The 226731-nt window shown below is 64.3% G+C and carries 207 protein-coding genes, 1 tRNA gene, 5 pseudogenes and 1 riboswitch (2 of these 214 cut by a window edge); of the genes and pseudogenes, 115 read left to right on the forward strand and 98 right to left on the reverse strand.

Annotated elements, in window-relative coordinates:
- The 4 genes from aroC to AC5V87_RS11425 form a co-directional block, all read left to right on the forward strand.
- On the forward strand, nt 1-207 hold the final stretch of the coding sequence (aroC, locus tag AC5V87_RS11410; protein ID WP_456839967.1) for a chorismate synthase. It extends 882 nt beyond the left edge of the window; only the last 207 of its 1089 coding nucleotides appear in the window; the start codon falls outside the window, past its left edge; it ends in the stop codon at nt 205-207.
- A 111-nt stretch (nt 208-318) separates the two neighbouring features.
- Nucleotides 319-1509 carry an adenylate/guanylate cyclase domain-containing protein gene (locus tag AC5V87_RS11415; RefSeq protein ID WP_495371010.1) on the forward strand — a complete coding sequence of 397 codons (1191 nt, stop codon included), beginning with the start codon at nt 319-321 and terminating at the stop codon, nt 1507-1509.
- A 183-nt stretch (nt 1510-1692) separates the two neighbouring features.
- A complete protein-coding gene (locus tag AC5V87_RS11420; RefSeq protein WP_495371011.1) occupies nt 1693-1953 on the forward strand; it encodes a hypothetical protein in 261 nt (86 codons plus the stop codon).
- Between the two features lie 31 nt (nt 1954-1984).
- On the forward strand, nt 1985-3175 hold the full coding sequence (locus AC5V87_RS11425; protein WP_495371012.1) for a radical SAM protein: 1191 nt from the start codon (nt 1985-1987) through the stop codon (nt 3173-3175).
- 25 nt (nt 3176-3200) lie between these two features.
- Here AC5V87_RS11425 and AC5V87_RS11430 read toward each other — a convergent pair whose 3' ends face one another.
- Genes AC5V87_RS11430 through leuC form a run of 3 tightly spaced genes read right to left on the reverse strand, consistent with a single transcriptional unit; the run spans nt 3201 to nt 6592 of the window.
- Nucleotides 3201-4523: a 2-hydroxycarboxylate transporter family protein gene (locus AC5V87_RS11430; protein ID WP_495371013.1), complete on the reverse strand. Its 1323-nt coding sequence runs from the start codon at nt 4521-4523 to the stop codon at nt 3201-3203.
- Nucleotides 4524-4568: 45 nt separating this feature from the next.
- Nucleotides 4569-5171, reverse strand: a complete 603-nt coding sequence (leuD, locus tag AC5V87_RS11435; RefSeq protein ID WP_495371014.1) for a 3-isopropylmalate dehydratase small subunit — start codon at nt 5169-5171, stop codon at nt 4569-4571.
- Nucleotides 5168-6592, reverse strand: a complete 1425-nt coding sequence (leuC, locus tag AC5V87_RS11440; protein ID WP_495371015.1) for a 3-isopropylmalate dehydratase large subunit — start codon at nt 6590-6592, stop codon at nt 5168-5170. Before leuC ends, leuD begins: the two co-directional genes overlap by 4 nt.
- A 113-nt stretch (nt 6593-6705) precedes the next feature.
- Between leuC and AC5V87_RS11445 the strand changes: the two genes are divergently transcribed.
- Entirely contained in the window at nt 6706-7665 is a 960-nt protein-coding gene (locus tag AC5V87_RS11445; RefSeq protein WP_495371016.1) for a LysR family transcriptional regulator, read from the forward strand.
- A gap of 108 nt (nt 7666-7773) precedes the next feature.
- On the opposite strand, the gene clpS is transcribed toward AC5V87_RS11445, so the two are convergent.
- Genes clpS through AC5V87_RS11470 form a run of 5 tightly spaced genes read right to left on the reverse strand, consistent with a single transcriptional unit; the run spans nt 7774 to nt 10550 of the window.
- Complete coding sequence (clpS, locus tag AC5V87_RS11450; protein ID WP_495371017.1) at nt 7774-8091, reverse strand: ATP-dependent Clp protease adapter ClpS; 318 nt, start codon at nt 8089-8091, stop codon at nt 7774-7776.
- Nucleotides 8092-8134: 43 nt separating this feature from the next.
- Nucleotides 8135-8476 (reverse strand): DUF190 domain-containing protein, encoded by a 342-nt coding sequence (locus AC5V87_RS11455; protein ID WP_456839957.1) that lies wholly within the window; start codon nt 8474-8476, stop codon nt 8135-8137.
- A gap of 2 nt (nt 8477-8478) precedes the next feature.
- Nucleotides 8479-8907: a fluoride efflux transporter CrcB gene (gene crcB, locus AC5V87_RS11460; protein ID WP_495371018.1), complete on the reverse strand. Its 429-nt coding sequence runs from the start codon at nt 8905-8907 to the stop codon at nt 8479-8481.
- Nucleotides 8908-8913: 6 nt separating this feature from the next.
- On the reverse strand, nt 8914-9303 hold the full coding sequence (gene crcB / locus AC5V87_RS11465) for a fluoride efflux transporter CrcB (RefSeq protein WP_456839955.1): 390 nt from the start codon (nt 9301-9303) through the stop codon (nt 8914-8916).
- On the reverse strand, nt 9303-10550 hold the full coding sequence (locus tag AC5V87_RS11470; RefSeq protein WP_495371019.1) for an MFS transporter: 1248 nt from the start codon (nt 10548-10550) through the stop codon (nt 9303-9305). The genes crcB (AC5V87_RS11465) and AC5V87_RS11470 overlap by 1 nt, the downstream gene beginning before the upstream one ends.
- Before the next feature lie 52 nt (nt 10551-10602).
- Nucleotides 10603-10689: riboswitch (Fluoride riboswitch) on the reverse strand.
- 321 nt (nt 10690-11010) lie between these two features.
- Here AC5V87_RS11470 and AC5V87_RS11475 point away from each other — a divergent pair.
- Entirely contained in the window at nt 11011-11883 is an 873-nt protein-coding gene (locus AC5V87_RS11475; protein WP_495371020.1) for a DUF1194 domain-containing protein, read from the forward strand.
- Nucleotides 11884-12067: 184 nt separating this feature from the next.
- Nucleotides 12068-12700, forward strand: a complete 633-nt coding sequence (locus AC5V87_RS11480) for a hypothetical protein (protein ID WP_495371021.1) — start codon at nt 12068-12070, stop codon at nt 12698-12700.
- A 306-nt stretch (nt 12701-13006) separates the two neighbouring features.
- Here the strand turns inward: AC5V87_RS11480 and AC5V87_RS11485 are convergent, their stop codons facing one another.
- Nucleotides 13007-14065 carry a class I SAM-dependent methyltransferase gene (locus AC5V87_RS11485; protein WP_456839952.1) on the reverse strand — a complete coding sequence of 353 codons (1059 nt, stop codon included), beginning with the start codon at nt 14063-14065 and terminating at the stop codon, nt 13007-13009.
- A 216-nt stretch (nt 14066-14281) separates the two neighbouring features.
- Between AC5V87_RS11485 and AC5V87_RS11490 the strand changes: the two genes are divergently transcribed.
- On the forward strand, nt 14282-14884 hold the full coding sequence (locus AC5V87_RS11490) for an outer membrane protein (protein WP_456839951.1): 603 nt from the start codon (nt 14282-14284) through the stop codon (nt 14882-14884).
- A 58-nt stretch (nt 14885-14942) separates the two neighbouring features.
- Here AC5V87_RS11490 and AC5V87_RS11495 read toward each other — a convergent pair whose 3' ends face one another.
- The 8 genes from AC5V87_RS11495 to AC5V87_RS11530 all read right to left on the reverse strand — a co-directional run bounded on the left by AC5V87_RS11495 (nt 14943) and on the right by AC5V87_RS11530 (nt 24133).
- Nucleotides 14943-16190, reverse strand: coding sequence for a class I SAM-dependent RNA methyltransferase (locus AC5V87_RS11495; RefSeq protein WP_495371022.1), 1248 nt, complete (start codon nt 16188-16190; stop codon nt 14943-14945).
- A complete protein-coding gene (locus AC5V87_RS11500) occupies nt 16183-16917 on the reverse strand; it encodes a TlyA family RNA methyltransferase (protein WP_495371023.1) in 735 nt (244 codons plus the stop codon). The genes AC5V87_RS11495 and AC5V87_RS11500 overlap by 8 nt, the downstream gene beginning before the upstream one ends.
- A gap of 27 nt (nt 16918-16944) precedes the next feature.
- Nucleotides 16945-17499, reverse strand: a complete 555-nt coding sequence (locus AC5V87_RS11505) for a nucleoside 2-deoxyribosyltransferase (RefSeq protein WP_456839948.1) — start codon at nt 17497-17499, stop codon at nt 16945-16947.
- Between the two features lie 87 nt (nt 17500-17586).
- On the reverse strand, nt 17587-19515 hold the full coding sequence (gene dxs, locus AC5V87_RS11510) for a 1-deoxy-D-xylulose-5-phosphate synthase (RefSeq protein WP_456839947.1): 1929 nt from the start codon (nt 19513-19515) through the stop codon (nt 17587-17589).
- Nucleotides 19516-20060: 545 nt separating this feature from the next.
- Nucleotides 20061-20312 carry an exodeoxyribonuclease VII small subunit gene (locus tag AC5V87_RS11515; protein ID WP_008551229.1) on the reverse strand — a complete coding sequence of 84 codons (252 nt, stop codon included), beginning with the start codon at nt 20310-20312 and terminating at the stop codon, nt 20061-20063.
- 73 nt (nt 20313-20385) lie between these two features.
- The gene (locus tag AC5V87_RS11520) at nt 20386-21315 is read right to left on the reverse strand and encodes a histone deacetylase family protein (RefSeq protein WP_495371024.1); all 930 of its coding nucleotides are present in this window, start codon (nt 21313-21315) and stop codon (nt 20386-20388) included.
- Nucleotides 21316-21442: 127 nt separating this feature from the next.
- Nucleotides 21443-23098 carry a bifunctional metallophosphatase/5'-nucleotidase gene (locus tag AC5V87_RS11525; RefSeq protein ID WP_495371025.1) on the reverse strand — a complete coding sequence of 552 codons (1656 nt, stop codon included), beginning with the start codon at nt 23096-23098 and terminating at the stop codon, nt 21443-21445.
- Nucleotides 23099-23374: 276 nt separating this feature from the next.
- Nucleotides 23375-24133: an enoyl-CoA hydratase-related protein gene (locus tag AC5V87_RS11530; protein WP_456839944.1), complete on the reverse strand. Its 759-nt coding sequence runs from the start codon at nt 24131-24133 to the stop codon at nt 23375-23377.
- A 254-nt stretch (nt 24134-24387) separates the two neighbouring features.
- Between AC5V87_RS11530 and AC5V87_RS11535 the strand changes: the two genes are divergently transcribed.
- A complete protein-coding gene (locus AC5V87_RS11535) occupies nt 24388-25626 on the forward strand; it encodes an MFS transporter (RefSeq protein WP_495371026.1) in 1239 nt (412 codons plus the stop codon).
- A gap of 215 nt (nt 25627-25841) precedes the next feature.
- On the opposite strand, the gene AC5V87_RS11540 is transcribed toward AC5V87_RS11535, so the two are convergent.
- On the reverse strand, nt 25842-27617 hold the full coding sequence (locus AC5V87_RS11540; RefSeq protein ID WP_495371027.1) for an acyl-CoA dehydrogenase family protein: 1776 nt from the start codon (nt 27615-27617) through the stop codon (nt 25842-25844).
- A 257-nt stretch (nt 27618-27874) separates the two neighbouring features.
- Here AC5V87_RS11540 and AC5V87_RS11545 point away from each other — a divergent pair.
- Nucleotides 27875-27949: transfer RNA gene (locus tag AC5V87_RS11545), tRNA-Gln, on the forward strand.
- A 265-nt stretch (nt 27950-28214) separates the two neighbouring features.
- On the opposite strand, the gene AC5V87_RS11550 is transcribed toward AC5V87_RS11545, so the two are convergent.
- From AC5V87_RS11550 to AC5V87_RS11570, 5 genes are all read right to left on the reverse strand, one after another.
- Nucleotides 28215-28724 carry an Lrp/AsnC family transcriptional regulator gene (locus AC5V87_RS11550; RefSeq protein ID WP_495371028.1) on the reverse strand — a complete coding sequence of 170 codons (510 nt, stop codon included), beginning with the start codon at nt 28722-28724 and terminating at the stop codon, nt 28215-28217.
- Nucleotides 28725-28780: 56 nt separating this feature from the next.
- Nucleotides 28781-28945 carry a hypothetical protein gene (locus tag AC5V87_RS11555; RefSeq protein WP_495371029.1) on the reverse strand — a complete coding sequence of 55 codons (165 nt, stop codon included), beginning with the start codon at nt 28943-28945 and terminating at the stop codon, nt 28781-28783.
- 271 nt (nt 28946-29216) lie between these two features.
- Complete coding sequence (locus AC5V87_RS11560) at nt 29217-30032, reverse strand: MetQ/NlpA family ABC transporter substrate-binding protein (RefSeq protein WP_495371030.1); 816 nt, start codon at nt 30030-30032, stop codon at nt 29217-29219.
- A gap of 38 nt (nt 30033-30070) precedes the next feature.
- A complete protein-coding gene (locus tag AC5V87_RS11565; protein ID WP_495371031.1) occupies nt 30071-31414 on the reverse strand; it encodes an LLM class flavin-dependent oxidoreductase in 1344 nt (447 codons plus the stop codon).
- Between the two features lie 45 nt (nt 31415-31459).
- Nucleotides 31460-32161: a class I SAM-dependent methyltransferase gene (locus AC5V87_RS11570; RefSeq protein WP_495371032.1), complete on the reverse strand. Its 702-nt coding sequence runs from the start codon at nt 32159-32161 to the stop codon at nt 31460-31462.
- A 508-nt stretch (nt 32162-32669) separates the two neighbouring features.
- Here AC5V87_RS11570 and AC5V87_RS11575 point away from each other — a divergent pair.
- From AC5V87_RS11575 to AC5V87_RS11595, 5 genes are all read left to right on the forward strand, one after another.
- On the forward strand, nt 32670-34109 hold the full coding sequence (locus tag AC5V87_RS11575; RefSeq protein ID WP_495371033.1) for an FAD-dependent oxidoreductase: 1440 nt from the start codon (nt 32670-32672) through the stop codon (nt 34107-34109).
- Nucleotides 34110-34410: 301 nt separating this feature from the next.
- Nucleotides 34411-35337: a TauD/TfdA dioxygenase family protein gene (locus AC5V87_RS11580; protein ID WP_495371034.1), complete on the forward strand. Its 927-nt coding sequence runs from the start codon at nt 34411-34413 to the stop codon at nt 35335-35337.
- Nucleotides 35338-35358: 21 nt separating this feature from the next.
- On the forward strand, nt 35359-36417 hold the full coding sequence (locus tag AC5V87_RS11585) for an ABC transporter substrate-binding protein (protein WP_495371035.1): 1059 nt from the start codon (nt 35359-35361) through the stop codon (nt 36415-36417).
- Nucleotides 36414-37274: an ABC transporter ATP-binding protein gene (locus AC5V87_RS11590; protein ID WP_495371036.1), complete on the forward strand. Its 861-nt coding sequence runs from the start codon at nt 36414-36416 to the stop codon at nt 37272-37274. Before AC5V87_RS11585 ends, AC5V87_RS11590 begins: the two co-directional genes overlap by 4 nt.
- Nucleotides 37267-38133, forward strand: a complete 867-nt coding sequence (locus AC5V87_RS11595; RefSeq protein WP_495371037.1) for an ABC transporter permease — start codon at nt 37267-37269, stop codon at nt 38131-38133. Before AC5V87_RS11590 ends, AC5V87_RS11595 begins: the two co-directional genes overlap by 8 nt.
- On the opposite strand, the gene epsC is transcribed toward AC5V87_RS11595, so the two are convergent.
- Genes epsC through AC5V87_RS11625 form a run of 6 tightly spaced genes read right to left on the reverse strand, consistent with a single transcriptional unit; the run spans nt 38130 to nt 43572 of the window.
- Nucleotides 38130-39074: a serine O-acetyltransferase EpsC gene (gene epsC, locus AC5V87_RS11600; protein ID WP_495371038.1), complete on the reverse strand. Its 945-nt coding sequence runs from the start codon at nt 39072-39074 to the stop codon at nt 38130-38132. The two genes, AC5V87_RS11595 and epsC, sit on opposite strands and share 4 nt — an antisense overlap.
- Before the next feature lie 6 nt (nt 39075-39080).
- Nucleotides 39081-39653: a flavin reductase family protein gene (locus AC5V87_RS11605; RefSeq protein WP_495371039.1), complete on the reverse strand. Its 573-nt coding sequence runs from the start codon at nt 39651-39653 to the stop codon at nt 39081-39083.
- Between the two features lie 44 nt (nt 39654-39697).
- Nucleotides 39698-40930 carry an acyl-CoA dehydrogenase family protein gene (locus AC5V87_RS11610; protein WP_495371040.1) on the reverse strand — a complete coding sequence of 411 codons (1233 nt, stop codon included), beginning with the start codon at nt 40928-40930 and terminating at the stop codon, nt 39698-39700.
- A 22-nt stretch (nt 40931-40952) separates the two neighbouring features.
- A complete protein-coding gene (locus tag AC5V87_RS11615; RefSeq protein ID WP_495371041.1) occupies nt 40953-41957 on the reverse strand; it encodes an NrtA/SsuA/CpmA family ABC transporter substrate-binding protein in 1005 nt (334 codons plus the stop codon).
- 17 nt (nt 41958-41974) lie between these two features.
- Nucleotides 41975-42703: an ABC transporter ATP-binding protein gene (locus tag AC5V87_RS11620; protein ID WP_495371042.1), complete on the reverse strand. Its 729-nt coding sequence runs from the start codon at nt 42701-42703 to the stop codon at nt 41975-41977.
- Nucleotides 42700-43572, reverse strand: a complete 873-nt coding sequence (locus AC5V87_RS11625) for an ABC transporter permease subunit (RefSeq protein WP_495371882.1) — start codon at nt 43570-43572, stop codon at nt 42700-42702. The genes AC5V87_RS11620 and AC5V87_RS11625 overlap by 4 nt, the downstream gene beginning before the upstream one ends.
- A 265-nt stretch (nt 43573-43837) precedes the next feature.
- Here AC5V87_RS11625 and AC5V87_RS11630 point away from each other — a divergent pair, with 265 nt between their 5' ends.
- Complete coding sequence (locus tag AC5V87_RS11630; protein ID WP_495371043.1) at nt 43838-44929, forward strand: LLM class flavin-dependent oxidoreductase; 1092 nt, start codon at nt 43838-43840, stop codon at nt 44927-44929.
- A gap of 13 nt (nt 44930-44942) precedes the next feature.
- Here AC5V87_RS11630 and AC5V87_RS11635 read toward each other — a convergent pair whose 3' ends face one another.
- Both AC5V87_RS11635 and AC5V87_RS11640 read right to left on the reverse strand, forming a co-directional pair.
- On the reverse strand, nt 44943-46283 hold the full coding sequence (locus AC5V87_RS11635; RefSeq protein ID WP_495371044.1) for an LLM class flavin-dependent oxidoreductase: 1341 nt from the start codon (nt 46281-46283) through the stop codon (nt 44943-44945).
- 42 nt (nt 46284-46325) lie between these two features.
- Nucleotides 46326-47291 carry an aliphatic sulfonate ABC transporter substrate-binding protein gene (locus AC5V87_RS11640; RefSeq protein WP_495371045.1) on the reverse strand — a complete coding sequence of 322 codons (966 nt, stop codon included), beginning with the start codon at nt 47289-47291 and terminating at the stop codon, nt 46326-46328.
- A 472-nt stretch (nt 47292-47763) separates the two neighbouring features.
- Here AC5V87_RS11640 and AC5V87_RS11645 point away from each other — a divergent pair, with 472 nt between their 5' ends.
- The 6 genes from AC5V87_RS11645 to AC5V87_RS11670 all read left to right on the forward strand — a co-directional run bounded on the left by AC5V87_RS11645 (nt 47764) and on the right by AC5V87_RS11670 (nt 53574).
- A complete protein-coding gene (locus tag AC5V87_RS11645) occupies nt 47764-49083 on the forward strand; it encodes an O-acetylhomoserine aminocarboxypropyltransferase/cysteine synthase family protein (RefSeq protein ID WP_495371046.1) in 1320 nt (439 codons plus the stop codon).
- A 339-nt stretch (nt 49084-49422) separates the two neighbouring features.
- Entirely contained in the window at nt 49423-50205 is a 783-nt protein-coding gene (locus AC5V87_RS11650; protein ID WP_495371047.1) for a MetQ/NlpA family ABC transporter substrate-binding protein, read from the forward strand.
- A gap of 24 nt (nt 50206-50229) precedes the next feature.
- A complete protein-coding gene (locus AC5V87_RS11655) occupies nt 50230-51858 on the forward strand; it encodes an FAD-dependent oxidoreductase (RefSeq protein WP_495371048.1) in 1629 nt (542 codons plus the stop codon).
- Nucleotides 51855-52175: a 4Fe-4S binding protein gene (locus AC5V87_RS11660; protein WP_495371049.1), complete on the forward strand. Its 321-nt coding sequence runs from the start codon at nt 51855-51857 to the stop codon at nt 52173-52175. Before AC5V87_RS11655 ends, AC5V87_RS11660 begins: the two co-directional genes overlap by 4 nt.
- A gap of 27 nt (nt 52176-52202) precedes the next feature.
- Complete coding sequence (locus tag AC5V87_RS11665) at nt 52203-52577, forward strand: DUF3088 domain-containing protein (RefSeq protein WP_495371050.1); 375 nt, start codon at nt 52203-52205, stop codon at nt 52575-52577.
- A gap of 373 nt (nt 52578-52950) precedes the next feature.
- Nucleotides 52951-53574: a helix-turn-helix domain-containing protein gene (locus tag AC5V87_RS11670; RefSeq protein ID WP_495371051.1), complete on the forward strand. Its 624-nt coding sequence runs from the start codon at nt 52951-52953 to the stop codon at nt 53572-53574.
- A 58-nt stretch (nt 53575-53632) separates the two neighbouring features.
- Here the strand turns inward: AC5V87_RS11670 and AC5V87_RS11675 are convergent, their stop codons facing one another.
- Nucleotides 53633-53938 (reverse strand): hypothetical protein, encoded by a 306-nt coding sequence (locus AC5V87_RS11675; protein WP_495371052.1) that lies wholly within the window; start codon nt 53936-53938, stop codon nt 53633-53635.
- A gap of 448 nt (nt 53939-54386) precedes the next feature.
- On the opposite strand from AC5V87_RS11675, the gene AC5V87_RS11680 reads away from it, so the two are divergent.
- The 4 genes from AC5V87_RS11680 (at nt 54387) to AC5V87_RS11695 (ending at nt 58304) form a co-directional block, all read left to right on the forward strand.
- Nucleotides 54387-55991: an FAD-dependent oxidoreductase gene (locus AC5V87_RS11680; protein WP_495371883.1), complete on the forward strand. Its 1605-nt coding sequence runs from the start codon at nt 54387-54389 to the stop codon at nt 55989-55991.
- Nucleotides 55988-56230 carry a 4Fe-4S dicluster domain-containing protein gene (locus AC5V87_RS11685; RefSeq protein WP_495371053.1) on the forward strand — a complete coding sequence of 81 codons (243 nt, stop codon included), beginning with the start codon at nt 55988-55990 and terminating at the stop codon, nt 56228-56230. Before AC5V87_RS11680 ends, AC5V87_RS11685 begins: the two co-directional genes overlap by 4 nt.
- 283 nt (nt 56231-56513) lie before the next feature.
- The gene (locus AC5V87_RS11690; RefSeq protein ID WP_495371054.1) at nt 56514-57506 is read left to right on the forward strand and encodes an NAD(P)-dependent oxidoreductase; all 993 of its coding nucleotides are present in this window, start codon (nt 56514-56516) and stop codon (nt 57504-57506) included.
- Between the two features lie 15 nt (nt 57507-57521).
- A complete protein-coding gene (locus tag AC5V87_RS11695) occupies nt 57522-58304 on the forward strand; it encodes a class II aldolase/adducin family protein (RefSeq protein ID WP_495371055.1) in 783 nt (260 codons plus the stop codon).
- Here the strand turns inward: AC5V87_RS11695 and AC5V87_RS11700 are convergent.
- From AC5V87_RS11700 to AC5V87_RS11720, 5 genes are all read right to left on the reverse strand, one after another.
- Nucleotides 58301-59653, reverse strand: a complete 1353-nt coding sequence (locus tag AC5V87_RS11700; RefSeq protein ID WP_495371056.1) for an FAD/NAD(P)-binding protein — start codon at nt 59651-59653, stop codon at nt 58301-58303. The two genes, AC5V87_RS11695 and AC5V87_RS11700, sit on opposite strands and share 4 nt — an antisense overlap.
- A gap of 177 nt (nt 59654-59830) precedes the next feature.
- Complete coding sequence (locus tag AC5V87_RS11705) at nt 59831-61558, reverse strand: dipeptide ABC transporter ATP-binding protein (RefSeq protein ID WP_495371057.1); 1728 nt, start codon at nt 61556-61558, stop codon at nt 59831-59833.
- Nucleotides 61537-62373, reverse strand: a complete 837-nt coding sequence (locus AC5V87_RS11710) for an ABC transporter permease (protein WP_495371058.1) — start codon at nt 62371-62373, stop codon at nt 61537-61539. Before AC5V87_RS11710 ends, AC5V87_RS11705 begins: the two co-directional genes overlap by 22 nt.
- The gene (locus AC5V87_RS11715; protein ID WP_495371059.1) at nt 62370-63380 is read right to left on the reverse strand and encodes an ABC transporter permease; all 1011 of its coding nucleotides are present in this window, start codon (nt 63378-63380) and stop codon (nt 62370-62372) included. The genes AC5V87_RS11710 and AC5V87_RS11715 overlap by 4 nt, the downstream gene beginning before the upstream one ends.
- 12 nt (nt 63381-63392) lie before the next feature.
- Nucleotides 63393-65045 carry an ABC transporter substrate-binding protein gene (locus AC5V87_RS11720; RefSeq protein WP_495371060.1) on the reverse strand — a complete coding sequence of 551 codons (1653 nt, stop codon included), beginning with the start codon at nt 65043-65045 and terminating at the stop codon, nt 63393-63395.
- A gap of 123 nt (nt 65046-65168) precedes the next feature.
- Here AC5V87_RS11720 and AC5V87_RS11725 point away from each other — a divergent pair, with 123 nt between their 5' ends.
- Nucleotides 65169-65483, forward strand: a complete 315-nt coding sequence (locus AC5V87_RS11725; protein ID WP_495371061.1) for a hypothetical protein — start codon at nt 65169-65171, stop codon at nt 65481-65483.
- A gap of 434 nt (nt 65484-65917) precedes the next feature.
- On the opposite strand, the gene AC5V87_RS11730 is transcribed toward AC5V87_RS11725, so the two are convergent.
- Nucleotides 65918-66295, reverse strand: a complete 378-nt coding sequence (locus AC5V87_RS11730) for a hypothetical protein (protein WP_456839941.1) — start codon at nt 66293-66295, stop codon at nt 65918-65920.
- A gap of 152 nt (nt 66296-66447) precedes the next feature.
- Entirely contained in the window at nt 66448-67335 is an 888-nt protein-coding gene (locus tag AC5V87_RS11735; RefSeq protein ID WP_495371062.1) for a hypothetical protein, read from the reverse strand.
- 170 nt (nt 67336-67505) lie between these two features.
- On the opposite strand from AC5V87_RS11735, the pseudogene AC5V87_RS11740 reads away from it, so the two are divergent.
- The 3 genes and pseudogenes from AC5V87_RS11740 (at nt 67506) to AC5V87_RS11750 (ending at nt 69239) form a co-directional block, all read left to right on the forward strand.
- Nucleotides 67506-68616 (forward strand): annotated as a pseudogene (locus AC5V87_RS11740) (CaiB/BaiF CoA transferase family protein).
- A 219-nt stretch (nt 68617-68835) separates the two neighbouring features.
- Entirely contained in the window at nt 68836-69063 is a 228-nt protein-coding gene (locus tag AC5V87_RS11745) for a hypothetical protein (RefSeq protein ID WP_456839938.1), read from the forward strand.
- Nucleotides 69060-69239 carry a hypothetical protein gene (locus AC5V87_RS11750; protein ID WP_495371063.1) on the forward strand — a complete coding sequence of 60 codons (180 nt, stop codon included), beginning with the start codon at nt 69060-69062 and terminating at the stop codon, nt 69237-69239. The genes AC5V87_RS11745 and AC5V87_RS11750 overlap by 4 nt, the downstream gene beginning before the upstream one ends.
- Before the next feature lie 15 nt (nt 69240-69254).
- On the opposite strand, the gene AC5V87_RS11755 is transcribed toward AC5V87_RS11750, so the two are convergent.
- A complete protein-coding gene (locus tag AC5V87_RS11755; protein WP_456839936.1) occupies nt 69255-69977 on the reverse strand; it encodes a DUF72 domain-containing protein in 723 nt (240 codons plus the stop codon).
- A 120-nt stretch (nt 69978-70097) separates the two neighbouring features.
- Between AC5V87_RS11755 and AC5V87_RS11760 the strand changes: the two genes are divergently transcribed.
- Nucleotides 70098-70319, forward strand: a complete 222-nt coding sequence (locus AC5V87_RS11760) for a hypothetical protein (protein WP_456839935.1) — start codon at nt 70098-70100, stop codon at nt 70317-70319.
- A gap of 96 nt (nt 70320-70415) precedes the next feature.
- Here AC5V87_RS11760 and AC5V87_RS11765 read toward each other — a convergent pair whose 3' ends face one another.
- From AC5V87_RS11765 to AC5V87_RS11780, 4 genes are all read right to left on the reverse strand, one after another.
- Nucleotides 70416-71564: an amidohydrolase gene (locus tag AC5V87_RS11765; protein WP_456839934.1), complete on the reverse strand. Its 1149-nt coding sequence runs from the start codon at nt 71562-71564 to the stop codon at nt 70416-70418.
- A 188-nt stretch (nt 71565-71752) separates the two neighbouring features.
- Nucleotides 71753-72841: a mandelate racemase/muconate lactonizing enzyme family protein gene (locus tag AC5V87_RS11770; protein WP_456839933.1), complete on the reverse strand. Its 1089-nt coding sequence runs from the start codon at nt 72839-72841 to the stop codon at nt 71753-71755.
- A gap of 122 nt (nt 72842-72963) precedes the next feature.
- Nucleotides 72964-74157 carry a M20/M25/M40 family metallo-hydrolase gene (locus AC5V87_RS11775; RefSeq protein ID WP_495371064.1) on the reverse strand — a complete coding sequence of 398 codons (1194 nt, stop codon included), beginning with the start codon at nt 74155-74157 and terminating at the stop codon, nt 72964-72966.
- Nucleotides 74158-74190: 33 nt separating this feature from the next.
- Entirely contained in the window at nt 74191-75435 is a 1245-nt protein-coding gene (locus AC5V87_RS11780) for an MFS transporter (protein WP_495371065.1), read from the reverse strand.
- A gap of 220 nt (nt 75436-75655) precedes the next feature.
- Here AC5V87_RS11780 and AC5V87_RS11785 point away from each other — a divergent pair, with 220 nt between their 5' ends.
- The gene (locus AC5V87_RS11785) at nt 75656-75874 is read left to right on the forward strand and encodes a hypothetical protein (RefSeq protein WP_495371066.1); all 219 of its coding nucleotides are present in this window, start codon (nt 75656-75658) and stop codon (nt 75872-75874) included.
- A 192-nt stretch (nt 75875-76066) separates the two neighbouring features.
- Entirely contained in the window at nt 76067-77497 is a 1431-nt protein-coding gene (locus AC5V87_RS11790) for a TAXI family TRAP transporter solute-binding subunit (RefSeq protein WP_495371067.1), read from the forward strand.
- A gap of 212 nt (nt 77498-77709) precedes the next feature.
- Here AC5V87_RS11790 and AC5V87_RS11795 read toward each other — a convergent pair whose 3' ends face one another.
- Together AC5V87_RS11795 and AC5V87_RS11800 are read right to left on the reverse strand one after the other, a co-directional pair.
- A complete protein-coding gene (locus AC5V87_RS11795) occupies nt 77710-78093 on the reverse strand; it encodes an avidin/streptavidin family protein (protein ID WP_456839929.1) in 384 nt (127 codons plus the stop codon).
- Between the two features lie 13 nt (nt 78094-78106).
- Entirely contained in the window at nt 78107-79621 is a 1515-nt protein-coding gene (locus AC5V87_RS11800) for a CYTH and CHAD domain-containing protein (RefSeq protein ID WP_495371068.1), read from the reverse strand.
- Nucleotides 79622-79829: 208 nt separating this feature from the next.
- On the opposite strand from AC5V87_RS11800, the gene AC5V87_RS11805 reads away from it, so the two are divergent.
- A complete protein-coding gene (locus tag AC5V87_RS11805; RefSeq protein ID WP_495371069.1) occupies nt 79830-79967 on the forward strand; it encodes a hypothetical protein in 138 nt (45 codons plus the stop codon).
- A gap of 99 nt (nt 79968-80066) precedes the next feature.
- Here AC5V87_RS11805 and AC5V87_RS11810 read toward each other — a convergent pair whose 3' ends face one another.
- The 3 genes and pseudogenes from AC5V87_RS11810 to AC5V87_RS11820 form a co-directional block, all read right to left on the reverse strand.
- Nucleotides 80067-80243, reverse strand: a complete 177-nt coding sequence (locus AC5V87_RS11810) for a hypothetical protein (RefSeq protein WP_495372050.1) — start codon at nt 80241-80243, stop codon at nt 80067-80069.
- Between the two features lie 18 nt (nt 80244-80261).
- Nucleotides 80262-80357 (reverse strand): annotated as a pseudogene (locus AC5V87_RS11815) (HGGxSTG domain-containing protein); the annotation flags it as partial.
- Nucleotides 80354-80956 (reverse strand): hypothetical protein, encoded by a 603-nt coding sequence (locus AC5V87_RS11820; protein ID WP_495371070.1) that lies wholly within the window; start codon nt 80954-80956, stop codon nt 80354-80356. The pseudogene AC5V87_RS11815 and the gene AC5V87_RS11820, both read right to left, overlap by 4 nt.
- Nucleotides 80957-81386: 430 nt before the next feature.
- On the opposite strand from AC5V87_RS11820, the gene AC5V87_RS11825 reads away from it, so the two are divergent.
- Nucleotides 81387-82370: a Bug family tripartite tricarboxylate transporter substrate binding protein gene (locus AC5V87_RS11825; RefSeq protein WP_495371071.1), complete on the forward strand. Its 984-nt coding sequence runs from the start codon at nt 81387-81389 to the stop codon at nt 82368-82370.
- Here AC5V87_RS11825 and AC5V87_RS11830 read toward each other — a convergent pair.
- Entirely contained in the window at nt 82357-82830 is a 474-nt protein-coding gene (locus AC5V87_RS11830; RefSeq protein ID WP_495371072.1) for an NUDIX hydrolase, read from the reverse strand. The genes AC5V87_RS11825 and AC5V87_RS11830 overlap by 14 nt on opposite strands.
- Nucleotides 82831-82927: 97 nt before the next feature.
- Here AC5V87_RS11830 and AC5V87_RS11835 point away from each other — a divergent pair, with 97 nt between their 5' ends.
- Complete coding sequence (locus AC5V87_RS11835) at nt 82928-84043, forward strand: DUF1236 domain-containing protein (protein ID WP_495371073.1); 1116 nt, start codon at nt 82928-82930, stop codon at nt 84041-84043.
- A 49-nt stretch (nt 84044-84092) separates the two neighbouring features.
- Here AC5V87_RS11835 and AC5V87_RS11840 read toward each other — a convergent pair whose 3' ends face one another.
- The 3 genes from AC5V87_RS11840 to AC5V87_RS11850 all read right to left on the reverse strand — a co-directional run bounded on the left by AC5V87_RS11840 (nt 84093) and on the right by AC5V87_RS11850 (nt 87431).
- Nucleotides 84093-85043: a lytic transglycosylase domain-containing protein gene (locus AC5V87_RS11840; RefSeq protein WP_495371074.1), complete on the reverse strand. Its 951-nt coding sequence runs from the start codon at nt 85041-85043 to the stop codon at nt 84093-84095.
- Between the two features lie 202 nt (nt 85044-85245).
- Nucleotides 85246-86106, reverse strand: coding sequence for a VOC family protein (locus AC5V87_RS11845; RefSeq protein WP_456839921.1), 861 nt, complete (start codon nt 86104-86106; stop codon nt 85246-85248).
- A 134-nt stretch (nt 86107-86240) separates the two neighbouring features.
- On the reverse strand, nt 86241-87431 hold the full coding sequence (locus AC5V87_RS11850) for a urate hydroxylase PuuD (protein WP_495371075.1): 1191 nt from the start codon (nt 87429-87431) through the stop codon (nt 86241-86243).
- A 233-nt stretch (nt 87432-87664) separates the two neighbouring features.
- Here AC5V87_RS11850 and AC5V87_RS11855 point away from each other — a divergent pair, with 233 nt between their 5' ends.
- Entirely contained in the window at nt 87665-88993 is a 1329-nt protein-coding gene (locus tag AC5V87_RS11855; RefSeq protein ID WP_495371076.1) for a PQQ-dependent sugar dehydrogenase, read from the forward strand.
- Between the two features lie 178 nt (nt 88994-89171).
- Here AC5V87_RS11855 and AC5V87_RS11860 read toward each other — a convergent pair whose 3' ends face one another.
- Nucleotides 89172-89972, reverse strand: coding sequence for an SDR family NAD(P)-dependent oxidoreductase (locus AC5V87_RS11860; protein WP_495371077.1), 801 nt, complete (start codon nt 89970-89972; stop codon nt 89172-89174).
- 250 nt (nt 89973-90222) lie between these two features.
- On the opposite strand from AC5V87_RS11860, the gene AC5V87_RS11865 reads away from it, so the two are divergent.
- Genes AC5V87_RS11865 through cyoD form a run of 4 tightly spaced genes read left to right on the forward strand, consistent with a single transcriptional unit; the run spans nt 90223 to nt 94070 of the window.
- Entirely contained in the window at nt 90223-91056 is an 834-nt protein-coding gene (locus tag AC5V87_RS11865) for a cytochrome ubiquinol oxidase subunit II family protein (protein ID WP_495371078.1), read from the forward strand.
- Nucleotides 91046-93046 carry a cytochrome o ubiquinol oxidase subunit I gene (cyoB, locus tag AC5V87_RS11870; protein WP_456839916.1) on the forward strand — a complete coding sequence of 667 codons (2001 nt, stop codon included), beginning with the start codon at nt 91046-91048 and terminating at the stop codon, nt 93044-93046. Before AC5V87_RS11865 ends, cyoB begins: the two co-directional genes overlap by 11 nt.
- On the forward strand, nt 93046-93687 hold the full coding sequence (locus AC5V87_RS11875) for a cytochrome (ubi)quinol oxidase subunit III (protein WP_456839915.1): 642 nt from the start codon (nt 93046-93048) through the stop codon (nt 93685-93687). Before cyoB ends, AC5V87_RS11875 begins: the two co-directional genes overlap by 1 nt.
- Nucleotides 93684-94070, forward strand: coding sequence for a cytochrome o ubiquinol oxidase subunit IV (cyoD, locus tag AC5V87_RS11880; protein ID WP_456839914.1), 387 nt, complete (start codon nt 93684-93686; stop codon nt 94068-94070). Before AC5V87_RS11875 ends, cyoD begins: the two co-directional genes overlap by 4 nt.
- Nucleotides 94071-94368: 298 nt before the next feature.
- Here the strand turns inward: cyoD and AC5V87_RS11885 are convergent, their stop codons facing one another.
- The gene (locus tag AC5V87_RS11885; RefSeq protein WP_495371079.1) at nt 94369-95157 is read right to left on the reverse strand and encodes a thermonuclease family protein; all 789 of its coding nucleotides are present in this window, start codon (nt 95155-95157) and stop codon (nt 94369-94371) included.
- Between the two features lie 200 nt (nt 95158-95357).
- Between AC5V87_RS11885 and AC5V87_RS11890 the strand changes: the two genes are divergently transcribed.
- The 4 genes and pseudogenes from AC5V87_RS11890 to AC5V87_RS11905 all read left to right on the forward strand — a co-directional run bounded on the left by AC5V87_RS11890 (nt 95358) and on the right by AC5V87_RS11905 (nt 100380).
- The gene (locus AC5V87_RS11890) at nt 95358-96956 is read left to right on the forward strand and encodes a GMC family oxidoreductase (protein ID WP_495371080.1); all 1599 of its coding nucleotides are present in this window, start codon (nt 95358-95360) and stop codon (nt 96954-96956) included.
- 74 nt (nt 96957-97030) lie between these two features.
- Complete coding sequence (locus AC5V87_RS11895; protein ID WP_456839911.1) at nt 97031-97480, forward strand: hypothetical protein; 450 nt, start codon at nt 97031-97033, stop codon at nt 97478-97480.
- 91 nt (nt 97481-97571) lie between these two features.
- The gene (locus AC5V87_RS11900; RefSeq protein ID WP_495371081.1) at nt 97572-98591 is read left to right on the forward strand and encodes a S1C family serine protease; all 1020 of its coding nucleotides are present in this window, start codon (nt 97572-97574) and stop codon (nt 98589-98591) included.
- 56 nt (nt 98592-98647) lie between these two features.
- Nucleotides 98648-100380: pseudogene (locus tag AC5V87_RS11905) on the forward strand (FAD-dependent oxidoreductase).
- 146 nt (nt 100381-100526) lie between these two features.
- Here the strand turns inward: AC5V87_RS11905 and AC5V87_RS11910 are convergent.
- Complete coding sequence (locus AC5V87_RS11910; RefSeq protein ID WP_495371082.1) at nt 100527-104003, reverse strand: indolepyruvate ferredoxin oxidoreductase family protein; 3477 nt, start codon at nt 104001-104003, stop codon at nt 100527-100529.
- Between the two features lie 160 nt (nt 104004-104163).
- Between AC5V87_RS11910 and AC5V87_RS11915 the strand changes: the two genes are divergently transcribed.
- From AC5V87_RS11915 to AC5V87_RS11925, 3 genes are all read left to right on the forward strand, one after another.
- Nucleotides 104164-105117, forward strand: coding sequence for a hypothetical protein (locus tag AC5V87_RS11915; protein ID WP_495371083.1), 954 nt, complete (start codon nt 104164-104166; stop codon nt 105115-105117).
- Between the two features lie 388 nt (nt 105118-105505).
- Complete coding sequence (locus AC5V87_RS11920; protein ID WP_495371084.1) at nt 105506-106204, forward strand: cysteine hydrolase family protein; 699 nt, start codon at nt 105506-105508, stop codon at nt 106202-106204.
- Between the two features lie 10 nt (nt 106205-106214).
- Nucleotides 106215-107867 carry a regulator gene (locus AC5V87_RS11925; protein WP_495371085.1) on the forward strand — a complete coding sequence of 551 codons (1653 nt, stop codon included), beginning with the start codon at nt 106215-106217 and terminating at the stop codon, nt 107865-107867.
- A 49-nt stretch (nt 107868-107916) separates the two neighbouring features.
- Here AC5V87_RS11925 and soxA read toward each other — a convergent pair whose 3' ends face one another.
- The 7 genes from soxA to AC5V87_RS11960 all read right to left on the reverse strand — a co-directional run bounded on the left by soxA (nt 107917) and on the right by AC5V87_RS11960 (nt 114093).
- Nucleotides 107917-108696 (reverse strand): sulfur oxidation c-type cytochrome SoxA, encoded by a 780-nt coding sequence (soxA, locus tag AC5V87_RS11930; protein ID WP_495371086.1) that lies wholly within the window; start codon nt 108694-108696, stop codon nt 107917-107919.
- A complete protein-coding gene (gene soxZ / locus AC5V87_RS11935) occupies nt 108693-109010 on the reverse strand; it encodes a thiosulfate oxidation carrier complex protein SoxZ (protein ID WP_456839905.1) in 318 nt (105 codons plus the stop codon). The genes soxA and soxZ overlap by 4 nt, the downstream gene beginning before the upstream one ends.
- On the reverse strand, nt 109010-109477 hold the full coding sequence (locus tag AC5V87_RS11940; RefSeq protein ID WP_456839904.1) for a SoxY-related AACIE arm protein: 468 nt from the start codon (nt 109475-109477) through the stop codon (nt 109010-109012). The genes soxZ and AC5V87_RS11940 overlap by 1 nt, the downstream gene beginning before the upstream one ends.
- Before the next feature lie 4 nt (nt 109478-109481).
- Entirely contained in the window at nt 109482-109898 is a 417-nt protein-coding gene (soxX, locus tag AC5V87_RS11945; RefSeq protein WP_495371088.1) for a sulfur oxidation c-type cytochrome SoxX, read from the reverse strand.
- A 214-nt stretch (nt 109899-110112) separates the two neighbouring features.
- The gene (locus AC5V87_RS11950) at nt 110113-111396 is read right to left on the reverse strand and encodes an FCSD flavin-binding domain-containing protein (RefSeq protein ID WP_495371089.1); all 1284 of its coding nucleotides are present in this window, start codon (nt 111394-111396) and stop codon (nt 110113-110115) included.
- Between the two features lie 48 nt (nt 111397-111444).
- Nucleotides 111445-113631: a xanthine dehydrogenase family protein molybdopterin-binding subunit gene (locus AC5V87_RS11955; protein WP_495371090.1), complete on the reverse strand. Its 2187-nt coding sequence runs from the start codon at nt 113629-113631 to the stop codon at nt 111445-111447.
- A gap of 12 nt (nt 113632-113643) precedes the next feature.
- Nucleotides 113644-114093 carry a (2Fe-2S)-binding protein gene (locus tag AC5V87_RS11960; RefSeq protein WP_495371091.1) on the reverse strand — a complete coding sequence of 150 codons (450 nt, stop codon included), beginning with the start codon at nt 114091-114093 and terminating at the stop codon, nt 113644-113646.
- 316 nt (nt 114094-114409) lie between these two features.
- Here AC5V87_RS11960 and AC5V87_RS11965 point away from each other — a divergent pair, with 316 nt between their 5' ends.
- Nucleotides 114410-116014, forward strand: a complete 1605-nt coding sequence (locus AC5V87_RS11965; protein ID WP_495371092.1) for a B12-binding domain-containing radical SAM protein — start codon at nt 114410-114412, stop codon at nt 116012-116014.
- Between the two features lie 4 nt (nt 116015-116018).
- On the opposite strand, the gene AC5V87_RS11970 is transcribed toward AC5V87_RS11965, so the two are convergent.
- Nucleotides 116019-117407 carry an MFS transporter gene (locus AC5V87_RS11970; RefSeq protein WP_495371093.1) on the reverse strand — a complete coding sequence of 463 codons (1389 nt, stop codon included), beginning with the start codon at nt 117405-117407 and terminating at the stop codon, nt 116019-116021.
- A gap of 172 nt (nt 117408-117579) precedes the next feature.
- Here AC5V87_RS11970 and AC5V87_RS11975 point away from each other — a divergent pair, with 172 nt between their 5' ends.
- Together AC5V87_RS11975 and AC5V87_RS11980 are read left to right on the forward strand one after the other, a co-directional pair.
- Complete coding sequence (locus AC5V87_RS11975) at nt 117580-118641, forward strand: isocitrate/isopropylmalate dehydrogenase family protein (protein ID WP_456839897.1); 1062 nt, start codon at nt 117580-117582, stop codon at nt 118639-118641.
- Between the two features lie 396 nt (nt 118642-119037).
- A complete protein-coding gene (locus AC5V87_RS11980; protein ID WP_495371094.1) occupies nt 119038-119196 on the forward strand; it encodes a hypothetical protein in 159 nt (52 codons plus the stop codon).
- A 45-nt stretch (nt 119197-119241) separates the two neighbouring features.
- On the opposite strand, the gene AC5V87_RS11985 is transcribed toward AC5V87_RS11980, so the two are convergent.
- On the reverse strand, nt 119242-120300 hold the full coding sequence (locus AC5V87_RS11985; protein WP_495371095.1) for an alpha/beta fold hydrolase: 1059 nt from the start codon (nt 120298-120300) through the stop codon (nt 119242-119244).
- A 341-nt stretch (nt 120301-120641) separates the two neighbouring features.
- Between AC5V87_RS11985 and cax the strand changes: the two genes are divergently transcribed.
- Entirely contained in the window at nt 120642-121742 is a 1101-nt protein-coding gene (gene cax / locus AC5V87_RS11990; RefSeq protein WP_495371096.1) for a calcium/proton exchanger, read from the forward strand.
- Nucleotides 121743-121838: 96 nt separating this feature from the next.
- Here cax and AC5V87_RS11995 read toward each other — a convergent pair whose 3' ends face one another.
- Nucleotides 121839-122291: a hypothetical protein gene (locus AC5V87_RS11995; protein WP_495371097.1), complete on the reverse strand. Its 453-nt coding sequence runs from the start codon at nt 122289-122291 to the stop codon at nt 121839-121841.
- Nucleotides 122292-122646: 355 nt separating this feature from the next.
- Here AC5V87_RS11995 and AC5V87_RS12000 point away from each other — a divergent pair, with 355 nt between their 5' ends.
- From AC5V87_RS12000 to AC5V87_RS12010, 3 genes are all read left to right on the forward strand, one after another.
- Nucleotides 122647-122817, forward strand: coding sequence for a hypothetical protein (locus tag AC5V87_RS12000; protein ID WP_456839891.1), 171 nt, complete (start codon nt 122647-122649; stop codon nt 122815-122817).
- An 18-nt stretch (nt 122818-122835) separates the two neighbouring features.
- Nucleotides 122836-123093, forward strand: a complete 258-nt coding sequence (locus AC5V87_RS12005) for a hypothetical protein (protein ID WP_456839890.1) — start codon at nt 122836-122838, stop codon at nt 123091-123093.
- A gap of 108 nt (nt 123094-123201) precedes the next feature.
- Nucleotides 123202-123399, forward strand: a complete 198-nt coding sequence (locus tag AC5V87_RS12010; RefSeq protein WP_456839889.1) for a hypothetical protein — start codon at nt 123202-123204, stop codon at nt 123397-123399.
- A gap of 583 nt (nt 123400-123982) precedes the next feature.
- Here the strand turns inward: AC5V87_RS12010 and AC5V87_RS12015 are convergent.
- Nucleotides 123983-124726: an SDR family NAD(P)-dependent oxidoreductase gene (locus tag AC5V87_RS12015; protein ID WP_495371098.1), complete on the reverse strand. Its 744-nt coding sequence runs from the start codon at nt 124724-124726 to the stop codon at nt 123983-123985.
- A gap of 138 nt (nt 124727-124864) precedes the next feature.
- Between AC5V87_RS12015 and AC5V87_RS12020 the strand changes: the two genes are divergently transcribed.
- From AC5V87_RS12020 to AC5V87_RS12040, 5 genes and pseudogenes are all read left to right on the forward strand, one after another.
- Entirely contained in the window at nt 124865-125635 is a 771-nt protein-coding gene (locus AC5V87_RS12020) for a methyltransferase domain-containing protein (RefSeq protein WP_495371099.1), read from the forward strand.
- A 199-nt stretch (nt 125636-125834) separates the two neighbouring features.
- A complete protein-coding gene (locus AC5V87_RS12025) occupies nt 125835-126845 on the forward strand; it encodes a DctP family TRAP transporter solute-binding subunit (protein WP_495371100.1) in 1011 nt (336 codons plus the stop codon).
- 334 nt (nt 126846-127179) lie between these two features.
- Nucleotides 127180-127398, forward strand: a pseudogene (locus tag AC5V87_RS12030) (TRAP transporter small permease); the annotation flags it as partial.
- Between the two features lie 291 nt (nt 127399-127689).
- Nucleotides 127690-128973: a TRAP transporter large permease gene (locus AC5V87_RS12035; RefSeq protein ID WP_495371884.1), complete on the forward strand. Its 1284-nt coding sequence runs from the start codon at nt 127690-127692 to the stop codon at nt 128971-128973.
- 145 nt (nt 128974-129118) lie between these two features.
- The gene (locus AC5V87_RS12040; RefSeq protein ID WP_495371101.1) at nt 129119-131050 is read left to right on the forward strand and encodes an alkyl/aryl-sulfatase; all 1932 of its coding nucleotides are present in this window, start codon (nt 129119-129121) and stop codon (nt 131048-131050) included.
- A 269-nt stretch (nt 131051-131319) separates the two neighbouring features.
- Here the strand turns inward: AC5V87_RS12040 and AC5V87_RS12045 are convergent, their stop codons facing one another.
- Nucleotides 131320-132390, reverse strand: a complete 1071-nt coding sequence (locus AC5V87_RS12045) for a glycosyltransferase family 4 protein (protein WP_456839884.1) — start codon at nt 132388-132390, stop codon at nt 131320-131322.
- Nucleotides 132391-132672: 282 nt separating this feature from the next.
- Between AC5V87_RS12045 and AC5V87_RS12050 the strand changes: the two genes are divergently transcribed.
- From AC5V87_RS12050 to AC5V87_RS12065, 4 genes are read left to right on the forward strand one after another with little or no spacing between them, the layout of a single operon-like run.
- The gene (locus tag AC5V87_RS12050) at nt 132673-134436 is read left to right on the forward strand and encodes an ABC transporter ATP-binding protein (RefSeq protein ID WP_456839883.1); all 1764 of its coding nucleotides are present in this window, start codon (nt 132673-132675) and stop codon (nt 134434-134436) included.
- A gap of 57 nt (nt 134437-134493) precedes the next feature.
- Nucleotides 134494-136698 carry an amylo-alpha-1,6-glucosidase gene (locus AC5V87_RS12055; protein ID WP_495371102.1) on the forward strand — a complete coding sequence of 735 codons (2205 nt, stop codon included), beginning with the start codon at nt 134494-134496 and terminating at the stop codon, nt 136696-136698.
- Nucleotides 136699-136716: 18 nt separating this feature from the next.
- On the forward strand, nt 136717-137250 hold the full coding sequence (locus AC5V87_RS12060; protein ID WP_495371103.1) for a PRC-barrel domain-containing protein: 534 nt from the start codon (nt 136717-136719) through the stop codon (nt 137248-137250).
- Between the two features lie 23 nt (nt 137251-137273).
- A complete protein-coding gene (locus AC5V87_RS12065) occupies nt 137274-138578 on the forward strand; it encodes an MFS transporter (RefSeq protein ID WP_495371104.1) in 1305 nt (434 codons plus the stop codon).
- A 34-nt stretch (nt 138579-138612) separates the two neighbouring features.
- Here the strand turns inward: AC5V87_RS12065 and AC5V87_RS12070 are convergent, their stop codons facing one another.
- From AC5V87_RS12070 to fixL, 4 genes are all read right to left on the reverse strand, one after another.
- The gene (locus AC5V87_RS12070; protein WP_495371105.1) at nt 138613-139311 is read right to left on the reverse strand and encodes a helix-turn-helix domain-containing protein; all 699 of its coding nucleotides are present in this window, start codon (nt 139309-139311) and stop codon (nt 138613-138615) included.
- A 104-nt stretch (nt 139312-139415) separates the two neighbouring features.
- Complete coding sequence (locus tag AC5V87_RS12075; protein WP_456839878.1) at nt 139416-139838, reverse strand: response regulator; 423 nt, start codon at nt 139836-139838, stop codon at nt 139416-139418.
- A 103-nt stretch (nt 139839-139941) separates the two neighbouring features.
- Nucleotides 139942-140559: a response regulator FixJ gene (fixJ, locus tag AC5V87_RS12080; RefSeq protein ID WP_495371106.1), complete on the reverse strand. Its 618-nt coding sequence runs from the start codon at nt 140557-140559 to the stop codon at nt 139942-139944.
- A 3-nt stretch (nt 140560-140562) separates the two neighbouring features.
- On the reverse strand, nt 140563-142080 hold the full coding sequence (gene fixL, locus AC5V87_RS12085; protein ID WP_456839876.1) for a sensor protein FixL: 1518 nt from the start codon (nt 142078-142080) through the stop codon (nt 140563-140565).
- Nucleotides 142081-142287: 207 nt separating this feature from the next.
- On the opposite strand from fixL, the gene AC5V87_RS12090 reads away from it, so the two are divergent.
- The 10 genes from AC5V87_RS12090 (at nt 142288) to ccoS (ending at nt 151791) form a co-directional block, all read left to right on the forward strand.
- Nucleotides 142288-143121 (forward strand): universal stress protein, encoded by an 834-nt coding sequence (locus AC5V87_RS12090; protein WP_495371107.1) that lies wholly within the window; start codon nt 142288-142290, stop codon nt 143119-143121.
- Nucleotides 143122-143146: 25 nt separating this feature from the next.
- Nucleotides 143147-143572: a CBS domain-containing protein gene (locus AC5V87_RS12095; protein WP_495371108.1), complete on the forward strand. Its 426-nt coding sequence runs from the start codon at nt 143147-143149 to the stop codon at nt 143570-143572.
- A gap of 317 nt (nt 143573-143889) precedes the next feature.
- Nucleotides 143890-145539: a cytochrome-c oxidase, cbb3-type subunit I gene (gene ccoN, locus AC5V87_RS12100; protein WP_456839873.1), complete on the forward strand. Its 1650-nt coding sequence runs from the start codon at nt 143890-143892 to the stop codon at nt 145537-145539.
- Nucleotides 145540-145549: 10 nt separating this feature from the next.
- A complete protein-coding gene (ccoO, locus tag AC5V87_RS12105; RefSeq protein WP_456839872.1) occupies nt 145550-146284 on the forward strand; it encodes a cytochrome-c oxidase, cbb3-type subunit II in 735 nt (244 codons plus the stop codon).
- A 13-nt stretch (nt 146285-146297) separates the two neighbouring features.
- Nucleotides 146298-146462, forward strand: a complete 165-nt coding sequence (locus tag AC5V87_RS12110; RefSeq protein ID WP_027558455.1) for a CcoQ/FixQ family Cbb3-type cytochrome c oxidase assembly chaperone — start codon at nt 146298-146300, stop codon at nt 146460-146462.
- A 6-nt stretch (nt 146463-146468) separates the two neighbouring features.
- Nucleotides 146469-147344: a cytochrome-c oxidase, cbb3-type subunit III gene (ccoP, locus tag AC5V87_RS12115; RefSeq protein WP_456839871.1), complete on the forward strand. Its 876-nt coding sequence runs from the start codon at nt 146469-146471 to the stop codon at nt 147342-147344.
- Nucleotides 147345-147452: 108 nt separating this feature from the next.
- A complete protein-coding gene (gene ccoG / locus AC5V87_RS12120; RefSeq protein WP_456839870.1) occupies nt 147453-148919 on the forward strand; it encodes a cytochrome c oxidase accessory protein CcoG in 1467 nt (488 codons plus the stop codon).
- Between the two features lie 15 nt (nt 148920-148934).
- Complete coding sequence (locus AC5V87_RS12125) at nt 148935-149420, forward strand: FixH family protein (protein WP_495371109.1); 486 nt, start codon at nt 148935-148937, stop codon at nt 149418-149420.
- A gap of 11 nt (nt 149421-149431) precedes the next feature.
- Entirely contained in the window at nt 149432-151624 is a 2193-nt protein-coding gene (locus AC5V87_RS12130) for a cation-translocating P-type ATPase (protein WP_495371110.1), read from the forward strand.
- On the forward strand, nt 151624-151791 hold the full coding sequence (gene ccoS / locus AC5V87_RS12135) for a cbb3-type cytochrome oxidase assembly protein CcoS (protein ID WP_100236671.1): 168 nt from the start codon (nt 151624-151626) through the stop codon (nt 151789-151791). The genes AC5V87_RS12130 and ccoS overlap by 1 nt, the downstream gene beginning before the upstream one ends.
- On the opposite strand, the gene AC5V87_RS12140 is transcribed toward ccoS, so the two are convergent.
- Complete coding sequence (locus tag AC5V87_RS12140; protein WP_495371111.1) at nt 151788-152987, reverse strand: MFS transporter; 1200 nt, start codon at nt 152985-152987, stop codon at nt 151788-151790. The genes ccoS and AC5V87_RS12140 overlap by 4 nt on opposite strands.
- Nucleotides 152988-153120: 133 nt before the next feature.
- Nucleotides 153121-153600 carry a cupin domain-containing protein gene (locus AC5V87_RS12145; RefSeq protein WP_495371112.1) on the reverse strand — a complete coding sequence of 160 codons (480 nt, stop codon included), beginning with the start codon at nt 153598-153600 and terminating at the stop codon, nt 153121-153123.
- Nucleotides 153601-153837: 237 nt separating this feature from the next.
- Between AC5V87_RS12145 and AC5V87_RS12150 the strand changes: the two genes are divergently transcribed.
- Nucleotides 153838-154122, forward strand: coding sequence for a hypothetical protein (locus tag AC5V87_RS12150; protein WP_456839866.1), 285 nt, complete (start codon nt 153838-153840; stop codon nt 154120-154122).
- Between the two features lie 83 nt (nt 154123-154205).
- The gene (locus AC5V87_RS12155) at nt 154206-154922 is read left to right on the forward strand and encodes a peroxiredoxin-like family protein (protein WP_495371113.1); all 717 of its coding nucleotides are present in this window, start codon (nt 154206-154208) and stop codon (nt 154920-154922) included.
- Between the two features lie 89 nt (nt 154923-155011).
- Here the strand turns inward: AC5V87_RS12155 and AC5V87_RS12160 are convergent, their stop codons facing one another.
- Nucleotides 155012-155893 (reverse strand): LysR family transcriptional regulator, encoded by an 882-nt coding sequence (locus AC5V87_RS12160; RefSeq protein ID WP_495371114.1) that lies wholly within the window; start codon nt 155891-155893, stop codon nt 155012-155014.
- A 198-nt stretch (nt 155894-156091) separates the two neighbouring features.
- Here AC5V87_RS12160 and AC5V87_RS12165 point away from each other — a divergent pair, with 198 nt between their 5' ends.
- Nucleotides 156092-157240 (forward strand): DUF3734 domain-containing protein, encoded by a 1149-nt coding sequence (locus AC5V87_RS12165; RefSeq protein ID WP_495371115.1) that lies wholly within the window; start codon nt 156092-156094, stop codon nt 157238-157240.
- 83 nt (nt 157241-157323) lie between these two features.
- Nucleotides 157324-158274 (forward strand): oxygenase MpaB family protein, encoded by a 951-nt coding sequence (locus tag AC5V87_RS12170; RefSeq protein ID WP_456839862.1) that lies wholly within the window; start codon nt 157324-157326, stop codon nt 158272-158274.
- Between the two features lie 269 nt (nt 158275-158543).
- Here the strand turns inward: AC5V87_RS12170 and glgA are convergent, their stop codons facing one another.
- Nucleotides 158544-159959, reverse strand: a complete 1416-nt coding sequence (gene glgA, locus AC5V87_RS12175) for a glycogen synthase GlgA (RefSeq protein WP_456839861.1) — start codon at nt 159957-159959, stop codon at nt 158544-158546.
- 204 nt (nt 159960-160163) lie between these two features.
- Between glgA and AC5V87_RS12180 the strand changes: the two genes are divergently transcribed.
- The 3 genes from AC5V87_RS12180 to AC5V87_RS12190 all read left to right on the forward strand — a co-directional run bounded on the left by AC5V87_RS12180 (nt 160164) and on the right by AC5V87_RS12190 (nt 163783).
- Complete coding sequence (locus AC5V87_RS12180) at nt 160164-161327, forward strand: CaiB/BaiF CoA transferase family protein (RefSeq protein ID WP_495371116.1); 1164 nt, start codon at nt 160164-160166, stop codon at nt 161325-161327.
- Between the two features lie 179 nt (nt 161328-161506).
- Entirely contained in the window at nt 161507-162574 is a 1068-nt protein-coding gene (locus AC5V87_RS12185; RefSeq protein ID WP_495371117.1) for an alcohol dehydrogenase, read from the forward strand.
- Nucleotides 162575-162703: 129 nt separating this feature from the next.
- Nucleotides 162704-163783 (forward strand): isocitrate/isopropylmalate dehydrogenase family protein, encoded by a 1080-nt coding sequence (locus AC5V87_RS12190; RefSeq protein WP_495371118.1) that lies wholly within the window; start codon nt 162704-162706, stop codon nt 163781-163783.
- A gap of 58 nt (nt 163784-163841) precedes the next feature.
- Here the strand turns inward: AC5V87_RS12190 and AC5V87_RS12195 are convergent, their stop codons facing one another.
- The 5 genes from AC5V87_RS12195 to AC5V87_RS12215 form a co-directional block, all read right to left on the reverse strand.
- Nucleotides 163842-164120, reverse strand: a complete 279-nt coding sequence (locus tag AC5V87_RS12195) for a hypothetical protein (protein WP_456839857.1) — start codon at nt 164118-164120, stop codon at nt 163842-163844.
- A gap of 103 nt (nt 164121-164223) precedes the next feature.
- Nucleotides 164224-165045, reverse strand: coding sequence for an enoyl-CoA hydratase (locus AC5V87_RS12200; RefSeq protein ID WP_495371119.1), 822 nt, complete (start codon nt 165043-165045; stop codon nt 164224-164226).
- A gap of 120 nt (nt 165046-165165) precedes the next feature.
- Nucleotides 165166-166518 carry a L,D-transpeptidase family protein gene (locus tag AC5V87_RS12205; protein ID WP_495371120.1) on the reverse strand — a complete coding sequence of 451 codons (1353 nt, stop codon included), beginning with the start codon at nt 166516-166518 and terminating at the stop codon, nt 165166-165168.
- Nucleotides 166519-166893: 375 nt separating this feature from the next.
- Complete coding sequence (locus AC5V87_RS12210; protein ID WP_027558475.1) at nt 166894-167265, reverse strand: helix-turn-helix domain-containing protein; 372 nt, start codon at nt 167263-167265, stop codon at nt 166894-166896.
- A gap of 29 nt (nt 167266-167294) precedes the next feature.
- A complete protein-coding gene (locus AC5V87_RS12215; RefSeq protein WP_495371121.1) occupies nt 167295-168344 on the reverse strand; it encodes a LysR family transcriptional regulator in 1050 nt (349 codons plus the stop codon).
- Between the two features lie 494 nt (nt 168345-168838).
- Between AC5V87_RS12215 and AC5V87_RS12220 the strand changes: the two genes are divergently transcribed.
- Nucleotides 168839-169105, forward strand: a complete 267-nt coding sequence (locus AC5V87_RS12220) for a hypothetical protein (protein WP_456839853.1) — start codon at nt 168839-168841, stop codon at nt 169103-169105.
- Between the two features lie 206 nt (nt 169106-169311).
- Entirely contained in the window at nt 169312-170043 is a 732-nt protein-coding gene (locus tag AC5V87_RS12225) for a cytochrome c biogenesis CcdA family protein (protein WP_456839852.1), read from the forward strand.
- 64 nt (nt 170044-170107) lie between these two features.
- Here the strand turns inward: AC5V87_RS12225 and AC5V87_RS12230 are convergent.
- A pseudogene (locus tag AC5V87_RS12230) lies at nt 170108-170461 on the reverse strand (sensor histidine kinase); the annotation flags it as partial.
- A gap of 233 nt (nt 170462-170694) precedes the next feature.
- Nucleotides 170695-171039, reverse strand: a complete 345-nt coding sequence (locus AC5V87_RS12235) for a DUF1236 domain-containing protein (RefSeq protein ID WP_456839851.1) — start codon at nt 171037-171039, stop codon at nt 170695-170697.
- Nucleotides 171040-171177: 138 nt separating this feature from the next.
- Here AC5V87_RS12235 and AC5V87_RS12240 point away from each other — a divergent pair, with 138 nt between their 5' ends.
- Nucleotides 171178-171411: a hypothetical protein gene (locus AC5V87_RS12240; RefSeq protein WP_456839850.1), complete on the forward strand. Its 234-nt coding sequence runs from the start codon at nt 171178-171180 to the stop codon at nt 171409-171411.
- Between the two features lie 225 nt (nt 171412-171636).
- On the opposite strand, the gene AC5V87_RS12245 is transcribed toward AC5V87_RS12240, so the two are convergent.
- Nucleotides 171637-172911, reverse strand: coding sequence for a serine hydrolase domain-containing protein (locus AC5V87_RS12245; RefSeq protein ID WP_456839849.1), 1275 nt, complete (start codon nt 172909-172911; stop codon nt 171637-171639).
- Between the two features lie 173 nt (nt 172912-173084).
- Here AC5V87_RS12245 and AC5V87_RS12250 point away from each other — a divergent pair, with 173 nt between their 5' ends.
- Complete coding sequence (locus tag AC5V87_RS12250; RefSeq protein WP_495371122.1) at nt 173085-174002, forward strand: intradiol ring-cleavage dioxygenase; 918 nt, start codon at nt 173085-173087, stop codon at nt 174000-174002.
- A gap of 81 nt (nt 174003-174083) precedes the next feature.
- On the opposite strand, the gene AC5V87_RS12255 is transcribed toward AC5V87_RS12250, so the two are convergent.
- The 3 genes from AC5V87_RS12255 to AC5V87_RS12265 all read right to left on the reverse strand — a co-directional run bounded on the left by AC5V87_RS12255 (nt 174084) and on the right by AC5V87_RS12265 (nt 177170).
- Complete coding sequence (locus AC5V87_RS12255) at nt 174084-174395, reverse strand: hypothetical protein (protein ID WP_456839848.1); 312 nt, start codon at nt 174393-174395, stop codon at nt 174084-174086.
- A gap of 137 nt (nt 174396-174532) precedes the next feature.
- Nucleotides 174533-176269: a bifunctional protein-serine/threonine kinase/phosphatase gene (locus tag AC5V87_RS12260; RefSeq protein ID WP_495371123.1), complete on the reverse strand. Its 1737-nt coding sequence runs from the start codon at nt 176267-176269 to the stop codon at nt 174533-174535.
- 61 nt (nt 176270-176330) lie between these two features.
- The gene (locus tag AC5V87_RS12265; RefSeq protein ID WP_456839847.1) at nt 176331-177170 is read right to left on the reverse strand and encodes a formate/nitrite transporter family protein; all 840 of its coding nucleotides are present in this window, start codon (nt 177168-177170) and stop codon (nt 176331-176333) included.
- A 675-nt stretch (nt 177171-177845) separates the two neighbouring features.
- On the opposite strand from AC5V87_RS12265, the gene AC5V87_RS12270 reads away from it, so the two are divergent.
- The 11 genes from AC5V87_RS12270 (at nt 177846) to AC5V87_RS12320 (ending at nt 191698) form a co-directional block, all read left to right on the forward strand.
- Nucleotides 177846-179162 (forward strand): CmpA/NrtA family ABC transporter substrate-binding protein, encoded by a 1317-nt coding sequence (locus AC5V87_RS12270; protein ID WP_495371124.1) that lies wholly within the window; start codon nt 177846-177848, stop codon nt 179160-179162.
- A 62-nt stretch (nt 179163-179224) separates the two neighbouring features.
- Complete coding sequence (ntrB, locus tag AC5V87_RS12275) at nt 179225-180121, forward strand: nitrate ABC transporter permease (RefSeq protein WP_456839845.1); 897 nt, start codon at nt 179225-179227, stop codon at nt 180119-180121.
- Between the two features lie 13 nt (nt 180122-180134).
- Nucleotides 180135-180929 (forward strand): ABC transporter ATP-binding protein, encoded by a 795-nt coding sequence (locus AC5V87_RS12280; RefSeq protein WP_495371125.1) that lies wholly within the window; start codon nt 180135-180137, stop codon nt 180927-180929.
- Nucleotides 180930-181268: 339 nt separating this feature from the next.
- The gene (locus AC5V87_RS12285) at nt 181269-182648 is read left to right on the forward strand and encodes an MFS transporter (RefSeq protein ID WP_456839843.1); all 1380 of its coding nucleotides are present in this window, start codon (nt 181269-181271) and stop codon (nt 182646-182648) included.
- A gap of 122 nt (nt 182649-182770) precedes the next feature.
- Entirely contained in the window at nt 182771-183199 is a 429-nt protein-coding gene (locus AC5V87_RS12290; protein WP_456839842.1) for a globin family protein, read from the forward strand.
- Nucleotides 183200-183209: 10 nt separating this feature from the next.
- Complete coding sequence (locus AC5V87_RS12295; RefSeq protein WP_495371126.1) at nt 183210-184427, forward strand: NAD(P)/FAD-dependent oxidoreductase; 1218 nt, start codon at nt 183210-183212, stop codon at nt 184425-184427.
- Nucleotide 184428: 1 nt separating this feature from the next.
- Nucleotides 184429-187131 (forward strand): nitrate reductase, encoded by a 2703-nt coding sequence (locus AC5V87_RS12300; protein ID WP_495371127.1) that lies wholly within the window; start codon nt 184429-184431, stop codon nt 187129-187131.
- A 363-nt stretch (nt 187132-187494) separates the two neighbouring features.
- The gene (locus AC5V87_RS12305; protein WP_495371885.1) at nt 187495-188391 is read left to right on the forward strand and encodes an SMP-30/gluconolactonase/LRE family protein; all 897 of its coding nucleotides are present in this window, start codon (nt 187495-187497) and stop codon (nt 188389-188391) included.
- Nucleotides 188392-188588: 197 nt separating this feature from the next.
- Nucleotides 188589-189428, forward strand: coding sequence for an aldo/keto reductase (locus AC5V87_RS12310; RefSeq protein ID WP_456839840.1), 840 nt, complete (start codon nt 188589-188591; stop codon nt 189426-189428).
- A 188-nt stretch (nt 189429-189616) separates the two neighbouring features.
- Nucleotides 189617-190558: a DMT family transporter gene (locus AC5V87_RS12315; RefSeq protein WP_495371886.1), complete on the forward strand. Its 942-nt coding sequence runs from the start codon at nt 189617-189619 to the stop codon at nt 190556-190558.
- 60 nt (nt 190559-190618) lie between these two features.
- Complete coding sequence (locus AC5V87_RS12320) at nt 190619-191698, forward strand: zinc-binding dehydrogenase (protein ID WP_456839839.1); 1080 nt, start codon at nt 190619-190621, stop codon at nt 191696-191698.
- 156 nt (nt 191699-191854) lie between these two features.
- Here AC5V87_RS12320 and ppk2 read toward each other — a convergent pair whose 3' ends face one another.
- Both ppk2 and AC5V87_RS12330 read right to left on the reverse strand, forming a co-directional pair.
- Nucleotides 191855-192769, reverse strand: a complete 915-nt coding sequence (gene ppk2, locus AC5V87_RS12325) for a polyphosphate kinase 2 (protein ID WP_495371128.1) — start codon at nt 192767-192769, stop codon at nt 191855-191857.
- Nucleotides 192770-192848: 79 nt separating this feature from the next.
- A complete protein-coding gene (locus AC5V87_RS12330) occupies nt 192849-193310 on the reverse strand; it encodes an Lrp/AsnC family transcriptional regulator (protein WP_027558508.1) in 462 nt (153 codons plus the stop codon).
- Nucleotides 193311-193444: 134 nt separating this feature from the next.
- Here AC5V87_RS12330 and AC5V87_RS12335 point away from each other — a divergent pair, with 134 nt between their 5' ends.
- Both AC5V87_RS12335 and AC5V87_RS12340 read left to right on the forward strand, forming a co-directional pair.
- The gene (locus AC5V87_RS12335) at nt 193445-195808 is read left to right on the forward strand and encodes a thiamine pyrophosphate-binding protein (RefSeq protein ID WP_495371129.1); all 2364 of its coding nucleotides are present in this window, start codon (nt 193445-193447) and stop codon (nt 195806-195808) included.
- A gap of 271 nt (nt 195809-196079) precedes the next feature.
- Nucleotides 196080-197510 (forward strand): aldehyde dehydrogenase family protein, encoded by a 1431-nt coding sequence (locus AC5V87_RS12340; protein ID WP_456839837.1) that lies wholly within the window; start codon nt 196080-196082, stop codon nt 197508-197510.
- A gap of 153 nt (nt 197511-197663) precedes the next feature.
- Here the strand turns inward: AC5V87_RS12340 and AC5V87_RS12345 are convergent, their stop codons facing one another.
- Nucleotides 197664-198641 carry an SMP-30/gluconolactonase/LRE family protein gene (locus AC5V87_RS12345; protein ID WP_495371131.1) on the reverse strand — a complete coding sequence of 326 codons (978 nt, stop codon included), beginning with the start codon at nt 198639-198641 and terminating at the stop codon, nt 197664-197666.
- 89 nt (nt 198642-198730) lie between these two features.
- Here AC5V87_RS12345 and AC5V87_RS12350 point away from each other — a divergent pair, with 89 nt between their 5' ends.
- The gene (locus tag AC5V87_RS12350) at nt 198731-199555 is read left to right on the forward strand and encodes an NAD-dependent epimerase/dehydratase family protein (RefSeq protein WP_495371132.1); all 825 of its coding nucleotides are present in this window, start codon (nt 198731-198733) and stop codon (nt 199553-199555) included.
- Nucleotides 199556-199747: 192 nt separating this feature from the next.
- On the opposite strand, the gene AC5V87_RS12355 is transcribed toward AC5V87_RS12350, so the two are convergent.
- From AC5V87_RS12355 to AC5V87_RS12365, 3 genes are all read right to left on the reverse strand, one after another.
- Nucleotides 199748-200311, reverse strand: coding sequence for a hypothetical protein (locus tag AC5V87_RS12355; RefSeq protein WP_495371133.1), 564 nt, complete (start codon nt 200309-200311; stop codon nt 199748-199750).
- Between the two features lie 34 nt (nt 200312-200345).
- Nucleotides 200346-201338: a TAXI family TRAP transporter solute-binding subunit gene (locus tag AC5V87_RS12360; RefSeq protein ID WP_456839833.1), complete on the reverse strand. Its 993-nt coding sequence runs from the start codon at nt 201336-201338 to the stop codon at nt 200346-200348.
- 431 nt (nt 201339-201769) lie between these two features.
- Entirely contained in the window at nt 201770-202450 is a 681-nt protein-coding gene (locus AC5V87_RS12365; RefSeq protein ID WP_495371134.1) for a GntR family transcriptional regulator, read from the reverse strand.
- A 173-nt stretch (nt 202451-202623) separates the two neighbouring features.
- Between AC5V87_RS12365 and AC5V87_RS12370 the strand changes: the two genes are divergently transcribed.
- The 4 genes from AC5V87_RS12370 (at nt 202624) to AC5V87_RS12385 (ending at nt 207430) form a co-directional block, all read left to right on the forward strand.
- Nucleotides 202624-204336, forward strand: coding sequence for an IlvD/Edd family dehydratase (locus AC5V87_RS12370; RefSeq protein ID WP_495371135.1), 1713 nt, complete (start codon nt 202624-202626; stop codon nt 204334-204336).
- 57 nt (nt 204337-204393) lie between these two features.
- Nucleotides 204394-205389 carry a TRAP transporter substrate-binding protein gene (locus AC5V87_RS12375; RefSeq protein WP_495371136.1) on the forward strand — a complete coding sequence of 332 codons (996 nt, stop codon included), beginning with the start codon at nt 204394-204396 and terminating at the stop codon, nt 205387-205389.
- 125 nt (nt 205390-205514) lie between these two features.
- The gene (locus AC5V87_RS12380) at nt 205515-206093 is read left to right on the forward strand and encodes a TRAP transporter small permease (protein WP_456839829.1); all 579 of its coding nucleotides are present in this window, start codon (nt 205515-205517) and stop codon (nt 206091-206093) included.
- On the forward strand, nt 206090-207430 hold the full coding sequence (locus tag AC5V87_RS12385; protein ID WP_456839828.1) for a TRAP transporter large permease: 1341 nt from the start codon (nt 206090-206092) through the stop codon (nt 207428-207430). Before AC5V87_RS12380 ends, AC5V87_RS12385 begins: the two co-directional genes overlap by 4 nt.
- A 4-nt stretch (nt 207431-207434) precedes the next feature.
- On the opposite strand, the gene AC5V87_RS12390 is transcribed toward AC5V87_RS12385, so the two are convergent.
- The gene (locus AC5V87_RS12390; RefSeq protein WP_456839827.1) at nt 207435-208229 is read right to left on the reverse strand and encodes an enoyl-CoA hydratase/isomerase family protein; all 795 of its coding nucleotides are present in this window, start codon (nt 208227-208229) and stop codon (nt 207435-207437) included.
- Nucleotides 208230-208455: 226 nt separating this feature from the next.
- Between AC5V87_RS12390 and AC5V87_RS12395 the strand changes: the two genes are divergently transcribed.
- Nucleotides 208456-209673, forward strand: coding sequence for an NAD(P)/FAD-dependent oxidoreductase (locus AC5V87_RS12395; protein ID WP_456839826.1), 1218 nt, complete (start codon nt 208456-208458; stop codon nt 209671-209673).
- On the opposite strand, the gene rbsK is transcribed toward AC5V87_RS12395, so the two are convergent.
- Both rbsK and AC5V87_RS12405 read right to left on the reverse strand, forming a co-directional pair.
- On the reverse strand, nt 209674-210591 hold the full coding sequence (gene rbsK, locus AC5V87_RS12400) for a ribokinase (RefSeq protein WP_495371137.1): 918 nt from the start codon (nt 210589-210591) through the stop codon (nt 209674-209676).
- A gap of 78 nt (nt 210592-210669) precedes the next feature.
- On the reverse strand, nt 210670-211563 hold the full coding sequence (locus AC5V87_RS12405) for a sugar kinase (protein WP_456839824.1): 894 nt from the start codon (nt 211561-211563) through the stop codon (nt 210670-210672).
- 208 nt (nt 211564-211771) lie between these two features.
- Here AC5V87_RS12405 and AC5V87_RS12410 point away from each other — a divergent pair, with 208 nt between their 5' ends.
- From AC5V87_RS12410 to AC5V87_RS12450, 9 genes are all read left to right on the forward strand, one after another.
- Nucleotides 211772-212620: a VOC family protein gene (locus AC5V87_RS12410; RefSeq protein ID WP_495371138.1), complete on the forward strand. Its 849-nt coding sequence runs from the start codon at nt 211772-211774 to the stop codon at nt 212618-212620.
- A 225-nt stretch (nt 212621-212845) separates the two neighbouring features.
- A complete protein-coding gene (locus AC5V87_RS12415) occupies nt 212846-213505 on the forward strand; it encodes a TetR family transcriptional regulator (RefSeq protein ID WP_456843397.1) in 660 nt (219 codons plus the stop codon).
- A gap of 201 nt (nt 213506-213706) precedes the next feature.
- On the forward strand, nt 213707-214516 hold the full coding sequence (locus AC5V87_RS12420; protein ID WP_235539608.1) for an ABC transporter permease: 810 nt from the start codon (nt 213707-213709) through the stop codon (nt 214514-214516).
- Between the two features lie 51 nt (nt 214517-214567).
- Nucleotides 214568-215560 carry an ABC transporter substrate-binding protein gene (locus tag AC5V87_RS12425; RefSeq protein WP_456839822.1) on the forward strand — a complete coding sequence of 331 codons (993 nt, stop codon included), beginning with the start codon at nt 214568-214570 and terminating at the stop codon, nt 215558-215560.
- A gap of 116 nt (nt 215561-215676) precedes the next feature.
- The gene (locus AC5V87_RS12430) at nt 215677-216519 is read left to right on the forward strand and encodes an ABC transporter ATP-binding protein (RefSeq protein ID WP_456839821.1); all 843 of its coding nucleotides are present in this window, start codon (nt 215677-215679) and stop codon (nt 216517-216519) included.
- A 215-nt stretch (nt 216520-216734) separates the two neighbouring features.
- Entirely contained in the window at nt 216735-218132 is a 1398-nt protein-coding gene (locus AC5V87_RS12435) for an enolase-like domain-containing protein (RefSeq protein WP_495371139.1), read from the forward strand.
- Complete coding sequence (locus tag AC5V87_RS12440) at nt 218129-219280, forward strand: Gfo/Idh/MocA family protein (protein ID WP_495371140.1); 1152 nt, start codon at nt 218129-218131, stop codon at nt 219278-219280. The genes AC5V87_RS12435 and AC5V87_RS12440 overlap by 4 nt, the downstream gene beginning before the upstream one ends.
- Before the next feature lie 10 nt (nt 219281-219290).
- Complete coding sequence (locus AC5V87_RS12445) at nt 219291-220496, forward strand: dihydrodipicolinate synthase family protein (RefSeq protein WP_495371141.1); 1206 nt, start codon at nt 219291-219293, stop codon at nt 220494-220496.
- Complete coding sequence (locus tag AC5V87_RS12450) at nt 220496-221359, forward strand: sugar phosphate isomerase/epimerase family protein (RefSeq protein ID WP_495371142.1); 864 nt, start codon at nt 220496-220498, stop codon at nt 221357-221359. The genes AC5V87_RS12445 and AC5V87_RS12450 overlap by 1 nt, the downstream gene beginning before the upstream one ends.
- 884 nt (nt 221360-222243) lie before the next feature.
- Here the strand turns inward: AC5V87_RS12450 and AC5V87_RS12455 are convergent.
- Complete coding sequence (locus AC5V87_RS12455; protein WP_456839816.1) at nt 222244-223329, reverse strand: SphA family protein; 1086 nt, start codon at nt 223327-223329, stop codon at nt 222244-222246.
- Nucleotides 223330-223412: 83 nt separating this feature from the next.
- Nucleotides 223413-224849, reverse strand: a complete 1437-nt coding sequence (locus tag AC5V87_RS12460) for an outer membrane protein (RefSeq protein WP_456839815.1) — start codon at nt 224847-224849, stop codon at nt 223413-223415.
- A 586-nt stretch (nt 224850-225435) separates the two neighbouring features.
- Here AC5V87_RS12460 and AC5V87_RS12465 point away from each other — a divergent pair.
- Together AC5V87_RS12465 and AC5V87_RS12470 are read left to right on the forward strand one after the other, a co-directional pair.
- Nucleotides 225436-226425: a formylglycine-generating enzyme family protein gene (locus AC5V87_RS12465; protein ID WP_495371143.1), complete on the forward strand. Its 990-nt coding sequence runs from the start codon at nt 225436-225438 to the stop codon at nt 226423-226425.
- Nucleotides 226415-226731 carry the beginning of an arylsulfatase gene (locus tag AC5V87_RS12470; protein WP_495371144.1) on the forward strand. 1357 nt of this gene lie beyond the right edge of the window, so 317 of the gene's 1674 nt are visible here — the first part of the coding sequence; its start codon is at nt 226415-226417; its stop codon lies beyond the right edge, outside the window. Before AC5V87_RS12465 ends, AC5V87_RS12470 begins: the two co-directional genes overlap by 11 nt.

Here is a 226731-nt window from a genome sequence, read left to right on the forward strand (position 1 = left end):
GTGGTGGTGCGCTTCGCCGTGAAGCCGACCTCGTCGATCCTCCAGCCGCGTCTCACCGTCGATCGCAAGGGCGCCGACACCGAGATTTTCACCAAGGGCCGTCACGACCCCTGCGTCGGCATCCGCGCGGTCCCCGTCGGCGAGGCCATGATGGCCTGCGTGCTGGCCGACCACTTTTTGCGCGACCGCGGGCAGGTCGGGCGCTAGATCTTCACCTTTCCCCGCTGGGAAGAGGTACGGTGCTTGAAGCTCCTCGTGTCGCGGCACCAGTCTACCGCGTAGCTTGACGTCCACACAACTTCATCCGCTAATGCGGCCATGCAAAGCTCCGAGCTCCAGCGCATCACCAACTGGCTGATCGACGGTGCGCGGTCGTCCAGGACTCCGGCCGAGATGATCACCGAGGTCTGCGAGCATCTGGTCGAGGCCGGCCTGCCGCTATGGCGCTTCGGCATCTTCTTCCGCACGCTGCATCCGGAGATATTCGGCCGCAACTTCATCTGGCGGCAGGGCGAGGAGGTCGAGGTCGGCACCGTCGATTTCAAGATCCTGGAGACGCCCGAATTCGCCAGGAGCCCGCTCCGGATCGTGTTCGAGCAAGGCCTGGAGGTCCGCGGACGAATTGACGATCCGGACAGCAAGCGGTTTCCATTTCTCGACGACATTCGAGCCGAAGGGGCGACCGACTATATCGCGGTGCCGATGCCGTTTCTCGACGGCTCGGTACATGCGACGAGCTGGGTGACACGGCATCCCGGCGGCTTCAGCGAAGACCACATCGCGGCCATCCGTTCCATCGTGACGCCGCTCGCGCGCGTCGCCGAGATCATCAGCCTGCGCCGCACCGCCGAGATGCTGCTCGACACCTATGTGGGTAACCGCGCCGGCGCGCGCATCCTCGGCGGCCAAATCCGCCGCGGCCACAACGACACCATGCAGGCCGCGATCTGGCTCTCCGATCTGCGCGGCTTCACCGCGCTGTCGGACCGGCTGCCGGCCGAGACCGTAGTCGAGATCCTGAACCAGTATTTCGACTGCCAGGTCGCCGCGATTCGCGGCCATGGCGGCGAGGTGCTGAAGTTCATGGGCGACGGGCTGCTCGCGGTGTTCCCGATCGACGAATATGTCGGTGATGCCTCGCACGTCTGCTCCCGCGTGCTGGAGGCTGCGCGCGAATCCCGCGCCAGCGTCGAGGCGCTCGCCTTTCCTGTCGGCGACGTCGTCGAACGCTTCCGCTTCGGTGTCGCGCTCCACGTCGGCAACATCCTTTACGGCAATATCGGCGGCGGCAACCGCCTCGACTTCACCTGCATCGGCCCCGCCGTCAATCTCGCCGCGCGGCTGGAGAAGATCGCCGGCCGGCTCGGCCGCACCATCGTCGCCTCGGAAGGCTTTGCCAATGTCTGCCGTCACGACTGGCGCGCGCTCGGCGATTTTCCGATCGCGGGATTTTCGAAAGCCCAGCGCGTCTACGGGCTCGGCGAGGAGACGCCGGTGGTGATGGCGTAAGGCGGGCTCGGTCCAGGAGCAGTATCTGCTCTTTGAGCCGAGCAGACCGGGCGGAAGTCCGAACCGTCCCGAGACATTGCCGCTACAACAGAAAAGGTATAGTGTCTGTGATTGCTCAGCCGGCTCGACATGCCGGCCTTTCGTTCGATCCCTGCAGCGCGTCGCGAAAAGAGGAGCACAATCATGCCGATTACGACGCTGAAGGTCTTGGCGAGCCTCATTCAATTGCATGGGCCGGGCGCAACCATTCAGAGCGACCATCAGGGTATCGACGCATTGCTGAACGATCTGCGCGGACAGGGTGCGGAGCAAGGCGTTGTCTCCGAGGCCGCTTTTAGACGGGGCGGTTTTGCCAAGGGAGCCAATGCAGGCGCGTTTCGCAGGGCGGCATACGCTCCTGGCGTCGGCGCGTTCCGCCGAGGGGGATTCGTCCGAGGGTACTAGATAGCTTCCTCCAGCCCGTCGCGGTATCGGCATGTCGGCTGACGGTCCAGATCGTGTCGCCTTCCAGGATCAGCCGATCACGCAGTTGCTGGTCAAGGTCGCGACCAGATGCAACATCGACTGCTCCTATTGTTACTGGTTCCGCGACGCGTCCGTTTATACCAAACCGAAGCTGATGAGCCCTGACGTGCGGCATCGATTGCTGCAGCGCATCGAGGAGCACCTCGTCAGATATTCCCTCGTCGATTTTCCCATCGTTCTGCACGGCGGCGAGCCGTTGCTGTGGGGCGTTGAGAACTTCCACCGTTTCGCCGAGGCCTGCGAGGCGATTTCATCACGGACGGGCTGCGACATACCCATCGCAGTCACGACGAACGGCATGTTGATCGATGACGAATGGCTTGCCTGCTTCGAGGCGCGCAACATTTCGGTCGCGATCAGCCTGGACGGGCCGGCCGATATTCACGACCTCCACCGCAAGACATTTCAGGGTACGGGCACCCATGCCGCCGTGGAACGTGCCGCCCGCATGCTGGTATCGCGCAACATTGGCGTCATTGCCCTGGCCGTCTGCAATCCCGCTTACGCGCCGCAGCAATACGCTGATTTTTTTGCCGCGTGTGGGATCTCCAATTACGACATCATGATCCCCGACGCGACGGTGGATGAGAAGCCGCCTTCCATTGCCGCCTTCTACAACGGACTGTTTGCCCTGTGGCTGGAGGCAAATCGCACGACGCCTGCGACCGACATCCGCATCATCTCCGACATGATCACCGCCCTGCTTGGCAACAATTCGCCGACCGAGGGCGTGGGTCACAAACCGGTCGAGCTTTGCACCGTGATGACCGATGGCACCGTGGAGGCCCACGATGTGCTGCGGATTGCGGGCGACGGGTTCACGAACACCAAGTTCAACATCTTCGATCATGCGATCGATGAGGTCCGCAATGAGCCGCGCTGGAAGGCCGCGCGCGATGCTTCAATCAATCTTTGCGAGAAGTGTCGCCAATGCAAGTTCATGAACGCCTGCGGGGGAGGCTATCTTCCGCACCGCTTCTCCAAGATAAACGGCTACGACAATCCTTCGGTCTATTGCGATGATCTCTATTCGATGTTCGAGAACATGCAATCAGTTCTGGAGAGCCATCTCTACGTCAGCAGGCCCGACGGGCGGCGCGTCAATGTGCGCGACACATTGGCAGGCAGCGGCTCGGTGTGATCACCGGCCGCCCCGCGACAGCCCGTCAATACGCGACCTTCATCGCCAGTGTCGCGATCACGATCATGACGGCGCCGCCGACGCGGGTGGCGATCTGGGCGAAGGCCATCAGGCCCATGCGGTCCGCGGCGCCGAGGATGGCGACGTCGCCGGTGCCGCCGACCCCGGAATGACAGGCCGTCACGATCGCCGCCTCGACCGGATACATGTTCAGCCACTTGCCGACGAAGAAGCCGGAGGCGACCATCGCCAGCACCGTCGCGGTGCAGACCGCGATGTAGCCTGGATTGAAGGAGGCGACGAGCTGCTGCCACGACACCAGCAGCGTTCCCATCGCGACGAGGATCGCGAAGGTGAGGTTGGTCGACATGAATTTGTTGATCTGATATGCGCCAAGCTCCATCTCCGCCGGCAAAAGCTTCGTCAGCTTGAGTACGACCGCCGCGATGATCATCAGGATCGGACCGGGAATGCCGGTATAGGGCGCAAGCACCATGCCGAGCACGAACAGCACGCAGGACAGCACGATGCCGGCACCGAGCAGGCCGAGATCGATCGGACGATCGGATCGCGCAGGGCCCAGGATGTCATTGTCGCCGGTCTTGACCAGCATGCCCCGACCGTTGAGGTCGCGGCGTTTTTCTCCGAGGCGAGCGAGAAGTCCGGCCGCGACGATGGCGACGACGTTGCCGAGCAGGGCTGCGGGCACCATCTGCGCCACGAGCTCGCCTTGCGGCCGGTGCAGCATCTCCGCATAGGCGATCGACAGCGGCAGCACGCCCTCAGCAAGCCCGCCGCCGATGATCGGGATGATCACGAAAAAGAATGTCTCCTTGGGGCTGTGACCGAACAGCAGCCCGACCGCCATGCCGATCGCGATCGCGCTCAGCGTGCCGACCAGCAGCGGCACGAACATCCGGATGAAGCCTTGCACCAGGACACGATGCGGCATGCCGAGGATCGAGCCTGCGACCAGGCAGGCGATGAAGAAGTACTGGAAATTGGCGGTGCGGAATGTCGTCGTGATCGCCTTGTGCGCCGCCTCGGGCATCAGGCCGTAGCTGACGAGCGCGGCCGGCACGAACAGGCACAGGATCGCCGTGCCGCCGATCCGCTTCAGTACCGGAATGGTCTGGCCGAGCTTGCCGAGCAGGAAGCCGAGCAGCATCAGCACGGAGAGGCCGCCGATCACGTCGTTGGGGAGTTTGCCGGTATAGATTGCAGCCGCACAGACCAGCGCAGCGGCAACATAGACCGTGATCGGCAGCGGGCCGATTCTGAGCGCCGCGAGTGCGGACGACGGGGCGGGGTGCGCCGCATCGTCAAGCTTCATGGTCGTGTCGGTCAAGATTGCCTCCCTGTGTTGTTTCGTTTTGATTTGCCCTGCGTTCGCTCAGAACCAGGGATGATCCGCTTTGTGCCGCCGCTCGAAGGCACGAATGTCGTCGGCAAAGACGAGCGTCGCGCTGATCGCATCGCCTCCTGAGAGGAACGCCTCCTTGCGTGCGGGCTCGATCGCGAAAGGGACGATCCCTCCGCCCTCGATCCGGATGACCTGCTGCTCGAGGTCGATCGCGAGGCGGTTGCTCGCAGGATTGGCGACGACGTCGGCGATCATGCTCACCGTGGCGGCGTCCAAGCTGATCGTCAGCAAGCCGTTATTGGTGCAATTGTCGTTGAAGATGCCGGCGAAGGTCGTGCCGATCAGGGCGCGGATGCCGAGCTGCTGGAGACCCCAGACCGCATGCTCGCGGCTGGAGCCGCAACCGAAATTCGGACCCACGACGAGAAAGCAGGCGTCGCGATAGCCGTCCTTGTTCAGCACGAAATCCGGATTGGGCTGACCGGCATTGAAGCGCAGCAGGTTGAAGGCGCCGTCGCCGAGACCGCTGCGATCGACGCCCTTCAAGAACATCTTCGGCATGATCACGTCGGTGTCGGTGTTCGGCGTCATCATCGGCGCAGCCGCGCCGGAGACACGATGGAACGGCGTCATGGCGCGTCTGCTCCGATCAGGCTGCGCACGTCGGTGATGCGGCCCGTGACCGCGGCGGCGGCGACCATCGCCGGGCTCATCAGATGCGTGCGCGCGCCGGGGCCCTGTCGCCCCTCGAAATTGCGGTTGGTCGAGGAAGCCGAACGCTGGCCAGGCGCGAGGATGTCGTCGTTCATCGCCAGGCACATCGAGCAACCGGACTGCCGCCACTCGACGCCCGCATCGATCAGGATTTGCGCGATCCCTTCCGCCTCGGCCTGCGCGCGGACCTGCGTCGATCCCGGCACGACGATGGCGCGGACGCCTGAGGCGACGTGGCGGCCTCTGAACACCCGCGCCGCATCGCGCAGATCCTCGATGCGGGAATTGGTGCAGGAGCCGATGAAGGCGAAATCGATCGGCACCGACTGGATTGGTGTTCCCGGCGTTAGGCCCATATAGGCGAGCGCGCGCATGGCAGCCGTCTTGCGATCCATGGCCACGTTGCTGTCGGGATCCGGAATACGATCGGTCACGGCGATGGCCTGGTCTGGACTGGTGCCCCAGGTCACCAGCGGCGCGACCTCGCCGGCATCGATCGTCATTTCGCGGTCGAAGCGGGCGTCCGGATCGGAGCGCAGCTGCAACCATGCCGCGGCGGCGCGGTCCCACATCTCCCCCTTCGGCGCGCGGGGCCGTCCCCTGAGATAATCAAGCACCTTCAGGTCGGGCGCGACGACGACGCCGCGCGCGCCGGCCTCGACGATCATGATCGACATCACTGTGCGTCCCTCGACGCTCATCCCGGTCACGGCAGGACCGGCGAACTCCACCGCATAGCCTGTGGCGCCATCGGCGCCGATGCGCCGGATGATCTCCATGACGACGTCCTTCGGCGTCACGCCGAGCGGAGGAGATCCGGTCACATTGATCCGCATCGTCTTCAGGCGGCGGTAGCGCACCGTCGAGGTCGCGAGATAATGCTCGATGTCGGAGGTGCCGATACCGTAGCCGAGCGCGCCGAAGGCGCCGTAAGCCGTGGTGTGGCTGTCGCCGGCGGCGATCACCATGCCGGGCATCACCAGCCCCTGCTCGGGCGCGACGACGTGCTCGATGCCCTGGCGCGGATCGAGGATGTCGAAATACTCGATGCCGAAATCGCGCGCATTGTCGGCGAAGTAATCGACCTGCCGCGCCGCATCGGCGTCCGGCATCTGGCGCGTGCGGCGGGCCGCCGTCGGATTGACGTGGTCGACGACCATCAGCGCGGCGGAGGGGTTCCACACCTTGCGCCCGGCGGCGCGCAGGCCGGCAAAGGCCTGGGGGCTGGTATATTCGTTGAGGACGGTGCGATCGACATAGAGCAGCACCAGCCCGTCATCGTCGAGCTTCCGCACCACATGCGCGTCGATGAGCTTGTCGTAGAGCGTGCGCCCGGACATTCGGCCTCCCGAGGGAAATCTGCTTTCGCTGACGGTGCAGGCGGGCCTTCTGGAAATCCAATGTCACCTCATGATATGATTATGCGGAATTTGCATAAGCGGGACTAAGCGGCATGGAGATCAACTGGCTGCACGATTTCATCGCGGTGGCTTCGACGCGCAGCTTTTCGCGCGCCGCCGAACAACGTAACTCGTCGCAGCCGGCGCTCAGCCGCAGGATCAAGGCGCTGGAGCTGTGGGCTGGCGCTGCGCTGTTCGAGCGCACGACGCATGCGGTGAGTCTCACCGCCGCGGGCGAGGCGTTCCGCCTCACCGCGGAAGATATCCTCCGCCGCCTCTCGTCCGGCCGGCTCGAGGCCCAGGAGCTCGCCCGCGGCGCCTCCGACGTCTTGAAATTCGCATCGACCAACGCGCTGTCGCTGACCTTCTTTCCGGACTGGCTGCGCGGTATCGAGACCGTGCTGTCCTTCGTGCCGAACGTGCAGCTGGTCGCCAACCACATGGAGGCGTGCGAGCGCATGCTGCTTGCCGGCGAGGTGCATTTCCTGCTCTGCCACCACCATCCCGCAACCGTCACCGCGCTGACGACGTCCCAGTTTCGCTCCGTTCATGTCGGAGACGACTGCCTGATTCCGGCGTCGGTGCCCGCTTCGAGATCGGTCAAAACTCCACGCTTCAGGTTGCCGGGAACGGAGACCGCACCGGTGCAATTCCTCAGCTTCCGTCCCGAATCCGGAATGGGAAAGATCCTCGAAGCGGTCCGCTCGAGCTCGCCCTTGAAGGCGCACCTCAAGCCGGCATTCACCTCGCACCTTGCTAAACTGCTCGTCACCATGGTCCAGGCCGGCCGCGGTATGGCCTGGCTGCCACAAAGCCTGATCGCCGATCAGCTCGCATCGGGCGAGCTGGTGAGGGCGGGCGGGCGGGAATGGGAGGTCCCGATCGAGATCCACGTGTTTCGGCCGAAGTCGAGGCTGACGCCCGCGGCGGAAGCGTTCTGGAAACACGTTCAGGAGCATCCGCCCGCAAGCAGCGCGCGCAAGCCGGTGGGCGCACGCCGGAGGCGCGGCTAGAGCATGATCTGGAAAAGTGCGCAGCGGTTTTCCGAACAGATCATGCTCAAACAACAACCTAAAGCGCGATGACGATCCATCCTAATCTCATCGCGCTTTGGATTAGACCTATTCCTCCGGCTCGGTGGTGAACAGCAGCGGATAGCCCTTGGCGCGGCCGGCGTCGGTGGCGCGCGTCGCCTTGGTCTCGGCGACGTCCTTGGTGAACACGGCGACGACGCAGGCGCCCAGCTTGTGGGCAGTGATCATCACCTTGTAGGCCTGATCCTCAGTCATACGAAATTCGGCCTTCAAGACCATGGTCACGAATTCGCGCGGCGTGTAGTCGTCGTTGATCAGGATGACCTTGTGCAGCCGCGGCCGCTCGACCTTGGTCTTGGTCTCGGTCTTGGTTTTGGTTTTCGGCGTGGTGACAGTGTCGTTCATTCCGCCTCCCGGACAGGGCGGGCTCGGGTTCCAGCCGGAGCGATCAGCTCGCGGCCTTCGCACCATATTGCAGGACCTGCACCTTCTCCAAGGTGATCAGGCCGCTCGACATCATGCCATCCAGGATGGGCAGGAATGCATTGATGTTGTCCTCACTGTCGACGATCTCGATCAGCAGCGGCAGATCTTCCGACAGCCGCAGGATCTTCGAGGTGTGCAGCCGGCTCGATTTGCCGTACCCCATCGGGCCACGCAGCACGGTGGCGCCGGCAAGGTGCCGCTCGCGCGCCGTCGTCACGATCGCTTCATAAAGCGGCTTGCCGTCATAATGGTCGCTTTCGCCGATGAAGATCCGGAGCGAAACAGCCTGATTGGGAATTTGCATCGTCAGCTCCTTTTCAAGCGGTTGGTGCGGCTCGCCAGCATATGCCCGAGCCAGACCGACACCAACCAGCAGACGACGGAGGCCGCCACATAGGCCAGCGCCGTATATTTCAGGCCGCCGTGGACCAGGCGGAAGGTCTCGAGGCTGAAGGTCGAGAAGGTGGTGTAGCCGCCGCAGAATCCGGTCATGACGAATTGCCGGTGCTCGGGCCGCGCCAGCACGCGGCCGTCCGGGCCAGTGAGCGCGGCGTAGAAGCCGATGATCAGCGAACCCGTTGCGTTGATGAACAGCGTCGCGACGGGGAAGCCGGGACCTGTGTCGAGTGCGAGCCCGACCAGGTATCGCGTCAGCCCGCCAATGATGCTGCCGGCAGCCACCCAGGCATAGAGCGTTGCAGTGCGCCAGCGCTCGGCGGAGGAGGGGGACTTCATCCGCGCCTAACCTCCAAGATTGTCCGCAAGGAGGAAGCCGCAACTGACGGCGGCGAGGCATAGCCCGACCGAGAACACGACGTTGCCGAGCGCGTGTAGCGGCTCGCCGTTGCGCGCGAGCGTCAGCGTTTGCAGGCTGAACGAGGACACTGTGGTGTAGCAGCCGAGGAAGCCGGTCACCGCGAACAGCCAAGGATTGGGCGATGCGAACACCGATCCGGGATGGGTGGCGAGCGCGCCAAAAATGCCGATCAGGAAGGCGCCGGTGACGTTGATGGTCATTGTGCCCCACGGAAACGTCTCGCCCAGCCGCCGGGCGATCGCGCCGGAGACGAAATAGCGCGCGCAGCCGCCGAGCACGCTGCCGATCACGATCGCGGTCACTCCGCTCAGCATCACTTGTCCTCCGCGGCGAGGCCGTTGCCGACGGTGAGCAGCCCCACGAGCGCCATCAACGCGAAGCTGAGCCCGGCGAGGAACGTGCCCGCCGGACCATAGGTGTCCCACAGCGCACCGGCGATCACGCTTGCGGCCAGCAGGGCAAGCCCGGTGAACAGGTTGAAATAGCCAAAGGCGGTGCCGCGCAGGCTCGGCGGCGCAGCGTCGGCGACCTGGGCCGAGAGCAGGCCTTGCGTCAGTCCCATATGCAGCCCCCACAGCACGACGCCGAGCGCGAGGCCCCCAAGGCTCGGCAGCAGCGCGAGCGCGAGATCGGCGCCGGCGAGAAAGAGCAGGCCGAGCGCGAGCAGGGCGGTCCGGTTGATCCGGTCGGACAGCACGCCGGCCGGATAGGCCGACAGTGCGTAGGTCATGTTCATCAGCACCAGCACCGCCGGCACCCACATCGCATTGAGCCCGATGTTCTGCGCGCGCAGGATCAGGAAGGCCTCGCTGAAGCGCGCCAGCGTGAACACCACGCCGACCGCGACGACGCGCCAGTACACCGATCCGAGTTGCCGCATTGCCGCAAGGTTCAGCGGATTCGTCGCGGGCTCTCGGCCTGGGTCCGGCTCCGGCTCGTGAACCGCGAACGCGATCAGGCCGAAGGACAGGAAGGCCGGCAGCACGGCCAGCCAGAACACGAGGGTAAAATTATCCGCCGTCCACCACATCAAGCCGATCGCCGCGAGCGGACCGACGAACGCGCCGATGGTGTCGAGCGACTGCCGCAGGCCGAAGCTAGCGCCGCGCAGGCCGAGAGGGGCGATATCGGCGATCAGCGCATCGCGCGGCGCACCGCGAATGCCCTTGCCGACCCGGTCGATGAAGCGCGCCGCGACCAGCCATCCAACGCTGGGGGCGAGCGGGAATAGCGGCTTCGTCATCGCGGCCAGCCCATAGCCGAGGGCCGCGAGCAGCTTGCGGCGGCCGAGCCAGTCCGACAATGCGCCCGAAAAGATCTTGGTGATCGAGGCGGTCGCCTCCGCGATGCCCTCGATGAAACCGACGGTGAGCGTGGAGGCGCCGAGCACGGTGACGAGATAGACCGGCAGCAGCGCGTGGATCATCTCGGAGGAGATGTCCATCAGCATCGAGACGAAGCCGAGCACCCAGATCCCCCTGGGCAACGCGCTGCGCGCAGCATTCAGTGTCGTCGTCACGCCTTCTCCTTCGCCCGGCTTAGGCAACAAAAAACCCGCCATCGGCGGGTTTGTCCATGCTCCCGCCAAAGGCGGAGGCTCAATGATTGCCCCACCTCAAGCAGGAGTCATCAGCCCAATACGGTCCAGGCAAATCTGAGCCGCCGGGCGGTTGTCGGGGGACTCCATCCCCATCTGTGCGTCCAGCCTAGCATGGAAATCGCGCCGGACAAGTGGGCGGGGGAGTAGCTCCATATTCCGTCATTCCGGGGCTCGCGAAGCGAGAGCTCTGGCGCGCCCTTGCGCGCCTGAGAATCTCGAGATTCCGGGTTCGGCTGTTCGAGCCGCCCCGGAATGACGGAGTTCGTGGTCGCACGCGTTCCGATGACGCAAGCGCGGCAGCATCGCGGCAGCTTTGCGCAAGGCGCGAAATTCCTAACTCGAATGTGAAGCGCAAGCGATCTTCGCGCTTTGCGGCAAGGCGATTGCATGTCACCATCGCGTCATACGACGGGAGACTGCGATGCGATTGCTGTTCTCGATCGGGGCTGTGCTGATGGCCGGCATGTTTGCCGGAGGGGAGGTCGCGGGCATTGCGGCACCAGGACCCAAATTTGAGCCGTCCAGACATCAGCCGCAGCGCCTGGCAGCCGCCGACAAGGATGCGCAGACGGTCGACGTCGAGCTGATCCTCGCGGTCGACGTCTCCTACTCCATGGACATGGACGAGCTCGCGGTGCAGCGCGAAGGTTACGCGCAGGCGCTCCAGTCGAAGGAATTCCTCCAGGCGCTGAAGCTCGGTCCGAACGGTCGGATCGCGGTGACCTATTTCGAATGGGCCGCCTCCAGCGACCAGAAGATCATCATCCCCTGGCGGCTGGTCGACGGACCGGAGACCGCGGATGCAGTCGCGGCCGAGATCATGAAGACGCCGATCCGGCGCGCCTCGCGCACCTCGATCTCCGGCGCGATCAATTTCGCGATGCCGCTGTTCGAGGAGGATCCCTATCGGGGCCTGCGCCGCGTGATCGACATCTCGGGCGACGGACCCAACAACAATGGCGGTCCCGTGACGGTGGCGCGCGACGCCGCACTCGAGAAAGGCATCGTCATCAACGGCCTGCCGATCATGGTCAAGGAGCCGTCCTACTCGACCATGGATATCGACAATCTCGACTATTATTACGAGGACTGCGTCATCGGCGGTCCCGGCGCCTTCGTGATCTCGATCAAGGATCGCGAGAAGTTCAAGGAAGCCATCCGCACGAAACTCCTGATGGAGGTGGCGGGCCGCACGCCGGAGCGGCCGGTGGTTGCCGTTGCCGACAAGGACAAGGAGCCGCGGGTCAATTGCATGATCGGCGAGAAGATCTGGTCGGACCGCTGGGGCCGCTGAGACGCGCGACCTTTTCGAACGGGACCGTTTGCCTCACCTCGCGCAGCGCTTGGATTTAACGGCTCGTTAACCAGCGCGTGGCCCTAATCGAATTGTTTCCAGCTGTTTCAGGATCATGTCCTGATACTGTGCGCCGACATGCGACCGAAAGCGTCTTCGTCAGGATCGTCCGCCGAGCAATCCGATGGCCGTCATCTCGCCCAGCACCAACCAGATCTCGCCCGCCAACGAGCGGATGTATCACCAGAGCAACCTGATCGGTGACTGGAAAGGCAATTGGGTGGGCAACAACCAGGAAGTCGGTTTCAAGGTCGTGAACATCCGGGGAGCCCGAGCCCAGATCGAGTATACCCATAATGGACATACCGAGCGCGGTTTCGGCGAGGTCAATGGTGCAACCATCACCTACGGCACCGTCACTGTCGGCACCAAGGATGGCAAGAATCTCGCGCTGCTGTTCTCCGCCGGGGGCGGCAAGGCGACCGCCACTCTCGCGAAGCAGGCGCCTCCCGGTTCCGACAACAATCTCATGGGAAGCTGGGGCGGCTATTCGGCCGAGAATGGCAAGAGCGCAAGCTTTCGCGTCCTCGCCATCAACGGCAAGGAAGCCACGGTCAGCGTCACCACCGACGGCATCACCCGCCAGGGCACGGGCTACCTCTACAAGAACGTCATCATGTTCGGCCAGTCGCAGATCGCGACCGACGACGGCAAGAACGGCAAGGTCATCTACCAGGTCGGCAGCAAGTCCTTCGTGGTGCCGGTGACGAAATATCCGCCGGCGGACGGCTCGTCTTCGGTGGACAGGACGGCCTAAAAGCATGATCCGGAAAAGTGCGCAGCGGTTTTCCGAAAAGATCATGCGCAAACAACAAAGCTAGAGCGCGATGACAATTCATCCTGATCTCATCGCTCTTTAGCCGATTACGGCTGCCAGCCCGCGGATTGCGTTGGCTCCCTCACAACGACGACCCTGTCCAATCCGTCATCCTGAGGTGCGAGTGGCGCGATGCAAAGCATCGCGCCGGGAGCCTCGAAGGATGCACGGCCTCGCTGCTTCCGCGCGGCTAGCAGCCCGGCCGTCGCGCTTCGAGGGCCGCTGAAGAAACGGCCACTCGTTGGATCAGATCCGTGCCTCCAGGATCAGGTTGAACGGCGTCTCGGCCGCGCGGCGGAAGCGCGACAGGCCGCCTTCGCTCGCGACCTTGCGCAGCCTTGCCTCGCCGGCTTGGGCGCCGAGCGCCAGGCCCACCTCCTGATCGAGCGAGGCCGGCGTGCAGATCATGGTGGACGCCGCGTAGTAGACGCGCCCGACCGGGTTGAGATTGTCTTCGAGACGATCGCCAGCGAATGGCTCGACCAGCATGCAGGTGCCGTCCTTGGCCATGCTTTCGCGCACGTGGCGGATGGCGCCGACCGGATCGCCCATGTCGTGCAGGCAATCGAAGAAGCAAACGAGATCGTAGCCCTCGGCCGGATAGGACTTCGCCGAGTGCACCGCGAAGCTGACGCGATCGCCGAGCTTTGCTTCGGCTGCAGCCTTTCGCGCCGCCTCGATCGAGCCCTCGTGATAGTCGAAGCCATAGAAGCGCGAATTGGGGAAGGCTTCCGCCATCAGCCGCGTCGAGACGCCGTGACCGCAGCCAACATCGGCGACCTTGGCACCGCGCTTCAGCTTGTCCACGACTCCCTCGAGCGCAGGCAGCCATTCCTGCACCAGATGATGCATGTAGCCGGTGCGGAAGAAGCGGGCGGTGCCGCAGAACAGGCACTCGCTGCGCCGGTTCCAGCCGACGCCCTTGCCGGATTTGAACGCATCCGTGACCTTCGGCTCGTCGAGAAAGGCCGCGGCAATGACGTTGCCGACCGCGCCGAGGAACACGGGACTATCCGGATCGGCAAGCGCCATCGCCTGCTCCGGCAGCATCGAGAATTTTCCGGATGCGGAGTCATATTCGACGTAGCCGGACGCGGCCTGGCTCGAGAGCCATTCGCGGACATAACGCTCAGTCGTTCCGGTGGCGCTTGCGAGCTCGGCGGAGTTCATCGGTCCCTTGGCGGCCAGGGTGCGGTAAAGACCGAGCTTGTCGCCCAGCAGGAGCAGCGATGCGTTCATCGCCGCTCCGACCTCGGTGATCATCTTGCCCATAAAGGCATTCAACCTGTCGGTATCGACGTCCATGATAGCCTCCATGCGATGGCGGATATTGAGGGTCTGCGCCCCCATCGTCGGGAGCACGCTGCATGCCCTGTAAATGGGTCCGCCCGTCGGAAGCGAGGTTCAAGACGTCAGGAAAAGGTGAATGGCCAGGAACTGGATCGCGTGATCACGGGTACCATTCACTGGCATTTGCACGATCCTGGGCATATAATCTGCGAGGTTCTGACGGTTACCTGAATGTCCAGCTTCGCTCGTTCCTGCGGTCTTGCAACTCTCTTCGCGCTGCTCTGCCTCGGCGATGCGCCGGCCCATGCGCAGGCCGCCCCGCTGCAATATTGGATCCCGGGCGGGCCGTTCGGCTTCGGCGGCAGTGCTGTCCAGAGCGCCGATGCTTACGGCAATTTCCCAAGCTTCAATGCGGGCGATGCCAACGGGGGCTATGATTTTCGTCCCGGTTTCTTTGTCGGCAGCGCGCGCGGCAATCTCGGCTTGAGCGGCTTCAGCCAGTCCGTCCCGGCCGGCAATTTCAGCGCGCTGTCCTATGACAGCACGCAGTTCGGCTACAACACCAAGACCGCGGGCGGCATGCCGGTCACGTTCTTTGCCGGTTTCAATTCGCTGAAATACGGAGACGGCATCGGCAGCTCGCTGGCGCCGCTCACCTCCAGCGCCGCGCCCGGCTACAGCGCGTTCGCGGGTGTCGAGTTCAAGCCGACCTCCAACCTCAGCCTGTCCTTTGGCGCCGGCGTCGTCCAGCAGGACTCGGGCCGCATGGACAGCGATATCCGATCGAACATGCTGCCCGGCGAGTCTCCGGCGCTGAGCGGCTTGCGGCGCTAGACCATGACCCGCAAAGTGTGCAGCGGTTTCCCGAAACGGTCATGCTCAAACGAAAAGACTATCGCGTGAACTTCGCGACCAGCTCCACATGCGGCGTGTGGCGGAACTGGTCCACCGGCACCACCGAGTCGATCTTGTAGCCACCGTCGATCAGGAGCCGCGCATCGCGGGCGAAGGTCGCGGTGTTGCAGGACACCGCGATTACCACAGGCACCTTGCTCGCGGCGAGCTTTAGCGCCTGGGCCTGCGCGCCCTGGCGCGGCGGATCGAACACGACGGCGTCGAACTCGCGGAGCTCTTGCGGCACCAGCGGACGGCGGAACAGGTCGCGCGGCTCGCACCTGATGGGCTTCAGGCCCGGCGTGCGCGCGGCTTTCGCGAGGGCGGCGATCGCGCCGGCGTCGTTGTCATAGGCGGTGACCCGCGCCTTCTCGGCGAGCCTCAATGCAAACGGCCCGACGCCGCAGAAGAGGTCGAGAACCTCCTTGGCCTTGCCGGCGCGTTCGGCGACGAGCGCGGCCAGTGTCTCTTCGCCCGCAACCGTCGCTTGCAGGAACGAGCCGGGCGGCAACGTCACGTCAGCGCGACCCATTTTCACGATCGGCGGCAGACGTTGCAGCACCAGCTCGCCATGCCGCGTCAGCCGCACCAGGCGATGCTGTTCGGCGACGCGCGACAGCGCGCTGACGATCGGTGTCGGCAGCGGGCCGGAGCCGCGCACGTCGACATCGAGGCCGTTGGCGGTCGCAGTGGCCTGGATGTCGAGCGGCTTCGTCACCGGCATCTTCGACGTCAGCGGCTCGGCAAGCGCCCAGGCGGCGTCGAGTGCGCCTTCGAGGCCGGGATCGAGGATCGGGCAGCGATTGATCGGGATGACGTCGTGCGAGCTCGCCGCCGAGAAGCCGACCATGAGCACGTCATGCGTGCCAAATCTTCCATGAAGCGTGACGCGCCGGCGGCCCGCGCCATGGGCATCGACCAGCGGCGCCACCTCGCAGGCGATGCCGGCCTGCGCCAGCGTCTCGACCACGATGCCGCGCTTCCAGGCGTGGTACGGCTCCGCCGCCCAATGCTGGATCGCACAGCCGCCGCAGACGCCGAAATGCGGACAGAACGGTTCGATGCGCTCGGGGCTGGCGACGTCCACCGCCAGCAGCTTGCGGCGATCAGGATGGTGGCCCGCGACGTGATCGACCTCGACGGTCTCGCCGCCAAGCGTGTAGGGCACGTAGATCGCATCGCCGGCGTCGAAGCAGACGCCATCGCCGCGATGGCCGACGTGATCAATCCTCACGCGCTCAACCACGGCGGGCGCCCAGGAAGAATTCGATATTGCCGTCGCCGCCCGCGATTGGGGAGGGGAACACTTCGATATCGGTGCAGCCGAGCGAAGCTGCGAACGCCACGATGTCGTCGCAGATCTCTTGATGCACGGCCGAGTCGCGGATGATGCCCTTCTTGTTGTGCTTCCGCTCGGCCTCGAATTGCGGCTTGATCAACGCCAGCAGGCTCATCGGCGCCGCCGCCAGCGACAGCGCCACGGGCAGCACGGTTTTCAGCGAGATGAAGCTGACGTCGATGACGACGATATCGGGCCGCGCCGGCAGCCGCTTGCCGTCATAGCTGCGAATATCCGTTTCCTCCATCGACACGATCTTGGGATGGCCGCGCAGCGAGGGATGCAGCTGGCTGGTGCCGACGTCGACGGCAAAGACGAGGCTCGCGCCGTTCGCCAGCAGCACTTCTGTAAACCCGCCGGTGGAGGCGCCGACGTCGAGGCAGACATGGTCCTCGATCTCGATCGGGTAGCGCTCCAGCGCGCCGGCGAGCTTGACACCGCCGCGCGAGACATAGGGATGCGCAGGCTCGGCCTGGATCACAGCATCCGCGGCGATCGTCTCCGACGGCTTCAAGACCTGCTTGTCATCGGCCGTGACGAGCCCGGCCTCGATGGCCGCGCGCGCCCGCGCCCGGCTCTCGAACAGGCCGCGCTCGACCAGCAGAACATCCGCGCGCTTGCGGGCAGGGGACAATCGACTCTCCAGGACCGGGCTTGTCGCTTATGTAGCGATCAATCGCGCGGCCGCCATCCGGACGCAAGTCTCGAACGCGGCGAGGTCATGCCAGGCGTCGATCGGCAGCTGCGCCGGCGTCACCAAGGGGCAGCCGTGCAGCTCCAGCGCATGGATCATCATGAGGTTGTCGGCGAGGCCAAAGTCCTCGACCGTCAGCCCCTCCGCGTCGACCAGACGTCCATCCGCGGAGGTGACATGGGCGAAGCGGCCGAGACGGTCGGCATAGGTGGCGGGATCGTTGGAATAGGCGAGACAGAACTTGCGCCGGCCGGCCATGTAGCCGAGCTCGTAGACCGTGCCGGGATCGGCCCCGGCGCCGCGGAACGGGGTGAGGTTGGCGATGATGGCATCGGCGCCGTCCATCATCGCTTCATTGCCGCAAAAAATCTGCCGCGAGGCGTCGGGCGCGGCGAGGTCGACGGCATTGTCGAGCGGATAGAGGCCGGTGATCCCGTGCGCCGCGCAGATCTCGACCTTGCGCCGGCCGATCTCAACCGCATCCGGCAGGAACACGTCGGGGCCTGCCAGGTAGATTTTCATGGGTGAGATCTGCCGATGCGAAGCGCGGTGCAACACCTCTCCCATCGGGAGAGGTGGGGGTGGGGGTGCAGCGTCTGTCGCGATGGCTTAGGCCAGCTTGACCGTCTCGGTCTTCACGTCCTTGCCGAGCGCCTCGAACACCTTGGCGACGATGCCCTTGGCGTCGAGGCCGGCGCGGGCGTACATCGCCGCCGGCGTGTCGTGGTCCTGGAACACGTCGGGCAGCACCATCGAGCGGAACTTGACCATGCCGCTGTCGAGCACGCCCTGATCGGTCAGGAACTGTGCGACATGCGAGCCGAAGCCGCCGATCGAGCCTTCCTCGATCGTGATCAGGATCTCGTGGTCGCGAGCGAGCTTGAGCACCAGCTCGGTGTCGAGCGGCTTCATGAAGCGCGCGTCCGCAATCGAGGTGGACAAGCCAAGCGCAGCGAGCTCGTCGGCCGCCTTTTCGCATTCGGCGAGGCGCGTGCCGAAGGAGAGCAGGGCAATCTTGCTGCCCTGGCGGATCATGCGGCCCTTGCCGATCTCGAGCGGAATGCCGACCTCCGGCATCTCGACGCCGCGGCCTTCGCCGCGCGGATAACGCACCGAGCTCGGACGGTCGTCGATCGCGACCTGGGTCGCCACCATGTGCACGAGCTCGGCTTCGTCCGCCGCGGCCATAATCACCATGTTGGGCAGACAGCCGAGATAGGCGTTGTCGAACGAGCCGGCATGGGTCGCACCGTCGGCACCGACGAGGCCGGCGCGGTCGATGGCGAAGCGCACGGGCAGGTTCTGGATCGCGACGTCGTGCACGATCTGGTCGTAGCCGCGCTGCAGGAAGGTCGAGTAAATCGCGCAGAACGGCTTGTAGCCTTCGGTCGCAAGGCCGGCGGCGAAGGTCACGGCGTGCTGCTCGGCGATACCGACGTCGAAGGTGCGGTCGGGGAACGCCTTGTTGAAGATGTCGACGCCCGTGCCCGACGGCATCGCCGCGGTGATGGCGACGATCTTGTCGTCCTTCTGCGCTTCCTTGACGAGGCTCTGGCCGAACACGTTCTGGTAGGCCGGCGCGTTCGGCTTGGCCTTCGCTTGCGTGCCGGTCGCGACGTCGAACTTGACGACGGCGTGGTACTTGTCGGCGGAGGCCTCCGCCGGGCCGTAGCCCTTGCCCTTTTGCGTGACGACGTGAACCAGGATCGGGCCGGTCTCCATGTCGCGCACGTTCTTCAGCACGGGCAGGAGGTGATCGAGATTGTGACCGTCGATCGGGCCGACGTAATAGAAGCCAAGCTCCTCGAACAGCGTGCCGCCGTCCATCATGAAGCCGCGGGAATATTCTTCGACGCGGTTGGCGCGGTTGGCGAGGATTTTTGGCAGGCGCTTGTTGATCTGCTTGGCCGCATCGCGCAGCGTGCGATAGGTCTTGCCGGAGTAGAGGCGCGACAGATAGGCGCTCATGGCTCCAACCGGAGGCGCGATCGACATGTCGTTGTCGTTGAGGATCACGATCAGGCGCGAGTTCATGGCACCGGCATTATTCATGGCCTCATAGGCCATGCCCGCCGACATCGCGCCGTCACCGATCACTGCAATAACGTTGTTCTTGCCGCCGGAGAGGTCGCGCGCGACGGCCATGCCGAGACCGGCCGAGATCGAGGTCGAGGAATGTGCGGCGCCGAACGGATCGTAATCGCTCTCGCTGCGCTTGGTGAAGCCGGAGAGGCCGCCGCCGGTGCGCAGCGTGCGGATGCGGTCGCGGCGGCCGGTGAGGATCTTGTGCGGATAGGCCTGATGGCCGACGTCCCAGATCAGCCGGTCGCGCGGCGTGTCGAAGACGTAGTGGATCGCAGTGGTGAGCTCGACCACGCCGAGGCCCGCGCCGAAGTGACCGCCGGTCACAGAGACGGCATCGATGGTCTCCTGCCGCAGCTCGTCGGCGACCTGGCGAACCTGCTCGACCTTGAGCTTGCGCAGGTCGTCCGGGGTCCGGATGGTGTCGAGAAGCGGCGTCTTACTGTATGCGTTCACGGCGATTTCCAATTTGTCAGCGCCGGAAGGTCGTTCCGGTGCGCGATGGGTTTGCACAATATCGGCGCAGCGCGAATCCTAAAACCGTCGGAGCCACCTGCCTGGGGCACGGCCCCGTCTTCAAGCTTAGGTGAGCTTAGGTGCGCTCCGGTTCAGTCTCTGTGATCCCTGTCACTTAGATCGGCTTCGTCCGTCCCAGCCAATTCATCAGCAGTTTGAAGCGCTTGTCGTCGGCAATCAGTGCCCACGCAAGGCTTGCAAAAAGCCACACTCCGCGCAGCTTTACACCAAAGCTTGGGCCAAAGCCAACCCGCCCCGCCGATTGCGGCCATGCAGCAGCACCCCGCGGGCGAGATTTGGTTAACCTTGGGCAGGGACTGGCGGTTCCTCCCTGCCTGCTTCGTTGGCAGTGCTTTTCGGTGAAAATATGGGACTTTCGGCCTGTTCGGGCCCGGTTCCAGCCGTCGAAGGCATTGGCCTCGGCGGGTTCCGCTGCTGGAACGGCCGCGGAGCCACCGTCAGAACTGAAATTGGGGGTGCCCGCCTTACTGCACGTCAAGGGGCGCAGTGCCGGTGGCCTGGCCGCTGGCATCAGTGGTGATCTTGTCGACGCGGGCTTCGGCCTGACGCAGCAGATCCTCGCAGCGGCGCTTCAGGGCTTCGCCGCGCTCGTAGATCGTCACGGATTCCTCGAGCGGCACCTTGCCGTCCTCGAGCCGCTTCACGATCGTTTCGAGTTCCTCGATCGCGCGCTCGAAGGTGAGCCTGGAGACGTCGATTTGGGTGTTTTCGGCCATATCCGTTTCCGATTGCCCGCTTCCTTTCCGTCAGAGAAAGCAAGGTTGTACGGGCTTAATGTGGCGATTGTCGTCAGGCGCCCATCAGGGCGCCGACATGCGCCGTAACAGATTCTTTCAATCCTTGCAGGTCATAGCCGCCCTCGAGCACGGAGACAATGCGCCCGCCGGCGGACTTGTCGGCAAGGTCCATCAGCTTGCGCGTGACCCAGGTGTAGTCCTCGGCGCGCAGGTTCAACGAAGCCAGCGGATCGCGGTAATGCGCGTCGAAGCCGGCGGAGATGATCAGCAGCTCTGGGCTGAATTTCTCCAGCCGCGGCAGGATCAGGCTCTCGAACGCGGAGCGGAATTCGGGACCGCCGTCCTCGGAAGCGAGCGGCGCGTTGACGATGGTGTCGTGATCGCCGCGCTCGCCCTTGGCGCCGGTACCCGGAAACAGCGGCATCTGGTGCGTCGAGCAGTACATCACGGTCGGGTCCGACCAGAAGATGTCCTGCGTGCCGTTGCCATGATGCACGTCGAAATCAACGATGGCCGCGCGCTTGATGCCGTATTTGCGCTGTGCATGGCGGGCGGCGATCGCGACATTGTCGAAGAAGCAGAAGCCCATCGGCTTGCCGATCTCGGCGTGGTGGCCGGGCGGCCGCACCGCGACGAAGGCGTTGCGGTGCTCGCCATTCATCACAGCTTCAGTCGCCGCCACCGCGCCGCCGACCCCGCGCATCACCGCTTCCCACGTGCCGGGCGACATCGAGGTGTCGCCGTCGATATAGACCTGGCCGCTGGTCGGCGCGATGTGGCGCAGCTCGGTGACGTAGTGCTCGTTGTGGCAGAGCGTGACGAGATCGAGATCGCCCTCCGGCGCCTGGTCGCGCACCAGGAACTGGAAGCGCTCATGCGACAGCGCTTCCTCCACCGCGCGCAGGCGATCGGGCCGTTCAGGATGTCCCGGCGGCGTGACGTGGTCGAGGCAGGCCTTATGGGAGAGGAGAAGCGTGCTCATCAGGTCGGCCTCATGGAATGCGGGCTCTCGACGTCGTTGGCGCATCCGGCGCCAAAACGCAATGCAAATCCCAATCTAGGTGTTCCCCGGGGAATGGCAAACTGTGGGCCAGTTCGTTTGATCCGGATCAATTCACCCGCAGGATGCGGGTCGGTGGCAGCGGGCCGATCGGCCCGTGCGCCCGGAAAAACGCGAACAGCGCGTCCGCATCATAGCCGCCATATTGCGGCGAGGTGCCCTGCTTGGCGACGGTAAAACCGTCGCCGCCGACCGCGAGGTAATCGTTGAGGGTGACGCGATAACCGGTGCCGGCCTCGATCGGCCTGCCGTTGAGCGTCATCTTGTCCGCCATCACGCGCTCGCCAAACGGTTTGGCCGCATCCCACGTGTAGCTGAACCCGTTCGACACTTGCAGGATCCGCGGCCGCTTCGGATCGAGCCATTGCTGCTCCAGCATGTCCTTGAGCTGGCTGCCCGTCAGCGTCATGGTGACGAGGCGGTTGCGGAACGGCTGGCTGGAGAACACGTCGCCGAAGGTGATCGCGCCGTTCTCCTTCGGCACCAAGTCGGTGCGGATGCCGCCGGGATTGGTGAGCGCGATGACGGCGCTGCCGTCCTTGGCGTCCTTGGTTGCGGCGAGCTGCGCGTCGGCGATGACGTCGCCGAGCGCGCTCTCGCCGGCCTCGTTCGGCACGCGCGACAGCGTCTGCGTCACCGATCCCGCGGGCCGGTTGGCGATTGGAGCTGCGAGCTTGTCATAGGCCTCGATCAGCGCGGTCTGCTCGGGGTCTTTCGCCAGCGAGGCGTTGGCGACGATGACGTTCTCGGCCTTGGCGCTCACGATGTCGCGCGTTGCGGGATCTAGCTTGAGATCGATCGCGGTGACCAGCGTGCCGTATTTGTCGCCGCTGGTGACGAGCCGTCCGTCGATGTCGCAGACATAGGCGCGGTGGGTGTGGCCACTGACGACGACGTCCACGGCGCGGTCGAATTTCTTGACGATGTCGACGATCGGCCCCGTGATCCCAGGGCATTCATTGTAGTCGCCCGAGGGCTCGCCGCCCTGGTGGATCAGCACCACGATGGCCTCGACGCCGCGCGCCTTCAGCTGCGGCACCAGCGCGTTCACCGTCTCGGCCTCGTCGCGGAATTCGAGCCCGGCAATGCCCGACGGCGAGACGATGCCCGCGGTCTCTTTCAACGTGAGGCCGATGAAGGCGACCGGGATGCCGTCGAACTCACGGATCTCGTAGGGCGGCAGCACGCTCTTGCCGGTCGCGGTCTCCACGGTGGAGGCGGCGAGATATTGGAATTTGGCGCCGGTGAACGGATGCGGCCCCTGGCAGCCGTCGAGCGGATGGCAGCCGCCGTTCTGCATCCGCAAGAGCTCGGTCTTGCCCTCGTCGAATTCGTGATTGCCGACCGATGTGATCGCGAGCCCCATCATCGAGAGTGCTTCGACCGTGGGCTCGTCGTGAAACATCGCCGACAGGAACGGGCTCGCTCCGATCAGATCGCCGGCGGCGACGAAGATCGTGTTCTTGTGCCCCTCGCGCAGCTGCTTGGCCAACGTCGCCATGTACTCGGCGCCGCCGGCGGCGACCATGACCTTCTTGCCCTTGTCCTCGGGATCATTAATCCGGATGCCGCCCGGCGGCGGCCGTAGATTGCCGTGAAAATCGTTGATGGCGAGAATGCGCAGCTCGACCGGCGCTGCGGTTTGCGCAGAGGCGGGCAGGGCGAAGCTGAGCGCGAGCGCGGCAAGGATGGATCGGTTTCGCATGGGACAAGACTAGTTGGTACGCGCGAAGATTTCACGAAACCTTTTGTTGAAGCACCGCGCGCGCCGCACGCTCCCACCCGCCCCTTGAGGGGGCGGGTCGGTTCGCATGGAATGCGAGCCGGGGAGGGGTGACAGACTATCCTCCACGCGGTGCGCGGGAGAGGGTTGGGGAGAGGGTGCGCAAGCGGGAGAGGGAGCCCAGTGCCGATGCCGCCGCATCGTGCAAGCCATGTGCGATTGCCCTGCCCCTCCGGGGGAGGGTGACAGCGCTTGCCTCTACCGCTTCTTCCTGTTCGCGAACGCGTTGAACGCGGCGACGGCTTCGTCCGACTTCAGCCGCTCGCCGAACAGATGGGCTTCCTGGTCGATGCGGCGGGTGAGCTGTTCGGGCGCAGCGCGCAGCAATCGGCGCGAGGTCGCGACTGCCTCGGCCGGCAGCTTGCAGATCTCGCGCGCCACCTTGCGGGCTTCCACCTCGGTGTGTCCCGGCGAGACCACGGTATTGACGAAGCCGGCGGCGAGCGCTTCGGCGGCGGTGAACGTCCGCCCCATCACCAGCATCGCAAACGCGCGCTGATAACCCATCGTGTTCGGCATCAGCAGGCTGGAGGCGCCGACCGGCACGAGTCCGAGGTGGATATAGGGCGCGGAGAAGGTCGCAGCATTCGAGGCCAGCACATAGTCGCAGTGGAACAGCATCACCGTGCCCATGCCGATCGAGGCACCGTCGACCGCCGCGATGACCGGCTTGACGTTGAGGGCGAGCGAGTAGAGGAATTTGGCGCCGTCCGACAGCGTCTCGGGACGCGAGGTATCGGCGTGCATGAAATCGTCGATGTCGTCGCCGGCGGTGAACACGCCGGAGCCGCCGGTGATGATCATGCAGCGGATGTCGGGATTGTTCTGCGCGGTGTCGATCGCGCGGCTCATCTCCCGGTACATGTCCTGCGTGATCGCGTTCTTCTTGCCCGGGCGGCGCAGGGTGATCACGCGTGTTCCGCGCTCTTCGGTGACGACGATATTGCCATTCGCCATAACAACCCCCTGGACTCGCCGCGACGCTGCTGGTGAGTCTCGCAAGCCTCAGCCTACATGATCTTGCAGGCGTGCCAATGCGGCAGCTCGACCTTTTCGCGAACGACCCCGCGAGGTCGGCGCATGGCGCCCGCCGCAGCGTGTCGCATGAGCCGTTGCGCATTGCAACAATCGGGTACAATGTTTCATTTGAAAAACCGTTGGTTGTGGGGCAGGGTTGCGCATGCCGTTCATTCTGGCCGATCGCTCGACCGATGATTGCCGCAGCGCAGGCTGACGAATCCTCGCTGCGTTATCGCGGCTGGCGCGTGGTGCTGGCCTGCTTCCTGATGGCTTTCTTCATGTTCGGCTTCGGCCTCTACGGCCAGGGCGTCTATCTTGCCGAGCTGCAGCGCGCCCATGGCTGGCCGGGCACGCTGGTCTCCGCCGCCAGCACCTTCTCGTTCCTGCTGACCTCCGTCCTCGTCATCTTCACCGACGATCTGCTCGCCCGTATCGGGCTGCGCGCGCTGATCCTGTGCGGCCTGTCGGCGCTCGGCGCTTCGACCGCGCTGCTGGCGCTGATGCAGGCGCCGTGGCAGCTCTATCTCGCTTATGCGCTGATGGCGGTCGGCTGGACCGGCATGGGCACCGTGGTGATCGCGACGGTGTTGAACGCCTGGTTCGAGCGGCGCCGCGGGCTCGCGCTCAGCCTCGCCTTCAACGGCGCCACCTGCGGCGGCATCATCCTCGTGCCGCTGCTGCTGTCGCTGACGAGCAGCATCGGCTTCCGCTCGGCGATGCTGGCGGCGACGATCGTGATGGGGGGGCTGGTGCTGCCGGTGGTCTTGCTCTTCATCGGCTGGCCCGCAGGGATGTCGACGGCCTCCGGCCGGCGTGCGGCCGCTGCGGGTATGGCCGCGCCGGCGCATTCGCGCAGAACGCTGCTCGCCAACGCCGCGTTCTGGACCATGGTGCTGCCGATCGCGATCGCGCTGCTGGCGCAGATGGGATTCATCATCCACCAGGTGACGTTCCTCGAGCCGCTGATCGGCCGTCACGCCGCGGGCCTTGCGGTCACCATCATGGCCGCGATGGCGGTGGTCGGCCGCCTGTCGCTCGGTCTGTTCGTCGACCGGCTCGATCCCAGGCTCGCCTGCGCCGCGTCGATGACGAGCCAGGCGGCGGCGCTGTTCGTGTTGTTGCAGACCACCAGCCCGACGGTGCTGCTGGTGTGCTGCGCCGTCTACGGCTTCTCGATCGGCAACATGATCACCTTCCCGCCGCTGATCATCCAGCGCGAGATCGGCTCCACCGCCTTCGCCGCCGCGATGGGATTGGGCACCTCGATCAGCGGCATCGTCAGCGCCTTCGGCCCCGGCATCGTCGGTCTGGTGCACAGCTTTACGGGCAATTACACGACAGCGTTTTCGATCTGCGTGATGCTGGATCTGGTGGCCGCGGGCATCGTGCTGTGGCGGCCGGGGAAAAGAGCCGAGATCGCTGCTTCGTAGGCTGCGTGGAGCGAAGTGTAATCCGGGACCATTGCATGCTCGTGGTACACGCGTCCGCACATTCGATGTCATCGCCCGACTTTGATCGGGCGATCCAGTACTCCGAGACCTCGGTCGTTTGTCGAGAGGCCGCGGTGTACTGGATTCCCCGCCTTCGCGGGGAATGACAGCGAGGAGGAGATGCCTCCGCACATCGCGGTCGGAGCGGAACTCGCCTACAACAACACCGCATCGGCCGCGGCGACCGAGGCCGCGCTCTCCGTCACGGTGCGCTCGAGCGCGCCGGCCTGCACGGCAATGTTCTCGGCGAAGAAGCGCGCCAGCGAGACGTGGCGCGGCGCATCGCCAAGGCCCTCGGCCTCCGCGGCGAGCGCTTCTGAGGCCAGCATGCAGCCGCCGAGCGTCGAACCGAACTGTTGCAGGTAAGGCGTTGCGCCGGCGAGGGCCTCGTTCGGTGCGGAGGTCACGCGCTCCAGCAGCCATTTGCTGGTGCGCGTCAGCGCCTCCAGCGCCTCGCGCAATTTCACGCCGGTGGTGCCGAAGGCGGGATCGTTGGAGGCCTCGACCTGCTTGACGGTCGCCGCGAGCTCGTCGAGAAGCGCCCACACCGCAGCGCCGCCATTCGCCGCGAGCTTGCGCGTCACGAGATCGATCGCCTGGATGCCGTTGGTGCCCTCATAGATCGGGGTGATGCGCGCATCGCGATAGTGCTGCGCGGCGCCAGTCTCCTCGATAAAACCCATGCCGCCATGCACTTGCACGCCGAGATAGGCCACCTCGTTGCCGATGTCTGTGGAATAGCCCTTGGCCATGGGCGTCAGCAGCGCCGCGCGCGCGGCGGCGTTGGCACGGACCTTGGGGTCCTTGGCGCGGATGGAGACGTCCAGCGCGACGGCGGTGGCATAGCAGATGGTGCGCGCGGCCGCGGTCTGCGCCCGCATCCGCATCAGCATGCGCTTGACGTCGGGATGCACGATGATCGGGTCCGAGCCGTCGCCTGTCTTGCCGACGGCGCGGCCCTGCTTGCGCTCCTGGGCATAGGCGAGGGCCTGCTGATAGGCGCGGTCGGCAATGCCGACACCCTCGAGACCAACGCCGAGGCGGGCCTGGTTCATCATCGTGAACATGCAGCGCATGCCCTGGTTCTCTTCACCGATCAGGAAACCGATCGCGCCGCCATGATCGCCCATGGTCATGGTGCAGGTCGGCGAGGCATGCATGCCGAGCTTGTGCTCGACGCCGGAGGCGAAGATGTCGTTGCGCTGCCCCAGCGAGCCGTCGGAATTGACCATGAATTTCGGCACCAGGAACAGCGAGATGCCCTTGGTACCGGCGGGCGCATCGGGCAGGCGCGCCAGCACGAAATGCACGATGTTGTCAGTCATGTCGTGCTCGCCATAGGTGATGAAGATCTTCGTCCCCTTGATGCGATAGGTGCCGTCCGCCTGCTTCTCGGCGCGGGTGCGCAGCGCGCCGACGTCGGAGCCGGCCTGCGCCTCAGTGAGCTGCATCGTGCCGGTCCATTCGCCGGTGACGAGCTTCTCGAGATAGATTGTCTTCAGCTCGTCGCTGCCATGCGCTTCCAGCGCCTCGATGGCGGACGCCGTCAGCAGCGGGCAGAGGCCGAAGGCGACGTTGGAGGCGCTCCAGATCTCGGTGCAGGCCGCGTTGATCGCGAGGGGCAGGCCTTGTCCGCCGAAATCCTCGGGCCCCGATACCGCGTTCCAGCCGCCGTCGGTCCAGCGCTTGTAGGCATCGGGCCAGCCCGGCGCGGTCGTGACCTTGCCGTCACTAAGCTTGATACCGTGCTCGTCGCCGATCTTGTTGAGCGGTGCCAGCACGTCGGTCGCGAACTTGCCGGCTTCCTCCAGCACGGCCGCGACGATGTCGGCGTCGAAATCGCCGTAATGGCCCGCTTCCACGGCGGCCTTCAGGCCGGCGCCATGGTTGAGCGACAGCAGCATGTCAGAAATCGGCGCGCGGTAGGTCATGGCTCACTCCCCGTGGACAGGTCTTCTCGATAGAACTTGGCGCCGTATTCCCATGAAACGGCTGAGGTCTCAATGGGCGGGAGTAGGGGGTCGGAACGGGGCGCCGCCCGGTCCTTTAATAGAGTGTGGCGCGGCCGCCCCCGGGGATGGTATTTTGCCCCTCCAGGCGGTTGAAATGCCGCGCCGCTCCCTATAGACCGGCTGCGACCGAACGGAATCTGCGGTAGCCCGTGCCTCCGCCGGTCCCGGTCGCCAGTTGGGGCGTAGCCAAGCGGTAAGGCAGCGGATTTTGATTCCGCCATTCGGAGGTTCGATCCCTCCCGCCCCAGCCAGAGCCTAAACTGCTGAGTTCGCTGTATAAGCAGCTCCATTCCCACGAAGCCTTCTGGCGCGTTTGGAAAGAGTTTCCTTCCGCTTTCGTCCCAATATAGACCCCCGACGCCCACTCAAGCAGTTCTGCTGCAACCTCATCGTAGAATCGAGGACGGCGGCGAACAAATCGGACAACTGGTAGGCATTACGCATGTGTACGCCATGGCACCGTGCCGTAGTTCGCCCAGCCATACGCTTGGCGTTGAGTCGCTTCCCACTGTCGCTCTAGTCCGCCACCGCTGCTGGCACCGGTAGCGCCGTGATCGACTTGATCTTCTCCATCGCGAACCGCGAGGTGACGTTCTTGAGCGGGACGGCGTGGATCAGCTTCTTGTAGAACACGTCATAGCTCGGCATGTCCGGAATGACGACGCGCAGCATGTAGTCGACGTCGCCGGCCATGCGGTAGAATTCCATCACCTCGGGCATGGCGCTGACCGCTGCGGCGAAACGCTTCAGCCAGGCATCGGAGTGATCCGAGCTTTCCACCGAGACGAACACCGAAAGGCCGAGGCCGATCTTGTTCTGGTCGACCAGCGCAACGCGCTTCAGGATCACGCCATCGGCCTCCAGCCGCTGGATGCGCTTCCAGCAGGGCGTGGAGGACAGGCCGACCCGGTCGCCGATTTCGGCCACCGAGAGGGAGGCGTCTTCCTGAAGCACCGTCAGGATCTTGCGGTCGATGGCATCGAGGCGGCGGCCAGTCTCGGCGAGCTGCAACGCAGCGTCGGTCATTGTCTGATTACCTTTGTGTCAGTGGGGAGCTTGGGGCCGGCGCTTGCGCAGAGTTCTCAGCCGTGAGGTCCGAACAGGAAGATCTCGTAAAGGTCGTCCTGATGGCCGCCTGGTTCATCGTTCGGGCCGCCCGCCTGCGGCCGCAGTGAGCGCTGGAACCATTCGCGTGCCTGTTCGAGCCAGCTGGCGATGAATGAATGCAGCGAGACGATGTAGCTCATGTTCACTCCGGACAACATTGTAGGGCGAGAACCCGGCAAGGCTATCACGGGCGACAAGACGTTGAACATCGCCTGGCTTTGGTGACGATCAGTTTGGTTGGATCGCACTGAAGCTGTCATCTGTCCGAGCAGAAAATTCCATGGCGACGTTTCGTAAGGAACGATTTTCATGCGGTACACCGGGCGCGGGAGCGTTGAATCAGTCATTCGTGAGGAGCGCGAGCACCTCGACGTACCGCAGGTGGTGCATGGAACCGGCGCTGCGATCCCATCACTTCATGTAGTCGGGCAAGGTGAAGCCGTCATAGAAGTGATCGGCCTTGATCGCCGTTTTGAACGTCGAGGACTTGTAGCCAGCGACGATGTCCTGAGCCCATTCGGCAATTGCGTTGGCCTTCTTTACCGCGAGCACGTTGATATAGGGCGTCGTCATCTTCTCCAGCGCGAAGGCGTTCGTCAGCTTCAGCCCGCTGAAAATCGCGAAATTGCCCTGGATGGCGGCGAAGTCGACGTCGTCGAGCGCTCGCGGCGCCTGTGCGGCCTCGAGCGGGACCAGCTTGATGCCGCCGGGATTCTTGATGACATCGAGCTCGGTGACGTCGACCGGCTTGCTGTCGCGAATCTCGATCAGGCCGAGATCGCGCAGCACCCACAGCGCACGCTGGAGGTTGACCGGATCGTTCGGCACCGCAACGCTGGAGCCTGGCTTGATCGGCGTGCCCAGCGGGTGCTTCTTCGAATAAAGGCCCATCGGGGGCGTCGGGACGTGGACGATGCCGACGAGATCCGTCTTCTGCCGCTCGTTGTAGGATTCGAGGAAGACCGTGTGTTGCATCACATTGGCATCGATCTCGGACTTGAACACCGCGTTGTTGGCTTCAAGGCCGGTCGAGAATTCCACGTACCGGATCTTGTAGCCTTTCTGCGTCAACTCGGGCGCGACGCCGATCTTGAATTCATCGATGTACGGCCCCGGCACGAAACCGACCCGCAGCTCGGGCTTGGCGGGTTGCTGGGCCATGGAGCTTTCGGCGGCGAGCGGGGAGAGAGCCAAGAGGCTGGAGAGCAGAAACAACGCGGTCTTCATGTCTTCTTACGATTTTCCAGTTTGGAGGGAGAGAGGTGTCAGGCAATCGCCTTGACCTCGTTGGAGTAGATGCTGGCGGGGCGGGCGAGGCCGTAATGCTCGCGCAGCGTCGTGCCGGTGTAATCCTCGCGGAACAGGCCGCGCTTGCGCAGGATCGGGACGACCTGCTCGGCAAAGGCATCGAAGCCGCCGGGTAGCCAGGGCGGCATCACGTTGAAGCCGTCGGCCGCGCCGCTCTCGAACCAGGCCTGGATGTTGTCGGCGATCTTTTCCGGCGGGCCGGCAATGACCCAATGGCCGCGCGCGCCGGCCAGGCGCTGGACCAGCTGACGGATCGTCGGCTTCTCGCGATCGACGATGTCGACCACCAGCTTGAAACGGCTGGCGACACCGCGCGCACTCGCGGTGTCGATCAGATGGCGTGGCACGGGACCGTCGAGATCGTAGCCGGTGAGATCGACGCCGATCATCTGGCGCAGCTGCGTCAGCGAATATTCCGGCTGGATCAGCTCATTGAATTCGTCCTGCAGGCGATCGGCCTCGGCCTGCGTGCTGCCGATGAAGGGGCTGATGCCGGGCAGGATCTTGATCTGATCCGGGCTGCGATCGAACTGGCGCGCTTGCTTCTTGATATCGGCGTAGAACTCCTGGGCACTGGCGAGCGTCTGATGCGCGGTGAAGATGGCTTCAGCGAATTGCGCAGCAAAGGCGCGGCCGTCATCCGAGGAGCCGGCCTGCACGTAGACCGGCCGCCCTTGCGGCGACCGCGGGATGTTGAGCGGTCCGCGCACGCGGAAATGTTTGCCGATATGCTTGATGGCGTGGATCTTGGCAGTCTCGGCAAAGACGCCGGAGGAGGGGTCGTTGACCACAGCATCGTCCTCCCAGCTATCCCAAAGTCGGGTGACGACGTCCAGATATTCGCGCGCTCGCTCGTAGCGCTCGTGATGCGGTGGGTGCTCGGGCAATCCAAAATTCTGCGCCGCCTGCGGGCTGCTCGTGGTGACGATGTTCCAGCCGGCGCGGCCGTTGCTGAAATGGTCGAGCGAGGCGAACTGGCGGGCCAGATTGTAGGGCTCGGTGTACGTCGTGGAGGCGGTGCCGATCAGGCCGATCCGCGTGGTCGCGCCGGCGATCGCCGTCAGCAGCGTGATCGGATCGAAGCGGAAGCGCTGGGCATAGCGGACATTGTCGGCGAGCGCCGGACCGTCGGCGAAGAACACGGCATCGAACTTGTGGGCTTCGGCACGCTGCGCGAGCTCTTGATAGTAGCCGATATCGAGGACGCGTCCCGTCGCCGAGCCCTTGTAGCGCCAGGCCGCCTCGTGATGGCCGTCGGGATAGATGAAGAGGTTCAGAACAAGCTGTCGTGGGTTGCTCATGGTTCGAATATCCAGATGCGAGGGCCGGGAAGGAAGCCGGGCCGGCTAGGAGACGGAAGGGATGGCTTGCGATCCCGGCTTCCGGGCGAACGCGAAACGCAGATATCGTTTGAGACGCAGCCCCTCCGGCGTGCGCCTCGTCTCGACCAGCGCGGCAAAGGCCGTGTCGATCGTTGCCCGTTCCGCTTGCGAAAAGTCGCCGAGGAAATTGCCGAATGCGCTGGCTTCGGACCAGCCGAGCACCGAATTCACGTCACCGTGGAAATCGACGAGCGAGCGCAGGTCACTTCTGTAGTCGGCAAAACCCGCCTCGGCGAACAGCGCCTTGAGCTCTTCATCGGTGGCCCCGAGCACGCGGTTGGACTCGCTGCTTCTCTCGCCGAAGCCGGCCTGTTCGATGGCCTGGCGGAGCAGGGTGCGTGACTCGTGAGGTTTGGTCGGATCCTGCACATTCAGCCCGATCCGGCCGCCCGGCTTGAGGACGCGTTCGATCTCGCGCAGCGCCTGCCGCTTGTCCGCGATCCAGTGGAAGACGCTGTTGAGGTAGACGGCGTCGAATTCCGCAGGCCTAAAGCGCGAAAGGTCCTCGGCGCGGCCGACATCGAAGCTCAGCGTTTGCGATGCGCGCAGGCGCGCGATGGCGATCCGGTTCTCCAGGGGGTCGATGCCGATCACGCGGCCGGCGGGTCCGACAAGTCCCGCGACGAATTCGGTCAGGCGGCCGGTGCCGGCGCCGATATCGAGCACGTGATCACCGGACTTGAGAGCCAGCGGTCCGATGAGGAATTTGCCATGGTGAAACTGGAGGATGCCCGCCTGCTCGTAGGTGCGTGCAAGCTCGGGCGTGTCCCGTTCGAGGCTGATGACGCCGGCGGTCGACATCGTGCTTTCCAAAATCTCCAACGCGCCGTCGAGACGGCTTGATCGAGACGAACTCTATGTCGTCGGGGCGAGAAAAGTCGATGAAATGGATTTGCGTTGTTCGGCGCGAGGCGAGCATGAATCTAGCGGCGGGAGCGCATTCAAGAGATGATGTCGCGAACCGATCATCTCGATTGAAGGCGACCTGGCAAGCGAATGTCTCGTTGCCCGTTCTGGCTCGCTCCGCGCCGTCGACGCAAATCTTTCAACGCGCGGCGACCCCGCGGTGAGTTCGTTGTTCGGGTCGCTAAACAAAACCGAATCCATTTCATTGACTGAGCGTCGCTGACTTCTACGATTTGATCGCATCTCCGCTGACAAATCCGGGTGCAACATGTTTCAATCTGATATCGACGCCGCAGCTCGCGAGACCTTGCGCCTGATTGGTCCCGACCCGGAGAACTGGGTCCCGGATCGTCACGGGGTCGACCACAACGTCGCCATCGTCGGGGGCGGGCAATCCGGAAGCGCGTTCGCCTTTGCATTGCGCCGTGCCGGCATCGGCAGGGTCACGGTGATCGATGCGGCGCAGGATGCGGCGTCGACCGGCCCATGGCTCAGCAGCGCGCGGATGCACAAGCTGCGGACGCCGAAAAACCTGCCTGGACCTGAGCTTGGTCTTCCGGGACTGAGTTTTCAGGCCTGGTATGAGGCCCGCCATGGCGCAGTCGCATATGAAGCGATCGATCGCATTTCTCGCGTGGATTGGGCGGCTTATCTTGACTGGTATCGCAAGACGCTTGGCATTGAGGTGCGCTATCGGACGAAGCTTCTCCGCATCGAGCCGGCGTCGGATCACTTGCGGCTTCATCTTGACGTCGCCGGCGAGGCAAGGACCGAGACCGCGCGCAAGGTCATCCTCGCCAGCGGTTTTCCAAGCAACGGTGGTCCGTCCGTTCCCGATGTGCTGTCGCGCAATCTGCCAAAGCAGCTTTACGCGCACACATTGGAGGCGATCGATTTCGGCAAGCTGCGCGACAAATCGGTCGCGGTGCTGGGCAGCGCGGCCTCCGCGTTCGATGCGGCGGCGGTCGCGCTCGAAGCGGGAGCCAGGGAGGTGCATCTTTTCGCACGCCGCGACAGGATTGCGTCGGAGCCCGTGATCAGGACGCGCGGATATCCGGGGGCGTATGACAATCATGGGGCGCTCCCGGACGCGGTCCGCTGGCATCAGGCCATCCGCTTCCGTCGCGCCGGATCGACGCCGCCGCCCGACGCCATCGCGCGGGCGGTCAAGTTTCCCAACTTCAACCTTCATCTGGCGGCACCGTGGACGTCAGCAAAGCCGTTCGGGCGGCGGTTGCTTGCAACCACGCCGCAAGGCGACATCGCGTTCGATTTCGTCATCGCCGGGACGGGCTATCAGGTCGATCTCGCCAAGCGTCCGGAGCTCGCCGGTTTCGCCGACGAGATCCTGCTATGGCGCGACCGCTATTCTCCGGCAGCGGACGAGCACGATGATTCCCTGGGCGCGCATCCTTATCTTGGCGCAGGGCACGAATTCCTGGAGAAGGAGCCGGGCCAGGCGCCCTACTTGCGGAACATCCACGTGTTCAATCCTGCGGCATTCGTCAGCTTCGGCCTGCCGATTGGCGACGTGCCGAGTTTCAAGCGCGACATTCCGGGCGTCGTCGCGCGCATCAGCAGGGATCTGTTCCTCGACGACCTTGCGGCGCATGAGACCCGGATCAACGGGCCGATCGCCGGCGACTTCGAGCCGTCACTCTATGCGTCGGCCGTCTGGCGCTCGCCAAATGTCGTCGCAGCGGAATAGAGCAGAAGCGAAGGTCGCAACTGAAGACGCCATGACCGTGGATGCGTCTGTTTCTCAACTGCAGCGAACTTTGGAAGCTATTTCCGAAGTCCCTGAGTTAGCATCATCTGACTGAACAAGAGGCTGCATTGCTGCAGCTTCCACGGAAAGGTCCCGCCAGATCGGGATTGCCGCCAGAGCAGACGGCAGTCCCGCAAGAGGATCGATCGCCACATCACTGTCTTTCACTCCGCCGTCGCAGCAGCGATCGGCGCACGGCGGAGCCTTGTCCAAATGGATCGCGGTCTCGGGGGAAGATGACATGACTGACGGAATCACCATCGACAACGTCATTCCGTGTTCGGATATCGTCAAACGGTCGGCGCGTATCGGCGCCGAAATCCGGAACATCAAGCTTTCCGGCGATCTGCCGGATCGGACGATTGCGGCGATCAACCAGGTGCTGCTTGAGCACAAGGTCATCTTCTTCCGTGACCAGAATCATCTCGACGATGCCGAGCAGGAGCGTTTTGCCCATCGGCTCGGCAAGCTGGTGCCGCATCCGACGGTCGGCGCCACCAAGGGCACGGCCTCGATCCTCGAACTCGACTCCGCGCGCGGAGGCGGCCGCGCCGACCAGTGGCACACCGACGTCACGTTCGTCGATGCCTATCCGAAGATCTCGATTCTACGCGGCGTCGTGATTCCCGAGTTCGGCGGCGACACGATCTGGTCGAATACGGCGACGTCCTATCTCGATCTGCCGGCGCCGCTGCGCAAGCTCGCGGACGAGCTCTGGGCGGTGCACAGCAATGCCTATGATTATGCGGTCAAGACTCGCGCGAGCGAAGCCGACCGCAAGCAATTCGAAGAGGTTTTCACGGCGACCGTCTATGAGACCGAGCATCCCGTCGTTCGGGTGCATCCCGAAACCGGCGAGCGCACGTTGGTGCTGGGCAACTTCGTCCAGCGCTTCGTCGGACTGTCGAAATACGACAGCCAAAAGCTGTTCGACCTGTTCCAGTCCCACATCACCGCGCCGGAGAACACGGTGCGCTGGAACTGGCGGCAAGGGGACGTGGTGATCTGGGACAACCGCGCGACCCAGCATTACGCCGTGAACGATTATGGCGACCAGCACCGCGTGGTCCGGCGCGCCACCATCGATGGCGAGGTCCCTGTCAGCATCGACGGCCGCAGCAGCGTGACTCGCGTCAAGGCGACGAAGCCGCAGGCGAAAGCCGCCTGAGGCGAGCAAGGAGAGAACACAATGAAGATCACCATCGCAGCGCTGCGCCACCTGGTTGCCGGCCTACGGACAAGAGGCCGGCAACTCGCGCTGGCCGGCTTTGGGCTGACGGCTCTCGCCGGGAGCGCCCTGGCCGAGCCGCAGCTCGAAAAGACCGAGATCCGCTATCAGGGCTGGGCCGGGCAGGTCACCTTCATCGAGCTGGCCGACGATCTCGGCTATCTCGCGCCGCTCAAGCTCAAATGGGTCGGCAACACCATCAGCGGCCCGCAGGACATCCAGACAGTCGTCACCGGCGACATCGATATCGGTGGCGCGTTCTACGGCGCCATCATCAAGCTGATCGCCGCCAAGGCGCCGATCAAGGCGGTGGTGGGCTACTATGGATCTGACGAGAACACCTACAACGGCTACTATGTGAAGGAGGATAGCCCCATCAAGACCGCGCGCGACCTGATCGGAAAGAAGGTCGCGGTTAACACGCTCGGGGCTCACCTCGAATTTGTGTTGCGCGAGTACCTCGCCCGCAACGGCCTGACGCCGGCGGAGGCAAAACAGGTGACGCTGGTCGCGATCCCGCCTGTCACCGGCGAGCAGGCGTTGCGGCAGGGGCAGGTCGAGGTCACCACGCTGAACGGTATTCTGCGCGACAAGGCGCTTGAACGCGGCGGCATCCGCAGGCTGTTTGCAGACACGGACATCTTCGGGAACTTCACCGGCGGGTCCTACGTGTTGCGGGACAAGTTCATCAAGGAGAATCCCAATACTTCCCGCAAGCTGATCGAGGGCGTGTCCCGTGCCATCGCCTGGGCGCAGGCGACGCCGCCGGAGCAGGTCCGCGCTCGCTTCGAACGCATCATTGCCGAGCGCAAGCGTAATGAGGACGCAACGCCGATCAAGTACTGGAAAAGCACCGGCGTGGCGACAAAAGGCGGCGTGATCGGCGATGCCGAACTTCAGGTGTGGATCGACTGGCTGGTCAAGGACGGCTTGCTGAAGCAGGACCAGCTCAAGCCGTCGGACCTCTACACCAACGAGTTCAACTATTTCCGCCCTGGCAAGACCGCGGAGGCCAAATGACCTTGGCCAAGATCCGCTTCGAGCATGTGCGCAAGGAATTCCTGGTTCGCGGCAAGGATGGCGGGCCGGCGCAGAGCTTCACCGCACTCGACGATATCACGCTGGACGTTCGCGCCGGCGAATTCCTGGCGCTGGTCGGGCCGAGCGGCTGCGGCAAGTCGACCTTGCTGGATCTGCTCGGCGGCCTGACGGCGCCGAGCAGCGGTCGCATCCTGCTCGATGGCAATGTCATCGAGGGACCTGCGCGCGACCGCGGCATCGTGTTTCAGCAATACGCGCTGTTTCCCTGGCGTACGGCCGCACAGAATATCGAGTTCGGGCTGGATATCGCCGGCCTGAAAGCCAGGGAGCGGCGGGAGAGGGCGCTGCACTATCTCGATCTCGTCGGTCTGTCAGGCTTCGCCGACCGCTACCCTCATGAGCTTTCTGGCGGCATGAAGCAGCGGGTCGCGATCGCCCGTAGCCTTGCCTACGACCCCGAGGTTCTGCTGATGGACGAGCCGTTCGCGGCGCTCGATGCACAGACGCGAGAGACGCTGCAAGGCGAGCTGTTGCGGATCTGGCGTAGCACCGGGAAGACCATCCTGTTCATCACGCACGGCATCGACGAGGCCGTCGTGCTCGGCCAGCGCGTGGCGGTGATGACCTCGCGCCCGGGCCGCATCAAGCAGATCGTCGACATTCCCGCCGAGCTACACAGTGAGACTGATGACGTCCGCTCATTGCCGCAGTTCGGGCAGGTCAGACACGAAGTGTGGTCCTTGCTGCGCGATGAAGTGTTGAGGGCACAGGGCTCACAGGTACCAGCGCCGGATGGCGAGCGTGCAGCGAGAGCGAAGGAGTTGGCGCATGTCTAATCTGGAGCTTCTGACGCTGCTCGAACTCGCCGAGGGAAGCCCAAAGGATCGGGCGAGGCAACGCGCCGGCGCACTCGCTGCGGCGACGGGCAGCCTTGCGCGGTGGTCCGGCGCCATAGGACAGCGGTCGCTGCTGGTGCTGCTGTTCCTGGCCGTTTGGGAAATCGTGCCGCGGCTGGGGCTGGTGGACGTGACGTTCCTGCCACCGTTCTCGGAGGTCATCGCGGCAGGCTGGCAGCTGGCCCAGTCGGGCGAGCTCTATGATGATGTCACCGCAAGCCTGCTGCGCGCACTGAGCGGCTTCCTGATCGCGGTTACGGTGGTGGTACCGCTGGGATTGGTCACTGGATGGTACGCCCGGCTTGGCGACCTCCTGAATCAGATCATCGAGATCGCGCGCAACACGGCGCCGCTGGCGCTGCTGCCGGTCTTCATCCTGCTGCTAGGGATCGGCGAGCTCTCGAAGGTCACCATGGTGGTCTACAGCTGCGCCTGGCCGCTGCTGCTCAATACGATCTCGGCCGTTCGCCAGGTCGATCCGCTCCTGATCAAGTCCGCACGGACAATGGGTGCGACACCAAGCCAGTTGTTCCGGAAAGTGATCCTGCCGGCGTCGCTGCCGACGATCTTCGTCGGCATTCGGCTGGCAAGCGCCTCCGCGATGCTGGTGTTGGTCGCATCCGAGATGGTCGGGGCGAAGTCCGGGCTCGGCTATCTCATCATCAACAGCCAGTACAGCTTCCTGATCCCACAGATGTATTTCGGTATCCTCGGAATCACCGTGATCGGCCTCACCTTCAACGCCATCCTCGAGGCGCTGGAGCGCCGGCTGATGCGCTGGAAGGCGCCGGCGACCTAACCCTGCTTGTTGCGGGCGGTGGCCTGCGTCACGATGCTGTTCGGCGGCACGTCCTGGGTCACCCAGACGTTGCCGCCGATGGTCGAGCCTCGGCCGATCGTGATCCGTCCGAGGATGGTGGCGCCGGCATAGATCACGACGTCATCGTCAACGATCGGATGCCGGGCGTCGCCCTTGATCAGATGGCCGTCCTCGTCGGTCGGGAAATGGCGTGCGCCCAGTGTCACGGCCTGGTAGATGCGGACATTGTCGCCGATGATGGCAGTCTCGCCGATGACCACCCCGGTGCCGTGGTCGATGAAGAAGCCGGACCCGATGCTCGCGCCCGGATGAATGTCGATGCCGGTCCTTGTGTGGGCGATCTCCGCCACCAATCGCGCAACCAGCCGCGCGCCGAGCTGATGGAGAATGTGGGCCAGCCGGTGGTGGATGATCGCAGTCATGCCGGGATAGCCGATCAGGATCTCCGGAAAGTTCCGTGCTGCAGGGTCCCCGACAAAGGCGGCGCGGAGATCGCTGATAATCAGCCCGCGCACGTCCGGGAGCTGCGAGGCGAACCGGCGTGTCAGCTCGATCGCATCCTCACGTCGGAAGCCGGCCGTGAGTTCGTCACCGATGAAGAGCGCGGCACGGTGGATCTGGTCGCACAAGCCGTCGAGCGCTACGCTGAGGCGGTTACCGACGAAATAGTCGATGTTCTCGCCGTCGAGGTCGAATTGGCCGTAATGGCGTGGGAATAGCGCTTCGGTCAGGCCATCCAGGATCGCTTGAAGGGCCTCGCGCGACGGTGCCCGGCGAGCCTCGCCATCCCGGCGGATGCTGTGGGTCTCCTCCCGGGAGACGCGGAGTGCGGCAACGAGTTGCTCAAGCTGCCAGCGCTTCTGCGTCGAGCTATCGGAACTCCGATCGCCCGACGGGTCGCGGGGGAGTTCGTGCTTCATACTGCCTCACCTCACATGCGCCAGCGGAATGCTGATCTCGGCGAGCAAGTCGAGGTCGAAGTCGTGCTTGATCTCGATGTACTGCCCGTTCCAATATACCAGCCCGGACAGTTCGCGCGATAGGTTGAAGCCCAGGAGACTGCCGACGATAATTCCGTGGGAATAGCGGTCGATGACTTCCTCGACCCGGCATTCGACGGTCGCGAGAGAGTTTCCCAGCAGCGGTACCCCGGACGTTCCGGCCGACCATGGGATGCCTTCGAAGCGCTGAGGACCCTTCAGGCGGCCGTCGCTGAATCGGTCCGCCAGATCCTGCTGATCAGAGCCGAGAATATTAACGCCGAACGTGCCGTAGCGCTCGATGCGAGCGAAGGATGACGCCTGTCGGTTGACACTGACCAGGACGCGCGGCGGACTTGCACTCAGCGACGTCAGGGACGTCACCGTCATCCCGGTAATGTCGTCGTCACGACCGGCCGTGATGATGCTGACGCCGCCGGGAAGCCGGCGCATCACGGCGCGGAACTGATGCTCGATCTCGTCGCCGTCAGTGACGAGATGGATATCCGGCCTTCCCATGTCCTGACCTCCTTGTGTCTGGCCGTCGAAGGCGCCTTTCCCGACTAGAAGAAGCCCTTCGCCGGCAGTGGTGTGCCGCTGATTTCGTACTGGCCGATCGAGCGCGCCTTGTAGGTGGTCGGATTGTGCGAGGACAGCGTGCGCGCATTGCGCCAGTGACGGTCGAAATTCGTGACCTTCTTGGTCGCGGACGCGCCGCCAACGTCGAACAACAGGCTGCCGCCGCGGATGGCGAAGTCGTCGGCGATGATCTTTGCTTTGGCTGAGAACAGAGCCGCCGTGTGCGCGGCGTCTGCCGCGTTCGGAGCGCCGGCATCGAAGGCATCGGTCGCGACGTCGAGTGCCTCGGCAGCCGCCAGCACGACTGTTTCGGCCGCAAACGCACCGCTTGCGATCTGGCCGATGGTCTGCTGAAGCAGGGGATCATCGGTCGGAACTTCGGTGGGCGCATAATAGAAGGTGCGCTTGCGAGAACGGATGAGTGCGGTGGCATCACGCAGGGTCGCGCGCGCGATGCCGGCAACGATCGCGGTCAGGAACAGCTGCGCGAACGTGTTGGAATAAGGGACACCATAACCGCCCTCCGGCGTGTCGAACACCACTTCCTGGCGCTTGACCTTGACGTTGCGGAAGTGGGTCGTTCCGGTCGCCGTGAGGCGTTGCCCGAGGCCATCCCAATCATCGACCAGCTCGATGCCTTCGCGCTTGATTGGAACGATGGTCGCGCCGGTTGCTCCCGATGGGTCGGCCGCGCGCACCAGGACGTAGTCCGAGTACAACGTGCCCGTGCTGTAATATTTGGTGCCGTTCAGCAGGAAATCGCCATTTGCATCCGGCGTAAACGTGGTGCCCGGCGTGACATTGCCGACGCGCGGGCTTTCGAGTTCGGTGGTGGCAAGCCCGATGATGGCACCTTCGGCGACCGCCTTCTGCCAATCGCGGCTCTGATCGTCCTTGGGCGTACGCACCAATCGCTCCACCACGCTGAAATGATTGCGCAGAATGTGCGCGACATTGGCGTCGGCTTCGCCGAGCCGGATCACGAAAGCGAAGAGATCGCGGATCGTGCTGCCGGCGCCGCCGGCGTTCACCGGAAGCCGCAACGCGCCGAGACGGGCGCGGCGGATGAGATCGATGATCTCGAAGGGCAGCACGCGATCGCGTTCCCGCGCGCTCGCGCCTTCCGCGATCTGGTTGAGCAGTGCTTCCAGCTCCGGCGAGCCGGTCTTGAGGGGCTCCGATGTACCGAGAGAGGGGGCGGATACGGTCTTGTTCATGATCGGCCTGTTGGTCACGTTCCTAGAGCTGGGCGAGATGGTCGGTCACCTTGACCGGCTCGGGCAGAACCTTGCGCGCGACGAGCCAGTCGGCGGCCTTTTGCAGCTCGCTGATGAAGCGCTCATCATTGACCGCGTAGTAGTGGTATTGCCGCTTCAGTGCGATGAACTGATCGCGGACCTCGTCGCTGTACTTGCCCACCTTCTGGGCGATGTACTCCGCCTCCTTCCCATTCTCCGAGATCCACTTGCCTTCGGCGCGAAACGCGTCGTTCACGGCGCGCACAAGCGCGGGATTGTCGGTCGCGAATTTGCGGGTGGTGAGGTAGGAGGTGTAATCGATCTGGAAGGCGAGGTCCCGGCCCTCCAGGAAGATGTCGTGCGCCTTGTATTCGAGCCGCGCGATATCGACGCCGGGGCTCCACATCGACCAGGCGTCGACCTTGCCGGAGGCGAGCGCGGGCGCCGCATCGGGGGGATTGAGATAGACGAACTTGACCTTGGAGCGATCGACCTTGTGCTTCTCGAGCGCGGCGACCAGCAGGAATTCGCCGAGGCCGGAGCGGTTGACCGCGACCGACTTGCCGACGAGGTCCTCGATCTTGTCGATGCCGGAGCCGTCTTTGGCGATGATCGCGGTGGTGCGGGGCTCGTAGACCACGAACTGGGTGAACACCAGCGGCGAACCTGCGATGATCGCGGCCAGCGCCGGCGTCGTGCTGCCGCCGAAGCTGAAGTCGGCGCTGCCGCCGGTCACCGCCTGCAATGTCGGCGCATGGTTCGGGAAGGGTCCGAGCCATTCGACCTTGATGCCGTCCTTGGCCAGCACCTTCTCGAACTCGCCGCGCTCCTTGGCGATCACGTTGAGGCCGCCGAGACCCCAGGTCAGGCGGACTGTGTCGGTCGTACGGCCAGTGGCGGCCTCGGCAAAATCGCCGAGGTTCAAGCCGGCGAGGGCGCCGACGCCGAAGGCCGCGGTGCTGAGAAAGCTGCGGCGGGACGGCTTGGCGATTGGAGAGTCGGACATAATTGCCTTCCGCTAAATTAGTGGGTGGAACGCGAATTCACGCCGAGCTCGCCAAGGAGCTCGCTACGTGAGATGGGTGTCGAGCCGTTGCGCGCGGCGCGGTGCTCGTAAGCGATGGCGCCGTTCCGCATCACCAGGATGCGGTCGGCGAGCGCAATCGCCTCATCGACGTCGTGCGTGACAAGCAGAACGCCCGGCTGATGGTTGGCGACGAGCACGCGAACGAGCTCATGCATGCGGATGCGGGTGAGCGCGTCCAACGCGGCAAACGGCTCGTCAAGCAGCAGCAGCTCCGGCTGCTGCACCAGCGCGCGGGCAAGCGCGACGCGCTGGGCTTGTCCGCCGGAGAGATTGCGCGGCCAGTCGTCGAGCCGATCACCGAGACCGACCTCGGTCAGCGCTTCGGCGGCGCGTTCGCGTGCGTCCGGCACCTGCAAACCAAGCGAGACGTTGCGCCAGAGGCTGTCCCAGGGCAGGAGCCGATGCTCCTGAAAGACCACCGCCGGCCGGCGCGGCGCGACGATGCGGCCGCCTTGAACGGGATCGAGGCCCGCGAGCGCTCGCAAGAGCGTGGTCTTGCCGCAGCCACTCTCGCCAAGCAGCGCAACGAACTCGCCCCGTTCGATGCGCAGGCTCAGCTTTTCGATCACGACGCGGCTGCCGTAGCTGCGCACGAGATTGTTGACGACGACAGCCGGTCCGGTTTCGAATGAAGCGGGCGACAGCGGAGCGACATGCGCGTTCATCGTGCTGCTCCGTAGTTCGGATGCCAGGCGAGCAGACGCCGTTCGAGGACGCGGGCGATGCCGTCGGCTGCGACGCCGATCAACGCATAGATCACGATGGTCAACACGATCACGTCGGTGCGCAGGAACTCGCGCGCGTCCATGGCGAGAAAGCCGATGCCCGCCTGCGCGCCGATGGTTTCGGCCACGACCAGCGCAAGCCACGCGGTTGCCAGCGCATAGCGGACCCCCGTGAGAATCGACGGCAATGCCCCGGGCAAGATGATCCGGCGGATCAACTGAATGGAGCTGAGGCCCTGGACGCGGCCGAGCTCGAGCAGTTTTGGATCGACCTGGCGAATGCCAAGGACCGTGTTGATGTAGATCGGGAAGGTGACGCCGAGGGCCACAAGGAAGATCTTTTGCGTCTCGCCGACGCCAAGCCAGACGATGACCAGGGGTAGCGCCGCCAGAAACGGGATGGCCCTGATCATCTGCACGCTGCGGTCGATGGCAGCTTCGGCGATGCGCGAGAAGCCGACAAGAATGCCAAGGGCGCCACCGACGGCCGCGCCGATCGCAAAGCCCGCCGTCGCCCGCAGCAAGCTCACGCCGAGATCGTTGAGCAGCGTGCCCGTGGTTGCAAGCTTGAAAGCGGTGCGGATCACCTTGCTCGGTGCGGGCAGGACTTGCGGCGAGAGCCATCCCGCCTGCGCCAGCCATTCCCAGATGATGACCAGCACCACCGGCGCTAGCCATGACAGAAGCTGAAGGCCGCGCGTGCCAAGCTTGCTCTTGGTCACGGCCGGAGCAAGCGCGTTGTCGCCGCTTTGCGACGATGGCGCGCTGTTTGCGCCGATCACAGTGCGGTCGATACCGCTCAGTTCCATATTGCTCAAGACGCGAGACCTCGTTTCACGCACTGCATTCGAAGCAGGCGACGTGACGCCAATCACTTGCCGTCCCAGCAAAATGTCCCACGAAATCGGGCCGGCAGAAATAGAGCGGTATTTCAATTGTCGTTCGATCCGCAGTGATCTGCTGTCGTCGCCGCGAGGATGCGCGACAAAGAAAATCTTTTGATGTTGGTCGGCTTGAACTTGCGGCAGCCATTGGCGAGAACGCTCAAGGTCGAGAGAGTTACGGGAGAGCACAATGACGGCTGCACCTCTTCGCTTCGGCATCTGGGCGCTGGTGCATGGGCCGCGCGCCGCGCATCAAGACCCGGAAGAGCCGTATGATGCGTCCTGGGAGCGCAATCGGGATCTCATCCTCGCGGCCGAGGAGCTTGGCTACGACTCGACGTTGATCGCGCAGCACACGATCAATCCGCATCAGGAGGATCTCGATCAGCTCGAAGCCTGGAGCGCGGCGGCTGCGATTGCGGCGCTAACGAAACGCATCGAGATCATCGCAGCGATCAAGCCGTATCTCTATCACCCCGTCGTGCTCGCCAAGCTGGCGCTCGGCATCGAGAACATCAGCCGCGGCCGCTTTGCGATCAATCTGGTCAATGCCTGGAATCGTCCGGAGCTGGAGAAGGCCGGGATCGGCTTTCCCGAGCACGATGCGCGCTATGCCTACGGCAAGGAATGGATCTCCGTGGTGTCCCGTCTGATGGAGGGCGAGCGCCTCAACTTCAGCGGCGATCACTTCAACATCTCCGACTATGCGCTACGGCCGACCAGCCTCTACCGCAAGCGCCCGGCCATCTATGTCGGCGGCGAATCCGAGCCCGCGCGCGATCTCGTCGCAGGCCATGGCGACGTCTGGTTCATCAATGGCCAGCCGCTCGACGACGTCGCCGGCCTGATTGCCGACGTCGCGGCGCGGCCGCGCGGGTCGGCGCCGCCGCTCCGTTTCGGCCTGTCTGCCTTCGTCGTCGCGCGCGAAACCCGGGAGCAGGCGCAAGCCGCTTACGAGCGGCTGCTGAGCCTCGCCGCAAAGGATGCGCCGATGAAGGCGATCCAGAAGCAGAACACGGACCCGAAGGTCGTGATGATGCAGACCATGCAGAAAACGCCGCGGGTCGGCAGCAACGGCGGCACGGCCGCGGGGCTGGTCGGCAGCTACGACGAGGTTGCGGCCCGCATCGAGGCGTTCCATGCGGCGGGCATTGAGCTCTTCATGCTGCAGTTCCAGCCGTTCGAGGCCGAGATGCGGCGCTTCGCAGAGGAGATCATCCCCCGTGTCCGGGCCGGACAATCCGCCGGGCCTGCTGCGAAGCTGGCCCAATCCGCAGGATAGGTGGTCGCGACGATCAGGCTGAGGCGACGGCCGGCGGCTGCTTCGCATAGCGGCTCGTTGGCCGCGGCAGTCCGAAATGATCGCGCAGGGTCGTGCCCATATACTCGGTCCGGAACAGTCCGCGCTTTTGCAGGATCGGCACGACAGTATCGACAAAGGTCTCGAGCCCGGTGGGCAGAACGTCCGGCATCAGGTTGAAGCCGTCCGCAGCGCCTGCCTTGAACCAGGCCTCGATATCGTCCGCGATCTGCTCCGGCGTGCCGACAATGATGCGATGGCCAACGCCGCCGCCGAGCGCGCGGATCAACTGACGGACAGTGAGATTGCCGCGACGGGCAAGGTTCACGGTGCCCTGGAACATGGTGTGATTGGCGTTCGCCGGAAGTGGCAACGGATCGGGAAGCGGCTTGTCGAGCTCGAGCAGGGCAGGGTCGATCTGGAGCGTGCCGGCGAGGCGCGCCAGGCTGTATTCGATCGGGACCAGCTCCCAGAGTTCGTCCTGCCGACGCTTTGCTTCGGCTCCCGTGCTGCCGATGACGGTCGCAAGCCCCGGCAGGATCACAATGGCGTCACCCGAGCGGCCGTAGGCCGCAGCGCGCGTGCGCAGATCGCGCGCATAGGCGACGCCTTCCTCGATCGACTGCGCCAGTGTGAACACCGCCTCCGCATGGGCCGCGGCGAAGTCGCGGCCGTCATTGGAGCCGCCCGCCTGCACCGTCACCGGTCGTCCCTGCGGCGAGCGCGGGACGTTCAGCGGGCCGGCGACTGAATAATGCGGGCCGCGGTGGGAGATTGGATGGACTTTCGACGTATCGACGAACCTGGCGCTCGCCTTGTCGCCGACAAAGGCGTCGTCCTCCCAGCTGTCGAACAGCGCGTGGACGACCTCGGTGAATTCCTTGGCGCGCTCGTAGCGTGCCTTGTGCTCCAGTGCACCCGAGAGGCCGAAGTTGCGGCTTGATGCGGCATCTGCGGTCGTGACCGCGTTCCATCCCGAACGCCCGCCGCTGGCATGATCGAGGGACACGAAGCGGCGCGCAATGTTGTAGGGCTCGTTATAGGTCGTCGACACCGTACCGATCAGTCCGACATGCTTTGTCGCAGCTGCCACTGTCGCCAGAATGATGGTCGGCTCCAGCGACGTGAACGACCGGTAGTCGATGCGATCGTTAACGGCGGGGGAATCCGCGAGAAAGATCGCATCGAGCTTACCGCGCTCGGCGATCTGCGCCACCCGCACATAATGACCGAGATCGAAGAAGGCGCGCGGATCGCTGTCTGGCAGCCGCCAGGCCGATGGATAGACGCCGGAGTGAAGCAGGTTGACGTTCAGGTGCAGTTGACGTTGCGGCATGGGATTCCGAAGGTCAGCGGCCTGGGCCGCAGGCAGCGACGATCAGGACCCCTTCGGGGACCAGATCTTGATGGCGGTGGTATCGATCTTCACCGGGATCAGGCCCTCGGCGTGAAATGAATCTGCAATGCGCTGCTGCTCCGACAGGCCGGGACCGGTGACTGCGCCCACTTGGTAGGAGCGGTGGCTGTTGGCCTCTTCGACGGTCGCCGCATCGATGCCCCAGAGTCCGGCAAGCAACGTGGCGGCGTCCTTCGGCTGGGCCTTCACCCATTTGCCGGTGTCCGAGAGCTTTGCGAAGATCACGTTGAGCACTTCTGCGTGCTTGTCGGCATAAGCGGCCGAGGCGAGGTAATAGCGCTTGTAGCTTGCAAGACCGTTGCTGCCATCGGACAGAATCCGGCCCTTCGTCTGATGCAGGGCGCTGGTCAGGAATGGATCCCAGGCGACCCACGCCTCGACATTGTTACTGACGAAGGCCGCGCGGCCGTCGGCCGGCGTTAAATATGCAGGGGTAATGTCCTTGAAGCTGAGCCCGGATTTCGCCAGCGCCGCGAGCAGCAGATAATGGCTGCCGGCGCCCTTGGTCACGGCGATCTTCTTGCCCTTGAGATCAGCGATATGCTTGATGGTCGACGATTGCGGCACAATGATCGCCTGCGCCGCGGGCGAAGCTGCCTCCTCCGCGATATAGGCGAGCTTGGCGCCGGCGGCCTGCGCGAAGATCGGCACGGTGTCGGCGACGTCGGCGCCGAAATCGATGCTGCCGATGTTGATGGCTTCGAGTAGCGGCAGGCCACTGGTGAATTCGTGCCAGGAAATGGTGACGCCGAGCGGCGCCAGTGCCTTCTCCAACTCGCCATTGGTCTTCAGGATCGCCGTCAGCGTCGAGGACTTCTGATAACCGATGCGAAGCTCCTCGGACATCGCGGGCTGAACGAACGCCATGGCGAAGACGCCGAGCGCAGCGGCGGCGAGGGTTCGCGGGCGGGAGATAGGGCGAGGCATGAAGGGCTATCCTTGGGGCTCAGCCGCCTTGAGAGCTCATATGAACAAGGCGATATGCCTGCAATGTGCCGGCAATCGGCGCCTCCTTGCAATTTCAAGGTATCGCTCCGCGCGGCACGAAAATTCTCCAGTCGGCTTCAATCCGAGACGGAGTTTCTCCAGCCCGATAATGGCTCGGCGCGGTCGTGTTTCAAGCGTAGCTCGCGCGGTCTCGTCATGATCGGGGGCCGATTGTTCAATAAGGAGCAGATCCGATGCGCGCGAGCGTTAATGACGTTTTGCCCGAGCGAGTTTGTTTCCAATTCGGCGAGGGCGTGGAAACAAACGCGTTGCGCGACGACGATGTAGCAGTACGCGCATCGCTATTTTCCCGAACCGCTCGACAGAGGCAGAATCCGACCGCATCATTTTCGTCGACAAGCACGGCTTGCCGCGCACGACGCGCGCTCTCGAGATGATAGGGGAATTGCAGATGGCGTTGGAGACGCGGAACTTCGAGACACTCGCGTTGCATGGCGGATCGTACCGCACCGATCCCGCGACTGGTGCGGTCGCAGTTCCGATCTATCAGACCACGTCATTCCAGTTCGAGAACACCGATCACGCCTCGCGCCTGTTCGCGCTCGAGCAGCTTGGTCCTATCTACACCCGTATCGGCAATCCGACCCAGCAGGCCTTTGAGGATCGGCTTGCTGCGCTCGAGGGTGGGGCGGCCGCCCTCGCAGTTGCTTCCGGACAGACGGCTTCCGCGTTCTCGATCTTCAACATCGCGCAAGCCGGCGACAACATCGTGTCGTCGACCGATCTCTACGGCGGCACCTGGACGCTGCTCTCGCAGACCCTGAAACAGTTCGGCATCGAGGTCCGCTTCGTCGACCCTGCCGATCCCGAGAATTTTCGCCGCGCCACCGACGCCAAGACGCGGGCTTATTTCGGCGAGACTCTGCCGAATCCCAAGCTCAACGTGTTCCCGATCAAGGAGGTCGCGGATATCGGCCGCTCACTTGGCGTGCCGCTGATTCTCGACAATACGGCTTCGCCCCTGATCGCGCGTCCGTTCGAGCACGGTGCTGCCGTGGTGGTCTACTCGACCACAAAATATATCGGAGGCCATGGCACCGCGATCGGTGGTGCCATTGTCGACGGCGGAAATTTCGATTGGGCGGCGCATGCCGAGCGCTTCCCGCTTCTGAACAAGCCTGACGAGGCTTACCACGGTGCGATCTGGACCGAGGCCGCCAAGCCGCTCGGTCCGATCGCCTATATCCTGCGCGCCCGCGTCAAGCTGCTGCGCGATCTCGGCGCATCGATCGCGCCGCAAAACGCCTTCCAGTTCATCCAGGGCCTTGAGACGCTGCCGCTGCGTATTCGCCAGCACAACGAGAACGCGGTGAAGGTCGCGAACTTTCTCGCCAAGCACAGCTCGGTCTCCAACGTGATCTTCCCCGGACTGCAGAGCGGGGAGAACCGGCGCAGGGCGGATGCTTATCTGAAGGGCGGCTTTGGCGGGCTGGTCGGCTTCGAGCTGAAGGGGGGCATCGAAGCCGGCCGTCGCTTCATCGATGGGCTCAAGCTTTTCTATCACGTCGCCAATATCGGCGACGCCCGCTCACTGGCGATCCATCCGGCCTCGACGACGCACCAGCAACTGACCGCGGCCGAGCAACTCGCCGCCGGCGTCACGCCCGGCTACGTCCGCCTGTCGGTCGGAATCGAGCATCCCGACGATATCCTGGCGGATCTTGATCAGGCGCTGGCCCACGCCGATGCAGGCGCGCGCAAGGCGGCCTGAGAGGCATTCGGCAGTTTGCCGAGCGCGCAACGCAAGGACATCGCGTCATGATCTATGTTGTCGACGTCGATCATATGAGCCTTGCGTTTGCGGCCGGTAGCGCGACGCAGGCCGCAGAGATTGCGGGCTCACGGCGGTTTGCCAGCGCGATCAGCCGGTCCTGCCCGGATCGACGGAGCGGCTAGGTTTCAAACTACCGGCCGCGCGTCGCGACGGTTCAGGAACGTGTCGTCTTCCACGATGTGTCCGCCGAATTCGCAGATTCGGCGGCCCATATCCTGGTTGCCCGGGTCGGGTAGCCGCCTGAATGAAACGTAAAGCTTGAAGGAGACGTAGACGATGAAGCGCCGGTTGTTTTTGGCGATGGCCGCCCTTGCTCTGTTGACCGCGCCAGCTGCCGCGGATCAGAAGATCAAGGTCGGGATCTCGGGTGGCGATGCCGAGATCATCTGGGCCAAGGTCAAGGAGATCGCCGCCACAGACGGCCTCGACGTTCAGGTTGTCGTCTTCAACGACTATCTGCTGCCCAATGCCGCGCTCGATGCCGGCGATCTCGATGCGAATGCGTTCCAGCACAAGCCGTTCCTAGACAATCAGATCAAGACGCGGGGCTACAAGATCGTTGCCGTCGGCGAGACGATCGTCTCCCCCATCGGGCTCTATTCTCGGAAGGCCAAGTCAGTCGCCGAGATCAAGGACGGGGCCTCGATCGGCATTCCGAACGATCCGTCGAACGGCGGCCGCGCGTTGCGGCTGCTTCAGGCGGAGAAGCTGATCGCGCTCAAGGAAGGAGTGGGGATTCTGCCGACCGTGCTCGATATCACCGCAAATCCAAAGAATCTCAAAATTCGTGAGATCGACGCCGCCCAGCTCCCGCGCAGTCTCGACGACGTCGATGCCGCCGTCATCAACACCAACTACGCCGTCCCGGCCGGTCTTATCCCCGGCAAGGATTCCATTGCCATCGAATCCTCGGTCGACAATCCCTACAACAACTTCATCGCAGTTCGCGAGAAGGACAAGGATGCGCCGTGGGTCGCGAAGCTGGTGCGCGCCTATCAGAACGACACGGTCCGTCAGCTCATCAAGGACAAGTTGCCGGGCCAGATCCCGGCGTTTTGAAGAGATTGAATCCGGAGACGAACGATGACGAATCCATCTAGCCGTGCCGAGAAGCTGTCGAGTTCGGCAGGATCGATTGTGTTCGACGCTGACGTCCTCGTGCTCGGCGGTGGTCCCGCGGGCACATGGGCCGCGGTTAGTGCCGCCGAGCATGGCGCGCGCGTGGTGCTGGCCGACAAGGGCTTTTGCGGTACGTCAGGCGCGACGGCGGCGGCCGGCACGGGCGTATGGTATGTCGACCCAAATCCCGAGCGCCGCGAGGCCGCGATGGCCAGCCGCGAAAAACTGGGCGGCTATCTCCAGGATCGCCGCTGGATGGCGCGCGTGCTGGACCAGACCTATGCCCAGAGCAACCAGCTCGCCGATTGGGGTTATCCTTATCCCAGCGATGACGACGGCAGGCCGCAGCGGAATTCGCTGCAAGGTCCGGAATATATGCGTCTCATGCGCAAGCGGACCAAGCAGGCCGGCGTGACCATCCTCGATCATTCACCGGCGCTCGAACTTCTGGTCGATGGCAACGGCGTCGTGGCCGGAGCCACAGGCCTTCGCCGTCAGAAGGGCGACCGCTGGGTTGTCCACGCCAAGGCGGTGGCGATCGCCACCGGCGGATGCGCCTTCCTCAGCAAGACGCTCGGCTCGAATGTGTTGACCGGCGATGGCTATCTCCTCGCGGCGGAAGCGGGAGCGGAGTTCTCCAGCATGGAGTTCTCCAACGCCTACGCGATCTCGCCGGCCTTCGGATCGGTGACGAAGACCCTGTTCTACAGCTGGGCGAGCTTCACCGATGAAGAGGGCAGCGTCATTCCGGGGGCATCCTCGAAAGGTGGCCGCTCCGTGATCGCTCGCGCGCTTCGCAAGGGCCCCGTGTACGCCCAGCTCGACGAAGCCGATGCCGAGACCCAGCGGCACATGCGCCTGTCCCAGCCGAACTTCTTTCTTCCGTTCGACCGCACCGGCATCAATCCCTTTACGCAGCGTTTCCCCATTACGCTGCGACTTGAGGGGACCGTTCGCGGGACAGGTGGTCTGCGGATCGTTGACGATAGTTGCGCCACCACCGTGCCGGGTCTCTACGCGGCAGGGGACGCTGCGACGCGCGAGCTGATCTGCGGCGGCTTCACCGGCGGCGGCAGTCACAATGCCGCCTGGGCGATGTCATCAGGCTATTGGGCCGGCCAGGGCGCCGCGGAGTTTGCGCGACAACTGGGCGCGACGATCGGCCGTCACGCGTTCCGGCGCGGCACCGTTGCTCTGCGCTCCGGTAGCGGCCGGCCGTTGCAGGGCGGCGCGCTGGCCCGGAGCGTTCAGGACGAGGTGTTCCCCTACGAGCTGAATTACTTCCGTGAGGCCGGTCGGTTGGGCGAGTCGCTCGATCGGCTGGACGCATTGTGGGCCGATGCGTCGCGGTCCGATGCGCCAGACCAGCAGGAACTGCTGCGCGCGCGCGAAGCGGCTGCCATGCTTGCGACCGCACGCTGGATGTATCGCAGCGCGCTGGCGCGAAAGGAAAGCCGGGGAATGCATCGCCGTGACGATTACCCCGAGCAGGACGACCGTTATCGGCACCTCGTGACGACCGGCGGGCTCGACGATGTCTGGACATCGGCGCGTCCGCTCGCGGCCCCACAATTTTCGGAGGCCGCGGAATGATCGAGGTCATCGATGCCGAGCGCTGCACGGCTTGCGACATCTGCGTCAACGTGTGCCCGACCAACGTCTTCGACAAGTCCGACGGCATCCCCGTGATCGCCCGCCAAGGCGATTGCCAGACCTGCTTCCTGTGCGAGCTTTATTGTCCCGAGGATGCGCTGTTCGTCTCGCCGTTTGCCGACGCGCCGCAAGCGGTCGACGTGGCGGCGTTGAAGGAGGCGACCTTGTTGGGCAGTTACCGGCGAGCGGTCGGTTGGGTCGACGAGACCCGGCACCTGCGGGCGGCCGATCGAAGCTTTCGGCTGTTCGGCCAATGAAAATCATGTCGTCCGTGGAGGCCTGCCATGAGCGGAGATCGCCTCTTTCTGTTGAAGCCGGGATTTGAAGATCCCGAGCAGCCCGGCCGGTTCTTCGTCTGCCCGCACTGCAATGCGATCGAGGGATTGCTGGCGTCGTTTCCCGGTCTCGCAACGCAGGTTGAAGTGCACCGCCTGCCATTCCCGCGCCCGCGATCAGCGCTAGTCGAGATTCTGGGCGAGCAGCATCAATCGCTTCCGGTTCTGGTCTTCGATGAAAGCCGGCCGGTGCCTGAGGATGCGGATGTGGCCAATGGCCGGCGCTTCATCAGTTCGTCGGAGCGAATACTCCGTTACCTGGCCGATCGCTACGCATTCCCGCACGTTCATCGCTGGGAGAGGTCCGCGGCATTCGAAGCGTGAAAGACGGCCGCTAACGGACGCGTCGATTCGAGAAGCCTTTGCTATTTGGCCCGGCTTTACAGGCTCCTTGTTGTTTTGTTCGGCGACAGCTTGCCGGATGCTGCGACGGAACTAGGATAATTCACATCGCAATCAAACGCGGATCACACAAGGTGACAGAGCCCACGAGTTCAGCGCGGATTATCGATCTGGCGGCCTATCGATCGGAGCGGAGCAAACAACAGCTTGCGTCTTCGACCGCTCAGTTGGCGAGCGCCGGGATCGGCCCCTTCGCGACAGCTGCGCCCATGCCGCTCTGCTGGTTCTGGCCCACCTGGGTCTGGGTACCCATGCCTGTGCCGGCGATGTCGTCGCCTGTGCGGTGGGATGCTTTATGAGTGGCGGCCAGATTGCCCCGTCGCCGGACACGAACGCATCATCTTCGAACGATCTCGATCTGCCTGTCGTTCTCGGCCGCAATTTGCGGCGCCTGCGGACCAGCCGGGGGCATTCGCTCGAGCGGCTTGCCAAGCAATCCGGAGTCAGCCGGGCAATGCTCGGCCAGATCGAGACCGGAAAGAGCGTCCCGACAATCGCTCTGCTCTGGAAAGTCGCGAGCGCGCTCCACGTGCCGTTCGCCAATCTGCTCCAGACCGAGGCGCCGCGCGGCCCGACGGTACTGCGCCGCAGCGACGCCAAGCTGTTGACGTCCAGCAACGGGCAGTTCACCTCCCGCGCGCTGTTTCCCTTCGACGGTCATCATCAGGTCGAGTTCTACGAGCTGAGAATCGGCCCGCTCCATCGCGAAGCGGCCGAACCGCATGCGCCAGGTACCCGCGAAAATCTCTTTGTCGCCGGGGGCGTGGTGGAGATCACGGTGGGGCACGACAAGCCGCAGACGCTGACGGAAGGCGATGCCATCCTGTTCGACGCCGATGTGCCGCATGTCTACAAAAACCTGGTCGCCGTAGAGGCGGTCCTCTACTTGGTGATGACCTACGCTGAAGCCGCTAGCTAAAGTATAAAAGGGCCGGCGCGAGGCCAGCCCTTTGGTCCGATCGCCTTTTAGGTGTCGATCAGGCGGCCTTCATCGGCATGCACATCATCATCATGCCGCCGCAGCACATCATCATCGGCATGCCCATCTGCATCATGTTCATCATGCTCTCGCAGCACTTGGTGAACATGTCCTTCATGGCGGGATCCATCGGCATCATCTCGCAGGTCATGCCGGCCGGGGTCATGGTGCACTTGACCTGACAGGGCATCATCATCGGCATGCCCATCATGTTCATCATCGGCATCATATTGCCGGTCATGGCGGGATTCATCATGCCACCCATCATCATCGGCATGGGCATCATCTGCATCGCGGTGTTCATTATCATTCTCCAGAGATCAGAGCAGGAAGTACTCAATTGCGCTGCCATTGGAGATAAAGTGAACTGCGTCGGATGTGAATCGCGAAAGGTTTCTTCTGTTCGCTTTCATCCAACAAAATGGAAACCGTGCGCCACCTGCGATCCGACCTGCATCTTATAACGGATAAACATCCGTTATCTTGGATGAAGGCCAACGTCGTCTGTCTGCCCAGGCGCGGAAATCTCTTTGTCGTCAGCTGCTGTCCGTAGGGAAGTCTATTCTGCGCTGAAATACTCCTCTTGCTGACATCGACGACGGCGGCATGAGACGTTTGCGATGCGGGCCGAAAAGAGTTTTGCCTTTCATTGACCTGCACGTGGCCTCGCCCAAACATGCTGCGTCAAGGCGGCACGCTTCTGCATCCGAGCGATGCAGCAGTGCGGTCGCGCTATTGTTCGGAGGCACATGGTGGGTTCGTCGTCGCTCGAAGAATTGTCGCTGACGGCTGATGTGCTGATCGTCGGCGGCGGTATGGCGGGAGCCTGGGCGGCGGCCTCAGCGGCACAGGCCGGAGCGAAGGTCATCCTTGCTGACAAGGGTTATTGCGGCACCAGTGGCGTCACGGCCGCCGCGGGGCCCGGCCATTGGTGGGTGCCTCCCGACCCTCCGGCGGCACGCGACGGGGCTGTGGCCAGTCGCATCGCCGCGGGGCTCGGCCTTGGCGAAGCTGAATGGATGTATCGCATTCTTGACCAGACCTGGCGAACACTGCCGACGTTGGCAGACCATTACAAGTTTGGCGTGGACGACGAGGGGAGGGTGAATTATCGCGCGGTGCGCGGGCCGGAATATATGCGCGCGCTGCGGCAGCATGCGCTGAGCCACGGTGTCACCATTCTCGATCACGCGCCGGTTGTCGAGTTGTTGGCGCGGCCCGATGGATCAATCGGCGGTGCGCGTGGCCGGCGCCGGCAGGACGGTGACCGGGCCTACCGGGTCACGGCCGGTGCGGTTGTGCTGGCCGCCGGCGGCACCAGTTTCCTGTCGCACCTTTTGGGATCGCGGACCAACACGGGCGACGGCTACCTCATGGCGGCCGAGGCAGGCGCGGAGCTTTCCGGCATGGAATTCACGGCCGCGTACACGATTGCGCCGGCGCATTCCACGATGACGCGCAGCATGGCCTACTCCTTCGCGACATATTACGACGAGACCGGCAACGAGCTTGATCTCCCGTTTGGTCCCGATCAGACCTTGCGTCTTGCTCGGGCGCTGCAGCGCGGCCCCGTCTACTGCTCGCTGCAGCGGCTGCCCGACGACATCAAGGCAAGGCTGCATACGATTTCGCCGAACGTACCGCTGGTGTTCGACCGCTGGGGCATCGATTCCTACCGCGATCGTTTCGAGGTCACCCTGCATAACGACGGCACGATCCGCGGAATCGGCGGCGTGCGCGTGCTCGACGTGAATGGTTCGACATCGGTGCCGGGACTATTCGTCGCGGGCGACAACGCATCGCGCGAGAAGGTCGCGGGCGCCATCTCGGGCGGCGGCAATGTCAATTCGGCATGGGCGTTGTCATCAGGCGTGCTCGCAGGCAACGCGGCCGCTCGCGTAGCTCGCGGTACGAAAAGCCGCTCATCGGAGCTCACGCCGCTTGGACAGGCCGGGCTCCGTCCGCGTGGCCGGCCGAAGGAGGTCGACATGGCCGCAGCCAGAGACGGCGTGCGCGCCGAGATGCATCCGTTCGACAAGAATTTGTTCCGCACCGGTGCCGGGCTTGCGACATCCTCGCAAACACTCGAGGATTTGTGGAGCGAGGTCGCCAATCACGGACAGGCTGGCTCGATCGCCTTGCGCGAGACCGCGGCGCTGCTGGCCACGGCGCGCTGGTCCGTTGCCACGGCGGCCTCGCGCAAGGAGAGCAGGGGGCTTCACCGTCGTGAGGATTATCCTGCACAGGATCCGCGATTGGCCGGGCGCCTGCTCAGTGGCGGACTGGACCGAGTCTGGGTTGCGCCGGATCGCCCGTCTGCGAATGTCCAGCCGGATCAGCTCGAGGCGGTGTCATGATCGAGCTCATCGTCGCCGAGCGTTGCACGGATTGCGGGGCCTGCATCGAGGTCTGTCCGGCCAACGTGCTCGATCACGGCCCTGACGGCTTGCCGGTTCTCGCACGCGTCGAGGATTGCCAGACCTGCTTCATGTGCGAGCTCTATTGCCGGGCGGATGCGATCTACGTCGCGCCCGATTGCGACCGCCGCGTCTCCGTAACCAAGGACGAGGTTCTGTCATCGGGGCGCCTCGGCTAATATCGCAGGCATTCGGGCTGGGATGAATGGGCGAATCAGTTTCCCAACGAGCAATGGCTGATGGAGACCGTATTTCGCCGCGCTGGCGAGGCCGCCGCGCAATCGAAGGCGGAGCGACCTGACGTCAGCGGCAGGAAATAGCACCGCTCCGTGCGGAGAGAAATCCTTATGCTTCGTCCGGACGCCTCGTCCTGTTGTTGCCCGATGCCAATGATCTTTGAAAAGACTATCTTGCCTCGGGCGCCTAGCATGTCCGCGTCAAAACCGTTGTGAATGTCGCGGCATGAACACCCCTCGAATTGAAGGCCAGCGCGCCTCGACCAGCGTGCGGTCGCCGATCATCGTCAACCAGCTGGGCCCGGAGGTTCGTGCCGTCCTGGCCGATCACTGGTCGCGTCCGCTGATCATCGATCATCCCGCCGATCGCGCACCATGGGAGATCGCCCCCGAGGCCGACGTGCTGCTGACGCGGCCGCTGGCGGGCTGGCCCGGCGCGCCCAAGCAGAAACCGCCTGGCTGGCCGTTCGGCCTGCGCTGGATCCAGACCGCTTCGACGGGCGTCGATTTCTTTCCGGACTGGTTGCTCGACGGTCCCGTGGTCACGGTCGGCCGCGGCATCTCGGCCGATCCGATCGCGGAATATGTCCTCGCGGCGATCCTCGGCTTCGAGAAGCGCATCCACGATGTCAGGCCGCGCAGCCGTGCGGAATGGAAGATCACCCCGCTGGGCTCGCTCAGCGGCAAGACGATCGGCATTGCCGGCTTCGGTGCCATCGGCCGTGCCGTCGCCGAGCGCGTCAAGCCGTTCGGTGTCAACATCAGGGTTTTGCGGCGCTCGGCCTGGCCCTATGTCCCTCCGGGTATCCAGCCGGTCCACAGCATCGAGCAACTGATCGAGATCTCCGATCATCTGGTTCTCGCTCTGCCGGCGACGACGAAGACGGCACGTCTCATTAACGCCGGCGTGCTGGCGCGGGCCAAGACGTCGCTGCACCTGATCAACGTTGCGCGTGGGCGGATCGTCGATCAGAGCGCGCTGTTGCAGGCACTCGATGAGGGGCGGATTGCCGGCGCGACGCTCGATGTCACTGATCCCGAGCCGCCGCCGGAAGGCGATCCGATCTATCAGCATCCCAAGGTGGTCCTGACCCCGCACGTGTCGTGGACGGGTGGCGAGGATGCCAAGCGGCTGGCCGACAAGACGCTGGTCAACCTCGACGCTTATGCACATGGCGTGGCGCTGGCCGACGTCTTCGACAAGAATCTCGAATACTAAAAAGGAGCCGCAACAATGAACAAGGTCGTTGAGAAGCCCAAAAAATATTCCCTGGTCGAGCGCACGCCGGCCGCGTCGTTCGAGGAAGAACGGCTGCACCGCAAGCAGCGGCTCGCCGCAACGTTCCGCCTGTTTTCGCGCTACGGTTTCGATCAGGGCCTCGCGGGCCACGTCACCGTGCGCGATCCCGAGTTTCCCGATCGGTTCTGGATCAATCCGCTGTCGAAGCATTTCAGCCAGATCAAGGTGTCCGACCTTCAGCTGGTCGATCACGACGGCAACATCCTGATCGGCGATAAGCCGATCAACCAGGCCGGCTTCGTGATTCACTCGGCGATCCACGCGGCGCATCCGGAAGTGATCGCCGCCGCCCATACTCACTCGACTTACGGCAAGGCTTGGTCGGCACTCGGCCGTCTGCTCGATCCGCTGACGCAGGACTCCTGCGCCTTCTATGAGGATCACGTGCTGTTCGACCCCTTCTCCGGCGTCGTGCTGGAGGCGGAAGAGGGCCGCAAGATCGCGCAGGCGCTTGGGTCGAAGAAGGCCGCGATCCTGCAGAACCACGGCCTGCTCACGGTCGGACCGACCATTGAAGCGGCCGCGTGGTGGTACATCGCGATGGACAATGCCGCGCGCGCCCAGCTGCTGGCCGAGGCTGCCGGAACGCCTAAGCCGATCCCGCACGAGATCGCCAGCCTGACCGCGCGGCAGGTCGGCACGCACAAGGGCGGCTATTTCAGCTTCCAGCCGTTGTGGGACTGGATCACCGCGGCGGAGCCGGATCTGTTCAACTAGGGATCAGAGCCTCGGAGCGGCGTCGCCAGCTCGGCACATTGCTGCCGGATGTCGGGAACGGCAATGATCTCCCAGAACGCGGCCCGCGTCAGTGGGCCGACAGCGTAGAGACGGCGCGAGGGAGATCCATCACGATTGATGATCGCGCAATCGGGCGTGACGTCGATGCCGATCCGCAATGGATCGATGCGGGCAAGACCTTGGTCGAGCAGGCTACGCACGGCCGGGTTGGTCGTGGCGCCGGGATCGCGGACGATACCGGTGCAGTCGATGATGGCTCCGACCTGCAGCTCGGAGGTCTCGCTCTGGCCGCGCCGGCGATAGCGAACGAGCGCGCCGCCGGGGTTCGGAGCGATGGCGGCGAGCTTGCCGGCGGTGACCGTCAGCCGCCTTGCCGCGAGAGCCTCCGCAACGCGAGCCTCGACCTCCGGCGCGGTGCGGTGGCGATGGACATCCCACCAGGCGCGGGCGTGTTCCAGGAAACGACGCCTGGAGCTCAGCGGCAACTCCTGCCACAGCCGTTGGGTGAAGGGCCTGATCGCATCGATGGCACCGCGCCAGTCGCCACCCGCAGCGACGTGCATCTCGATGCGGCGGCGAAACCAGCGTAGCAGCGGCCCGATCTCGGCGCCGAACGGAATCTCGCTTTCGGCAAAGCGCATGGGATCGACGCGCCGATGCGCTCGCGGCAGCAGGCCGCGCCGCGACATCGCGACGATCCGCCCCTGATGTCCGTAGCGAAGCAGCGACAGCACATAGTCGACCATCGAGAGGCCTGTGCCGAGGATGAGCACGGTAGCGTCAGTGTCGATGCCGGCCTCAGTTGGTGAGGCCCAGGGTTCGGCATGGCCCGCCAGCAGCGGCGCTGCGGCATCATGGCCGGTCGCGAGAATGGCCGTACTCCCGGTGATGCATGTTCCGTCTGCCAGGGTAACCGCTACGTCGGAAGGAGTTTCCCGGATCGATACGCACTCGCCACGCACGATGGCCAGGCCCTCTGATCCGTGGCGAGATTTCAGCGGTGCGATCAGATCGGCGAGATAGTCGCCGTAGGTCTGCCTGGGAACAAAGCAATAGGGATCCGGACATAGCGGCCCGCCGGGCCGTGCGCACAGCCAGTTCCAGAAATGTTCGGCATCATCCGGCAGCGCGCTCATGTTCGAAACGCGCACGTTGAGGAGATGTTCGGGATTGCCTGCATGATAGGCAAGTCCGCGCCCGATCTCGGGCCTCTTCTCGATCAAGGTCACGCGGAGATCGGATGGATTGGTCTTCAACAGTTGAAAGGCCAGAAGGACGCCGCTGGCGCCCCCGCCGATGACGATCGCGTGCCGCCCCTCCGGACCCATCGTGCCGCCCTCGTTCCGATCGCTCAGTCAACGTCGCAGAGCCGGTTCATCCTGCGGTTCAAATGCGTTGAGAGTCAGACCAGCACGATTTTCTCTTCTCAATCGGTCAAGGGTTGTCGTCTTCTGTTATGTGGTCCGTCGTTGGAATGATCTTGTCAAGATTCCCGTGAGGAACAGCTAAGCCTCGGCGGCGGCACGGAATTGCCTGTGCGGCGCGGCTGCGGCGCCGGTGACACCTGACGGGATCGAGGCGAGCAAAGACCTCGTATAGGGCTGCTGCGGATTGTCGAAGATGTCGCTGACTGTGCCATGCTCGACGATGCGTCCGCGGTGCATCACCGAGACTGTGTGGGCAAGCTGGCGCACCAGCGCGAGATCGTGCGAGACGAACACATAGGTCAGGTCGAGACTGGCCTGTAGCGAAAGCAGGACTTCGACGATGTCGGCCTGGACGCTGACGTCGAGAGCGGAGGTGGGCTCGTCGAGCACGATCACGTCTGGTCTCAGCACGAGTGCGCGGGCAATCGCGACGCGCTGGCGCTGGCCGCCCGACAGGGCCGCGGGCTTGCGGGCAAGGAAGTGTTCGCCGAGCCCGACGTCGGCCAGGGCCTCGCGGACCTGCTCGCCGCGCTCCTTGCGCGTTCCGATTCCGAAACGATCGAGCGGCTCGCGGACCAGCTGCTCGATCGTCCAGGTCGGATCGAGCGAGGTGAACGGATTCTGATAGACCATCTGAAGGTGGCGCCACGTCGAGCGCAGGGCCTCCGGCGAGCGACCAGTGACCTGTTCGCCTGCGACCGAGATGGTCCCGGTGTCAGGTTGCTCGAGACCCAGCAGCAGCCGCACCGCCGTCGTCTTGCCCGAGCCGGACTCGCCGACCAGCGCGTGCGTGGTGCCGGCGGGAACTGTGAACGACACATCGCTGGCGGCCGTCAGCGTCGTGCCCTCGACGGTGAAGGTCTTGGTGACAGCGTTGACCGCGATCTTCGGCGTCGCCGCGTCGCTGGCCTTGAGCGCTCGCAAGCCGACGTCGCGCAGTGCGGCGTAACGGTCGGGGTTGAGGGCCGGGACATCCGCGCGCAGCTTCCTTGCATAGGCCGATGCCGGCGAGGAGAAGACGGCAGCGGTCCGGCCGGCCTCCTGAATGACGCCGTCCTTGAGGACCACAAGCGAGTTCGCGCGTTCGGCGGCGATCGCCAGATCGTGGGTGATGAGCAGCAGGCTGATCTTGAGATCGTGCTGCAGCCGGCTGAGCAAATCGAGGATCCGCTTCTGGATCGTGACGTCGAGCGCGGAGGTCGGCTCGTCCGCAACCAGCAGGGCCGGCCGAGGCAGAATCGCCAGCCCGATCAGCACGCGCTGGAGCATGCCGCCGGACAGCTGGTGCGGATAGGAGTCGTAGACACGCTGAGGATTGTCGAGCCCAACCTCTGCGAACGTCTCCAGGATGAGCTGCTTGCGGACCGCCTTGTCGGGCTCCTCGAGCAGCGCGGCGGCCTCGTGTGCCTGGGCGCCGATCGTCCGCACCGGATTGAGCGAGTTGGCAGGATCTTGCGGCACGAAGCCGATGGCGCGTCCGCGCAGCGGCCGGAAGCCGCGCTCGGAGATAGCAAGCACCTCTTGGCCGTCGAACGCGACGCGGCCGGTGGCGCGCCCGCCGCTGGGCAGCAGCCGCAGCACCGCGCGTGCGATCGTCGACTTGCCGGAGCCGGACTCCCCGATCAGCGCGAGGCTCTCGCCGCGACCGAGGTCAAAGCCCACATTGCTCACGACCTCGTGCGGCCCGTAGGAGACCGAGAGGCCATCGACCCTGAGTAGCGGAATCGGGCGCAGAGGAAGCGGGCGCAGCGGCACTGGCGCAGTGCGCTTGAAAATGTTGGCGGTTAGTCCGTCTTGCGGAGCCATCGGCTGATCCTGTTCACGGAAAGGACGGTCGCGATCGTCACGAAGGCGGGCGCGTACACCAGCCACGGCCATTTCAAATAGTCCTTGCCGATCGAGATCAGCAGACCCCAGTCGGAGGCGGGCGGCGGATCGCCGTAGCCGAGGAAGGCGAGGCTCGCGATCACCAGGATCGACAGGCCGAATTGGAGCACGGCGAGCGGGAGCACCGAGCGCGATGCGTTCGGCAGCACGTGCCGCAACAGGATGTGCCAGCGCGAACCACCCATCAAAAACGCCGCCTCGACGAAAGTGGCCTGCCGGGTCTTGATCACCTCCGAGCGCATCACCCGCGCGAACACGGCCACCGCCGATACGCCGGTCGCAATCGCAGCATTGGTGGTGTCGAATCCGATCGCGGTGACGACGATCACGGCCAGCAGGAAGCTTGGGATCGCCAGCAGCACGTCGACCAGGCGGGCGAGCACGATGTCCACCCAGCCGCCGAGGAAGCCTGCGAGCAAACCCATGAAGCCGCCGGCAACGGCGGCGATGGTGACGGCAATGAGCGCACTCGTCACCGAGGACGACGTGCCATAGACGACGCGGGTATAGAGGTCGCGGCCGAGATGATCGGTGCCGAACCAGTGCGCCGCGCTGGGGCTCAGCAGCTTCTCGGCGGGAACGCCGACGACCGGGCTATGGCTGGTGAACAGGCCCGGCGCCAGCGACCAGGCAACCACGATCGCGATCATGGCGAAGGACAGCGCGACGGTCGGAGGAACGGCCGTCAGCCGGCTGATCGACGTCCGCGAGTCGGAGAAGGAGGCGAATGTCACGATGTCACCGCCGCGTTTGCGGTCACGGGGCTGTCGTCAGCATCGGTCGGGCGACATTTGCGATCCCCGATCAGCTTCACGCGCGGGTCGAGCAGGGGGTAGCCGAGGTCGGCGAGCAGATTGACGATCACGAACACCAGCGCCGCCAGCGAAACGACTGCCTGGAGCACGGGCAAATCCTGCGTGCTCACGGAGCGCTGCACCAGGCTGCCGATACCGGTGCGTCCGAACACCGTTTCGGTGATGAGCGAGCCGCCGAGCAGCTCGCCGATGGCAAGCGCGATCACGGTGACGACCGGGAGCGAAGACGGCTTGAGCAGATGCCTGGCAAACAGCCGCGCCTGCGTCAGGCCACGGCCGCGCGCAACGGCGGCGTATTCCTGCTCGGATTCCTTGTCGAGATTTGCGATCAACACCTCGGCGATCCGTGCGGAGATGGGAATTCCGAGCGCGATCGAGGCAAAGAGAGTGGCCCAGAAGCTGTTCGGTTCGATCACGCGGAACAGGCCGAGCTGAAAGCCGAAGACGTGGATCAGGATCAGGCCGATGACGAAGTTCGGCACCGACAGGAACAGCGACGGCAGGCCGCGCAGCAGGCCTTGTCCCAATCGTTTTGGCAGAAATTGCGTGCCGTAGCCGATCGTGACCGCCAGCAGCAGCGCGATGGCGAAAGCCGCGGAGGCGAGCGTGAGCGTCGAGGGCAGAACCTCGGCGATCAGGGTGGCCACAGGCCGGCTGGATCGCATCGACAGGCCGAAATCGCCGGTGACGAAATGGGACAGCGACGTCCAGAGTTGGACCGGGATTGGCTGGTCCAGACCCTGCGCGGCAATGATCGCCTTGATCTCGTCCTCGGTGAACCCGTTTTGCGGATCACGCAGGACATTGGTGATGGGATCGCCTGGCAGGATGCTGACGACGACAAAGGTGAAGATGTAAGCGAGCACGATGACAACAAGCGCCTGCGCGAGGCGCTTGCCTGCATAGCCAAGGTAGGCACGGTTCATGCCGGTCAGCTCCTACTCGCTGATCGTCGCCGTGTAATAGCTGGCGTAGGCGACGCCGTTGTAGACCTCGCCCTTGAGCTTCGGCGATTGCACGTAGATGCGCTGGACGATCTGCGTGCGCGGAATGAAGTAGGCCTGCTCGAGCACGTATCTCTGCAGCTCGTCGAGGAGCGGCGCGCGGATTTCGGGGGAACCGGCTCCGGCGATCTTGTCGCGAAGATCGTTGAGCTTGGTGTCGCTTTCGCCGAGGGCGAACCAGTCCTCACCATTGTTGACGTTGGTGAGAATGCTCGCCACCGTGCCGGCGTCGATGAAGCTGCGCGTCACCTCGTAGGCCGCAACGCCGGGGCCGCCGAACCTGACCTTCTCGCCGAACGTGACCACGTCATAGGCGCGGATGCTGACCTTCCAGCCGATCCTGCCGAGTTGCTGCGCGATGAGCTCGTCGATCGACTTCGACGTCGCGAGATACGGGTTGGAGTAGAGCGTCAGTGTCAGTTGCTTGCCGTCCTTGCTGCGGATGCCACCGATGCCCTTGATCCAGCCGGCCTCGTCGAGCAGCTTCGCGGCCTTGTCGGGATTGTAGGCCAGCAGGTCGCTGTGGTCAGTCGCACCGGGCACGTTGCTCTGGATGAAGGATGTCGCCAGCTTCCAGTCAGGCGTATAGACGGTGTCGATGATCTCCTTGCGGTCGATGGCGGCCTGGAGCGCCTGCCGCACCTTCACATCATTATACGGCTCCAGCTTGGTGTTGATCGCGAGGCCATTGACGAAGCCGAGATAGCGCGGGGTTGCGGTGGTGAAGCCCGCCTCCTTGAGCGATTTCAATTCCTGCGGCGAAGGGCTGTAGGCGACGTCGGCCTGGCCGGATTGGACGGCCGCGACCCGCAACGATGGTTCGGATACGATCTTGTAGGTGATCGAGTTGAGATAGGCCGGGCCGGTGTGGCCGACCGCTGCCGGACCCCAATTGTAGTCCTTGCGCTTGACCAGCTTGACGAAATCGCCCTCCTTCCAGGACGCCACCACATAGGGCCCGCTGCCGGATGTTTTGGAGAGGTCGGCCTGCTGGGCGGCGGGCTGCGCAAGCGTTTTCGGAGAGATCAGAATTGAGCCGTGATAGCCGAGCGTCGGGATGAAGCCGAGCGTCGGTGCCTTGAAGGAGACCTTCACAGTGCTCGGGTCAATCGCCTCGGCGCGGTCGTAAGTCTTCGGGAACAGGCCGACCGGATTGATGCCCTCGTTCTTCCGCCCGGCGTACCAGATGTCGAGATTGGCGACGACGGCGGAGGCGTCGAGCGGCGTGCCGTCGGAGAAGGTGACGCCCTTCTTGAGGTGCAGGGTGAACTGCGTGGCGTCGCTGCTCTGTTCCCAGCTTTCGGCGATCCAGGGACTGACCTTGCCATCGGCATCGACATAGACGAGCTTGTCGGTCACGTGACCCCAGATGTGGCCCTGGAAGCTCGAGATGGAGCTGTTGTTGGGAATCCAGGTGCCGCCGAGCGAATCGATCAGGAACGTGATGTTGCCGCCATCAGGCGAAGCGCCTGCACTTTGAGCGGAAGTGATATCTGCCACGGCCACCAGCGCGCCGGCCCCCAGCGCAAGCGTTGTGATCAACAGTCGGCGTCGAGACAGCGCGAGCAAAGAAAAGCGTTGGGTCACGAATAGCTCCTGTCGGTTCTGGATGAGCCAGTCATCTTCGATCGGCAGGAGAAGCGAAATGGAAGGGCTTTGCCATTCCAAATTTCGTTTGAGACGAGCAACAAATGCGCTGGGCAGGCGCAGATGAGCGCGACTGCTATTCGCTTTCAAAGCGAGGCGTTCGATAAGGTGCCTATCCTTGCCGCCGATGACGATCTCGATCCGAGGTACTTGCTCCACAGAGAACCCGGAGACCTGGTGCTCGATGAAAAGGGCGGCAGGGGGTCTCCATGCGGATTTTGTTTGGAAACGGTCGGCAAGCCATTGAGTTTGCTAGCCGGCATTTCTGTCATTTTTTCCAAATGCTCATTGAATTCATTGAACAATCAAACTGATTTTGATTCCGCCATTCGGAGGTTCGATCCCTCCCGCCCCAGCCAGCATGATGCGCGAGAATAGCGCATTATGGCGCACAAATCGGACCTGTGCAGACCATCGGAGCGCAATTGGCGCTCAAACGATCGAGGCCTCCGTTCTGCCAGACGTTTGAGCAGGCCCAAGCCTGCCTCGGCTTTCCGAGGGTGACGCTTGTATAACAAGCCTAAGGCTGGCTTTTCGATACCGGAGATGGCGAGACAACTGGCCGACGTGCTTTCGGCAGTGGCGGAGAGTTTGCGTGGCCGGTAAGCCCCCGGGTGCCGCCAGATTTTTCGAGCGCGTTCGACAATGGCAGTTCGTTTGGCGCATGAGCCTTGCGGGTTACAAGCGGCTCACATGCGGACGCGAAGAACATCGTGCGCCTTCTCCGCGGCACGTCACGTCGCGGTAACGATTTTCCCCTTCCGGCCAAGCAGGGGGCCGGCTGCTCGGAATCCACTCGGCAGAGCCGATGATCAGTTTCGGTGAGCGGTCCAATATCCGGAGCAACGCGCGGTCCCGGAATAGCCGCTCCACCGTCCCTGGCCGGCGTTACCCGAAAGCCGGCCGCTGCCTGAGGCAAATTTGTCCTGAACCGCCACCGAGGCGCGGACCGCGCCGGATCTTGCGACGTAGCCTCTGAACCGGACCAGGTTCGGATGTGTCACGATCCCGTCGGTGATGTTGACGGAGAAACTGTAGCTCTGATCGCATGTACCGCGCTGCGTCACGAAGACGATATCCCAGGTGCCGTCGTAGGCTGAGCGCGCTTCAGCTGCGGAGCTGGAGGCGGCGAGACAGACCGCCGCAGCGGCCCAATAGACGCATTTCTTCATCGCGATCTCTCCGGCCATGGCTGTCCGGCACGGCGCGGCCACAAGCCTATGCTGCATTTGCATTGCGCAGATAATAGCTCTTTCGATCGTTCAAAGAGGACGGCCCGCAAGCGTCGTGCATTTTTCCAAATGCGTCTCGAAATCATCGGATGCGCGAGCCGGCACGCGCTCTATCCCTCGTATTGATCCAATCCCAGCGCCCATGACGTCTGATCGTGGCCGTAGGCATAATTGCGGTTGTTCACCGCCGGGTTCCGGTTGACCATCGGGCGCATGAACATCGGATGGGTCGCCGCGCGCACCTCGTGCTCGACGGTGAAGAGGTGCTTGCCGCTGTCGAGATCGACGATGTCGCAGAACCGGTATTGGTACTGGTTGTCCTCGCGCGAGATCAGGTCGCGCGCCAGCAGCTTGCGGTAGGGGCCCGAGAAGTCCGTGATGTACATCTGCACATGATGGCCGTCATAGCCGCGCTGCGGCCGCTCGGTCTCGCGGAACAGCAGATATTGGTCGCGGCCGGTCTGCACAGCGGCGACCGTGCCGTCGCCATTCCGCATCTTCGCGGGCATGCCCATGATCTCGGGATAGAACGCGCAGATCGCCTTCGCGGTGCCCACGGGCACGTCGAACTCGACATAGGGAATGCCGAGCGCGATGCGGCCGAAGCGCGCCGCATCCGGCTCGTAGCAGCGCATCCGGTTGCCCCACGGACAGATCGCCTCGACATGGTCATTGTGCTCGGTGAACGCAAAGGCGGTGCCCTCGAGCTTCTTCGCAACCGATGCAAGGCGCGCGAGCAGCGCCTCGCGGCCCTCGATCACCAGCCCGGTGTGGCCGCGCAGCACCTGCGCCTTGCCGCTCGGCAGATGAAACTGGCTGCGTCCGGCGTTGATCCACATATTTCTGTCGGACACCATCAGATAGGGATCGCGGGTGAGCCCGAGCCCGGCGACGTAGAACAGCGTGGCCAGGCGCTGGTCGGGGACCTGGATGTTGACGTGCTCGAAATGGATCGCGTTGCCGAGATCTTCTGCGGATCGGTCGAATTGTTGCGGCATGGGGACGCTTCTCGCTGGGAGCATTGGGAGGCCCATACTAGAGCACAATTTCCGCCAGTCGAAACGGCCTGCCGATCACATCTTGAGAGCGGGCCGGCCTGTCAGCCGCCCGCCTTGCCGTCGGAGCCAGTCCCTGTAAGCTGGCGAGAACACAATAAGGGAAGGGATCGATGCAGGGAGTTCTGGAGGGCGTGCGTGTCCTCGATTTCGGGCGCTATATCGCAGGTCCCTACTGTGCGACCTTGCTGGCCGAATTCGGCGCCGAGGTCATTCGCGTGGAGAAGCGCGACGGCAGTGAGGACCGTTTCGTGGCACCGGTCGGCGCGAACGGCGAAGGCGCGTTGTTCCTCCAGGTCAACCGCAACAAGAAGTGCATCACGCTCGACCCGATGAGGGCTGAAGGCCAAGAGGTGATGCGCCGCCTGATCGCGACCGCCGACGTCGTCGTCGCCAATCTGCCGCCGCAGACGCTACGCGCGATGAAGCTCGACTACGACTCGCTCAAGGCGATCAAGCCCGACATCATCCTGACCACGGCGACGGCGTTCGGCGGGCCGGGCCCCTGGTCGGATCGCGTCGGCTTCGATGGCGTCGGCCAGGTCATGTCGGGCTCGGTCTACATGACCGGCGTAGGCGATCCGCCTTATCGCGCCGCGGTGAACTGGGTCGATTTCGGCACCGCGCTGCATTGCGCGTTCGGCACGCTCGCCGCGCTGATCGAGCGCGGCAAATCCGGGCGCGGGCAGGTCGTCGAGGGCGCGCTGCTCGCAACCGCGCTGTCCTTCACCAATGCGACGTTGATCGAGCAGGCCGTCATCAACGTCAACCGCGTGCCGACGGGCAATCTCGGCCAGACTGCCGCGCCCGCCGACATCTACCGCACCAAGGACGGCTGGGTGCTGTGCCAGGTCACCGGCCAGCCGCTGTTCAGGCGCTGGGCGAGGCTGATGGGCGAGGAGGAGCTTTGGCTGAACGATCCGCGCTTTGCCGACGACATCAGCCGCGGCAACAATGGTCCCGTCATCAGCGAGCGGATGGCGCGCTGGTGCGCGATGCGCACCACGCAGGAGGCTGTCGATGCGTTGGGCGAGGCGATGATCCCGACCGGTCCGGTGCTGAGCCCGCAACAGGCGCTCGATCATCCGCACATCCGCGCCGCCGGCTTCTTGCAGGACGTCGACTATCCGGGCCTGCCGAAACACGCTCCCGTCGCCCGCTTTGGCCGAGCTCGGCTATGACAAGGCTGCCATCGCAGCGCTTCGGCAGGGCGGGATCATCTAGCCGAAATCGACCACGGATTTTGCTGGAGCGGAGGAAACTCGTTGCAAGAGGGTGGCGTAAAAGCTTTCTAGGCGCGGCCGGCCGATCGCTGTGCCGAGCCGGGAGCGGCAGGGGTGCATCTTGACAGCGTAAGAAGCTCGAATATTTTTTCCGCCGGAAGACTGCTCTTCCAGCACCTGAAAAAGCGAAAAGGATAGTGAAAGACCGTCAGGAGCGACGATGATGCTCGATGAAGATCTGGCCCGCATTCGCGCGCACCGAAATAACATTTTCCGCTATCGACGCCTTTTGAAGACGCGGCTGTCGGACCTCGAGCGCCAGTTCATCGAACGGCGCCTGTCGGAGGAGCGGGCGGCCCTCGCGGCGCTCGCCTCCAACACCTTCCCTGTCGAGTTCACCTGGCCGCAGGGCGCCGCCACGCCTGACAGCGCGAGGCTCGCGTCATGACCGACGTCCGAACCCTGCTGATCCGCGGTAGCGAGAAGATCATCGGGCATTATCGCCTGCTGCTGGCCGGCGCAAAAACCGACACGGAGCGCGAGCTTTACCGGCGCCGGATCGAACGGGAGGAGAAGCTGATCAGCGAGCTCCACGGCGGCTGGCAGCAGGACGTTGCCGCCTGATCCGGCTTGCCGCGCTTAAAGCAGTTGCTTCAACGCCTTGGCATCGGCAGGCGCCGCGCTCTTCTGGTCGTTGTCGAAATAGACGTAGACGTCGCAGCCCTGCCGCTTCCATGACTTGATGCGGCGGCCCCATTGCGCCAGCGTGGCCTTGGTATAGTGCCCGTGATAGCGCCCGCCCGGCCCGTGTCCGCGCACATAGACGAAATCCGCCGTGCGCCTCCACGGCGCCGGCGCATCATGATGGTCGGACAGGCACAGCGAGATGTTCTCGTCGGCCAGCATCCGCAGGATGCGCGGCTGATACCAGCTCGGATGGCGGAATTCGAAGCTGTAGCGCCGCTTCCGCGACAGCAGCTTGAAGAAGGACGCCAGCCGGTCGGCATTCGCCTCGAATTGCGGCGGCAGCTGGAACAGGATCGGTCCGACCTTGCCGCCGAGCCGCGAGATACGGTCCTCCAGCAGCTCGAGGCTGTTCACCGAGCGATCGGACAGGCGCTTCCAGTGCGTGATGAATTTGGATGCCTTCCAGGCGAAGACGAAATCACGGCCGGTCTGCTCGCGCCAGGCCTCGACCGCTTCGGGCGTTGGCGTGCGGTAGAACACGCCGTTCAGCTCCGTGGTCTCGAATTGTCCGGCGTAGTAGCGAAGCTGATCCTTCAGCTTCACGCCTTCAGGGAAGAACCGGCCGCGCCAGGAGGCGTAATGCCAGCCGGAAGTTCCGATCAGAACGCGCGCCATTCACGTCATATCCCTTGCCGTCGCAGGCGCGCTCGAGGGCGGAAGTCGCGCCTGAAGGAGGGAACGTCCGTACGGTCGATACGTTTCTCGTGAGCTTGGTCAACGCGAGGACCGGAACCGATGTACGCGCTGTTCGAAGGCAACAAGCAGATCGGCGCTCCCTTTCCTTCCGAGAAGGAGGTGTGGGAAGCCGCCCTGATCGAGGGATTGGTAACCGACGTGCCGGTCGCGGACGAGGAAGGCGGCCGGCTTCTGCCCGGGGGATATCACGTCGCGCGGGTCGAGGAGAGCGAGGTCTGCGAGCCGCGGCCCGAGTGGAAGCTGCCGCGCGAGATCAGCTAAAGCATGATCCGGAAAAGTGCGCAGCGGTTTTCCGAAAAGATCATGCGCAAACAACAAGCTAAGCGCGATGACGATTGATCCTGATCTCATTGCGCTTTAGTTCGACGCCAGCGCCGTCTTGGCGACCTCGGCCATCCAGGTCGACGCCACCGGCAGGATCGCGTCGTTGAAATCGTAGCGCGGGCCGTGCAGCTCGGCGCCGTCGCGCAAGGGCCCGTTGCCGATCCACACGAACGCGCCCGGCCGCTTCTGCAGATAGAAGGCGAAATCCTCGCCGGCCATGCTGGGCGCGAGGTCGCGGCGCAGGGGCGCCTGTGCCGTCTCGGCGGCGATGCGGGCGAGGCCCGCTTCGGCCGGCGTGTTGATCACGACACCGACGCCCATGACGATCTCGGGCGTGACCTTGACGCCGAAGCTCGTGGCGATGCCGGCGCAGGTGCGCTCGATGCCCTCGAGGATGGTGTCCTTCACGTTATCGCGGTGATAGCGCAGGGTGCCGCGGATCGTCACCTTGCCCGCGATCTGGTTCGGCGCGGTGCCGCCTTCGATCGTGCAGAGCGAGAGCACGGCGGTGTCGAGCGGATCGACGCTGCGCGACACCACCGCCTGCAGCGCCACGATGAGATGCCCCGCCGCCATCACGGGATCGCGGGTCAGATGCGGCATGCCGGCGTGCCCGGCATGGCCCTCGATGGTGATGGTGATGCGCCCGCCGGAGGCCATGACGACGCCGTCATGCACCGCGATGGTGCCGGCCTCCAAGCCCGGCCAGTTGTGGAAGCCGAACACCCGGTCCATCGGAAAGCGCTCGAACAGCCCGGCCGCCACCATCGCGCGCGAGCCGCCAAAGCCTTCCTCCGCCGGCTGGAAGATGAAATCGACGGTGCCGCTCCAATCGGTATCGGCAGCGAGCAGCGCGGCGGCGCCGAGCAGCGAAGCGGTGTGTCCGTCATGGCCGCAGGCGTGCATCACGCCCGGCGTGGTCGAGGCGTAGGCAAGGCCGGTTTCCTCGGTGATCGGCAGCGCATCCATGTCGGCACGCAGGCCGACTCGGCCCTGCGCAGACCCGCGCCTCAAGGTCGCGACGATGCCGTGGCCGCCGATGCCGGCTTTGAAGGGAATGCCGAGCTCGGTCAGCTTCTCCTGCACGAACGCGGCGGTCGCCTTCTCCTGGAGCGACAGCTCGGGATGCGCATGCAGATGCCGGCGCCATTCGGTCAGTTTCTTGTGGAGTTCGGGGGGCAAGGCGCGGCTCTCTCGGATGGTGACGGCTGCCACCACTCTAGCCGATTATCGGCGACGTGCACCCAGTGCCAGCGAATGCCTCGGGTGCAGCCGCATCGTCATGGCCGGGCTTGACCCGGCCATCCACGTCTTGCTTGCCTTGCGAAGAACGTGGATGCCCGGGACAAGCCCGGGCTGACGAGCAAACTCTACGCCGCCAGCTTCGCCAGCCCCGTCCAGTCGAAACTGATGCCATGGCCCGGCCGATCAGGCGCCAGCGCCAGCCCGTCCTTCAGCACCAGCGGGTGCTCGATATACTTGTCGAGGCCAAAACCGTGCGCCTCCAGATACGACCGGTTCGGGCAGGCCGCGAGCAGATGCACGGTGATGTCGTGCGCGCCGTGGCTGGTCACGGGCAGGTTGAACGCCTCGGCGAGCCGCGCGATCTTCATGAAGCTCGAGACGCCGCCGCAATTGGTGACGTCGGGTTCGGGATAGGACACCGCGCCCGCGACGATGTAGTTCTTGAATTCCCACAGCGAGCGCAGATTCTCGCCGGCCGCGATCGGCACGCCGCCGGCCTTTAGGATGCGGGCATGGCCCGCGACGTCGTCGGGAATGATCGGCTCTTCCAGCCAGGTCAGGTCGTAAGGCACGAACGCGCGGGCGGCGCGGATCGCTTCCTCCACCGTCCACTTCATGTTGGCGTCCGCCATCAGCGCAAAGCCGTCGCCGAGATGCTGTCGCATCGCGGCGACGCGCGCGACGTCGGATTTGAGATCGGGCCGGCCGACCTTCATCTTGATGGCGCGAAAGCCCTTTGCGAGGTTGCCATCGGTCTGCCTCAAGAGCGCCTCGACCGAGAGATCGAGGTCGATGCCGCCCGCATAGCACGGCACGTGCGCATCGAAACCGCCGAGCAATCGGTACAGCGGCAATTTCGCGCGCCGCGCCTTCAAGTCCCACAGGGCGATGTCGAGCGCGGACAGCGCCAGCACCGCCGGCCCGCCGCGCCCGCCATAGTGCAGGCCCCACCAGACATGATGCCAGATCGCCTCGGTATCGTCGGCTTCGCGGCCCTCGACCAGCAGCGGAATCTCGCGCTTGAGGATGTCGGCGACAGCCCCGCCATTGCGCCCCACGGTATACGTGTAGCCGACGCCCTCGGCGCCATCCGCATCGCGGATGCGGCAGGTGATCAGCTCGAACGCCGCCATCTCGCCGTGTGTGGAGTCCGAGAGCGTGACGGGCAGCGGGATCCGGTAGAGGGCGGATTCGATTGACGCGATGCTTGGCATGTGGCCTCCCATTTTTCTTTTGTTAGGGTCGGTTAGCCGAAGGCGTAACCCACCTCTTGGTGTCCGCGGGGGACAGACGTGGTGGGTCACGCTTCGCTAACCCACCCTTACAGGCTACGAACTCACCGCATGGTCGCGAGCTGCACGGCCAGCGCGCACGCCCTGTCGTATTCGTCGAGATTGATCCACTCGTCGATGGTGTGCGCCTCGTTCTGCCCTGCGCCAAACGTCACGGTCGGAACGCCGTGGCGGACCATCCAGTTGGCGTCTAAGCCGCCATTGGCGGCGCGGACGTTCGGCGTGCCGCCGACCGCGGACACCGCCTCGATCGCGCGCTTCACCACGGGCAGGCTCTCCTTCATGCGGAACGGATAATAGTCGGTCTCGGCCTTGAACTTGACCTTGCCGGACTTGCCTTGCGCGTTGGTCACCTTCTTGGCCGCCCTTTCGAACGCGGCCTTGTAGGCCTTCGTGATCTCCTTGAAGAACTTTCCATCATGGCTGCGGCTCTCGCCGCGCACATGGACGTAGTCGGTGACGACATTGGTGGCATCGCCCGCGGGGCGGCCCTCGCCGCCGGTGACTGGGCCGACATTGCTGGTGCCTTGCTTCTTGCCCTTCACCACCTTGCCGAACCAGCCGCCGGCCTTCACCTCGGCAAGCGCGAGCGCCAAGATCATGGTCGAGGAGATGCCGCGCTCGGGCGCGACGCCGGCATGCGATGCGCGGCCGAAGATCTCCACGGTCCAGCGGTCGGCGCCGACCGCGCCGATCACGACATTGGAGGCCGCGCCGCCGTCATAGTTGAAGGCGATCGCGGGCTTGCCGAGCTCCTCCAGCTTGACGTGGCGCGCGCCATAGAGCCCGCTCTCCTCGCGCACGCAGAACAACAGCGTGATCGGCGGATGGTCGAGCTTCTGCTTGGCGAGCTCGGCGGCCAGCGTCACCAGCACGCCGCAGCCGCAGCGGTTGTCGCCGCCGAGCGCGGTCTTTGCTTCGTTGACGATCTTGCGGCCGGATTTCTTGGGCTTGGCACCGGCGCAGAGCGGCACGGTGTCCATATGAGTCATGAACATGATGCGCGGCTGGTTGTGCAGCGCGCCGCGGCCGGGCAGGTCGACGATGAGGTTGCCGGTCTCGGTCGGCACGGGAATGCGGGTGTTGGCATCGTCGAGTCGAATCGCCTTCGCAGGCACGCCAGCCTCCTTCAGCGCGGCCGTGAGCTCACGCCCGATCGCCGCCTCCTGTCCGGTCACGCCCTCGACGGCGAGGAAGCGCATGAGACGGTCGGTGGCGGCTTGGTGGTCGACGGGCATGATCGATTCCTTTGGCGAACGGTGCCGGCCATCCTATGGGCTCGGCGAGGTGTAAGCCAAGAAGATCAGCACGCCGAATGCCAGCATTGCAGCCATGAACAGCAGCACCGCCGGCAGGCCCAGTGCCGCGACGGCGCCGGTGATCGACTGCATCAGCGCTGCGCCGAGGAAGAAGGCGAGGTTGAGGGCCGCGAGCGCCTTGCCTGCGGTTTGCGCGTCGACCAGCTGCCTGGACATGCCGAACAGCAGCGGCTGCGCCGAGGTCGCAAGCCCGATCAGCACGAACAGCGCGAGGTCGTATTGCGGCGGCATCACCGGCAGGCCCAGCAGCGTGGAGACCGGATAATGCGGTGCGCCGAGCGCCATCAGTGCCAGCAGCAGCGCCCCGACCAGATGCGAGCCGGCCACCAGCGCGCGGCGGCGGCCGAGCCTGCGGTCGATCATGCCGATGCACAGCGGACCCGCGATCATCGCCAGCGTGAACGCGCCGAGCTGGTTGCCGGCCTCGACCCGCGTCAGCCCCTTGACCTCCATCAGCCACGGCCCGCCCCACAGGCCGCGCAGCACCAGCGAGGTCGCCAGCGACACCAGCGCCAGCGCGATCAGGCCGCGGAGGGGCCGCGAGAGGCCGAGCCTGAGCACCTCGATCATCTGCGACAGCGGCGAAGAATCGTCCTTGTGCTCGGCCGGCTGGCTCGGCACCAGCAGGAACACGGCGAGCGCGACCGCGACGTCGCCGAGCGCGGAGATCCAGAACCCGGCACGCCAGCCGTAATTGTCGACCACGAAGGCGAGCGGGCTCGACGACAGCAGCATGCCGATATTGCCGATCGAGAGGATCGCGCCCGACCACAGCCCGAACCGTGCCGCCGACAATTGCTTGGCGGCGAGCGTCATCGGGCACATCAGCATGCCCGAGGTCGCAATGCCCAGCAGCACCTGCCCAAGGGCAAAGCTCGCAGGCCCCATCGCAAAGCCCGACGCGATCGCGCCGACCACGGTTCCCGCGAGCAGGCTCAGCGACACCGGCCGCACGCCGAACCGGTCCATCGCCGCGCCGACCGGGATTTGCGCAGCGGCAAAGGCGAAAGGATAGACCGAGGTGAGGCTCGCCAGCGCCTGCGGCTCGATATGAAAATCCGCCGCCATCAGATCGAGGCTGACCGCCGGGATGGTGCGCAGCAAGGTCGACAGCATGTGCCCGCAGGCGAGAGCGAGCAGCGCAAAGATCAGCGCGCGGATGCCATGTCCCGCTTCATCCGTCGCAACCGCACTCATAGCGTTCCCGTCCCGGCAAGGGTTTTGGCCGGGTTACATCATTGCGGCAGGCGTGCCAATGGCGGGAGTAGGCGGCTTATCGCATGGCCCGCCAGACGTAGCGGCACAACGCTGATGTTGGCTTCCGGCCCTTGCCGGAATGGTGGCTTGCTTGTGCCAGCCACGCGGCGATAGTTTTGCGGATGCGCCGATTGGACGCTCAGCTTCGAAGGGCACGAGCGTGGTGATCCTTCAACCCGGCGGAAATGACCGGAGAAAGCTGGCCGCCGACAACACGCCTGAAATCCAAAGCCGGTTAGGCGCGATGGGAATCAAGGTTGTCATGCTCCCGAACGGGATGCTGCGCGGACTGCCGCATCAACCCGACGGGCAGCATCTCACGGCGGAAGGCTATCACATGCTGGCACAGCAGTTGGTCGGCACGTCGCCGCCGCTCTAGGTAAATAGCGCCATTGCCCCTTGTGGCTTCGCTAGAAGGGCCCGAGAGCATCACGACGGCCGACCGGCCGGGGATCCCGAGCTCCGCCCATTTCGAGCGTCAGGCCGATGAACCGGCGCGGCCGTCAGCACGTTGTTCCCGTGAAGAACGGGTGACACGGGAAGCTGCTCCTGATTGCGATTGGCAACGACGATGACCTTTTCGGAGAATACAGGCCAGGCGACAACTGACGCCGCCCGCCGCGAGCGGAGAAGAAGCAATGCCTTGTTGTTGGTTCTCGCGGTTGGATTTCTTGTCTTTGCCGCGGCCTCGGGCGCGCTCTACTATGCGTTGCGGCCGGCGACGCTTCGGATCGCCGTTGGACCATCGGGCAGCGACGATGACAAGGTCATTCAGGCGATGGCCGATGCCTTTGGTGCCGAGAGCCGAACCGTCAGGCTGTCGCCGATCAAGACCGAAGGGGCAGCGCAGTCGCTTGCGCTGCTTGGGGCCGGCAAGGCCGACCTGGCCGTTGGCCGCGGCGACCTGGAGATGCCTGCCGACGCGCAGGAAGTCGCGGTCGTGCGCAGGAACTTCGTCGTGCTGTGGTCGCCGTCCGGACTTGCAAGCAAGACCTCGAAACGAAAGCCGACGCCGAAAATCAAGGAGGTTGCCGATCTCGCCGGGCATCATGTCGGCATCATCGGAAAGACGCCGGCGAATGCCGCGTTGCTGCGGGTCATCCTGAGCGCCTCCGGCGTCGATGCGGACAAGGTCGCAGTGACGCACTTTGGCACGGACCAGATCGAGGCACTGGCGCGCGACCCTCGCCTCGATGCCTTCATGGCAGTCGGGCCGCTCGACAGCAAAATCACATCCGACGCCATCGCAGCAACGGCGCGCCTGCGCGGCGAGCCGAAGTTTCTCGCCGTCGAGACCTCGGAAGCGATCGCCTTGAAGTATCCCCGCTATGAATCTGAGGAGATCCCGCCCAGCGTCTTCAATGCGGATCCGGCTTGGCCGGACGACAAGGTCGAGACAGTCAGCGTCAGCCACCTGATCGTGGCGAGAAAGGCCTTGTCCGAAACGACCGTGGCCGCATTCTTCCGCCAGCTCTTTGCCGTTCGTCAGGCGATCGCCAGGCAGGTCCCAGGTGCCGCCCACATCACCAAGCCGGACCTCGAGAAGGATACCGAGCTGCCGGTACATCGTGGAGCGTCGGCCGTGATCGACGGCAACGAGCGCAGCTTTCTCGACCGCTACGGCGATTATTTCTGGTTCGGGCTGCTGCTTCTCTCCGGCATCGGCTCGGCCGCCGCCTGGTTGCGCCGCTATTTGAATCGCGACGAAAGGGAGGAAAACACCAGCCATCGCAAGAGAATCCTGGCCATGGTGTCCAGCGCGCAGACCGCGGAGTCCAACCAGCAGCTCTTGGCGCTCCAGCGCGAAGCCGACGGCATCATACGCGAAACGCTCGCGTGCTACGACGACGGCGCAATTGAGGAAGAGGAGCTCGCGGCATTCCACCTGGTTCTCGATCTGTTGAGCAACGCCATCGCCGAGAGGCGGGCCACGTTGCAACGTGCCAATGTCGAAACGGTTCGAGGCGCGACAACAATGGCGCGAGGATCAGGCGGCACGTAGACCTGCCTTTCGGAACGCCCCGCCAAAACAAAAGGGCCTGCTCGATGCCGGGGTCTGGAGTTTCTATTTCGAAAAGTATCAATATTTCGCGGCGACAGGCCCGCCGAATTTGTAGCTCAAGCGCGTGGTGATGATGTCGATGTCCTGATGGATGTAGTCCGTCCGGTTAACAAGCGTGGAAGGAGTGCACCTCAATCGGAACTAGTCGAGCCTCATCCCATCACGCTCTGGACCCGCTCGAACGTGTCGACATTGGTTGTCACGGCGCGCCACCAGTTCAGCGGCTTGAGCTTGGCGGGATCGCCTTCGCTGGCCGCGCTCAGCGCCTGGTCGGCGACCACGAACCAGGCGGTCTCCATCTTTCCGTGGCGCAACAATCCCGTGTACGAAACGACGCGGTCGCCCGTCGCCGAGGAGCCGACGGCGACAAAGCCGATGCAATTGCCCCGATGCAACCCGGCGACCTGCACCGTCTGTCCATAGAAGCCGCTGTCTTCGAGCGCGGTCTCGAATGTGCCCTCGATGCGTCCCTCCGCGTCGCTGATGATGCGCAGGATGGAGCCGAACTGGTTTCGCCAACTGCCGACCCATGACATGCGGGTTCTCCGTTCAGTTGCCCGGCACGACGCGCAGCCGGTGCAGTCGATGCAGCCCTTTCGCGGCGTCCTTCATCAGGCCGTTTGCCACCTCGCGCTCCCTACCGACGATGAATCCCGATGCGAAAGCCTGGGCGCGTCGGTTCGCCGGCGGCGCCATCAACGCCGCCTCGGTCGCCAGCTCGCGATGCGCCATGAAGTCGTTGAGCGACCCGAGTGCAGATTGAATCTGCTTCAGCCGCTTGGAGAGGCTTGCGAGCTGCTTGCGGCCGCGATCGCTGTAGAGGCTGTCAAAGAACTCGACGGCATAGCGGATTTTTTTGACCTTGATCCGCAGCTTGTGGCGCTGCCGCGGATCGAGATCGTCCAGCTTCTTGCCTTGCTTGCGTACCTTCCTGATCCGGCGATCCAGCACCTCGGCGGCATAAGGGGCAATCGACCCGTCGTCGCCGGCGCGGGACTGTCCGGTCTCGATCCACTCGATCACGTCGATCAGCAGGCGGCGGTAGCGGGCCGACTCGACCGCCTCGCGGGCGCGTGCGAAGGCTTCGCTTCGTTCCGTGGAAAATCGCTTGGCGATCGCGCGAGCGCCGCGTTTCGGCACGCCTTGATCGGCGATCGGCTGAATGCTTTCCTTGAGGAAGACGTCGATCTCGCGCGCCGGCGCCAGTTCGCTCGTGAGCCATTTGAGCTCGGCCTTGATCCGCTCGGTGCTGGCGCGCGGCAGGACGTCCGAGAACAGCGAGATCGCGGCCCGCAAGCGCCGCAGGCCGACGCGCATCTGATGGACGCCTTCCGAATCCATGTCCCGCACCGGATCCGCATTCGCCGTGATCTGTCGCAGCGTCGAATGCGCGATCACGCCGAAGGCATTGCGCGGCGAGAGCTCGGCTTTCAGCGCGATCGGCTCGGCGTGCTGCGCGCCTGTGCCGTTGCCCGCGACCAGTTGAAAGCCTCGCTCGGCTTTCGAGCGCAGATCGAGCTCGGCGCCCGTCTTGCGTTCGAGATTGCGCGCCAGTCGGAACAGATCGGCGACCTGGCCGGACTTCAATTCCAGCTCGAGCTCGGCAATCGGCCGCGAGCGCCGCCCGGCGCCGACGCGGCCGCGGTCGACGGCGAGCTCGATCTGGCTCCGTCGCACCCGCCTTGCCTCGGTCGTGCGATGGACCTCGGTCTGGAACACCGGCCGCAGTTTGCGCGGAAGCTTCCTGGATGAGAGGTCGTCGAGGGGCGTGTTCTTGATTTTCTTGAAATCGGGCTTTGCGCCTGCGACCTCATGTTCCCATTCGCCGCGTGTGAGGGTTCCGGAGCCGCCCGCCTTCACGGTCTGCACATAGCGATCGCCGATCTTGCGGACGCGGAGCGTCAGACCATGCCGCCTGAGCTTCAGCTTGTTCGTGTCGTAATAGGTCGACACCAGCGCCTGCTCGGACCTGTCGCCTCGTCGTCCGTTCGAATTGGCGGCGCGCAAGACCGATGACAGCTTGCGCGGCGCAAGGCGGAATTTGAGTTCCGTTTCGGCATTCATCGGGCGTGCTTCCGTTGCCGATTCAAAGTGACGCCACCGCGAAGAAGTTCCGGCTGCAGACGGACATTTCGAATCCCGATGATCCCGCGACTGATCCCGCCGCAGGCGTCATCGAAAATTCACGGAACTCCAATTGAGAAGGCTCGATTGACGAACATCATCGGGTCTTGATCGCGTCTCTTGATCACGTCTCTTGGAGGAGGCGTCCGTGAGCACAAAGAACGTCATTGCCATCCTTATCATCGTGCTTGTCCTAGCCGGCGGTGCGACCGCGCTCTATCATCTGGACAACGGCGAGGGAACGCGCACCAGCCACGATATCTCGGCGAGGACGGCGTCGGACTGACCAGGCGTTGTCCACCGAAAAGCTGCTACGCGCTCCGTCCTCATCCTGACCACGCCGAAGGCGCGTCTCGAAGATGCACCACGGGTCTGGTTTCATGTCTCAGGAGTTGCGGATGGCTTTGGTCTCCGTGCGCAGTTGGCGGAGCAGTCGCTCTGCTTCCCTCAGAACGGTGCGAACAAGCTTTCGCTCCTCAATGGCTTCGCCGGTGAAAAAGCCGTGCTTGACGGCATTGCTGTTTGCAAAGGGCGCGCCGGATCCCGCCGCGCCGCCGTGCATGCGGCAGCGAGGCCGGCCGCGCAGCGCCGGTGCGCGGCAGGGGTCGCCATCGCGCGTTTGCGCCCCGCAACGCGGGCTCGTTCGCATTGGGGCTGTGTTGCGCGCGTGATTCATGCGCCGACGGCCGCCGCGTCCACCAGGCCCGGCTGCGCAGCGATCAAGTTCGCGTGTTGTGTGAGATTGCCGACAACAGCCCTGCCGCCATCCTGCACCGACAAATTCTGCACCGTGATCGCACACGCGCCGTTGCTGCGGTGACGGTTCAAGGCCTCCACCTGGGCTGCGAAGGTGCGCGCCAGCCGGGTCAGCGCGCGCGTGAGGCTCTCCTGCTGCGACACGTCGTCGGTGCAGGCGAGACGGCAGGCGCTACGCATCGACGCGACGTGGACGCTCACCATCTGCGCCGCCAGCATGGCTTCGAACGAGTCCTTTGCCGCAATGCTCTTGAGCATCGAGACCATGAAGGCGAGATTGCCCTGGTCCGGTTTGCGTGCAACCACGCTGGCTTTCGCCAGCTGGCTCAAGAGACCATGCAGCGCGTCGCGGTCGACGGCGCCGAGCGCCTCGGCCAGCATCCTTTCGCCGGCGCTCGGATCGGGATGGTCGATGACGATGCGCCTGCGGCGGAGTTTGACTTTCGGGCTTACAATGGTCGCGGCGCGGTCGTCCGCCGCGATGAGCATCGTCTGGGTGCTCGTCGGGGATGTCGTCATGCGAGGTATCCTTTGCCCGCCCAGGCGCGAGGGCTCGCGGAGCGCGAGGCCAGTGGCGCCTGTTGCGCGGCGGTTGAGATTTGAGATGTCGGTGAGGGGTTTACGCTAGCCAGGTCGAGCCGCCCAGGATCGGGCGTAGTGCCGGCACCGCGATTGTCGCGATGATGCCATTCTGCACCTGTTTTGCCCGACGTGTCAAACGGAGTTTCGGGATACGCGAAATCGACGCGCGGGTCCTTGTTCGGACGGGCGCCGCCTACTGTGCATGGGGTTGTTTTCGCGGTTTTGTCTGGATCGGGGCTTTCGCCTGCCGCGCGGCGGAATGCCGCCGTGGAAAACGCGATTGCGGAAATCGGCGCGACGGCTATTCATGGTTGGCAGCGCGCCGCATCAACAACAAGCAGAGGCGCCGAGGTTGGGGAGAGAACCAATGCAACGAACGGCCCGCCTGCTGGTGCTCCTCGCCGCGCTCTGCGCCTCTGTGCTGTCCACACAGGCGTTTGCGCAGAAATATCCGGCGCGCCCGGTCAAGATCATGGTCGGCTTCAGCGCCGGCGGCCCGGTCGATGTCGTCGCGCGCATCGTCGCCGACCGCCTCGGCAACAAGCTCGGGCAGCCCTTCGTGATCGAGAACCGCGCCGGCGCCAACGGCATGATAGCCGCCGAAGGCGTGGCGCGTGCGGATGCGGACGGCTACACCATCCTTGCCTGCAACTCCTCCACCATCACCCTCAACAAGACGCTGTTCAAGGACGCCCGCTACGATCCGATAGGCGACTTCGCGCCGCTCACCACGGTCGTCTCGGCGCCGCTGGTGCTGGTGGTCAATCCGGAGAATCCCAGGACCGCTGACATCAAGACGGTTGCCGATCTCGTCGCAGCGGCGAAGGCAAGGCCGGGCGAGCTAGCCTACGGCTCCGGCGGCAACGGCAATCTCGCTCATCTCGCCATGGAGCTGCTGAGCCAGAAGGCCGGCATCAAGCTGATCCACGTGCCCTATCGCGGTGGGGCTGCGTCCGAGGTCGGCATCCTCGCGCAGGAGGTGCTCGCCGTGTTCGATCCGCTCTCCGCGGTGCCGCTGGTGAAGGCCGGCAAGCTGCGCGCGCTCGCGGTGTCCTCCGCCGAGCGGCTGCCGTCGCTGCCGGATGTGCCGACGATCGCGGAAGCCGGCTATCCCGGCTTCGACATCAAGTTCTGGGTCGGCTTCTTCATGCCGAAGGTGACACCCGCGCCGATCCTGGAGACGCTGCATCGTGAGATCGTCGCCGCGGCAAAGGACCCGGTGTTGCAGGAGCGGCTGCAGACGCAGGGCGTCGTCAGCGTGCTGAGCCCGGCCGACTATGCCGCCAAGATCGCGAAGGAGACCAAGGATCTCGCCGAGGTCGTCGCGGCCGCGAACATCAAGGCGGAGTAGGGCGCCGGTTAATCAGTCGCGCCAGCCGCTCGAGCAACGGGCGCTGGCCCTCGTTTATCTTCCTGGCCGCTTCGTCGAGCGTAAAGAACGCGGCGCGGTCGATCTCAGGAAACGCCTGTCGCTTGCCGCTGCGCGGCGGCCATTCGATCTCGAACATGTTGCTGCGGACATTGAGCGTATCGACATCGAGCGCGATGGCGAAAGCGGTGACGATCTTACCGCCGCGCTGCTTCACCTCGCCCAGCGCAGTGAGTGGCTCGGCCACCTCGACACCGAGCTCCTCGGCGAATTCGCGCCGCGCGGCTTCCTCGGCATCTTGCCCGTCTTCATATTCGCCCTTCGGGATCGACCAGGCGCCGAGATCCTTGTTGCGCCAGAACGGGCCGCCGGGATGGACCAGCAGAACCTCGATCTCAGATCGCATGCGATAGGCGACGATCCCGGCGCTTCTCGTTGGCATCGCTGGTTCCTCACTGTCACCGGCCCGGGAAAAACTGGAACCGAGCCTCTTAACGCAGGTTGGTAGCCATACAGAACCGGACAAGAGGAGGAGAACCATGATCCGAATGTTAGCGACGACTGCATTAGGCCTCGTGCTGACGAATGCCGCCCTGGCGCAATCACCGGGCACGAGCTCGAAGACTGAGCAGACCCCACCATCGCAGTCAAATACGACCTCGCAGCAGACCAGCCCGGCGCCGAGCACAACCAGCCCGCAGCAATCGACAGCGCCGTCCCAGTCATCGCCGGCAGCTTCGACGCAGAACACGCAGGCCCCGCCGCCATCGTCCGGCTCCGCCAACAACAGCTCGGGCACGTCGAATACGTCCAACAGCGCAGATTCATCGCGATCGCAGAGTGGGACGACGAATTCCAACACCGCCGGCAATCCGCCCGCCTCGCAGCAGGGCGCCAACCCGCCGGCGACGAACACCAACCAGGCGCAGGACCGGACCAATCCGTCATCCAGCAATCCGTCATCCAACACCAATCAGGCGCAGCAGGCGCCCAGCGCGGGAACCAACCAGGCCCAGTCGCCAAATGCATCGGGCACGAGCCAGGCGCAAGGCGAACGATCCGGAACGAACACGGCTTCCCGCACCGACGTCAATCTCGATCGGCAGCAGGAGAGCAGGATCAGCGCGTCGATCTCGCGCCTGAACGTGCGACCGCTCACCAACGTCAATTTCTCGCTGAACGTCGGCACCGTGGTGCCGCGCGACGTGCAGCTGTCGACGCTGCCGCCCGACGTGGTCGAGATCGTGCCGCAGTACCGCGGCTACAGCTTTGCGCTGGTGAAGGATCAGATCGTCGTGGTCGATCCTGCGACCTACAAGATCGTGACGGTGCTGCCGTATTCAGGACAGTCCACCGCGACGACGACCACGCGCGAGCGCAGCGCCAGCAAATTCTCGGATCGCGATCGTGAGGTGATCCGCAAGCACGTGAAAACCCGTACGGAGGGCCGTAGCGAAGCGCGCACCACCGGCAGCACCGCGCGTACCGAGATACATGTCGGTGACCGCGTCCCCGAGACCGTCGAGGTCGAGGAATTCCCGAGCACGGTCTACCAGGATGCGCCCGACCTGCGGGAATACCGCTACATCCATCGCGACACGCGGACCTATGTCATCGAGCCGCGCGAACGTCGCGTGATCGAGGAGATCGACTAGATCGCAGCACTTCGGAAGCCGCTCCTGCGAGCGGCTTCCGGTCCGCGCGTCAGCCTGAGGACCGCTCGCGTGCGGCCAAGCGGATGGCGCGGGCCTTGGCGCTCTTGCCGGCCGCGCGCGCCGCGATCATGCTGCGCGCCTTGGTGGTCTTGCGGATCACCGAGGCAAGCCGCTTGCGGGCGCGGTTGGCGGTCAAACGCGCCGCCAGTTGCTCGGCCTTGCGCATGATGGTGGTGACCGAGGGCGTGAGGTTCACCGGAACCCAGGCGACGTCTCTGGTCTTGGAGAGACTGCCGATGCCTTCGCAAGGTGCTTCACGCGGCAGGTCGATCCGGATCGCCAGCGCGTCGGCGCGCGTGGTCCAGTCTTCGGCTCGGGTGCCGGTGATGATGCGGACATAGTCGCGCGTCTCGCGCGGCAGCTCGCTCTCTTTCGCCAGCCATCTCTGGATGCGGCCGGGGCCGGCATTGTAGGCGGCCGCGGCAAGACCGAGATTGCCGAAATCGTCGCGCAGCTTGCTCAGGAATTTCGCCGATGCCGGGAGCGCCTTCATCGGATCGAAGGGATCGTCGAGGCCGACCTCGGCGGCCGTCTCCGGCATGAATTGCGCAACGCCTTGCGCGCCGGCCTGGCTGACCTCGTTGGACCTGAAGCGGCTCTCCTGCCAGATCAGGCGCGCGAAGAACGGCACCGGAATGCCGCTGGCCTCCGCGGCCTCGCGCAGCGCGTGGCAGAATTTTTCAGTCGACGAAAGCGGGGCAGGCGCGACGGTTTCGACCGCTCGCGCCGGCTCGATCGTCTCCTCATATGCAGCGCGCGCATTCGCCAGCTCAATGGCCTGCACGCTCGAGAGGAAGAGCTCGACGAGGGGAACCAGAGAGGGCCCGCGATCGGTTTTCAGAAGGGCGTTGTCGGTGTTTTCCGCTTGCCGGGACGTCGTCGAGCCGACGTCGCACATCACGATCAGCAACGCAGCGCAAGCCGCGACGAGAAATCGCATCTCGGTCAGAGTCCTCGAACTGTGGGGAACGACCGGCATATGCGCCGGCAACGAGGACTTCATTAACCGTAATTGCGGCGAAGCTGCGATTCCGCGGGAGGGTCGGTGTTAGTACGGGTGTTCCCGCCGCAGAACCGGCGATGCCGGCTCCGCGGATCTACGCGAGCCGCGGTCAGATGCAAGGTGCAAGCGGCAAGTGCGGCTACGCTTTCGCAACGAACGCGAGCAGGGTGCCGTTGGCTTTGGCCGGTGGCACGCAGATCGCGGCCCCGCTGCGTACCGCGGCCGCGCCCAGCGCCTTTTCGGTCGCGGCGATATCGCCGCTGACGAGAACGAGCGCCGCACCGCCGCGCTCGTAGAGGCCTGCGAGCGGCACGCCGGGATAGCGTTGGCCGAGCTGCTCGCGCGTCAGATAGACGAAATCGGCACGGTCGCCGCCGGAGGGCACCGTCACGGCACCATCGACCGCGGCCTTCGGTTCGCGGTCGATCAGACGCGCAAGGTGTGCGGCCTCCTTCGCCGGCTCCGGCGTTGCGATCAGGATCTGCCTGATTCGCTTGGCCGCATTGGCGTGCTTCATCAGTTCGGGGATCCACACCGTCTCGCGGGTCTTGTGCTGGCAGGCGAAGATGCGCACGCCGCCCGGTGCTTCCGCGGTCGGCCACATGAAGGCGCGGAATTTCGCCGCCGAGACGGAGCCATCAGGCAGCGTCACCGGCCGCTCGAAATCGGTCGGTCCGATCGGCATGAGGCCGCGTGCGCGGATCTCCTCGGCGCCCGCAGCGGAATCGACCGCGGTGAAGGCGATGCGCTCGATGCCTTCGCCGTGCTTGTCCAGGAAAACGCGAGCCGGCGCGTTGTGCTCGGTCGCCACCAGCACGCCGAGCAGCTCCATGTAGTCGGGATCGAACATGATGGTGTAGTTGCCGGTCCCCATATGCGGGCTGTGGGTGCCGCGCGGCGAGACGGTGAAGCCGAGCTGCCGGTAGTTCTCGGCGGCCCTGTCGAGGTCCTTCACCATGACCACGGCGTGGTCGATACCGATGACGTTCTTGAGAGTCACTGTTCTTCCCCGCATGCAAACTGACTTCGGCCGCTGCAGCGGCCGCGGATCATGTCTACGCCGGATGTGCGGTCAAGTCATTTTCAAATCGGCGGAAGATGCGGAATTTCATTCCGCCAAAGGCTGGCCCGACGTCAGCGCGCCCGCTCGAGATAGGCGGCGAGGGTGGCGCGCTCCTCGCCGGTCATCTCGGTGATGTTGCCCGGCGGCATCGCGTTGGACCAGGCCGCGACGCGGCCGATCAGGCGGATGTTGCGATGGATGTGCTCGGGCGCGTCGAGCAAAATGCCCTTCGGCGCGGTCACGATGCCGGCCCAGACCGGCTCGGCCGCATGGCACATGCTGCAGCGGGACATCACGATCTCCTCGACATTGGCGAGCGAGGGTTGGACCTGCAGCGCGCTCGTCTTCGCCTCGCGCGGACCTGTCGCGGAGAGCAGGCAGATCGCGATCGCGCCCGCCGCCGCCACACCCCACACCCACCACGGCGATTTGCGCCCGGCATGGCGCTCGTTGAAGAAGTGGCGGATCACGGGGCCGAGCGCGAGCACGATCGCGACGATGATCCAGTTGAAGCGCGTGGCGTAGAGCAAGGGATAGTGGTTGCTGATCATCAGCACGACGACAGGAAGAGTCAGATAGTTGTTGTGGACCGAGCGCTCCTTGCTGGCCTTGCCGAGTTTCGGATCGGGCGCCTCACCTGCGATCAGTGCCGCCACGATCTTCTTCTGGTTCGGGATGATCAGCGTGAAGACATTGGCGACCATGATGGTGCCGATGATCGCGCCGATCTGGTTGAAGGCGCCGCGGCCACTCAGCACATGCGTGAAGGCGTAAGTCACCGCGACCAGAAAGAGATAGCCGCCGATGGCGAAGGGCAGCTCGCGTTGCGCGAGCCCGGTGCGGCAGGCGGCCTCATAGAGCAGCCACGCCAGGGCGAGGCTGCCGAAGCTGAACAGGCCGGCCTGGAATGGCGTGAGGTCGAGGATCGACTTGTCGACCAGGAACAAATCGGCATCGAGATAATAGACCACCACCATCAGCGCGAAACCTGAGAGCCAAGTGGTGTAGGCCTCCCATTTGAACCAGGTCAGCTCGTCCGGCATCTGGCTCGGCGCGACCAGATATTTCATGATCCGGTAGAAGCCGCCGCCATGGACCTGCCAGGCCTCGCCCTGCACGCCGCCGGGCAGGTCACCTCTCGGCCTGAGGCTGAGATCGAGGGCGATGAAATAGAAGGAGCTGCCGATCCAAGCGATCGCGGCGACCACATGCAGCCAGCGGAGCAGCAGGCTCGCCCATTCCGATATGATGGATCCCCACATGATCATCCCATCAATTGCGGCCCCGATGCCGCAGCCTTGATGGCCGCAACCGGCGGCCAGCCCCTCCAATGTGTCGCATCGATCCGTGCTATTTTCCAGTATGATGGGCCGCAGCCGATGCACATCGTGCGGGCAGGCCGTGACGTGGGATTCGGCAGGTGTTTGACCTGCCGCAGAACGTTTGCGAGTTGAACGGCGTTGATGCCGGGACAAACTGGCCGGGAGGAAGAAAGGTGAGGAACAGGGTCTCCATCGCGATGACTGCGGTCGTGGTCGCGACCGCCGCGCAGGCCGAGCCAGTGCTGCAAGGCAAGGATGCTTACGGCGATTGGCGGGCCGATAAACCCGGCACGGTCAGGCTGATCCGGCCGGAGGATCTGGTGCGGCCCGGCGCCACACGATCGGTTGCGAGCTCCGCGCGCGTGGTGTCGCGTCGATCGGAAGCCGCGCCCCAGGTGCCGGCCGGCTTCAAGATAGAGCTGTTCGCGGAAGGCCTGCGCGCGCCGCGCATCATTAGGGTCGCGCCTAATGGCGACATTTTCGTCGCGGAGACGCGGATCGGCACCATTCGTGTGCTGCGCGCCGGAGAGGACGGCAAGCTCGCGACCAACGAGGTGTTTGTCAGCGGCCTAAGGCAGCCGTTCGGCATCGCCTTCTTTCCGAACGGCGACAATCCGCAATGGGTCTACGTCGCCAATACCGATAGTGTCATCCGCTTCCCCTATCAGGCCGGCGATCTCAAGGCGCGCGGCAAGGCCGAGACGATCGTGGCCAGCCTGCCACATGACGGCGGGCATTCCACACGTGATGTCGTCTTCACGCCAGACAACAAGCGCATGTTCGTGTCGGTCGGCTCGCTCAGCAACGTCGCCGAAGGCATGGGCACGCCGCCCAGCGGGATGGAGGCATGGGCGAAGGCGCAGCCGCTTGGCGCAGCCTGGGCGAGCGAGCTCGAGCGCGCCGCGGTACTGGCCTTCAATCCCGATGGCAAGGATCGGAAGATCTATGCCACCGGCATCCGTAACTGCGTCGGCCTTGCGGTCCAGCCGGAGACCAGCTTGCCCTGGTGCTCGACCAACGAGCGCGACGGTCTCGGCGACGATCTCGTGCCTGATTACGTGACGAGCGTGAAGGAGGGCGCCTTCTACGGCTGGCCCTGGTTCTATATCGGCGGCAACGAGGACCCGCGCCATGTCGGAGCGCGGCCGGACCTCAAGGACAAGGTGACGGTGCCTGATGTCTTGATCCAGCCGCACTCGGCCTCGCTCGGCATGACCTTCTACCAGGGCACGCAGTTTCCGCCCGAGTACCAGGGCGATGCGTTCGCCGCCGAGCACGGCTCCTGGAACAGATCGAGGCGCACCGGCTACAAGGTGATCCGCATCAGGATGAAGGACGGCAAGCCCACGGGCGAGTACGAGGATTTCGTCACTGGGTTCGTGGTGAGTGACAGCGAGGTGTGGGGACGGCCGGTCGGAGTCGCCGTGGCGAAGGATGGATCGCTGCTGGTGTCGGAGGATGGCAACGGCACGATCTGGCGGGTGACGCGCGGGCCGCAGTGACGCTTCCCTCTCCCCTTGTGGGAGAGGGTGGCTCGCCGCATAGCGGCGAGACGGGTGAGGGGTGTCTCTCCGCAAGCACCTCTCACAATCGAGTACGCGGACAGATACCCCTCATCCGGCGCTTCGCGCCACCTTCTCCCACAAGGGGAGAAGGCAAGAGCACCTCACTCGCATCGACCTACCCCCGTCTCACGCTCGCCCCGCCGTCTACCGGCAGCGTCACGCCCGTAATAAAATTGGCTTCGTCCGACGCCAAAAACAGCGCGGCGTTCGCGACGTCCCAGCCCGTGCCCATCTTCCTGCGCAGCGGCACCTTGCTGTCGCGTTCGGCTTCGACTTCGGCGCGGGTCTTGTGCCATTCGCGGGCGCGGGTGTCGACGGCCATCGGCGTGTTCATCAGGCCGGGCAGGATGACGTTGGCGCGGATGCCGTATTCGGCGTTCTGGTAGGCGAGCTGCTCGGTGAAGGCGATCATCGCCGATTTCGTCGCCTTGTAGGCGACGTAAGGGTAGGTCGTGATCGCCGCCATTGACGAGATGTTGATGATGGCGCCGCTCTTTTGCGCGCGCATGATCGGGATCACTTCCTTCGCCGCGAGAATGCAGCTCTTCAGATTGATGGCGACGACGCGGTCGAATGCCTCTTCGGTGATTTGAAGCAGCTCGGCGTCGCCGCCGGCAAGACTCACGCCAACATTGTTGTGCAGCACGTCGATGCGGCCCCAGCGCGATTGCGCGTCCGCCACCATCGCCTTGATGTCGGCAGCCTTGGTCACGTCGGCCCTGCAGGCCGCGGCGGCGCCCTGCTTCGCGGTGATCATTGCAACCGTTTCCTGCGCCGAGTCCAGATGGTGGTCGACGCATAAGACCTTCGCGCCTTCGCGCGCGAAGGTCAGCGCGGCGGCGCGACCATTGCCAATGCCTTCGCCGGGGCTCTGGCCGGCGCCGACGACGATCGCAACCTTGTCCTTCAAGCGCATGTCAGTTCACTCCCGGGATCGGCCCGTCTCATTATTTTCGTGCAGATTAGCAATCGACCCGACCTGCGAGAAGGGCGCGGCTCCTGCGTTCATGTCATTGACATCACTTGGAATTGCATGCTGCGGCCGGCTCATCGGGCATCGCTGCCGTTGCGGCTCAGGAACCGTTCCGAGGTCGCGGCGTTTGCTGCCGGAGCCTTTCCCGCGCTAGGCTCTGTCTCGGGGCTTCCCAACCGCCAGTGGCTTGCCGATGAATCTGCTTGATCCACAAGGGCCCGTAGCTGCGGCCAACAGCACCATTTTGGTCGATTCCGTCTTCATCATGCTCGTGATCGTGGTGCCGACCATTCTCGCGATCCTTGCGTTCGCGTTCTGGTTTCGCGCCTCCAATACCAAGGCGCGCTTCCGGCCGGACTTCGTCTATTCCGGTCGCGTCGAAATGGTGGTGTGGTCTATCCCGGCGCTCACCGTCATTCTGCTCGGTGGCGTCGCCTGGATCGGCTCGCATCAGCTCGATCCCGCCGCGCCTGTGCCGGGCACCGGAAGTCCGGTGCGGATCCAGGCCGTCTCGCTCGACTGGAAATGGCTCTTCATCTATCCCGACCAGCGCATCGCCACCGTCAACTCGCTGACGGTGCCGGCCGGCGCGGAGCTGAATTTCCAGCTGACCTCGTCGAGCGTCATGAACGTGTTCTTCATCCCGCAGCTCGGCAGCATGATCTACACCATGAACGGCATGGTGACGCGGCTGAACCTGCGCGCCGACAATGAGGGCAAGCTCCAGGGTCTGTCGGCGCATTTCTCCGGCGACGGCTTTCCCGACATGATGTTCGACGTCAACGTGATCTCGTCACTGGCCTTCCCTGATTGGGTGGCGACCACCGCGAAGACCGACGCCGTGCTGAACGAGGACAGCTACAAGAAGCTGATGCAGCAGGGCATCGAGAGGGGCCGGCCGGTCTATCGCCTCGATGATCCCCGCCTGTTCGACCTGATCGCGACCCAGCACATCCCGCCGGGGCCCGGGCCGGAGCTCGCATCCGAGGCTGGCCGGTCGCACATTGGAGGCCACGATGCTCGGTAAGCTCGATTGGTCGGCGATCCCGTTCGATCAACCCATTCCGCTCGTCGCAGGCGGAATCGTGCTGGTGGCGATCCTGGGCGTGCTGGTGTGGGTCGTGGTGAAGGGACATCTGCCCTATCTCTGGCACGAATGGATCACCAGCGTCGACCACAAGCGCATCGGTGTCATGTACATCCTGCTCGCCTCCGTGATGCTGCTGCGCGGCGGCAGCGACGCCATCATGATGCGGATCCAGCAGGCGATCGCCTACCAGTCGCAAGGCTATCTGCCGCCCGAGCACTACAACCAGATCTTTTCGGCTCACGGCACCATCATGATCTTCTTCGTGGCGATGCCGTTCGTGATCGGGCTGATGAACCTCGTCGTGCCGCTCCAGCTCGGCGTGCGCGACGTTGCTTTCCCGACGCTCAATTCGGTCGGCTTCTGGCTGACCGCGACCGGCGCGCTGCTGGTCAACCTCTCGCTCGTGATCGGCGAGTTCGCGCGCACCGGCTGGCTCGCCTTTCCGCCGCTGTCGGGACTGTCCTATTCGCCGGGCGTCGGCGTCGACTATTACGCCTGGTCGCTCCAGATCTCGGGCGTCGGCACGCTGGTCGCCGGCATCAATCTCGTCACGACGGTGTTGAAGCTGCGGACGAGGGGCATGAACTATCTGCGCATGCCGATGTTTTGTTGGACGACGCTCGCCTCGAACCTCCTGATCGTCGCGGCGTTCCCGATCCTCACCGCTACGCTGGCGATGCTGTTGCTCGACCGTTACCTCGGCTTCCACTTCTTCACCAATGAAGCCGGCGGCAATGTCATGATGTTCATGAATTTGATCTGGGCCTGGGGACATCCGGAGGTCTACATTCTGGTGCTGCCGGCCTTCGGCATCTTCTCCGAGGTGGTGTCCACCTTCTCCGGCAAGGCGCTGTTCGGCTATCGCTCGATGGTGCTTGCCACTATGGCGATTTGCGTCGTCTCCTTCATGGTGTGGCTGCACCATTTCTTCACGATGGGCGCCGGCCCCGACGTCAACGCCATTTTCGGCATCGCCAGCATGATCATCGCGATACCGACAGGCGTGAAGCTCTACAACTGGCTGTTCACGATGTATGGCGGCCGCATCCGTTTCGCGACACCGATGCTGTGGTCGGTCGGCTTCATGGTCACCTTCATCATCGGCGGCCTGACCGGCGTGCTGGTCGCGGTGCCGCCGGCGGATTTCATGCTCCACAACAGCATGTTCCTGGTGGCGCATTTCCACAACGTCATCATCGGCGGCGTGCTGTTCGGCGCCTTTGCCGGCTTCGAATACTGGTTCCCCAAGGCATTCGGCTTTCGCCTCGACGAACGCTGGGGCAAGGTCGCATTCTGGTTCACCTTCATCGGATTCTACGTCACCTTCATGCCGCTCTACATCGCCGGCATGCTGGGCATGACGCGGCGCCTGCAGCATTATGATGTTGCCGTCTGGAGGCCGTGGATGATCATCGCGGCGTTCGGCATGCTGTTGCTGTCGATCGGAGTGATCAGCCAGATCATGCAGCTCGTGGTCAGCATCCGCAACCGCGAGGCGCTGCGTGACCGCACCGGCGATCCCTGGGACGGGCGCTCCCTGGAATGGGCGACCTCGTCGCCGCCGCCCGTGTTCAATTTCGCTTTCAATCCTGATGTGCGTGGCGAGGACGCCTATTGGGACATGAAGGCCCGCGCCCAGCAGCAATCGCTCGAACATGACGTGCCCGAGTATCAGGACATCGAGATGCCCCGGAACTCGCCGACCGGCTTCGTCTGCGCCTTCTTCGCCACCATCATGGGCTTTGCGCTGATCTGGCACATCTGGTGGATGGTCATTTTAGGCGGCGTCGGAGCGTTCGCGACTTTCGTCGTTTTCGCCTGGCGCGACCATGACGAATACGTCATTCCGGCCGCCGAGGTCGCCCGCATCGACCGCGTCAATCTCGAGGAGCGGCGCAGCCTCGTCAGCATGGCGGGAGCCATCTGATGTCGATGACCGCGACCGCCGGGCACGCCCACGCCGATCCGCATCACATCGGCATCGTCATCGAGCATCCCGGGCCCGCGTCGAAGCGGATCGTGACCGCGTACGGCTTCTGGGTCTTCCTGCTCTCCGATATCGTGATGTTCTCCTGCTTCTTCGCAGCCTATGCGGTGCTCGTCACCCAGACAGCGGATGGACCCAAGGGCTCCGAGATTTTCGATCAGCGGAACGTCGCGATCGAGACGGTCTGCCTGCTGCTGTCGAGCTTCACCTGCGGCATGGCCAGCATTGCCGCCGATGTGCGCAACCGGTTCTGGTTCTATCTCGGCATGGCCGTGACCTGCGTGCTCGGCCTGATCTTTCTCGTCATCGAATTCCGCGAATTCGCCGATCTCGTTGCGCGCGGCTACGGCCCGTCGCGGAGCGCCTTCCTGTCGTCGTTCTTCTCGCTGGTCGGTTGCCATGGCCTGCATGTCTCGGCCGGCGTCCTGTGGCTGCTCACCATGATGGCCCAGGTCTTCGCCAAAGGCTTTCGTGCCGACGTCCTGCGGCGGATGATGTGCTTTGCGTTGTTCTGGCACGCGCTCGACATCATCTGGGTCGGGGTCTTCTCGGTCGTCTACCTGCTTGGGAGTGGCGTATGAGTGATCAGACGCATATGCATGCCGAACATGACCTCGCACCGGGCGAGGAAGAGCATCACAGCGTCGGCGAGCGGATCCTCGGCTATGTCGTTGGCCTTGCTCTGGCGCTGGTGCTCACGGCGATGTCATTCTTCATCGCCGGAACTGACCTTGTCTGGCAGCCTTCGATTCCGGTCGCGCTGATCGTGCTCGCGATCGCGCAGATGGGTGTGCACCTCGTGTTCTTCCTCCACATCACCACGGGCCCGGACAACACCAACAACGTGCTGGCGCTGGCGTTCGGGCTGTTAGTCGTCTTCCTGGTGGTTGGCGGCACCGTCTGGATCATGTCGCATCTCAACCAGAACATGCCGCCGATGGATCAGATCATGATGCGTCAGTAGCTCGCATGGCAGCGGAGGAAGTCGTGAGCCTGATGCGTTGATCTTACCGCATCGTCATGGCCGGGCGGAGTTGGCGTCCACAGCTCCGCAAAAAGAAGAGCCGCTTGTTTGTGACAAGCGGCCCAAGTCTAGGGAGGAAACGCCCCAGCAAAGACAATCGGCCGAAGCCGGATTGCTGCCAAGGAAACGCTCGCGCAAAGCGCTCGCATACACATATAGGTGCGGCAACTCCCGCTGGAGTTCAATTCCGGATCAATACTGTCTCGGAGTACCACTCACGGCTGCGTGAACCAATTTTTCACTTTGGCCGGCGGCAGTTGTAGGCCTTGCGGAAGCCCGCCGCCTGGGCGTCGTCTTCCGAGCAGAACCAGCGATCCGGCTTAGTCGTCGCCGGGTAGCTCGGGCAGCCCCGCAAATGATAGATACCGATATTGCCGGTGACGCGGGCGCGCACCGCAAGCTTGCCCTTGATGCTGCAGCTCGGCGGCATCGTCAGATCCTCCGGAAACAGCACGGCGCGAATTTCCTTGTCGCGATCGGCGCGGCAGGCAGCGCCCAGCAGCGTCCCATCCTTCTTGCCGGTCCGGAAATCTTGCGGTGCAACAAAGCAGCCCTTCCAGATCCCGGCCGATGCGGTTTTGGCGTCGGTCGCCGCTGGCTTGACGTTCGCCTTGATCGGCTCGCGGGCGATGGCATAGCCGAGCTTGACCAGCAGCTCGTTCAAGCTCGCCTTGTCGCCTTCGGCGGTGCAGATCGCCCGGTGCCGCTTGCCAAAGCTCTTTTCTGGCCCGACATCGTCGCAGCGCACCGAGCGTTTGTTGATCAATTTGTTCAGCTGCTCGCGGGCCTCGATGCCGCAGGTCCAGGGATCGGCGTGGTCGTCGATGCAGACCTGGTCCAGCTCAGGCGCATCGACGCCGTCGAGCCGATAGGTCACGTCGCCGAGCTGGATGGAATTGCCGTCCCGGACCGTGGCGGCTGCAGTCAGCGCGGCGGCCGGTTCTGGCGGCATCAGGATTCCTGACAGAGCGAAAAACGAAACGAGCGCAAAAGCCCGGGCGGCGGCAAAGAAATTTCGGAAGGACATACGGTCTCGCTATCGATTGCTCTTGCGCATCGTTCCTAGCATCCGGACGAGGCGATACCAATGGTCTGCGCCCCGGGAAGTGCGACATTCCGGCCTCGCGGCTTTACTCAGCCGTCGCTCTGCCCCTATCGTTTGCGCAGCCTTCCGGTCCGCGAAGGCCGAATCGCCCGGGAAGCGGCGAGGGGGAGGACAAGGTTGCGATGAAAGATCCCGTGGACGTCCTGATCATCGGTGCCGGCGCGTCGGGCGCAGCGGTGGCGTGGTCGTTGGCCGAGACCAAGATGCACATCCTCTGCCTGGAGCAGGGCGGCTGGATGAATCCGGCGGAATATCCCAGCACGGGGCGGGATTGGGAGGCCAAGTTCTACGGTGAGTGGTCGTCGAGCCCCAATGTCCGTGGACGGCCCGAGGATTACCCGATCAACGACGACAACTCGCCCATCAAGGTCGTCAACTACAACGCGGTCGGCGGCTCGACGGTGATGTACACCGCGCATTGGCCGCGGCTGCATCCCTCCGATTTCAAGGTGAAGACGCTCGACGGCGTCGCCGACGATTGGCCGATCGACTACGACGCGCTGACCCCGTTCTTCGAGGAGAACGACCGCATGATGGGCACGTCGGGCCTGTCGGGCGATCCACTGTCGCCGCTGACGCATCCGCCGATGCCGCAGCAGCCGATGGGCTTGTCCGGCGCCATCATCGGCAAGGCCATGAACGAGCTCGGCTGGCACTGGTGGCCGTCGGACACGACGGTCGCAACCATGGACTATGAGGGCCGGGCGCGCTGCATCAATCTCGGCCATTGCACGCCTGCCTGCGCGCAAGGCGCAAAGTCCTCGACCGACATCACCTATTGGCCGCACGCCATCCGCGCCGGCGTCGAGCTGCGCACCCATTGCCGGGTGCGCGAGATCACCACCGATGAGAACGGCATGGCCTCGGGCGTGGTGTACTACGACAAGGACGGCGTCGAGCAGTTCCAGCCGGCGCATGTCGTCATCATCGCCTGCAACGGCGTCGGCACGCCGCGGCTGCTGCTGAACTCGGCATCCAGCCGCTTCCCGAACGGCCTCGCCAATTCGTCCGGCCTCGTCGGCAAGAATTTGATGTTCCATCCCTATGCGCAGATCTACGGCTACGTGACGGAGCCGACCGACTCCAACCGCGCGCCGCCGACCTGCCTGTGGAGCAAGGAGTGGTACGACACCGACCTGTCGCGCGGCTTCGTGCGCGGCTATGGCGTGCAGTTCGTGCGCGGCGCAGGTCCGGTGTTCGAGGCCGTGGTCAGCGAGCAGAAGGGCATTCTGCCCTGGGGCGAAGATCATCACCGCGTCTTCCGCAAGCTCAACGGCCACCGGCTCGGCTTCTCCGCGATCTGCGAGGACCTGCCGGAGGAGCACAATCGCGTCACGCTCGATCCGGTGCTGAAGGACAGCCACGGCATTCCCGCGCCGAAGGTCGACTACACGATCAGCGAGAACAGCCGGAAGATGATGGAGCATGCGCTCGCCCGCGGCCGCGAGTTTCTGGAGACGGCAGGGGCGAGCGACATCTGCGTCAATTCGCCGATCCCCTGGGGCGGCTGGCATCTGCTCGGCACCGCGCGCATGGGCACCGACCCCGAGCGCTCCGTGGTCAACGAATGGGGCCGCACGCACGACGTGAAGAACCTCTTCATCGTCGACGGCAGCATCTTCGTCACCTCGGGCGGGGTGAATCCGACCTCCACCATCCAGGCCCTTGCGCTCTACATCGCCGACCAGATGAAGCAGCGCCTCGCCAATTTGTTCGATTGAGATGGTCGCATTCAAACGCAGCCCGCAGGGAGCACACCGTCACTGTGGCTGTAGAGTTTCGACGAAAGGGCGCCATGACTGATCAGCCGACCCTCTCGCCGCGGCAGCGCGACGACCTCCGCACCATCGCCGCCATGATCATTCCACCGAGCGAGGAATATCGCGTCCCCGGCGCCGATGACGAGATCATCCAGGCCGACATCCTTGCAACACTCGGCCGCGATAGCAGACCTGTCGCGGCAGCCCTGGATCACCTGGCGCGGTTGGCCGGCATGCCGCTTGCTGATCTCGAACCCGCCGCGCGCGACGCGGCGGCGCAGGAGTTTCGCAAGCACGGCGGCGTGCCTGCCGCAACGCTCGTTCGCGTCGTGCTGCAATGCTACTACCGCGACGACCGCGTGCTGCGCTCGCTCGGGCTCGAGCTGCGCGCGCCATTCCCGAAAGGCCATGTGCTCCCGGATGGCGACTGGTCGTTGCTCGATCCGGTCAAGGCGAGGGCGGGCACGCTGCGGCGGGCGCCCTAGCCACCTGGGCAGTCCAGCCCTGCGCCCCCGGCGGGTCCCTTGCGTAGGAGGGAACAGGCCACCATCTGTGTGAGCTTCAAGGACTCTTGCCATGTTGGATTTTACCTCAGATATCGCCGATGACGCGCCGTCATCGCGGACGACGGCGGCTGCGCCAGTCGATGATCGGGCGCTGCTGGACGCCTATTCCAATGCCGTGATCGACGTCACCGACCGTGTCGGCCCAGCCGTCGTCCGCGTCGAGACCGGGCCAAAGGTCCCCAACGGCCGCGAGCGCGGCGGCCTCGGCTCGGGCATCGTGATCTCGCCGGATGGACTCGTGCTCACCAACAGCCACGTGGTCGGCTCCTCCAGGGAGATCCGCCTGCGCGACGTCGAGGGTCACGTCGGCGACGCCCGGGTGCTGGGCGTCGACCCTGATACCGATCTTGCGCTGCTGCGCGCCAACGGCGTGCGCGATCTGCCCTATGCCGCGCTCGGCAATTCCAAGAGCCTCAAGCGCGGCCAGCTCGTGATCGCGATCGGCAATCCGCTCGGCTTCGAATCGACCGTGACGGCCGGCGTGGTCTCGGCGCTCGGACGCTCGATCCGGTCGGTGAGCGGGCGAACCATCGAGGACGTGATCCAGACCGATGCCGCGCTCAACCCCGGCAATTCCGGCGGGCCGCTGGTGTCGTCGAATGCCGAGGTGATCGGCATCAACACCGCCATCATCAACGGGGCGCAAGGCATCTGCTTTGCGGTCGCCAGCAACACCGCGCAATTCGTGCTGTCGGAGATCATCCGCCACGGCTATGTCCGCCGGGCCTATATCGGCGTTGCCGGACAGACCGCGCCGGTGCCGCGGCGGCACGCGGTCCTGGCCGGCGTCGAGAACAAGATGGGCGCGCTGTTGATGCAGATCGAGCCGGACGGGCCGGCGGCGAAGGCGGGCCTGCTGCCCGGCGACGTCGTGATCAGGCTGGACGGCGTCGAGATCAACGGCGTCGATGATCTGATCCGCGTGCTCGACCGCGACCGCATTGGTCGCCGGCTCGCCATGGACGTGCTGCGGCTCGGCCGCCTGCGGGCGATCGACATCGACCCGATCGAACGCAAGCCGCAACGCTAGCTGCGAGCCCGCGGGCGGGGTATGACGCTAGCATGCCTCGCGCCTCGGATCCTTGCATGATGCCGGCACAAGAGACCTACGACGTCATTGTCATCGGCGCCGGTGCCGGTGGCATGACGGCCGCGGCAGTGGCCGCCGCCGAAGGCCTGCGCGTGCTGGTGATCGAGAAAACCGCCTTCGTCGGCGGCACCACGGCCTGGTCCGACGGCATGGTCTGGATTCCCGCCAATGCCAAGATGAAGGAGGCGGGACTGTCCGACAGCATCACGGATGCCGTCCGCTATCTGTGGAGCACTGTGCCCGGGCCAGCCAATGCCAGCTTGCGTGCTGCCTTCCTCGCGCGCGGGCCGGAGGCGATTGCATATCTCGAAGCCAACACGCAGGTTCGCCTTCAGTCGGTCAAAGCCTATCCCGATTATTATCCGGAGCGGCTCGGTGCGACGCCGGGCGGGCGCGTGCTGGAGCCGGTGGCGTTCGACGGCACAATGCTTGGCCGGGCTTTCGCGCGGCTGCGGCCGCCGCCGCCGGAGCTCACGCTGTTCGGCGGGATGATGGTCAACCCGCTCGAGATCCCGCAGCTGCGGCGTGTTGGAAAATCGCTGCGTTCGACCTTGCGTACGGCGCGGCTGGTGTCCGCATACGCATTGCAGCGGCTGCGCAGCCCGCGCGGCACGACGCTGCATCTCGGTAATGCGCTCGCCGCGCAGCTCTACGCCTCGCTGCTGGCGCGGCAGGTTGAAATCTTGTTCAGCGCGGATGTCCAGGATCTGTCGACGCAGGGTGATCGCGTCGTTGGCGTCGTCATCCGTCACGGCGCGAGTGATCGCCCGATCGTCGCGCGTCGCGGCGTAGTGCTGGCGACCGGCGGCTTCTCGCATGACGCGACTTTGCGCAAGCGCTTCTTCCCGCCCGCGGCCAGCGTCATCTCTGCGGCCAACACATCAAGCACAGGCGACGGGCTTCGGCTCTCGGCCACGGTCGCTGCCGCCCTCAATACGGATGCGACGAGCCCGGCCTGTTGGGTGCCGGCCTCGCTGTTCCGCCGCGCCGATGGCAGCCGCGGAGTCTTCCGCACATGGTGACCGACCGCGCCAAGCCTGGCGTGATCGCCGTCAACGCCGCCGGCCGTCGCTTCGTCAACGAGGCGCTGTCCTATCACGAGTTCGTGCTCGCCATGCTGCGCGACGGCAATGGCGAGCCGGACCGGCCGTTCTATCTGATCTGCGACCGTCAGTTCCTTTGGGCTTACGGTCTCGGCCGCATCAAGCCATTCACGCGCAATGTGCGCCGTTATATCGCCAGCGGCGAGCTGATCGAGGCTCCCGGCATCGCGCAGCTGGCAGCGAAGATCGGCATCAAGCCAACCACGCTCACGGCGACGGTTGAGAATTACAATGCGGATGCGAGAGAAGGCCGCGATCCCGAATTCGGCCGCGGCAGCACGGACTATCAGCGCCATCTCGGGGACGCCGCCCACAAGCCCAACCCCTGCGTCGCGCCGATCCTCCGCGCGCCGTTTTTCGCGATGCGCATCTATCCGGCCGATCTCGGCACGGCGATCGGGATGAAGGTTGATGCACAGGCGCGCGTGCTGCGTGAGGACGGCACGCCGATTCCCGGCCTCTATGCCTGCGGCAACGACATGGGCTCGATCATGAACGGGAACTGTCCAGGGCCAGGCATTGCGCTCGGGCCGGCGCTGACGTTCGGCTACATCGCGGGACGGCATCTGGCGGAGGGTGGGGCGGCGGTGCGCGAGACGACTGCCGGCGTGTCAGCCTCGGTCTAGCCACCTCCAACACTGTCATGCCACGGCTTGACCGGGGCATCCAGTACGCCGCGGCTTCTCGATTCAATCACAACCGTCTCGGAGCACTGGATCGCCCGGTCGAGCCGGGCGATGACACCGAGTGAATGGCGAGCGCGTTCCACAATCTATTCCGCAGCCGCCGCAAAGCGGCTGTTCTCGAGCTCCGCCTCCAGCCGCGCTTTCTCGGCCGCCGCCAACTTGATGTTGGCTTCCTTGACGTGGCCGAAGCCGCGGATCGTTTCGGGCACGCGCGCGAGCCGCGCCAGCAACGGGATCTGCTCCGCCCTCAGCCCGGGCATGCGCTGATCGATCATAGCAAAGTAATCCTCGACCAACTTCCGCTCGGCCCGACGCTCCTCGGTGCGGCCGAACGGATCAAACGCGCCGCCGCGCAGGAATTTCAATTTTGCAAGAACGCGGAAGGCGTGGACCATCCAGCCGCCGAACTCCTGCTTCTGAAGTCGCCCAGTCACCTTGTCGCGCTTTGCGAAGATCGGCGGTGCGAGGTGGTAGTTCAGCGTGAAGTCGCCATCGAACTTTTCCGACACCTTCTTCGCAAAACTGCCGTCGGTGTAGAGCCGCGCGACCTCGTACTCGTCCTTGTAGGACATCAGCTTGAACAGGTTCTTGGCGACGGCCTCGGTCAGCTCCATGGACGCGGGCGAGGCGGCGGCTTCCGCCTTGCGCACCTTGGCGATGGCCGCCAGATAGCGGTCGGCATAGGCCTTGTCCTGATAGCCGGTCAAAAACTCCGCGCGTGTTGCGATGATGTCATCGAGCGATTTTGTCGGTGCGGACGCCCGGTTCTTGAACTGGAGCACGCTGCGCACCCGCGACATGTCGTGGGCGGCGAGGCGGCCCCAGGTGAAGGCGCGCTTGTTCATCTCGATCGCTGCGCCGTTGATCTCGATGGCGCGGAGCAGGGCCTCCAGCGACAGCGGGATCGCGCCCTTCTGGAAGGCGAAGCCGAGCATGAAGGGATTGGTCGCGATGCTGTCGCCCATCAGCGCCGCGGCAATGCCGGTGGCGTCGATGATGTCGAGGTTCTTGTCGCCGACGGCATCGCGCAGCACGGTCTGCATCGTGCCCATCTCGAAATCGAGATCGGGGTTTTGCACGAAGCTCGCGGTCGGCTGCAGGTCGGCGTTGATATAGGCCTTGGTCACGCCGCGCTCGGCGCGGCTCAGCGCAGTCGGGCCGGCTGAGACGATCATGTCGCAGCCGAGGATGACGTCGGCGCCGCCGGTGGTGATGCGGACGGCGGAAATATCTTCCGGCTTCGGCGCGATGCGCACATGGCTCATGACCGCGCCGTTCTTTTGCGACAGGCCGGTGAAGTCCAGCGCCGAGCAGCCGCGGCCGTCGACATGGGCGGCCATGCCGAGCAGCGCGCCGATGGTGATGACGCCGGTGCCGCCGATGCCGGTGACGAGGATGTTGTAGGGGCCGTCCAGCTCACGCGCGGGCGGCAGCGGGAGATCGGCGAACAATTGCCCGGAATCGACCGCCGAGGTCTTCATTCGCTTCAGCGTGCCGCCATGCACGGTGACAAAGCTCGGGCAAAATCCCTCGACGCAGGAAAAGTCCTTGTTGCAGTTGGACTGGTCGATCTGGCGCTTGCGGCCGAACTCGGTCTCCAGCGGTTGCACCGAGACGCAGTTGGAGGCCAGCGAGCAATCGCCGCAGCCTTCGCACACGAGCTCGTTGATGAAGGCGCGCTTGGCCGGATCGGGATAGAGCCCGCGCTTGCGGCGGCGGCGCTTCTCTGCCGCGCAGGTCTGGTCGTAGATGATGGCGGTGAGACCCTTGATGTCGCGCAGCTCGCGCTGCACGGCATCGAGCTCGCGGCGGTGATGGATGGTCGCCCCTTGCGGGAAGTAGTTGCCGTCGGGGTACTTGCCGGGATCGTCCGAGACGATCGCGAGCCGCTTGACGCCCTCGGCCCAGACCTGATGCGCGATCTGCGCGACATTGAAGGCGCCTTCGGCCGGCTGGCCGCCGGTCATCGCGACGGCGTCGTTGTAGAGGATCTTGTAGGTGATGTTGATGCCGGCGGCCGACGCGGCGCGAAGGGCAAGGAGTCCGGAATGCGTGTAGGTGCCGTCGCCGAGATTCTGGAAAATGTGCTTCTCGGTGGTGAAGGGCGACTGGCCGATCCAGTTCACGCCCTCGGCGCCCATATGCGAGATCAGGTCGGTGCGACGTGTCGGCATGCTCAGGGCCATGCCGTGGCAGCCGATGCCGGCCATGGCGCGGCTGCCCTCCGGCACGCGCGTCGAGGAATTGTGCGGGCAGCCCGAACAGAAGAATGGCGTACGCGCGAGCTTGATCTGCGAGCTTGATGTGACGGGATTGTCGAACGCCTCGAGCCGGGCGAGCCGCTGCTCCAGCACGGGGCTGTGATGGCCGAGCTTGCGCAAGCGGTTTACCAGCGCGCCCGCGACGATGGTGGGCGTCAGCTCGCCTTCGCTCGGCAGCAGCGGCGTGCCGTTTTCGTCGCGCTTTCCGGTGACGATGGGACGCTTCGATGCATCCACATTGTAGAGGATGCGCATCAGCTGGTCTTCGATGAAGCCGCGCTTCTCCTCGACCACCAGCACATCCTGAAGGCCTTCGGCGAAGTGCCTTGCCCCGCTTTCCTCCAGCGGCCAGGTCAGCGCGACCTTGTAGATGCGCAAGCCCAGATCCTGCGCGTCCTTGTCAGTAATGCCGAGGTCGGCGAGCGCCTGGCGCAGATCGAGATAGGCCTTGCCGGTTGCGACGATGCCGAGCCGGGCCGGCCTGGAATCGAGCACGATGCGGTCGAGCCGGTTGGCGCGGGCAAAGGCCTGCACCGCTGCCATCTTCGGGCCGAACAGGCGCTTCTCCGCCTCCAGCGGCGGATCGGGCCAGCGGATGTTGAGGCCGCCGGGCGGCATCTCGAAATCATCGGGAAGCACGATCTTGATGCGTTCAGGATCGCTGTAGATGGAGGCCGAGCTTTCGACCGTCTCGCTGATCGCCTTGAAGCCGACCCAGCAGCCGGAGAAGCGCGACAGTGCAAAGCCGTAGAGACCGAGATCGAGATAGTCCTGCAGCGTCGCGGGATTGATCACGGGGATCAGCGCCGCTGCGAACACCTGCTCGCTCTGATGCGCCAGCGTCGAGGACTGGCAGCCATGATCGTCGCCGGCGAGCGCGAGCACGCCGCCGTTGAGCGAGGTTCCGGCCGCGTTGGCATGCTTGAGCGCGTCGACCGAGCGGTCGACGCCGGGACCCTTGCCGTACCAGATGCCGAACACGCCATCGACCTTGGCGCCCGGAAACAGGCCGACCTGCTGGCTGCCCCAGACCGCGGTTGCAGCCAAATCCTCGTTCAGGCCGGGGACGAAGGCGATGTCGTGCTGCTGCAGGTGCGACTTCGCGCGCCACAGCGCGTGGTCGTACATGCCGAGCGGGGAACCGCGATAGCCCGAGATAAAGCCGCCCGTGTTGAGTCCCTGGAGCCGGTCGCGTTCGCGCTGCAACATGGGAAGGCGGACCAGGGCCTGCGTGCCGGACAGGAAGATCCGCTTCGATTCGAGCCGGTATTTGTCATCCAGCTCGACCTGCATCAGCGTCATTTCAGAAATCCTCGTGTCTCGTTCGGCGGGGGGTGCGCTGCGGGAGGGGTGCGGCTGCGCGACGCGAATTGTGACAGTCAAAAGCATGGGGCCGCGAAGTCAATATCGCTGGCCGCATCCGTGGCGCTCCTGCTAGTCATGGCTTCCAGTGGAGAGCACCATGGCTGCAAACGCATTCGATACCGAGATCACCGAGACGGCCGAGGCCCTGACCGGGCGGTGGCGCCAGCCGCGCCAGATGCTGCAGGCGCAAACCTACGACGCGCACGCCTCGATCCATGACGACACGACCGCGCAGAAGCTCGGCTTCAAGGGCGGCACCATCGAGGGCCCGACCCATTTCAGCCAGCTCGCTCCGCTCGGCGCGCGGCTGTGGGGACACGCCTGGTTCGAGACCGGCTGCCTCTCCGCACATTACCGCAGCGTCTGCTACGAAGGCGAGGAGGTGCAGGCGATCCTGTCGAAGCCGTTGCCGGGGACGAGCCAGTGCCAGATCCAGATGGTGAAGCGCGATGGCACGGAGGTGCTGCGCGGCACGGCCTCGGTCGGTGAGCCGCACGCTCAGACTGCACTCGAAGCGCGTCTTACCGAGCTCAAGCCGTTGACCGATCCCGTGATCCTGCGCGACGTGAAGGTGGCGCAGACGAGCCAGCGGCAGGCGGTACGGATGGCGTTCGACCAGAATATGGGCGACCTCTATCCGTTTTCGCTGCGGCAGAAGCTCGCTGTCATCACCGAGAACTCGCCTTATTACTCGACCGCCGATAATCCGTGGCGCAGGCCCATCATTCCGATGGAGATGTTGAGCGTCCTGTTCCAGTACCGCTCCAAGCAGGATCCGCTGCCGGCCAAGGGCCCGGCGGTCGGCCTGTTCGCCGATCAGGAAATCAGGCTGGTGAAGGGCCCGCTCTTCGTCGACGAAGAGTACGAGGTCGAGCGCGAGGTGGTCGCGCTGTCCGGCAGCCGCCGAACCGAGAGCGCCTGGGTGAAGACGCGCGTGTTCGACAAGGCGAGCACGATGGTCGCGACCATGCTGCTCAACATGGCGACGCTGAAGGATTCGTATGCGCCATATGAGAATGAGTATCGGCAGCTGTATGGGGCTGGGCGGTAGTGTTCGCACTTCGCCTCTCCCTCGCGTGCCGGAGCGGCCGGCATTTGCGAGAGCAAATTCCGGGTGAGGGGGAGTCTCCGCGAGTTCAACTCTCACCGATTTTGCGGAAGCAGCCCCTCACCCCAACCCTCTTCCAGTGAGAACGGGGAGAGGGAGACGAGAGAGCGTCGCCCAGGATTGACAGCGAAGGAGGGCGCCGCTTACCCGCTCATCCTTTAAGCAAATGCGCTTCGCAAAGCCGTCGCACAGGGAATAAGCAGACCTCGATCGCCGGCGTAACCTTCTGACTACGCAACGATTTCCTTTGCGACCTGCTCGTCTCCGCAATTGTACACAATGGCACGGCGCTTGCAGAACTCTCCGGAAAGAGAGTTCTCGCGGGGGCGTCATGTTGAACTCAAGCAAGTCGACAAAGGGCGTCATCATCGCCGAGCCCGAGCCGATCAAGCTCGACTGGGCGAGCACCGCGCTCCTCATCATCGACATGCAGCGCGACTTCATGGAGCCCGGCGGCTTCGGCGAGACGCTGGGGAACGACGTCAGCCAGCTCGCGCGTGCGGTAAAGCCGATCGGCGCGGTGCTGAAGGCGGCGCGCGAGAGCGGCATGCTGGTGATCCACACTCGCGAGGGCCATCTGCCTGACCTGTCCGATGCGCCGCCGGCAAAGGTCGAGCGCGGTGCACCGTCGTTACGCATCGGCGATCCCGGCCCGATGGGCCGCATCCTCATCCGCGGCGAGGCCGGCCACGACATCATCCCGCAGCTCTATCCGCTCGACAGCGAGGTCGTGGTCGATAAGCCCGGCAAGGGCGCGTTCTACGCCACCGAGCTCAGCGAGGTGCTGGAGAAATACGGCATCGAGAATTTGCTGGTGTGCGGCGTCACCACCGAAGTGTGCGTCAACACCACCGTGCGCGAAGCCAATGACCGCGGCTATCGCTGCGTCGTCATCTCGGACGGCTGCGCGTCCTACTTCCCCGAGTTTCACGAGATGGGCCTGAAGATGATCAAGGCCCAGGGCGGCATCTTCGGCTGGGTCGCGGATTCAGCCGCAGTCCTGGCGGCAATGAAAATTTCGACCACATAGGGGTAGTATCATGAGCACATTAACGGGGACGGCCGGCAAGTCCAGCTTCAAGCCGGCACTATGGACATCGGGCGACTGGAACGCGTTTTTCGGCTTCGGCACCAACATCCTCGTCAACATGCTGGTGCTCACGGGCCTGCTCCGCTTCGTCTTGAAGATGCCCGATAGTCTCGTGTTCGGCCGCATCCTGCCCGCGCTCGGGCTGATGATGTGCCTGTCGACCTTCTATTACGCGTATCTCGCCTATCGCTTGGCGCAGAAGACCGGCCGCAGCGACGTCTGCGCGCTGCCGTCGGGCGTCAGCGTGCCGCACATGTTCATCGTCACCTTCGTGATCATGCTGCCGATCACGCTGAAGACCGGCGATCCGCTGAAGGGCTGGTCGGCCGGACTCGTTTGGGTGTTCTTCCAAAGTTTTATTCTTATGATCGGTGGCTTCATTGCCCCATTCATCCGAAAAATCACGCCGCGTGCGGCGCTGCTCGGCACGCTTGCCGGCGTATCGGTTACGTTCATCTCGATGCGGCCGGCGCTCGAAATGTACATGACGCCGCAGATCGGTCTGGTCTGCTTCGCCATCATCCTGGTGAGCTGGTTCGGTGGCGTGAAGTATTGGCGCGGCATTCCCGCGGGCCTCGTCGCTATCGCGGCCGGCATGATCATCGCCTGGGGCTCCAACCCGTTCGGGCTCGGCCTTGGCGGATTGAGCATCGCGGGTGTTGGAGCCGCTTTCGCGAACTTCGGCTTCTCGGTGCCGATCCCGGCCGTGGGCTACGTCTTCTCCGGCTTCGAATTCCTCGGCATCATCCTGGTCACCGCCATTCCGTTCGGCATCTACGATCTCGTCGAGGCCATGGACAATGTCGAGAGCGCGGAAGCGGCTGGCGACGAATATCCGACCACGCGCGTGCTGACCGCCGACGGCGTCGTCAGCCTGATCGGCTGCCTGATGGGCAATCCTTTCATCAACGCAGTCTATATCGGCCATCCCGGCTGGAAGGCGATGGGCGGCCGCATCGGCTATTCGGCTGCGACCGGCATCATGGTCGTGGTGCTGGCCTGGTTCGGCATCATCTCGGTGCTGCTGGCGCTGGTGCCTGTCGTCGCGATCTCGCCGATCCTGCTCTATATCGGCATGCTCATCGGCGCACAGGCGTTCCAGACCACGCCAGTCAAGCACGCGCCCGCGATCGTGCTGGCGCTGACGCCGCATCTTGCGGCCTGGGCCAAGCTCCAGATCGACACCATGCTCGGCTCAACCATGACGGCTGCGGCGACCGTCGGCGGAATGGCCGCCGACAAGGCCGACGCGGTCAAGGCTGCCGCGATCGCGGCGCTGCCGCAGCAGGGCGTGTTCTATCACGGCCTGGAGGTGATGGGCGGCGGCTCCATCCTCGGCGGCCTCATCCTGGGCGCGATCGGTGTCTTCATCATCGAGCGCGATTTCGAAAAGGCCTCCGCCTTCGCGCTGGCCGGTGCCATCATGACCTATTTCGGCTTCATGCACGGCGAAGCCGTCGGCATCGGCGGCGGGTTTGGCGTGACACCGGCGGTCGCGCTCGCCTATGCCGTGATGTCGGCCGGCCTGTTCGCGGCCAGCAAGCTCGGCACCGGCGAGCACTACGCCGCACATCCGGAGATGCGCGCCGCGCCGGCGGAGTAGGGTGTCGCGATCGTTGCGGGCGGCCGGGCGATGCCCCGGCCGCTCTCGTTCAAGGCCGTACGGCCGGCGCCTCGTTCGGCAGGCCGCGCGCCCGCGACATTAAATAGAGCTCGAGCGCGACCAGCTCGGGCGAGCCGTAATCATAGGCCTGGGCGCGGACGCCGGTCATGCAGCTGCGCAAGCGACGCTCCAGAGATCCGAGCGTCTGCCATTCCAGACGGTAGAGCGGATAGCCGGTCGGCTGTCCCTGTGTGATCGGTGCGCCAGCGAGACGCTTGTCGAAATTGTCGTCGTGGCAATTGGTGCAGGCGAGGTTGAGCTGACCCTCGCGCTGCATGAAGAGATCGCGGCCCTGCACAACGAAGGGCTTGAGTTGCGGATCGTCGCCCGCGGTGATCGCGATGCCGCGGGACTGGTGGGCGATGAAGGCGGACAGTGCCAGCAGGTCCCGGCTCTCGTAAGGCAGCACTGTTGCCTGCTGATGATTGGCGCGGCAGAGGCTGATGCGCTGGTCCAGCGTGACGGGACGGCCAAGCGTCTTGTCGAAGGCGGGATAGCGTGCCGCGACGCCTTTCATGCTGCTGCGCGCATTGCCATGGCAATCGGCGCAGGCCTTGTCGGCGCTGCCGGTCTTCTTGCCCCACAGCGCCTCGCCGTCGAGCACGAACAGCATGCCGGGATTGGCGGTATCGTCATCTTGCATGGCGCGGGTATCAGGACCCATGAAGGTGTAGCCGGACCGGCGCGCATCGGGCGGGATCTCACCGGCGCGCAGGGCAGGGACCGTGACGAGCAGTATCGCCGCCGCTATCGCGCGCCAAAATCTCATTCGACGGTGATCGATGCCGATGCGGTGGACGAATAGCCGTTGTCGCCGATCCATTCGAACTCGAACTTGCCACTCTCCTTCACGACGGTGAAGAAGGACAGATACGGATTGGCGGCGATCGCCGGAAACAGGTCGGCGCGAAAGACTTCGGCGCCGTTGTAGCGGCACGTAAAACTCGTGATGATGTCGCGCGGCACCAGCGCGCCGTCGACGGTGTGGCGGAAGCCGGTTTCCATGATGTGCGAGGTCAGCGTGCGGATCTCGATGATGTCGCCGCGTTTGGCCCTTGCAGGAACGTTGATGAGCGCGGCCATCAGTTCAACTCCTCGGTGCAGGCAGCCAGCGTCACGACGACGTCCGCGGCAATCTGCCAGAACGTGTCGTCCGAGAAGCGCGCGATCGCGACCACCTTCTGGGTATCGGCGAGGCGGATCCTCGTCGAGACTTGGGCGCGGCCGGAGGAGGGGTTGAGATAGAAATTGCCGATGTTCGGCTGCGGGTTCTTCTCGTTGAAGACATGGATGCTCTTGACGTAGTCGGTCGCCGTCATCGGGCTTGCGACGCTCACCGTCATCGGCACGGTGTTGCCGTTCTCGACCAGCGGCGGAATGTCGAGCTTGACCTTGCCAGCGCGAATTGGTGCCTCGCCGACGACGTTGCGGATCGCGGCGCTGAGCATCGCTGGCGTTGCCTCGAGCGGTCGCAACGTGAGGATCGGGATCGTCCCGGCGACCGTGACGCTTCCGGCAAGGCTGAAAAATTGTCGTCGCGTGGTCGGCATGAAGCTAGTCCCGAAGCGTTGCAAGAAAGGCCACGATGTCCTCGATCTCCGCAGCCGACAAGATCGGCTTGCCGGCGAAATTGCGCCCGACCCGGACGAGGCCATCGTTGCGATAATAGGACGGCATGATGGTCTGCGGGTTGAAACGCGCGGCATCGACCAGTCGAAGCCGCAACTGGCTCGCCGTCCAGCGGTTCCCGGCGCCTGAGAGATCAGGCGCGAGGTCGCCCTGGAAGCGCGTTTCCGGGAACGGGCCGGAATGGCAGAGAATGCAGGTCGTCGTGCGCGCCAGCACCAGCGCGCGCCCGCGCGCGGCATCGCTGGGAGTGCCGGTGAGGGATTGTGGAATGCCGTCGCCGACGATCTGGTAGGAGGTGAGCTCTTCGGCTTGGGAAGGCACGGCCAGGCTCGTCACGACCATTGCTGAAATCGCAAGCGCTCGATGAAGGAACCAGGATCGTCGCGAACTCAGCTTACCTCTTCCGCTTGCGGGATAGGTCGCCGCGCAGCGGCGGGTGAGGGGTCTTTCCTCCTGGGGGTTCTCGCGGGCGGAGACACCTTCTCCCCAACTCGCCCCCGCAGGCGGGGGAGGGGGCACACTTTGTTCGTGGCGACAGGCTCGCTCTATCATTGCTCTAGCCAAAGGTGTCCGCCGTGATGGTTTGAAACCAGCGCTCGGCCTCCGCCGCTTCACGGCCGCGCAGCTCGCGCGGCGCAACGACCGGGCTCGTCGTGCCGCCTTCGACCTCGGCGAAGATGTCGCCCCTGGGCTGATAGTTGCCGGCGAGCGAGAAGCCGTAGCCAGGTGCGACGGTGTTGTAGCAGACGCCGGTCAGCCGCGGCGTCTCCGGCGCGTGACCTGCGAGCAGGGCCACGATCGCAGCGGCGCAGGCCTTGCCCTGCGCGCTCGCGGCCGATGCCGATTTGGGGATGCCGCCGCCGAGGCAGGCGTCGCCGATGACATGGATGTTCTTGACGAGCTTTGACTGGAAGGTGACAGGATCGATCGGGCACCAGCCGGTCGCATCTGTCGCGCCTGCGATCTCGGCAATGCGGCCGGCGCGCTGCGGCGGGATGACGTTGGCGACATCGGGCGTATAGTTGCCGAACTCGGTGACGATGGTTTTGGTTGCGGCATCGATCGAGGTCACCCGGCCGCCTTGCGACAGCGCGATGCGCTCGATCATGTCGCCGTAAAGCTCCTTCCACGCCTTCTCGAACAGGCGCTGCTGCGAGAAGTTGTCCTTGGCGTCGAGGACCAGCACTTTCGAGCGCGGCTTCTTCGTCTTCAGATAGTGCGCGATCAGGCTGGCGCGCTCGTAGGGCGCCGGCGGACACCGCGAGGGATTGGCGGGGACCGCGATGGCAACCGTGCCGCCGTCCTCCATCGCCTCGAGTTGGCGGCGCAGCAGCAGCGTCTGTGCGCCGGCTTTCCAGGCATGTGGCATCTTTTCCGATGTGGCCTCGTCGTAGCCGGGCAGGGCCTCGAAATGGAAGTCGATGCCGGGCGAGAGCACGAGGCGGTCGTAGGGCAGCGCGACGCCATCTGCCGTCATGACCCTGCGCTGCTGCGCTTCGATCGAGGTCACGGCCTGGCCGATCACGATGACGCCGTCGGCCGCGAGCTTATCGTAGCCGAACTGCTGCGCGTCGATCTCGCGCAGGCCCGCGATCACCTCGTTGCTGAGGGGGCAGGAGATGAAGACCGCATTGGGTTCGATCAGGATGATCTGCAAGTCTGCTTGCGCGCGCTTCAGCCCGCGGGCGCAGGCCGCACCGCCGAAACCGCCGCCGACCACGACGATGCGCGCCGTGGATTGCGCGCGCGAGATCGATGGCCGCGCCAGCGTCGCGGCCGCCATGGTGATGCCGAACACGGCATTGCGCCGTGTCACCGGGCGCGTGGTCATCAGGGGCATCTGCAAAAGGACTGCGGCGGCACTCTCGCGTCGCCGCAGCATGCTACTTTAAGCGAAGGTGATGTTCTGGTCGCGCAGCGGGAACGAGCGGACTCGCCTGCCCGTCGCGGCGAAATAGGCGTTGAGCACCGCCGGAGCCGCAACGCCGATAGTCGGCTCGCCGACGCCGCCCCAGAACCCGCCGCTCGGCACCATCACCGATTCCACCTTCGGCATCTCGTTGATACGCATCGAATTGTAGGTGTCGAAGTTGGTTTGCTCGATCTTGCCGTCCTTGACGGTGCAGCCGCCATAGAACAGGGCGGAGAGGCCGTAGACGAAGGAGCCCGCGATCTGCCGCTCCACCTGCGCCGGATTGACGATGTAGCCGGGGTCGGTGGAGGCGACGATGCGATGCACCTTGATCTTGCTGCCGTCGGTCACCGAGATCTCGGCTGCGCCGGCGACATAGCTGCCATAGCCCATCACCTGCGCGATGCCGCGATAGACGCCCTGCGGCGCTGGCGTGCTCCAGCCGATCTTCTCGGCGACCGCATTGAGCACCGCCAGATGCTTGGGGTGATTGCCCATCAGCTTGCGACGGAATTCGAGCGGGTCCTGGCCTGCGGCCTGGGCCAGCTCGTCCATGAAGCATTCCATGTAGATCGCGTTGTGATTGACGTTGACGCCGCGCCAGAAGCCGGGCGGAACGTGCGGATTGCGCATCGCATGCTCGATCAACAGGTTCGGGACCGAATAGCCGAACGCGGCCTCGCCGGATTGGGCGACCCCTTGGAACGCAACGGGGTCCATGCCGTTCTGCAGCGCCTCAGGACGCAGCGAGAACAGGATCGACTGGCCGGAGAGGCGGTAGTGCAGCGCGACCAGATTGTTGTTGGCGTCGAACGCGCCGGTCATCTTGCACTGGGTGATCGGGTGATACCGGCCGTGCGCCATGTCCTCTTCGCGCGACCAAAGCAGCTTGATCGGCGTGCCCGGCATCTGCTTGGCGACCAAGACCGCCTGACGGACATAGTCGGTCTGGCCGCGCCGGCCGAAGCCGCCGCCGGGCATCACCTTGTGCACGTCGCACTTCTCCGCCGGCAGGCCGGAGGCCTCCAGCACGGCTGCGAAGGCCGCTTCACCGTTCTGCGTGCCGCACCAGACCTCGCACTTGTCCGGCGTGTAGAGCGCGGTGGCGTTCATTGGCTCCATGGTGGCGTGGTTCTGGTAGGGATAGGAGTAGACGGCCTCGACCTTCTTGGCGGCGCCGGCGATCGCAGCCTTGGCGTCGCCGTTCTTGTTGCCGACATAGGCCGGCTGGTCGTCGTTCAGGCCTTCGGCCAGCCACTTCGCAATGGACTCGCTGGAGACCTTGGCGTTCTCGCCTTCGTCCCAGACGATCGGCAGCGCTTCCAGGGCGGTCTTGGCGTGCCACCAGGTGTCGGCCACGACCGCGACCGCGGTATCGCCGACCTTGACGACCTTCTTGACGCCTTTCATCCCGGTGATCTTGGCCTCGTCGTAGCTCTTCAGCTTGCCGCCGAACACCGGGCAGTCCTTGATGGCGGCATTGAGCATGCCCGGCAGCTTGACGTCGATGCCGTAGATCATGGTGCCGGTGGTCTTGTCGGCGGTGTCGAGCCGCTTCACGCCCTTGCCGACCAGCCTCCAGTCCTTGGGATCCTTCAGCTTGACGTCCGCGGGCGGCGTCAGCCTGGCCGCAGCTTCGGCGACCTTGCCGTAGGTCGTGGTCCTGCCTGACGGCGTATGGGTGATCACGCCGTTGGCGACGGTGCATTCGGAGGCCGGCACTTTCCACGCATTGGCGGCGGCCTCGATCAGCATCACGCGCGCGGTGGCGCCGCCCTTGCGGACATAGTCCTGCGACGAGCGGATGCCGCGGCTGCCGCCGGTCGAGAAATCGCCCCAGACGCGCTTGCGGGCGACGCTCTGGCCCGGCGTCGGATATTCGGTGGTGACCTTGGTCCAGTCGCATTCGAGCTCCTCGGCGACGAGCTGGGCGAGGCCCGTCAGCGAGCCCTGGCCCATCTCGGAGCGGGCGATGCGAATCACGACGGTGTCGTCGGGCCGGACCACGACCCAGGCGTTGACCTCCGGCGAGCCGTCGGCCGCGCGCACCACGGCGGGGCCGCCGAACGGGAGATCGAGGCCGATTGCGAGGCCGGCGCCGACAGCGGCGGTGCCGATGACGAAGGCACGGCGGTTCATCTTGGGAGAGACGTGCTTGTTCATGGGGCGGCTCCTCTACGCGCTTGCGATCGTGTGGATCGCCTCGCGCACCTGCTGGAAGGTGCCGCAGCGGCAGATATTGGTAATGGCCTCGTCGATGTCGGCGTCGGTCGGCTTCGGCTTCTCGTTCAGCAGCGCGGCGACAGCCATGATCATGCCGCTCTGGCAATAGCCGCATTGCGGTACGTCCTGGGCGATCCAGGCTTCCTGCACCTTGTGCAGCGTGGCGCCGGAGGCGAGCCCTTCAATCGTGGTGATCTTCTTGCCCTCGGCCTCGGCGACAGAGATCCCGCAGGAGCGCATCGCCACGCCGTCGAGGTGGACGGTGCAGGCGCCGCATTGCGCAATGCCGCAGCCGTATTTGGTGCCGGTCAGGCCGGCATTCTCGCGAATCGCCCAGAGCAGCGGCGTATCCGGCTCGACGTCGAGCGTGAAGGTTTTTCCGTTGATTGTTAGGTTTGCCATCGCAGTCCCCTGATTGGGTCCAATCCACCGATTGGGCTCAGGGGCGCAATTTGTCCGCCAAATTGGAACTCTTCAAATCAAGAGTCCGAGGGCCAGCTATCGAAGATTCTCGCGGCTGCGGGAAGATTGGGGCACCCGCGGTGTTTTGCCTCGCCCCGGCCGCGCGGGGCTGCGCGACCTTTCCCGGCGCGCCGAGGCCCCGGCTTGAGGCGACGTCCGCGGGTTCCCGCGCATGGCGCAGGCCACACTTTGTCCCTTTTGCCGGGGTGCAAGTCGCGGGCGCTTTGGTACACTGCGCCGACGCAAAAGGAGTTCCATGAACGTGCCGAGTCCCTGCAACGTACTGATGCTCTACCCGCTGTTCTCGGCAGAGTCCTTCTGGACCTTCGGTGAATCCTGCAAAGTGATGGGCGTCAAGCGCCCGGCCGCCCCCTTGGGCCTGATCACCGTTGCCGCGATGCTGCCCGAGAGCTGGACGGTCCGGCTGATCGATTGCAACACGGCGCCCTTCGGGGAGGAGGATCTCGCCTGGGCCGACGTCGTGTTCACCGGCGGAATGTTGCCCCAGCAGGCCGACACGTTGCGCCTGATCGAGCTGTGCCGCGCGGCCTGCAAGCCGGTCGTGGTCGGCGGACCAGATCCCACCTCGAGCCCCCACATCTACGAGCGGGCCGATTTCCGGGTGCTCGGCGAGGCGGAGAGCGTCATGGACGAGTTCATCGCGGCCTGGGAGAGTGGCGCGCGGTCCGGCGTTTTCACCGCACCGAAGTTCCAGGCCGACGTCACCAAGACGCCGGTGCCGCGTTTCGACCTGCTCAAGTTCGAGGACTATCTTTATCTCGGTGTGCAATATTCGCGCGGTTGCCCCTTCACCTGCGAGTTCTGCGACATCATCGAGCTCTACGGACGCGTGCCGCGGACCAAGACGATCGAGCAGATGTTCGTCGAGCTCGAGACGCTCTACAACATGGGCTATCGGGGCCATCTGGATTTCGTCGACGACAATTTCATCGGCAACAAGAAGTCGCTGCGGCAGTTCCTGCCGAAGCTCGCCGAATGGCAGCGCACGCACGGCTATCCCTTCGAATTCTCCACGGAAGCCTCCGTCAACCTCGCCGACGATCCGGAGCTCTTGGAGCTGATGGGTGCGGCGAATTTCTTCGGCATCTTCGTCGGCATCGAAAGTCCGGACCCGGCGACGCTGGTCGCGATGCGCAAGAAGCAGAACACGCGGCGCAACATCGCCGAGAGCATCCACAAGATCTACGCCGCCGGGATGCTCGTCACCGCGGGCTTCATCGTCGGCTTCGACAACGAGAAGGTCTCGATGGCGGAGTCGATGATCGACTTCATCGAGGAGGCGGCGATTCCCGTGGCCATGGTCGGCCTGCTCTATGCCTTGCCCAACACGCAGCTCACGCGCCGGCTGGAGCGCGAAGGCCGGCTGCATTCGGGCCATGACGTGGCGCCGACAATCGGCGCCGATCAGTGTACGGCCGGCATCAACTTCGATCCGGTCCGCCCGCTGCGCGACATCCTGATGGACTACAAGCGGGTGCTGGAGCACATCTACAGCCCGGCCGCCTATGCAGCACGCGTCGACCGCCTGATGACGCTGCTCGACCGATCCAGGCAGCGTTCCGAGCTTGCCGAAGGTGATATCCGCTCCAAGCTCGGGGCCATGGAGACCGTGCACAAGGTGGTCTCCGCCCTTCCGGAGGCGCGGGGGCCGCTCTGGCAAACCTTCATGAACTGCGCCAAGCGCGACACGTCATCGGCGCGCATCGCCGTGCAGATGATCGCGGCCTATGCACATCTCGGACCGTACTCGCGCAAGGTCATCGCGGCCATCGACGAGCGCCTGGCTGCGCTGGACAACGAGACCGTCGCTCCGGTGGCCGTCGGCGTGACGGCGGCCTGACGGCTTACTTCACCGCGAGCCGCAAGAAGCTCATCACGCTGCCGAGCGCGGCAAAGCCCGCGCCGAGGGCCAGCGCCAGCGTCGCGCCGTTGTGGCCAGCAAGTGCGAAGCAGGCGGCGGCGAGCGCTGCGCCGGTCGTCTGTCCGGTCAGGCGCGCGGTCGCGACGATGCCGGAGGCGCTGCCGCTGCGGTGGGGCGGCGCGCTTCCCATCAGCGCCTTCATGTTCGGCGCCTGGAAGAAGCCAAAGCCCATGCCGCAGATCACGATGCGCCAGACGATGTCAGGGATGCTTGGGCTCGCCGGAAGCAGCGCGAGCAGCGCCATGCCGATGCCGAGCAGCACGAGGCCGATGCCGCCCAGCAGGCCCACCGGATGGCGGTCCGACAGGCGCCCCGCAATCGGCGCCATGATGCCGACCACCAGCGGCCAGGGCGTCATGAAGAAGCCGGTCTCGACCTGCGAACGTCCCAGCACGTCCTCGAAATAGAACGGCAGCGAGACGAAGGCGAGGCCCTGCACGGCGAAGGAGCAGACGGCCGTCGCCGCCGACAGCGCGAATATCGGCCGGCCGAACAGGTCGATCGGCAGCATCGGCGCCGGGTGATCGGCATGGCGGCGGGTCAGGATGAAGCCGAGCGCGAGGGCCGCGATCAGCTCGATGCCGACGACAACCGGCGACAGATTGTGTGCGGCACTGCCGACGCCGGTGATGAACAGGCCGAGGCAGGCGGCGGCGAGGAGTGCGCCGAGGAAGTCGAAGCCGTGATCGGCCCGCGGCGTCTTCGGCAGCATCGCAAAGCCGATGCCGGTCGCAACCAGGCCGAACGGGATGTTGACGGCGAACAGCCACGGCCATGGGCCGACCGCGAGAATGGCGGAGGCGATCGACGGGCCGAAGGTGAAGGCGGTCGCGACCACCAGCGCGTTGTGGCCGAAGCCGCGGCCCTGCATCCGTCCGGGATAGACGAAGCGCACCAGCGCCGTGTTGACGCTCATGATGCCGCTGGCCCCGAGTCCCTGCAGCGCGCGCGCGACCAGAAGGCTGTCCAGCGACCACGCCACCGCGCAGAACAGCGAGGCGATGGTGAACAGGATCAGGCCGCCGAGATAGATGCGCTGGTGCCCGACGATCTCGCCGAGCGCCCCGAGCGGCAGCAGGGTTGCCACCAGCGCGATCTGGTAGACGTTAACGACCCAGACCGCCTGCTCCGGCGTGACGTGCAGATCGGCGGCAATAGCAGGCAGGGCGATGTTGGCGATCGCGGTGTCGAGCGAGGCCATCGCCAGCGCGGTGAAGATCGCGGCGATCGCCCAGCGCCGCTGCACGACTGGAAGTCCGTTGGCAATGGGATGGTCGGGCTCGCGCGCGACGGCGGGTAACGTGATTGTCATTGCGTTTCGCGCGTGGCTCCGACGGCGTGGCCATAGGGGACTTTTGGCATGTACTACGCCGAAGGCCGCTTCCACAGGCATATGCTTGCATGCTGTGTATGCGCGAAGGTGAGGCGATGTCGCCTCGCGCCGGCGTATGATCGCGCCGTGGCTGCAATGACAGGGAAACGTCATGCACATCGTCGTTCTGCCGGGTGACGGCATCGGACCTGAGATCACATCCGCGACTTCAGGCGTGCTGCGCGCGGCCTCCGAGCGCTTCCTTCTCGATCTGCGGCTCGAGGAGCACGCCGTCGGCCATGCCAGCCTGAAGCTGTCAGGCACGACCGTGCGCCCCGAGCTGCTCGACATCGTCCGCGCCGCCGATGGCCTGATCCTGGGGCCGACCGCGACTTTCGACTTCAAGGACGAGGCGCATGGCGAGATCAATCCGTCCCGGCATTTCCGCAAGAGCCTCGATCTCTACGCCAACGTCAGGCCGGCGCGCACCTATGCCGGGCGGCCCGGCCGCATCGGTGATTTCGACCTCGTCGTGGTGCGCGAGAACACCGAGGGGTTTTACGCCGACCGCAACATGGAGCAGGGCAATGGCGAGATGCTGGTCACGCCTGACGTCGCGATCTCACTGCGCCGGATCACGCGCCTCTGCTGCGAGCGCATCGCGCACGCCGCCTGCCGCCTCGCGATGAAGCGGCGCAAGCATCTCACCATCGTGCACAAGGCCAATGTGCTCAAGATCGGCGACGGCATGTTCCTCGACATCTGCCGCGCGGCGGCGAAGACCTATCCGGGCCTCGAAGTCGACGACATCCTGGTCGACGCCATGATGGCGCATGTGGTGCGGAGCCCCGATCGTTTCGACGTCATCGTCTCCAGCAACATGTTCGGCGACATCCTCTCCGATCTCACTGCGGAGCTCTCCGGCAGCCTCGGCCTCGGCGGCTCGCTCAACGTCGGCGACCGCTATGCCATGGCGCAGGCCGCGCACGGCTCGGCGCCCGATATCGCGGGGCAGGACGTCGCCAACCCGGTCTCGCTGATTCTGTCGACCGCGCTGCTGCTGGCCTGGCACGGCGAGAGGAGCGGTGCGGTCCGCTATGAGGAAGCGGCGCGCGCGATCGAGGCCGCGGTGGCCAAGGCGCTTCGCGAGGGCAGGGCGACGCGCGATGTCGGCGGCAGGCTCGGCACGATCGCGGCAGGCGCTGCGATCGCGGAGATCCTGCAGGCGGAGTGAGGGGCTTCTTCGCGTTTTTTATTGGGGCTCAAAAGAAAAAGTCGAAAACAACCCCATGCACAGTAGAAGGCGCCCTTGATCGCAAGAGATTTTTCGAGCCGCGCCGCAACGACGTGTGTGACCCCGATCACGTTGACACGTCGGGCAAAACACCGGCAGGATGTCATGCTGGCGACGGTGGTGTCAGCGGCCCAACAGGCGCGATGGATGAGCCGCGCTGCGGCCCTGCCCGTAACGGGGAGAGGCCGTGCAGGCACCCGAGCGTCAGAGACGACATCGATCAGGATGTCCGGCGGAATTTGGCGGACCGCCTGTAATCTGCTTCACACGCAAACACGCCCCGACAGGTTAGACGAAGTCAGGCCTCGCCTTCGCGCGGCCTCCTCGGAGCTGGCGATGATGGCTGCACTGGCACAGGCAATATCCCGCGCCACGAGAGTGAAGGTCGACGTCGAGACTCTCAAGCTGCTCGTTATCTTCTCCGGAGCGGGCTTGCTGCTGTCAATCGTGGTCGCGATGATCTGCAGAAAGGCTCTGCTCGCGGCCTTGATCTGACCGGTGAGCATGTCCCCGTCCACCGTCTCGCCCGGTAGGCACCGCTCAGGTGAAGAAGTCGCGCAACTTGTCCACCACAAGCCCCGGCGCCTCCTCTGGCAGATAATGGCCGCAGGGGAGACTCTCACCGCGCACATCCACGGCCTTTTCACGCCATGTCTCGCGCACGTCGTAGGTTGATCCCACGACACCCTTTTCGCCCCACAGCACGAGCAGGGGGCAACCGATCCGCTGCATCGAATCCGCCTCGTCGTGGACCAGATCGATGCCGGCGGCCGCCCGGTAGTCTTCACAGACGGCGTGCAGGGTCTCGCGGGTATAACACCGGCGGTATTCCTCGAAGGCGATCGGATCGATCGCTCCGGGCGTCTTGTTCTGCTTGTTAATGTGCGCCTGAAGATAGAATTCGAGATTGTTGCCGATGAGGGTTTCGGGAAGCGGTGCCGGTTGGCTCAGGAAGAACCACCACATGTAACGCATGGCGAATTCCTTGGTCACCTTTGCGTACATCGTCGCCGTCGGCGCAATATCGAGCACGGCAGCCTTGGTAACGACCGCGGGATGATCGAGCAACAACCGATGCAGGACGCGGCCGCCGCGATCGTGGCCGGCAGCATGGAAGCGATCGAAGCCGAGCGAACGCATCACCTCGACCTGATCGCGCGCCATTTCGCGCTTGGAATAGTTGATGCTGTCCTTGCCGCCGTCGGGTTTGCTGGAATCGCCGTAGCCGCGCAGGTCGGTGAGGACGACCGTAAAGCGCTCGGCGAGCTTGGGAGCAACCTTGTGCCAGCAGACCGCCGTTTGAGGATGACCGTGGAGCAGCAAGAGGGGCGCTCCTTCGCCCTTCACCAGGGCATTGATCTCCGCGCCACTCGTCCTGATGCGGCTGCGGCGAAAGCCCGGCAGCAATTTCTCGATCTGATCGCCAGCCACTGCAGTCTTCTCCTTAGCGAGAGCAGGCGACGTCAGCATCGTCGAACCCACCGCGGTCGAAGTCGCGGCCGCAAGCGACACGAAACGGCGGCGGGTCAAGCCTGCATCGGATGCGTCGGATGGACGCCCTGCCTGATCTTTGTCGGACATCGAAATATTATCTGTCATTGAGCGCTTCCCCGGCATTTCGCGGTCCGAAACAATGCCGGTCGTGCTGCCGAAAATCCAATGTCAGGTCAAAATATGATTATGCAGGCTCTGCATAAGCGGTCGTGGACCGAGGCATGAAGCTCGACTTTCCAGACCCAGATTCCGGATCCGCAGGGGGTGGTAGAGCGTAGCGAAACCCAAGATGCGCCATGCCGGATGCCATCGATGAGTTTCGCTGTGCTCTACCCGTCCTATAGGCTGCACTCCGATGCTCCCCCGGCACCGTTGAGCCAGATCAACACTCCCTCCGTTCCCCCGCGGACCTTCCCTCAGCGCATCCATGGGAAAGGACGGCCGACATGCAGATTCTGCTTAGGGAAATCCGGGACACGCCTTTGCTCTGGATGCTGGCGTTCGTGCCCATCGTGCTGGTAGCCGAGGCGGTCGCCCCGCATTCCCACACGCTGCTGTTCGTGCTGGCGGTGCTTGCGATCGTGCCGCTGGCGGCGCTGCTCAGCCACGCCACGGAGGCGGTTGCCGCCAAGATCGGCGATGCCGTGGGCGGACTGCTCAATGCCACGCTCGGCAATCTGACCGAGCTGATCATCGCCATCGCGGCGCTGCGCGCAGGCCAGTACATGCTGGTGAAGGCCTCGATCGCGGGCGCGATCGTCACCAATGCGGTGTTCATGCTGGGAGCCTGCCTGCTGCTCGGCGGACTGCGCTACCGTGTGCAGGAGTACAACCGCGCCGGCGCGCGGCTCTCGTCCGGCCTGCTGCTGATGGCCACCGTCGCCCTGCTGGCGCCTTCGGCGGTCGCCGATATCGAGCATCTGCCGCAAGGCGGGGGCATCCTGAACAAGCTCAGCCTCGGCATATCGATCCTGCTCATTTTGGCTTACGGGCTCGGTCTGTTGTTCTCGCTCGGGACCCACAAAGAATTGTTCGCAAGCGCCGATCACGGCGATGACAATGAGGCGCACTGGCCGATCGGCGTAGCCGTCGGCACCTTGCTGGTCGTCACCGTGCTGGTCGCGCTGGTCAGTGAAATCTTCGTGGAATCGGTGCAGAAGGCGGCGGAAACTTTTGGGATGAGCCCGGCCTTCGTCGGCTTCATCGTCGTCTCGCTGGTCGGCGCCGCCGCGGAATTTGCGGTGGCCTTCGGCGCGGCGCGCAAGGACCGGCTCGACATGGCCGTCAGCATTGCGCTTGGCAGCGCCTCGCAGATCGCGCTGTTCGTTGCCCCCGCGCTGGTGCTGCTCAGTTACGTCGTGGGGCCGAAGCCGATGGACCTGCAGTTCTGGCCGGGCGCCGTCACCATGGTGATGATCGCAACTGTTACGTCCGCCTTCGTTACCGCGAGCGGCCGCTCGGCGTGGTTCGTTGGCGCCCTGATGATGCTGATTTATGCGGTGTTCGCGCTGACGCTCTATGTCGTCCCGCCGGCGGGCCAGGGATGACGTGCGCAGGATGGGGAGAGCACTTGCGAAAACCCATCGCATTTCAGGTTGGAAGGCGGTCGATGGGTTTCGCTGCGCGCGACCTGGTCGTACGGGTTAGTAGGCCCAGTAGCTGCCGGAGGGCGCGCAATAGTCGCCGCCATAGCCATAGTCACCGCCATAGCCGTAATACGCTGCGGGTGGGTAGCCGTAGCTGTAGGCGGGATAGCCGCCATAGTAACCGCCATAGCCGCCGTAATAGGCGCTCCGCGCAATCGCGCCGCCGACAACGGCGCCGGCGACGCCGTAACCCAGGCCGCGATATCCGTAGCCGCGATAGCCCCAGCCTCCGCGATAACCCCAACCACCGCGGTAGCCCCAGCCGACCCCGCGATAGCCGTAGCCGCCGCGCCAGCCGCCGACCCATCGCACTTCGGTCGTGGTCTGATCAACCATCGATTTCATCGCCGACAGATGTGTGGGCATCGGTCCGGCCTGGGCGCCCGTGCCGAGAAGCAGGGTGCTTGCCGCCGCGACCGTGAGGCGACACAGGGGCTTCGAGGAGGTCATGATCGATCATCTCCTTGGCTATGGGCGGCGCTTCTGCGCGGCCATCGACAGCTATTCCGGAATGGCATTGTCGTGGCAAGCTTGATCTGGATCAAGCATCCGGCGTCACGCGCCGGGTGTGCGGGCCGCCTCACGCCGGCGAGTCCAGCGCCTTCAGTTCGTCTGCCGCCGCGATGATCGCATTGCGGATCGTCAAGAAATACTCCGCATCGATCCGGGAGGCGAGCCAGTCCAACTATCCCCTATAGCCGTGCTCGTTCCGTCCGTCCTTAAGGTTGACTGGTGAGGTTAATATCGTCGTCCATTTGTCGATCCGCATTGGACTCGTTATCCCTGTCATCCATCAGGGACCAAAATGCTTAATCGAACCGCCACGCAAGAAGCGCCTGTCAGCGTTCAGCGCCGGCAGACCAGCGACTATCTGGTCGCGCTCGCATTCTTTGGCGCGCTCGCCAGCGCGATGATCGCCTGGATCGCCGCGATCGCCTGGATCAGCTGGCGTGTCCTCGCATGGATGTTGTCTTGACAAGAGCGTGGGATCACCATGGACGACTTTGAAGGCCTCTCCGACCATTTCATCTTGCGGATGTACGAGTTCATCCGCAACGAGCTGCAAGCCGATGCCTTGGCCGGCACCCGACTCGTAGGCGTGCCTGCAAAGCAGCGCGCGGACCGCCTGTTTCGCGAGATCGGCCGCCGCGGCCTGTTCTGCCAGCCGATCGACTGGCCGGCCCATCTCGCCGCAGCGGACGACCTCCGCGATGCGCCCGCCGCGCAGTTGCGGAAGATCTCATCGGTCTGACCAGCGCGTTCCGCGGTGTAAGTCCCTCTTATGGCCCTTGGCGGATTCTCGCACTCCCATCGCCAGGATCGTCGATATTGATCCTCAGTCATTCTTCGGAATTTCCAGATGAGCGCTCGTTATTTCGAGTTCACCACGAATGCCAGAGGCATGATCATCCTTGCCGGACTTTCCCCGGACGAGACCTTCGAGCTGGAGCAGCTGCTCCATCAGAATGACGATCTTCGCAGCGCCCCGGACCGGGCCAGGCTGGAGGCGCTCTACGAAAAGCACTGCCGCGCGGCTGAGGGCAGCGTTACCGGCTGATATGGCCGACGGGCACTGCGCGCCTGTGGGTAGAGCAAGATGGGATGGACGCACACTCCGCAGGTGCGTGCGCGGCGTTGCGCCTCCGTCCCGGAACCTTCTCGGCTCGGCCATTCGCTCGGTTCTTGGCTCTTACTTGTGACCAGCGCTCTGAAGCGGTGTCACGGTACGAGCCAATCTTACGGCCGGCCCCCATTCGGAGCTGACACAACTCGGATTGAACATTAGACTATGCCCCGCTTGATTGCGGATCCCAGCTCGAACCCATTGGGGAAAGTCATGAAATCAATTTTCAAAGTCGCGTTGGCGTTGGTTATTTTCGCTTCTTCGATGTCGGCATACGCACAAACACAGCCTCCTTCCAAATCATCAACTGCTCCAAAGGCCAAGCCAAAGATGCATGACGGTTGCCACAGCCGGGCAGCCCAGATGTCCGGAAAGCCGTGTCGCTAACAACATACCAGACGACTAGAGGCCGCCTCAGTTGGTGGCCTCTTCATTTTGCGAATTTCGCCTCGTCACCCCCAGCTCACACGACGGGGCGAACTGGCGCCGCCTCTCGCTCCATGTGAGCCTCGGTGCGTTAGAACTGATATCTCCGCAAGCCTCCATCCACCGGGATCACCGTGCCCGTGATGTAGCGCGCCACCGGTGAGGCCAGGAACACCGCGAGCGCGGCGAGATCTTCCGGCTCGCCCCAATAGCCGACCGGGATTTCCTCTTCGGCGAAGCGCTCGCGGTACTCCGGCGGATAGTTGCGGCGGATCTGCTCGCTCATGATGCGGCCGGGCGGGATGCAGTTGATGGTGATGCCGTGCTCGCCGATCTCGCGCGACAGGCCCTTGGCCCAGGCGTGCACGGCGGCCTTCGCGGCGAAGGCTGCGTTGAGGCCCTCCGGCTCGGACTTGCCGGTGATGTTGACGATGCGGCCCCATTTGCGCTCGATCATCTGCGGCAGCAGCGCATGGGCGATGCGGCGGTAGCTGGTGAAATTCAGTGCGATCGCCTCGTCCCATTTGCTGTCGGGCGCATCGAGGGGGAGGGGACGGCTGCCGCCGGCATTGTTGACGAGGATGTCGACATGGCCGAGCTCCTTCAATGCGAAGGCCGCGATCTTCTCGGCCGCGTCCTTTTCCATCACGTCCTGCGCAAGCGGCGTGATCAGCCCGGAGCCGACTTCCTTCACCAGCTCGGCGAGCAGATCGCTGCGGCGCGCAACGCCGACGACGCGCACGCCTTCGGCAGCGAGGCCCTTGGCGATGGCGCGGCCGATGCCGATGCTCGCTCCCGTCACGACTGCGGTTTTCGATGTGAGCCCGAGGTCCATAACAACGCTCTCTTGTGTTCTGCGTGTTGCTGTTCGTTTCCTGCCCGTCCCGCCGGCCGTGCGAATTGCCTGATCAGGACGAGCAGTGGTAACCAAGAGCGCCAGCGAAGGAAACACGAAATACAAAAGGCGCAGGTCATGGTCTGGGATCCGCAGCAATATCTGAAATTCTCCGGCCACCGCTTGCGGCCCGCCGTCGACCTGTTGATGCGGATTCCGGATGTTGCTCCGCGCACGATCGCCGATCTCGGCGCCGGTGCGGGCAACGTGACCAAGCTGATCAAGGAGCGCTGGCCGGATGCGGCCGTGACCGGCGTCGAGGGCTCGGCCGAGATGGTCGCCGCGGGCCGCAAGGCAGCGCCTGACGTGGAATGGTCACATGAGGATCTCGGCCAGTGGCGTCCCGCGAAGCAGTATGACGTCGTCTATTCCAATGCCGCACTGCACTGGCTGCCCAATCATGCGGCACTCTTCCCATCGGTGATGGAGCAGGTGAAGCCCGGCGGCGTGCTTGCCGTGCAGATGCCGCGCAACTTTCTAGCGCCGTCGCATGTGCTGATCGGCGAGACCGCGCTCAACGGGTCCTGGCGGTCCAAGGTCGAGCATCTCGTCACGCCGCCGCCGGTGGAGGGGCCGGCCTTCTATCACGATCTCCTTGCTCCGATGTCTGCCACTATCGACATCTGGGAGACCGAATATCTTCAGGTGCTCGATGGCGAGAACCCCGTGAAGGAATGGACCAAGGGGACATGGCTGACGCGCTATCTCGACGTCCTGCAGGGCGAGGAGAAGGCGGCGTTCGAATCGGCCTATGGGGAGCGAGTGGCGAAGGCGTACCCGAAGAATGCCGCGGGCCAGACGCTGTTTCCGTTCCGTCGTCTGTTCATGGTCGCTCAGCGCAAGGGCTGATGGCATCGCCGCAATGCGACATAAGCGCTCGCTCCATTGGCGTGGTGCGGGTGCCGGGTTGCGCATGCAGCGGTCGTCAAGATAGCTTGGCTGCGGCAAATTGGGCTTAGGTCTAGTTGGCAGGGTGGCGGATTGCTGCCACTACTGAGGACGCAAAACAAAAAAGACCCGGTTTCTTGGGTTATTGGGGAGGTCCTTCATGCGCAAACTGCTTCCTGCGGTCGCAGCGGCGACGCTTGCTTTGGCCACGCTCCTCGTGGCGCCCGCCTTCGCCCAGAGTCCGATCATCATCAAGTTCAGCCACGTCGTCGCCAACGACACCCCGAAGGGGAAGGGCGCGCTGAAGTTCAAGGAGCTCGCCGAGAAGTACACGGACGGCAAGGTCAAGATCGAAGTCTACCCGAACTCCTCGCTCTACAAGGACAAGGAGGAGATCGAGGCGCTCCAGCTCGGCTCGGTGCAGATGCTGGCACCTTCGACCGCGAAATTCGCCCCGCTCGGCATCAAGGAGTTCGAGGCGCTCGACCTGCCCTGGCTGTTCAAGGATGACGCGACCTATTCCAACGCGATGAAGGGCACGCTCGGCAAATGGCTGTTCCAGAAGCTGGAAGCCAAGGGCATCACCGGGCTCGCTTATTGGGACAACGGCTTCCACATGGTGTCGTCGAATCGTCCGCTGATGAAGCCGGAGGATTTCAAGGGCCTGAAATTCCGCATCTCCGGCTCCAAGATCGCGGACCAGTATTTCCGCCTGCTCGGCTCGATCCCGCAGATCATGGCGTTCTCCGAAGTCTACCAGGCGCTGCAGACCGGCGTCGTCGACGGCTGCGAGAACACCGCGTCCAACTATCTGACGCAGAAATTCTACGAGGTGCAGAAGGACATCACCGTGTCCTATCACGCGCATCTGCAATATGCCGTCATCGTCAACTCGAAATTCTGGTCCGGCCTGCCGCCCGACATCCGCGCCCAGCTCGAGAAGGCGATGGTTGAGGCGACCGACTACACCAATCTGATCGCGCATCAGGAGAACGAGGATGCGCTCGCCGAGATCAAGAAGACCGGCAAGACCACGCTGCATTATCTCAGCGACGCCGACCGCAAGGCTTGGCAGGAGGCGATGCAGCCGACTTATAAATGGGCCAAGGGCCGGGTCGGGCAGGAAGTGCTCGATCTCGTCGCCAAGGAACTCGACGTCAAGATGAACTGACGCGTTTCCTGGAGAACAATACCAACGGTCGGGAGTGCGAGCACTTCCGGCCGTTTCGTATCGATAGGGGGACCTCGATTTGCTTCGCGTGCTCAATTCGGCGCTCAACCATCTCGAAGAATGGTTGATCGCGATGCTCATTGCGGCTGCAACCGGCCTGATCTTCATTGCCGTGCTGCACCGGTACGGCGCCGGCGAATCGATCGCTCTCTCCAGATGGGCGGCCGCGCACGGGATGAGCTGGCTGGCGTCGCTGTCGATGGCGGTGTTCACCTTCCTGTCCGAGCTCGACCTGTCCTGGGCGCAGGAGCTCTGCATCTACATGTTCATCTGGATGGCGAAGTTCGGCGCGGCCTATGGCGTGCGCACCGGCATCCATGTCGGCGTCGACCTGCTCGTCAACCGCCTGCCGGAGCATTCGCGCAAGCAGGTGATCCTGTTCGCGATGCTCTGCGGCGCATTGTTCACCGGCATGATCGCCGCTTTCGGCGCCTCCTTCGTGCGCGAGATGTTCCACACCGGCCAGCAGTCCAACGATCTGGAGGCGCCGATGTGGTTCGTCTATCTCGCGATCCCGCTCGGCTCCGGCTTGATGTGCTTCCGCTTCCTCCAGGTCTCGTGGATCTACTACTGGACGGGCGAGCTGCCGCATCACGACGAGACGCATGTCGAGGGCGTCGAGACCGACATCTCGCCGGCGCTGCATCCGCAGCCCGCCGGCGCCGCGACCCGCGCTGCCGCGCGAAAAGTCTCGCCGCTCGGCATCATCCTGATCATGGCGCCGGTCCTGATCTTCATGATGTGCCTTGCCGAAAAGTTCGGCGTGGTGGTGCTGCCGCACTGGATGCGTGCCGCGACCGTGTTTGCGCTGTTGATCGCGCTGATGCTGACCGGCATCCCGGTCTCGATTGCGCTCGGCCTCACCGTGATGACGTTCCTGTTCACGCTGACCGCCGTGCCGATCGAGGCGGTCTCGATGAAGCTCTTCACGGGCATCGAGGGCTTCGAGATCATGGCGATCCCGTTCTTCATCCTCGCCGGTAATTTCCTCACCCATGGCGGCGTCGCGCGGCGCATGATCAATTTCGCGACCTCGCTGATTGGGCACTGGTATGGCGGCCTTGGCCTTGCCGGCATCGTCGCCTGCGCGATGTTCGCGCTGGTCTGCGGCTCGAGCGTCGCCACGGTGGCCGCGATCGGCGCCATCGTGCTGCCCGAGATGGTGCGCCATGGCTATCCGATGCGCTTCGGCGCCGGCATCATCACGGTCGCCGGCTCGCTCGGCATCTTGATGCTGCCGTCGATCCCGAAGATCGTGTACGCGGTCTCGACCAACACCTCGATCGGCGCGCTGTTCGTCGCAGGCCTGCTCCCCGGTATCCTGCTGACCACCATGCTCTGCATCGTCACCTGGTGGATTGCCCGCAATCGCGACTACCCGCGGCTGCCGAAGGCGAGCTGGGGCGAGACCGTTCGCACCTTCCGCGAGAGCATCTGGGGACTGATGCTGGTCGTCATCATCATCGGCGGCATCTATAGCGGCCTGTTCACCGCGACCGAGGCCGCCGCGATGGCCGCGGTCTACTCCTTCATCATCGCGGTGTTCGTCTACAAGGCGATCAAGATGGCGGACGTGCCGCGGGTGCTGCTACGCGCCGCCAACACCAGCGCGATGCTTCTCTACATCGTCACCAACGCGGTGCTGTTCTCCTTCGTGCTCTCCAACGAGAACCTGCCGGCGACGCTCGCCGACTGGATCGCGGCGCAGAATCTCGGCTGGGTCGGCTTCCTCTTGGTGGTCAACATCCTGTTGCTGCTCGCCGGAAACTTCATGGAGCCGAACTCGATCATCCTGATCATGGCCCCGATCCTCGCGCCCGCGGCCAAGAAGCTCGGCATCGACCTCGTCCATTTCGGCATCGTCATGGACGTCAACATGGAGGTCGGCCTCTGCCATCCGCCTGTCGGCCTGAACCTCTACGTCGCATCCATGATAGCGCGAATGCGCATCACCGACCTTGCCGTGGCGGTGATGCCATGGCTGATCACCATGCTCGGCTTCCTCGTTATCGTGACGTATTGGCCGGACCTGACGCTGTGGCTGCCGCGGGTGCTGGGGATGCACTAGCCGCACAAGCGGTGCACGCCGCTTATCCTCCCTGGAGGAGGGTGAGGGCGGCCACGTCACGCAAGCTGCACGGCTCCCGTAATTGGCAATCCACTGTGAGATGCGCTTAGATGGTTCCAACCAGAGCAGCGGAGGAGCCCAGCCGATGACCGAGATCTCCAGCAACGAGCCCAAGGACGCAACGCCGTCCGTCATCGCCCAGCATGAGAGCATGCTCAACGCGCTGCCGTTTTCCGACACGCGGGATTTCGAGGATGCTGCGCGCGGCTTCCTCGGCAGGATCGACAACGCGAAGGTGACGAATCCGCAAGGGCGCACGGTCTGGAGCCTCGAGCCTTACGGCTTCCTCGCCCCCGAGGAGGCGCCGCCGACGGTCAATCCCAGCCTGTGGCGGCAGTCGCGGCTCAACATGCAGCACGGGCTGTTCGAGGTCGTGCCTGGCGTCTACCAGGTGCGCGGGCTCGACATCGCCAATATGACGCTGATCGAGGGCGACAGTGGCGTCATCGTGGTGGACACGCTGACCTCGATCGAAGGCGCGCGCACGGCGCTGGATCTCTACTTCGCGCATCGCGGCACGAAGCCGGTTGCGGCCGTGATTTTCACCCACACCCACACCGACCATTGGGGCGGCGCGCGCGGCGTGCTGGAGGAGGATGCGCTCGCGACCGGCCGCGTGCCGATCATCGCGCCGAACCTCTTCATGGAGCACGCCGTCTCCGAGAACATCATCGCGGGTCCGGCGATGCTGCGCCGAGCGCAATATCAATTCGGGCCGTTCCTGGCCAAGGGAGCACGCGGCCAGGTCGATTGCGGCCTCGGCAAGTCGATGGCGGCAGGCTCGGTCGCGCTGCTGCGGCCGACCGATCTGATCATGGCGACCGGCGACAAGCGCGTGATCGACGGCGTCGCGTTCGAATTCCAGATGGCGCCGAACAGCGAGGCGCCGGCGGAGATGCATTTCTTCATCCCGCGCTACAAGCTGTTGAACCTCGCCGAGAACTGCACCCACAATTTCCACAATCTCTTGCCGTTCCGCGGCGCTGACGTGCGCGACGCGCTGGCCTGGTCGAAATACCTCAACGAGGCCTTGCAGCTGTGGGACGGCAAGGCGGAAGCGATGTGCGGCCAGCACCACTGGCCGGTGTGGGGAGCCGAGCGCATCGGCACAATGATCCGGCAGCAGCGCGATCTCTACAAGTTCGCGCACGACCAGACCATCCGCCTGATGAACCACGGCCTCACCGCGACGGAGATCGCCGAGACCATCCGGCTGCCGAAGAGTCTGGAGGGTGCCTGGCACGGCCGCGGCTATTACGGTCACATCAGGCACAATGTGAAGGCGATCTACCAGAAGTATCTCGGCTGGTACGACGCCAATCCGGTCAATCTCGATCCACTGCCGCCGGTCGCATCAGGCAAGAAATACGTCGAGTATATGGGCGGCGCCGATGCGATCCTGACACGGGCGCGCGTGGATTTCGACAAGGGGGAATTCCGCTTCGTCGCCCAGGCGCTCGGCCATCTCGTGTTCGCCGAGCCGGACAACCGGGCAGCGCGCGCGCTGCTGGCGGACACGCTGGAGCAGCTCGGCTATGCCGCCGAAAGCGCGACCTGGCGCAACGCCTATCTGTTCGGCGCCCAGGAATTGCGCCAGGGCATGCCGAAAACCCCGCCGCGTCCGCCGATGCCGCGCGAGACGTTGGCCGCGCTGCGCACCTCACAGCTCTGGGACGTGCTTGGCATCCGCCTCAACGGTCCGAAAGCGGAAGGAAAGCACATCGTGCTGAACTGGAGCTTTTCGGACACCGGCGAGACCTTCGCGCTCAATCTGGAGAATTGCGCGCTGACCTACACCGAGGGGCTGCAGGCCCAGGGCGCCGATGCCAGCTTCAGGCTGGCGCGATCGACGCTCGATGAGGTCATCGCGAAGCTGACGAGTTTTCCGGAGGCCGTGGCGGCCGGCAAGATCGAGCTGTCAGGCAACCCGATGAAGCTCGCCGAGCTGATGGACCTGATGGATGAGTTTCCGCGGATGTTCGAGATCGTGGAGCCGAAGCGGACAGTGGTGGTGTAGGGCGAACAGCCTCCACAAACTCGCCGTCATCGCCCGGCTCGACCGGGCGATCCAGTACTCCGCGGCCGGTGTTGTGGGAACAGCTATGGCCGAGGCGTACTGGATGTCCCGCCCCTGTGCGCAATTGCGCACCAAAGCGCGATGAGATCAGAATGAATCGTCATCGCGCTTTAGGTTGTTGTTTGCGCATGATCTTTTCGGAAAACCGCTTCGCACTTTTCCGGATCATGATTTAGGCGGGGCATGACAGCTCGTGTTGGAGCGAGCAACTACTCCGCGCTGCTCACCAGCTTGATCCGCGGCGCTTGCTCCTCGGTCAGGCTGCGATAGGCCGCCAGATAGTCGAGCGCCATCCGCCGCGCCGTGAAGCGCGTCTCGAACTGTTTGCGGATCGCGGAGCGGTCCAGGTTCGGAAGACGGTTGACCACGCCGGCTGCGCTGAGGATGTCCTCGACCACGAAGCCGGTGAGGCCCTCGTCGATGATCTCCGGCACGGAGCCACGGTTGAAGGCGACGACCGGCGTGCCGCAAGCCATGGCCTCGATCATCACGAGACCGAACGGCTCCGGCCAGTCGATCGGCAACAGCAGGCCGAGCGCGCCGCTGAGGAAGTCCGACTTCTCGTGATCGCCGATCTCGCCGATGAAATCCACCAGCGGATTGTTCACGATCATCGGCTTGATCAGCTCGTCGTAATAGTCCTGGTCGGCGCGATCGACCTTGGCCGCGATCTTCAGCGGGATGCCGCAATGGGTCGCTATCTTGATGGCGCGGTCGACGCCCTTCTCCGGCGCGATGCGGCCGAGCACGGCAAGATATTCCTGTTTCACGGGCTTCGGCGTCAGCAGATTCTCGGGCAGGCCGTGATGGATCGTCGTCACCCAGTTCGCTTGCGGTACCGGCCGCCGCTGCGCATTGGAGATCGAGATCACCGGCATCTTGGAGAAGGTGTCGAACACCGGCTGATGCTCCGGCAGGTCGAGCCGGCCGTGCAGCGTGGTCAGGAACGGGGTCGGCTGCCGGTAGAACAGCGACCACGGATAATAGTCGAGATGGAAGTGGAGGAAGTCGAATTCCTCGTCGTCACATTTCTGCCGCACCCGCTCCAGGAGTACCATATGCAACGCGTTCGGATCGCGCACGGAACCGTCAAGGCGCAGCGCCCGCGGCCAAAGGGCATCCAGCTTCGCCGACGTCCGCGAGTCGCCGCTGGCGAAGAGTGTGACGTCGTGTCCAAGGGCAACCAGCTCTTCCGTCAACCAATGCACCACCCGCTCGGTGCCGCCATACAGCTTGGGTGGAACAGCCTCCGTCAACGGAGCTACCTGCGCGATGCGCATCTCACCTTCTCCTCTGCGATCATGAATGTTGAAAACCCCCAGCGCGTACGGCACCGGCAATGCCAGCAAAGGGAACGTTCCCGCAGTTGCGAAGTTCCTCCCAACAAACGTTACTTATTGGACACATCCGGCATCTGTCTCGATGCTGCCATCTCGTCTTCGCAGATCGTCCGTATCCGCATGTCGTGATGAGCTTGCCCGGGAACCGAGGCGAGCTGGTCGATGTTCAGTCGGTCAGTCACGAAACTAAAACTAAAGTCATCACACGGGGTCGAGTGCCATATGGATCAGCTTTCTGGATACGCACGCAGGCCATTTGCCTTTGTTCTGCGCTATCTTCGGCGTCGTCTCGCGTCGCATCTCGTGATCCTGGCCGCTGTGATCGCAGCCGTTGCCTGCTCCGTGGGCACCCAGTACGGCGTCAAATCCCTGGTCGATAGCCTCTCGGCAGGACCGTCGCATGGCGGTAGCGTATGGCTGGCATTCATTCTGCTCATGACGCTGATCGCGGCCGACAACTTCCTGTGGCGGATCGCGAGCTGGACGGCGAGCTTCACCTTCGTTCGTGTCACCGGCGATTTGCGCCGCGACATATTTCGTCACTTGACCGGGCATGCGCCGAGCTACTTCTCCGACCGCATGCCGGGCATGCTGACGAGCCGTATCACGGCAACCTCGAACGCGGTGTTCACCGTCGAGAACATGTTCGTCTGGAATGTCTTGCCGCCGTGCATTGCCACAATTGCGGCAATCCTGCTGATCGGAACCGTCAGTCCCTATATGGCACTCGGCCTGATCGTGATCGCCGGCGGCATGGTGATCGCGATGTTCCGCCTGGCCGCGGCCGGCAAGCCCCTGCATGACGATTTCGCCGACAAGGCGGCCGTGGTCGACGGCGAGATGATCGACGTCATCAGCAACATGCCGCTGGTCCGCGCCTTCTGCGGTATCAGCCATGAGCACGAGCGGTTCGACGCGACCGTCAATCGCGAGCTCACCGCGCGCGGCCGCAGCCTGCGCTATCTGGAGAAACTGCGGCTCATCCATGCCGGTGTGACAGTCGTACTGACCATTGCGCTGATGGCGTGGGCGATCACGCTCTGGCAGCAGGGCGAGGCGACCACCGGCGACGTCGTGCTGGTCTGCACCCTCGGCCTGTCCATCCTCAATGCGACGCGCGATCTTGCGGTGGCGCTGGTCGACGTCACCCAGCATGTCGCGCGGCTGACCGAGGCTATCGCGACGCTGCTCGTGCCGCACGAATTGCGCGATCACCCCGAGGCGGAGCCGCTGGTGAAGAGCGGCGCGGCGATCGCGTTCAACAACGTCACTTTCGGCTATCCCGGCGGCGAAAAGATCTTCGAACGGTTCAGCCTGCGGCTCCAGCCCGGCCAGCGCGTCGGCCTGGTCGGCCAGTCCGGCGGCGGCAAATCGACCCTGTTCACGCTGCTGCAGCGCTTCTACGACGTCGATGAGGGCAGCATCACCGTCGACGGCCAGGACATCTCGAGAGTGACGCAGCTCAGCCTCCGCGAGGCGATCTCGGTCGTGCCGCAGGATATCTCGCTGTTCCACCGCTCCATCCGCGAGAACATCCGTTACGGCCGCCCGAATGCGACCGACGACGAGGTGCTGCGCGCGGCCATTGCCGCCCGCTGCGATTTCGTGGAAAATCTGCCCGAGGGTCTCGACACCATGGTCGGCGACCGCGGTGTGAAGATGTCCGGCGGCCAGCGCCAGCGCATCGCGATCGCACGTGCCTTCCTGAAGGATGCGCCGATCCTGCTGCTGGACGAGGCGACGGCGGCGCTGGACAGCGAGTCTGAGGAAGCGATCCGCGAGGCGCTGGCGCGTCTGATGCGCGGCCGCACCGTGATCGCGATCGCGCATCGGCTCGCGACGCTGCGCAATTTCGACCGTGTGATCGTGCTCAAGAACGGCAAGATCATCGAGGACGGCGCGCCCGACCGCCTGATGCAGGGCCACGGTCCGTACCGCGAGCTGGTAACGCAGGAGATGAGCCGGCTCGCGAAGTTCGCCGCGTAAACCCAACAGTCGCGTCCGCGTTGGTTGCGTTTCGATACAGGCGCAGGGGAGCAGCTTATGTCAGCCGAAGTCGTCACCAAGTTGGTCTCCGTGGCGCGGACCGTGGAGCAGGTCCCGGAGCAGCCCTTCTACATCCCGATGACGGGGCCGTCGGCGCGGCCGCGGCGCTCGCTCAAGCACGACGACACCTTCATCGTGCTCGACAGTCACGGCGACATCGGCGCTTCGGCCGGCGGGCCGGACGGCCTGTTCCACCATGACACGCGCTACCTCGCGCGGCTGGAGCTCGTGCTCAACGATCTCCAGCCGCTGCTGCTCGGCTCCAACTTACGCGACGACAATTCGGCGCTGACAGTCGATCTCACCAATCCCGACATCTACCGCGAGGGCGCCCTCGTGCTGCAGAAGGACCTGCTGCACATCGTGCGCACGATCTTCCTGTGGCGCGGCACGGCGTATCAGCGGATCGGGGTGCAGAACCATGGCGAGCAACGCGCCAGCTTCGAGCTGACGCTGCTGTTCGACAATGACTTTGCCGATCTGTTCGAGGTCCGCGGCGAGCGGCGGCCACGCCGCGGGACCGGCACGAGCAAACTGCTCGGGCCGACCGACGTGCTGTTCGATTATCGCGGCCTCGACGATGCCGAGCGCACCACCGGTCTGCATTTCGATCCGCGTCCGACACGGCTGTCGGTGAACGCCGCGACCTGGCAGATCGAGCTCGATCCGCATGAATCGACATCGCTGTTCGTCGCGGTGTCCTGCAACCGGCCGGTCACGGAGAAGCCGGCGCGTTTCTTCAGAGGCTTGCTCGCCCATCGCCGCGAGATGCGGCAGTCCACTATGGGCGCGGCCAGCATCGAAACCTCGAACAACATCTTCAACGAGGTGCTGTGCCAGGCCATGGCCGACCTCAACATGCTGATGACGGGGACGCCGCAGGGCCGTTATCCCTATGCCGGCATTCCCTGGTATTCGACGACCTTCGGCCGCGACGGCCTGATCACCGCGCTGCAGATGCTGTGGGTCGATCCGCGCGTCGCCAAGGGCGTGCTCAGGCGGCTCGCGCATTTCCAGGCCAAGGCCATCGATCCGCTCGCCGATGCGGCGCCGGGAAAGATCCTGCACGAGATGCGCGGCGGCGAGATGGCGGCGCTGCGCGAGGTGCCATTCTCGCAATATTACGGCAGCGTCGATTCGACCGCCTTGTTCATCCTGCTTGCCGGCAGCTATTTCGAGCGGACCGGCGACGCGGCGACGCTGATCGAGCTGTGGCCGGCGATCGAGGCGGGGCTGGCCTGGATTGATGGTCCGGGCGACCCTGACCAGGACGGCTTCGTCGAATACCAGCGCGCGACCGAAAAGGGGCTGGCCAATCAGGGCTGGAAGGATTCCTATGATGCGATCTTCCATGCCGACGGTCAGCTTGCGGAAGGCAATATCGCGCTCGCCGAAGTCCAGGGCTACGTCTACGCGGCCAAGCAGCTCGCCTCGCGTTGCGCGCTGCGGCTCGGCAAGCCGGACCGGGTGCGCAAGCTCGAGGCCGAAGCCAAGGCGCTGGCCGAGCGCTTCGAAAAGGCGTTCTGGTGCGAAGAGCTCGGCACTTATGCGCTCGCGCTCGACGGCGAGAAGCGGCCCTGCGAGGTGCGGACCTCGAATGCCGGACAGGTGCTGTTCAGCGGTATGATCCGCGAGGACCGCGCGCGTCTCGTCGCCGCCGATCTGATGCGGCCGCACTTCTTCTCCGGTTGGGGCATCCGTACCGTCGCGCAAGGCGAGGTGCGCTACAACCCGATGTCCTATCATGACGGCTCGGTCTGGCCGCACGACAACGCGCTGATCGCGCTCGGGCTCGCGCGCTACGGCCTCAAGCATTCGGTCGCGCATGTCTTCAAGGGCCTGTTCGACGCCGCGACCTACATGGATCTGCGCCGGCTGCCCGAGTTGTTCTGCGGCTTCCGGCGCGAGAAGCGGCGCGGTCCGACGCTCTATCCGGTCGCCTGTGCGCCGCAGGCCTGGGCCAGCGCGACGCCGTTCACGCTGCTCGAAGCGGCGCTCGGCATCGAGTTCGACGTCGCGCGCGGCGAGATCCGGCTGCGCAATCCGCATCTGCCGGCATTCCTGAACGAGGTGATCCTGCGCGATCTGTGCCTCGGCGAGTCCAGCGTCGATTTGCGCGTCAGCCGGCACGGCGACGACGTGGCGCTGGAGGTGTTGCGCACCCGCGGCCAGATCCAGGTCTCGATCGTGCTGGCGCGCTGAGGCGCGCGAGGAGGGTCCATGCGTGCTGTCCGATGGCTGGCCTTGAGCGTGGCGCTCGTCGCAGGAGTGACGGTCGCCGTGTCGCGTGCCGCGGAGGAGCCGCCTGCGGCGGCCCCAAGCCCGCCAAATGAAGCGAATGCGCCGGCGGCCGCGCAGCCGCCGGCCTCGACCGTGCCCGTGACGCCGAAGGACGCGGCGCCGCCGCCCTCGGTGACCATCATCGGCGCGAGCGACGCCCATGGCGTGCTCGGCCGCGACGTACGCAGCGCCGCCGACGAGGATATGGGCCGCATCGTCGACATCATCGTCGACCGCACCGGCCACGTGCGGGCTGCCGTGATCGATTTCGGCGGCTTCCTCGGCGTCGGCAGCCGCAAGATCGTGGTGGACTGGAACGCGCTTCGCTTCGGCAAGATCACCAACAAGAAGGACAGCATCACGCTGGAGCTGACCAAGGCGCAGGTCGCCGCCGCGCCGGAGTACAAGGAAGACACGCCGATGGTCGTGCTCGGCGCGTCCGGCAGTCTTCAGCCGCTGCAAGCCATCCAGTGACGCGCGGGGAGGGCTGACCGCCTGTGCTGTTGTCGAGAAAGCCTGACCATGCGGATCGCGGCGGCCACGTTGAACAGAACAACGCCGTCGCGCTGCGGCTTGCGCCCATTCCGGCGCCGTCGCGCCAGAGCCTGCGCGGCCTCGACTGGTTCATCTTCTTCCTCGCCGACGTGCAGACCGGGTTCGGTCCCTTCATCGCGGTTTACCTCACGACACAGAAATGGACCCAGGTCGAGATCGGCCTCGTGCTGTCGATCGGCGGCATCATCGCCCTGATCGGGCAGATGCCGGGCGGCGCCATCATCGATGCCGCCAAATCCGAGCGGCTGGTCGCAGCGCTTGCGATCGTGACCATCGGCTGCTGCGCGCTCGCCTATGCCGCGATGCCGATCTTCCCCGTGGTGGTGACCGCGGCGACGCTGCATGCTGCGGCGAGCTGCGTGTTGGGACCTGCCATCGCGGCGATCAGCCTCGGCCTCGTCGGCCCGCTCGCGATCGGCGAGCGGCTCGGCCGCAATGCGCGCTTCGCCTCGCTCGGCAATGGCGTCGCGGCGGCCGTGATGGGCACGGCCGGTTATCTCCTGTCGAGTCGCTCGGTGTTCCTGGTCACCTTCCTGCTCGCGATCCCGACGCTGATCGCGCTGTCGCGGATCCGCGAGGAGGAGGTCGATATCGCGCGCTGCCACGGCGAGATGCCGCGGGAGGCGCCGGTGCCGGGCGACACCAATGTCTGGCATCTGATCCGGCAGCGGCCGCTCATCGTCTTCGCGCTGAGCGTATTGCTGCTGCAATTGGCGAACGCCGCGATGATGCCGCTGATGGCGAGCGCCGTGACGGCGCGCTCGAGCCAATGGGCGACGGTGCTCGTCGCCTTTTGTATCGTCGTGCCCCAGGCGATCGTGGCGCTGCTGTCGCCGACGGTCGGGCGCAAGGCGCAACTCTGGGGCCGCCGGCCGCTGCTGCTGATCGGCTTCGGCGCGCTGACGATCCGCGGCCTGTTGTTCGCGACGGTGCGCGATCCGTATCTGCTGGTGCTGGTGCAGGTGTTCGACGGCATCACTGCGGCCGTGTTCGCTGTGATGATCCCGCTGATCGTCGCCGACGTCGCCTTCGGCAGCGGGCACTTCAACCTGGCGCAAGGAATCGTCGGCACCGCGACCGGCCTCGGGGCGTCGCTGAGCACGGCGCTGGGCGGCTATGTCAGCGACAAGTTCGGCAATGCCAGCGCGTTCATCGGGCTGTCCGGTATCGCCGCGACCGGGCTGTTGCTGATCCTGCTGGTGATGCCGGAGACGCGGCGGCTCGCGATCAAAGAGATGGCCGGCTGATCGCATTCAGCCGGCCAAATGGTGGGAGCAAAAGTCAGGCATCGAGATTGTGCAGGCGCGCCCGGTTGCGCAGCACGATCTGACGGGCGCCGGAGAAGCCGAGAATGCCCTGGGCGTGGAGCTGGGACAGCGCGCGCGACACGGTCTCCAGCGTCAGGCCGAGATAGTCGCCAATGTCGCGGCGGCACATCGGCAGCGCCATCATGCCGGCGACCGCGAGGCGGCGGTCCATTTCCAGCAGGAAGGTCGCCACACGCTCCATCGCGGTCTTGCGGCCGAGCAGCAGCATGTGGTCCTCGGCATGACGCAGCTCGCCGGCAGTCATGGCCCAGAGCTTGCGGGCGACCTGCACGTCGGTGCCGGCGGCCTTCTCCAGACTGACGCGCTTCACGAGGCGCACATTGGTGTCGATGATGGCTTCGGCGGCGAGGCGGTGGGTCGGGCCGGATTCGAGGCCGAACACGTCGCCGGGAAGATGGAAGGCACCAATCTGGCGGCGGCCGTCGGAGAGAAGCTTGTAGCTGCGTACCGCGCCCGACACGACCTGATAGACATATTCGGCCGGCTCGTCCTCGCCGTAGATCTCCTCGTCCTTGCGGTAGGAGAACTCGGTGGCGACGAGGCCGACATGGCCGGTGATCGCGCCGAACTGATCGGAGATGGGATGGGCAGGGGCAATCCTGCCACGAAGTTGCGTGTTGATCGCCTGGGTATCGAGCGTCTGGGTCAGCATCTGCGCCATCTCCGTTGTGATGGAGCATTGCTAGCCGGGTTTGCGCAATCCGGAAATTTCGCGCGTTATCTTAAGGAGGTTTACCTACGTAGAATCCCGTAAGGTCAATTCCGGTGCCGTTCCTGGATTGCGCCACGGATGCTCTTGACCAGATTCTCGTCCAGAAGCGGCTTCAAGATCACGTCCTTGACCCCTGCGGCCGCGGCCCGAGCCGAGATATTCCCATCGGGATAGCCGGTGATCAGGATCACCGGCGTGCCCTCGTCGGACCGGCGCAGGCGGCCGGCGAGCTCGATTCCGTTGATGTCCGGCATCTTGTAGTCGATCACGTAGCAGTCGGCACCGGGTTCGCTCGCCGCATTCAGCAGCGCCGTGGCATTCCTGAAGGTGCGCACGTTGAAGCCATCGGTCTCGAGCAGGAAGCGCAGCGATCCCAGCACGGCGGCATCGTCGTCGACAACGTAGACGACGGGCTTTGCCGAGGGCGCCATGGGAAGGCGCTGGGTGTGCGAGCCGATCTCGATCATCGCATCTGGCTAGCACAGCCGGAGCGGCCCGGATTGACTTGCCTCAAGCCGACTTGCCTCAAGCCGACTTGCCTCAAGCCAACTTGCCTCAATCCGGTTTGCCTCAGTCCTTCAGCATGCCGGCGCGCATCGCCAGGCGCACCAGTTCGGACAGGCTGCCCGCCTGCATCTTGGTCATCACATTGGCGCGGTAGACCTCGATGGTGCGCGGGCTGATGTCGTATTCCCTGGCGATCAGCTTATTGGAGAGGCCTGCGATCAGCCCTTCCATGACCTGACGCTCGCGCGGGCTCAAGGAGGCGACCCGGGCGGCGATGTCCTGCGCGACCGCCTCGTTCTTGGCGGCCGGCTCGGCCTGGCGGATCGCCGTCTCGATCATGGTGGTGAGACGATCGTCCTCGAACGGCTTCTCCAGGAAGTCGACGGCCCCGAGCTTCATCGCCTCGACCGCGAGCGGCACGTCGCCATGGCCGGTCATGATCAGGACGGGAAACGGGCTGGCTTGCGCCTTCATCCGCTTGAGCAGCTCGATGCCGTCGAGGCCCGGCATGCGTACGTCGGAGACGACACAGCCGAAGGCAAGGCCGGGCAGGGCGTCGAGGAAGCTCTGCGCGTTCTCGAACAGCGTGACGCCGAAGCCAGACGAATCCAGCAGGAAGTTCAGCGAGTCCCGCATCGCTGAATCGTCGTCGATGACGTAGACATGTCCCTTGGTCGCCATTGCTCAGCTCTCGTCGGCTGCCGGCAGAGTGAAGCGGAATGTCGCGCCGCCCGATGCATTGCTCTCGGCCCACATGCGCCCGCCGTGAGCCTCGATGATCGAGCGGCTGATGGACAGTCCGACGCCCATGCCGGTGTCTTTGGTGGTGAAGAAGGTCTGGAACAGGTTTGGAATGACGCCGTCCTGGAAGCCGGAGCCGGTGTCGGAGACCTCGACCTCGATCATGTCGTCGGCAACGCGCTTGTTGGCGACGACGAGATCGCGCCGCTCCGATTGCGCCATCGCCTCCAGCGCGTTGCGGAACAGATTGACCAGCACCTGCTGGATCTGCACGCGGTCGGCGAGGACGAGATCGGCATCGGGATCGAGGCTGAAGCGAAGCTGCACGTTCTGCTCGCGCGCGCCGGCAAGCCCGAGCGCGCCGGCTTCCTCGATCAGCTTGGACAGGCTCTCCACCCGCTTCTCGGATTCGCCGCGGGAGACGAAGTCACGCAGCCGCCGGATGATCTGGCCCGCGCGCAAGGCCTGCTCCGAGGCGCGGTCCAGCGCGCTCTCGATCTTCGGCGCGTTGGGATCAAGGCTGCCGGCGAGCAACCGCCGCGATCCCTTCATGTAATTGCTGATCGCCGCCAGCGGCTGGTTGATCTCGTGGGCGAGCGCGGAGGCCATCTCGCCCATCGCGGTCAGCCGCGAGACGTGGACGAGCTCGGACTGCAGCTCCTGGAGCCGCGCCTGGGTCTTCTGGTGCTCCGTCAGGTCGCGGACGAAGCCGGTGAAATAGGGCTCGCCGCCCGACCGCATCTCGCCGATCGACAGATGCATCGGAAAGGTGGTGCCGTCGCGGCGCTTGCCGGTGACGATGCGGCCGATGCCGATGATGTGCGGATCGCCGGTCGAGCGATAGCGCGCGATGTAGCTGTCGTGGCGGGTGCGGTCCGGCTCCGGCATCAGGATGCTGACGTTCTGGCCGATGGCCTCCCGCTCCGACCAGCCGAACAGGCGCTCCGCTGCGGTGCTGAACAACTGGATGATGCCGTGGCCGTCGATGACGATCATGGCGTCGGGAATGGTGTGAAGGATGGAGCGGAGGTGAGTCTCGCGCGTGCGCAAGGCTTCCTCGACCTGCTTCTCCTCGTCGATGTCGAGCAGGATGCCGCTGAGATGGCGCGCGAGGCCGGAACCGTCCCGGATCAGGCCGGCGCGGGCCCTGAGCCATTTGCCGCGGTCGGTATTGCCGGAAACCTTGAAGGACACGTCGAAGCCGCCGCCGTGCTCGGTGACCTGGCTGATCGCGTCCTCGACGCGGGCGCGGTCCTCCGGCGCGAGGCGCGAGAGGAAGAGGTCGTAGCTGGCCGGCTGGCCGCGCTCGATGCCGAGCAGCATCCGCGCGGTCTCCGACCAGTCCAGCTCCCGTGTCGTGAGATCGAGATCCCAGGTGCCGACGCCGAACCCCTCGATCCGGACCCGGAAATGCTCGCCGCGACCGTCATCAGGCGGATGCGTTACGCGGGTCGGCGACAATCGATGGCTCCCATTTTCCTGCTGCGGGTTTGGTGCGGCGAATGTGTCGGCAATTTCGCCCAAGGGCGGGCCGGTGGCAAGTTCGGATCGCTGATTCCATTGGCGGATTTCCCGCCCCAAGCGCGTCGGCGGTTTGATCTACCTCATCCTGCCTTGTCACGGCGAGGCTAGATTTCTCACTGGTTCATTGCCGTTCGGAGAATCGCCATGACATACGCGACCGTGATGGTCAGCCTCGCGCTCGACCAGCCCAACAATGCGCGTCTTCGGATCGCGGGCGAACTCGCCGAACGATTCGAGGCTGCCCTGGTCGGCGTCGCCGCGGCAAAGTTCGCGCCGCCGCTTTTTTTCAGCGATGGTGGCGAGGCCCAGCGCCTGATCGAACAGGAGGAGGATTCCGTCAAACGGTGTCTGGCCGATCTGGAGGCGGAATTCCGCGCCGCGACCAGGACCCGTGCTGGGAGCCTTGAATGGCGCAGCGCCATGGATTTTCCAGCACGATATGTCCTGGCGCAGGCGCGCTGCGCTGACATCGTCGTCAGCGGCGGGCAGAGTCCGGTCTTCTCCGATGCCTTTTCGCTGGTGAGCCCCAGGGATCTGGTGATGCAGGCCGGCCGGCCGCTGTTGTTCGTGCCCGACCGGGTCAACTGGCTCGATTTGCGTAGCGTGCTGGTGGCCTGGAAGGATACGCCCGAGGCCCGGCGAGCGGTAGCCGACGCCCTGCCTTTGCTGCGCAAGGCGAAGGACGTCGCCATTGTCGAGATTCCGGAAGAAGGCGAGGACCGCGCGGCGGTGGCGGCGCGCGTCAGCGACGTGGCCGCTTGGGTCGCCCGCCACGGCGTCACTGCGACCGCGCGCGTCCCTGAGGCCGTGAGGAACGAAACCGCCGCCGTGCAATTGGAGAGGGTCGCCGCTGAGGTCGGTGCCGGCCTGATCGTCGCCGGCGCCTACGGTCATTCACGTTTCCGCGAGCTGATCCTCGGCGGCGTCACGGAATCTCTGGTGACGCAAACCGCCCGCTGCGTGCTGCTGTCGCACTGATCGAGCTGTTCGGGGAGGACGCGCCGTGTACAAGTTTCTCGAAGAGACCGTCGATCGCTACATGACGCGCGAGGTCAAGTCGGTGCCGCGCGACCAGGACCTGCTCGCGCTCAGCGAGATGTTCGAGACCGACGACTTCAACTCCTATCCGGTCGAGGACGACGGGCAGGTGGTCGGCATCGTCACCAAGTTCGATATCCTGAAATGCTTCGCGTTCACGCCGACCCAGATGCTGCCGCGCTATCACGACCTGATGAGCCGCAGCATCGGTGACGTCATGACGCCGGAGTTCATCTATGTCAGCCCCGACACGCGGCTCACGCGCGTGCTCCAGATCATGGTCGAGCACCGCATCCGCAGCATCATCGTGCTCGATGGCGCGCAGAAGCTCGCCGGAATCATCGCCCGCGAGGATGTCATCGCCGCGCTCAAGGCGACGTCGCGGGAGTGATTCCCCCTCCCTCGCGGAATGTCGCAGGGGCAAAGCGGCTTGTCCGCCGTAGCTCGAACAGCGAAGGCGGAAGCGTGCCCACCAAGTGAGCCTGCCGCACCGTGCTTGCCGTCCTCTCCTGCATCCGCCTTCCAAGGCTTCGGCGGGCGGACATGAGGGAGAGGCACTTCAACGGGCCGCGCCGTAAAAATACGGGCTATCCCCCAAAAGTCGCCTCCCACTTAAGACGAACTCAAGCGCCTCTCTTGATTTCAATCAATTCCCAGCGAGGCTGAATGTGGTTTCTGGCTCCGTGTTCTTTCGAAAGAGAATCCGCGATGAGCCAGTCCTCCATCTCCAAATCCATGACATCAGGTGAAAGCGGACTGGCTGCCGTGTTCGCAGTCACCGCGTTCCTCTGCGTGATCGCCTCGGCCAAGGCGCTCGATGCGCCGTTCGCGTTCCATGCCGGGCTGAGCGCGGCGGCGAGCCTCGCCGTGGTGTTCGTGATCATCAACCGCTACTTCGATCGCCCGGCGGAGCTGCCGCCGGCCGAGATCAACGGGCGGCCCAACTACAACATGGGGCCGATCAAGTTCACCGTCGTCATGGCGATGTTCTGGGGCATCGCGGGCTTCCTCGTCGGCCTCATCATCGCCTCGCAGCTGGCCTGGCCGGCGCTGAATTTCGACCTGCCCTGGACCAGCTTCGGCCGTCTGCGGCCGCTGCACACCTCGGCGGTGATCTTCGCCTTCGGCGGCAACGTGCTGATCGGCACGTCGTTCTATGTCGTGCAGAAGTCCTGCCGCGCGCGCCTTGCCGGCGATCTCGCGCCCTGGTTCGTCGTGCTCGGCTACAATTACTTCATCCTGGTCGCCGGCACCGGCTATCTGCTCGGCGTCACCCAGTCGAAGGAATATGCCGAGCCGGAATGGTACGCCGACCTTTGGCTGACCATCGTCTGGGTGGTCTACCTGCTGGTGTTCCTTGTCACCATCATCAAGCGCAAGGAGCCGCACATCTTCGTCGCGAACTGGTTCTATCTCGCCTTCATCGTGACGATCGCCGTGCTGCATCTCGGCAACAATCCGGCCCTTCCGGTTTCCGTGTTCGGCTCGAAATCCTACGTCGCCTGGGGCGGCATCCAGGATGCCATGTTCCAGTGGTGGTACGGCCATAACGCGGTCGGCTTCTTCCTGACTGCCGGCTTCCTCGCTATCATGTACTACTTCATTCCCAAGCGCGCCGAGCGGCCGGTCTATTCCTACCGGCTCTCGATCATCCATTTCTGGGCGCTGATCTTCCTCTACATCTGGGCCGGTCCCCACCATCTGCATTACACCGCGCTGCCGGACTGGACGCAGACGCTCGGCATGACTTTCTCGATCATGCTGTGGATGCCGTCCTGGGGCGGCATGATCAACGGGCTGATGACGCTGTCAGGCGCCTGGGACAAGCTGCGCACCGACCCCGTGCTGCGCATGCTGGTCGTCTCCGTCGCCTTCTACGGCATGTCGACCTTCGAGGGGCCGATGATGTCGATCAAGGTGGTGAACTCGCTCAGCCACTACACCGACTGGACCATCGGCCACGTGCATTCCGGCGCGCTCGGCTGGGTCGGCTTCGTCTCCTTCGGCGCGCTCTATTGCCTCGTGCCATGGGCGTGGAACCGCAAGGGCCTCTACAGCCTCAAGCTCGTCAACTGGCACTTCTGGGTCGCGACCCTCGGCATCGTGCTCTACATCTCGGCGATGTGGGTGTCCGGCATCCTCCAGGGCCTGATGTGGCGCGCCTACACCTCGCTCGGCTTCCTCGAATATTCCTTCATCGAGACCGTCGAGGCGATGCATCCCTTCTACATCATCCGCGCCGCCGGCGGCGGGCTGTTCCTGATCGGCGCGCTGATCATGGCCTACAATCTCTGGATGACCGTTCGCGCAGGCGAGCGGCAAGTCCAGATGCCCGTCGCTCTCCAGCCGGCGGAATGAGGAGTCTTCCATGTCGTTCTGGACACGCCACCAAATCTTCGAAAAGAACTCGATCGTCCTGATCGTCGGCATTCTCTTGGTGATCGCGATCGGCGGCCTGGTCGAGATCACCCCGCTGTTCTACCTCAAGAGCACGATCGAGGCGGTCGACGGCGTCCGGCCGTACACGCCGCTGGAGCTTGCGGGCCGCAACGTCTATGTCCGCGAAGGCTGCTATCTCTGCCATTCGCAGATGATCCGGCCCTTGCGCGACGAGGTCGAGCGCTACGGTCACTTCTCGCTGGCCGCCGAGAGCATGTACGACCACCCGTTCCAGTGGGGCTCGAAGCGCACCGGTCCCGATCTTGCCCGCGTCGGCGCAAAATATTCCGACGACTGGCACGTCACCCATCTGACCAATCCGCGCGCGATCGTGCCGCAGTCGGTGATGCCGGGCTATCCGTTCCTCGGTCAGACCGAGGTCGATCCGGATACGATCGCCGACCACATGAAGACGCTCAAGGCCGTCGGCACGCCCTACACCGACGAGCAGATCGCCAACGCAGGCGCCGACCTGAAGGCCCAGGCCGATCCAGACAATGCCGGCACCGACGCTTTCACCAAGCGCTACGCCAAGGCCGCCGTGCGCAATTTCGACGGCAAGGCGGGGACGCCGACCGAGATGGACGCGCTGATCGCGTATCTGCAGATGCTCGGCACGCTGGTCGACTTCAAGCTCTACAACGAGAAAGCCAATCTTCGCTGAGAAGGCATCACCGATGAAAGCCATCCTGACACTCGACAATCTCGCGTCTGGTCTCGTCACCACGATCTGGACGCCGGTGTTCGTCGCGATCTTTCTCGCGATCATCGCCTACGCATTCTGGCCCCGCAACAAGGCCGCGTTCGACGAAGCGGCGCGCCTGCCTTTGCGGGAGGAGTAAGAGATCATGACCGATCACCATGGCGACATCGATTCCGTCACCGGCAAGTCCACGACCGGACACGAGTGGGACGGCATCAAGGAGCTCAACACGCCGCTGCCGCGCTGGTGGGTGATCTCCTTCTATCTCACCATCATCTGGGCGATCGGCTACTGGATCGTCTATCCGGCCTGGCCGCTGATCTCCAGCAATACCACCGGGCTGCTCGGCTACTCGACGCGCGCCAGCCTCGCGGTGGAGCTCGCCAATCTCGAGACGCTGCGAGGCGAGAAGATGGCGGCGTTGGCGGCGGCGCCGCTCGCCGACATCGAGAAGGATCCGGCCCTGCTGGCGCTCGCCCGCGCCAAGGGCAGGACGGTGTTCGGCGACAATTGCGCGCCGTGCCACGGCTCGGGCGGCGCCGGCGCCAAGGGCTTTCCGAACCTGAACGACGACGACTGGCTGTGGGGCGGCACGCTCGAGCAGATCATGCAGACCATCCAGTTCGGCGCTCGCTCCGGCCATGCCAAGACGCATGAAGGGCAGATGCTCGCCTTCGGCAAGGATGGCGTGCTCAAGCCGGACGAGATCGTCACGGTCGCCAACTACGTCCGCTCGCTGTCGGGCCTGTCGACCCGTAAGGGTTTTGACGCCGTCAAGGGCGAGAAGATCTTTGCGGAGAATTGCGTCGCCTGCCACGGCGACGGCGGCAAGGGCAACCCCGAGATGGGCGCACCGAACCTGACCGACAAGATCTGGCTCTACGGCTCGGACGAGGCGACCCTGATCGAGACCATCAGCCAGGGGCGCGCCGGCGTCATGCCGGCCTGGGAAGGGCGACTGGATCCCGCCACCATCAAGGCGATGGCGGTCTACGTCCACTCGCTGGGAGGCGGCAAGTAGCAAAAAAAGAATAGGCGGGGGTGGACAAAATGCCCCCGCTTGAGCTGGATCAACTGACGCAGCGGCGTCGGGTCTAGGTTTGATCGCACCTCTCGAAAAGCTCAAGCGATGAACAAGACCGTGAACCCGAACGAGCTCACATCGGACGACGACTACGGGCCGCTCTATGCAGCCCGCAAGAAGGTCTATCCCCAGAGCGTCTCCGGCACCTTCCGCCGGATCAAATGGGGCCTGATGGCATTCTGCCTCGGCGTCTATTACTTCCTGCCCTTCGTGCGCTGGAATCGTGGCCTCGGCGCGCCAAGCCAGGCTGTGCTGATCGACCTGCCCAACAGCCGATTCTACTTCTTCTTCATCGAGCTGTGGCCGCAGGAGGTCTATTACTTCACCGGTCTTCTGATCGTCGCCGCGGTGGCACTGTTCCTGATGAACTCTGTCGGCGGCCGCATCTGGTGCGGCTATCTCTGCCCGCAGACGGTGTGGACCGATCTGTTCTACGCGGTCGAGCGCCTCGTCGAGGGCGACAGGCGCGAGCGAATGAGGAAGGACAAGTCGTCCGACCCGATGAAGCTCGAGCGCATCTCCGAGATCGTGCTCAAGCATTCGATCTGGCTGATGATCGCCTGGTGGACCGGCGGCGCCTGGGTGCTCTATTTCAATGACGCGCCGACACTGGTGAAGGAGCTCGTCACCTTCCAGGCGCCGATGATCGCCTATGTCTGGATCGCGATCCTGACCGCCACGACCTACGTGCTGGCCGGCTTCATGCGCGAGCAGGTCTGCACCTATATGTGCCCATGGCCGCGCATCCAGGCCGCGCTGACCGACGAATGGGCGCTCAACGTCACCTATCGCTACGACCGTGGCGAGAAGCGCACCTCGGTGAAGAAGGCGGCCGAGCTGCGCGCGCTGGGCGAGCATGTTGGCGACTGCGTCGACTGCTATCAATGCGTCGCGGTCTGCCCGACCGGCATCGACATCCGCAACGGGCCGCAGCTCGAGTGCATCCAGTGCGGGCTCTGCATCGACGCCTGCGACAATGTCATGACCAAGATCGGCCGGCCCAAGCGACTGATCGGCTACGACAACGACATCAACATCCAGCGCCGCCAGGAAGGCAAGGCGCCGGTCTATCGCATCGTTCGCCCGCGCACGATCGTCTACAGCGCGATCATCGCGGCGGTCGGCGGCATCATGATCTACACGCTCGCGACCCGTAGCCTGCTCGACATCAACGTGCTGCACGATCGAAATCCGGTCGCGGTCAAGCTCAGCGACGGCTCGATCCGCAATGCCTACACGGTGCGGCTGCTCAACAAGAGCGGGTACGACCGCGTGGTTGCGATCGACGCGGACGGCCCGGCCAATCTGGTCACACATGTCATCGGCATCGATTCCGTGACGCCTGATCGGCCGATGGTCGTGATCCCGCGCGACTCCACCAGCGAGCTGCGCCTGCTGGTCACCGCGCCGGCGGAGAGCAATCCGGATAAGTCGATGCCAGTGCGCTTCCACGTCACCGATATCGGCCTCGGTGAGGTCGCCACCACCACCGACAACTTTGTCGCGCCCTAAGACCAGGAGACTGCCATGGCAACCAAGCCGCTGACCGGAACCAAGGTGTTCCTGATGCTGGTCGCCTTCTTCGGCCTCGTGATCGGCGTCAATGTCACCATGATGAAGCTCGCGATCGCGACCCTGCCCGGCACCGACGTCGACAGCCCCTATGCTGCGGGCCTCAGCTACGACCGCGAGATCTCGGCGGCTCACGACCAGGCCGCGCGAAATTGGCGGGTCAGCGCCCATATCGAGCGCCGCGCCGATGGCGGTGCCACGCTTCAGGTCGATGCGCGTGATGCGAAGGGGCAGCCGATGAGCGGCCTGAAGTTCGGCGGACGGCTGGAGCGGCCGATCGACAAGCGCGCCGATCTCCAGGTCGAGCTGTCGGAGGCTGGCTTCGGCATCTATCGCGGCCATGCCGCGGCCGTCGCGCCCGGCCAGTGGGATCTGGTGATCGAGGGCGAGGCGCGCGGCACGCGCGTGTTCATGTCACGCAACCGCGTGATCCTGAACTGAGGGACATGGTCATGCAGGTCACGCGGGATTTCTCGCACTATGTCCGGGCCGCCGGCGAGGGCATCAAGCATATCGATCTCGCGGTCGAGGGCGTTCACTGCGCCGGCTGCATGGCCAAGATCGAGCGCGGCCTCTCCGCCATTCCTGATGTCACGCTGGCGCGCGTGAACCTCACCGACCGGCGCGTCGCGCTGGAGTGGAAGCAGGGCACGCTCGACCCCGCGCGCTTCATCGACCGGCTCGAGGAGCTCGGCTACAAGGCCTATCCTTACGAGACCGAAAGCGCGGAAGAGGCCGAGGTCGCCGAATCCCGGTTCCTGCTGCGCTGTCTCGGCGTCGCCGCGTTCGCCACCATGAACGTGATGATGCTGTCGATCCCGGTGTGGTCGGGCAACGTCTCGGACATGCTGCCGGAGCAGCGCGACTTCTTCCACTGGCTGTCGGCGCTGATCGCGCTGCCGGCGGCAGCCTATGCCGGTCAACCCTTCTTTCGCTCGGCCTGGCGCGCGCTGTCGAACAAGGCCACCAACATGGACGTGCCGATCTCGATCGGCGTATGCCTTGCGCTGGGCATGTCCGTGGTCGAGACCATCCACCACGCCGAGCACGCCTATTTCGACGCGGCGATCATGCTGCTGACCTTCCTCTTGGTCGGCCGCTTCCTCGACCAGAACATGCGGCGTCGGACCCGTGCGGTCGCCGGCAATCTCGCCGCGCTGAAGGCCGAGACGGCGGCGAAGTTCGTCGGGCCCGATGAAATCTCGCAGGTGCCGGTCGCGGCGATTCATCCCGGCGACATCGTGCTGCTCCGGCCCGGCGAGCGCTGCGCGGTCGACGGGACCGTGATCGAGGGACGTTCGGAGATCGATCAGAGCCTGATCACCGGCGAGACGCTGTACGTCACCGCCGGGCAGGGCACACCGGTTTATGCCGGCTCCATGAACATCTCCGGCACGCTGCGGGTGCGGGTCTCGGCGGCCTCGGAGGCGACGCTGCTCGCCGAGATCACGCGGCTGCTCGACAACGCACTGGCCGCACGGTCGCGCTACATGCGGCTCGCTGACCGCGCCTCGCGGCTATACGCGCCGGTGGTGCATGCGACCGCGCTGATCACGATCCTCGGCTGGGTCATCGCCGGCGCGTCGTGGCACGATGCGATCGTGACCGGCGTCGCGGTTCTGATCATCACCTGCCCCTGCGCGCTGGGGCTGGCCATCCCCACCGTGCAGACCGTGGCCGCGGGCGCGATGTTCAAATCCGGCGTTCTGCTCAACGCGGGCGATGCGATCGAGCGCCTCGCCGAGGCCGACCACATCATCTTTGACAAGACCGGCACGCTGACGCTGCCTGATCTCGAAGTGACCAACGCAGCCGACATTCCCGCCGATATCTTCGAGCTTGCCGGCCGGCTCGCGCTGTCGAGCCATCATCCGGTGGCCGCCGCAGTCGCGCAGGCCGCCGTCGCAAAGTCGCCGATCGTCGGTGCCGTTGAAGAGACCGGCCAGGGCGTGCGCGCCACGCTGGACGGTATCGAGCTACGTCTCGGCCGTCCGTCGTTCTGCGGTGCCGAGGGCCTTGTCGGGTTGGCAGACGATCTCGATCCCGAGGCCTCCGTCGTCGCGTTCAGCAAGGGGAGCGAAAAATTCATCCTATCGGTGCGCCAGGGGCTGCGCCCGGACGCCCAGCCTGCGATCGCGGCGCTGAAGGCGCGCAACATCGGCATCGAGATCCTCTCTGGCGACCGTGAGCCGGCGGTGATCGCCGCGGCGCACGCGCTCGGGATTCCCCAGTGGCGCGCCGGCGTGACGCCGGCCGACAAGATCGCGCGGATCGAGGAATTGAAGCGGCGCGGCGCAAAAGTGCTGATGGTCGGCGATGGCATGAACGACGCGCCGTCGCTCGCGGCGGCCCATGTCTCGATGTCGCCGATCTCGGCCGCACATCTGAGCCAGGCCACTGCTGATCTCGTCTTCCTCGGCCGGCCGCTCGCTCCCGTCGTCGCCGCCATCGATGCGTCGCGCAAGGCGCTGCATCTGATGCGGCAAAACCTTTGGCTCGCGATCGGCTACAATGTGCTGGCCGTGCCGGTCGCGATCAGCGGCGTGGTCACGCCCCTGATTGCGGCGGCGGCCATGAGCGGATCGTCGATTCTGGTGATGCTGAACTCGCTGCGCGCGCGCAGCGCTTCGCGGGAGACCCTGTGATGGAGATCCTGGTCATCCTGGTCCCGCTGGCGCTAATGCTCGGAGGCGCAGGTCTCGTCGCCTTCCTCTGGTCGCTGAAAAGCGGCCAGTATGACGATCTCGACGGCGCCGCCTGGCGCGCCATCGCCGACGACGAGCCGCCGCAGGAAGCGCCGGTCAAGCGTTAGCGCCTCAGGGCGAAGGTGAGCAGGGCGGCCAGCGCGAGTGCCGCGCCGACACCCGCGACGCAGGCGTGCCAGCCGAAACTGTCGAACAATCGCCCGAGCACGGCCGTACCGACCAGCCCGCCGCAGAAGTAGCATGCAAGATAGGTCCCGCTGGCGATGCCGCGGTTGTCGGCTGCTGTCTGTCCGACGAAGCCGGTCGCGGCGGCCTGCGCGAAGAATGTGCCGACGCCGACCAGAACCATGCCGGCGAGCACTTCGCCGAGATGCGGCGTCAGCATCAGCGGCAGGCCGAGCCCGGCAACGGCGAGCGCGCCCCAGATCGTCGCCCGCGTTCCGAGCCGCGCGGCCACCTTGCCGGCGAGAAGCGTCGTGACGACCGACGGCAGGAAGACGAAATAGACGAGGCCGAGGTCCATCATACCCAGCGACAGCGGCGGCCGGACCAGCACGAAGTTCACGAACGTGAAGGTGCCGATGAAGGCAAACAGGATGCAGAAGCCGATGCCGAAGGCGGCGCGCAGCCGCCGATTGCGCCAATGCGCGATGGTGGCGGCGAGCGGCGAGGCCGGTATCATCGCATGCATCGGCGGCACGCGTTCGATGGTGAAATAGACCAGCACGGCGCCGGCCAGATTGAGCGCTGCGAAGGCATAGAAATTACAGGCAAGGCCGAGGCCGTCGGCGATCGCCGCCGAGATCAGCCGGCCAAAGAGGTTGCTTCCGACATTGCCGGTGATGTAGGCGGCGAACGCGCCGCCGGCGTCCATGGCGCTGCATTGTTCGCCGAGATAGGCGAGGGTGAGGGCAAAGGCAGACGCCATGCACAGGCCCTGCGCGACGCGCAAGGTCGTGAAGACGGCAAGATTCGGTGCGGACGCCAGCAGGCTGGTGGGGATTGCCAGTAGCAGGAGGCTCACCAGGATTCCGGCCCGGCGGTTGATGCGCGGGCTGAAGAAGCCGACGACGAGGCTCGCAATGGCCATCCCGAAGGTGCTGGCATTGACGGCAAATCCCATCGCTGCCGGCGTAACGCCGTAGTGGCGCGTCAGCGAGGGCAGGATCGCCTGCGTCGCGAACAGGTCGACGACGGTCAGGAATGCGGTGAGGCCGATCACGAGCGAGCGCAGCGCGAGACTTGGCGAGTACGCCTCCATCGTCATGGCGGCTGGTTTGATCGACGCGGAAAGATCGGTCATGGCAGCTTCTCTTTGACTTGTCATTCCGGGCTGGTGCGGACGGGCGTGCAAAGCGCGGCCCGGAGCACCAGACCCGTAATCTCGAGATTCCGGGTTCGCTTCGCGCCCCGGAATGACGGGACACCAAAGCTCGTTACATGTGATGGTCGTTGGGATCCTTGCGGACGTCAGCGACATAGAGAATGACCGTTTCCTTGCCGAGGTTCTTCCACCAATGCGAGGTGCCGTAGACTTCGGGACGGATGTCGCCGGCCTTGTGCACGATCGGATCGACGCAGTTGGAGGCGTGTTCGACGATTTCGCCCTGCTGCACGAAGATCAGGGCAGGGCGATCGTCATGGCTGTGCCAGGGCACGATGCCGCCGGGCTCGATGGTCAGCTTGCGAAAGCGCAGCTCGCGGCCCTCGATATGGGCCGGCTGCTTGCCGAGGTCGATTGCGCCGAGCGTGACGTCGGTGACGCCGACAGGCTTGGTATCGACCATCTGCTGCGCGTTCGGCTTGATCTTGTCGGCCGGGCATTCGCCGGCGAAGACCGGCGTCCCAAATGTGAGCGCCCCGAGAACGGCAAGGCCCGTCCAAACCGTGCGCGACAATACGTGATGCCTAGACATGGGAAGTCTCCTGTGCTGGCCGCAACCGTGATGGTCGCCGGCTATGGCAGGAGCTTGGTCGAAGCTGTCTCGATCCTGAAATGCCGGCTTGCTCTTGATCCGATAGCTGCGCGCTATCTTGATGCGCGGCGGCTATCGAACCGATTGGACATCGGCATTTCCGCTTCTGCTGTGTCTGGCGTCCGATGGCACTGCGCCCGATTGGCGGGCGTGCACGTCAATCCGGAGGAGCATTCCATGAGGAGATTGTCCAAGACCCTGATCTTCACCGCCGCCTTCGCGGTGATCGCCACATCGGCCTTCTCGGAGGCGACCTGGGATTTCAAGGCCGGCATGGCCTATGTCTATGGCGGGCCCGGCAAGATGTCGGCGATGGCCATGGCCCCGGCCGAGAAGAACCACGAGGCCATGATGAAGAACGCGAAGAAGGTGCCGGAGAACACCGTCTTCTTCATGGATAACGGCACGCTGTACTCGACCTCGGGCCGGCTCGATCCGACCGGCAACTTCTACGTGAACTGAATCGGTCCCGGCATGGCGGCCGCCCCCTTGCGGGCGGCCGAACCAGCAAACTAATATTCACCTCACGAACGCCGGAGCGGAAGATGACGTCTCTCTCGCCAGCCGACGCCGAGCGGCTCAGATCTGCCTTCCTGCGTTGTCGTGACATGGACGGCACGCTGAACGAACAGCTCCGCGCCTATGCCGATGCCAGCCGCGAGGTTTTCCCGGCCTACGGCGAGGCGGTCGACCGCCTGGTGACCCGATTGGACGGAAATGGCGGAGGCGAGACCGCGCCGCGCCCGGGCGATGCGATGCCGCCATTCATGCTGCCGGACGACAGCGGACGTCTCGTCACGCTGACTGCGCTGCTGGAGAGCGGCCCGGTCGCGGTGATGTTCTTCCGTGGCCATTGGTGCCCCTATTGCCGGCTCAACGTCCGCGCGGTCGTTCAGGCGCTGGACCGCATCGAGGCCATGGGCGCGCGCGTCGTCGCGATCATGCCGGAGACGCAGGAATATGCGCGGCAGCTCAAGGCCGAATCCGGCGCGCCATTTCCGGTCCTGACCGATCTCGACAACGGTTATGCGCTGTCGCTCAATCTCGCGATCTGGCTCGGCGCCGAAATCCAGAGCCTGTTGTCCTATCAGGACATGGCGAAATTCCACGGCAATGACGGCTGGATGCTGCCGATTCCGGCCGTGTTCGTCGTCGGTCGCGACGGAATTGTCAAAGCGCGTTTCGTCGATCCGGATTTCCGCAAGCGCATGGAGATCGACGATCTGCTCGAAGCGCTGGAAGATGCGAGCCGGGAGTGTTGAACCGCGCGCGCTTTCTTCCCTTCTCCCCTCATGTCCGCCGAAGCCTTGGCGAAGGCATGTGAGAGAGTGGAAGGGGCGACGACACAAGGTTACCCAGCAATCTGCCGCCAGTCCGCGCCGCGCAGCATCCGCATCACGGCGTTGGCCACCGCCGTGCGCTGACGGCCGGCCACTCCGTAGAGGCTGACGGTGCGGCGGGCGTCCAGCCCCGTGACCGCAGTGCGGGTCAGCTTCTCCGGCACGGCTGACGTGTGCGGCACCATGGCGACACCGACGTCGGCTTTGACCAGCTCGATCAGATCGCGCTCGCTCGAAATTTCGTGGCCATGCTCGATGCCGTGCTCGCGCAGGCTTGCTGAGATCCGGCTGGAATGCTCGCAGAACGTCCGGCCCAGCAACTGCTCCGCGCGCAGGTCGTCGAGTTCGATGCTGCTGCGGCCGGCAAGCCGGTGCCTGCTGCTGACCACGAGCTCGAAGCCTTCCGTGAACAGCGGCCAAACGTCGAGCCGTTCCCAGGACTCGTCGATCTCGGCGGCGATGCCAAGCTCGGCATCGCCTTTCTTCAGGAACTCGGCGACGTCGCGGCTCGAGCCGCGCAGGAAGCGGAGTTCGAGCCGGTTGAACTGCCGCTTGATCTCGCTGAGATGTGGAATCAGAAGCGCCAGATCAATGGAATGGGTGAGCGCGATACGAAGCGCGCCGATCTCTCCGCTCTTGAACGAAGAGGCGAGCGAGCGTGCACCGGCCGCGGCGTCGTAGCACTGCTTCAGCAGCGGATGCATGCGCTGGCCGAGCTCGGTCAATTGAGCCGCGGGCCTTTCACGCCGGAACAGGTCGCCGCCGAGCTCGGCCTCGAGCTGCTTGATCGCGCGCGTCAGCGAGGGCTGCGTGACGTTGCACTCCTCGGCGGCGCGCGTGAAATTCAACAGCTGCGCGACCGCGAGGAAATAGCGGACCTGATGCATTTCCATGGATCGGCTCCCAGCTGGATCGGCCGGAAATCTAACCGATCGGGGCGGGAAATGATATGCTGGCAGCAATAGCACGCGCGTATGGTTTCGGAAGCCAGCCGGCATTTCCAAAAGACCGGACAATCGCCGACAACGGCAAGACGTAACAAAGGCCTTACGCCGGACGAATGATAACCATAGGCTCGACAGGAGCGAGACATGAACGGCATGCAGGACAACCCGCAACGAAGCAGTATGGACCTGCCGGGTCAGGTCGTTCTCGTGCTTCAAGGCGGCGGCGCGCTCGGCTCGTATCAGGCCGGGGTCTACCAGGCGCTGCACGAGGCGGGCATCGAGCCGGACTGGATCATCGGCACCTCGATCGGTGCCATCAACGCCAGCCTCATTGCGGGCAACGCGCCGCAGAACCGGCTCGCGCGATTGAAGGAGTTCTGGAAGCGGATGGAGCAGCAGCCGATCTGGGACTGGCGCGCCGCGTTTCCCGGCTTCAACGAGAAGCTGGCCTATTGGTCGACCGTGACCCACGGCATTGCCGGTTTCTTCCGCCCCAATCCGCTGGCGCATGCGGGGGATTGCTATCCGCTGGGCGCCGACCACGCTGGCTATTATTCGACCGCGCCGCTGGAGAAGACGCTGACCGAGCTGGTCGATTTCGACCTCGCCAATCGCTGCACGCCGCGCCTGACGGTCGGTGCGGCCCATGTCGGCACCAGCGAGATGCGCTATTTCGACAGCCGCGACGGGGAGCTGACCGTGAAGCACGTGATGGCCTCGGGCGCGCTGCCGCCGGCCTTCCCGGCGGTGCGCATCGAGGGCGAACTCTATTGGGACGGCGGCATCCTGTCGAACACGCCGACGGAAGCGGTGTTCGACGACAATCCGCGCAGGGATTCGCTGATCTTCTCCGTGCATCTGTGGAATCCCGTCGGCCCCGAGCCGACCACGATGGCGGAGGTGCTGAACCGGCACAAGGACGTGCAATATTCCAGCCGCATCGCGAGCCAGATCGTGCGCCAGCAACAGGCCCATCGGCTGCGCCACGTCATCAATCAGCTTGCCGCGCGGCTGCCCGAGAGCGAGCGCAATGATCCCGCGGTGAGGGAGCTGATGAGCTACGGTTGTCCGACCCGCATGCATGTGGTGCGGCTGCTGGCGCCGCAGCTCGAGCGCGAGACCCACACCAAGGACATCGACTTCAGCCCGTCCGGCATCACGCGGCGCTGGCACGCCGGCTATGCCCACACCAAGTCTGTGCTCGCGCGCAGGCCGTGGATCGGCGAATTCGATCCGCTCGCCGGCGTGGTGCTGCACGAGCACACGGACGAGATGCCGATGGCTGCGGAATAGGACTATGGGTGACCGCGCGCTTCATCGAATTGCCACAGGCCTTGCGGATCGTCGGCAGTCCGTCATAGCCGAAGGCCGTGTAAATGGTGTCCGGGAACGATCTTGAAGCCGCTCTTGATCAGGTCCGCGCTCATGCCGCGGGACCGGTCGCGGGCGTGTTCGGTCCCGACACGCTGACCTGGCGGATCGACCGCGAAGCCGCCGTCTTTCTCGGTGCCGGCCGCGCGCTGCTGCTTCAACTCGCGCATCCCTGGGTCGCTGCTGCCATCGCCGAGCACTCGACGACCTTTGCCGATCCGATCGGCCGCTTCCACCGCACCTTCGACGTTGTGTTCGCCATGGTGTTCGGCTCGCTCGACCGTGCCTTGCTGTCGGCCCGGCAACTGCACCGGCGCCACACCATGATCGTCGGCGAGATGCCCGAGACCGTCGGTCCGTTCGCGGCTGGTTCGCGCTACTGCGCCAACGACATCCCGTCGCTGCGCTGGGTTCATGCCACCTTGGTCGAGTCCGCGCTGATGGCGCATGATCTGGTTCTGCCGCCGCTCTCGGTCGAGGAGCGCGAGCGCTACTGGGCCGAGAGCCGGACCTTTGGCGCGCTGTTCGGACTGACGGGCGATGATCTGCCGGCGGACTGGGCTGGCTTTGCGGCGTACACCGCGGCAATGGCGCAGTCGGAGACGCTGACGGTCAGCCCGGCGGCGCGCGAGATCGCCGCGCAGATCCTTGGCGGCGCGCGTCCGTGGCTGCGCCCGCCGCGCTGGTATCGTGCGCTCACGGCCAGGATGCTGCCGGAGCGCCTGCGCGCCGGCTTCGACCTTGCGCTCGACGAACCGGACGTCAGGTCTGCCGACCGCGCGCTGCGGTGGATTCGGCGCGTCTATCCGAAACTGCCCGACAGGCTGCGCTATGCCAGCCCCTATCAGGAAGCGCAGGCACGGCTGCGGGGCGAGGCTCAGCCCGACTGGATGATCCGCTGCCTCAACCGTGCCTGGATCGGCCGGCGGCAGATGGATCAGCGCGGGAAGGGGTGAGGGCCAATCTCTCGTGTCCCGCACAAGCCGCAACGCGGAAGCGTTGCGGCGCAGAGTCGGGACCCAAGAGCCACGAACTCCGGTGCGAATGCGCTCCGGCTCAGCAGCGCACCACGTCGCGAAGGGCGACGCGCTGCGCTGCGTCCGGGCACGAGAGCAGAGTGAGGCCCAAATTCTATTGTGAGCGTAGGGAAGCGATCCAGGATCCTCTGCAGAAGCTTCGTCGCTACGCTCCTCGCAACGACGAAGGCTGTAGCCGGCCCTCGGCCTCACGCGGACGCCAGCTTCCTGTACAACGCACTGTAGCTCCCCGCCGAGATGCTCCAGGAGAACGAGCGGCCCATGGCGCTGCGGCGCATGGTGTCGAGCTGGTCATGGGCCATGAAGGCCTCGAAGGCGCGGCGGACGCCGCCGAGGAAGGATTCGTGCGAAGGTCTTGAGAACAGGAAGCCGGTCTCGCCGTCGGTGATGGTCTCGGCGAGGCCTCCGGTCTGGTGGCCGATCGGCAGCGAGCCGAAGCGCTGGGCGTACATCTGGCTGAGGCCGCAGGGCTCGAAGCGTGACGGCATCAAGGTGAAATCGCTGCCCGCAAAAATGCGGCGCGCCTGGGCGTCGTTGAAGCCGATGGTGACGCCGATGGCGTCGGGGCGGCGGCGATGCGCGTTGATCAAGGCCTGCTCGAGAGCCGGCTCGCCGGAGCCGGTGACCACGATCTGCCCGCCGGCATCGACGATCTCGTCGGCGGCCGAGAGCACGAGGTCGATGCCCTTCTGGTGCACGAGGCGCGCGACGATCGCGAACATCGGCCCGCGCGAGACTGCGAGGCCGAACTGCTTGCGCACGTAATCCGCATTAGCCTTCTTGCCGACCCAGTCGCCGGCGCCGAACTGCTGGGCGAGCTCGGCGCAATAGCGCGGGTCCCAGCTCTCGTCGATGCCGTTGAGAATGCCGGTGAGCTCGGCTGCGTCCGAGCGGACGCGGAGCAGGCCTTCGAGGCCGCAGCCGAATTCCTCCGTCGTGATCTCGCGCGCATAGGTGCCGCTGACGGTGGTGAGGTGCGAGGCGTAGACCAGGCCCGCTTTCAGGAAGGAGAGCTGGTCGTAGAACTCGACGCCATCGATGTGGAAGGAGCTCTCCGGTGCGCCGATCCGCCGCAGCGAGTCCTTCGGGAAGAGGCCCTGATAGGCGAGGTTGTGGATGGTCAGGATCGACGGCAGCTTGGCGCCACGCCAGGCGAGATAGGCCGGCACCAGCGAAGCCTGCCAGTCATTGGCATGGATCAGGTCTGCTGCCCAATTGTTGTCCAGATTGCCCATGGCCAGCTCAGCAGCGGCCGAGGCAAAGCGCGCGAAACGGATGTCATTGTCGGGCCAGTCGCGCCCTGACTCGTCGCCATAGGGGTTCCCGGGCCGGTCGTAGAGCTGTGAGCACAACAGCACATAGACCGGCAGGCCGTCCTTGGTCGCGGCCCGGCCGAGCGAGCAGGCCGGCATCTCGGCAAAAGCCGGACAGCGGCCAACGACCTGAATATGCGTGAGTTGTTCGATGATGTCGCGGTAGCCTGGCAGCATCACCCGGATGTCGGCGACGGGTCGGAGCGCTCGGGGCAAGGCGGCAGAAACGGCTCCAAGCCCGCCGACGCGGACGAAGTCGTCCATCTCTGTCGTGACGAACAAGACCCTCAAGAACGATTGCCCTCTTCCGATCCCGTTTGCTGCTATGCAAGAACGGGTCCAGTTGCCCCTGGAATTCTCAAGCCCTCCGCGAGATGCGCCGGTTCGGTAAAGACTTTCCTACTCAGCCGCCGCCCTTTAGGGTCGACGCACCAACAACAGAGAACATTGATCGTTCCTAAGCGACTCAAGGACACAGGCGAGGACGCGGCAAGCATGCAGCTAGCAGATAAGCATGAGGCGACGACGACAAAGGCCTTCGCCGGCCTCAGGGTGCTGGATTTTTCGACCACCATCGCCGGTCCGCATTGCGCGCGGATGCTCGCCGACATGGGGGCGGAGGTCATCAAGATCGAGACCGACGGCGGCGAGACGATGCGGACCCGGCCGCCGCTGCGCAAGGGCTGCAGCACCGTGTTCGGCCAGCTCAATGTCGGCAAGAAGAGTGTCGTCCTCGACCTCAAGTCCGAGGAGGGCAGGGAGGCGGTCCGCCGGCTGGCCGCGACCGCGGACATCGTGGTCGAGAATTTCCGCCCCGGCGTGATGCGCCGGCTGCGGCTCGACTACGACAGCCTGCGTCCCGTCAACGAGCGGCTGATCTATTGCTCGATCTCCGGCTACGGCCAGACCGGGCCGTCAGCCGAGCTGCCGGCCTATGCACCGGTGATCCACGCAGCTTCCGGCTACGACATGGCGCATCTCGCCTACCAGCCCGGCCGCGTCAGGCCTGACTATTGCGGCATCTATCATGCCGACGTCGTCACCGGCACCTATGGCTTCGGCGCGATTGCCTCTGCGCTCTATCAGCGCACCGTGACGGGGCGGGGCCAGCACATCGACGTGTCGATGCTGGAGTCGATGCTGAGCCTGACCGTGATCGAATTGCAGAGCTCGCAATTTGCGGTCAAGCCGCCGCCGCGGCCGATGTTCGGGCCGACCGAGACCGCGAACGGCTATCTCATGATCACGATCGCCAGCGAGAAGACGTTCCAGCTGTTGATGGGGGTGATCGGCCGTCCCGAATGGATCATCGACGCACGCTTTGCCAGCTATGGCGCGCGCCGCGACAATTGGGCCGAGCTGATGGACGGCGTCGAAGCCTGGTCGCGGCAGCTGTCGACCGAGGCCTGTCTCGCTGCGCTTGCCGTGGCCGGCGTGCCGGCGTCGGCCTATCGCACCGTGGCCGAGGCGCTGGCCGATCCCCAGCTCGCCCATCGCCAGGCGCTCTCGCCCGTCGAGGACGAAGGCGGCTCGTTCCAGGTGCTCAATCTGCCGTTCCGGATGTCGGGCGCCGACACCGCGCCGGGCAGGACGATGGCCGTGCTCGGCGAGCACACGCGCGAATTGTGCCGCGAGGTCGGCCTTGCCGACGGCACGTGAATTCCCCGGCATGACCGCGGCGCGGGGCTGACGAACATCGTCCTGCGGCAAGCAATCCGGCCCTGCATGCGCTCGGCTTGCCACGGTCTACGCGCGTCAACTAGACAGATCCAGATTTGTCTCGCCCGGCCTGCCATGGCATGGTGGCACGACAACAAGAAGCATGCGGGAGGATGCCGATGAAGAGTTTCAAGGTCGCCGATTTCAAGGCGCCGCTGCAGGAGTTCGACGAAGCCACGCCGCAGCCGTCGGGCACGCAGGTGCTGATCAAGGTGAAGGCCGCGGGCGTCTGCCACAGCGACCTCCACATCTGGGAAGGCGGCTACGACCTCGGCCACGGCCGCAAGCCGCTGTCGCTGAAGGACCGCGGCATCAATCTGCCGCTGACCATGGGCCATGAGACCGTCGGCGAGGTGCTCGCCTTCGGTCCCGACGTCAAGCCGACCGATCAGGGCGACCTGAAGCTCGGCGATGTCGGCCTGGTCTATCCCTGGATCGGCTGCGGCAAATGCGCGACGTGCCTTGGCGGCGACGAGAACATGTGCCTGACGCCGCGCTCACTTGGCGTCTATTGCGACGGCGGCTATGCCGATCACATGCTGGTGCCGCATCCGCGCTATCTGCTCAACCTGAGAGGTCTCGATCCCGCGACGACTGCGCCTTACGCCTGCTCGGGCGTGACCACCTACAGCGCGCTGAAGAAGGTCGAGCAGCATTTCGACACGCCGATCGTGATGTTCGGTGCCGGCGGCCTCGGCCTGATGGCGCTGTCGCTGCTGAAAGCGATGGGCGGCAAGGGCGCGATCATGGTCGACATTGATGCCAGGAAGCGCGAGGCCGCCGAGAAAGCCGGCGCGCTCGCCACCATCGATCCCAAGGCGCCCGGCGCGCTGGAGCAGCTTGCGAAGAAAGCAGGCGGCCCGATCCGCGCGGTGATCGATCTCGTCGGCAATGCCGAGACGACGCAGCTCGGCTTCGACTGCCTCACCAAAGGCGGCAAGCTCGTCATCGTCGGCCTGTTCGGCGGCGGTGCGACCTGGGCGCTGCCGCTGATCCCGATCAAGGCGGTGACGATCCAGGGCAGCTATGTCGGAAACTTGCGCGAAACGCAGGAGCTGCTCGACCTTGTGCGCACCAAGAAGGTGCCGCCGATCCCGGTGACGACGGCACCGCTCGTCAAGGCCAACGACGCGCTGCTGCAGTTGCAGCAGGGCGCCGTGGTCGGCCGCACGGTGCTGACGCCGTAGCAACTTCCGTCATTCGGGGCGGTCCGAAGGACCGAACCCGGAATCTCGAGATTCTCAGGTGCGCAATTGCGCACCATCGTTCGGCTCTTCGAGGCGCCCCGGGATGACGCCACCTCCCCAGGAACTCCTATGTCCGCTAACAACGCCTTCCACATTGCCGTGCTCGCCGGTGACGGCATCGGTCCTGAAGTCATGGCGCCGGCCATCGAGGTGCTGCGCAAGATCGAACAGAAGTCCGGCTTGCGCTTCCGCTTCACCGAGGCGCCGGCCGGCGCCAACAATTACCTCGCGACCGGAAAGTCGATGCCTGATTCCACCATCAAGCTCTGTGAGGAGGCGGACGCGATCCTGCTGGGCGCCTGCGGCCTGCCGTCGGTGCGCTATCCTGATAACACCGAGATCGCGCCGCAAATCGAGCTGCGCTTCATCTTCGATCTCTATGCTGGCGTGCGACCGGCGCGGCTCATTCCGGGCGTGCCGAGTCCGATCGTCGGCGCTGACAAGCGCGGCATCGATCTCGTCGTCATCCGCGAATCCACCGAAGGCCTGTTCGCCTCGATGGGCAAGGGCGTCGTCACCCACGACGACGCGCGCGAGACCATGGTGATCACGCGCAAGACCTCCGAGCGACTGTTCGAGTTCTCGTTCCGCCTGGCCGAACGGCGCAAGGCGCGCGGCAAGCCGGGGATGCTCACCTGCGTCGACAAGGCGAACGTGTTCAAGGCCTTTGCGTTCTTCCGCGGCATCTTCGACGAGGTCGAGAAGGGACATCCCGATGTGAAGACCGATCGCCTCTATGTCGACGCATGTTCGGCGATGCTGGTGAAGCGTCCCTGGGATTTCGACGTGATGGTGATGGAGAACATGTTCGGCGACATCGTCTCCGACATCACCGCGAGCCTGATCGGCGGCCTCGGCATGGCGCCGTCCGCGGACATCGGCGACAAATACGCCGTGTTCCAGCCCTGCCACGGCACCGCGCCTGATATCATGGGCGAGGGCAAGGCCAATCCCACCGGCATGATCCTGTCGGCGGCGATGATGCTGGACTGGCTCGCCGACAAGCACGGCGTCGAGAGCGCAGCGGAAGCTGGCGAGACCATCGAGCGCGCGATCGACCAGGTCTATGCCGGCGGCATCAAGCCGATGGAGTTCGGCGGCAGCAACGGCACGGCGGATATCACGAAGGCGGTGCTAAGGGCGCTGTAATCAAACGCGTCAAAGAAAAGGGGCCTCTCGGCCCCTTCGTCGTTCACCGGCGTGTCGTTCACCAGCGGTGCCAGTGGCGGTAACCCCAGCCCCATGGACGCGGACCGTAGAAGCGCCGCGGGCCGTAATAGCCATAGGCGCCATAAAAGTTCGGGCGCCACCAGCAGCGGCCCCAGGGGTTACAGACCCAGCGCACCTGATCGACGTCGGCCGCCGGGCCCCTTGCGATCTGGTCCGCCTGCGGGATGCCGTTCGGCATCGCCGCGAGCGCCGAGCCCGAGGCGAGCGCGGCTCCGCCGAGAGCAGCCAGACCAAGAACAGCAAATTTGAGTTTCATCGCGATCTCCCTCGTTGGTGGCAGGAGAACTTGCGGCGGATCAAGTGGTTGCTATCGCGATGCGGGAAGTAGAGGAATTTAATCTTCGTGAATATCGGTTCAGCTACTTCCCCCGGAACTGCGGCTTGCGCTTCTCCATGAAGGCCTGACGCCCCTCGCGGAAATCGGCCGAGTCCATGCAGGCATTGCCGATCGCCTTGATCGTGTCCATGTCGCGCGCGCTCTCGTCTTTCAACACCTGCGCGATGGTGATCTTCGCGGCCCTGATCGCGAGTGGGGCGTTGTGCGCGATCGTTTCGGCCATCGCCATGGTCTCGCCCCAGAGCTGATCGTCGGGGAACACGCGCTCAACGAGGCCGATGCGCAGCGCCTCGGCGGAATCGATGCGCATGCCGGTGTACATCAAAAGCCGCGCCCAGGACGGGCCGACCAGCGACACCAGATGCTTCAAGCCGTCATAGCCATAGGCGATGCCGAGCTTTGCGGCAGGGATGCCGAACTGGCTGTCATGCGCGGCGATGCGGATGTCGGCGAGCATCGCGATCTGCATGCCGCCACCGAGGCAGAAGCCCTGGATGCAGGCGATGGTCGGCTTCGGGTAGTCGGCCAGCAGCGCGCGCTGGACGGCGCTGCGTTTGGAGTATTCCTCGGAGGCCGCCGCGTTGTGGCGCGTCTTCTCGAACTGGCTGATGTCGGCGCCCGAGACGAACGCCTTGTCGCCGGCGCCGCGCAGGATCACGACGCGGACTGCATCGTCGTTGCGCAAGGCCGTCAGCGCCTCGCCAAATCCCTCCCACATTTCTAGCGACATCGCGTTGCGCTTGTCGGGATTGTTGAAGATGATGACGCCAACGCCGTCGGTGACCTGCTTGAGGATCTTGCCGTCGGCGTAAGGTGTTTCGGTCGGGTTGGAAATGTCAGGCATCGCGCGCTCGCTGGTCATGGGCGAAGCGCAATGTGCAGCCCCGGCAGCGCTCGGGTCAACCGCGGCAAGGCATGCGGCCTTGCACCCGCCTGTGCCACGATTGCATGGCGCAAGTAGCGCCTATTGGGTCACATGCATGTGCGCAGTCAGCGGATGGCTGCCGGCGTTGCTGAAGAACGCTGCTTCTTCGGCAGTGGCCTCCAGGAGCTGCTCGTCCTGATTATAGACGTCGTTGCGGAACTGGACGGTCTGGTCCTTGGTCATCCATGCCGTCAGATAGATCCAGGCCACTGGCACCTTCTGCGCCATAGCGACCTCGAGATGCTGGCCCGTGGCGATCTCCGCATCGATCGCGGCGCGGCTCCATTTCGGCTGGTCCTTGAGCAGCCACGCCGCGAGGTCGCGCACATTGTCGACGCGCGAGCAGCCGTGGGAATCGAAGCGGTAGTCGTCGCTGAACAGATTGCGTAGGTTGGTGTCGTGCATGTAGACCGAATAGGAATTCGGCATGTCGATCTTCACCGCGCCGAGCGCGTTGAAGGTGCCGTTGTGCTGGCGCACGGTGAAGTTCGGCGTGCGCGTGCCCGACCAGTCGACCGAATGCGGATCGATCGGATTGTCGTGGGCGTCGAGCACCTCCATGTGCATGCGCGACAGATAGGTCGGGTCTTTGCGCATATGCGCGGAGATCTCGGTCTTGGCGATCGAGGCCGGCACCGTCCAGGTCGGATTGAGCACGACGCTGGTGATCTGCGCCGTCAGCGTCGGCGAGGGCTTTTCGGTCTTGCCGACGATGACGCGATAGCGCCGCACCACGACATCGTTCTCGACCGCCTCGGCGAAGGCCGCGGGGATGTTGACCACGACATAGCGCTGGCCGAAGCCGAAATTCATGTTCTCGAGCCGCTGCAGCGAAGCCTCCAATTGCCGGATCCGCTTCTGCACCGGCACGTTCATCGCCGCGATCGTGCGCGGCGTCATCATGCCGGTCGGGGCGAGGCCATGACGGGCCTGGAAACGCTTCACGGCGTCCACGAGATCCTGGTCGAAGGCTCCGGTCGCCTTCTCGGCTGAGAGATCGCCGGAGACGATCAGCCGGTTGCGCAGGAGCTCGTCATGGCCGCCCTGGACGCCGACAGCGAATTTGGCATCCGCCGGGATGCTCGGCCAGCCGCCGCGCACGGCAAGGTCCGAATAGCTCAGCGCCGCGTCCTTGATGCGCTGCGCGGAGCCCTCGTCGTAGGTTGGCTCATGCGTCATCGCGAGGGCTGCGGCCGAGCGGCTCTCCGGCGTCGAGGCGGGCGTGGACGTGGCCGCTTTCGGCGCGGCCGCATGGGCCGGGTTCGCTGCGGCTGGCACCGCGCCTGATGTCGCCGGCTTGGGACCGGCTTGTCCAATGGTCTCCGTCTGCGCCGGCGCGGAGACGCTCGTGAGCACGCCGAGGGCAATGATCATCGCAAGGCGTTTCGACATGTGTCCCGACTTCCCCCTGAGAACGAGGCCCGCAACGGGCTCGCACTATCAATTTCCGGCCGCTGCGCCGCGTGCGCCGATTGGTCAAACCGGCGGGAAATTACGGCACCAGAGTTGAGGTCCCATTAAGCACGGCAGGCGAAACCCCGCGTCCGATGCGGGACTTCTCGATTGGGTCGCGCCAGGGGCTGGATGGGTTCGCGATATCCGCGACGAAATGCGGCTCGATCGCCAAGAAAAAGGGCGGCCAAGCCGCCCGAGAAAGGCTGCGCGCACGCGCGCGAGCCCACATCTGATCCCGTCGGTCTCGTTCAATCCAGCCACGCCCCCGCGACGCGGCGGATTGAACATCGGCCGTAGCAGCCAGACCCGATCTCAGCCTTCGTTCGCTGCAATCGATTCCATCAGCGAGACGAGCTGACGCTGCACCGTCTGGTCCTTGATCTTGCTGTAGGCGCGCAGCAGGCGGAGGCTGAAAGCCGAGTCCAGGAACAGGAGGCTTTCGACTTCGCGAGCCTTGTTGTCGCCGTCATAGAAGAAGGTCACGGGCACGTCGAGGGCGGAGGCGATCTGCTGAAGCCGAGCAGCGCCGACACGATTGACGCCCTTCTCGTATTTCTGGACCTGCTGGAAGCTGACGCCGAGCTTCTCGCCCAGCTCGGCCTGCGAGATCTTCATCTCGACACGCCGCAGACGGATCCGTTTGCCAAGCTCAATGTCCGGCTTGCCGGCACTGCGCTGCTTCATCCTTTTCGCCGCTGCTTTCATCTCTGTTTTCACCTTTGTTCTTCGGTAGAAAATCCCCCGAAGAGCTGGGTCAGGGGTTCGCCCATATACGAGTCCTTGAATTCGTGCGGATGCACGAACTCTTCCTTAAACCACGGGAAGCGAGCCGGATTGAAAGCCTCGATCAGCCAGTCAATCATGTGCCGCACGCGTGGAATCCGGCCGCTACCGGGATGGTAGGACAACCAGATATCCAGCGGTCGGTTCAATTCGACCTCCAGTGGAATCAACTTCCCGCCAAGCGCAATGGCGTAGCTCGGGAATACGCCGATTCCGGCACCATTCGCGACGGCCCAATAGTTGGCGCTCGAGACGTTGGTCTTCATGACCAGAAGGTCACGTTCCTGAACGCCCGGGAAGAAGCTCTCGAAAGTTTCCTTGGCAGCGAGCTGGTCGGCGAATTGCAGCACCAGGCGGTGCTTGATCAATTCCGCCGCCGAGCGCGGCGTGCCGTATTTCTCAAGGTATTTTTCCGACGCCCAGAACATCAGGTGCATGCGGCCGAGCCGCACCAGCTTGATGTCGAGCGCCGAAGGACGCGACAGGTGGATGGCGACGTCGGCCTCGTGGCGGGAGACGTCGGCCGAGCGCATCGCGCAATGCAGATCGACCAGGATCTTGGGATAGGCCTGCTGGAATTCGACAAGGCGCGGAGCAAGCCAAAATGTGCCGAGCCCTTCGGTGACGGCGACCCGCACCTCGCCGGACAGGACGTTGGCCATCGAATCGCTGGCGCGCAGAACGTCGAAAGTGGCCGCCTCCATCCGCTCCACGGCGGACACTACGAGCGAGCCTTCGTCGGTCAGATGAGTGCCGTGGACGTCGCGGGTGAACAGCGTGGCGCCGGTCTGGCGTTCGAAATCATCGATCCGGCGGCGCACTGCGTTGATCGACAGAGACAAGCGTTCGGCCGCCGAACGGAAACTGCCGCAACGGACGACTTCAAGGAATATGCGGGCCGCATCCCAATCCGAGAGGCCGCTGAGATTTGCCTTCGGGCGTTCCTCCAGAGGAACGCCCCTTTCCGCCAAGGAGTGCATACAAGTCCCTTCGGTTCGTTAAACTGGCAGAATCTGGCGCGAACCACAACCACGACGGGTTGGGGAATGACGAGTTTTGAACGTCATCCTTACTACCTCTAGGGAGGTACTGGAGTGCTGCCAGGAGCTGGGACAATGGCTGGGAATCGGGCAGACCATCGCCCGGATGAGGGGTGTTGCGTGAGTTCCGTTGCGAGCCGTGACATGGCTGCGGGATTGTCGGCGCTGCCCACAATGGCGGTCCTTGCGCCGGGGGCGGCGCAGCTCTCCGGCATGGATCAATCAGGGCGTGCTGGGCGTTTGACAACGCCCCGCCTCGCCAACGTCCGGCAGCGCAGCCGGGCGATATGCGCCGAAACCGCGGTTTCAAGACGGAAACACACTGAAATCATGTTCGGGGGCGCTACGGCCTCATGCTATCTTGGGCGACCCACGGGGGCCGAAGGGGTGGTCGCAAACATGTCTCACCGGCCGAATTAACGGAAAGAACGCAAGTGTCGCATTCAGACGACCAGTTGCAGTCGGTGCTGGAAACCCTCGAGGGGTGCCGCAAGGTCCTCAACGAGATCAACAGCCGTGAGTCGGCCGAACTGCTGTCCATCGTCATCCTCGATGTGCGGATGAAGCTCAAAGGAATTGACAGTGCCGATCTCAAGGCGCTGTGCGACGAAATGCTGCGGAGCGCTGCCAGCGAACCGCCGTCCCCCTCCAAGCAGACGCAGGACCAGCCCCGGCGTCCGCTGCTCCGCGTGGTGAAGTAGCCGCGCCGCCGAATCTCGCTTTTTGGCGAGATTTGTGCGCGTCCCGGTGCCGCATCTGTGATCGCAGACGGCATCGGGAGGAGCCCTGGTTTGATCGCGCCTCTGTTGCGCATTCTCAGCCATCGGCTACACCAGAGCCGGTTTGGCTCCGGTGCGCGCGCAGTCCCCGCGCGCCGCATGGAGCCTGAAATGGCTCCGACTGCATCATGCAAAATGTTTCGATCCCGGCGGCGCTGATTGCCGGCCTCGTCAGCTTCCTCTCCCCTTGCGTCCTGCCCCTGGTTCCGCCCTACCTGATTTACCTGACGGGCGCCACGATCGAGCATGTCGAGAGCGAGGAGCCGGCCTCGGCCTCGAAGCGGGCGATCATGATGGCGGCGCTGCTGTTCGTGCTCGGCTTCTCCACCGTATTCGTGGCGCTCGGCGCCAGCGCCTCGCTGATCGGTTCCCTGATCCGCGCCTGGTCGGCCGAGCTGTCGATTCTTGCCGGCGTCGTCATCATCGTCATGGGCCTGCACTTCCTGGGGCTGACGCGCATCGGCCTGTTGATGCGCGAGGGGCGCCTGACCGTGCCCAAGCCCGTCGGTCTCTGGGGCGCCTATGTCATGGGGCTCGCCTTCGCGTTCGGCTGGACACCCTGTATCGGCCCGATCCTCGCTGCGATCCTGTCGATTGCCGCGGCCGAAGCGACCGTGACGAAAGGCGCAGGGCTGCTCGCGGTCTATTCCGCGGGCCTCGGCATTCCCTTCCTGATCGCCGCGCTGATGATCGAGCAGTTCTCAAAACTGTTCGCGCGCATGAAGGGCCAGCTCGTCAATGTCGAGCGCGCCATGGGCGTGCTGATGGTGATCACCGGCATCGGCTTCCTCACCGGTGCGGTCTCGAATGTGAGCATCTGGCTGCTGGAGACGTTCCCGGCGCTGCAGACCATCGGGTAGGAAGTCGTAGCAAAGCGCGCCAGCGCCTCCCGGTCGACCTCGTGTGCCCAAACCTTCGTGATCTTCATCGCCGATGCTCCGGACACCGCATCTCGTCCAGCGCGCAGGCGATCGTGCAGACCACGCCGCGCGGCGGGAATTCGACGGTCGGCTCGCCGCCGAGCTGGTCGCGGGCGCTGCGCTCGATCAGGCGCGAGCCCAAGCCGCGCCGCACCGGCTCCGTCACCGGCGGCCCGCCGATCTCGGTCCAGATCAGCCGCAGCCGCGGTTTCGGTGTGTCGGCGATGACCTCCCAGTCCAGCGTCATCCGGCCGGTCTCGTTGCGCAGCGCGTATTTCGCGGCGTTGGTGGCGATCTCGTGCACGATCATCGAGAGCACCACGGCGAGCCGTGGCGACAGCGGCACGGCCGGCCATGCGGATGGATTTGCGCGGCGCCACGATTTTTGCATGCGCGGTCTTGGAGAGCGATTTTGTAGCGCGGTTGCGGGACGCCCTGCGCTTGAGGTCATGCTGATTGCGGTCAATAGTAGACACATGGCGTAGACAGCCGCCAGGCCGAGCCCGGCGATCCGCGCCTCTCGATGCGATCTCATGCAGTGAACTCCGGAAAGGGCGGCTGCCGTCAAGGCCGCCGCCCGTCCGTTACGCCTTAGTCGATTTCCTGAACGACGGTGCGCGAGCCGGGGTCGACCAGCATCACGCGATCGCCGGAATAGACGTAGCGATATTTCGTCAGCGACGGGCCCCAGTCGGCCGGAACGGCTTCGAGCTCGACGTCGCTCGGAACCTTCGCGCCGACGACGATCTTCTCCTTCGTCGTCACAGGGCGGATGCGATGCTCGGTGACGTAGGATTTGATCTTGGTGCGGTATTCCGGCTCGATCTGCACGGCGGCCGCGTGACCGGTTCCGGTGGTCGTCACCACGGTGGATTGCGCGAACGCGCCGGTCGAGATCATCATCGCCGCGGCGGATAACAGGAACAGCTTCTTCATCTTCTCCTCCTCATGGAATAAGTGCCGCAACAACATCCCACCGTGCATGGCGTTCCCACCTGCAGGAACAAACTACCGCTTTTTCCCGTTTGTGACTCGACCGGGCCCGACGGCTCGGAACTGGAGGAGGAGAGAAAGATGAAGCTGAAAATCGCAACTGCAGCGCTGATGGTTGCTGCAATGTCCTTGCCGGCATTCGCGGCCGACGAATTCTACGTCGTGCAGGACGTCAAGACCAAGAAGTGCACGGTCGTCGACAAGAAGCCGACGGACTCGTCAATGACCGTCGTCAGCCCCTCGGGCACGATCTACAAGTCGCGCACCGAGGCTGAAAGCAGCATGAAGACCGTCAAGGTCTGCACGTCGAACTGAGGAGGATGACACATGCCCGTCTTTATTCTGTGGGCCGTGCCGGCCGTGTTGGTGATCGGCGGCGGCATTTATCTGATTGGTCATTTCCACTGAGAACGACAGCGATGCGTCACGGCCGGGCTTGGCCCGGCCGTCCACGTCTTGGCCGACGGAATGAAGAACGTGGATGGCCGGGACAAGCCCGGGCATGACGACTTCTCGCAGCGCTAACAGACCTTCGCGATCTCAGAGATTGCTCTCGGTGATCGCGGCATAGACCATGCTGCGCAGCTCGCGCCGGATCGGATAGGCGCTCGACGGCAGCACTTGAGTCATGAAGATCGTGATGAGCTCCTCGGCCGGGTCGATCCAGAACGAGGTGGTGGCCGCGCCGCCCCAATTGTATTCGCCCGGGCTGCCGGCGATCAGCGTCTCGGCCGGGCGCATGGTGACGGCAAAGCCGAGGCCGAAGCCGATGCCGTTATAGGTGGCCTCCGAGAACAGCGAGCGCGAGACCTCCGGCAGCGCGCGGCCGCCCGGAATGTGGTTGGTCGTCATCAGCGCCAGCGTCTTCGGTCCGATCAGCCTGATACCGCCGAGCTCGCCACCATTGAGCAGCGCGCGGCAGAAGGTGAGATAGTCGGCAACCGTCGAGCACAGTCCGCCGCCACCGGAGATGAAGGACGGCGGGGTGAGGAACGAGCTCGTCGCCGGGTCGTCCTGGAGCGTCAGCCCTTCGCGGCGCTGGCCGGCATGGAAGGTCATGCCGCCGCCCGGGTCGGCCGAGTAGCAGGCCGCAAAGCGATGCGCCTTCGAGGCCGGCACGTGGAAGTCGGTGTCGGTCATCCCAAGCGGATCGAGAATGCGTTGCTTCAGGAACTGCTCGAAGGGAATCCCCGAGATCTTGCCGATGAGGTAGCCGATCACGTCGGTTGCGACCGAGTAATTCCAGGACTCGCCCGGCGAGAACTCCAGCGGGATTTTTGCGAGGCCTTCGATCATGGTCTGGAGCGTGCCTGATTTCTCGACCTCGCCGATCTTCTCGGCGCGATAGGCGGCATCGACATTGGAGCGCTGCTGGAAGCCGTAGGTGAGGCCGGCGGTGTGGCGCAACAGGTCCACGATCAGCATCGGCCGGGACGGCGGCCGGGTCAGGAACGCCGGCGCCGTGCCGGCGACGAACACGCCGAGATCTTTCCATTCCGGAATGTACTTTGCGACGGGCTCGTCGATCGCGACGAGGCCTTGCTCGACCAGCATCATGAAGGCGATGCTGGTGAGCGGCTTGGTCATGGAATAGATGCGGTAGATGGTGTCGTCCTTGACCGGCACCTTGCGCTCGAGATCGGCAAAGCCTTGAACCGAGGAGTGCGCGACCTTGCCGCGGCGGTAGACCAAGAGATGCGTGCCCGGGAAGCGGCCGGCATCGATGTAGCGGCGCTTCAGATGCGCATCGACGCGGTCGAGCGCGGCCTTGGACATGCCGACGGATTCGGGCGAGGCGGGAGTAGGGGCGAGCATCAGTTCCTCCGGGCAGTTTCTCGAGGACGGTGATAGCCGAAATGGCCATGGCTTTCCAAGCCGGTTGCGCTTAACGCGAGCCTGCCGCCTGGTGTAGGCTGCACCTGGAACGCCTCCAGGGAAACCCAGGGACCCCTGGATGAGCCAACGAGAAAACACAGGGCGGACGCACCATGACCCAGTTCAACGAGACCGAACTCACCGAAGCCGTCGTCAAGAGCTTCGACAACACACCCAATCCGCGCGCGAAATTCCTGCTCCAGGAATTGGTGAAGTCGCTGCACGGTTACGTGAGCAAGACCGGTCTCACCTTCGAGGAATGGGAATACGCCATCGATTTCCTCACCCGGACGGGGCAGAAATGCACCGACACTCGCCAGGAATTCATCCTGCTATCCGACGTGCTCGGCGTCTCCATGCTGGTCGATGCGGTCAATCACCGCGACCGCGACGGCGCCACCCAAACCACGGTGCTCGGGCCCTTCTATGTCGGCGAGCACAAGGTGACCGCGCACGGCACCGATATTTCGCCGAACAACCACACGGGCGAGCGCATGTTCGTGCAGAGTCGCGTCACGGATCTGAAGGGCAAGCCGCTCGCGGGCGTTCCCGTCGACGTCTGGCATGCCGACGATGACGGCTTCTACGATTCACAGAAGGCGAACTACGACGAGGTCGGCGCCTCCGCCCGGGCGCGCTTCATCACCGATGACGACGGCCGCTTCTTCTTCCGCACCATTTTGCCGTGCAGCTACCCGATCCCGACCGATGGCCCGGTCGGCGAGATGATCGTGCAGACCAAGCGCCATCCGATGCGCCCGGCGCATGTGCACTTTCTAGTCAACGCCAAGGGCTACGAGCCGCTGATCACCCACGTCTTCATGGATGGCGACAAATATCTGGATTCCGACGTGGTGTTTGGGGTCAAGGACGACCTCGTCGCCAAGGTCGAGCCGCGCAACGACCCTGAGATGCCCGACGGCACCAAGGCGAACGGGCGGTGGCACCTGATGAGCTACGAATTCCACCTCAAGCCGGGCGGCGGCATGGCACCGAAGCCGCTGGGGGTGAAGGCGGCAGAGCCGGCGTGACATCCTGCGCTTAAGTCGACATCGGCCGCGTAGCAAGAGACCGCCCGAGGGCGGTCTCGCATTTGGGCGAGAAGGCGCCCGCTAAAGATCGACTTGGATGGCAACGTTCGAGCGTACCCAATCCGATTGCCCGGCCTTCAATCGCTTGGCTTGAAATTCAACGAAAGCGGGATCGGCACCCAGTGCCGACAAGGTGCGCCCATAAGCTTCTACACTATCGAAGCGAGCGACGAAGGCATAGTTTCCGATCTCGCCGCCGATCACCGACCAATAGCTGACATCGGCTCCGTGTTTCTTCCAAAGTGATGCGGCCTCCTTTGCCAACTGCAACACAGTCGCGAGATCACTACCGGGTCTTGGATGCGAAACAAACTGCATGATGACTGCAGGCATTTTCCCCTCCAATGTGCAATGATGACGCCAAACAACCGGTTTGGTCACTTGGCCGGAGGAGAATTCCAAAGCGTGCAGCCTCGGGCTTGATCTGGATCAATTCCAAGCTGACGTCTGGGCCACGGTGGACAGCGGCGTTACCGCGCGTGCAGCAGCGCCAACAGCACGACCACCGCGCAGGCAAGCACCGCCGAGGTCAGCTTCCAGAACATCAGCGGGCTGCGCTCCAGGAGCGGTGTGATCCGCGTGTCGAGATAGGCCGGATTGGGCGTGCGAAGCTCGAAGACGAATTCGGACAGGTCCTCGTGCCGCTTGCAGGGATCGGGATGCAGCGCGCGGCGCAGCGCGCCATCGATCCAGGCGGGCACGTTGCGGTCGTCCTCGGCCGGACAGTATTTGAGCCGCCGCACGTCTGCCTTGCGCCGGATCCTGGCGACCTGGGTGCCGTAGGGGAGCTTGCCCGTCAGCATCTGGTAGCAGATCACGGCCAGCGAGAACATGTCGGAACGCGGCGAGCCGCCTTGCCCGAGAAAATACTCCGGCGCGGTGTACTGGACCGTTCCCAAGATGTCGTCGGTCTTGTCCGACGGCGCGGCCTCCGCGACGCCCGCGACCCTGACCGAGCCGAAGTCGATGATCTTCGCGGTGCCGGTCTTGTCTATCAGGATATTGTCGGGCCTGAGGTCCTGATGCAGCATCTCCATGCGGTGGAAGGCGCGCAGGCCCGCGGCGATCTGCTCGACGAGGCCGCGGACGGTTTCGAGATCGGGACGCGGATTGTCGGTCATCCACTGCCGCAAGGTCTGGCCTTCGACGAATTCGGTCGCGACATAGAGATAGCTGCGCCGCCGCGATTGTGAGAGCGGTTTGAGCACATGCGGACTGTCGATGCGCCGCGCGATCCACTCCTCCATCAGGAAGCGCTTCAAGTATGCGGCGTTGTCGCGCAGGTCGATCGACGGCAGCTTGAGCGCGACCGGCTGCTCGGTCTCGGTGTCGACGGCCAGATAAATGTGGCTGCGGCTGCTGCCATGAATCTCCCTGACAATCCTGTAACCGTCGAATATCGCACGTGGCTCCGGCAACGGCGGAAGCGGCAGCTCCGCGGTCTGATTGAAGATGCCTGAGGGCTCGCGCTGCGGCACCGCGTCGATGCGCAGGATCTGCACGGTGATGTTGTCGTCGCTGCCGCGCCGGTAGGCTTCCTCGACGATCGCCTTCGCGGCGGTGTCGAGCTCGGCTGCATGCTCGTTGATCGCGCTCGTGACGAAGCGCGGATCGACGAATTCATAGGCGCCATCGGTCGCGAGCAGGAAGGTGTCGCCGGCCTCGATCTCGAGCGCGTGGTAGTCGATTTCGAGCTGCGGATTGATGCCGAGCGCGCGGCCGAGATAGGTCTGCTCGGAGGAGACGATGATGCGGTGATCGTCGGTCAGCTGCTCCAGCGCCTTGCCGGCCATGCGGTAGATGCGGCAGTCGCCGACATGGAAGATGTGCGCGGTGGTCGCCTTAATGACCATGGCGCTCAGGGTGCAGACATAGCCCTTGTCGCGGTCATAGGCATATTGACTCTTGCGCGTCTGCGCGTGCAGCCAGGAATTGGTGGCGTCCAGCACGCGGCGGGCGGAGGTCTTCACCGTCCAGGATTCCGACGTGCAGTAATAATCCATCAGGAAGCTCTTGACCGCCGACTCGCTGGCGATCTGACTCACCGTGCTGCTGGAAATGCCGTCGGCGAGGACGGCTGAAATGCCCTTCAGGCTGAGCAGCGGCTCGTCCGGAATGAGGACGCCGTGGAAATCCTGGTTGACGGGCTTGCGACCTTTGTCGGAGTGCTGGCCGATCGAGATCAGGAGTCCGCGGGTCATCGTCATCACCAAGGCGAAGAGAGCCTCACCCTAGCCGGGCGAGGCTCCCTTGTTGAGGTGCGTGTGATCAAGCTGCGACGCGGGGCTTCGCAGTCTTGTTGGCCTGGCGCTTCGGTAGGGTCATGACATGCGTGGCGTAAAGTGTCATGCCCGTGAAAGCGAGGCCGCCGACGAGGTTGCCGAGCACAGTCGGGATCTCGTTCCAGATCAGATAGTCCATGATCGAGAACTTCGCATGCAGCATCAGGCCCGACGGGAACAGGAACATGTTCACGACCGAATGCTCGAACACCATGTAGAAGAACACCAGGATCGGCATCCACATCGCGATGACCTTGCCTGAGACCGAAGTCGAGATCATAGCGCCGACGACGCCGGTCGAGACCATCCAGTTGCAGAGCATGCCACGCATGAACAGCGTCGCCATGCCAGCCGCACCATGCGCGGCGTAGCCGAGCGTACGGCCTTCACCGATATTGCCGATCGCGGTGCCGATCTTGTCGGGGTCCTGCGTGAAGCCGAAGGTCGTGACGAACGCCATCATGAAGGCCACGGTGAAGGCGCCGCCGAAATTGCCGAGGAAGACGAGACCCCAGTTGCGCAGCACGCCGCTGAGCGTGACGCCCGGGCGCTTGTCGATCAGGGCGAGCGGCGAGAGCACGAACACGCCGGTCAAGAGATCGAAGCCCAGCAGATAGAGCATGACGAAGCCGACCGGAAACAACAGCGCGCCGACCAGCGGCTGGCCGGTGTTCACGTTGATCGTGACGGCGAACCAGGCTGCGAGCGCCAGGATCGCGCCGGCCATGTAGGCGCGGATGACGGTATCCCGGGTGGACATGAAGATCTTGGACTCGCCCGCATCCACCATCTTGGTGACGAATTCCGAAGGCGCGAGATACGACATCAATGGTTCCTTTTGCTTCGTAAGTGAGATCGACGCCCTCGCAAGAGAGCGGCTGAACGTCATTGGTCGTGCGGGTGGCCTGCCGCGCACGAAGGTTGGGAGAGGTTGGAAGCCCTGGGAATCGCGTCACGACGACGAGCCGAGAAAGGCCGCGAAGCGGTTGAGCTTCCTCTTGCGGCCGCCAGAGGCCGCAGCGATGCGGCAAGCCGCAGTCTTCGTTGACATCCAGAGAGGAAGCAAGTTGCGTGCCGAGCGAACGAAAACTGAAAGCTGAGTGATATCAGTGCGATGGACCTGCGCCGAATCCGCTCGTCCGGCGCGGGGCGGCCTCTTGCATGAGCGCCTGCACAACACTTGTGCGTCGCACAAAAATTGTGCAGGACGCAAATTCGGCGAGCGCTTGGCGCCTGCGGCAGTCTGGCGCAAGGTCTCTAACCCATTCAACAGGTTTGGCTTTTTGCTATCGCGGGCTTGGCATGAAGCTTGAATAGTTCCACATCGACGCCATTGAAGCCGTCCCGCGAGACTTCTCATCCGATTTGCTGACGCCACCAGACGGGGGACTCCCCCGCCATGCGTCTGCATGCGCCAAAGCCGGCGCCATCAGGACCGGACGGGCTGCTCGCGTGCACTGACGCCAACAATTCTGCAACGATGCAAAGGACGACACTGCCTATGACCAAGCGCATTCGCCGGCCCTCGGATTCCGGTCTGACCCGCCGTCAATTGTTGAAGGCCACCGGCGCGACCGCCGCCCTTCTCGCCGCCGCCAAGCTCAATTTCCCCGCCGGCGCCTTTGCGCAGGACTCGGGCCCTGAGGTCAAAGGCGCCAAGCTCGGCTTCATCGCGCTCTCCGATGCCGGCCCGCTGTTCGTCGCCAAGGACAAGGGGCTGTTTGCCAAATACGGCGTGCCCGACGTCGATGTGCAGAAGCAGGCCTCCTGGGGCACCACGCGCGACAACCTCGTGCTCGGCTCCGAAGGCAACGGCATCGATGGCGCACATATCCTTACCCCGATGCCGTATCTGATCTCGGCCGGCAAGGTGACGCAGAACAACCAGCCGACGCCGATGTACATCCTGGCGCGGCTCAATCTCGATGCGCAGTGCATCTCGGTCGCCAAGGAATATGCCGATCTCAAGCTCGGTACCGACGCGGCGCCGTTCAAGGTGGCGCTGGAGAAGAAGAAGGCCGCCGGTAAGCCGGTGAAGGCCGCGATGACCTTCCCCGGCGGCACGCACGACCTCTGGATCCGCTATTGGCTTGCTGCTGGCGGCATCGATCCCGACAAGGATATCGAGACCATCGTGGTGCCGCCGCCGCAGATGGTGGCCAACATGAAGGTCGGCACCATGGACTGCTTCTGCGTCGGCGAGCCCTGGAATCTCCAGCTCGTGCACCAGGACATCGGCTACACCGCGGTCAACACCGGCGAGATCTGGAACAAGCATCCGGAGAAGTCGTTCGGCATGCGCGCGGCCTTCGTCGACAAATATCCGAAGGCCACGAAGGCGATCCTGATGGCCGTGCTCGAAGCCCAGCAATGGTCCGACAAGGCCGAGAACAAGCAGGAGCTCGCCACCATCATGGCGAAGCGGCAGTGGATCAACTGCCCGGTCGAGGACGTCTACGACCGCACTGCCGGCAAGTTCGATTACGGCAACGGCAAGGTGGTGGAGAACTCGCCCCACATCATGAAGTACTGGCGCGATTTCGCCTCCTATCCGTTCCAGAGCCATGATCTCTGGTTCCTCACCGAGGACATCCGCTGGGGCAAGTACGAGGCGAATTTCGACACAAAGGCGCTGATCGCCAAGGTCAACCGCGAGGACATGTGGCGCGATGCTGCCAAGACTCTCGGCGTCTCGGGCGCGGAGATTCCGAACTCCACTTCGCGCGGCAAGGAGACCTTCTTCGACGGCAAGGTGTTCGATCCCGAAAATCCGGCTGCCTATCTGAAATCGCTCGCGATCAAGCGCGTCGAAGTCTGATGGAGCCTCGCGGCCGCCTTCGGGCGGCCGCTTCGTTGTTGAGAAGCCGGAGAGGGATTTCGATGAACATGCCTGCCACGAAGATTGAGGTTGAGACAGCGGCGCCCACGTCTGTTGCCGCCCCGGTTGTCGCGATGACGCCGAAGCGTCCGCCCCGCGCGGAGAGTTATGCGCGGATTGCGCGGGAGCTCGCCGTGCGCGTGATTCCGCCGCTGGTCGTGATCGTGCTGCTGACGCTGGTGTGGGAGCTGGTCTGCCGCCGCGCAGGCTCCGCACTGCCGCCGCCGTCAAAGGTGTTCAAGGACACCAAGGAGCTGATCTTCGATCCGTTCTTCGATCACGGCGGTATCGACAAGGGCCTGTTCTGGCACCTGTCCGCCAGCCTCCAGCGCGTCGCGCTCGGCTATTCTCTCTCGGCGATCGCCGGCATCGCGCTCGGCGTGCTGGTCGGGCAGTCGGTCTGGGCGATGCGCGGGCTCGATCCGCTGTTCCAGGTGCTGCGCACCATTCCGCCGCTGGCCTGGCTGCCGCTGTCGCTGGCGGCCTTCCGCGACGGCCAGCCCTCGGCAATCTTCGTCATCTTCATCACCTCGATCTGGCCGATTATCATCAACACCGCGGTCGGCATCCGCAACATTCCCCAGGACTATCGCAACGTCGCCGCGGTGGTGCAGCTCAATCCGCTCGAGTTCTTCGGCAAGATCATGATCCCGGCGGCGGCGCCCTACATCTTCACGGGCCTTCGCATCGGCATCGGCCTCTCCTGGCTCGCCATCATCGCGGCTGAAATGCTGATCGGCGGCGTCGGCATCGGCTTCTTCATCTGGGACGCCTGGAACTCCTCGCATATCAGCGAGATCATCCTGGCGCTGTTCTATGTCGGCATCGTCGGGTTCGTGCTCGACCGCCTGATTGCGGGCCTCGGCAAGGTCGTCACCCGCGGCACCGCGCAGAACTGAGGGAGAAGCGCCCATGACCGCCTATCTGAAGCTCGACCATATCGACAAGATCTTCACCCGCGGCGCCGCGACGACCGAGGTGCTGAAGGACATCAATTTGACGATCGAGAAGGGCGAATATGTCTCGATCATCGGCCATTCCGGCTGCGGCAAGTCGACCCTGCTCAACATCATTGCAGGACTGACCAATGCCTCCACAGGCGGCGTGCTGCTGGAGAACCGCGAGGTCAATTCGCCGGGGCCCGATCGCGCCGTGGTGTTCCAGAATCACAGCCTGCTGCCGTGGCTCACGGTCTACGAGAACGTCAAGCTCGGCGTCGACAAGGTCTTCGCCAGAACCAAGACCAAGGCCGAACGCGACGCCTGGGTGATGCACAATCTCAACCTGGTGCAGATGGCCCATGCCAGGGACAAGCGGCCTTCCGAAATCTCCGGCGGCATGAAGCAGCGCGTCGGCATCGCCCGGGCGCTCGCGATGGAGCCGAAGGTGCTGCTGCTGGACGAGCCGTTCGGCGCGCTCGACGCGCTGACGCGGGCGCATTTACAGGACTCGGTGATGGCGCTGCATCAGAAGCTCGGCAACACCATCCTGATGATCACCCACGACGTCGACGAGGCTGTGCTGCTCTCCGACCGCATCGTGATGATGACGAATGGCCCGAGCGCGCGCATCGGCGAGGTGCTGGAGGTGCCGCTGGCGCGGCCGCGCAAGCGGCTCGAGCTTGCGACCAACGCGACGTATTTGAAGTGCCGCCAGCGCGTGCTCGAATTCCTCTACGAACGTCATCGCTTCGTAGAAGCCGCGTAAACCAGAGGGAAGTGCGCGAGACGAGCGCGCCTAAATAATTGACATCAAGCTCAATCCTTGTGCGTCGCACAAGGATTGAGCGAATCGCAAATTTAGCGTGCGAAAACGCCGTGCGAAGATTTCGGGCAATACGAATAACGTCCTGAAATCCCTGTATTTCTGCCGTGTGCGCAATTGGCACGGAAATTGAAATACCTTTTTCGACGCCAACGACGACGTCCCTCAACATCATCAATCAGCATCGTGAACTCGCCACCGGGGGAGAAGCCCCGGAGCGTGCCTCCGTGACCGGAGGCTGAGCCTGCAACGACGCAGCGGTGAGCCTGGAAGGGATACTCAATGACGAAGAATCCTACTTGGATTTCAGACTGGCGCCCCGAAGACGAGGCGTTCTGGAATGCGACTGGCAAGACTATCGCAAGGCGCAACCTGATCTGGTCGATCGTGGCCGAGCATATCGGCTTCTCGGTCTGGCTGATCTGGAGCATCGTGACCACCAAGCTGCCGCAGGCGGGCTTCCACTACACCACCGACCAGCTGTTCCAGCTCGTCGCGGTGCCGGGCCTGATCGGCGCCTTGATGCGCTTTCCCTACACTTTCGCAGTGACGACCTTCGGCGGGCGCAACTGGACCATCTTCAGTGCGGCGATCCTGTTCATCCCGACCTTGTCGCTCGCCTATTTCGTCAGCCATCCCGACACGCCGTTCTGGCTGATGCTGCTGGTCGCCTCGACCGCTGGCCTCGGCGGCGGCAACTTCGCCTCCAGCATGACCAACATCTCCTTCTTCTTCCCTGACCGGATGAAGGGATGGGCGCTCGGCCTCAATGCTGCCGGTGGCAATATCGGCGTCTCCAGCGTGCAGCTCCTGACCCCGATCCTGATGACGCTCGCCGTCATCAACCTGTTCCAGGCATCTCCCGTCGATGGCATCTTCCTGCAGAACGCCGGCCTGATGTGGGTGCTGCCGATTGCGATCGCGGTGTTCGGCGCGGTGTTCTTCATGAACAACCTCACCTCGGCGAAATCGTCGATCAAGAACCAGCTTGCGGTGGTCAAGCGCAAGCACACCTGGATCATGGCGTATCTCTATATCGGCACGTTCGGATCCTTCATCGGCTACTCCGCGGCATTCCCGCTGCTGCTCAAGACGCAGTTTCCGACGATGACGATCTCGATCGCCTTCCTCGGTCCGCTGGTCGGCTCGCTATCGCGTCCGCTCGGCGGCTGGCTTGCCGACAGAATCGGCGGCTCCATCATCACGTTCTGGAATTTCATCGTGATGGCGGGCGCCACGGTCGGCGTGCTCTATTTCGTCGGACAGAAGGATTTCATCGGTTTTCTCTCGATGTTCCTGATCCTGTTCGTGACCACGGGCATCGGCAATGGCTCGACCTACCGCATGATCCCCTCGATCTTCCGCGAGCAGAACCTGTTCAGGGCGCGCGGCCAGGGCGAGGCGGCGCGCGCCGCTGCCTTGAAGACCGCGAGCATCGAGAGCGGCGCGGCGGTCGGCTTCATCGGCGCGGTCGGCGCGGTCGGTGGCTATCTGATCCCGAGCGGCTTCGGCAAGTCGATCGCCATGACCGGCGGGCCGCAGCTCGCGCTCGCGATCTATCTCGGCTTCTACGCCTCGTGCCTGGCTCTGACCTGGTGGTTCTACCTGCGTCGCAGCCCGCAAGCCGAAGGCGCGCCGAGCCTTGCGGAAGCGCGCGTCTGATACTTGGTATGAAAATCGCTTCTCCCCGTACGCGGGGAGAAGCCGCTCTGATGACGTTTGGTCCATGAACCTTGTTCGCAACGGCGCGGACAAAGGCAGACCGAAACAGACAGGAGACCATCATGACGCCCGAACAAGTGACCCTCATTCAGCAGAGCTTCGCCAAGGTCGCTCCGATCTCCGAGCAGGCTGCGGTGCTGTTCTACGATCGCCTGTTCGAGCTGGCGCCACCGGTGCGCGCGATGTTTCCTGAAGACATGACCGAGCAGCGCAAGAAGCTGATGGGCATGCTCGCCGCCGTCGTCAGCGGCCTGTCGAATCTCGAGACGATTCTTCCCGCGGCCTCCGCGCTCGCCAAGCGCCACGTCGCCTACGGGGCCAAGGCCGAGCACTATCCCGTGGTCGGCGCGACCTTGCTCTGGACCCTCGAGAAGGGTCTTGGCAAGGCCTGGACGCCCGAGCTCGCCGCCGCCTGGACCGACGCCTTCGGCGTCTTGTCCGGCTACATGATTTCCGAGGCCTATGGCCCCCAGGCGCAGGCCGCCGAATAGGAGATGCCTTGTGAGTGAACCGCTGGTCATCGTCGGTAACGGTATGGCTGCTGCTCGTCTGGTCGACGAGCTCGCCAAGACCGCGCTCGGCCGCTACGCGGTCGCTGTGATCGGCGAGGAGCCGCGGCTCGCTTACAACCGCGTGCTGCTCTCATCCGTGCTGGCTGGCGAGACCGGCTCGCACGAGATCGAGCTGAGGCCGGCGGACTGGTGGCGCCATCGCGGCGTCACCGTGCGCTACGGCTATCGCGTGACCGAGATCGACACCGGCCGCCGCGAGCTCAAGATCGCCGGCGAAGAGAGCATGGAATATTCCAAGCTTGTGCTCGCCACCGGATCGACGCCGCTGCGGCTGAACGTGCCGGGCGCCGATCTTGCCGGCGTGCACACCTTTCGCGACACCCGCGATGTCGACCTGCTGTTGACGCTCGCGGCGGCGAGGAAGCGCGTCGTCGTGGTCGGCGGCGGCCTGCTCGGGCTCGAAGCAGCCTACGGCCTCGCCAAGGCCGGCGCGCCGGTGACGCTGCTGCATCTGATGGACCGGCTGATGGAGCGCCAGCTCGATGGGCCGGCCGCGGATCTCCTCAAGACGCTGGTCGAGCGCAAGGGCATCCGCATCCTGCTCAACGCCTCCACGGCGCGCATCCATGGCGAGGCCCATGTCGAAGCCGTCGAGCTCGCCGACGGCTTCCGCATCGAGGCCGATGCCGTGATCTTCGCGGCGGGCATCAAGCCGAACATCGCGGTGGCCAGGGAGGCCGGCATCGCCGTCAACCGCGGCATCGTCGTCAACGACGAGATGCAGACGGCTTCGCCCGGCATCTACGCACTCGGCGAATGCGCCGAGCACCGCGGCACCTGCTATGGCCTGGTCGAGCCCGCCTACGAGCAGGCCCGGGTGCTGGCGCGGCATCTCGCCGGCAAGCCCGCCGCCTATCAGGGCAGTGTGGTCTCGACCAATCTGAAGGTGTCCGGCGTCAGCGTGTTCTCCGCCGGCGATTTCATGGGCGGGGAGGGCAGCGAAAGCCTCGTGCTGACCGACCGCAGGCGCGGCACCTACAAGAAGCTCGTCATCGCCGAGGGCCGGCTGACCGGCGCGGTGCTGATCGGCGATACCGTCGATGCGCTCTGGTATCTCGAGCTGATCCGCAATCGCGACAAGGTCGCGGCGATCCGCACCGACATGATGTTCGGCCGCACGCTTGCGCTTCCGTCCAAGGCTGCCTGACATGACGGCGATCGACCCAAATCTCCGCGCGACCCGAACGACCTGTCCCTATTGCGGCGTCGGCTGCGGCGTGCTGGCAACGCCGGACGGCAAGGGCGGAGTTGCGATTGCGGGCGATCCTGATCATCCCGCCAATTTCGGCCGGCTGTGCTCGAAGGGCTCGGCGCTCGGCGAGACCGTGGGGCTGGAAAGCCGGCTGCTCTATCCGATGATCCGCTGCAAGGGCGTGCTGGAGCGCGTCGCCTGGAGCGATGCGCTCGACCATGTTGCCCACCGTATGCAGCACATCGTGGCGCGCGATGGTGCGGACGCGGTTGCGTTCTATCTCTCCGGCCAGCTGCTGACCGAGGACTATTACGTCGCCAACAAGCTGATGAAGGGCTTCGTCGGCACCGCCAATGTCGACACCAATTCGCGGCTCTGCATGTCGTCCTCGGTCGCCGGCCATCGCCGCGCCTTCGGCGCCGACACCGTGCCTGGCTGCTACGAGGATCTCGACCAGGCCGATCTGCTCGTCTTCGTCGGCTCGAACGCAGCCTGGTGTCACCCCGTGCTGTTCCAGCGCATGTTGAAGAACAGGCAGGAGCGCGGCGCGCGGATGATCGTGATCGATCCGCGCCGCACCGACACCGCAAGCGACGTTGACCTGTTCCTCGGCCTCAAGCCCGGCACCGACACGGCGTTGTTCTCCGGCCTGTTCGTTCATCTCGCCGACAACGGCGCGCTCGACAAGGACTACATCGCGCAGAACACCAGCGGTTTCGACGATGCGCTGGCGCGCGCGCGCAACATCGCCGGCAGCGTCGCCGCGACCGCGCTGGCGACCGGTCTCAACGAGCTGGACGTCGCGACCTTCTTCAAGATGTTCCGTGACACCGAGAAGGTCGTCACGCTCTATTCGCAGGGCGTCAACCAGTCGGCGCAGGGCACCGACAAGGTCAACGCGATCCTGAATTGCCATCTCGCCACGGGCCGTATCGGCAAGCCAGGCGCCTCGCCGTTCTCGCTCACCGGCCAGCCCAACGCGATGGGCGGCCGCGAGGTCGGCGGTCTCGCCAATATGCTCGCTGCACATATGGGCTTCACGCCGCCGGACATTGATCGGGTCAGGCGGTTCTGGAACGCGCCGCGTATCGCCACCCATGAGGGGCTGAAAGCGGTGCAGCTGTTCGAGGCGATCAACCGCGGCGAGGTCAAGGCGCTGTGGGTGATGGGCACCAATCCCGCTGTCTCGCTGCCCGATGCGGATTTCGTCCGCGACGCGCTGAAGAAGCTCGAGTTGTTCGTCGTCTCCGAGAACGTGCTCTCCAACGACACGGTGGAGGCCGGTCCGCATGTGCTGCTGCCCGCGCTCGCCTGGGGCGAGAAGTCGGGCACGGTGACCAATTCAGAACGGCGTATTTCGCGTCAGCGCTCGTTCCTGCCGGCGCCGGGCGAAGCGCGGCCGGATTGGTGGATCCTGAGCGAGATCGCAAGACGTCTCGGCTTCGGCGACAGCTTCAATTACAAATCCGCCGCCGATATTTTCCGCGAGCACGCCGCGCTCTCGGCGTTCGAGAACAATGGCAGCCGCGATTTCGACATCGGCGCGCTGACGTCGCTCTCCGACGAAGGCTTCGATGCATTGAAGCCGGTGCAGTGGCCGGTGCGCGAAGGCGGGATGCCTGGCGAGCGCTTCTTCGCGCAAGGCGGCTTCTTCACCAATGACGGGAAGGGCCGCTTCGTCGCGCCGGAGGTGCCGTCGCTGCGTGGCGAGACCGGCCCGTCGCGCCCCTTACGGCTCAACACCGGGCGCATCCGTGACCAGTGGCACACCATGACGCGCACCGGCCTCAGCCAGCGGCTCGGCGCACATCTGCCGGAGCCCTTCGTCGAAATCCATCCTGACGACGCCGGCAAATACGGCATCGTCCATGACGGCTATGCTCGCATCACCACCGATTACGGCCAATGCACCCTTAAAGTGGTCGTCAGCGAGCGCCAGCAGCGCGGCACGCTGTTCGCGCCGATCCACTGGAGCGCGATGAACGCCTCGCACGGCCGCGTCGGGGCGTTGGTAGCACCGTTCACCGATCCGTTCTCGGGCCAGCCGGAATCCAAGGCGACGCCCGCTGCGATCGCGCCGTATGAATACGTCTTCCGCGGCTTCGCGCTCTCGCGCAAGCAACTCGATCTGCCGCAGAACCTGTTGTGGACCCGCGTCACGGTCTCAGGCGGGTTCGGCTATCTCTTCGCCGACAATTCGGACCTCGCGCGCTGGCCGGCCTGGCTCGAGAGCATCGCCGGCGAGGACGTCGCCGAGTATCGCGACTTCGGCGGCGGCGTTTATCGCGCCGCCTCGTTCGCGGGCGACCGCATCGAGACCTGCCTGTTCGTCGGACCCGCGCACGACGCCGGCGACTGGGAGGTGGTGAAGAGCCTGTTCGTCGCCGATCACGTCACCGACGAGCAGCGCCGCATGCTGCTGTCGGGCAAGTCCAGCGAGGGCGCTGCCTCGACCGGCCCGATCGTCTGCGCCTGCTTCGGCGTCGGCCGCGGCACCATCTGTGATGCCATCTCATCCGGCGCACGAACGGCGGCCGAGATCGGCGCAAAGCTCAAGGCCGGCACCAATTGCGGCTCCTGCATCCCCGAGCTGAAGCGCCTGATTGCGACGACGGAGACACCGCCGAAGCAGGCCAAGCTGGCGGGGGCGGCGGGGTAACCCGGCCGTCCGCCGGCCGCCATGCTCGACGAGAACAAACGCCTCTGCAGCGAGGTCGAGCAGTTCCTGGCCACCGTCCGCGCGGCTTGAGCGGGCTGCGCTACAGCACGGTCTCGCGCCCCGGACGCTGCGCAGCACGGAGTGGTGCGCTGCAGAGCCGGGGCTCATCTAACGGCAGAGCGTTGGCCCTTATGGTCCCGGCTCCGCACAGCAACGCTGATGCGTTGCTGCGCATCGGGACACGGGAGTTGTGCGGGTCGGTATCGCTTCCCAACGCAGCCATGTCCATCGCCCCAATCGACGCGCCCGCGATTGTGCCCTATGTTGCCGCGCGCTCCCTCTCAACAATCACAAACAATCATGATGTACCTGGAAACGCCGCCGCGGCTGATCGAAGCAAAACTGTTCTCCGCCATGCCCGACACATTCCGCCGCAAGGGCGTGCGGACCGATTGGGCCGATGCCAACCGGCCGGGTGTGCCGACCGACAGCTTCATCGAAGGGCCGTCGTTCGATCAGGACGGCAATCTCTACATCGTCGATATTCCGTTCGGCCGCATCTTCCGGATCGCGCCCGGCGGCGAGTGGTCGCTCGTGATCGAGTATGAAGGCTGGCCGAACGGATTGAAGATCGCCGCCGACGGCCGCATCCTGGTCGCCGATTACATGCACGGCATCATGGAGCTCGACGCCAAGGACGGCCGCATCACGCCGGTGCTGACCGCGCGCAACTCAGAGTCCTTCCGCGGCTGCAATGATCTGCATCTCGCGTCCAACGGCGATATCTTCTTCACCGATCAAGGCCAGACCGGCCTGCATGATCCGAGTGGCCGCGTCTACCGGCTGGCACCGAACGGGCGACTCGACTGCCTGGTCGACACCGGCATCAGCCCGAATGGGCTCGTGCTCGATCCCAACGAGACCGTGCTGTTCGTCGCGATGACGCGCGACAATGCGGTGTGGCGGCTGCCGTTCATGAAGGACGGCAGTGTGTCCAAGGTCGGTCGCTTCTGCTCGCTGTTCGGCACCAGCGGCCCTGATGGCTTGACGATGGACGCCAAGGGCCGCCTGTTCGTCGGCCACGCCTCGCTCGGCCACGTCTTCGTGTTCGCGCCGAACGGCGAATTGATCGCGCGGATCAAATCCTGCACAGGCCCGAACTGCACCAATGTCGCCATCGGTGGCGCGAACAAGGATCGGCTCTATATCACGGAGTCTGCGACCGGCAGCGTGCTGGTGGCGGATATAAGTGAACTGTAACACGCGACAAATGTTGAGCTGGGCGGTGCCTCTTCTCGCCTCTCCCGCGTGCGGGGAGAGGCCGCAGTGGCGCGATGCGCAAAATGCATGTGAGGGGCTCTCCACGAGTCCAACTGCTACCTTGATTGCGGAGGCGGCCCCTCATCCCGACCCTCTCCCCGTAGGAACGAGAGGGCGAAGAGAGATCGGAGACAGACATGAACACAAAACCCTTCGGCAAGACTGGCGCCAGCGTCTCCGTGATCGGGCAGGGCACCTGGTATCTCGACCACGGCGATCGCAAGCGCGCGATCGCGGCCCTTCAGCGCGGGCTCGATCTCGGCATGACGCATATCGACACCGCCGAGATGTATGGCGATGCCGAGCTCGTGATTGCGGACGCGATCGTGGGCCGCCGCGACGAGGTGTTCCTCGTCTCGAAGGTGCTGCCGAGCAATGCCTCGCGCCGCGGCACCATCACCGCCTGCGAGCGCTCGCTGAAGCGGCTGAAGACTGATCATCTCGATTGCTATCTCCTGCATTGGCGCGGTTCCTATCCGCTGGAAGACACCGTCGCCGCGTTCGAGGAGCTGGTGAAATCAGGCAAGATCAAATCATGGGGTGTCTCCAATTTCGATGCCGACGATCTCGACGACATTCTCGACGTCTCCGGCGCGGGTCGCATCGCCTGCAATCAGGTGCTCTATCATCTCAAGGAGCGCGCGATCGAGCATGCGGTGATCCCGTGGTGCGAGCGGCACGGCGTTGCCGTGGTCGCCTATTCGCCGTTTGGGCACGATGACTTCCCCGATGAACGCAGCAAGGGCGGCGCGGTGCTCGCGCGCATCGCGGAGGCACGTCGTGCAACACCGCGTCAGGTCGCGCTGAGCTTTCTCACCCGTGCGACTACGGTGTTCGCGATCCCGAAGGCGTCATCCGCGGAACATGCCGGCGAGAATGCGGCTGCCGGCGATCTCGTGCTGACGAAGGAGGAGTTTTCGGCGCTCGATGCGGCGTTTCCGCGCGGTCCGAAGCCGCGCAGCCTGCCCATGCTGTAGTGCACAAACCTCCATTATTAATGGAGTATTGACGCGCGCGGACGTGAGCGCATATCGGCATCCTGTTTTCGGAAGTTGTGAAAGCGGCGCTTTTATCGTTTTTTACGATCGTTCCCGAATCGTCGTTGTCCCAGGTTCCAGCCGTGACCCCGCCGCCCGCCGCAGCCGCAAGGCTCGACAGTATTTCCGTGCCCATGCCCGAGAAGAAGCATGTTCGCCGCCGCGCTCCCGCGCGCGTCGATCATCCCTTCAAGGGCATCGCACTGATCCTGCTCTCGACGGTGTTCCTCGGCTGCTCCGACGTCACCGCGAAATATCTCTCGACCAGCCTGCCGTCGATCGAGATCACCTGGATCCGCTTTCTCACCTTCGCGCTGATCTTTACGCCCGTGATGCTGCGGTTCTCGCCGTACTATGCGATGCGCACCGAGCGTCTCGGACTGCACGTGATGCGCGGCGCGGTGCTGCTCGGTTCTTCATTGTTCTTCATCACGGGCCTCGGCTTCCTCCCGATCGCGGAGGCGTCTGCCACCGGTTTCGTGGCGCCGCTGTTCGTCACGGCGCTCTCGATCGTTTTCCTCGGCGAGAAGGTCGGCATGCGCCGCTGGTTCGCCACCGCCCTCGGCCTCGTCGGCGTGCTGATCATCCTGCGCCCGGGCACCAGCGCGTTTCATCCGGCGGCGTTCTTCCCGGTCGTCTCGGCGGCCTGCTGGGCCGGCACGCTGATCCTGACGCGCATGATGAGCGGACGGGAAGCCGTCGTCACCACCATGGCCTATTCCTCGCTGACCGGCCTTGTGATCCTCACCGCCATCGTTCCGTTCGTATGGGTGACGCCGTCCTGGACGGCGATCGCACTCGGCATCTTCATCGGCGTCGCATCGACCGCCGGGCAGTGGATCGTCGTGCTGGCCTATCGCTACGGCGATGCTTCGGTGTTGGCGCCGTTCTCCTACTCGCAATTGTTGTGGGTCAGCATTCTTGGCTTCTTCATCTTCGGCGAGGTGCCGAGCATCTGGACGGTCATCGGTGCGGCCTTCATCGTCGCCAGCGGTCTCTATATCGCCCATCGCGAGCGCGTCCGCCGCGCCCAGCTGCTGGTGCTGGAAGAGCGTTCCCCGAACCCCTGACGCAAGTCGGCGCTCTCTGATACGTGCTATCAATGGCTCCGACGCCAGAGGAGGAGCCGGGTGCGCGCTGCGATTTTCAGGAACGGGGAGATTGTCGTTGGCCAGATGGCGGAGCCGACGCCGGGCCCCGGCCAGGTGCTGGTCAGGACGCTCGCCTGCGGCATCTGTGGTTCCGACCTGCATGCGCGTCAGCACGCGCCTCGCATGGTGGAGATGGCGAAGAAGACCGGACGCACGCCGATGGATCTGTCGCGCGATGTCGTCTTCGGCCACGAGTTCTGTTGCGAGATCGTCGACTACGGCCCCGGCACTGTGCGCAAGCTCAAGCCGGGCACGCATGTCTGCTCGCTGCCCGCGCTACTGACGCCGGAGGGCATCAAGGGGATCGGCTATTCCAACGACTTCGTCGGCGGCTATGCGGAGAGAATGATCTTGAGCGAGCCGCTCCTGCTCGAAGTGCCCAATGGTCTTGCGCCCGAACATGCCGCGCTGACCGAGCCGCTCGCGGTCGGCGTTCACGCCGTGGCGAAGGCAAATATCGGGGGCGGCGAGGTGCCGCTCGTGATCGGTTGCGGCCCGGTCGGGCTCGCGGTCATCGCGGCGCTGAGGATCAAGGGCCTGCATCCGATCATCGCCTCCGACTATTCGCCCGCGCGGCGGGCGCTCGCCGCAAAACTCGGCGCGGACGTCGTGGTCGATCCCGGCGTGTCGCAGCCCTATACGACGTGGGCCGAGCACGCGCAGATGTCGGAGGCGGAGAAAGCCGCGCGGCCGCCATTCCAGGCCATGCTGCCGGCGCTCAAGCCCGCGATCATCTTCGAATGTGTCGGCGTGCCCGGCCTGTTGCAGCAGGTGTTCGAGGGTGCGCCGCGCGATGCGAAGGTTGTCGTTGTCGGCGTCTGCATGGAGAGCGACAGAAACGAGCCCATGCTTGGCATCATGAAGGAGCTGAACGTCCAGTATGTGCTCGGCTACACGCCGGACGAATTTGCAGCGTCACTGCGCCTGATAGCGGAAGGGCAGGTGGATGCCGCGGCGATGGTAACCGCCGAGGTCGGCATCGACGGCGTCGCCAAGGCGTTTGCCGATCTCGCCAATCCCGAGGTGCACACCAAGATCCTCGTGCAGCCGTGGCGGTAGCAGTTTCGTAGGATGGGTTAGCCCTGCGGCTGCGCGAAGCGCAGTCCGCACGGCGCAACCCACCAATTCTCTTGTCGTGGCGACAGAAGAGGTGGGTTACGCCGAGAAGCTGCGCTTTGCGCACCTGCTCGCCTAACCCACCCTACGAGATCTCTGTCAGTATTTCGCCGGCACGTACATCTCCGGCGGAATCGGGCCGCGGTGATAGTCGGGATTGCGCACCCGCGCCGGCAGCACCACCGGCGCGCGCGCCACTTCCTGGTATGGGATCTGGCTGAGCAGATGCGCGATGCAGTTGAGCCGGGCGCGCTTCTTGTCGACGGCATCGACGATCCACCACGGGCTATCCGGCAGGTGCGTGTGCTCCAGCATGGTCTCCTTGGCCTTGGTGTAGGCTTCCCAGCGGCTGCGAGCCTCGACGTCCATCGGGCTCAGCTTCCACTGCTTGAGCGGATCCTTGATGCGCATGGTGAATCGGAACTGCTGCTCGTCGTCGGTGATCGAGAACCAGTACTTGAGCAGGATGATGCCGGAGCGGATCAGCATCCGCTCGAACTCCGGCACGGTCTTGAAGAACTCCTGGTACTGCTCCTCGGTGCAGAAGCCCATCACGCGCTCGACGCCGGCGCGGTTGTACCAGCTGCGGTCGAACAGCACCATCTCGCCGCCGGCCGGCAAATGCGCGACGTAGCGCTGGAAGTACCATTGCGTGCGCTCGCGCTCGCTCGGAGCCGGAAGCGCCGCGACGCGGCAGATGCGCGGATTGAGACGTTGGGTGATGCGCTTGATGACGCCGCCCTTGCCGGCGGAATCGCGGCCCTCGAACAGCACCACGACCTTCTTCTTCTCGGCTTGCACCCAGTCCTGCAGCTTGACCAACTCGCCCTGGAGGCGGAGCAGCTCCCGGAAATAGAGCTTGCGGTCCAGCGTCGGGTTGAGCACGTCGGTCTCGTCCAGAAGTTCATCGAGACGGGTGTCATCCAGCTCCATCTCAAGCTCCTCGTCGAGATCGTCGGCCATCTCCTCAATGATGCGCTCGCGCTTGGCGGTCTGAGAGGTGCGGTCGGTCATGGGTCATTCTCACGGCAGAAATGTCTGTCGCTCAGGACCATCGGCGGGGTTTGTTGCGCGCATATGACAGGGTGGGTGGTCACACCGGCAGCGCGATCGAATATTTGACCTGGCTGAGCGCAAAGCTGGATTCGATCGAGGCGATGCCGTCGAGCCGTGTCAGCTTTGTCTTCAGGAATGTCTCGTAGGAGGCGAGGTCGGCCGCCACCACCCGCAGCAGGTAGTCACGGTTGCCGGTCATCAAATAGCATTCCAGCACCTCGTCCCATTTCGAGATGGCGCGGGCGAAGCGGTTGAGGTCCTCCTCCTTCTGACGCGCCAGCTTGATCGAGATGAACACGCTGACATGCAGCCCCAGCGCCTTCTGGTCGACCGTCGCGATATAGCGCGAGATGACGCCGCGCTCCTCCAAGAGCTTGACCCGGCGGTGGCAGGGCGACACCGAAAGCCCGACCTTGTCGGCGAGCTCCTGCATGGTCAGCCGGCTGTCGGTCTGGAGCAGCGCGAGGATCTTGCGGTCGATGGCATCGAGGTCGGGCATTGGGATGGAACCTGCATTTGGAGGCAATCGATTGGTAAACTATCCTAATCTCGGCGGGTCTGGCGCGAAAAATTGAGAAGTTTGGCGCTGCCCGCAGGCGTATCATCGCGAGAATTGTTTTCGGGAGCATTGCCATGCCCGTTGATTCCGCCCGTCTCGACATATTGACCGCGCTGAGCCGCAAGGCGCTGTGGCTGTCGTCGTGGACCATCCACCACGCCAACCACATCCGCCCGAATGCGGACGGCCTCAAGGTCGGCGGCCATCAGGCTTCGTCCGCCTCGCTCGCCACCATCATGTCGGCGCTTTACTTCCACGTGCTGCGCCCCGAGGATCGCGTCGCGGTGAAGCCGCATGCGAGCCCGGTGTTCCACGCCATTCAGTATCTGTTCGGCCGCCAGAGCCGTGAAAAGCTGGAGAACTTCCGCGGGTTCAAGGGCGCGCAGTCCTATCCCTCGCGCACCAAGGATGTCGACGACGTCGATTTCTCCACAGGCTCGGTCGGCCTCGGCGTCGCACAGACGCTGTTCTCTTCGCTGGTGCAGGACTACGTCAAGGCGCATGGCTGGATGAAGGACCGCCGCGAAGGGCGGATGATTGCCCTCGTCGGCGACGCCGAGATGGATGAGGGCAACATCTTCGAAGCCCTCGCCGAGGGCTGGAAGCACGGCCTGCGCAACACCTGGTGGGTGGTGGATTATAATCGCCAGTCGCTCGACGCGGTCGTGCGCGAGGGGCTCTGGGAAAAGTTCGAGACCATGTTCCGCAATTTCGGCTGGGACGTCGTCATCGTGAAATACGGCCGCCTGATGCGCGAAGCTTTTGCGGAGCCCGGCGGCGAGGCCTTGAAGCGCTGGATCGACAATTGCCCGAACGCGCTCTATGCGGCGCTGTGCTTCCAGGGCGGCGCTGCCTTCCGCAAGCATCTGCATGACGAGATCGGCGATCAGGGGCCGATCACGAAGCTGATCGACAAGCGCAGCGACGAGCAGCTGCTGGCGCTGATGTCGAATCTCGGCGGCCACGACATGGCGAGCATGCTGGAAGCGTTCGAGTCTATCGACCACGACCGTCCGGTCTGCTTCATCGCCTATACCATCAAGGGGGTCGGCCTGCCCTTCCAAGGCCACAAGGACAACCATGCCGGCCTGATGACGGTGGCGCAGATGGAGAAATATCGCGAGAGCCAGAACATCCGTCCCGGCCACGAATGGGACAAGTATGAGGGCCTCGCCCAGGATGCGGCCGAGCTGGACGCCTTCCTCGCACGCGTGCCGTTCAACCAGGACGGACGCCGGCTGACGGCGCCTGTGGTCGAGGTGCCCGCGCAGCTGAGCTTCAAGCCATCGCCGCAGATGTCGACCCAGCAGGGCTTTGGCCTCGTGCTGAACGAGATCGCGCGCAGCGACAGCGAGTTGGCAAAGCGCATCGTCACGACCTCGCCCGACGTCACCGTCTCGACCAATCTCGGTCCGTGGGTGAACCGGCGCGGCCTGTTCGCGCGCGCCGAGAAGGCCGACTTATTCCGCAGCGAGAAAATTCCCTCCACCTACAACTGGGACGCCTCGCCCAGGGGCCAGCATCTCGAGCTCGGCATCGCCGAGATGAACCTGTTCATCATGCTCTCGGCGCTCGGCCTGTCGCACCAGATCAACGGCGCGCGGCTGTTGCCGGTCGGCACGCTCTACGATCCCTTCATCGAGCGCGGCCTCGATGCGCTGAACTATGCCTGTTACCAGGATGCGCGCTTCATGGTGGCGGCGACGCCATCGGGCATCACGCTCGCGCCGGAAGGCGGCGCGCACCAGTCGATCGCAACGCCCTTGATCGGCATGGCGCAGGACGGGCTCGCCTCGTTCGAGCCTGCTTTCGTCGACGAGCTCGCGGTGATCATGGGTTGGGGCTTCCAGCACATGCAGCGCGAGGCGGGCGAGGGCGGCTCGGTCTATTTGCGGCTCTCGACGCGCAGCATCGAGCAGGCGCAACGCATCATGACGGCGGAGCTTCAACAAGGCATCACCGACGGCGCCTATTGGCTGCGCAAGCCGGGCCCCAATGCCGAGGTCGTGATCGCCTATACCGGCGCGGTGGCTCCCGAAGCGATCGAGGCGACCGGTTTCATCGGCGAGAGCCGCCGCGACATCGGATTGCTCGCGATCACCTCGGCCGACCGTCTCCATGCGGGCTGGACGGCCGCGCGAAAATTGCGGCGCGACCGGCGCGGCGTGCAGCATCTCAGCCACATCGAAAAGCTGCTGGCGCCGCTGCCGCGCGACTGCGGCATCGTGACCGTGATCGACGGCCATCCATCCGCACTCGGCTGGCTCGGCAGCGTCCGCGGCCATCGCGTCGAGGCGCTCGGCGTCGAGCAGTTCGGCCAGACCGGCAGCATCGCCGACCTCTACCGCCACTATGGCATCGATGCGAATGCGATCATCGATGCGGCCGAAAGCCTCACCACCGGCGCGCCGGTGCTGCATCGGAAGATGGCGGTGTAGTCGGGGTAACCTAGATGTCATTCCGGGGCGGCTCGAAGAGCCGAAGCCGGAATCTCGAGATTCTCAGGTGCGCAATTGCGCACCATAGTTCGATGCTTCACATCGCCCCGGAATGACGATCGAGAGAATCTTGCCAAGTTCCCGCCATCGGCTCATATAGGCTCCCTCCGCCGCAACGCTGGCCCCGCATATGGCGGGTTCAACTGCTGGCGCTTTCGTGCAAGGATGCCTGCCGAAACGCCCCCTCCAAGCTCCCAAGAAGAGGTCAAAGATGGTCAATCGCATGCAATTCTACATCGACGGCGCCTGGGTCGATCCCGCCGTCAAGAAGTCCACCGCCGTGGTCAATCCCGCGACGGAAGAGGCGATGTACGAGGTTGCGCTGGGCTCCAAGGCTGACGTGGACAAGGCGGTTGCCGCCGCCAAGCGTGCCTTTGCAACCTTCTCCCAGACCAGCCGCGAGGAGCGCGTTGCGCTGCTCAGCAAGATCATCGAGATCTACAAGGGCCGCCTCAAGGAGATCGGCGCCGCCGTCTCCGACGAGATGGGTGCGCCGCTGCCGATGGCCGAGAAGCTGCAGGCCGGCGCTGGCCTCGGCCATCTCATGACGACGCTCGACGTGCTCAAGAACTATCATTTCGAGGAACCGGTCGGCACCGCGATGGTGCTGCGCGAGCCGATCGGCGTGGTTGGCATGATCACGCCCTGGAACTGGCCGCTCAACCAGATCGCCTGCAAGGTCGCGCCCGCGCTCGCCGCCGGCTGCACCATGATCCTGAAGCCCAGCGAGTTCACCCCGACCTCGGCGCTGATCTTCGCGGAAATCCTCCATGAAGCCGGCGTGCCGAAGGGCGTGTTCAACCTCATCAACGGGCTCGGCCCCGAGGTCGGCGCCGCCATGAGCGAGCACCCTGATATCGACATGATCTCCTTCACCGGCTCGACCCGCGCCGGAATCGATGTGGCCAAGCGCGCCGCGCCGACCGTGAAGCGCGTCAGCCAGGAGCTCGGCGGCAAATCGCCGAACGTCATCCTCGAAGGCGCCGACCTCACAAAGGCGGTGACCGGCGGCGTGATGCACATGTTCAACAACTCCGGCCAGTCCTGCAACGCGCCATCGCGCATGATCGTGCCGCTGTCCAAGATGAAGGAAGTCGCGGCGATCGCAAAAGCCGTCGCCGACAAGACCAAGGCGGGCGATCCGCGCGCCGAAGGCACCACGATCGGCCCGGTCGTCAATCGCGGCCAGTGGGACAAGATCCAGGCGCTGATCAAGAAGGGCATCGACGAGGGCGCAACGCTCGTCGCCGGTGGCCCGGGCCTGCCCGAAGGCGTCAACAAGGGCTTCTATGTCCGTCCGACCATCTTCGCCGACGTGACGCCCGAGATGACGATCGCGCGCGAAGAGATTTTTGGGCCGGTGCTGACCATCCTCGGTGCCAAGGACGAAGCCGACGCCGTCAAGATCGCCAACGACACGCCCTATGGCCTCGCCGGCTATGTCTACGGTCCTTCGGTCGAGGATGCCAAGCGCGTCGGTCGCCAGATCCGCGCCGGTAACGTCAACCTCCAGGGCGTGCCCAACGATCGCACGGCGCCGTTCGGCGGCTACAAGCAGTCCGGCAACGGCCGCGAATGGGGCAAGTTCGGCCTCGAGGATTTCCTCGAGGTGAAGGCGGTCGCCGGCTTCAATGCGGCGTAAGATTGAGCGATTGAAAAAAATGACGCCGGAGCGAGTGATCGCTCCGGCGTTTTTGTTTCGTCATTGCGAGGAGCGCAGCGACGAAGCAATCCAGACTGTCCCCGCAGAAACAGTCTGGATTGCTTCGCTTCGCTCGCAATGACGGAGGAGAGACTATCCCCCCAGCGCACCCTGCGTGTTCACATACAGCGCGTAGATCGACTGGCTCGCCGCCATGAACAGGCGGTTGCGCTTGACGCCGCCGAAGCAGACATTCGCGCAGCGCTCGGGTAGCGCAATGCGGCCGATCATGACGCCGTCCGGCGCGAACACCACGACGCCGTCGAGTTCGGGATCGCCCATGCCCCAGCCGCACCAGAGATTGCCGTCGATGTCGCAGCGCATGCCGTCCGGCGTGCCAGGCCCTGCATCGATGTGGACGCGCTTGCCCGAGATCGTGGTGCCGTCAGGCGAAACGTCGTAAGCGAGAATCTTGCGGTTCGGCACACCGCGCGATTCCACGATGTAAAGAATCTTCTCGTCCGGCGAGAAGCACAGCCCGTTCGGACCGAGCACGCCCTCGGCGACGATGGTCGCCTTGCCTGTTGATGGATCGAGCCGGTAAACGTTCGGCTCGATCTCGCTCTCGGCCTTGTAGCCCTCGTAATTGCCGAGCAGGCCGAAGGTCGGATCGGTGAACCAGATCGAGCCGTCGGATTTCACCACGACGTCGTTCGGCGAGTTCAATCGCTTGCCATTGAATTGGTCCATCAGCACGATGAGGCTGCCGTCATATTCGGTGCGCACCACGCGCCGCCCGCCATGCTCACACGTCACGAGGCGGCCCTGGCGGTCGCGCGTATTGCCGTTGGCGAAATTCGACGGTTTCCGGAACACCGAAACCGCGCCGGTCTCCTCCTCCCATTTGATGATGCGCTGGTTCGGGATGTCGCTGCACAGGAGATAGCGCCCGTCGCCGAACCACACCGGCCCTTCCGCCCAGCGCAGGCCGGTCGCGAGCCGCTCCACCGCCGACAGCTTCAGCCAGTATTTTTCGAAGCGGGGATCGAGCGCACGGATCGCCGGATCGGGATAATAGCTCGCCGGCCGCCAGCCTGGCCGCTCCTGGGTGTGGGACGATGCCTCATTCATGCCGGTTCTCTCGTTTCGTTCCCTCTGGACAATCCTGCTATCATTAGAGACACGTGACCGCAAATCGGTGGCTACAGACGAGGAAAGACATGCCGCGTATTTTGATGACGGGAGCTTCGGGCGGAATCGGCACGAGCCTTCGAAAACTGCTGCCGCCGATCTATCCGGATCTCCTGCTCTCCGACATTAAGCCGCCCGCCGATCTCGGCGCGAACGAGAAATTCGAGGCGGCGGATCTTGCCGATCTCGCGCAATGCGAGGCGATCTGCGAGGGTGTCGACGGCATCATCCATTTCGGCGGCTATTCGGTCGAAGGCACCTGGGACCAGATCCTCCAGGCCAACATCATCGGCGGCTACAATCTGTTCGAGGCGGCGTACCGCCAGGGCGTCAAGCGCGTGGTGTTCGCCTCGTCGAACCACGCTGTCGGCTTCTATCCGCGTCACCACAAGATCGGCACCGACGTCACCCCGCGCCCCGACGGCCGCTACGGCGTCAGCAAGGTGTTCGGCGAGGCCGTGGGCGCGCTCTATGCCGACAAGCATGGGCTGAAGGTGACGTGCCTGCGCATCGGCAATTTCGGCGACATGCCGCTCGACCAGCGCCGGCTCTCGATCTGGCTCAAGCCCGACGACCTCGTACAGCTCTGCCGCATCGGGCTCGAACATCCCGACATCCATTTCGAGGTCTTCTATGGCGCCTCGCTGAACGAGCGCGCCTGGTGGGACAATCATCGCGCCTATGAATTCGGCTATCGCCCGACGGGACGCGCGGAGGACTTCCGCGAGCACGCGATGGCCGAGCAAGCCAAGCTGAAGCCGGACCCGGTCGGCGATTATTTCCAAGGCGGCACGTTCTGCAGTATGGAGTTCGACGCCGACCCGAGTCGGATCATCGACTGGAACAAGCGGTAGCGTTTGACGCGAACGCACGGGCGCTCCCTCGCCCCGTTCTTGCGGGGCGCGACGAGCTTCACTCGCGCCGAGAGGGATGAGGGCCGCTTCCGAGGGCGCGGTGAGAGTTGGATTCGCGAAGAGCTCCTCGGCGTCATGGTCGGGCTTGTCCCGACCGTTTTTGCAGGGGGCGCTGGCAAGAAAGTCCAGTCGTCATTTCGCAACGCGCGCTTCCTGTTTCTTGGTCACATGCCAGAGAACCACGTGGTAATGCGGCACGTCCACGCCCGGGTGACCGGGATTGAAGTAGAAGCTGACGTGATCAACCGGCCCCGTTGACCCCGCCCCCTCAAGTGACTTGTGATCGTCGATGTCCTTGTTGGGGACCATGTACACGGTCGCGACCAGACGATCCCTGCGATCGAAGCACAGGAATGGTCCCAGCGGCAAACTGTCGGGCTTGACGAAGATGATGCCAAGGCCCGGAAAGAACTTCGGGAAGTTCACGAGATCGCTGACCCGCTTGTATCCGTTTTTTTCCGCGACCTCCCGCTGATTTGGCGGCGGACGAACGACGGCGTGCTTCCTGTGCACCCGGCTGCTTCGATGGTGGGCTGTCCTGGGTTGCTCGACATTGTCCGCCGGTTGTGCGGTGGCCGGCGCGAGCGTTTGCGGCGCCTGTGGTAAGAAGGGGGCAAATTGGGCGGCGAGACGCCTCACATCGGCGATCAAGACGAGCAACGCAACGAGGGTTACGCTCACCAGCGCTTTGCGCATCGGACCCCTCCCGAGGTTTGTTTGTCAAGCTCGCTCACTTGGCCGGATTGCGTTCTCTCCAGCGTAGGAAATCCTGGAACAATTCTTCGCGGTCTGGCGGATTGGCGGTTGGCTTTCCCTCGAGGAACCGGCCGAACGCCTTGCGAAGCGCGGCCTCGCCACCTGATTGCTGCTGGAGCCACCGCTCTGCCGGTCGGAATCGTCGCCATCCGGGGAGCAGCGCGGCCAGGTTCACCTCGCGCCATTTAGGATGATGCGAGTCGCCGAGAAATTCGGGAAAGCGCGTGAACAATGTCTGCACGAAGAAATCCAGCAACCGATATCGCTCGCTGCCGATCGGCCAGCTATAGGCGAACAGAGCTGATTTAATCGCGATCGTGTCGACGCTGGCTTCGGCCGCGATGATGTTCGGGTAGTCCAGATGGCGAAGCGTCGATGGCAGGTATTCCTGTTGCAGCAGCTCTTTGGAGTAGGGGATGGGCAGGAGGCGAATACCATCGAGCTGCGAGATCTGTGTCAGGAAGCTCACCGGCTTTCCTGACACCAGCAGAGCGGCGGAGAGATCTCCCTTCCTCAGGCCATCCAGCGCGGCTTCCGGTCCCAAGTTCGACTCGCTGATCTTGACGCCGAGACGGTTGAACACTTCACGGCCAAGGATGGCGCTGGCACTACCGTCATCCCCGAGATTGACCCTTTTTCCCGCCAGCTCCGTCAGGTCTCCGATCTCCGGCCGCGCGAGAAGATGGAACTCTTCGATATGGAGCGGAGCAATGTAGGTCAGCCTGTCGGAGATATCTCCGAAGGTCCTTGTCTCCCGCAGCCGGTCGACAAGCACGACAGGGGCGATCGCCACGTCGGCACCGGCGAGCGTCAGCACATCGAGGACGTTGCGAATACCGCCGTTTCCGACGATGGGCAGAACCCGCAAGGCGACCTCGCCATGAGGGCCGGTCTCTTGGCCGGCAGCGAGCGTGGTCGCAATGTCCTGAGCGATCGCGAATTCAGTGCATTGCGGCGTACCGGTCACGAATCCCACCGTGTACGGGTCCGCAGATCGTCCTGTTTCCTTCCTGGGGATGGCTTCCTTTCTCGGAGACGACTTCGTCGACTCCCTCGGAGAGGCGGGCGGCGGCGTCTGCGCAAGGCAATCCTGGACCTGTCCGCCGAGCCAGACCGCTGCAATCAATGCGATGAACAAACCGGCCCGCATCGTTCCGCAGACCCTCATTGTTCAACCTGCTTGGCCAGCCCACTCTTGGGCGTGACGTGCTCCGGGAAACTGCCATCTGCCGCGTCCGAAGCAAGACCCAGGCTAAAGGTTGGACTTCCAACGCGCCCAGGGCGGCGGCGTTCCGTGGCAATGCCTGCAGCTTGACCTTGCCGCGAGCTCGATCGTCAGCTCGTGCTCGCGCCGCAGGTGCGCTCCCCGCAAGCGGAAAGAGACGAAGCAAGGACCGGCTAGCTCGCCTCGCCCGCAATCCTCGCCAGATAATCGGACTTGCTGAACTGCATGTGGTCCACACACAGCTGCGCCAGTGCCCAGCTGTCGCGGCCTTTCAAGAGCTCGATCATCAATTCATGCTGGCGGCGCGATTGCGCGAGGCCTTCGCGGTCGGCGAGATTCTTGGCGCGCATGGGCAGCGTCAGGTTCATGTAGTCCTGAAGCGAGCGCACCAGATAGGGGTTGCCGCAGGCCGAGAACAGGGTGACGTGGAACGCGTCGTTGGCTTCGTGAATGCCGCGGAGGTCCCGTATGTCTGCCTTCGCGCAATACTGCTTCTGCAAGGTGGTCAGCTCGTCAATGAGAGCTTGCGGCGCGGGCAGAGGAATCATCAGCGCGGCCTGCCGCGTCAGCATCTCCCGGACCTCGTAGATGTGGCGGACCTCCTCGGCCGAATAGAACCGCACGGTGGCGCCGACATTCTTCTCGCGGCGCACGATGCCGCGCCGCTCGGCATCCACCAAGGCCTGGCGCACGAAATGGCGCGAGGTGCCGTAGCGCGACATCAGCGCGTCTTCAGTCAGGCGCGCGCCCGGCGGCAGCCGGCCGAAGATGATGTCCTCCTCCAGCCGCGCGACCACGTCGTCCGGATCGTCGCGCCGGACCGGCATGCTGTCTGCGGTGCGAATGTCGGACATTGCCCTCGGCCTTCGGTGCTGGACCGGTTCCTTCTGTGGAGCAGGGAAGGCGCAGATTGTCAATAATCTGGGCGTTTCGCGGTGCAAGGGCCCAGAAATGGCCGGGGAGACGCCTGTCTTATTGACAATGAGGGGGCAGGCTGTACCACAATGGCAACGCAAGGAGTGGCATGATGGCGAGTGGTCTGCGCAAGGGTCTGACGAGCTATGGCGATGCCGGCTTCTCGCTGTTCCTGCGCAAGGCGTTCATCAAAGCGATGGGCTATTCCGACGACGCGCTGGAGCGCCCCATCGTCGGCATCACCAACACCTATAGCGACTACAATCCCTGCCACGGCAACGTTCCGCAGATCATCGATGCCGCCAAGCGCGGCGCAATGTTCTCGGGCGCGATGCCGTTTGTGTTCCCGACCATCTCGATCGCCGAGAGCTTTGCGCATCCGACCTCGATGTATCTGCGCAATCTCATGGCGATGGACACCGAAGAGATGATCCGGGCGCAGCCGATGGATGCGGTGATCGTGATCGGCGGCTGCGACAAGACACTGCCGGCACAGGTGATGGCCGCAATCAGCGCCGATCTGCCGACCGTGGTCATTCCCGTCGGCCCGATGGTGGTCGGCCATCACAAGGGCGAGGTGCTGGGCGCCTGCACCGACTGCCGCCGCCTGTGGGCGAAATATCGCGCCGGCGACATGGACGATGCCGAGATCGAGGCGGTCAACGGGCGCCTCGCGCCGTCCGTCGGCACCTGCATGGTGATGGGCACGGCTTCGACCATGGCCTGCATGATCGAAGCCATGGGCCTGTCGCTACCGATGAGCGCGACGATCCCCGCGCCGCATGCCGAGCGCTTCCGTCTGGCCGAAGCCAGCGGCAAGGTTGCCGCCGAAATGGCCAAGGCCAAGGGGCCAAAGCCGAGCGAGCTCTTGACGCCGGCGTCCTTCAAGAACGCGCAGGTCGTGCTTCAGGCGATCGGCGGCTCGACCAATGGCCTGATCCATCTGACGGCGATGGCGCATCGCTCGCCGCACCGGCTCGATCTTGAAGTTTTCGACCGGATCGGCCGCGAGGTGCCGGTGCTGGTCGATCTGAAGCCCTCCGGCGAGCACTATATGGAGCATTTCCATCACGCCGGCGGCGTGCCGAAGCTGCTGGCACAGCTCGGCGACCTCATCGATCTCGATGCGAAGACGATCGCGGGCCAGACGCTGCGCGATGTCGTCGCAAATGCCGAGGACGTGCCCGGTCAGGACGCGATCCGCTCGCGCGACAATCCGATCAAGAAGGAGGGCGGCCTCGCCGTCCTGCACGGCAACCTTGCGCCGCGCGGCGCGGTCATCAAGCAGTCGGCGGCGAGCCCGAAGCTGCTGAAGCATACCGGGCGCGCGGTCGTGTTCGAATCCGTCGAGGACATGACCTTGCGGGTCGACGATCCCGATCTCGACGTGAACTCCGACGACGTGCTGGTGCTGCGCAATGCGGGCCCGAAGGGCGCGCCGGGCATGCCCGAAGCGGGATACTTGCCGATCCCGAAAAAGCTCGCGCGCGGCGGCACCAAGGACATGGTGCGCATTTCGGACGCGCGCATGAGCGGCACCGCGTTCGGCACCATCGTGCTGCACATCACGCCGGAATCCGCCGTCGGCGGGCCGCTGGCGCTGGTGCAGAACGGCGATATGATCAGCCTCGACGTGGCCAGGCGCAGCATCGAGCTGCTGGTCGATGCCGCCGAGCTGGAGCGGCGGCGTGCGGCCTTGAAGCCCGCGGCCGCGCCGGACGAGGCCAGGCGAGGTTATGCTTGGCTATTCGACAAGACCATCTTGCAGGCCGACGAGGGCTGCGATTTCGACTTCATGCAGAGGACTGGACCAAAGACGGATTGACGACTCGCACGAGCGCTCAGACCGCACAAGCGGCGGGCGACAAAACAGGGGGAAACGATGATTGCACGATCCACGCGTGGGTTGGTGGCTTTTGCCGCCATGCTTTTCGTCACGGGGGCCGGGGCGCAGGAGGTGAAGCATTATCGCTTCGCCTACGATCAGCCGCGCAACACCGGCTATTCGATCGCGGGCGACCTGTTTGCCGACAAGCTCAAGGAATTGAGCAAGGGCACCATGATCATCGACCAGTATCCCGGCGCGCAGCTCGGGCAGGAGCCGCAGGTGCTTCAGCTCGTGAAGGCCGGCGACGTCGAATTCGCCATCATCTCCTCGGCCAACACCGCGACTATCTCGCCGCAGGCCGGTGTGATGTCGCTGCACTTTCTGTTCCGCGATGAGAACCACGTCGTCAAGGGCCTCGCCGATCCCCGCGTGTTCGAAGCGCTGAAAACCATGATCGACGAAACCACGCAGGGTCTGCACGTGATCGCGACGGGGTCGCAGGGCGTGCGCCACATGTATTCGAAGCGGGAGATCCACAATGTCGGTGACATCAAGGGGCTGAAGGTCCGCGTGCAGGCGACCGCGACCGAGGACACCATGTTCCCGGCCTATGGCGCCCAGACCGTGCACATGCCGTTCGGCAGCGTCTACACCAGCTTGCAGACCGGCGTCGTCGACGTCGCCGAGAACAGCATCAACGTCTACCTCGTCAATAAGCATTACGAGGTCGCGCCCGTGCTCAACATCACCGAGCACGAGGCCAACAACGCACTGGTCTTCATCTCCGACAAGCTCTGGCAGAGTCTCACGCCCGAGCAGAAGGGGTGGGTGCAGACCGCGGCCAACGAGATCAGCTCGAAAGAGCCGCAAAAGGCGTTCGAGCTCGAACGCACCGCGGCCGAGAAGCTGAGGAAGATGGGCGTGAAGGTCGTCGACAATGTCGACAAGAAGAGCTTTACGGTGATCGCCGACCCCTATCTCGACAAGCTCGCCAAGGAGCTCGGCCCGCACGCCGAGAAGATCAAGAATTTGATCCGGTCGATCAACTAATCACAAACAAGGTCGTCATGCCCGGGCTTGTCCCGGGCATCCACGTTCTTCCTTCGAGACCGCGCCAAGTGCGTGGATGGCCGGGACAAGCCTGGCCATGACGGAAAGCCGCAGCCAGGACAATAATGCCCATCGCCGACAAACTGCTGGTGCAACGGCAACGCCACCTCAAATGGCGCGCGTTCGACTGGCTCGAGCTTGCGCTGATGATCCTATGCGGCCTCCTGTGCTTCGGCTTCTCGTTGTCGGTCACCGCCGACATCGTCACCCGCACCATCGGCCATCCCTGGCTGTGGCTCCAGGAAGTCACCTCGACACTGTTCATCTACGCGATCTTCATCGGCACCGCGGCGGCGACCCGGCGCAACGATCACCTCTATCTCACCGCGATCTCCGAGGCGATGCACGGCACGCCGCGGCTGATCGTCGAGATTCTCATTCGCCTCGTCGTGCTCGGCGTCGCCTTGTGCCTGATCTGGTACGGCTACCAGAACTATCTGCGCGGCTTCGGCAGCTTCCGTCTGCCGTCAGGCACCCCGATCGCCTCGCTCTACGCGATCATCCCGCTGTCGGGCGTGTTGATCGGCCTGTTCACCATCGAGCAGCTCGTCAACGGCCTGCGCAACGGCTTTGACCATCCCGAGCCGCCTGACGAGCATGCCGCACCTGTCGTCGCCGAGCCGCAGATGAGGGCGCAGCCGTGAGCGCCCCTGTTGTCCTCGCCTTGATGTCGATCTGCTTCCTGTCCTTCGGCTATCTCGGCGTGCCCGTGCCGTTCTCGCTGATGGCCGGCGTGTTCGTCGGCGCGATTCTGTCGGACGTTTCGCTCGCCGCCATCATCCAGAAGATCTTCGATGGCGTCGATTCCGAGGCGCTGCTGGCGATCCCATTCTTCCTTCTGGTCGGCGAGCTCATGAGCTCGGCGAACGTGGTGGTGCGAATAGCCAATCTGTCGGTGTCGCTGGTCGGCCATATCAGGGGCGGGCTGTCGCAGGTCGTGGTCGTCTTCAGCATGTTCTTCTCGGAAATGTCCGGCTCGACCACGGCCGACGTTGCGGTGATGAGCCGCGCGCTGGGCGGCCCGATGAAGCGCGAGGGCTACGAGCCCGCCTTCATCGCCGCGATCATCGCCTCCGCCTCGACCATCGCCGCGCTGGTGCCGCCGAGCATCACGGCCGTGGTCTATGGCGCGGTGGGCAACGTCTCGATCGCCGGCCTGTTCATGGCCGGCGTCGTGCCCGGGCTGATGATCGGCTTCGGGCTGATGATCTACTGCTATTTCTTCGGCCCATCCGGCCTGCGCAAACCGCGCGCGCCGCTGCGCCAGGTGGTGTTCGCGGCCGGCGATGCGGCCCTGCCGCTGATGATCCCGGTGATCCTGCTCGGGGGCATCCTCACGGGGTGGTTCACGCCGACGGAAGCCGGTGTCGTCGCCGTGGTCTGGATCATCCTCGTCGTGATCCCCGCGCTCAACCGCGGCCACATCAGGAAGATCCCCTATGATTTCTGCCTCGCCGGCCTGATCTTCTCACTGCCGCTGATCACCATCGGCGCCGCCAACGCCTTCGGCTGGATGCTCGCCTATCTGCGCGGCGCGACCTACATCGCCGAGTGGATCACCTCGATCGCCGGCAACGACCCGCACCTGATCATGCTGTTGATGGTGCTGCTGTTCACCGTGGTCGGCGACTTCATCGAGCCGGTGCCGACCATCATCATCTTCATGCCGCTGGTGAACGCGCTCACCGAGGCGGGCGAGATCAACGGCGTCCACATGGGCGTAGTGCTGATCGCAACGCTCGCCTTCGGCCTGATCACGCCGCCCTATGGGCTCGTCTTGCTGATGGCGTCGAAATTCGTCGGCATCAGCTTTGCGAAAGCGCTGCGCGCGGCGCTGCCGATCTACCTCGTGTTCTTCACCACGATCGCATTCGCGATCTACTTCCCGAGCGTCGTGCTCTGGCTGCCGCGGCACGTGCTCCCCGAGTCGGTCGGCTGCTTCAAGTCGCCCGCCGGGACGGGCTATATCTGTCCGCAGTGAGGGCTCACTTGCCCTTACTGGTGAACTTCTTCACGGCAACGCGAAACTCCTCCGTGTTCATCGCCATGATGATCTTGTGCTCCTCGGCGTCCAACTGTTGCTTCACCGCCGTGGTCGCGGCTTGGTAGACTAGCTGCTTGGTGCCTGATATCGCCGCCGGCGGGTTCTGCGCCAGCCGCTCGGCAAATTGCCGCGTCGCCGCCTTCAGCTCGGTCGCAGGAACGGTCTTGGCCACGAGACCCCATTCATAGGCCTGCTGCGCGGTAAAATTGTCCTCGGCGAGAAAGATCTGCAGAGCGCGGCGTGAGCCGACCGTGCCAACGATGCCGACCGTGGAGCCGCCGTCCGGCGACACCCCGATCTTGGCATAGGCCGGCGTGAATTTTGCGTCGTCAGCGGCGATGCAGAGGTCGGTGACGAAGGCGAGGCCCATCCCGGCGCCGGCCGCCGAGCCGTGCACGCTCGACAGCGAGATCTTCGGCATGCGCCTGATGATCTCGATGAAGGAATGATAGTGCTTCAGGAGCTCGCCGACGACGGGCGTCACCGTGCCGGCCTCGGCGGCAGCCCCGATCGTCTGCAGATCCCCGCCGGCCGAGAAGGCGCGGCCTTCGCCCTCGATCACCAAAACCCTGATGGCGTCGTCGCCTTCGATATAGGCGGCGAGCTGCTCGAGCTTCTGCGCAATCGCCAGATTGATCGAGTTGAACGCAGCGGGGCGGTTGAGCGTGATGGTTGCGATCGGGCCGTCGATCCGCAGCAAGGCGGGATCGTCCGGCTTTGAGACGGGAGCTGGCATCTGGAATATCTCCGGCAGGAGGTCGCTCTCGCGACTAAATCGCAGAAGGCTGGGGGTGACAATCCCCGGCCGCTCTTGCGCAAGGCGAAACGATAGGCTCAAATGGAGCCGCCTTTGCCAAGGGACGGACACGAGCGCCGGCTCCTCGTAAGGTCAGCCAAACCAAAATCAGCGAGAGAGGAGACGACATGGGTCACGCTCGTGTCTTCCGGAAATGGGCTGCCCAATGACTGGCCCGGTGATCATCGTCGGCGCCGGCCATGGCGGCTATCAAGTCGCGGCATCGCTGCGCCAGGCGGGCTTTGCCGAGGCCATCAGCCTGATCAATGACGAGGCGCATCTGCCGTACCAGCGGCCGCCGCTGTCCAAGGCCTACATCAAGGGCTCGGCCGGGCCGGAGGGCCTGATGTTCCGCCCCGAAAAGTTCTACCAGGACCAGAAGATCGAGCTGATCGCGGGCCGCGCGGTGTCGATCGACCGCGCGGCGCACAAGGTGCTGCTCGCCTCCGGCGAAACGCTGCCTTACGGCCATCTCGTCCTGGCGACAGGGGCGCGCAACCGGCTGCTGGATTTGCCAAATGCGAATCTGCCCGACGTGAAATATTTGCGCATCCTCGACGACAGCGAGGCGCTGCGACGGATCATGCCGTCGAAAAAGCGCGCCGTGATCATCGGCGCCGGCTTCATTGGCCTCGAATTCGCCGCCACCGCGCGGATCAAGGGTCTCGAGGTCGACGTGCTCGAGCTCGCCCCGCGCGTGATGGCGCGCGCGGTGACGGCCGAGGTCTCCGAGTATTTTCAGGACCGGCATCGCGAGGCCGGCATCCGCATCCATCTGGGCGTGCAGGCAACCTCCATCGAGGCCGAGAACGGCAAGATCACCGGCGTGTCCCTGAGCGACGGCCGGCATCTGCCCGCCGACCTCGTCGTGGTCGGCGTCGGCGTGCTGCCGAACATCGAGCTCGCGGCCGAGGCGGGGCTGCCGGTTGCCGCCGGCATCATGGTCGACGAATATCTGTCGACGGCCGATCCTGACATCTCCGCGATCGGGGATTGCGCGCTGTTCGCAAGCCCGCGCTTCGGCGGCTCGCTGCGGCTGGAATCGGTGCAGAATGCCACCGACCACGCCCGCTGTCTCGCCGCGCGGCTTACCGGCGACAAGAAGCCGTACGACAGCCATCCCTGGTTCTGGAGCGACCAGGGCGACGACAAGCTCCAGATCGCGGGCCTCACCACCGGCTACGACCGCGTCGTGCTGCGCGGCGATCCTGCCAAGAAGGCCTTTTCGGCGTTCTGCTATCACGGCGACAGATTGCTCGGCATCGAATCGATCAACCGCGCCGGCGATCACATGTTCGGCCGGAGACTGCAGGCCATGGACCGCTCGATCACGCCGGAGCAGGCCGCCGACGAGAGCTTCGACCTGAAGAGCGCGCTGGCGTGATCAGCCGAGGCTAAGCACTGCCTTAACCTCCGCGGCCGTCGGCATCGACGGCCCGGCACCCATACGCTGCACGGAGACCGACGCTGCGGCGTTGGCGAAGGTCAGCGCGTCACGCAACGTCGCGTCCTCAGCGAGCTGGGAGGCGAGCGCGCCGACGAAACAGTCGCCGGCGCCTGTCGTGTCGACTGCCGTCACGAAGTGGCCAGGCACCGCAATCTCCTCGCGCCCCGCAAGCGCGAGCACGCCGCGCCTGCCGAGTGTGACGCAGATAGTCTGGTCCGGGCGTGCCTGAAACTTTCGCGCCACGTCGATGATCCGCGCAGCCTCGTCGCTATCCGAAAGCTCCACGCCGGCGAGAAAGCCGAGCTCGGTCTCGTTGAGCACGAGGATGTCGACCAGCGCGAGCAGCTCGCTCGCCATCTTTTGCGCCGGCGCCGGGTTGAGCAGCGTCGTGGCTCCAACGCCACGCGCCCGCTCGAAGAACGCGGCAATCGCCGGCAACGGGATCTCGAACTGGCTGACCGCGACGTCGCCCTTCAACATCGGCACGACGCTGACGTCCTCTGCGCTGACCAGCGCATTGCTGCCGGGAATGACGACGATGGTGTTGTCGGCCTCCGCCACCGTGATGAGCGCGGTGCCGGTGTGAGCCTCCGCCGTCTCCTGGACATAGCCGAGGTCGATGCCCTGGTCGGCGAGGAACGTGCGCAGCTCGGCCCCGAACGAATCCTTGCCCAGCCTTCCGATCAGCGTCGTCCCAGCGCCGAGCCGCGATGCCGCGACCGCCTGGTTCGCGCCCTTGCCGCCCGGAAAATACAGCACCTGCTTTCCTGCGACTGTCTCGCCGACGCGCGGGTGGCGATCGGCCGTCGCCACCACATCCATGTTGATGCTGCCGGCGACGAAGACGCGCCCCATATCACCCTCCTAGAGCATGATCCGGAAAAGTGTGCAGCGGTGTTCCGATAAGATCATGCTCGAACAAGAACAAAAAGCCTAAACCCTGACCTCGAACTCGTGCCGGACCTTGGCGATGTCGACAAGTGTCGGCAGGCCCGCCTCGTTGCCGAGGCGCTGGATCTTGTAGGTCGAAGCGGCACGGGCAAAATCGAAATGCTCGCGCCAGCTTTTGCCCGGATGGGCCAGATAAGAATAGACATAGGCGCCGTGGAAGACGTCGCCGGCGCCGTTGGTGTCGATCACGCGCTCGCGCGGGATCGGCATTGCCGGCATCACCTGAACCGTCCCGGTCTCGTCGTACCAGAGCAGGCCCTTCTCACCCATGGTGACGCCGCCGATCTTGCAGCCGCGGCTCTTGAGATAATCGAGCATCTTCTCCGGCGTCAGATCCATCTGCTCGCAGAGACGTTCGGCGACGATCGCGACGTCGATGAACTCCAGGAGCTCATGCGTGTTGGTGCGCAGGCCGCCGCCGTCGAGCGAGGTCAGGATGCCGGCCTCGCGGCACACTTTGGCGTAGTGGATCGCCGCGTCCGGCTGATGGCCATCGACATGCAGCGCGCGGCAGCCGCCGAGATTGAGCATCGGAAAAGGGTGGATGTGCTCGTCGTCGCGGCAGCGGACGATGGCGCGCTTGCCGTCCTTGGGCATGATGAAGGACAGCGAGGACTGGTTGACCTTTCGCCCGTGCAGCGAGATGCCGTATTTCGCGCACATGTCCTGGAACATGCGCCCCAGCCAGTCATTGGCCGCCGTCGCGATCAGGTCGGGCACGATGCCGAGCTTGGCGCAGCAGAACGCCGCCGTCACCGCGTTGCCGCCGAAGGACACCGCGTAGTCCTTGGCCACGTGCTTTTCGTCGCCGGTCGGCATGTGGTCGGTGATGAAGACGACGTCGATATAGGTCTGTCCGATGAAGAGAGCCTGCATTGCTTGTCCGTGATGCGCTTGTGGTCCCGGCCGGCGCACTTACTCTAGCACCGGTTCCGCGTCTGAGACGCTGAAATTATTCGCAAAACCGCCCCGAAGCGCTTGAGGTCGGCATGGTGCCGGAATACGACCATGTCAGGCCCATGCCAAGCCCGGACAAACGCCGTCTTTCGGCGCGCGGTTCCAGGCCGTTCAAAAGGGGGGACATATGATCACCGGCCTCGATCACGTCGTCGCTCTGGTCAGGGACATCGGCGCGGCCAAGGTGGCCTATCAGACGCTCCTCGGCCGCGCGCCGGCCTGGCAGAACTCGGGCGAGGGCGCCGACCGGGTGCTGTTCACGCTCGACAACATGACGATCGAATTGATGGCGCCGAGCGGCTTCACCGCGACCGCCGACCGCATGCGTGCGCTGCTCGACGACCATGACGGCGTGCTCGCGAGCCTCTGCTTCCGTGTCGCAGACATCGGCAAGATGCACCGGCGGCTGGAGCGGGTGGCGCTGAAGCCTGATCGGGTCGCCGAGGTCGAGAGCAGCGACGATGCGAGCGGTGCGGCCCTGCACTGGAAGCGCACGCGCCCCGCCACCGAGCTGACGCGCGGCGTGCGCATGTTCTTCCTCGAGCTCGCCGAGGAGCGGCCGAAGTCGGTCGCGACCGACGTCGCGCCGATCGAGGGGCTCGATCACGTCGTCATCACCACCGAGGATTCCGATGGTGCCGCCGCGCTCTATGGCGCGCGGCTCGGGCTCGATCTCGCGCTCGACCGCTCGCACCACGACTGGGGCCAGCTGATGTTCTTCCGCTGCGGTGATCTCATCGTCGAGGTGGTGCGACGTCCCGTGGCGGGCGGCGATGCCCAGCACGACCGGCTCTGGGGCTTGAGCTGGCGCGTCGCCGACATCGACGCCGCCCGCGCCCGCCTGATCGCCGCCGGCCTCGACGTCAGCGAGATCCGCAACGGCCGCAAGCCCGGCACGCGCATCATGACGGTGCGCAGCGGCACCTGCGGCATCCAGACCGTGCTGCTGGAGCGCTCGCCGAAGCCGGTGGAGTGAGGGGATGGAGTCATTCCGGGGCGATGCAAAGCATCGAACCCGGAATCTCGAGATTCCGGGTCTGGTCCTTCGGACCATCCCGGAATGACGGAGCTAGCCGGTGTCCCTGCTTTCTCAAACGTGCGTCCTCGTGTTACACGGAATCCTGAGAACACCCAGCGAGCACCCGGTTTGGCCAAGGCAACCGCAAAGCGAACTCTGAAATGGCAGCGCGACCCCGAGGGGATGCGGCTGCGCATTCTCGAAGCCGCCAAGCAGGAGTTCTCCGCTCACGGGCTCGCCGGTGCGCGCGTCGACCGCATCGCGGCGAAAGCCGGCGCCAACAAGCGCATGCTGTATTACCACGTCGGCAACAAGGACGAGCTTTATCTGGCGGTGCTCGAAGGCGCCTATGACAAGATCCGCAGCGAGGAGCGCGGACTCGATCTCGAACATCTCGATCCGCCCGAGGCGATCCGGCGCCTGATCGAGTTCACCTGGAATTACTTTCTGCGCAACCCGGAATTCCTCTCGTTGCTGCAGACCGAGAACCTCGCGCGCGCCAAGCACCTGAAGAAATCGACCAAGGTCAAGTCGATGCACTCGCCCTTCGTCGAGATGATCCGCACCGTGGTGCGGCGCGGCGTCGAAAGCGGCGAGTTCCAGGTCGCGGTCGATCCGGTCCAGCTCTACATCTCGATCGCGGCCCTCTGCTTCTTCTATCTCTCCAACTCGGCCACGCTCAGCGTGATCTTCGGCCGCGACCTGCTCGCCAAGGACGCCAAGGACGAGCGGCTTTCGCATATGGTCGGTCTCGTGCTGGCCGCGCTGACGGGCCAGTCGGCCGCGCTGTTCGAGATCGCCAAGCCCGCGAAATCGCGGAGCGCGGTGGCGCAGACGGTTTAGTCCCCTAAGCTCTCCACTGTCATTCCGGGGCGGTCCGTAGGACCGAACCCGGAATCTCGAGATTCCGGGTTCGATGCTTCGCATCGCCCCGGAATGACGATCTGGAACCCGATGCGAAACGTCACAGGGAAAGCTCTGGACAGTATTTATCCAACGGGTTAATTTCTCGCCCGAACGAAGAAAGAATGCCGGGAGTGAGACGTGGCTGAAGTGAAGCCGCAGGGTGCGGTGTCCAAGATGCTGAATGCGGCCTGGGTGCGGCCGCTGTTGTTCCTGGTGTTCATCGTCGTCGCCTGGGATCTTTCGATCCGGCTGTTCAAGATTCCCGCCTATCAGATCCCGGCACCGGCCGACGTCGTCGCCGTGCTGCGCAGCGACTGGCCGGAACTGCTGCGCCAGTCTTGGCCAACGACTTATGCGACCATCTGGGGCTTCGTGCTTTCGGCGCTGTTCGGCATTCCCGTGGCGATGCTGATCGCGGGCTCGAAGACGGTGGAGAGCTACGTCTATCCGCTGCTGGTGTTCTCCCAGTCCGTGCCGAAGATCGCGATTGCGCCGCTGTTCGTGGTCTGGTTCGGCTTCGGCATCCTGCCGAAGGTGATCTCGGCCTTCTTGCTCGGCTTCTTCCCGGTGGTCGTCTCCGCGGTGCAGGGCTTCAAGTCGGTCGATCCTGACATGGTCGATCTCGCCCGCGCCATGCAGGGCAGCCGCTTCCAGGTGTTCCGCGCGGTGAACCTGCCGCATGCGCTGCCGGCAATCTTCTCCGGCCTCAAAGTTTCGGTGACGCTCGCCGTGGTCGGCGCCGTCGTCGGCGAGTTCGTCGGCTCGAATTCCGGCATCGGCTACGTCATGCAGCGCTCGATCGGCACCTTCGACCTGCCGACCATGTTCGCGGCGCTCGTGATCCTGGCACTGCTCGGCGTCATCCTGTTCTGGATCGTGGACCGCATCGAGAAGCTGGTCATTCCCTGGCATGTCAGCCAGCGCGAAGACGTGATTTTCGCATCTTAACTTAAGCAACGGCCCAGCAACGGCCGAAACAACAACGATAGGGAGAGTGCAATGAGGCGGTGGATTGGGGCTGCATCTGCGGCGCTGATGGTGTTTGCGGCCATGCCGGCGCAGGCGGCCGACAAGGTCGTGCTGATGCTGAACTGGTACGTCTATGGCGAGCACGCGCCGTTCTATTACGGCAAGGCGAAGGGCATCTATGCCGCCGAGGGCATCGACCTCGAGATCCAGGAAGGCCGCGGCTCCGCTGCAACCACGCAGGCCGTCGCCGCCAAGACCGCTGATTTCGGCTATGTCGACGTGCCTACCATGATGCGCGCCGCGATCAAGGGCGCGCCCGTGATCGCGACCGGCGTGCTGCTGCAGACCTCACCGATGTCCGCCATGGGTTTTGCCGACAAGAACATCAAGAAGCCCGAGGACATCAAGGGCAAGACGGTGGCGATCACGCCGGCCGACTCCATGACCCAGATCTGGCCGCTGTTCCTGAAGAAGACCGGCCTCAAGGAAAGCGATTTCAAGACCGTCGCCGGCGACGGCCAGACCAAGCTCAACGCGGTCATCAACGGCCAGGCCGACCTCTTGCTCGGCTACGTCATGGACCAGTCGATGAAGATCAAGGACGCCACCGGCAAGGACGTCTATCCGATCAAGTTCGCCGACTACGGCATCAACATGGTGTCCTCCGGCATCATCGCCAACTCCGACTATGTGAAGGCCAATGCCGATCTCGTCCGCCGCTTCATGTCGGCGACGACCAAGGCGGTCGAAGCTGCCGAGAAGGAGCCGAAGGCGGCCGCGCAATCGATCCTCGATGCCAACCCCAAGGGCGGCAAGATCGAGACGCTGACGCAGGGCTTTGAGCTGACCATTCCGCTGTACCGGACCGCGGAAACCAGGAGCAAGCGGCCGTTCCAGGTCACCGACCAGAACATGACTGAGACGGTCAACCTGATGGTCGAATATGGCGGCCTCGATGCCAAGGCCAAGGAGAATCCGAAGGCGTTCTACACCAACGACTATCTGCCGAAGAGTGGCTCGTGAGGCAAACACTGTCATTCCGGGGCGCCCGCAGGGCGAGCCCGGAATCCCGAGATTCCGGGTTCGATGCTTCGCATCGCCCCGGAATGACGAGCATATCGTGGAGTGGACCTGTTTGAATGAACCCAGCAACCAAGATAGCTGACGTGCAGCCGGCCGCGCATCTGAGACTGGTGAGCGACCGGGCCAGCGATGCCTCGGGCATCAAACTGTCAGGCGTATCGAAGACCTACCGGACGCGCGACGGCGACGTGCCGTCGCTGCGTCCGCTCGACTTCCACATCAATGACGGCGAGTTCTTCGTCGTGGTCGGCCCATCGGGCTGCGGCAAGTCCACGCTGCTCAAGCTGATCTCGGGGCTGCTGCCGCCGACTACGGGCGAGGTGCTGGTCGAGGGCGAGAAGGTGACGAAGCCGCACGGCAATGTCGGCATCGTGTTCCAGAACGCGCTGCTGCTGCCCTGGCGCAACATCCTCAACAACGTGATGCTGCCGATCGACATGAAGCGGCTGCCGCGGCAGGAATATCTCGATCGGGCCAGGTCGCTGCTGAAGCTGGTCGGTCTCGAAGGCTTCGAAAAGAAGCTGCCCTGGCAGCTCTCCGGCGGCATGCAGCAGCGCGCCTCGATCTGCCGTGCGCTGGTGCATGATCCCAGGATCATGCTGATGGACGAGCCGTTCGGCGCGCTCGATGCGCTGACGCGCGAACGCATGAATGTCGAGCTGATGCGGATCCAGCGCGAGACCAAGAAGACCGTGCTGCTGATCACGCATTCGATTCCGGAAGCCGTGTTCCTCGCCGACCGCGTGCTGGTCATGACCGAGCGCCCCGGCGCAGTCGCCGCCATCTACGACGTGCCGCTGCCGCGCCCGCGCTCGCTCGACGTGATGGCCGACCCGGTGTTTACCGAACTCGTGCAACGCATCCGCAAGCATTTCTTCTCGCAAGGTGCATTGGACTAGAGGCGAGTGATGTTCTCCGGAGCCACCACATGCCCGGTGCGCTCCCTCCCCCGCCTGCGGGGGAGGGTTGGGGAGAGGGTGTCTCCGCAGGCGAGAACCTCGCAAAGGAGAAAACCCTCACCCGGCACTTCGTGCCGACCTCTCCCGCAAGCGGGAGAGGTGCACGGCCACCGCTGCGGCCGCACTGGCGTCACCAACGATCATTCGGGTGCACCATGTCCCCGCGCCTGAAGCTGCGAGACATCGCCTTCTTCGAGCGACCCGTGCAGTTCGCGCGGCCGTTCCGCTTTGGCGCCGTTACCATCAAGGCGACGCCGCAGCTGTTCGTGCGGGTGGAGATCGAGGTCGAGGGCAGGGGCGTCGTGGTCGGTGCGGCTGCCGAGCTGCTGGTGCCGAAATGGTTCGACAAGCGGCCGGAGCTGTCGCCGGCACAGACGGTCGACGGCCTGCGCAGATCGCTCCAGATCGCGCGCGATCTCTATCTGGCGCAAACCGGTTTCCAGACGGCATTCGGTCTGCACGCCTCCTGCATCGGTGCCCAGGTCGCGGCTTGCGCGAAGGAGAACATTCCACCGCTTGCCGCGGCCTATGGCCCGGCGGAGATCGACAAGGCGATCCTCGATGGACTGCTACGTGCCACCGCGACCAGCTTCTTCGACGGCATGGCAGGTAACGTCGCGGGCATTGATGCGCGGCTTTCGCCTGATCTGAAGGACGCCGATCTCGCCACGTTCCTCGCCGGCCGAAGGCCGCTGCCGCGCGTTGCCGTCCGGCATACCGTCGGCCTTGACGATCCCATCGAAGGTCAAGGCGGCGTTGCCGATGCGCACGAGAACGCCGGTGCAAACTATTTCAAGCTGAAGCTGTCAGGCGATCCCGCCGCCGATGCCGCCCGTCTGGCACGGATCGGCAGGGAGCTCGATACGCTCGGACGCGACACCAAGGTGACGCTCGACGCCAATGAGCAGTACGCCGATCTGGCCGCGCTGCAAACGCTGATGGACCGGATCGATCGCGATGCCGCCTTGCGGCCGATCGCCTCGCACCTGCTCTATGTCGAGCAGCCGATGCCGCGCGACATCACGCGGCAATCGCCGTTGGGTCCGCTCGCCGCATACGGCTTCATCATCGACGAGGCCGACGATTCCTACGATGCCTTTCCGGCGGCGCGGGCGCTCGGCTATTGCGGCATGTCCTCGAAATCCTGCAAGGGGCTCTACAAGTCCATCGTCAACGCCACGCGCGCGGCGAAGTGGAGTGCGGCCGGCGAGCGGTTCTTCGTCACCGGCGAGGACCTTACCTGCCAGGCTGGCCTTGCCCTCCAGCAGGACCTCGCGCTGGGTGCCTTCATCGGCGTGACCCATGCCGAGCGCAACGGCCACCACTATGTCGACGGTTTTGGCGAAGCACCCGCCGCCGAAGCTGCGGCCTTTGCGGCGGCGCATCCCGATCTCTATGCCGATGATGGCCACGGCATCCGCCTCAAGATTCATAACGGCGATCTCCTGACGGGATCGCTCTACACAGTGGGCTTTGCGACGTCGGTCCATCCGGACTGGTCGGCGCTCCGCCCGCTCGAACAACCAAGATCACTCTGGGAGCAACTAGCATGACCACCCAACGCCTCGGCCTCATCATGAACGGCGTCACCGGCCGCATGGGGCTCAACCAGCATCTGATCCGTTCGATCGTCGCGATCCGCGACCAGGGCGGCGTCCGCCTGAAGAACGGCGACCGCGTGATGCCCGATCCGATCCTGGTCGGCCGCAGCGCCGAGAAGGTCGAGGCGCTCGCCAAGCGCTACAACATCACGGGCTGGACCACCGATCTCGATGCCGCGCTCGCCGACAAGAACGACACCATGTTCTTCGACGCCGCGACCACGCAGGCGCGCCCGGGCCTGCTGACCCAGGCCATCAATGCCGGCAAGCACGTCTATTGCGAGAAGCCGATCGCGACGAATTTCGAGGAAGCCGTCGAGGTCGTGAAGCTTGCCAATGCCAAGGGCGTCAAGCACGGCACGGTGCAGGACAAGCTGTTCCTGCCGGGGTTGAAGAAGATCGCCTTCCTGCGCGACTCCGGCTTCTTCGGCCGTATCCTCTCGGTGCGCGGCGAGTTCGGCTATTGGGTGTTCGAAGGCGGCTGGCAGGAGGCGCAGCGGCCGTCCTGGAACTACCGCAGCGAGGATGGCGGCGGCATCATCCTGGACATGGTCTGCCACTGGCGCTACGTGCTCGACAATCTCTTCGGCGAGGTCGAGAGCGTGATGTGCATCGGCAACACCGACATTCCCGAGCGCTACGACGAGCAGGGCAACAAGTACAAGGCGACCGCGGATGATTCCGCCTACGCGACGTTCCAGCTCAAGGGCGGCGTGATCGCCCACATCAACATGTCCTGGGTGACGCGCGTCTATCGCGACGACCTCGTCACCTTCCAGGTCGACGGCACGCTCGGCTCGGCGGTCGCGGGGCTCACCGACTGCATGATCCAGGCGCGGCAGGCAACGCCGCGGCCGGTGTGGAATCCCGACGAGAAGCGGCTGCACGATTTCTACGGTGACTGGCAGAAGATGCCCGACAATGTCACCTATGACAACGGCTTCAAGGAGCAGTGGGAGATGTTCATCCGCCACGTCTACGAGGATGCGCCCTACAAGTTCACGCTGCTCGAAGGCGCCAAGGGCGTGCAGCTCGCCGAATGCGCGCTGAAGAGCTGGAGGGAGCGGCGCTGGATCGATGTCGCCCCGATCAAGGCCTGAGGAGGCAGACATGAACAAGCCCGTCCTGCCCAAGTCCGCTCCTTCAATGTCGTCATTGTCACTCAAGCTGCCGAAGGCCGATCGCTCGATCGAGACCTACCAGCTCGCGGCCTCGCGCACATTTCCCGCCAAGCTCGAGGGGCCATTGAACCGCATCGCGTTCTCGGCCGTGCATACGGTCGCCGATCCGTTCGCGGACAACGACCCCTGGCTCTCGGTCGCCGTCGACTGGGACAAGACCATCGCCTTCCGCGAGCATGTCTGGGACCTCGGCCTCGGCGTTGCCGAAGCCATGGACACCGCGCAGCGCGGCATGGGCCTGGACTGGCCGACGTCGCTGGAGCTGATCACGCGTTCGGTCAATGCCGCCAAGCGCCGCAACGCTCTGGTGTTCTCCGGCGCCGGCACCGATCACCTCGCGGTGGAGGATGCCAAAAACCTCGACGACGTGATCCAGGCCTATGAGGAACAGCTCTCGGCCGTCGAGAAGGTCGGCGGGCGCATCATCCTGATGGCGTCGCGCGCGCTGGCAAAGCTCGGTCGCAGCGCCGACGACTACGCCAAGGTCTACAACCGCGTGCTGTCGCAGGTTCGTGAACCCGTCATCATCCACTGGCTCGGCGACATGTTCGATCCGGCCCTGGCCGGATACTGGGGCACCAAGGATCTCGACAAGGCGATGGACATTGCGGTGGCCATCATCAACAACAACGCCGCCAAGGTCGACGGCGTCAAGGTCTCGCTGCTCGACAAGCAGCGCGAGATCGACATGCGCCGTCGTCTCGACAAGCGCATCAAGATGTACACCGGCGACGACTTCAATTACGCGGAGCTGATCGCCGGCGATAGCCAAGGTTTTTCGCACGCGCTGCTCGGCATCTTCGATGCGATCGCGCCGGCGGCATCCTACGCGCTGTCGCGGCTGGCGGCCGGCGACGAGGCCGGCTTCCATGACGTGCTCGGGCCGACCGTGCCGCTGTCGCGTCACATCTTCAAGGCGCCGACGCGCTTCTACAAGACGGGCGTGGTGTTCATGGCGTATCTGAACGGCCACCAGGATCATTTCACCATGGTCGGCGGTCAGGAGAGCACGCGCTCCACGCTGCATCTGGCCGAGCTGTTCCGTCTCGCCGACAAGGCCGGCCTGCTCGCCAATCCCGAACTCGCGACGCAGCGGATGAAGACCTTGCTCGCCATCCACGGCATCGAACCCTGATGCGTGATTTTTCATCCGATCATCGCTGGCTGTCGCTGAACACGGCGACCGTCCGCAAGCAGGGTAATCTCGTCGAGATCATCGATGCCTGTGCCAGGCACGGCATCCGCGCCATCGATCCCTGGCGCGATCAGGTCGCTGCCGTCGGTCTCGATCGCGCCGCGCGTGCGGTGCGCGACGCTGGCCTTGATCTCTCAGGCTATTGCCGCGGCGGCATGTTCACCTCTGATACTTCGCGCCGGGGCGAGGTGCGGGACGACAACCGGCGCTGTGTCGACGAAGCCAAGGCGATGGGCGCATCCTGCATCGTGCTGGTCGTCGGCGGCCTGCCGCAATATTCGCGGCCTGGCAGCGAAGCCTCGAAGGACATCGTGGCGGCGCGCGGGCAGGTCGAGGAAGCTCTCGCCGACATGCTCGACTATGCGAAGCAGGCAAAGCTGCCGCTGGCGATCGAGCCCTTGCACCCGGCCTATGCAGCTGACCGCGCCTGCGTGAACACCACGAAGCAGGCGCTCGATATCTGCGACCGGCTCGACCCGGGCCGGAGCGGCATGCTCGGCGTCGCGCTCGACGTCTATCACATTTGGTGGGACCCGGAGCTGATGAGCCAGATCGCGCGTGCCGGCAAGGATCGCCTGCTCGCCTTCCATGTCTGCGACTGGCTGGTGCCGACCAAGGACATCCTCAACGACCGCGGCATGATGGGCGACGGCGTCATCGACATCAAATCGGTGCGTCAGGCAGTCGAAGCGCAGGGCTTTGCCGGCTATTCGGAGATCGAAATCTTCTCCAACGACTGGTGGGGCAAGCCGATGGACGAGGTGCTCCGCACCTGCATCGCGCGGCACAAGACGGTGGTGTAGTTAACATCAGTGCGCCCCCGCGGGGCCTGCGATCTGTTGCGGCGCACCTTCTGGCGCAGCAGCAAGCCGGTGGGAGTACCACCAATGGTGAGGTGGACGCCCATCAGTCCCAGGCAGAATATCATCATCTCGATGCCGCAGCCGCGTCACAGTCTGCGCCAGATTGGATGTGGTGATCCGTGGCATCAACGATCAGCAGACGCGGCGGATGTACCCAGGCCTGTTGATCTCGAATGGCCCCGACGTGCAACCGTCGGGGCCATTGTTGTGATGATAGTCGAATTGACGGCGAAGAGCCGAATTCTCGCAATTTGTCCGCTTCGCGAATTTGCGGAAGCGGGCGGACTGGTCGCATATTCAATGACATGCCCGGACAGCTATTGCCGCCTCGAGTGAGGTCGCGAGAAGCTCTACAGCCATTCCGCAAAACTGAACGGATCGAGACTTAAAGCATGATCCGGAAAAGTGCGAAGCGGTTTTCCGGAAAGATCATGCGCAAACAACAAACTAAAGCGCGATGACGATTCATCCAAATCTCATCGCGCTTTAGTGCTTCCCGCCGCCGGGTCGGCATATCCGCCGCGGCTTGTTCGGCAACATTGGCTTGATGGCAGCCCACTCCATACCTGCGAGTTCGTAGCGCATGATTCGAGCGTCAGTTTGGGAGCTTGAATCACGGCCTCAGGGCAGGCTCAACGTGTGGCTCGGCGGGAGGCGTTTGGACGCCGTCCGCTCGAAAGCAGACGCATTATGCCCAGATTGAGTTTTTCGAGTGTGACCCAACTCGAACATGTCCCCGCGCCTGCGGAGTGGCTGATCGCGTTGCTACCGCCGCACCGGATTTATCCTTCAGCACGGCACCAGTGGCAGCATCACCGCTATTGCTATTTCGTGAATCTGGGCCTTGTGGATGTCGGCGGCGTTGGCGCCGCAGGCTGAAGATTGAACGTCAGCCAGACGTTCCAGCCCGCCGGCCGATTTTCATTGGCGAATTCGCCGTAGGCCTTCAGGTTCAGATACCCCTGCATGTCTCCAACTGGGAAAATGTAACCAACCTGCGGGCCGACGCCGACCACGCGCGACCGGAAGCAGCCGACGCGATCGCCGGAGCCGCTGTCGCAGCCGAGTTGCTGATAGAGGTAACCGACGAGGCCGACCTGCCACTGCTTGGTCAGGAATTGCGATGCGCCCCAGTCGAGGTGCATGTCAACGCCGCTTTGATATTGGGTCGAGGGGTTGACGAAGTTGTAGGTGAATCCCAGCACCGTCGAAAATTCATGCCCGGTCTTTGGATCGAAGTAGGTGTAGCCGCCGCCCGCGTCGATCGCCCAGTGCCCGATCCCCAAATTCGCCAGCCGGTTCGACTGGTAAGCGCCGGCCGGAAGATCGGCGGTAATGTACGTCATGTAATTGTTGACACCTGCATTCCAGCGCAGCGCGAACTGCGGGATCAGGTCGCCGAATGCAATGAGCGAGCTGTCGATGCTGTCAAACCGGGAGAAGGGGAGCGTTCCGCCGCCCGGTCCCGTCAATGTCCCAACGAGCGATCCCGCCAGCGACGTGGAGTTAGAGCCATAGGTCGCCAACAGGGTGGCAGAAGCCTGGCCGCCCAGCACAGGCGTCGCAAAGGTGTAAGTTCCGGCCACAAGGCCAAGATCCACGTTCGCATTGACGTTCGCGTTCACGGTGGCCGTCAGATTCGCGGGAAAGCGACCAAGCGTGATCTCGCGTGCCCGCGCGACGTCGCCGCCGGCGGAAACAGAGGTGTGATAGTAAACTGTGGTCACCGACCAGCCCGGCGCCTGCTGAGGCACGGCAGCGAGGCTACCAAAGAAGCCGGGTATCCAGAAGCTGATGCCATTTTCATCGGCGCGAGCCGCATTGGAGAGGAGAACGAGCAAGGCGGCGACTGCCGCCAAACCCGGCCGCAAAACGACACTAGGCCTTGGTATCAATTTCCTGCCCTTCATCGCGATCTCCCCTTTCACGGCCTGCAACGCACCAGAGTTGCGCGACCACAAATTTCCGAATCTCACTCGTTGCAAGACGACTCTTAACTTTCCGGGAACAGTAGAGACAATTGTGCTCGCAATTGCCAGTTTGGCGCGCCGGTTGGACGAACGACGTTGTAATAGCCGGCTATATTTGCACTCACCGGCTGGTCGCCAAGCTTGAAGATTCGACCAAAGCCGCCGCCAATCGGTACGGTCCACTGCTGACCCGGCGCTGCCAGCCAGTCTGCGGTGATCACTGGTGAGCTTGTCAGGTACCACCCGTGCGCCATGTTGTAATTGACGAATGGCTGCGCGAGAAATTCGTTCACGGGCGGGCGCAACGGGTTGCCGCCAACTGACCACTGGTTGTTGACCAGAACGCCGATCACCCAATGTCCGGGCGTCACGAGGGCAACGGCGGTCGGGCCGAACAACACCTTGCCTGTTCCGAGAATCGGATCGGTCGCGGACGGGACCGTAAAGACGGGACCGACACCCCAGATCAGAACGCCGGGATGGGTGGGGGTGAAAAAGAACTGCTGAGTAATGTCGCCAATTCCATTCGTGTTGTTGTTGAAGAACGGATTGGGTTGACTGATCACCGGCATGATGGTCCGCGAGATCACGTTCCAGTCCGCGTTGATGCGCAGCGGTATGACTGGCTGAATGTTGAGCACTTCCTGGGTGCGGTTGAACGGCCCGGCGTTGAAATTCGTATTGCTTTGGAACGGAACACTGACGAGATCGGCGATAGGGTTTTGCGATTTTTGGGCGAGGTCTTCATTTTCGGAAGGTTCAGCAGAATGCGCGGCTCTTGTCGGCGCGACCGTATCGGCAATGCCGCGCTCAAATTTGTAGTTTGCACCGAACTTGACCATTTGAAGGTCACGGTTCAACTGAATTGGCGGGACGGTGGGCGAAATCCAGCTTCCTAGCCCAATGTAATCGTATTCGAGTTTCAGCGTCCAATTCGGTTTGAATCCGTACTCGACACCCACTCCAGTCAGCCAGCCGGAGCTGGTGGTGGACCCCTGCCAGGTAACGCCGGGGAAGTTCAGCGTGGCATTGCTGTGCACCCAACCGCCGCCAAGCTTGGCGTAGAGGAGCCACTTATCCTCCACGAGGCCGACGCGGCCTGCCAATGTCCCAATCCAGTTGTGGCTGACCGAGCCGAGCGTCGGGGCCGGAAGCACGGGATGACCAAAAGTCGCCCCATCGAAATCACCTTCCGCACCAAACAAGAGATGGCCAGCTTGAAAATTGTAGCCGGCCTGAACACCACCGATGAATTCGGTGATGCCGCCATACAAGTTGTTACCTGGGATAGGCAGGCTGCCGCTGGTCCACGCTCCACCGAGATTTGCACCGAGATAAAATCCCGACCAATTGTAGGCTGGGGGTAAAGCGGGCGGAGCCTTCACTGGCAAGTCCGCGGCACGCGCTGTGAGACTTACGCAGACTGCAAACAAAGCAACGCTTGCAAGGAATGATTTCATGGAGCCCCCAAAGCGGGTAACGACGCTGCCAAATCTTCCCAATGCTGGATAGTCAACTACAAGGCGATGCTTTTGACTGTCTCCCCCCGGCCACACTCGGAGGAATTTCTCGGCCAGGTTGTCGCTTGCCCTAGCAGACCTGCTCTCGGCTCTCGCGTGGCCAAGCCCCAGCTCGGATCTATCTAGATCCATTCGGCGGGAACCGCTCCGCCTTGTTCGCCTGAGCCTAAAAGATCCAATACCGAAATGTGCGCGCGGGTGCTTAAGGCGGCCGGCATCCTTGCTCTTGTCATTGCAGCCGCTGCCATCGTCCGGCGGCAGGCAATGCCCGGTCGAGACCTCCGCAAGCCATGTCGGCTTCAGGTGCATGCAGGAAAGAGGCGACCTTGCTCGATTGATCTAGATCAACAAAGGAAGGTTGTGCCGCTGCGAACGTGCCACTGCTTCAGATGTTCGATTGGTCATGTTGACTGACTAAGATGTTAAGCCGCGCTCGTTCCCGGCAGAATCGACGCTAGGAAGCTGCCGAGAGATTTTTGCGCGTGCCCCACGCAATTTTTTGAAACTCATTCGCTGGGAGCAGCGCATGCACGACGTTGGGGTTGCGGCAGGCGTACCTTTGTCGGATGGGCCCAGCGAGAGGGGTATGGTCTGGATTCCGGGCGGCACGTTTCGCATGGGCTCCGACAGGCACTACGCCGAAGAGGCACCCGTCCATCGCGTTTCGGTGAGCGGCTTTTGGATGGACCGGACGCCGGTCACCAATCGCGATTTCCGCAAGTTCGTCAACGCAACAGGCTACGTGACGTCAGCGGAGACGCGGCCTGACGCAAAGGACTATCCGGGCGCGCTGCCGCACATGCTCAAGGCAGGCTCGCTGGTTTTCACGCCACCGAAGCGTCCGGTCGATTTGCGCGACTGGTCGCAATGGTGGAATTTCAAATTTGGCGCCAACTGGCGCCGGCCATACGGCCCCCGCAGTTCGATCAGCGGCCTCGACGATCATCCCGTGGTCCACATTGCCTATCGCGATGCCGAGGCCTACGCGGCATGGGCTGGCAAGGACTTGCCGACCGAAGCCGAATGGGAGTTTGCCGCGCGCGGCGGACTCGACGGAGCCGAGTTCGCCTGGGGCGACGAGCTCATGCCCGGCGGCAAGCCAATGGCGAATACCTGGCAAGGCGCATTTCCGTACGAGAATCTCAGCAGCGATGGTTACGCGCGAACCTCGCCGGTAATGGCGTTCCCGCCGAATGGCTACGGCCTTCATGACATGATCGGCAACGTCTGGGAGTGGACCACGGATTGGTGGTCCACCAGACATGAGCCCGATCCGGCCAAGGCGTGCTGCATCCCGCACAATCCACGCGGCGGGCCTGAGCAAGACAGCCACGATCCGTCTCTGCCCAGGATCAAAATTCCCCGCAAGGTTCTCAAAGGCGGCTCGCATCTCTGCGCGCCGAACTACTGCCGTCGCTATCGCCCGGCTGCGCGTCATGCGGAAGCGGCGGATACGTCCACGAGCCACGTTGGCTTTCGATGCATCATAAGGAAGGGAGCAAATGATGAGCGATGAGAAGGATAACAAGGCCCGCGACATGAGCCGCCGCAATGTTCTGCTCGCGACGACAAGCCTGGCGGCAGCGTCGGCATTGAGCTCAGCCGCATCAATTCAAGGGGCGTTGGCCCAAGCACAGCCGACGCCGGCCGGCCAGCGGCCCAACATCGTATTCATCATGGGCGATGACATCGGCTGGTTCAATCTGGGCTGTTACCATCAAGGCATTATGGCGAGCCGGACACCGAACCTGGACAAGCTTGCCAGCGAAGGCATCCGCTTCACCGACTACTACGCGGAGGCGAGCTGCACGGCCGGCCGCGC

Source organism: Bradyrhizobium sp. SOJA106 (assembly GCF_059448745.1).

Bases quoted from the DNA above. Each gene is read 5' to 3' on its own strand.
- AC5V87_RS11415 (WP_495371010.1), top strand. From the start codon at position 319: ATGCAAAGCTCCGAGCTCCAGCGCATCACCAACTGGCTGATCGACGGT.
- AC5V87_RS11420 (WP_495371011.1), top strand. From the start codon at position 1,693: ATGCCGATTACGACGCTGAAGGTCTTGGCGAGCCTCATTCAATTGCAT.
- AC5V87_RS11425 (WP_495371012.1), top strand. From the start codon at position 1,985: ATGTCGGCTGACGGTCCAGATCGTGTCGCCTTCCAGGATCAGCCGATC.
- leuD (WP_495371014.1), bottom strand. From the start codon at position 5,171: ATGACGCCGTTCCATCGTGTCTCCGGCGCGGCTGCGCCGATGATGACG.
- leuC (WP_495371015.1), bottom strand. From the start codon at position 6,592: ATGTCCGGGCGCACGCTCTACGACAAGCTCATCGACGCGCATGTGGTG.
- AC5V87_RS11445 (WP_495371016.1), top strand. From the start codon at position 6,706: ATGGAGATCAACTGGCTGCACGATTTCATCGCGGTGGCTTCGACGCGC.
- clpS (WP_495371017.1), bottom strand. From the start codon at position 8,091: ATGAACGACACTGTCACCACGCCGAAAACCAAAACCAAGACCGAGACC.
- AC5V87_RS11455 (WP_456839957.1), bottom strand. From the start codon at position 8,476: ATGCAAATTCCCAATCAGGCTGTTTCGCTCCGGATCTTCATCGGCGAA.
- crcB (WP_495371018.1), bottom strand. From the start codon at position 8,907: ATGAAGTCCCCCTCCTCCGCCGAGCGCTGGCGCACTGCAACGCTCTAT.
- crcB (WP_456839955.1), bottom strand. From the start codon at position 9,303: ATGCTGAGCGGAGTGACCGCGATCGTGATCGGCAGCGTGCTCGGCGGC.
- AC5V87_RS11470 (WP_495371019.1), bottom strand. From the start codon at position 10,550: ATGGCGGGTTTTTTGTTGCCTAAGCCGGGCGAAGGAGAAGGCGTGACG.
- AC5V87_RS11475 (WP_495371020.1), top strand. From the start codon at position 11,011: ATGCGATTGCTGTTCTCGATCGGGGCTGTGCTGATGGCCGGCATGTTT.
- AC5V87_RS11480 (WP_495371021.1), top strand. From the start codon at position 12,068: ATGGCCGTCATCTCGCCCAGCACCAACCAGATCTCGCCCGCCAACGAG.
- AC5V87_RS11485 (WP_456839952.1), bottom strand. From the start codon at position 14,065: ATGGACGTCGATACCGACAGGTTGAATGCCTTTATGGGCAAGATGATC.
- AC5V87_RS11490 (WP_456839951.1), top strand. From the start codon at position 14,282: ATGTCCAGCTTCGCTCGTTCCTGCGGTCTTGCAACTCTCTTCGCGCTG.
- AC5V87_RS11505 (WP_456839948.1), bottom strand. From the start codon at position 17,499: ATGAAAATCTACCTGGCAGGCCCCGACGTGTTCCTGCCGGATGCGGTT.
- AC5V87_RS11515 (WP_008551229.1), bottom strand. From the start codon at position 20,312: ATGGCCGAAAACACCCAAATCGACGTCTCCAGGCTCACCTTCGAGCGC.
- AC5V87_RS11520 (WP_495371024.1), bottom strand. From the start codon at position 21,315: ATGAGCACGCTTCTCCTCTCCCATAAGGCCTGCCTCGACCACGTCACG.
- AC5V87_RS11525 (WP_495371025.1), bottom strand. From the start codon at position 23,098: ATGCGAAACCGATCCATCCTTGCCGCGCTCGCGCTCAGCTTCGCCCTG.
- AC5V87_RS11530 (WP_456839944.1), bottom strand. From the start codon at position 24,133: ATGGCGAATGGCAATATCGTCGTCACCGAAGAGCGCGGAACACGCGTG.
- AC5V87_RS11535 (WP_495371026.1), top strand. From the start codon at position 24,388: ATGATTGCCGCAGCGCAGGCTGACGAATCCTCGCTGCGTTATCGCGGC.
- AC5V87_RS11540 (WP_495371027.1), bottom strand. From the start codon at position 27,617: ATGACCTACCGCGCGCCGATTTCTGACATGCTGCTGTCGCTCAACCAT.
- AC5V87_RS11550 (WP_495371028.1), bottom strand. From the start codon at position 28,724: ATGACCGACGCTGCGTTGCAGCTCGCCGAGACTGGCCGCCGCCTCGAT.
- AC5V87_RS11555 (WP_495371029.1), bottom strand. From the start codon at position 28,945: ATGAGCTACATCGTCTCGCTGCATTCATTCATCGCCAGCTGGCTCGAA.
- AC5V87_RS11560 (WP_495371030.1), bottom strand. From the start codon at position 30,032: ATGAAGACCGCGTTGTTTCTGCTCTCCAGCCTCTTGGCTCTCTCCCCG.
- AC5V87_RS11565 (WP_495371031.1), bottom strand. From the start codon at position 31,414: ATGAGCAACCCACGACAGCTTGTTCTGAACCTCTTCATCTATCCCGAC.
- AC5V87_RS11575 (WP_495371033.1), top strand. From the start codon at position 32,670: ATGTTTCAATCTGATATCGACGCCGCAGCTCGCGAGACCTTGCGCCTG.
- AC5V87_RS11580 (WP_495371034.1), top strand. From the start codon at position 34,411: ATGACTGACGGAATCACCATCGACAACGTCATTCCGTGTTCGGATATC.
- AC5V87_RS11585 (WP_495371035.1), top strand. From the start codon at position 35,359: ATGAAGATCACCATCGCAGCGCTGCGCCACCTGGTTGCCGGCCTACGG.
- AC5V87_RS11590 (WP_495371036.1), top strand. From the start codon at position 36,414: ATGACCTTGGCCAAGATCCGCTTCGAGCATGTGCGCAAGGAATTCCTG.
- AC5V87_RS11595 (WP_495371037.1), top strand. From the start codon at position 37,267: ATGTCTAATCTGGAGCTTCTGACGCTGCTCGAACTCGCCGAGGGAAGC.
- epsC (WP_495371038.1), bottom strand. From the start codon at position 39,074: ATGAAGCACGAACTCCCCCGCGACCCGTCGGGCGATCGGAGTTCCGAT.
- AC5V87_RS11605 (WP_495371039.1), bottom strand. From the start codon at position 39,653: ATGGGAAGGCCGGATATCCATCTCGTCACTGACGGCGACGAGATCGAG.
- AC5V87_RS11610 (WP_495371040.1), bottom strand. From the start codon at position 40,930: ATGAACAAGACCGTATCCGCCCCCTCTCTCGGTACATCGGAGCCCCTC.
- AC5V87_RS11615 (WP_495371041.1), bottom strand. From the start codon at position 41,957: ATGTCCGACTCTCCAATCGCCAAGCCGTCCCGCCGCAGCTTTCTCAGC.
- AC5V87_RS11620 (WP_495371042.1), bottom strand. From the start codon at position 42,703: ATGAACGCGCATGTCGCTCCGCTGTCGCCCGCTTCATTCGAAACCGGA.
- AC5V87_RS11625 (WP_495371882.1), bottom strand. From the start codon at position 43,572: ATGGAACTGAGCGGTATCGACCGCACTGTGATCGGCGCAAACAGCGCG.
- AC5V87_RS11630 (WP_495371043.1), top strand. From the start codon at position 43,838: ATGACGGCTGCACCTCTTCGCTTCGGCATCTGGGCGCTGGTGCATGGG.
- AC5V87_RS11635 (WP_495371044.1), bottom strand. From the start codon at position 46,283: ATGCCGCAACGTCAACTGCACCTGAACGTCAACCTGCTTCACTCCGGC.
- AC5V87_RS11640 (WP_495371045.1), bottom strand. From the start codon at position 47,291: ATGCCTCGCCCTATCTCCCGCCCGCGAACCCTCGCCGCCGCTGCGCTC.
- AC5V87_RS11645 (WP_495371046.1), top strand. From the start codon at position 47,764: ATGGCGTTGGAGACGCGGAACTTCGAGACACTCGCGTTGCATGGCGGA.
- AC5V87_RS11650 (WP_495371047.1), top strand. From the start codon at position 49,423: ATGAAGCGCCGGTTGTTTTTGGCGATGGCCGCCCTTGCTCTGTTGACC.
- AC5V87_RS11655 (WP_495371048.1), top strand. From the start codon at position 50,230: ATGACGAATCCATCTAGCCGTGCCGAGAAGCTGTCGAGTTCGGCAGGA.
- AC5V87_RS11660 (WP_495371049.1), top strand. From the start codon at position 51,855: ATGATCGAGGTCATCGATGCCGAGCGCTGCACGGCTTGCGACATCTGC.
- AC5V87_RS11665 (WP_495371050.1), top strand. From the start codon at position 52,203: ATGAGCGGAGATCGCCTCTTTCTGTTGAAGCCGGGATTTGAAGATCCC.
- AC5V87_RS11670 (WP_495371051.1), top strand. From the start codon at position 52,951: ATGAGTGGCGGCCAGATTGCCCCGTCGCCGGACACGAACGCATCATCT.
- AC5V87_RS11675 (WP_495371052.1), bottom strand. From the start codon at position 53,938: ATGAACACCGCGATGCAGATGATGCCCATGCCGATGATGATGGGTGGC.
- AC5V87_RS11685 (WP_495371053.1), top strand. From the start codon at position 55,988: ATGATCGAGCTCATCGTCGCCGAGCGTTGCACGGATTGCGGGGCCTGC.
- AC5V87_RS11690 (WP_495371054.1), top strand. From the start codon at position 56,514: ATGAACACCCCTCGAATTGAAGGCCAGCGCGCCTCGACCAGCGTGCGG.
- AC5V87_RS11695 (WP_495371055.1), top strand. From the start codon at position 57,522: ATGAACAAGGTCGTTGAGAAGCCCAAAAAATATTCCCTGGTCGAGCGC.
- AC5V87_RS11700 (WP_495371056.1), bottom strand. From the start codon at position 59,653: ATGGGTCCGGAGGGGCGGCACGCGATCGTCATCGGCGGGGGCGCCAGC.
- AC5V87_RS11705 (WP_495371057.1), bottom strand. From the start codon at position 61,558: ATGGCTCCGCAAGACGGACTAACCGCCAACATTTTCAAGCGCACTGCG.
- AC5V87_RS11715 (WP_495371059.1), bottom strand. From the start codon at position 63,380: ATGAACCGTGCCTACCTTGGCTATGCAGGCAAGCGCCTCGCGCAGGCG.
- AC5V87_RS11725 (WP_495371061.1), top strand. From the start codon at position 65,169: ATGAGCGCGACTGCTATTCGCTTTCAAAGCGAGGCGTTCGATAAGGTG.
- AC5V87_RS11730 (WP_456839941.1), bottom strand. From the start codon at position 66,295: ATGGCCGGAGAGATCGCGATGAAGAAATGCGTCTATTGGGCCGCTGCG.
- AC5V87_RS11735 (WP_495371062.1), bottom strand. From the start codon at position 67,335: ATGCCGCAACAATTCGACCGATCCGCAGAAGATCTCGGCAACGCGATC.
- AC5V87_RS11745 (WP_456839938.1), top strand. From the start codon at position 68,836: ATGATGCTCGATGAAGATCTGGCCCGCATTCGCGCGCACCGAAATAAC.
- AC5V87_RS11750 (WP_495371063.1), top strand. From the start codon at position 69,060: ATGACCGACGTCCGAACCCTGCTGATCCGCGGTAGCGAGAAGATCATC.
- AC5V87_RS11755 (WP_456839936.1), bottom strand. From the start codon at position 69,977: ATGGCGCGCGTTCTGATCGGAACTTCCGGCTGGCATTACGCCTCCTGG.
- AC5V87_RS11760 (WP_456839935.1), top strand. From the start codon at position 70,098: ATGTACGCGCTGTTCGAAGGCAACAAGCAGATCGGCGCTCCCTTTCCT.
- AC5V87_RS11770 (WP_456839933.1), bottom strand. From the start codon at position 72,841: ATGCCAAGCATCGCGTCAATCGAATCCGCCCTCTACCGGATCCCGCTG.
- AC5V87_RS11775 (WP_495371064.1), bottom strand. From the start codon at position 74,157: ATGCCCGTCGACCACCAAGCCGCCACCGACCGTCTCATGCGCTTCCTC.
- AC5V87_RS11780 (WP_495371065.1), bottom strand. From the start codon at position 75,435: ATGAGTGCGGTTGCGACGGATGAAGCGGGACATGGCATCCGCGCGCTG.
- AC5V87_RS11790 (WP_495371067.1), top strand. From the start codon at position 76,067: ATGACCTTTTCGGAGAATACAGGCCAGGCGACAACTGACGCCGCCCGC.
- AC5V87_RS11795 (WP_456839929.1), bottom strand. From the start codon at position 78,093: ATGTCATGGGTCGGCAGTTGGCGAAACCAGTTCGGCTCCATCCTGCGC.
- AC5V87_RS11800 (WP_495371068.1), bottom strand. From the start codon at position 79,621: ATGAATGCCGAAACGGAACTCAAATTCCGCCTTGCGCCGCGCAAGCTG.
- AC5V87_RS11810 (WP_495372050.1), bottom strand. From the start codon at position 80,243: ATGCACGGCGGCGCGGCGGGATCCGGCGCGCCCTTTGCAAACAGCAAT.
- AC5V87_RS11820 (WP_495371070.1), bottom strand. From the start codon at position 80,956: ATGACGACATCCCCGACGAGCACCCAGACGATGCTCATCGCGGCGGAC.
- AC5V87_RS11825 (WP_495371071.1), top strand. From the start codon at position 81,387: ATGCAACGAACGGCCCGCCTGCTGGTGCTCCTCGCCGCGCTCTGCGCC.
- AC5V87_RS11830 (WP_495371072.1), bottom strand. From the start codon at position 82,830: ATGCCAACGAGAAGCGCCGGGATCGTCGCCTATCGCATGCGATCTGAG.
- AC5V87_RS11835 (WP_495371073.1), top strand. From the start codon at position 82,928: ATGATCCGAATGTTAGCGACGACTGCATTAGGCCTCGTGCTGACGAAT.
- AC5V87_RS11840 (WP_495371074.1), bottom strand. From the start codon at position 85,043: ATGCGATTTCTCGTCGCGGCTTGCGCTGCGTTGCTGATCGTGATGTGC.
- AC5V87_RS11850 (WP_495371075.1), bottom strand. From the start codon at position 87,431: ATGTGGGGATCCATCATATCGGAATGGGCGAGCCTGCTGCTCCGCTGG.
- AC5V87_RS11860 (WP_495371077.1), bottom strand. From the start codon at position 89,972: ATGCGCTTGAAGGACAAGGTTGCGATCGTCGTCGGCGCCGGCCAGAGC.
- AC5V87_RS11865 (WP_495371078.1), top strand. From the start codon at position 90,223: ATGAATCTGCTTGATCCACAAGGGCCCGTAGCTGCGGCCAACAGCACC.
- cyoB (WP_456839916.1), top strand. From the start codon at position 91,046: ATGCTCGGTAAGCTCGATTGGTCGGCGATCCCGTTCGATCAACCCATT.
- AC5V87_RS11875 (WP_456839915.1), top strand. From the start codon at position 93,046: ATGTCGATGACCGCGACCGCCGGGCACGCCCACGCCGATCCGCATCAC.
- cyoD (WP_456839914.1), top strand. From the start codon at position 93,684: ATGAGTGATCAGACGCATATGCATGCCGAACATGACCTCGCACCGGGC.
- AC5V87_RS11885 (WP_495371079.1), bottom strand. From the start codon at position 95,157: ATGTCCTTCCGAAATTTCTTTGCCGCCGCCCGGGCTTTTGCGCTCGTT.
- AC5V87_RS11890 (WP_495371080.1), top strand. From the start codon at position 95,358: ATGAAAGATCCCGTGGACGTCCTGATCATCGGTGCCGGCGCGTCGGGC.
- AC5V87_RS11895 (WP_456839911.1), top strand. From the start codon at position 97,031: ATGACTGATCAGCCGACCCTCTCGCCGCGGCAGCGCGACGACCTCCGC.
- AC5V87_RS11900 (WP_495371081.1), top strand. From the start codon at position 97,572: ATGTTGGATTTTACCTCAGATATCGCCGATGACGCGCCGTCATCGCGG.
- AC5V87_RS11910 (WP_495371082.1), bottom strand. From the start codon at position 104,003: ATGACGCTGATGCAGGTCGAGCTGGATGACAAATACCGGCTCGAATCG.
- AC5V87_RS11915 (WP_495371083.1), top strand. From the start codon at position 104,164: ATGGCTGCAAACGCATTCGATACCGAGATCACCGAGACGGCCGAGGCC.
- AC5V87_RS11920 (WP_495371084.1), top strand. From the start codon at position 105,506: ATGTTGAACTCAAGCAAGTCGACAAAGGGCGTCATCATCGCCGAGCCC.
- AC5V87_RS11925 (WP_495371085.1), top strand. From the start codon at position 106,215: ATGAGCACATTAACGGGGACGGCCGGCAAGTCCAGCTTCAAGCCGGCA.
- soxA (WP_495371086.1), bottom strand. From the start codon at position 108,696: ATGAGATTTTGGCGCGCGATAGCGGCGGCGATACTGCTCGTCACGGTC.
- soxZ (WP_456839905.1), bottom strand. From the start codon at position 109,010: ATGGCCGCGCTCATCAACGTTCCTGCAAGGGCCAAACGCGGCGACATC.
- AC5V87_RS11940 (WP_456839904.1), bottom strand. From the start codon at position 109,477: ATGCCGACCACGCGACGACAATTTTTCAGCCTTGCCGGAAGCGTCACG.
- soxX (WP_495371088.1), bottom strand. From the start codon at position 109,898: ATGGTCGTGACGAGCCTGGCCGTGCCTTCCCAAGCCGAAGAGCTCACC.
- AC5V87_RS11950 (WP_495371089.1), bottom strand. From the start codon at position 111,396: ATGCCCCTGATGACCACGCGCCCGGTGACACGGCGCAATGCCGTGTTC.
- AC5V87_RS11955 (WP_495371090.1), bottom strand. From the start codon at position 113,631: ATGAACAAGCACGTCTCTCCCAAGATGAACCGCCGTGCCTTCGTCATC.
- AC5V87_RS11960 (WP_495371091.1), bottom strand. From the start codon at position 114,093: ATGGCAAACCTAACAATCAACGGAAAAACCTTCACGCTCGACGTCGAG.
- AC5V87_RS11965 (WP_495371092.1), top strand. From the start codon at position 114,410: ATGAACGTGCCGAGTCCCTGCAACGTACTGATGCTCTACCCGCTGTTC.
- AC5V87_RS11970 (WP_495371093.1), bottom strand. From the start codon at position 117,407: ATGACAATCACGTTACCCGCCGTCGCGCGCGAGCCCGACCATCCCATT.
- AC5V87_RS11975 (WP_456839897.1), top strand. From the start codon at position 117,580: ATGCACATCGTCGTTCTGCCGGGTGACGGCATCGGACCTGAGATCACA.
- AC5V87_RS11980 (WP_495371094.1), top strand. From the start codon at position 119,038: ATGATGGCTGCACTGGCACAGGCAATATCCCGCGCCACGAGAGTGAAG.
- AC5V87_RS11985 (WP_495371095.1), bottom strand. From the start codon at position 120,300: ATGACAGATAATATTTCGATGTCCGACAAAGATCAGGCAGGGCGTCCA.
- cax (WP_495371096.1), top strand. From the start codon at position 120,642: ATGCAGATTCTGCTTAGGGAAATCCGGGACACGCCTTTGCTCTGGATG.
- AC5V87_RS11995 (WP_495371097.1), bottom strand. From the start codon at position 122,291: ATGACCTCCTCGAAGCCCCTGTGTCGCCTCACGGTCGCGGCGGCAAGC.
- AC5V87_RS12000 (WP_456839891.1), top strand. From the start codon at position 122,647: ATGCTTAATCGAACCGCCACGCAAGAAGCGCCTGTCAGCGTTCAGCGC.
- AC5V87_RS12005 (WP_456839890.1), top strand. From the start codon at position 122,836: ATGGACGACTTTGAAGGCCTCTCCGACCATTTCATCTTGCGGATGTAC.
- AC5V87_RS12010 (WP_456839889.1), top strand. From the start codon at position 123,202: ATGAGCGCTCGTTATTTCGAGTTCACCACGAATGCCAGAGGCATGATC.
- AC5V87_RS12015 (WP_495371098.1), bottom strand. From the start codon at position 124,726: ATGGACCTCGGGCTCACATCGAAAACCGCAGTCGTGACGGGAGCGAGC.
- AC5V87_RS12020 (WP_495371099.1), top strand. From the start codon at position 124,865: ATGGTCTGGGATCCGCAGCAATATCTGAAATTCTCCGGCCACCGCTTG.
- AC5V87_RS12025 (WP_495371100.1), top strand. From the start codon at position 125,835: ATGCGCAAACTGCTTCCTGCGGTCGCAGCGGCGACGCTTGCTTTGGCC.
- AC5V87_RS12035 (WP_495371884.1), top strand. From the start codon at position 127,690: ATGCGTGCCGCGACCGTGTTTGCGCTGTTGATCGCGCTGATGCTGACC.
- AC5V87_RS12040 (WP_495371101.1), top strand. From the start codon at position 129,119: ATGACCGAGATCTCCAGCAACGAGCCCAAGGACGCAACGCCGTCCGTC.
- AC5V87_RS12045 (WP_456839884.1), bottom strand. From the start codon at position 132,390: ATGCGCATCGCGCAGGTAGCTCCGTTGACGGAGGCTGTTCCACCCAAG.
- AC5V87_RS12050 (WP_456839883.1), top strand. From the start codon at position 132,673: ATGGATCAGCTTTCTGGATACGCACGCAGGCCATTTGCCTTTGTTCTG.
- AC5V87_RS12055 (WP_495371102.1), top strand. From the start codon at position 134,494: ATGTCAGCCGAAGTCGTCACCAAGTTGGTCTCCGTGGCGCGGACCGTG.
- AC5V87_RS12060 (WP_495371103.1), top strand. From the start codon at position 136,717: ATGCGTGCTGTCCGATGGCTGGCCTTGAGCGTGGCGCTCGTCGCAGGA.
- AC5V87_RS12070 (WP_495371105.1), bottom strand. From the start codon at position 139,311: ATGCTGACCCAGACGCTCGATACCCAGGCGATCAACACGCAACTTCGT.
- AC5V87_RS12075 (WP_456839878.1), bottom strand. From the start codon at position 139,838: ATGATCGAGATCGGCTCGCACACCCAGCGCCTTCCCATGGCGCCCTCG.
- fixJ (WP_495371106.1), bottom strand. From the start codon at position 140,559: ATGGCGACCAAGGGACATGTCTACGTCATCGACGACGATTCAGCGATG.
- AC5V87_RS12090 (WP_495371107.1), top strand. From the start codon at position 142,288: ATGACATACGCGACCGTGATGGTCAGCCTCGCGCTCGACCAGCCCAAC.
- ccoN (WP_456839873.1), top strand. From the start codon at position 143,890: ATGAGCCAGTCCTCCATCTCCAAATCCATGACATCAGGTGAAAGCGGA.
- ccoO (WP_456839872.1), top strand. From the start codon at position 145,550: ATGTCGTTCTGGACACGCCACCAAATCTTCGAAAAGAACTCGATCGTC.
- AC5V87_RS12110 (WP_027558455.1), top strand. From the start codon at position 146,298: ATGAAAGCCATCCTGACACTCGACAATCTCGCGTCTGGTCTCGTCACC.
- ccoP (WP_456839871.1), top strand. From the start codon at position 146,469: ATGACCGATCACCATGGCGACATCGATTCCGTCACCGGCAAGTCCACG.
- ccoG (WP_456839870.1), top strand. From the start codon at position 147,453: ATGAACAAGACCGTGAACCCGAACGAGCTCACATCGGACGACGACTAC.
- AC5V87_RS12125 (WP_495371109.1), top strand. From the start codon at position 148,935: ATGGCAACCAAGCCGCTGACCGGAACCAAGGTGTTCCTGATGCTGGTC.
- AC5V87_RS12130 (WP_495371110.1), top strand. From the start codon at position 149,432: ATGCAGGTCACGCGGGATTTCTCGCACTATGTCCGGGCCGCCGGCGAG.
- ccoS (WP_100236671.1), top strand. From the start codon at position 151,624: ATGGAGATCCTGGTCATCCTGGTCCCGCTGGCGCTAATGCTCGGAGGC.
- AC5V87_RS12140 (WP_495371111.1), bottom strand. From the start codon at position 152,987: ATGACCGATCTTTCCGCGTCGATCAAACCAGCCGCCATGACGATGGAG.
- AC5V87_RS12145 (WP_495371112.1), bottom strand. From the start codon at position 153,600: ATGTCTAGGCATCACGTATTGTCGCGCACGGTTTGGACGGGCCTTGCC.
- AC5V87_RS12150 (WP_456839866.1), top strand. From the start codon at position 153,838: ATGAGGAGATTGTCCAAGACCCTGATCTTCACCGCCGCCTTCGCGGTG.
- AC5V87_RS12155 (WP_495371113.1), top strand. From the start codon at position 154,206: ATGACGTCTCTCTCGCCAGCCGACGCCGAGCGGCTCAGATCTGCCTTC.
- AC5V87_RS12160 (WP_495371114.1), bottom strand. From the start codon at position 155,893: ATGGAAATGCATCAGGTCCGCTATTTCCTCGCGGTCGCGCAGCTGTTG.
- AC5V87_RS12165 (WP_495371115.1), top strand. From the start codon at position 156,092: ATGAACGGCATGCAGGACAACCCGCAACGAAGCAGTATGGACCTGCCG.
- AC5V87_RS12170 (WP_456839862.1), top strand. From the start codon at position 157,324: ATGGTGTCCGGGAACGATCTTGAAGCCGCTCTTGATCAGGTCCGCGCT.
- AC5V87_RS12180 (WP_495371116.1), top strand. From the start codon at position 160,164: ATGCAGCTAGCAGATAAGCATGAGGCGACGACGACAAAGGCCTTCGCC.
- AC5V87_RS12185 (WP_495371117.1), top strand. From the start codon at position 161,507: ATGAAGAGTTTCAAGGTCGCCGATTTCAAGGCGCCGCTGCAGGAGTTC.
- AC5V87_RS12190 (WP_495371118.1), top strand. From the start codon at position 162,704: ATGTCCGCTAACAACGCCTTCCACATTGCCGTGCTCGCCGGTGACGGC.
- AC5V87_RS12195 (WP_456839857.1), bottom strand. From the start codon at position 164,120: ATGAAACTCAAATTTGCTGTTCTTGGTCTGGCTGCTCTCGGCGGAGCC.
- AC5V87_RS12200 (WP_495371119.1), bottom strand. From the start codon at position 165,045: ATGCCTGACATTTCCAACCCGACCGAAACACCTTACGCCGACGGCAAG.
- AC5V87_RS12205 (WP_495371120.1), bottom strand. From the start codon at position 166,518: ATGTCGAAACGCCTTGCGATGATCATTGCCCTCGGCGTGCTCACGAGC.
- AC5V87_RS12210 (WP_027558475.1), bottom strand. From the start codon at position 167,265: ATGAAGCAGCGCAGTGCCGGCAAGCCGGACATTGAGCTTGGCAAACGG.
- AC5V87_RS12215 (WP_495371121.1), bottom strand. From the start codon at position 168,344: ATGCACTCCTTGGCGGAAAGGGGCGTTCCTCTGGAGGAACGCCCGAAG.
- AC5V87_RS12225 (WP_456839852.1), top strand. From the start codon at position 169,312: ATGCAAAATGTTTCGATCCCGGCGGCGCTGATTGCCGGCCTCGTCAGC.
- AC5V87_RS12235 (WP_456839851.1), bottom strand. From the start codon at position 171,039: ATGAAGAAGCTGTTCCTGTTATCCGCCGCGGCGATGATGATCTCGACC.
- AC5V87_RS12240 (WP_456839850.1), top strand. From the start codon at position 171,178: ATGAAGCTGAAAATCGCAACTGCAGCGCTGATGGTTGCTGCAATGTCC.
- AC5V87_RS12245 (WP_456839849.1), bottom strand. From the start codon at position 172,911: ATGCTCGCCCCTACTCCCGCCTCGCCCGAATCCGTCGGCATGTCCAAG.
- AC5V87_RS12250 (WP_495371122.1), top strand. From the start codon at position 173,085: ATGACCCAGTTCAACGAGACCGAACTCACCGAAGCCGTCGTCAAGAGC.
- AC5V87_RS12255 (WP_456839848.1), bottom strand. From the start codon at position 174,395: ATGCCTGCAGTCATCATGCAGTTTGTTTCGCATCCAAGACCCGGTAGT.
- AC5V87_RS12260 (WP_495371123.1), bottom strand. From the start codon at position 176,269: ATGACGATGACCCGCGGACTCCTGATCTCGATCGGCCAGCACTCCGAC.
- AC5V87_RS12265 (WP_456839847.1), bottom strand. From the start codon at position 177,170: ATGTCGTATCTCGCGCCTTCGGAATTCGTCACCAAGATGGTGGATGCG.
- AC5V87_RS12270 (WP_495371124.1), top strand. From the start codon at position 177,846: ATGACCAAGCGCATTCGCCGGCCCTCGGATTCCGGTCTGACCCGCCGT.
- ntrB (WP_456839845.1), top strand. From the start codon at position 179,225: ATGAACATGCCTGCCACGAAGATTGAGGTTGAGACAGCGGCGCCCACG.
- AC5V87_RS12280 (WP_495371125.1), top strand. From the start codon at position 180,135: ATGACCGCCTATCTGAAGCTCGACCATATCGACAAGATCTTCACCCGC.
- AC5V87_RS12285 (WP_456839843.1), top strand. From the start codon at position 181,269: ATGACGAAGAATCCTACTTGGATTTCAGACTGGCGCCCCGAAGACGAG.
- AC5V87_RS12290 (WP_456839842.1), top strand. From the start codon at position 182,771: ATGACGCCCGAACAAGTGACCCTCATTCAGCAGAGCTTCGCCAAGGTC.
- AC5V87_RS12300 (WP_495371127.1), top strand. From the start codon at position 184,429: ATGACGGCGATCGACCCAAATCTCCGCGCGACCCGAACGACCTGTCCC.
- AC5V87_RS12305 (WP_495371885.1), top strand. From the start codon at position 187,495: ATGTACCTGGAAACGCCGCCGCGGCTGATCGAAGCAAAACTGTTCTCC.
- AC5V87_RS12310 (WP_456839840.1), top strand. From the start codon at position 188,589: ATGAACACAAAACCCTTCGGCAAGACTGGCGCCAGCGTCTCCGTGATC.
- ppk2 (WP_495371128.1), bottom strand. From the start codon at position 192,769: ATGACCGACCGCACCTCTCAGACCGCCAAGCGCGAGCGCATCATTGAG.
- AC5V87_RS12330 (WP_027558508.1), bottom strand. From the start codon at position 193,310: ATGCCCGACCTCGATGCCATCGACCGCAAGATCCTCGCGCTGCTCCAG.
- AC5V87_RS12335 (WP_495371129.1), top strand. From the start codon at position 193,445: ATGCCCGTTGATTCCGCCCGTCTCGACATATTGACCGCGCTGAGCCGC.
- AC5V87_RS12340 (WP_456839837.1), top strand. From the start codon at position 196,080: ATGGTCAATCGCATGCAATTCTACATCGACGGCGCCTGGGTCGATCCC.
- AC5V87_RS12345 (WP_495371131.1), bottom strand. From the start codon at position 198,641: ATGAATGAGGCATCGTCCCACACCCAGGAGCGGCCAGGCTGGCGGCCG.
- AC5V87_RS12350 (WP_495371132.1), top strand. From the start codon at position 198,731: ATGCCGCGTATTTTGATGACGGGAGCTTCGGGCGGAATCGGCACGAGC.
- AC5V87_RS12355 (WP_495371133.1), bottom strand. From the start codon at position 200,311: ATGCGCAAAGCGCTGGTGAGCGTAACCCTCGTTGCGTTGCTCGTCTTG.
- AC5V87_RS12365 (WP_495371134.1), bottom strand. From the start codon at position 202,450: ATGTCCGACATTCGCACCGCAGACAGCATGCCGGTCCGGCGCGACGAT.
- AC5V87_RS12370 (WP_495371135.1), top strand. From the start codon at position 202,624: ATGGCGAGTGGTCTGCGCAAGGGTCTGACGAGCTATGGCGATGCCGGC.
- AC5V87_RS12375 (WP_495371136.1), top strand. From the start codon at position 204,394: ATGATTGCACGATCCACGCGTGGGTTGGTGGCTTTTGCCGCCATGCTT.
- AC5V87_RS12380 (WP_456839829.1), top strand. From the start codon at position 205,515: ATGCCCATCGCCGACAAACTGCTGGTGCAACGGCAACGCCACCTCAAA.
- AC5V87_RS12390 (WP_456839827.1), bottom strand. From the start codon at position 208,229: ATGCCAGCTCCCGTCTCAAAGCCGGACGATCCCGCCTTGCTGCGGATC.
- AC5V87_RS12395 (WP_456839826.1), top strand. From the start codon at position 208,456: ATGACTGGCCCGGTGATCATCGTCGGCGCCGGCCATGGCGGCTATCAA.
- rbsK (WP_495371137.1), bottom strand. From the start codon at position 210,591: ATGGGGCGCGTCTTCGTCGCCGGCAGCATCAACATGGATGTGGTGGCG.
- AC5V87_RS12405 (WP_456839824.1), bottom strand. From the start codon at position 211,563: ATGCAGGCTCTCTTCATCGGACAGACCTATATCGACGTCGTCTTCATC.
- AC5V87_RS12410 (WP_495371138.1), top strand. From the start codon at position 211,772: ATGATCACCGGCCTCGATCACGTCGTCGCTCTGGTCAGGGACATCGGC.
- AC5V87_RS12415 (WP_456843397.1), top strand. From the start codon at position 212,846: ATGCGGCTGCGCATTCTCGAAGCCGCCAAGCAGGAGTTCTCCGCTCAC.
- AC5V87_RS12425 (WP_456839822.1), top strand. From the start codon at position 214,568: ATGAGGCGGTGGATTGGGGCTGCATCTGCGGCGCTGATGGTGTTTGCG.
- AC5V87_RS12430 (WP_456839821.1), top strand. From the start codon at position 215,677: ATGAACCCAGCAACCAAGATAGCTGACGTGCAGCCGGCCGCGCATCTG.
- AC5V87_RS12435 (WP_495371139.1), top strand. From the start codon at position 216,735: ATGTCCCCGCGCCTGAAGCTGCGAGACATCGCCTTCTTCGAGCGACCC.
- AC5V87_RS12440 (WP_495371140.1), top strand. From the start codon at position 218,129: ATGACCACCCAACGCCTCGGCCTCATCATGAACGGCGTCACCGGCCGC.
- AC5V87_RS12445 (WP_495371141.1), top strand. From the start codon at position 219,291: ATGAACAAGCCCGTCCTGCCCAAGTCCGCTCCTTCAATGTCGTCATTG.
- AC5V87_RS12450 (WP_495371142.1), top strand. From the start codon at position 220,496: ATGCGTGATTTTTCATCCGATCATCGCTGGCTGTCGCTGAACACGGCG.
- AC5V87_RS12455 (WP_456839816.1), bottom strand. From the start codon at position 223,329: ATGAAGGGCAGGAAATTGATACCAAGGCCTAGTGTCGTTTTGCGGCCG.
- AC5V87_RS12460 (WP_456839815.1), bottom strand. From the start codon at position 224,849: ATGAAATCATTCCTTGCAAGCGTTGCTTTGTTTGCAGTCTGCGTAAGT.
- AC5V87_RS12465 (WP_495371143.1), top strand. From the start codon at position 225,436: ATGCACGACGTTGGGGTTGCGGCAGGCGTACCTTTGTCGGATGGGCCC.